Annotated in this window: 210 protein-coding genes, 2 tRNA genes, 2 pseudogenes and 2 riboswitches (2 of these 216 only partly in view); of the genes and pseudogenes, 139 read left to right on the top strand and 75 right to left on the bottom strand. The window is 71.7% G+C overall.

Annotated features, from left to right (window positions below):
• Positions 1-417 carry the 3' end of an aldo/keto reductase gene (locus tag K415_RS0103105; protein WP_024285646.1) on the top strand. The gene continues 573 nt to the left of window position 1, outside the view, so the window shows 417 of its 990 coding nt (coding positions 574-990); its start codon lies off the left edge, out of view; it ends in the stop codon at positions 415-417.
• 33 nt (positions 418-450) lie between these two features.
• Here the strand turns inward: K415_RS0103105 and K415_RS0103100 are convergent, their stop codons facing one another.
• The gene (locus K415_RS0103100) at positions 451-1,314 is read right to left on the bottom strand and encodes a hypothetical protein (protein ID WP_155859342.1); all 864 of its coding nucleotides are present in this window, start codon (positions 1,312-1,314) and stop codon (positions 451-453) included.
• 95 nt (positions 1,315-1,409) lie between these two features.
• Here K415_RS0103100 and K415_RS0103095 point away from each other — a divergent pair.
• The 3 genes from K415_RS0103095 (at position 1,410) to K415_RS0103085 (ending at position 3,256) form a co-directional block, all read left to right on the top strand.
• Positions 1,410-1,482, top strand: a tRNA-Arg gene (locus K415_RS0103095).
• Positions 1,483-1,733: 251 nt separating this feature from the next.
• Positions 1,734-2,411, top strand: coding sequence for a hypothetical protein (locus K415_RS0103090; RefSeq protein ID WP_024285644.1), 678 nt, complete (start codon positions 1,734-1,736; stop codon positions 2,409-2,411).
• A 245-nt stretch (positions 2,412-2,656) separates the two neighbouring features.
• Complete coding sequence (locus K415_RS0103085) at positions 2,657-3,256, top strand: hypothetical protein (protein ID WP_155859341.1); 600 nt, start codon at positions 2,657-2,659, stop codon at positions 3,254-3,256.
• A gap of 16 nt (positions 3,257-3,272) precedes the next feature.
• On the opposite strand, the gene K415_RS0103080 is transcribed toward K415_RS0103085, so the two are convergent.
• From K415_RS0103080 to mobF, 5 genes are all read right to left on the bottom strand, one after another.
• Positions 3,273-3,470 (bottom strand): hypothetical protein, encoded by a 198-nt coding sequence (locus K415_RS0103080; protein WP_024285642.1) that lies wholly within the window; start codon positions 3,468-3,470, stop codon positions 3,273-3,275.
• Positions 3,471-3,527: 57 nt separating this feature from the next.
• A complete protein-coding gene (locus K415_RS0103075) occupies positions 3,528-3,950 on the bottom strand; it encodes a DUF4145 domain-containing protein (RefSeq protein ID WP_024285641.1) in 423 nt (140 codons plus the stop codon).
• A gap of 182 nt (positions 3,951-4,132) precedes the next feature.
• Positions 4,133-5,278: a site-specific integrase gene (locus K415_RS0103070; RefSeq protein ID WP_024285640.1), complete on the bottom strand. Its 1,146-nt coding sequence runs from the start codon at positions 5,276-5,278 to the stop codon at positions 4,133-4,135.
• Entirely contained in the window at positions 5,278-5,496 is a 219-nt protein-coding gene (locus tag K415_RS0103065; protein ID WP_024285639.1) for a helix-turn-helix domain-containing protein, read from the bottom strand. The genes K415_RS0103070 and K415_RS0103065 overlap by 1 nt, the downstream gene beginning before the upstream one ends.
• A gap of 34 nt (positions 5,497-5,530) precedes the next feature.
• The gene (gene mobF / locus K415_RS0103060; protein WP_024285638.1) at positions 5,531-8,422 is read right to left on the bottom strand and encodes a MobF family relaxase; all 2,892 of its coding nucleotides are present in this window, start codon (positions 8,420-8,422) and stop codon (positions 5,531-5,533) included.
• A gap of 286 nt (positions 8,423-8,708) precedes the next feature.
• Here mobF and K415_RS24160 point away from each other — a divergent pair, with 286 nt between their 5' ends.
• The 7 genes from K415_RS24160 (at position 8,709) to K415_RS0103005 (ending at position 16,919) form a co-directional block, all read left to right on the top strand.
• Entirely contained in the window at positions 8,709-9,323 is a 615-nt protein-coding gene (locus K415_RS24160; RefSeq protein ID WP_024285637.1) for a hypothetical protein, read from the top strand.
• 254 nt (positions 9,324-9,577) lie between these two features.
• The gene (locus tag K415_RS0103050; RefSeq protein ID WP_197024649.1) at positions 9,578-10,975 is read left to right on the top strand and encodes a DNA methyltransferase; all 1,398 of its coding nucleotides are present in this window, start codon (positions 9,578-9,580) and stop codon (positions 10,973-10,975) included.
• A gap of 9 nt (positions 10,976-10,984) precedes the next feature.
• The gene (locus K415_RS23785; RefSeq protein ID WP_155859339.1) at positions 10,985-11,158 is read left to right on the top strand and encodes a hypothetical protein; all 174 of its coding nucleotides are present in this window, start codon (positions 10,985-10,987) and stop codon (positions 11,156-11,158) included.
• The gene (locus K415_RS23780) at positions 11,148-13,517 is read left to right on the top strand and encodes a hypothetical protein (protein ID WP_155859338.1); all 2,370 of its coding nucleotides are present in this window, start codon (positions 11,148-11,150) and stop codon (positions 13,515-13,517) included. Before K415_RS23785 ends, K415_RS23780 begins: the two co-directional genes overlap by 11 nt.
• 173 nt (positions 13,518-13,690) lie before the next feature.
• Positions 13,691-14,434 (top strand): hypothetical protein, encoded by a 744-nt coding sequence (locus K415_RS0103020; protein ID WP_155859337.1) that lies wholly within the window; start codon positions 13,691-13,693, stop codon positions 14,432-14,434.
• The gene (locus K415_RS23260) at positions 14,431-16,011 is read left to right on the top strand and encodes an SIR2 family protein (RefSeq protein WP_081784848.1); all 1,581 of its coding nucleotides are present in this window, start codon (positions 14,431-14,433) and stop codon (positions 16,009-16,011) included. Before K415_RS0103020 ends, K415_RS23260 begins: the two co-directional genes overlap by 4 nt.
• Positions 16,012-16,652: 641 nt before the next feature.
• The gene (locus K415_RS0103005) at positions 16,653-16,919 is read left to right on the top strand and encodes a nucleotidyltransferase family protein (protein WP_024285629.1); all 267 of its coding nucleotides are present in this window, start codon (positions 16,653-16,655) and stop codon (positions 16,917-16,919) included.
• A gap of 125 nt (positions 16,920-17,044) precedes the next feature.
• Here K415_RS0103005 and K415_RS0103000 read toward each other — a convergent pair whose 3' ends face one another.
• Positions 17,045-18,250 carry a fumarylacetoacetate hydrolase family protein gene (locus K415_RS0103000; RefSeq protein WP_024285628.1) on the bottom strand — a complete coding sequence of 402 codons (1,206 nt, stop codon included), beginning with the start codon at positions 18,248-18,250 and terminating at the stop codon, positions 17,045-17,047.
• Between K415_RS0103000 and K415_RS25075 the strand changes: the two genes are divergently transcribed.
• Positions 18,249-18,470: a hypothetical protein gene (locus K415_RS25075; protein WP_369795269.1), complete on the top strand. Its 222-nt coding sequence runs from the start codon at positions 18,249-18,251 to the stop codon at positions 18,468-18,470. The two genes, K415_RS0103000 and K415_RS25075, sit on opposite strands and share 2 nt — an antisense overlap.
• Here the strand turns inward: K415_RS25075 and K415_RS0102995 are convergent.
• Positions 18,457-19,713: pseudogene (locus K415_RS0102995) on the bottom strand (aldehyde dehydrogenase family protein); the annotation flags it as partial. The gene K415_RS25075 and the pseudogene K415_RS0102995 sit on opposite strands and share 14 nt — an antisense overlap.
• A gap of 20 nt (positions 19,714-19,733) precedes the next feature.
• Positions 19,734-20,288 carry a gamma carbonic anhydrase family protein gene (locus tag K415_RS0102990; RefSeq protein ID WP_024285626.1) on the bottom strand — a complete coding sequence of 185 codons (555 nt, stop codon included), beginning with the start codon at positions 20,286-20,288 and terminating at the stop codon, positions 19,734-19,736.
• A gap of 198 nt (positions 20,289-20,486) precedes the next feature.
• Here K415_RS0102990 and K415_RS0102985 point away from each other — a divergent pair, with 198 nt between their 5' ends.
• From K415_RS0102985 to K415_RS0102955, 7 genes are read left to right on the top strand one after another with little or no spacing between them, the layout of a single operon-like run.
• On the top strand, positions 20,487-21,362 hold the full coding sequence (locus K415_RS0102985; RefSeq protein WP_024285625.1) for an NAD(P)-dependent oxidoreductase: 876 nt from the start codon (positions 20,487-20,489) through the stop codon (positions 21,360-21,362).
• Positions 21,359-22,327, top strand: a complete 969-nt coding sequence (locus K415_RS0102980; RefSeq protein WP_024285624.1) for a carbohydrate ABC transporter permease — start codon at positions 21,359-21,361, stop codon at positions 22,325-22,327. The genes K415_RS0102985 and K415_RS0102980 overlap by 4 nt, the downstream gene beginning before the upstream one ends.
• On the top strand, positions 22,324-23,211 hold the full coding sequence (locus K415_RS0102975; RefSeq protein ID WP_024285623.1) for a carbohydrate ABC transporter permease: 888 nt from the start codon (positions 22,324-22,326) through the stop codon (positions 23,209-23,211). The genes K415_RS0102980 and K415_RS0102975 overlap by 4 nt, the downstream gene beginning before the upstream one ends.
• Positions 23,208-24,389, top strand: a complete 1,182-nt coding sequence (locus K415_RS0102970; RefSeq protein ID WP_024285622.1) for a CaiB/BaiF CoA-transferase family protein — start codon at positions 23,208-23,210, stop codon at positions 24,387-24,389. The genes K415_RS0102975 and K415_RS0102970 overlap by 4 nt, the downstream gene beginning before the upstream one ends.
• The gene (locus K415_RS0102965) at positions 24,386-25,162 is read left to right on the top strand and encodes an enoyl-CoA hydratase (RefSeq protein WP_024285621.1); all 777 of its coding nucleotides are present in this window, start codon (positions 24,386-24,388) and stop codon (positions 25,160-25,162) included. The genes K415_RS0102970 and K415_RS0102965 overlap by 4 nt, the downstream gene beginning before the upstream one ends.
• Positions 25,159-26,022, top strand: a complete 864-nt coding sequence (locus tag K415_RS0102960; protein WP_024285620.1) for an amidohydrolase — start codon at positions 25,159-25,161, stop codon at positions 26,020-26,022. The genes K415_RS0102965 and K415_RS0102960 overlap by 4 nt, the downstream gene beginning before the upstream one ends.
• Positions 26,019-26,972 carry a C-terminal binding protein gene (locus K415_RS0102955; protein WP_024285619.1) on the top strand — a complete coding sequence of 318 codons (954 nt, stop codon included), beginning with the start codon at positions 26,019-26,021 and terminating at the stop codon, positions 26,970-26,972. Before K415_RS0102960 ends, K415_RS0102955 begins: the two co-directional genes overlap by 4 nt.
• A 23-nt stretch (positions 26,973-26,995) precedes the next feature.
• On the opposite strand, the gene K415_RS0102950 is transcribed toward K415_RS0102955, so the two are convergent.
• Positions 26,996-27,679: a GntR family transcriptional regulator gene (locus tag K415_RS0102950; protein ID WP_024285618.1), complete on the bottom strand. Its 684-nt coding sequence runs from the start codon at positions 27,677-27,679 to the stop codon at positions 26,996-26,998.
• A gap of 201 nt (positions 27,680-27,880) precedes the next feature.
• On the opposite strand from K415_RS0102950, the gene K415_RS0102945 reads away from it, so the two are divergent.
• From K415_RS0102945 to K415_RS0102930, 4 genes are all read left to right on the top strand, one after another.
• Positions 27,881-29,176: an ABC transporter substrate-binding protein gene (locus tag K415_RS0102945; protein WP_197024648.1), complete on the top strand. Its 1,296-nt coding sequence runs from the start codon at positions 27,881-27,883 to the stop codon at positions 29,174-29,176.
• A gap of 62 nt (positions 29,177-29,238) precedes the next feature.
• Positions 29,239-30,003: an RraA family protein gene (locus K415_RS24870; protein WP_024285616.1), complete on the top strand. Its 765-nt coding sequence runs from the start codon at positions 29,239-29,241 to the stop codon at positions 30,001-30,003.
• A gap of 404 nt (positions 30,004-30,407) precedes the next feature.
• A complete protein-coding gene (locus K415_RS21345) occupies positions 30,408-30,623 on the top strand; it encodes a helix-turn-helix domain-containing protein (RefSeq protein WP_034660992.1) in 216 nt (71 codons plus the stop codon).
• Positions 30,624-30,681: 58 nt separating this feature from the next.
• Positions 30,682-31,689 carry an IS481 family transposase gene (locus tag K415_RS0102930; protein ID WP_024285614.1) on the top strand — a complete coding sequence of 336 codons (1,008 nt, stop codon included), beginning with the start codon at positions 30,682-30,684 and terminating at the stop codon, positions 31,687-31,689.
• Here the strand turns inward: K415_RS0102930 and K415_RS0102925 are convergent.
• Both K415_RS0102925 and K415_RS0102920 read right to left on the bottom strand, forming a co-directional pair.
• Complete coding sequence (locus K415_RS0102925) at positions 31,686-32,657, bottom strand: IS481 family transposase (protein ID WP_024285613.1); 972 nt, start codon at positions 32,655-32,657, stop codon at positions 31,686-31,688. The genes K415_RS0102930 and K415_RS0102925 overlap by 4 nt on opposite strands.
• Positions 32,658-32,762: 105 nt before the next feature.
• A complete protein-coding gene (locus tag K415_RS0102920; RefSeq protein WP_231494811.1) occupies positions 32,763-34,031 on the bottom strand; it encodes a DUF1524 domain-containing protein in 1,269 nt (422 codons plus the stop codon).
• Positions 34,032-34,563: 532 nt separating this feature from the next.
• Between K415_RS0102920 and K415_RS0102910 the strand changes: the two genes are divergently transcribed.
• The 6 genes from K415_RS0102910 to K415_RS0102885 all read left to right on the top strand — a co-directional run bounded on the left by K415_RS0102910 (position 34,564) and on the right by K415_RS0102885 (position 42,517).
• Positions 34,564-35,547 carry a LacI family DNA-binding transcriptional regulator gene (locus K415_RS0102910; RefSeq protein WP_231494810.1) on the top strand — a complete coding sequence of 328 codons (984 nt, stop codon included), beginning with the start codon at positions 34,564-34,566 and terminating at the stop codon, positions 35,545-35,547.
• Positions 35,548-35,818: 271 nt separating this feature from the next.
• Positions 35,819-36,973 (top strand): substrate-binding domain-containing protein, encoded by a 1,155-nt coding sequence (locus K415_RS0102905; protein WP_231494809.1) that lies wholly within the window; start codon positions 35,819-35,821, stop codon positions 36,971-36,973.
• Positions 36,974-37,084: 111 nt separating this feature from the next.
• Entirely contained in the window at positions 37,085-38,590 is a 1,506-nt protein-coding gene (locus K415_RS0102900; protein ID WP_029663036.1) for a sugar ABC transporter ATP-binding protein, read from the top strand.
• Positions 38,587-39,567 carry an ABC transporter permease gene (locus K415_RS0102895; protein ID WP_024285607.1) on the top strand — a complete coding sequence of 327 codons (981 nt, stop codon included), beginning with the start codon at positions 38,587-38,589 and terminating at the stop codon, positions 39,565-39,567. The genes K415_RS0102900 and K415_RS0102895 overlap by 4 nt, the downstream gene beginning before the upstream one ends.
• A 27-nt stretch (positions 39,568-39,594) precedes the next feature.
• On the top strand, positions 39,595-41,697 hold the full coding sequence (locus K415_RS0102890; protein WP_024285606.1) for an alpha-amylase family protein: 2,103 nt from the start codon (positions 39,595-39,597) through the stop codon (positions 41,695-41,697).
• 34 nt (positions 41,698-41,731) lie between these two features.
• Entirely contained in the window at positions 41,732-42,517 is a 786-nt protein-coding gene (locus K415_RS0102885) for a hypothetical protein (RefSeq protein ID WP_155859335.1), read from the top strand.
• 112 nt (positions 42,518-42,629) lie between these two features.
• Here the strand turns inward: K415_RS0102885 and K415_RS0102880 are convergent, their stop codons facing one another.
• From K415_RS0102880 to K415_RS0102870, 3 genes are read right to left on the bottom strand one after another with little or no spacing between them, the layout of a single operon-like run.
• Positions 42,630-45,377 carry an FtsX-like permease family protein gene (locus K415_RS0102880; RefSeq protein WP_081784845.1) on the bottom strand — a complete coding sequence of 916 codons (2,748 nt, stop codon included), beginning with the start codon at positions 45,375-45,377 and terminating at the stop codon, positions 42,630-42,632.
• Positions 45,377-46,123, bottom strand: a complete 747-nt coding sequence (locus tag K415_RS0102875; protein WP_024285603.1) for an ABC transporter ATP-binding protein — start codon at positions 46,121-46,123, stop codon at positions 45,377-45,379. Before K415_RS0102875 ends, K415_RS0102880 begins: the two co-directional genes overlap by 1 nt.
• Positions 46,120-46,755, bottom strand: coding sequence for a PadR family transcriptional regulator (locus K415_RS0102870; protein WP_024285602.1), 636 nt, complete (start codon positions 46,753-46,755; stop codon positions 46,120-46,122). The genes K415_RS0102875 and K415_RS0102870 overlap by 4 nt, the downstream gene beginning before the upstream one ends.
• A gap of 472 nt (positions 46,756-47,227) precedes the next feature.
• Here K415_RS0102870 and K415_RS0102865 point away from each other — a divergent pair, with 472 nt between their 5' ends.
• From K415_RS0102865 to K415_RS0102840, 6 genes are all read left to right on the top strand, one after another.
• A complete protein-coding gene (locus tag K415_RS0102865; protein ID WP_024285601.1) occupies positions 47,228-47,722 on the top strand; it encodes a MarR family winged helix-turn-helix transcriptional regulator in 495 nt (164 codons plus the stop codon).
• On the top strand, positions 47,719-48,699 hold the full coding sequence (locus K415_RS0102860; protein ID WP_024285600.1) for a hypothetical protein: 981 nt from the start codon (positions 47,719-47,721) through the stop codon (positions 48,697-48,699). The genes K415_RS0102865 and K415_RS0102860 overlap by 4 nt, the downstream gene beginning before the upstream one ends.
• Positions 48,700-48,856: 157 nt before the next feature.
• On the top strand, positions 48,857-50,245 hold the full coding sequence (locus K415_RS0102855) for a glycoside hydrolase family 43 protein (RefSeq protein WP_024285599.1): 1,389 nt from the start codon (positions 48,857-48,859) through the stop codon (positions 50,243-50,245).
• A gap of 129 nt (positions 50,246-50,374) precedes the next feature.
• Positions 50,375-50,439, top strand: a riboswitch (guanidine-III (ykkC-III) riboswitch).
• An 11-nt stretch (positions 50,440-50,450) separates the two neighbouring features.
• A complete protein-coding gene (locus tag K415_RS0102850; RefSeq protein ID WP_197024646.1) occupies positions 50,451-50,717 on the top strand; it encodes a hypothetical protein in 267 nt (88 codons plus the stop codon).
• A 141-nt stretch (positions 50,718-50,858) separates the two neighbouring features.
• The gene (locus K415_RS0102845) at positions 50,859-52,487 is read left to right on the top strand and encodes a cation:proton antiporter family protein (RefSeq protein WP_024285597.1); all 1,629 of its coding nucleotides are present in this window, start codon (positions 50,859-50,861) and stop codon (positions 52,485-52,487) included.
• A 278-nt stretch (positions 52,488-52,765) separates the two neighbouring features.
• Positions 52,766-53,218, top strand: a complete 453-nt coding sequence (locus tag K415_RS0102840) for a hypothetical protein (RefSeq protein WP_155859334.1) — start codon at positions 52,766-52,768, stop codon at positions 53,216-53,218.
• A gap of 63 nt (positions 53,219-53,281) precedes the next feature.
• Here the strand turns inward: K415_RS0102840 and K415_RS0102835 are convergent, their stop codons facing one another.
• The 3 genes from K415_RS0102835 to K415_RS0102820 form a co-directional block, all read right to left on the bottom strand.
• Positions 53,282-53,551: a hypothetical protein gene (locus tag K415_RS0102835; RefSeq protein ID WP_024285595.1), complete on the bottom strand. Its 270-nt coding sequence runs from the start codon at positions 53,549-53,551 to the stop codon at positions 53,282-53,284.
• 169 nt (positions 53,552-53,720) lie between these two features.
• The gene (locus K415_RS0102830) at positions 53,721-54,119 is read right to left on the bottom strand and encodes a VOC family protein (RefSeq protein WP_024285594.1); all 399 of its coding nucleotides are present in this window, start codon (positions 54,117-54,119) and stop codon (positions 53,721-53,723) included.
• A gap of 436 nt (positions 54,120-54,555) precedes the next feature.
• Complete coding sequence (locus tag K415_RS0102820; protein ID WP_024285592.1) at positions 54,556-55,341, bottom strand: hypothetical protein; 786 nt, start codon at positions 55,339-55,341, stop codon at positions 54,556-54,558.
• Positions 55,342-55,573: 232 nt separating this feature from the next.
• Here K415_RS0102820 and K415_RS22460 point away from each other — a divergent pair, with 232 nt between their 5' ends.
• Both K415_RS22460 and K415_RS0102810 read left to right on the top strand, forming a co-directional pair.
• Positions 55,574-56,449, top strand: a complete 876-nt coding sequence (locus K415_RS22460; protein ID WP_024285591.1) for a GNAT family N-acetyltransferase — start codon at positions 55,574-55,576, stop codon at positions 56,447-56,449.
• 317 nt (positions 56,450-56,766) lie between these two features.
• Positions 56,767-57,753 carry an aldo/keto reductase gene (locus tag K415_RS0102810; RefSeq protein ID WP_024285590.1) on the top strand — a complete coding sequence of 329 codons (987 nt, stop codon included), beginning with the start codon at positions 56,767-56,769 and terminating at the stop codon, positions 57,751-57,753.
• Between the two features lie 64 nt (positions 57,754-57,817).
• Here the strand turns inward: K415_RS0102810 and K415_RS0102805 are convergent, their stop codons facing one another.
• The gene (locus tag K415_RS0102805; RefSeq protein ID WP_024285589.1) at positions 57,818-58,372 is read right to left on the bottom strand and encodes a M15 family metallopeptidase; all 555 of its coding nucleotides are present in this window, start codon (positions 58,370-58,372) and stop codon (positions 57,818-57,820) included.
• 219 nt (positions 58,373-58,591) lie between these two features.
• Between K415_RS0102805 and K415_RS0102800 the strand changes: the two genes are divergently transcribed.
• On the top strand, positions 58,592-59,956 hold the full coding sequence (locus K415_RS0102800) for a sensor histidine kinase (RefSeq protein ID WP_024285588.1): 1,365 nt from the start codon (positions 58,592-58,594) through the stop codon (positions 59,954-59,956).
• Positions 59,949-60,719, top strand: coding sequence for a response regulator transcription factor (locus tag K415_RS0102795; protein ID WP_024285587.1), 771 nt, complete (start codon positions 59,949-59,951; stop codon positions 60,717-60,719). The genes K415_RS0102800 and K415_RS0102795 overlap by 8 nt, the downstream gene beginning before the upstream one ends.
• A 56-nt stretch (positions 60,720-60,775) precedes the next feature.
• Here the strand turns inward: K415_RS0102795 and K415_RS0102790 are convergent, their stop codons facing one another.
• Together K415_RS0102790 and K415_RS0102785 are read right to left on the bottom strand one after the other, a co-directional pair.
• Complete coding sequence (locus K415_RS0102790; protein ID WP_024285586.1) at positions 60,776-61,435, bottom strand: response regulator transcription factor; 660 nt, start codon at positions 61,433-61,435, stop codon at positions 60,776-60,778.
• A complete protein-coding gene (locus K415_RS0102785; protein WP_024285585.1) occupies positions 61,423-62,688 on the bottom strand; it encodes a sensor histidine kinase in 1,266 nt (421 codons plus the stop codon). The genes K415_RS0102790 and K415_RS0102785 overlap by 13 nt, the downstream gene beginning before the upstream one ends.
• A 172-nt stretch (positions 62,689-62,860) precedes the next feature.
• On the opposite strand from K415_RS0102785, the gene K415_RS21340 reads away from it, so the two are divergent.
• Genes K415_RS21340 through K415_RS0102770 form a run of 3 tightly spaced genes read left to right on the top strand, consistent with a single transcriptional unit; the run spans position 62,861 to position 66,452 of the window.
• Positions 62,861-63,100, top strand: coding sequence for a hypothetical protein (locus K415_RS21340; protein WP_024285584.1), 240 nt, complete (start codon positions 62,861-62,863; stop codon positions 63,098-63,100).
• Entirely contained in the window at positions 63,097-63,900 is an 804-nt protein-coding gene (locus K415_RS0102775) for an ABC transporter ATP-binding protein (protein ID WP_024285583.1), read from the top strand. Before K415_RS21340 ends, K415_RS0102775 begins: the two co-directional genes overlap by 4 nt.
• The gene (locus tag K415_RS0102770; RefSeq protein WP_024285582.1) at positions 63,882-66,452 is read left to right on the top strand and encodes an ABC transporter permease; all 2,571 of its coding nucleotides are present in this window, start codon (positions 63,882-63,884) and stop codon (positions 66,450-66,452) included. Before K415_RS0102775 ends, K415_RS0102770 begins: the two co-directional genes overlap by 19 nt.
• A gap of 141 nt (positions 66,453-66,593) precedes the next feature.
• Here the strand turns inward: K415_RS0102770 and K415_RS0102765 are convergent, their stop codons facing one another.
• The 4 genes from K415_RS0102765 to K415_RS0102750 all read right to left on the bottom strand — a co-directional run bounded on the left by K415_RS0102765 (position 66,594) and on the right by K415_RS0102750 (position 70,333).
• A complete protein-coding gene (locus K415_RS0102765; protein WP_024285581.1) occupies positions 66,594-67,253 on the bottom strand; it encodes a response regulator transcription factor in 660 nt (219 codons plus the stop codon).
• Positions 67,250-68,545, bottom strand: coding sequence for a sensor histidine kinase (locus K415_RS0102760; protein WP_029663029.1), 1,296 nt, complete (start codon positions 68,543-68,545; stop codon positions 67,250-67,252). The genes K415_RS0102765 and K415_RS0102760 overlap by 4 nt, the downstream gene beginning before the upstream one ends.
• Positions 68,542-69,141 carry a hypothetical protein gene (locus K415_RS0102755; protein WP_024285579.1) on the bottom strand — a complete coding sequence of 200 codons (600 nt, stop codon included), beginning with the start codon at positions 69,139-69,141 and terminating at the stop codon, positions 68,542-68,544. The genes K415_RS0102760 and K415_RS0102755 overlap by 4 nt, the downstream gene beginning before the upstream one ends.
• A gap of 127 nt (positions 69,142-69,268) precedes the next feature.
• The gene (locus K415_RS0102750) at positions 69,269-70,333 is read right to left on the bottom strand and encodes a medium chain dehydrogenase/reductase family protein (RefSeq protein ID WP_024285578.1); all 1,065 of its coding nucleotides are present in this window, start codon (positions 70,331-70,333) and stop codon (positions 69,269-69,271) included.
• Positions 70,334-70,451: 118 nt separating this feature from the next.
• On the opposite strand from K415_RS0102750, the gene K415_RS0102745 reads away from it, so the two are divergent.
• Positions 70,452-71,192: a TetR/AcrR family transcriptional regulator gene (locus K415_RS0102745; RefSeq protein ID WP_024285577.1), complete on the top strand. Its 741-nt coding sequence runs from the start codon at positions 70,452-70,454 to the stop codon at positions 71,190-71,192.
• Positions 71,193-71,273: 81 nt separating this feature from the next.
• On the opposite strand, the gene K415_RS0102740 is transcribed toward K415_RS0102745, so the two are convergent.
• On the bottom strand, positions 71,274-72,020 hold the full coding sequence (locus K415_RS0102740) for a helix-turn-helix transcriptional regulator (RefSeq protein WP_024285576.1): 747 nt from the start codon (positions 72,018-72,020) through the stop codon (positions 71,274-71,276).
• 149 nt (positions 72,021-72,169) lie between these two features.
• Between K415_RS0102740 and K415_RS0102735 the strand changes: the two genes are divergently transcribed.
• Positions 72,170-72,703: an SRPBCC family protein gene (locus K415_RS0102735; protein WP_024285575.1), complete on the top strand. Its 534-nt coding sequence runs from the start codon at positions 72,170-72,172 to the stop codon at positions 72,701-72,703.
• A gap of 95 nt (positions 72,704-72,798) precedes the next feature.
• Here the strand turns inward: K415_RS0102735 and K415_RS0102730 are convergent, their stop codons facing one another.
• From K415_RS0102730 to K415_RS0102720, 3 genes are all read right to left on the bottom strand, one after another.
• Positions 72,799-73,878: an amidoligase family protein gene (locus tag K415_RS0102730; protein ID WP_024285574.1), complete on the bottom strand. Its 1,080-nt coding sequence runs from the start codon at positions 73,876-73,878 to the stop codon at positions 72,799-72,801.
• 53 nt (positions 73,879-73,931) lie between these two features.
• Complete coding sequence (locus K415_RS0102725) at positions 73,932-74,108, bottom strand: hypothetical protein (RefSeq protein WP_155859333.1); 177 nt, start codon at positions 74,106-74,108, stop codon at positions 73,932-73,934.
• A 62-nt stretch (positions 74,109-74,170) separates the two neighbouring features.
• Positions 74,171-74,617: a MarR family winged helix-turn-helix transcriptional regulator gene (locus tag K415_RS0102720; RefSeq protein WP_024285572.1), complete on the bottom strand. Its 447-nt coding sequence runs from the start codon at positions 74,615-74,617 to the stop codon at positions 74,171-74,173.
• A gap of 59 nt (positions 74,618-74,676) precedes the next feature.
• Here K415_RS0102720 and K415_RS0102715 point away from each other — a divergent pair, with 59 nt between their 5' ends.
• Entirely contained in the window at positions 74,677-75,039 is a 363-nt protein-coding gene (locus tag K415_RS0102715) for a VOC family protein (protein WP_024285571.1), read from the top strand.
• 102 nt (positions 75,040-75,141) lie between these two features.
• Here the strand turns inward: K415_RS0102715 and K415_RS0102710 are convergent, their stop codons facing one another.
• On the bottom strand, positions 75,142-76,074 hold the full coding sequence (locus K415_RS0102710; RefSeq protein ID WP_024285570.1) for an NADP-dependent oxidoreductase: 933 nt from the start codon (positions 76,072-76,074) through the stop codon (positions 75,142-75,144).
• A 99-nt stretch (positions 76,075-76,173) separates the two neighbouring features.
• Here K415_RS0102710 and K415_RS0102705 point away from each other — a divergent pair, with 99 nt between their 5' ends.
• Complete coding sequence (locus tag K415_RS0102705; protein ID WP_029663023.1) at positions 76,174-76,821, top strand: TetR/AcrR family transcriptional regulator; 648 nt, start codon at positions 76,174-76,176, stop codon at positions 76,819-76,821.
• A gap of 43 nt (positions 76,822-76,864) precedes the next feature.
• Here K415_RS0102705 and K415_RS0102700 read toward each other — a convergent pair whose 3' ends face one another.
• The gene (locus K415_RS0102700) at positions 76,865-77,698 is read right to left on the bottom strand and encodes an alpha/beta fold hydrolase (RefSeq protein WP_024285569.1); all 834 of its coding nucleotides are present in this window, start codon (positions 77,696-77,698) and stop codon (positions 76,865-76,867) included.
• 45 nt (positions 77,699-77,743) lie between these two features.
• On the opposite strand from K415_RS0102700, the gene K415_RS0102695 reads away from it, so the two are divergent.
• From K415_RS0102695 to K415_RS0102670, 5 genes are all read left to right on the top strand, one after another.
• Entirely contained in the window at positions 77,744-78,202 is a 459-nt protein-coding gene (locus K415_RS0102695; RefSeq protein ID WP_024285568.1) for a MarR family winged helix-turn-helix transcriptional regulator, read from the top strand.
• Positions 78,203-78,446: 244 nt separating this feature from the next.
• Entirely contained in the window at positions 78,447-79,082 is a 636-nt protein-coding gene (locus K415_RS0102685; protein ID WP_081785159.1) for a DUF2306 domain-containing protein, read from the top strand.
• 47 nt (positions 79,083-79,129) lie between these two features.
• Positions 79,130-79,963 carry an alpha/beta fold hydrolase gene (locus K415_RS0102680; protein ID WP_024285566.1) on the top strand — a complete coding sequence of 278 codons (834 nt, stop codon included), beginning with the start codon at positions 79,130-79,132 and terminating at the stop codon, positions 79,961-79,963.
• A gap of 25 nt (positions 79,964-79,988) precedes the next feature.
• Positions 79,989-80,534 (top strand): TetR-like C-terminal domain-containing protein, encoded by a 546-nt coding sequence (locus K415_RS0102675; RefSeq protein WP_231494808.1) that lies wholly within the window; start codon positions 79,989-79,991, stop codon positions 80,532-80,534.
• 164 nt (positions 80,535-80,698) lie between these two features.
• Positions 80,699-81,010 carry a hypothetical protein gene (locus K415_RS0102670; protein WP_024285564.1) on the top strand — a complete coding sequence of 104 codons (312 nt, stop codon included), beginning with the start codon at positions 80,699-80,701 and terminating at the stop codon, positions 81,008-81,010.
• 12 nt (positions 81,011-81,022) lie between these two features.
• Here the strand turns inward: K415_RS0102670 and K415_RS0102665 are convergent, their stop codons facing one another.
• Positions 81,023-81,457 carry a DUF6326 family protein gene (locus tag K415_RS0102665; RefSeq protein ID WP_024285563.1) on the bottom strand — a complete coding sequence of 145 codons (435 nt, stop codon included), beginning with the start codon at positions 81,455-81,457 and terminating at the stop codon, positions 81,023-81,025.
• A 182-nt stretch (positions 81,458-81,639) separates the two neighbouring features.
• On the opposite strand from K415_RS0102665, the gene K415_RS0102660 reads away from it, so the two are divergent.
• The 4 genes from K415_RS0102660 to K415_RS0102645 all read left to right on the top strand — a co-directional run bounded on the left by K415_RS0102660 (position 81,640) and on the right by K415_RS0102645 (position 85,531).
• The gene (locus K415_RS0102660; RefSeq protein WP_029663018.1) at positions 81,640-82,776 is read left to right on the top strand and encodes a sensor histidine kinase; all 1,137 of its coding nucleotides are present in this window, start codon (positions 81,640-81,642) and stop codon (positions 82,774-82,776) included.
• On the top strand, positions 82,773-83,426 hold the full coding sequence (locus tag K415_RS0102655; RefSeq protein WP_024285561.1) for a response regulator transcription factor: 654 nt from the start codon (positions 82,773-82,775) through the stop codon (positions 83,424-83,426). The genes K415_RS0102660 and K415_RS0102655 overlap by 4 nt, the downstream gene beginning before the upstream one ends.
• A gap of 177 nt (positions 83,427-83,603) precedes the next feature.
• A complete protein-coding gene (locus K415_RS0102650) occupies positions 83,604-84,863 on the top strand; it encodes a sensor histidine kinase (RefSeq protein ID WP_024285560.1) in 1,260 nt (419 codons plus the stop codon).
• Positions 84,860-85,531 (top strand): response regulator transcription factor, encoded by a 672-nt coding sequence (locus tag K415_RS0102645; RefSeq protein ID WP_024285559.1) that lies wholly within the window; start codon positions 84,860-84,862, stop codon positions 85,529-85,531. The genes K415_RS0102650 and K415_RS0102645 overlap by 4 nt, the downstream gene beginning before the upstream one ends.
• A 13-nt stretch (positions 85,532-85,544) precedes the next feature.
• Here K415_RS0102645 and K415_RS22455 read toward each other — a convergent pair whose 3' ends face one another.
• From K415_RS22455 to K415_RS0102625, 3 genes are all read right to left on the bottom strand, one after another.
• Positions 85,545-86,078, bottom strand: coding sequence for a hypothetical protein (locus K415_RS22455; protein ID WP_024285558.1), 534 nt, complete (start codon positions 86,076-86,078; stop codon positions 85,545-85,547).
• A gap of 281 nt (positions 86,079-86,359) precedes the next feature.
• Positions 86,360-88,024, bottom strand: a complete 1,665-nt coding sequence (locus K415_RS0102635; RefSeq protein ID WP_024285557.1) for a diacylglycerol kinase family protein — start codon at positions 88,022-88,024, stop codon at positions 86,360-86,362.
• 94 nt (positions 88,025-88,118) lie between these two features.
• On the bottom strand, positions 88,119-88,457 hold the full coding sequence (locus tag K415_RS0102625) for a hypothetical protein (protein WP_024285556.1): 339 nt from the start codon (positions 88,455-88,457) through the stop codon (positions 88,119-88,121).
• Between the two features lie 217 nt (positions 88,458-88,674).
• On the opposite strand from K415_RS0102625, the gene K415_RS0102620 reads away from it, so the two are divergent.
• A complete protein-coding gene (locus K415_RS0102620) occupies positions 88,675-90,897 on the top strand; it encodes an MMPL family transporter (protein WP_024285555.1) in 2,223 nt (740 codons plus the stop codon).
• A gap of 153 nt (positions 90,898-91,050) precedes the next feature.
• On the opposite strand, the gene K415_RS0102615 is transcribed toward K415_RS0102620, so the two are convergent.
• The gene (locus K415_RS0102615) at positions 91,051-91,596 is read right to left on the bottom strand and encodes a TetR/AcrR family transcriptional regulator (protein ID WP_024285554.1); all 546 of its coding nucleotides are present in this window, start codon (positions 91,594-91,596) and stop codon (positions 91,051-91,053) included.
• A gap of 134 nt (positions 91,597-91,730) precedes the next feature.
• On the opposite strand from K415_RS0102615, the gene K415_RS0102610 reads away from it, so the two are divergent.
• A complete protein-coding gene (locus K415_RS0102610) occupies positions 91,731-92,828 on the top strand; it encodes an IS110 family transposase (protein ID WP_024285553.1) in 1,098 nt (365 codons plus the stop codon).
• A 358-nt stretch (positions 92,829-93,186) separates the two neighbouring features.
• On the opposite strand, the gene K415_RS21335 is transcribed toward K415_RS0102610, so the two are convergent.
• Positions 93,187-94,134: a zinc-binding dehydrogenase gene (locus K415_RS21335; protein WP_197024644.1), complete on the bottom strand. Its 948-nt coding sequence runs from the start codon at positions 94,132-94,134 to the stop codon at positions 93,187-93,189.
• A 283-nt stretch (positions 94,135-94,417) separates the two neighbouring features.
• Between K415_RS21335 and K415_RS0102600 the strand changes: the two genes are divergently transcribed.
• From K415_RS0102600 to K415_RS0102580, 5 genes are all read left to right on the top strand, one after another.
• Positions 94,418-95,446 (top strand): LacI family DNA-binding transcriptional regulator, encoded by a 1,029-nt coding sequence (locus K415_RS0102600; RefSeq protein WP_029663013.1) that lies wholly within the window; start codon positions 94,418-94,420, stop codon positions 95,444-95,446.
• 778 nt (positions 95,447-96,224) lie between these two features.
• On the top strand, positions 96,225-97,673 hold the full coding sequence (locus K415_RS0102595) for a glycoside hydrolase family 36 protein (protein WP_197024642.1): 1,449 nt from the start codon (positions 96,225-96,227) through the stop codon (positions 97,671-97,673).
• Positions 97,674-97,738: 65 nt separating this feature from the next.
• Entirely contained in the window at positions 97,739-99,073 is a 1,335-nt protein-coding gene (locus K415_RS0102590; RefSeq protein ID WP_024285550.1) for an ABC transporter substrate-binding protein, read from the top strand.
• Positions 99,074-99,133: 60 nt separating this feature from the next.
• On the top strand, positions 99,134-100,084 hold the full coding sequence (locus K415_RS0102585) for a carbohydrate ABC transporter permease (protein ID WP_231494806.1): 951 nt from the start codon (positions 99,134-99,136) through the stop codon (positions 100,082-100,084).
• Positions 100,081-100,971, top strand: a complete 891-nt coding sequence (locus K415_RS0102580) for a carbohydrate ABC transporter permease (RefSeq protein ID WP_024285548.1) — start codon at positions 100,081-100,083, stop codon at positions 100,969-100,971. Before K415_RS0102585 ends, K415_RS0102580 begins: the two co-directional genes overlap by 4 nt.
• A gap of 52 nt (positions 100,972-101,023) precedes the next feature.
• Here K415_RS0102580 and K415_RS0102575 read toward each other — a convergent pair whose 3' ends face one another.
• From K415_RS0102575 to arr, 8 genes are all read right to left on the bottom strand, one after another.
• Positions 101,024-101,698 (bottom strand): response regulator, encoded by a 675-nt coding sequence (locus K415_RS0102575; protein ID WP_024285547.1) that lies wholly within the window; start codon positions 101,696-101,698, stop codon positions 101,024-101,026.
• Positions 101,695-104,211, bottom strand: coding sequence for a sensor histidine kinase KdpD (locus K415_RS0102570; RefSeq protein WP_024285546.1), 2,517 nt, complete (start codon positions 104,209-104,211; stop codon positions 101,695-101,697). Before K415_RS0102570 ends, K415_RS0102575 begins: the two co-directional genes overlap by 4 nt.
• A 43-nt stretch (positions 104,212-104,254) precedes the next feature.
• Positions 104,255-104,830: a potassium-transporting ATPase subunit KdpC gene (gene kdpC, locus K415_RS0102565; protein ID WP_024285545.1), complete on the bottom strand. Its 576-nt coding sequence runs from the start codon at positions 104,828-104,830 to the stop codon at positions 104,255-104,257.
• Between the two features lie 30 nt (positions 104,831-104,860).
• On the bottom strand, positions 104,861-106,951 hold the full coding sequence (gene kdpB / locus K415_RS0102560) for a potassium-transporting ATPase subunit KdpB (protein ID WP_024285544.1): 2,091 nt from the start codon (positions 106,949-106,951) through the stop codon (positions 104,861-104,863).
• Positions 106,948-108,612: a potassium-transporting ATPase subunit KdpA gene (gene kdpA, locus K415_RS0102555; RefSeq protein WP_024285543.1), complete on the bottom strand. Its 1,665-nt coding sequence runs from the start codon at positions 108,610-108,612 to the stop codon at positions 106,948-106,950. Before kdpA ends, kdpB begins: the two co-directional genes overlap by 4 nt.
• Positions 108,612-108,701 (bottom strand): K(+)-transporting ATPase subunit F, encoded by a 90-nt coding sequence (gene kdpF / locus K415_RS23775; protein WP_034660984.1) that lies wholly within the window; start codon positions 108,699-108,701, stop codon positions 108,612-108,614. The genes kdpA and kdpF overlap by 1 nt, the downstream gene beginning before the upstream one ends.
• Positions 108,698-108,832 (bottom strand): hypothetical protein, encoded by a 135-nt coding sequence (locus tag K415_RS24865; RefSeq protein WP_255347115.1) that lies wholly within the window; start codon positions 108,830-108,832, stop codon positions 108,698-108,700. Before K415_RS24865 ends, kdpF begins: the two co-directional genes overlap by 4 nt.
• 195 nt (positions 108,833-109,027) lie before the next feature.
• On the bottom strand, positions 109,028-109,456 hold the full coding sequence (gene arr / locus K415_RS0102540) for an NAD(+)--rifampin ADP-ribosyltransferase (protein ID WP_024285542.1): 429 nt from the start codon (positions 109,454-109,456) through the stop codon (positions 109,028-109,030).
• Between the two features lie 172 nt (positions 109,457-109,628).
• Here arr and amrB point away from each other — a divergent pair, with 172 nt between their 5' ends.
• Both amrB and amrS read left to right on the top strand, forming a co-directional pair.
• Positions 109,629-110,456, top strand: a complete 828-nt coding sequence (gene amrB, locus K415_RS0102535) for an AmmeMemoRadiSam system protein B (RefSeq protein WP_024285541.1) — start codon at positions 109,629-109,631, stop codon at positions 110,454-110,456.
• A 5-nt stretch (positions 110,457-110,461) separates the two neighbouring features.
• The gene (amrS, locus tag K415_RS0102530) at positions 110,462-111,595 is read left to right on the top strand and encodes an AmmeMemoRadiSam system radical SAM enzyme (protein ID WP_024285540.1); all 1,134 of its coding nucleotides are present in this window, start codon (positions 110,462-110,464) and stop codon (positions 111,593-111,595) included.
• A gap of 33 nt (positions 111,596-111,628) precedes the next feature.
• Here amrS and K415_RS0102525 read toward each other — a convergent pair whose 3' ends face one another.
• Genes K415_RS0102525 through K415_RS0102500 form a run of 6 tightly spaced genes read right to left on the bottom strand, consistent with a single transcriptional unit; the run spans position 111,629 to position 116,619 of the window.
• The gene (locus K415_RS0102525; protein ID WP_197024640.1) at positions 111,629-112,636 is read right to left on the bottom strand and encodes an ABC transporter substrate-binding protein; all 1,008 of its coding nucleotides are present in this window, start codon (positions 112,634-112,636) and stop codon (positions 111,629-111,631) included.
• Positions 112,630-113,337 (bottom strand): ABC transporter ATP-binding protein, encoded by a 708-nt coding sequence (locus K415_RS0102520; protein ID WP_024285538.1) that lies wholly within the window; start codon positions 113,335-113,337, stop codon positions 112,630-112,632. The genes K415_RS0102525 and K415_RS0102520 overlap by 7 nt, the downstream gene beginning before the upstream one ends.
• A complete protein-coding gene (locus tag K415_RS0102515) occupies positions 113,321-114,079 on the bottom strand; it encodes an ABC transporter permease (RefSeq protein ID WP_024285537.1) in 759 nt (252 codons plus the stop codon). Before K415_RS0102515 ends, K415_RS0102520 begins: the two co-directional genes overlap by 17 nt.
• On the bottom strand, positions 114,076-115,272 hold the full coding sequence (hydF, locus tag K415_RS0102510) for a [FeFe] hydrogenase H-cluster maturation GTPase HydF (protein WP_024285536.1): 1,197 nt from the start codon (positions 115,270-115,272) through the stop codon (positions 114,076-114,078). The genes K415_RS0102515 and hydF overlap by 4 nt, the downstream gene beginning before the upstream one ends.
• A complete protein-coding gene (gene hydE, locus K415_RS0102505; RefSeq protein ID WP_024285535.1) occupies positions 115,269-116,375 on the bottom strand; it encodes a [FeFe] hydrogenase H-cluster radical SAM maturase HydE in 1,107 nt (368 codons plus the stop codon). The genes hydF and hydE overlap by 4 nt, the downstream gene beginning before the upstream one ends.
• The gene (locus tag K415_RS0102500; protein WP_197024638.1) at positions 116,353-116,619 is read right to left on the bottom strand and encodes a TM1266 family iron-only hydrogenase system putative regulator; all 267 of its coding nucleotides are present in this window, start codon (positions 116,617-116,619) and stop codon (positions 116,353-116,355) included. Before K415_RS0102500 ends, hydE begins: the two co-directional genes overlap by 23 nt.
• Before the next feature lie 75 nt (positions 116,620-116,694).
• Here K415_RS0102500 and K415_RS0102495 point away from each other — a divergent pair, with 75 nt between their 5' ends.
• Entirely contained in the window at positions 116,695-117,168 is a 474-nt protein-coding gene (locus K415_RS0102495; protein ID WP_051480373.1) for an iron chaperone, read from the top strand.
• A gap of 102 nt (positions 117,169-117,270) precedes the next feature.
• Positions 117,271-117,672, top strand: coding sequence for a RidA family protein (locus tag K415_RS0102490; RefSeq protein ID WP_024285532.1), 402 nt, complete (start codon positions 117,271-117,273; stop codon positions 117,670-117,672).
• Positions 117,673-117,748: 76 nt separating this feature from the next.
• Here K415_RS0102490 and fucO read toward each other — a convergent pair whose 3' ends face one another.
• From fucO to K415_RS0102460, 6 genes and pseudogenes are all read right to left on the bottom strand, one after another.
• On the bottom strand, positions 117,749-118,900 hold the full coding sequence (gene fucO, locus K415_RS0102485) for a lactaldehyde reductase (protein WP_024285531.1): 1,152 nt from the start codon (positions 118,898-118,900) through the stop codon (positions 117,749-117,751).
• Positions 118,901-119,078: 178 nt separating this feature from the next.
• Positions 119,079-120,113 carry a LacI family DNA-binding transcriptional regulator gene (locus K415_RS0102480; protein ID WP_024285530.1) on the bottom strand — a complete coding sequence of 345 codons (1,035 nt, stop codon included), beginning with the start codon at positions 120,111-120,113 and terminating at the stop codon, positions 119,079-119,081.
• Positions 120,114-120,149: 36 nt separating this feature from the next.
• The gene (locus K415_RS0102475) at positions 120,150-120,842 is read right to left on the bottom strand and encodes a lactate utilization protein C (RefSeq protein WP_024285529.1); all 693 of its coding nucleotides are present in this window, start codon (positions 120,840-120,842) and stop codon (positions 120,150-120,152) included.
• The gene (locus K415_RS0102470; RefSeq protein ID WP_024285528.1) at positions 120,839-122,332 is read right to left on the bottom strand and encodes a lactate utilization protein B; all 1,494 of its coding nucleotides are present in this window, start codon (positions 122,330-122,332) and stop codon (positions 120,839-120,841) included. Before K415_RS0102470 ends, K415_RS0102475 begins: the two co-directional genes overlap by 4 nt.
• A pseudogene (locus K415_RS21325) lies at positions 122,329-123,097 on the bottom strand ((Fe-S)-binding protein). The gene K415_RS0102470 and the pseudogene K415_RS21325 overlap by 4 nt, the downstream one beginning before the upstream one ends.
• 63 nt (positions 123,098-123,160) lie before the next feature.
• Positions 123,161-125,215, bottom strand: a complete 2,055-nt coding sequence (locus K415_RS0102460; RefSeq protein ID WP_024285527.1) for a bifunctional rhamnulose-1-phosphate aldolase/short-chain dehydrogenase — start codon at positions 125,213-125,215, stop codon at positions 123,161-123,163.
• A gap of 274 nt (positions 125,216-125,489) precedes the next feature.
• On the opposite strand from K415_RS0102460, the gene K415_RS0102455 reads away from it, so the two are divergent.
• The 19 genes from K415_RS0102455 (at position 125,490) to K415_RS0102365 (ending at position 148,639) form a co-directional block, all read left to right on the top strand.
• Positions 125,490-126,971: a sugar ABC transporter ATP-binding protein gene (locus K415_RS0102455; RefSeq protein WP_231494805.1), complete on the top strand. Its 1,482-nt coding sequence runs from the start codon at positions 125,490-125,492 to the stop codon at positions 126,969-126,971.
• A complete protein-coding gene (locus K415_RS0102450; RefSeq protein ID WP_024285525.1) occupies positions 126,968-128,032 on the top strand; it encodes an ABC transporter permease in 1,065 nt (354 codons plus the stop codon). Before K415_RS0102455 ends, K415_RS0102450 begins: the two co-directional genes overlap by 4 nt.
• The gene (locus K415_RS0102445) at positions 128,029-129,087 is read left to right on the top strand and encodes an ABC transporter permease (RefSeq protein WP_024285524.1); all 1,059 of its coding nucleotides are present in this window, start codon (positions 128,029-128,031) and stop codon (positions 129,085-129,087) included. The genes K415_RS0102450 and K415_RS0102445 overlap by 4 nt, the downstream gene beginning before the upstream one ends.
• 80 nt (positions 129,088-129,167) lie before the next feature.
• Complete coding sequence (gene rhaS / locus K415_RS0102440; protein WP_024285523.1) at positions 129,168-130,226, top strand: rhamnose ABC transporter substrate-binding protein; 1,059 nt, start codon at positions 129,168-129,170, stop codon at positions 130,224-130,226.
• 73 nt (positions 130,227-130,299) lie between these two features.
• Positions 130,300-130,671: an L-rhamnose mutarotase gene (locus K415_RS0102435; protein ID WP_024285522.1), complete on the top strand. Its 372-nt coding sequence runs from the start codon at positions 130,300-130,302 to the stop codon at positions 130,669-130,671.
• A gap of 39 nt (positions 130,672-130,710) precedes the next feature.
• The gene (rhaI, locus tag K415_RS0102430) at positions 130,711-131,877 is read left to right on the top strand and encodes an L-rhamnose isomerase (RefSeq protein ID WP_024285521.1); all 1,167 of its coding nucleotides are present in this window, start codon (positions 130,711-130,713) and stop codon (positions 131,875-131,877) included.
• A gap of 37 nt (positions 131,878-131,914) precedes the next feature.
• Positions 131,915-133,411: a rhamnulokinase family protein gene (locus tag K415_RS0102425; protein ID WP_024285520.1), complete on the top strand. Its 1,497-nt coding sequence runs from the start codon at positions 131,915-131,917 to the stop codon at positions 133,409-133,411.
• Between the two features lie 29 nt (positions 133,412-133,440).
• Positions 133,441-134,265 carry a class II aldolase/adducin family protein gene (locus K415_RS0102420; protein ID WP_024285519.1) on the top strand — a complete coding sequence of 275 codons (825 nt, stop codon included), beginning with the start codon at positions 133,441-133,443 and terminating at the stop codon, positions 134,263-134,265.
• 80 nt (positions 134,266-134,345) lie between these two features.
• Positions 134,346-136,271, top strand: a complete 1,926-nt coding sequence (locus tag K415_RS0102415; protein WP_231494804.1) for a potassium transporter Kup — start codon at positions 134,346-134,348, stop codon at positions 136,269-136,271.
• A gap of 163 nt (positions 136,272-136,434) precedes the next feature.
• Positions 136,435-137,694, top strand: a complete 1,260-nt coding sequence (locus tag K415_RS0102410; RefSeq protein WP_024285517.1) for a toxic anion resistance protein — start codon at positions 136,435-136,437, stop codon at positions 137,692-137,694.
• 30 nt (positions 137,695-137,724) lie between these two features.
• Positions 137,725-138,273: a hypothetical protein gene (locus tag K415_RS0102405; RefSeq protein ID WP_024285516.1), complete on the top strand. Its 549-nt coding sequence runs from the start codon at positions 137,725-137,727 to the stop codon at positions 138,271-138,273.
• On the top strand, positions 138,270-139,751 hold the full coding sequence (locus K415_RS0102400) for an AAA family ATPase (RefSeq protein ID WP_024285515.1): 1,482 nt from the start codon (positions 138,270-138,272) through the stop codon (positions 139,749-139,751). Before K415_RS0102405 ends, K415_RS0102400 begins: the two co-directional genes overlap by 4 nt.
• On the top strand, positions 139,748-141,046 hold the full coding sequence (locus K415_RS0102395; RefSeq protein WP_024285514.1) for a hypothetical protein: 1,299 nt from the start codon (positions 139,748-139,750) through the stop codon (positions 141,044-141,046). Before K415_RS0102400 ends, K415_RS0102395 begins: the two co-directional genes overlap by 4 nt.
• The gene (locus K415_RS0102390; RefSeq protein ID WP_369795164.1) at positions 141,043-142,041 is read left to right on the top strand and encodes a glutamate ABC transporter substrate-binding protein; all 999 of its coding nucleotides are present in this window, start codon (positions 141,043-141,045) and stop codon (positions 142,039-142,041) included. Before K415_RS0102395 ends, K415_RS0102390 begins: the two co-directional genes overlap by 4 nt.
• Positions 142,042-142,049: 8 nt before the next feature.
• On the top strand, positions 142,050-143,237 hold the full coding sequence (locus K415_RS0102385) for a hypothetical protein (protein ID WP_024285512.1): 1,188 nt from the start codon (positions 142,050-142,052) through the stop codon (positions 143,235-143,237).
• Complete coding sequence (locus tag K415_RS0102380; protein ID WP_024285511.1) at positions 143,234-145,492, top strand: serine/threonine-protein kinase; 2,259 nt, start codon at positions 143,234-143,236, stop codon at positions 145,490-145,492. Before K415_RS0102385 ends, K415_RS0102380 begins: the two co-directional genes overlap by 4 nt.
• Entirely contained in the window at positions 145,489-146,616 is a 1,128-nt protein-coding gene (locus K415_RS0102375) for a PP2C family serine/threonine-protein phosphatase (protein WP_231494803.1), read from the top strand. Before K415_RS0102380 ends, K415_RS0102375 begins: the two co-directional genes overlap by 4 nt.
• Positions 146,613-147,893, top strand: a complete 1,281-nt coding sequence (locus tag K415_RS0102370; RefSeq protein ID WP_024285509.1) for a VWA domain-containing protein — start codon at positions 146,613-146,615, stop codon at positions 147,891-147,893. The genes K415_RS0102375 and K415_RS0102370 overlap by 4 nt, the downstream gene beginning before the upstream one ends.
• Positions 147,890-148,639, top strand: coding sequence for an FHA domain-containing protein (locus K415_RS0102365; RefSeq protein WP_024285508.1), 750 nt, complete (start codon positions 147,890-147,892; stop codon positions 148,637-148,639). Before K415_RS0102370 ends, K415_RS0102365 begins: the two co-directional genes overlap by 4 nt.
• A 65-nt stretch (positions 148,640-148,704) precedes the next feature.
• Here the strand turns inward: K415_RS0102365 and K415_RS22450 are convergent, their stop codons facing one another.
• Positions 148,705-149,472, bottom strand: a complete 768-nt coding sequence (locus tag K415_RS22450; protein ID WP_155859332.1) for a hypothetical protein — start codon at positions 149,470-149,472, stop codon at positions 148,705-148,707.
• A gap of 471 nt (positions 149,473-149,943) precedes the next feature.
• Here K415_RS22450 and K415_RS0102355 point away from each other — a divergent pair, with 471 nt between their 5' ends.
• From K415_RS0102355 to K415_RS0102275, 17 genes are all read left to right on the top strand, one after another.
• A complete protein-coding gene (locus K415_RS0102355) occupies positions 149,944-150,372 on the top strand; it encodes a CBS domain-containing protein (RefSeq protein WP_024285506.1) in 429 nt (142 codons plus the stop codon).
• An 82-nt stretch (positions 150,373-150,454) separates the two neighbouring features.
• Entirely contained in the window at positions 150,455-153,208 is a 2,754-nt protein-coding gene (locus K415_RS0102350; protein ID WP_024285505.1) for a LuxR C-terminal-related transcriptional regulator, read from the top strand.
• A gap of 158 nt (positions 153,209-153,366) precedes the next feature.
• Positions 153,367-154,458 (top strand): DUF4386 domain-containing protein, encoded by a 1,092-nt coding sequence (locus K415_RS0102345; RefSeq protein ID WP_231494802.1) that lies wholly within the window; start codon positions 153,367-153,369, stop codon positions 154,456-154,458.
• Complete coding sequence (locus tag K415_RS0102340) at positions 154,455-155,492, top strand: NAD(P)-dependent alcohol dehydrogenase (RefSeq protein ID WP_024285503.1); 1,038 nt, start codon at positions 154,455-154,457, stop codon at positions 155,490-155,492. The genes K415_RS0102345 and K415_RS0102340 overlap by 4 nt, the downstream gene beginning before the upstream one ends.
• The gene (locus tag K415_RS24155; protein ID WP_024285502.1) at positions 155,479-155,847 is read left to right on the top strand and encodes a hypothetical protein; all 369 of its coding nucleotides are present in this window, start codon (positions 155,479-155,481) and stop codon (positions 155,845-155,847) included. Before K415_RS0102340 ends, K415_RS24155 begins: the two co-directional genes overlap by 14 nt.
• 245 nt (positions 155,848-156,092) lie before the next feature.
• A complete protein-coding gene (locus tag K415_RS23770; RefSeq protein ID WP_155859331.1) occupies positions 156,093-156,233 on the top strand; it encodes a hypothetical protein in 141 nt (46 codons plus the stop codon).
• Positions 156,234-156,353: 120 nt separating this feature from the next.
• A complete protein-coding gene (mmsA, locus tag K415_RS0102325; protein WP_024285501.1) occupies positions 156,354-157,895 on the top strand; it encodes a multiple monosaccharide ABC transporter ATP-binding protein in 1,542 nt (513 codons plus the stop codon).
• A gap of 83 nt (positions 157,896-157,978) precedes the next feature.
• On the top strand, positions 157,979-159,142 hold the full coding sequence (mmsB, locus tag K415_RS0102320; protein WP_024285500.1) for a multiple monosaccharide ABC transporter permease: 1,164 nt from the start codon (positions 157,979-157,981) through the stop codon (positions 159,140-159,142).
• A gap of 117 nt (positions 159,143-159,259) precedes the next feature.
• Positions 159,260-159,814: a TetR/AcrR family transcriptional regulator gene (locus K415_RS0102315; protein ID WP_024285499.1), complete on the top strand. Its 555-nt coding sequence runs from the start codon at positions 159,260-159,262 to the stop codon at positions 159,812-159,814.
• Positions 159,815-159,873: 59 nt separating this feature from the next.
• Positions 159,874-160,152 (top strand): hypothetical protein, encoded by a 279-nt coding sequence (locus K415_RS0102310; protein WP_024285498.1) that lies wholly within the window; start codon positions 159,874-159,876, stop codon positions 160,150-160,152.
• Positions 160,153-160,208: 56 nt separating this feature from the next.
• Complete coding sequence (locus K415_RS0102305) at positions 160,209-161,933, top strand: glycoside hydrolase family 13 protein (RefSeq protein WP_024285497.1); 1,725 nt, start codon at positions 160,209-160,211, stop codon at positions 161,931-161,933.
• A 44-nt stretch (positions 161,934-161,977) separates the two neighbouring features.
• On the top strand, positions 161,978-163,261 hold the full coding sequence (locus K415_RS0102300; RefSeq protein ID WP_024285496.1) for an ABC transporter substrate-binding protein: 1,284 nt from the start codon (positions 161,978-161,980) through the stop codon (positions 163,259-163,261).
• A 5-nt stretch (positions 163,262-163,266) separates the two neighbouring features.
• Positions 163,267-164,223: a carbohydrate ABC transporter permease gene (locus K415_RS0102295; protein WP_231494801.1), complete on the top strand. Its 957-nt coding sequence runs from the start codon at positions 163,267-163,269 to the stop codon at positions 164,221-164,223.
• Complete coding sequence (locus tag K415_RS0102290) at positions 164,220-165,041, top strand: carbohydrate ABC transporter permease (RefSeq protein WP_024285494.1); 822 nt, start codon at positions 164,220-164,222, stop codon at positions 165,039-165,041. Before K415_RS0102295 ends, K415_RS0102290 begins: the two co-directional genes overlap by 4 nt.
• A gap of 1 nt (position 165,042) precedes the next feature.
• Positions 165,043-166,473 carry a glycoside hydrolase family 13 protein gene (locus tag K415_RS0102285; protein ID WP_024285493.1) on the top strand — a complete coding sequence of 477 codons (1,431 nt, stop codon included), beginning with the start codon at positions 165,043-165,045 and terminating at the stop codon, positions 166,471-166,473.
• 45 nt (positions 166,474-166,518) lie between these two features.
• Entirely contained in the window at positions 166,519-167,574 is a 1,056-nt protein-coding gene (locus tag K415_RS0102280; RefSeq protein WP_024285492.1) for a LacI family DNA-binding transcriptional regulator, read from the top strand.
• Positions 167,575-167,728: 154 nt separating this feature from the next.
• A complete protein-coding gene (locus K415_RS0102275; RefSeq protein ID WP_024285491.1) occupies positions 167,729-169,633 on the top strand; it encodes an alpha-amylase family glycosyl hydrolase in 1,905 nt (634 codons plus the stop codon).
• Positions 169,634-169,830: 197 nt separating this feature from the next.
• Here K415_RS0102275 and K415_RS0102270 read toward each other — a convergent pair whose 3' ends face one another.
• The 5 genes from K415_RS0102270 to K415_RS0102250 form a co-directional block, all read right to left on the bottom strand.
• On the bottom strand, positions 169,831-170,622 hold the full coding sequence (locus K415_RS0102270; RefSeq protein ID WP_024285490.1) for an SDR family NAD(P)-dependent oxidoreductase: 792 nt from the start codon (positions 170,620-170,622) through the stop codon (positions 169,831-169,833).
• Positions 170,619-172,127 (bottom strand): sugar ABC transporter ATP-binding protein, encoded by a 1,509-nt coding sequence (locus K415_RS0102265; RefSeq protein WP_024285489.1) that lies wholly within the window; start codon positions 172,125-172,127, stop codon positions 170,619-170,621. Before K415_RS0102265 ends, K415_RS0102270 begins: the two co-directional genes overlap by 4 nt.
• A gap of 1 nt (position 172,128) precedes the next feature.
• A complete protein-coding gene (locus K415_RS0102260) occupies positions 172,129-173,250 on the bottom strand; it encodes a sugar ABC transporter substrate-binding protein (protein WP_024285488.1) in 1,122 nt (373 codons plus the stop codon).
• Positions 173,251-173,316: 66 nt separating this feature from the next.
• Complete coding sequence (locus K415_RS0102255) at positions 173,317-174,369, bottom strand: ABC transporter permease (protein WP_024285487.1); 1,053 nt, start codon at positions 174,367-174,369, stop codon at positions 173,317-173,319.
• 25 nt (positions 174,370-174,394) lie between these two features.
• Positions 174,395-175,993 (bottom strand): thiamine pyrophosphate-dependent enzyme, encoded by a 1,599-nt coding sequence (locus tag K415_RS0102250; RefSeq protein ID WP_024285486.1) that lies wholly within the window; start codon positions 175,991-175,993, stop codon positions 174,395-174,397.
• 346 nt (positions 175,994-176,339) lie between these two features.
• Here K415_RS0102250 and K415_RS0102245 point away from each other — a divergent pair, with 346 nt between their 5' ends.
• From K415_RS0102245 to K415_RS0102190, 12 genes are all read left to right on the top strand, one after another.
• A complete protein-coding gene (locus tag K415_RS0102245) occupies positions 176,340-177,140 on the top strand; it encodes an IclR family transcriptional regulator (protein ID WP_024285485.1) in 801 nt (266 codons plus the stop codon).
• Positions 177,141-177,184: 44 nt separating this feature from the next.
• Entirely contained in the window at positions 177,185-178,642 is a 1,458-nt protein-coding gene (locus K415_RS0102240) for an aldehyde dehydrogenase family protein (RefSeq protein WP_024285484.1), read from the top strand.
• A gap of 106 nt (positions 178,643-178,748) precedes the next feature.
• The gene (gene pcaH / locus K415_RS0102235) at positions 178,749-179,492 is read left to right on the top strand and encodes a protocatechuate 3,4-dioxygenase subunit beta (RefSeq protein ID WP_231494961.1); all 744 of its coding nucleotides are present in this window, start codon (positions 178,749-178,751) and stop codon (positions 179,490-179,492) included.
• Positions 179,485-180,081: a protocatechuate 3,4-dioxygenase subunit alpha gene (pcaG, locus tag K415_RS0102230; RefSeq protein ID WP_024285482.1), complete on the top strand. Its 597-nt coding sequence runs from the start codon at positions 179,485-179,487 to the stop codon at positions 180,079-180,081. Before pcaH ends, pcaG begins: the two co-directional genes overlap by 8 nt.
• Positions 180,078-181,460, top strand: coding sequence for a lyase family protein (locus K415_RS0102225; RefSeq protein WP_024285481.1), 1,383 nt, complete (start codon positions 180,078-180,080; stop codon positions 181,458-181,460). Before pcaG ends, K415_RS0102225 begins: the two co-directional genes overlap by 4 nt.
• Positions 181,457-182,254, top strand: a complete 798-nt coding sequence (locus K415_RS24480) for an alpha/beta fold hydrolase (protein ID WP_024285480.1) — start codon at positions 181,457-181,459, stop codon at positions 182,252-182,254. The genes K415_RS0102225 and K415_RS24480 overlap by 4 nt, the downstream gene beginning before the upstream one ends.
• Positions 182,254-182,655, top strand: coding sequence for a carboxymuconolactone decarboxylase family protein (locus K415_RS24475; protein ID WP_024285479.1), 402 nt, complete (start codon positions 182,254-182,256; stop codon positions 182,653-182,655). The genes K415_RS24480 and K415_RS24475 overlap by 1 nt, the downstream gene beginning before the upstream one ends.
• Positions 182,652-183,845 (top strand): thiolase family protein, encoded by a 1,194-nt coding sequence (locus tag K415_RS0102210; protein WP_024285478.1) that lies wholly within the window; start codon positions 182,652-182,654, stop codon positions 183,843-183,845. The genes K415_RS24475 and K415_RS0102210 overlap by 4 nt, the downstream gene beginning before the upstream one ends.
• A 2-nt stretch (positions 183,846-183,847) precedes the next feature.
• Positions 183,848-184,540, top strand: coding sequence for a 3-oxoacid CoA-transferase subunit A (locus tag K415_RS0102205; protein WP_024285477.1), 693 nt, complete (start codon positions 183,848-183,850; stop codon positions 184,538-184,540).
• On the top strand, positions 184,537-185,229 hold the full coding sequence (locus tag K415_RS0102200; RefSeq protein WP_024285476.1) for a 3-oxoacid CoA-transferase subunit B: 693 nt from the start codon (positions 184,537-184,539) through the stop codon (positions 185,227-185,229). Before K415_RS0102205 ends, K415_RS0102200 begins: the two co-directional genes overlap by 4 nt.
• 87 nt (positions 185,230-185,316) lie before the next feature.
• Entirely contained in the window at positions 185,317-185,997 is a 681-nt protein-coding gene (locus K415_RS0102195) for a SigE family RNA polymerase sigma factor (protein ID WP_255347114.1), read from the top strand.
• Positions 185,997-186,944: a hypothetical protein gene (locus K415_RS0102190; RefSeq protein ID WP_024285474.1), complete on the top strand. Its 948-nt coding sequence runs from the start codon at positions 185,997-185,999 to the stop codon at positions 186,942-186,944. The genes K415_RS0102195 and K415_RS0102190 overlap by 1 nt, the downstream gene beginning before the upstream one ends.
• 45 nt (positions 186,945-186,989) lie before the next feature.
• Here K415_RS0102190 and K415_RS0102185 read toward each other — a convergent pair whose 3' ends face one another.
• The 4 genes from K415_RS0102185 to K415_RS0102170 form a co-directional block, all read right to left on the bottom strand.
• A complete protein-coding gene (locus tag K415_RS0102185) occupies positions 186,990-188,357 on the bottom strand; it encodes a HAMP domain-containing sensor histidine kinase (RefSeq protein WP_024285473.1) in 1,368 nt (455 codons plus the stop codon).
• Positions 188,354-189,064, bottom strand: a complete 711-nt coding sequence (locus K415_RS0102180) for a response regulator transcription factor (RefSeq protein ID WP_024285472.1) — start codon at positions 189,062-189,064, stop codon at positions 188,354-188,356. Before K415_RS0102180 ends, K415_RS0102185 begins: the two co-directional genes overlap by 4 nt.
• Before the next feature lie 10 nt (positions 189,065-189,074).
• Positions 189,075-189,227, bottom strand: a complete 153-nt coding sequence (locus K415_RS23765; protein WP_155859330.1) for a hypothetical protein — start codon at positions 189,225-189,227, stop codon at positions 189,075-189,077.
• 104 nt (positions 189,228-189,331) lie between these two features.
• A complete protein-coding gene (locus K415_RS0102170) occupies positions 189,332-189,772 on the bottom strand; it encodes a hypothetical protein (RefSeq protein ID WP_024285470.1) in 441 nt (146 codons plus the stop codon).
• A gap of 273 nt (positions 189,773-190,045) precedes the next feature.
• Here K415_RS0102170 and K415_RS0102165 point away from each other — a divergent pair, with 273 nt between their 5' ends.
• Positions 190,046-190,696, top strand: a complete 651-nt coding sequence (locus tag K415_RS0102165) for a histidine phosphatase family protein (protein WP_024285469.1) — start codon at positions 190,046-190,048, stop codon at positions 190,694-190,696.
• Complete coding sequence (locus K415_RS0102160; protein WP_369795268.1) at positions 190,662-191,189, top strand: GNAT family N-acetyltransferase; 528 nt, start codon at positions 190,662-190,664, stop codon at positions 191,187-191,189. Before K415_RS0102165 ends, K415_RS0102160 begins: the two co-directional genes overlap by 35 nt.
• A 21-nt stretch (positions 191,190-191,210) precedes the next feature.
• Here K415_RS0102160 and K415_RS0102155 read toward each other — a convergent pair whose 3' ends face one another.
• Both K415_RS0102155 and K415_RS0102150 read right to left on the bottom strand, forming a co-directional pair.
• Positions 191,211-191,714, bottom strand: a complete 504-nt coding sequence (locus tag K415_RS0102155) for a universal stress protein (RefSeq protein WP_231494799.1) — start codon at positions 191,712-191,714, stop codon at positions 191,211-191,213.
• 183 nt (positions 191,715-191,897) lie between these two features.
• Positions 191,898-192,806, bottom strand: coding sequence for a cation diffusion facilitator family transporter (locus tag K415_RS0102150; RefSeq protein ID WP_024285466.1), 909 nt, complete (start codon positions 192,804-192,806; stop codon positions 191,898-191,900).
• A gap of 190 nt (positions 192,807-192,996) precedes the next feature.
• On the opposite strand from K415_RS0102150, the gene K415_RS0102145 reads away from it, so the two are divergent.
• The 3 genes from K415_RS0102145 to K415_RS21305 all read left to right on the top strand — a co-directional run bounded on the left by K415_RS0102145 (position 192,997) and on the right by K415_RS21305 (position 201,116).
• Positions 192,997-195,906 carry a glycosyl hydrolase gene (locus K415_RS0102145; RefSeq protein WP_024285465.1) on the top strand — a complete coding sequence of 970 codons (2,910 nt, stop codon included), beginning with the start codon at positions 192,997-192,999 and terminating at the stop codon, positions 195,904-195,906.
• Positions 195,907-196,656: 750 nt separating this feature from the next.
• Positions 196,657-200,865 (top strand): ATP-binding protein, encoded by a 4,209-nt coding sequence (locus tag K415_RS0102135; RefSeq protein WP_024285464.1) that lies wholly within the window; start codon positions 196,657-196,659, stop codon positions 200,863-200,865.
• Entirely contained in the window at positions 200,862-201,116 is a 255-nt protein-coding gene (locus K415_RS21305) for a hypothetical protein (protein WP_024285463.1), read from the top strand. The genes K415_RS0102135 and K415_RS21305 overlap by 4 nt, the downstream gene beginning before the upstream one ends.
• A 6-nt stretch (positions 201,117-201,122) precedes the next feature.
• On the opposite strand, the gene mscL is transcribed toward K415_RS21305, so the two are convergent.
• The 3 genes from mscL to K415_RS23245 all read right to left on the bottom strand — a co-directional run bounded on the left by mscL (position 201,123) and on the right by K415_RS23245 (position 202,886).
• Positions 201,123-201,515, bottom strand: coding sequence for a large conductance mechanosensitive channel protein MscL (gene mscL / locus K415_RS0102125; RefSeq protein WP_024285462.1), 393 nt, complete (start codon positions 201,513-201,515; stop codon positions 201,123-201,125).
• A 46-nt stretch (positions 201,516-201,561) separates the two neighbouring features.
• Positions 201,562-202,338 carry an RcpC/CpaB family pilus assembly protein gene (locus K415_RS22445; RefSeq protein WP_024285461.1) on the bottom strand — a complete coding sequence of 259 codons (777 nt, stop codon included), beginning with the start codon at positions 202,336-202,338 and terminating at the stop codon, positions 201,562-201,564.
• An 86-nt stretch (positions 202,339-202,424) separates the two neighbouring features.
• Positions 202,425-202,886, bottom strand: a complete 462-nt coding sequence (locus K415_RS23245; protein WP_081784841.1) for an FmdB family zinc ribbon protein — start codon at positions 202,884-202,886, stop codon at positions 202,425-202,427.
• Between the two features lie 221 nt (positions 202,887-203,107).
• Between K415_RS23245 and K415_RS0102110 the strand changes: the two genes are divergently transcribed.
• On the top strand, positions 203,108-205,681 hold the full coding sequence (locus K415_RS0102110; protein ID WP_024285459.1) for a penicillin acylase family protein: 2,574 nt from the start codon (positions 203,108-203,110) through the stop codon (positions 205,679-205,681).
• A gap of 95 nt (positions 205,682-205,776) precedes the next feature.
• Here K415_RS0102110 and K415_RS0102105 read toward each other — a convergent pair whose 3' ends face one another.
• A complete protein-coding gene (locus K415_RS0102105) occupies positions 205,777-206,442 on the bottom strand; it encodes a 5-formyltetrahydrofolate cyclo-ligase (RefSeq protein WP_024285458.1) in 666 nt (221 codons plus the stop codon).
• Between the two features lie 109 nt (positions 206,443-206,551).
• Here K415_RS0102105 and K415_RS0102100 point away from each other — a divergent pair, with 109 nt between their 5' ends.
• The 9 genes from K415_RS0102100 (at position 206,552) to K415_RS0102060 (ending at position 215,042) form a co-directional block, all read left to right on the top strand.
• Positions 206,552-207,484, top strand: coding sequence for a UTP--glucose-1-phosphate uridylyltransferase (locus K415_RS0102100; RefSeq protein WP_024285457.1), 933 nt, complete (start codon positions 206,552-206,554; stop codon positions 207,482-207,484).
• 7 nt (positions 207,485-207,491) lie between these two features.
• On the top strand, positions 207,492-208,829 hold the full coding sequence (gene glp, locus K415_RS0102095) for a gephyrin-like molybdotransferase Glp (RefSeq protein WP_024285456.1): 1,338 nt from the start codon (positions 207,492-207,494) through the stop codon (positions 208,827-208,829).
• Between the two features lies 1 nt (position 208,830).
• A complete protein-coding gene (locus K415_RS0102090) occupies positions 208,831-209,430 on the top strand; it encodes a GNAT family N-acetyltransferase (protein WP_024285455.1) in 600 nt (199 codons plus the stop codon).
• A gap of 103 nt (positions 209,431-209,533) precedes the next feature.
• The gene (locus K415_RS0102085) at positions 209,534-210,586 is read left to right on the top strand and encodes a hypothetical protein (protein WP_024285454.1); all 1,053 of its coding nucleotides are present in this window, start codon (positions 209,534-209,536) and stop codon (positions 210,584-210,586) included.
• A 120-nt stretch (positions 210,587-210,706) separates the two neighbouring features.
• A tRNA-Ala gene (locus K415_RS0102080) sits at positions 210,707-210,782 on the top strand.
• 183 nt (positions 210,783-210,965) lie between these two features.
• Positions 210,966-211,040, top strand: a riboswitch (cyclic di-GMP riboswitch).
• A gap of 15 nt (positions 211,041-211,055) precedes the next feature.
• Positions 211,056-211,430, top strand: a complete 375-nt coding sequence (locus K415_RS0102075) for a hypothetical protein (protein ID WP_024285453.1) — start codon at positions 211,056-211,058, stop codon at positions 211,428-211,430.
• Positions 211,431-211,493: 63 nt separating this feature from the next.
• Positions 211,494-213,134 (top strand): signal peptidase I, encoded by a 1,641-nt coding sequence (locus K415_RS22440; protein ID WP_024285452.1) that lies wholly within the window; start codon positions 211,494-211,496, stop codon positions 213,132-213,134.
• 31 nt (positions 213,135-213,165) lie between these two features.
• A complete protein-coding gene (locus K415_RS0102065) occupies positions 213,166-213,510 on the top strand; it encodes a cupin domain-containing protein (protein ID WP_024285451.1) in 345 nt (114 codons plus the stop codon).
• The gene (locus K415_RS0102060; protein WP_029662971.1) at positions 213,507-215,042 is read left to right on the top strand and encodes a family 20 glycosylhydrolase; all 1,536 of its coding nucleotides are present in this window, start codon (positions 213,507-213,509) and stop codon (positions 215,040-215,042) included. Before K415_RS0102065 ends, K415_RS0102060 begins: the two co-directional genes overlap by 4 nt.
• Before the next feature lie 9 nt (positions 215,043-215,051).
• Here the strand turns inward: K415_RS0102060 and K415_RS0102055 are convergent, their stop codons facing one another.
• Positions 215,052-216,593, bottom strand: a complete 1,542-nt coding sequence (locus tag K415_RS0102055) for a phospholipid carrier-dependent glycosyltransferase (protein ID WP_081784840.1) — start codon at positions 216,591-216,593, stop codon at positions 215,052-215,054.
• 24 nt (positions 216,594-216,617) lie between these two features.
• Between K415_RS0102055 and rsmI the strand changes: the two genes are divergently transcribed.
• Both rsmI and K415_RS0102045 read left to right on the top strand, forming a co-directional pair.
• A complete protein-coding gene (rsmI, locus tag K415_RS0102050; protein WP_024285449.1) occupies positions 216,618-217,454 on the top strand; it encodes a 16S rRNA (cytidine(1402)-2'-O)-methyltransferase in 837 nt (278 codons plus the stop codon).
• A gap of 82 nt (positions 217,455-217,536) precedes the next feature.
• Positions 217,537-219,303, top strand: a complete 1,767-nt coding sequence (locus K415_RS0102045; protein WP_024285448.1) for an ABC transporter ATP-binding protein — start codon at positions 217,537-217,539, stop codon at positions 219,301-219,303.
• Positions 219,304-219,396: 93 nt separating this feature from the next.
• On the opposite strand, the gene K415_RS0102040 is transcribed toward K415_RS0102045, so the two are convergent.
• Positions 219,397-220,008 carry an isochorismatase family protein gene (locus tag K415_RS0102040; protein WP_024285447.1) on the bottom strand — a complete coding sequence of 204 codons (612 nt, stop codon included), beginning with the start codon at positions 220,006-220,008 and terminating at the stop codon, positions 219,397-219,399.
• A gap of 134 nt (positions 220,009-220,142) precedes the next feature.
• Here K415_RS0102040 and K415_RS0102035 point away from each other — a divergent pair, with 134 nt between their 5' ends.
• From K415_RS0102035 to K415_RS0102000, 8 genes are all read left to right on the top strand, one after another.
• Positions 220,143-221,357, top strand: a complete 1,215-nt coding sequence (locus tag K415_RS0102035) for a sorbosone dehydrogenase family protein (protein WP_231494798.1) — start codon at positions 220,143-220,145, stop codon at positions 221,355-221,357.
• A 46-nt stretch (positions 221,358-221,403) separates the two neighbouring features.
• Entirely contained in the window at positions 221,404-223,215 is a 1,812-nt protein-coding gene (metG, locus tag K415_RS0102030) for a methionine--tRNA ligase (RefSeq protein ID WP_024285445.1), read from the top strand.
• 2 nt (positions 223,216-223,217) lie between these two features.
• Entirely contained in the window at positions 223,218-224,144 is a 927-nt protein-coding gene (locus K415_RS0102025; RefSeq protein ID WP_024285444.1) for a TatD family hydrolase, read from the top strand.
• A 160-nt stretch (positions 224,145-224,304) separates the two neighbouring features.
• On the top strand, positions 224,305-225,498 hold the full coding sequence (locus K415_RS0102020; RefSeq protein ID WP_081784838.1) for a ubiquitin-like domain-containing protein: 1,194 nt from the start codon (positions 224,305-224,307) through the stop codon (positions 225,496-225,498).
• 307 nt (positions 225,499-225,805) lie between these two features.
• Positions 225,806-227,095 (top strand): resuscitation-promoting factor, encoded by a 1,290-nt coding sequence (locus tag K415_RS0102015; protein ID WP_024285442.1) that lies wholly within the window; start codon positions 225,806-225,808, stop codon positions 227,093-227,095.
• 88 nt (positions 227,096-227,183) lie between these two features.
• Positions 227,184-228,035, top strand: a complete 852-nt coding sequence (gene rsmA / locus K415_RS0102010; RefSeq protein ID WP_024285441.1) for a 16S rRNA (adenine(1518)-N(6)/adenine(1519)-N(6))-dimethyltransferase RsmA — start codon at positions 227,184-227,186, stop codon at positions 228,033-228,035.
• Between the two features lie 28 nt (positions 228,036-228,063).
• Positions 228,064-229,035, top strand: a complete 972-nt coding sequence (locus K415_RS0102005; RefSeq protein WP_024285440.1) for a 4-(cytidine 5'-diphospho)-2-C-methyl-D-erythritol kinase — start codon at positions 228,064-228,066, stop codon at positions 229,033-229,035.
• Positions 229,035-230,686: the 5' portion of an ABC-F family ATP-binding cassette domain-containing protein gene (locus K415_RS0102000; RefSeq protein ID WP_024285439.1), read on the top strand. It continues 262 nt past the right edge of the window; 1,652 of the gene's 1,914 nt are visible here — the first part of the coding sequence; it begins with the start codon at positions 229,035-229,037; the stop codon falls past the right edge of the window. The genes K415_RS0102005 and K415_RS0102000 overlap by 1 nt, the downstream gene beginning before the upstream one ends.

Raw genomic sequence — 230,686 nt, 5'->3', positions numbered from 1 at the left:
GCGGTCGAGGCCGGCGTGGGCATCATCGCCCGCGTCCCGCTCGCCAGCGGCCTGCTGACCGGCAAGTTCGACGCGACGACGGTCTTCGCCGCGGACGACCACCGCACCTACAACCGGCACGGCGAGGCGTTCGACATGGGCGAGACGTTCTCGGGCGTCCCGTACGACGTCGGGGTCGCCGCCGCCCAGGAGGTCGCGCGCCTCGCGCCGCAGGGTGCGACGACGGCCCAGCTCGCGCTGCGCTGGATCATCGACCAGCCAGGTGTCACGGCCGCCATCCCCGGTGCCAGCCGGCCCGAGCAGGCGCGCGCCAACGCCGCCGCCGGGGCGCTCGCCCCGCTCGACGACGCGACCCTCGACGCCCTGCGTGCCGTGTACGACGAGCGCATCCGGGAGCACGTGCACGGGCGGTGGTGATGCGTGTGCGGCCGGTGAGCGGTCGCCCGGCGGTCAGCGCGGGGTCGGCCAGTCGGTCGGTCCGCCGGTGATCGGGCCGTTCGTCGCACCTGGTGCGCCCACGTCGAAGGCCTCGAGGACGCGCTGCGGCGCCTGGTCGGGCGATCCGCTGACGGCGATCTCGATCGTCCGCGGGAACTGAGCGGGCGGCGGCCCGAACGCTCGGTGCGCGGCGGTGATGACGGTCCGGCCGAGCGCACGTGCGCCGGTCGCGCCGATCACCGCGCCGATGCCGAACGGGGCGAGCCTGCCGAACGCCAGCGCGCCCTGCCGGGTCGCCTGACGACGCAGCACCCGGCGCGTCAACGCGCTGTTGACCCGCTTGATGGTCGTCGTCGGCATGTTGAGCAGCAGGGTCCGGGCCCAGGCCTTGGTGCCGAGCCCGGTCTCCGCCCCCACCGTCTGGGCGCCCTGCTCGCCGAGGACCGTCGCGAGCAGCAGGGTCCGGCGTCGGGCGGTCTCCTCCACCCCGATCCCGTGCACGTGCGCGACGCCGAGCGCGAACGCCGACGATGCCGCGAAGAACGACGCGATCTCGCTGGCGGTCAGGGCGATGCCCACGCTCGTGCCGACAGCCGGTGCCGCCGCCGCCGCGCCCACCGCGCCGCCCGACGCGGAGATCGCCAGCAGGTACTGCTTCTCGAGCAGCCGGATGATCTGGTCAGGGCTCGCGTGCGGGTTGCGCCGGCGCAACCGCTCGACGTGCGCGGCGATCGCGGCGGACGGGATGGCGACGGCCTTGTCGAAGGCGGCGTCGATGAAGGAGATGCCCGTCGGGCCGGGCGCGACGGCGTCCGCGCCCGGCACGGCCACGTCGGAGCCGGGGCCGGGCGGCAGGGAACGATGGCGTGCTGACATGGGCCGATGGTCGCACGGCAGGCACGACGGCGTCGCGCGGAGCGGGCCGCACGGTACGCTCGTGCACGGCCTCGACGTCCCCGCCCCGAGGCCTCGCGCCTGTAGCTCAGGGGATAGAGCACCGCTCTCCTAAAGCGGGTGTCGGCAGTTCGAATCTGCCCAGGCGCACGGGGTGTTTGTGCAGGTCAGGGGCTGTATAGGCGCCTTCGCTGCGCCAGGTTCCGTGTCCGGTTTGCGGCTTTGCGGTCAGCGCGTGGTCAGCGGCTTGTCTCAGGCCGTGGACGGCCTGTCAAGAACGTGGACGGACGCTGGCGGACGTACCAGACGCAGGTTCGACGAGTCGAGGACTGGGCGCCGCGCGCTCGACGTGCGACGCGCTCGCGGCCAGCAGGAGGGCCCGTTCGCCTATCCTCGGGGTTATGCGGCTCCTTGCCGAGGACCCGGACCTGTCGGTGCTTGCCGTCAACACCGCCGTGACGACGGTGGTCGGCCTGCTTGTTGGCCTCATTGCTTTCCCGGGTCGATGGTTCCTTCAGTGGCGCTCTCGACGGCGTCAGGACGACGTGGCGGCTTATCGGCAGGCGCACCGCCTTCTTCGCGATGTGCAGGTCGAGCGGCTCTACCCCGCGCCGGTCAAGGCGGGGGAGGACCATGACGACCGCGCCATAGAGGCGGGCATGCTGAGCTGGAACAGTGCGAAGCGGGCCTGGGACGAGACCCTTCACGTCGTCTCGTTCACGCGAGACAAGAAGGCGTATGAACGGCTTGCCGAGCTCGCCGAGCTGTACGTGCGGTCCCCGGTCGTGGAGTACATCTACCAAGACGCGGACGCGGACCCGGGTCCGTCACTCCTGGCCTCTGCCATCGAGCTTCTGGCGTGGCGCGAGCGGCACGCGATTCGGACCCTCCCCGCTGCAGCGAGTCTCGAGGAGCACCGCCGACTGATCTCCTCCGCCGAGGCAGAGGCAGAGGACCGCGAGCGCGTACAGGTCGAGGAGTACCGGAAGTGGCGTGCGGAGCGAGCTGCCGCGATGCGTCAGGCGCAACGTGCAGCTGAGCCGCAGCCGTCCGAACCCGACAGTCAAGTCGACCAATGAGCGAGGTGCCGTTGGTGGCTCTCGCCCTAGTTGCTCGATCCTTGCGGTCCACGGCGGCCCGCCCTCCCTCACCGTGACGCGTGCGCAGGCCGCAGCGTCGAGTTGCGCTCCGTGCTTGGCTGGCCGCGACGTCGGGCAGTCGCCCGATGCAGGAGCGAAGCCCCCGGGCCTCCGGCATCCTGACTTGTGGCCGCCATGCGACGAGGTCCATCGCAGCGGAGCGACAGTGGGGCGAGACCGTCTGTGTGCATCTGGTCTACCGTCAGCTCATGCTGGCCCTAACGATCATCGCCACGGCCGTCGCTGTGATCAGCGCCGTGGTCGCCGTGCGAGCGCTGGGCCATGCGAGGCGCTCCGCCGACGCCGCCGAGACCAGTCTCGCCGAAGCCAGGCGTTCGGCAGATGCCGCCGAGAAGTCCGCGGGGGCAGCGGCAGTAACGGCCGAGGCTGACCGCGCAGAAGACCAGCGGCAGAGGCATCCACGGTTGGCCGTGGCCGTTGAGCGGCTCGTCCCCCACGACGGTCCTGACGCGATCTACCGCGTCACCAACGAGGGGCCAACCGACCTGGACTCCGTCGTGGTGTACGAGCCGATCTTGGGGGAAGTTGAAGGTCGTATCCGACACCCCGTGGCGAGAACGGGGTTGGACTACGGCAGGACCGCGGAAGTCGGTCCGATACCGATGGGCGCCTACGGCCGCTTCACGCTCAGTCTGGGCGCCGGAGCGGGGCTGCCTCAGTTCAGAGTCAAGATCGTCAGCCGTGCAGGCCAGGAGGAGTGGTCCGACGTCGTGTTGCTCGACCATCCGCGTGAGCAGCCTCCCGCACGTGTGTCGAGCGGATGAGCCGAGGTGGGGGCTCCTAGGACCCATGCGGATCGAGCCCGCCGGCGAGCGCCGGGTCGCCGTCGGCGGCCGCGCCGGGCTCCTCCTCTTCCGCGTCTGGTTGATCGTCGTTGAGTAGGCCCTGATCCCGGAGCAACTGGGCTGGCATCTCGTACTCGTGCCGGATGAGGTGGCGCACGAACTTGCCAAGTCCTTCGGCCTCCGAGGCGGTCACGTCGTCGTAGTCCTCCGGATGCGCGCCCTCGTTGCCGAGTTGGTTCAGGTGGTCCGCTCAATCCCAGAGGGACTTGTGAAGATCGCCGTCTTCCTTCATGTGCCGCAAGGCGGTCTTCAGGTGGCGTTCGCCCTTGGCCTTCTCACTGCCCTTGTCCTTCACGAACAGGCTCAGAGCTGATCGGAACATGACCGCGGCCGCGCGGTTCGCGCCGATGCTGAGGCACCTCATGCCCTCGTCGTAAGCCGAGGCCACGCCCTCGCTGACCTGCTCGTCGAGAGTGCCAGCCCCGGGCGCTGGGTAGACGTGCATCACCCCGAACTCCTGGTCGCCGAATCGCTCGGTGACAACGACTGTCGTCTCCTGGCACCCGTTGCAGGTGAGCAAGTCCGCCCGCTCCTGCAAGTAACCCCCGTAGCCGGGCCACCGGAAGCGGCGGAGGACGAGCGACTGCTCCTCCTCGTGCTTGAAGTTGCTCACTCGGCCGCAGCGCGGGCACGGGCCGCTGAGGTCGTTTGGTGTCGGGATCGTGTCGGGATTCTGCGGCGCGGGCCTCGGGTTACGGAGACGCTGCGATGCCATACCCCATCCTCGCAGGGAATGCCCGACAGCCCCGGCCGCGTGCCCCTACGCCAGCGGCCCGAAATGGAGCAAGCCGCCTGTCATTGGACGGAAGCGCTGGAAGGAGGGCTGTTGGGCGCCTCGATCGCCAGCGGCGCTTCCATCAGCGGTATCGCGGGCAGCCGCTCCATCGCCTGCCAGGTCGCCTCGCTGAACAGGTGGCCGTACAGGTCCATCGTCATCGTGGCAGTCGAGTGTCCGAGGATCACCTGCACCGCCTTCACGTCGGCCCCGGCCGCGATGAGTAGCGACGCGGCCGTGTGTCGCAGGTCGTGGATGGTCGTGCCCTCGACGCCAGCCCGTCGCGTCGCCTCCATCCACCGCGACCGCGCTCGGAAGTTGGTGTTTGTCCACACGCCCCCGGTCGGGCTCGGGAATAGGTACCCGCCCGGCGCGGTCCCGGCGACCCGCGTCCGCACGTACGCATCGAGCGCCGCTGGCACCGGCACCGTCCGGGTCTGGTGGGTCTTTGTTGGCCCGAACACCGCCCCGCTCGTGCGCTTGGACTGCGTCGCCGCTCGGTGCACGCGCACCCCGAGCCCGTGCGGGGTCTGCACGACGTCGTCGACCCGCAGCGCCGCCATCTCCGAGAACCGGCACCCGGTCAGCCCGAGGAACAGCACGACCGGCTGGCACAGCGGCGGCACCGCCATGACCAGCCGGCCGAGCTGCTCGGGCCGCAGCCAGTGCGGCTCCCGCTTGGTCCCGCCGCGCGGCAGCGACACCATCCGCGCGACGTTCACGCTCAGCCGCCGGTCGCGGATCGCGTAGTCGAGCACCAGCCGGATCATCGACAGCGCCCGGCGCCGGGTCGCCGTCGCCAGCCCGCGGGCCGTCATCGCCGACATCGCCCGCTCGACGTCGGCCGCCGAGATCGCCGCGATCGGGAACGCCCCGATCTCGCCGATCACGTACTTGTCGAGCAGGAACCGCGTGGTCTCCTGGCTGCGCACCGCCAGGTGACCACGCGACCCCTGCCACTCCTCGGCCAGCGCCGCGAACGTGATGCGTCCGCGCGTCGGGTCGATCCAGGAGCCGGTGTCGAGCTTCGCGAGCTGGTCCGCCTCCCAGCGCTTGGCGTCGACCCGGCGCGCGAACGACCGCTGGGCGATGACCCGGCGCTCGAAGAACACCTTCGCGCGCCAGGTCACGTTGCCCGACGGGAGAACCCGCTTGGTGACGGACATCAGCGCCGCTTGGGCGGCATGGCGGGCTCGCGCTCGACCCATGCCGCCGGGATGAGGATCACCGTGCCCAGCCGCCGGCACGGGATCTGCTCGCGCTCGGCCAGGTGGTACAGCGTCCGGGGCGGCACCCCGAGCACCTCGGCCGCGTCCTTCACGCGGTAGTACTGCCGGGCGGGCGTGACGGTGGTTCCCTCGGTGCGCTGCGCGGTGGTGGTCATGGTCCTTCTCCTTCGTGGTTGTGGTTGGCGTTCCTTACAGTCCGAGCACCGGTCCATCGGGGACCGGTGGCGGGACGGCGGTCAAGCGATGCGGCGCAGGCTGTGGAGGCACGGCGCTCCACGGCTGCTGTGGACGCGCGGGCGGCACGACGGGCGCGGCCTGGGCGGCGAGGTACGTCGCCCAGGTCTCGGTAGCGCTGGGCTCGGCGTGGCTGGTGGCGAGGATCCGCTCGAGCACTTGCCGGCCCGACGACGGCGCCTGGCCGGGCAGGCACTCCGGGTCGGGTTGGTCGACGACGACGTAGGCCCGGTTGGCATAGCGGCCGCGGCTCATCGCGACGTACAGATCCTCCCGGCCCATGCCCGGGGCGGCGATTGTGTGGGTCTCGTCGACGGTTATGCCCTGCGTGCGGGCGATGGTCGTGGCGTAGCCGAGCTCGACGTGCTCGGCGACGTACTCGGCCGGGAGCCGGACGGCGTGCGCGCCGCCGCCGCTCGTGGGTCGGACGCGCAGTGCGCCGTCGGGCAGAACCGCGGCCACGTCCCACAGGGCGCTGTTGCGCACGAATCCATCGGCGGTGGTCAGACGTCGGTGGTTGCGTCGGGTGACGATCCGGTCGCCGACGCCGGCAGTCAGCCCGTCGTGCAGCCCAACCCCGTCGGGGGCGACGTCGCCGACGGTGATGCGGTCGGCGCGGATGCGGGAGTTGAGCTCGCGGACGGTCCGGTTGTCGACCGCCTGCAGCACCGCGACCTTGCCGTGCTCGCTGGCGTTGCTGGCTGCGTCGATGGCGGCGTCGAGCATCGCGTCGTGGTCGCCAGACGTGATGGCGCCATGGGCCTCGTAGGCGTCGAGCGCGGCGGGGTGGGCGCGTCGGAGCTCGAGGCTGGCGCGCGCCTCCCAAGGGTGCGTGAACCGCCAGAGGCTGGTGAGCTCGGCGGTGGGGCCGCGGCGCGCGAGCATCCCAAACGCCCCGCCGGCGTCGACCGACCCGCGTTGCAGATGGTCCCCGACAAGCAGCACCTTGGCCGTCGCAGCGTGCGCCTGCTCGACGATCGCCGCGAGGGTGCGGGTATCGGCGAGGGAGGCCTCGTCGACGATGACGAGCTGCCCGGGGGAGAACCGCCACTGGTCCTGCTCGGCTCGCAGCCGCAACTGCTCCTCCCGAGCCGCGCGCAACTCGCGGAAGTCGCCAGCCGCTTCCCGCTCGACGGCGTCCGCGAAGCGGAGCGCGCGGGCCGCGCCACTGTCACCGGTGGACTCGTGCAGCCATTTCGCGGTCGTCTCGCAGGTGATTCCGAGGGACTCGGTGAGGGCTCGTGCCGCGGTGGCCGAGGGCGCCAGACCAACGACCGGCCCGATGCCCTGCCGCCAGAATGCGGTGAGCGCGGCGAGGGTGGTGGTCTTGCCGGAGCCCGCAGGCCCGACGAGGACGTCGAGCAGCCGACCGGAGGTGATGACGGCCTCGGCTGCCGTCCGCTGGTCAGGCGCGAGCGCGCCGAGGTGGTGCTCGGCGCGCAGCTGTACCAGACCGAGCGCCTCGCGGGAGCGGTGGGGGAAGCCGTCGGTCTCGGCGGCGTCGATGAGCACCTTCTCCGCACCGAGCAGCTCGGTCGTCGTGTACAGAGACTCACCGACCCGCCGCGTCATTGGGTCGCGTTCGTCGTCCAGGTGCACGCACGCCGCCGAGGCCTCGGTCGTGATCTCGTTGAGAAGGGCCCGCCGCTCGGCAGGCGAGGCCATCCGCAGCAGCTTCGACGCCCGCACGGCTCCGGCGCCGAGGTTCCACGTCGTCCACACCGACCGCCGCGTCGACACGTCATCGAGCACCTGGGCGACCATCGCCGCCCGGACCTCAGGGCCGACGTCGTGCGCGTGCAGCGCCCGGCCGTAGGTGCCGGTCAGCGCGCGAGCCGCGAGGTCGTGTGGCTTGAGCCCGGTCAGCCCGCGGGCACGGTTCGCCCAGTCCGCCAGCAGGTCGGCAAGCGGCCGGACCGTCTTCGGCGGCCGCGTCGCCCGCGTCAGGTGCTGCCGCGCGCGGGTCGTCTCGACCCGCGTCGGTGCGCGCCCGTGGCCGGCCTCGAACTGGGCGAGCCACTCCTGCTCGGCGCAGTGGATCTGCTCGGCCCGGGCGGAGAAGTGGGCCAGGAGGTCGTCGCCGATCCCGTCGACCTCGAAGGCTGGGTTGCGGCGGGGACCGCGGTTCCGCATCGACCACTCGACCGGCAGGCGCCGCGCGAGTTCGTCGGCGAGCAGGGTGTCGTAGAGCTCGGAGACGGTGACGACCGCGGCATGGACGGTGCGGCCGTCGGCGCTGCGCCACGCGCCGTCGTGCCCCTGGACCTTGTTGGCGATGACGACGTGGGTGTGCAGGTTCGGGTCGCCGGCCCGGGTGTCCCAGTGGTCGAACGCCGCGGCGACCATCCCGCGGGTGCGGACCTGATGACGGCCGCCGTCGCCGATGCGCGTGCGGATGACGCGCTGCTCGACGAACTCCAACGATGACGCCAGCGCCGCCCAGTGCGCGTCATAGACGATGACGCGAGTCGCGTCATCGGCCAGCGCCCACAGCACCGAGACCGACTTCGGGGCGGTGAAGGTCAGGTCGTACCCGACGACCGCGTGCCGCTTCGCGTCATCGAACCGCGGGTACGGGCGACCCAACGCGTCATCGGTCAGAGGGTCCACGCCGTCGCGGAACACGGCCGTCATCGCCGCCTCGATGACGACATCGCCGGGGCGAAGGCGCCTCGCCCCATCGCCAAGGCCGCCGAGGCCCTCGCCGAACCACCGGCCAGCAGGGTTGCCGGTCTGCTCGTAGTACGCCGTCAGCGATGCCCCGGCGTCGAGGCCGGCGTCACCCGCGGCCACGTGCCGGGTCAGGTACGCATACCCGTCCCCGGCCGCGAGCTTGTGCATCGACATCACCGGCAGTCACCTCCTCTCACGGCGTCGGACTCCGCTACCTGCAGGTGTGCGGCGGGAGACGAGAAGACCCGTCGCTGCCCGCCGTTCTGGCGCGTCTCGCGGTGCAGAGGAGCGGAGTCGGGACGTGCACACGACGCCAGACTCCTCACGCCCGATAGACAGAGCGATGACGAACTGGCGTCGTCGGCGATGACGCGAACAAGTGCGATGACGGCGATTTCGGCCGCCGGTCCGTCATCGCGTGTCATCGATGACGCGCCGGGCTCCGGTGGACAATCGATCTGTGTCCGAGCTGCAGGTTGAGGTCTTCCCGGTGGAGGCGACGCGCTGGATCGCGGTGATCGAAGCGTCGACTGGCCCGTTCTCGACGGAGGCGAGGTCCCCGGCGCTGGTCGCGGACGAGGTCGCCAGAGTGATCCGTGAGGTGCTGGGCGCTGGCCATGAGCACGTGCTGGTTGACGAGTCGGGCCAACCGTGGAGCGAAAGCGTCGCCCTCCAGCAGGTGGGCCGGCTCGCCGTCCAAGAAGGCGTGGGCGGGCGGCTCACGTGGTGGGAGCGGGCGGTCCTGGATGCGCTGCTGGCGCTGGACTTCCCAGACGCCCGGGTACTGCGTCAGCAGGCACGGAGCGTCGTGGTCACCGAGTCTTGCCAGTGCGGCTGCCCAACCATCAACCTCGTGGTTGAGGACCCCACAGCTCCGCTGTGGTCAGTCCTGGGGGGCCGGGTACAGGGTGAGGTTCGGGTCCCGGCCCAGGGCCGATCCCTGGACGATGACAACCCCTTCGAGGTGATCCTCTGGGTGCGCGACGGGAAGCTCAGCCTCATGGAGTTCGTCGGAACACCGGGGCGCCGCGCGGCCTGGCCCGAGCCCTCCGCCTTCGACTTCTGGGTGGGATGAGGAGGACCCAGAGCGTCGACTCCTCTTGCATCTCGGGGATGCTCGCCACGTCCACCGCGACCTACATGGGCGAATTGTCGCCTCCAGCGACGTGCGCGTGTGGGCCGGAAGTCGCCGAGCGTGACCGGGGCACATGCACCAGCGACATCGACTGCAGGCTCCTCGACCTGCCGGCCGACGGCACGGCCCCGCTCCGTCCACCACTGTCTGATCCGCCGTGGCGGCCGGCCGCACCACCGTGGTGGAATAGCGTCATGTCCCTATCGATGGAGGTTGAGCCGGTGTGGCCCACTGAGCGTGGCTCTGGGCGCGGTCGGCGCCACGGAACCAGTAGTCGCGAGCCGTTCGACCGCTGGTTCCGATACCCCGCAGGGTTCGCGAGCGACTACGTCGCACTGCTCCTGGATGGTCTCGAGCTTCGAGGAGGGACCGTCGTAGACTGTTTTGCTGGCTCCGGTGTCACGGGCACCGCGGCCCGCACGCGCGGGCTCGCATTCGCCGGAGTCGAGGCCCATCCCTTAATCGCGGAACTGGCGCGACTGAAGCTCGCGCCGACGGCTGACCCCAGCGAGGTGCGTGCGCTCAGCCTGGAGGTCGCATCCCACGGACGGCGGGCCGCTCGCGAGACACCCGCAAGTCTCTCCGGCGAGGTCGAGCTTGTGCGGCGCAGTTTTGGCGACACGACCCTGGGTGCGCTCGTCGCGATGCGAGACTTGATCAAGAAGGAGCAGGATCGCCCGGGAGCGGGGTACGTGAAGTGGGCGCTTCTCGCCACGTTGCGCGACGTCGCTGACGTCAAGGTCGGTTGGCCGTACCAGAGGCCCGGCTCCCCTAGGAAACCCCGCTTCAGCGACCCGATCAGCCGCTTCGAAGATCGCGTCGAAATGATGGCCTACGATCTCGAAGAACTCGCGGCCGAATCGGCGATCCGTCCGTACGCTCAGGTCATAACTGGGGATTCACGGGAACCATCCGCCTGGGCAGCGCTTGAAGGGCCGTTCGCCGCCTGCGTCTCATCGCCTCCGTACCTGAACAACTTCGATTACGCGGACGCGACGCGGCTGGAACTCTACTTCTGGGGCGACGTCTCTACGTGGCACGAGATGTGCCGTGACGTGCGCGGCGACATGTTGACCGCGACCACGCAGCAGTCTTCGGTAGCTGAGAGGAACTCCTCAATTCGGCAGCTTGAGGAACGAGGGTCCTCGCTGGCTGGGGTCGACGGCCCAGTCGACGAAGTCCTGGCGATCGTGGGCGCCCTGACGGATGCGAAACGGCTCAGAGGGCGCCGGTCCAAAGAGTATGACCAGGTCGCTCCTGCGTACTTCTTGGCGATGTGGGATGTGCTTCGAAACTTACACGACAACCTCGAAGATGGAGCGAATGCGGTGTGGCTCGTCGGGGATAGTGCCCCGTACGGGGTGTACGTCGACACACCCCGACTCATGGGCGAGTTTGCGGAGCAGGTTGGCTTCAGATTTGCCGACGATGTCAGCCTGCGCGTCAGGGGTGAGAGGTGGGCGCAGAACGCCGATCGTCACCGTGTCCCACTGTCAGAGCGGCTCATCGTTCTGAAGAAGGATGGTCCCGCGGCCCGCCCCGGCGACGTGCGAGCGGCGCCGCTGCCACCCGAGCGCCAGTCGGGCCGGTAGGTTAGCGCCGTGAGCAACGTGGAGCAGACGTTACGGCTGCTCAGGGAACTGGACCGGATCGACCGTCAAGGCGCCCCGGAGGAGCCTCCTGCCCCCGTACCCACGGCGGCAGTGCTGAGCGCCCTCGAACACGCTGGCTTCGATCTGTATGCGGCGATCGCGAGCGCGCACGATGACGCTTGAAGTCCGTGTCGAGAGCGCCGCGACCGGCGGCCTCCGGATCATCGACCACATCCCCGCCGTTCGGCCCTGCCGTCTTGAGGGCCTCAACGGCATTGGCAAGTCCGCCATCGTGCGGTTGCTCGTGCTGATAAGTGGCGTTCAGCCCTACCCGGGTGAGCCTGCCCCATGGCGTTCACTGCGCAACCTTGTCGGCCCAACCGTAATCACGATTACCGGACTGTTGGGAGACCATGCGGCAGCTCGGATAGAGTTGACGCCGCGTGAATGGCCGATCGATCCCGTGGAGAACATCGGGGATTGGTTGGGGAACGTCACCCTCGACGGCTCAACTGTGCCGGCGCGACGACTCTTCGATGTAATTAAGGTCGTTCATCTATCTGGGACTGAGCGGCTGGCCGACACGTTGAAGCAGCAGGTGGGACGTCTCGCCGTCGCGCTCTCCGATGTCGCTGCGCGGCTTGCAGCCCTTGATCACGAGCGGGCTGAGCTCGGCGAGTTGGTGGAGCAACTCGATTTTGCTTCCCCTAACGCGGCGGAAGTGGAGAGAGCCGCCCTCGAGCAGGCAGCCGTGACCCGTAGAGGGGTACGGGAGGAGCTCTCAACTGTGAAGCCTGTCGTCGAAGACCTGAGCCGTGCAGTTGCGCTCAAGGCACTCGTTGAGACGGGTGATGCGGCTGAGCATCACCGCCGCCTCGAAGAACTCCGAGCTGCGCTCGAGACAGCGCGCCACCGTCTGCGTGCGGCCGAAGCGACCCACAGTGCGGCCGTAACGGCCCTAGGGAAGGGCTCGACGGCTCAACGAGAAGTTGCGGCAAGGGAGCGCCGTTTAGGTTCCATAAAGAAGACGATGGATGCGCTTCTGGCGCGGCAAGAGGAGATGGGTGCGTTCCTTGATGCGCACGGCATACCGTCCGACGTCAACGCCTTGGATGCGCGTCAGCTCGAATTGTTGAATGAGATGCGAGAGGTCGCTCGTGAACGGCAGCGGCAACTGAGGATCCTCGCAGCGCGCCAGCGCCGGACCGAGCACGAGAATCGAGTCCTCGACGACCTTCGAGTCGTCCTCGATGATGCAATATCCCTCGGGCTTGACGAGACTGTTCTCGCCCGTATTAACGATACTGATATCACAGTCAGGCAATTCCGGCAGGGGCTCGGGGTCCTAGACGGCGTGAAGGATGACGAGGCCGCGGATCTTGCTGGGGCAACCCGAGAGCTGGCAGAACTCACGGAACTCGCCGACATCTTCGCACAGCGCGCCGAGCTCCAGGATGAGGATGAGAAGCTTCGAAGCGAGTTGACCAGGCTTGAGCCCGAGGCAGCTGGACATGATGAGTTGCGCAAAGCGGCGAGTGCAGCGCGTGTGATCTTGGACGCCGCGAGTGCAGACGTCCGCTCGCTCAATGTGCAGATCGGAGCCCTGAGTAGATCGGCGCTGGGTGGGCTGGACGTGGCCGAGGTTGCTGCCGTCATTACCGAACTCCTCGAGAAGCACAAGCTTGAGGACGTGCATCTCTCGTCCACGCTCTCTGACTTCCAAAGCAGAATGCTCGATCTCGAAGCAAAGGACGTCTCGCTTTCCGAAGAACTCGAGCGGCTGTCAGCCAACAGCGCCCGGCGCCGAGTACAGCGTGAAGCGTTGCGCCAGCGGAGCGTGTCTGACCCAAGCTTGAAGTGGCTCGGCGAACTTGCGGGCCGCCTTTCTGAGCGTGGCAGCAAGCAGGATGGTCCGGAGTGGTCGGATGCTACGTGGCAGGCTCTGGCGGTCCACGTATCTGAATTCGCAGGTTCTCTAGGACGACTGGTGAGTGACGTCTCGGGATTGCAGGCCGTAGCGTCCCAGACAACGGCGTCGTCGACGAGCCGGCTTGGGGGTGCGATCCGTGCAGTGAGCGAGGCGGATGCGGTCGCCGAACTGTCGGCAGGGCCGATCGCTGACGCGCTCTTCGACGGAGGGGAAGTGCGTCGTGTGAGCCTCGAAGATGAGACGGTCACGTGGACCACTCCGACGGGTGAGACGAGGACTCGTCCGCTCGCCGCATTCTCATCGGGTCAACAGGCTCTCGGATTTATGCGCGCTCGCCTTCAGCAAGTGGCTGACCAGCAGTCGCCGAATCGCCTGGTCTTCTTGGACGAGTTCGGCGCATTCATTTCGGCGGATCGTCGACGACCCCTCGCAGAGCTGCTGACTGGTGATGAGCTTGGGGCGCTGGGGGAGCAAGTTGTTGTGGTCCTGCCTCTCCAGGTCGACTACGCGCGCGAACTCGATCAGACTACTGGCGCCCTGCACGAGGAGTATGAGCGACGAGCGCGTGCCGTGGCGGAGCGCGGGTACTTCACAGAGACTTTCACAGGATGACTGATCCCACTCTCTTCGGCGCGCCGATCCAGTTTGACGCTCGTGAGCGTGAGCGGTGGATTCGAGTCCTGTCCACGAATTGGCTCGCCCTGATGGGACGGCCGCCGGGGGACCTATCGGTGGACCTGCAAGGCATGGCTCCCATCTTCGCCACCGGAGCGAGCGTCAGGCACATGAAGGAACGCATCTACGCATTGCCGGAGGCCGACGCCGAATCACGGTCGCTGCCTAGCGAGATCGTCCTAGTCGTCGACGGGTGTGCTGTGATGACGCCCGAGGGTCGGATTCTCTTGGACCTTCTCAAGCGGCTCGAGCGTGACGGGCTCGGTGACTTTGGCGTCGAACAGCGACTGGAGGCACTCTCGATCGCCTCGGGACTGCGAGGACGGTGGCACGCGAAGTGGCTCCGTAGCCAGTTCGAGTCGTCGGTCAGCGCGCCGGTGCTCGGCGCCGGGGTCTTCCTCCTAGTGAACGGGTCGATCGGTGCGGGGAACGCGCTAGACATGCCGGCGCATGGAGAGCGCGATCGTGAGCTTGGTTCAGTCGTCCTCCCCCTGATCGCGCAGTTCAGCAAGGCGTTGGGCGGGCGCGTGCCGGCGACGGACTCCGGGATACGCCAGCACTGGGTCTTCACTCAACTGTCGCGTCTGCTCGGGCGTGACGTTGCTCGTGAGGCCAGCAAGGTGGGCACTGCAGTCTGGGTGCGAGCGGGGAGAGAAGAAGATCTCTTGAGTGAGTTGGCCACCCGTCTCCACCGAGGCCGTGATCGGTCAAGGGTGGATGTGGCTCTAGGAGACTTCGTCGACGCGTATCGAACAGTGCGCGGACCATTGGCCGCCCTGGGGCAGATGCATGAAGAGCCCACGGCGACCCGTCGAATCGTGCAGAGACTGCTCCGGCCGGGCGAGGCGTCGTGAAGTATCCCCCGAGCCTCACTCTGCTTGAGGACCTAATGGGTGACCACCAGGTCGATCGTGGTGGTCGTCACTTGCTGGTCCCTTGTTTGCACGAAGAACTTGAGAAGGACGTTGACCTCATACGTGCCTGGGCGCATCGGTGTGGTGGGTCATCGTACTTCCTCAACAGCGCCGATGATGATTGGGACTTGCCGAAAGGGCCGCTCTCCGACGGTCGCGTCGCAGTCGTGGAAGGGCTTCTCTCCGCAGCGGGCGACGCGCTTCCTGGACGTGTCCTTATCGAGACGGACTCAGAGGGCGTCCGCGCACGGCTCGAAACCCACAGTGGCCCTGTTGAGCCTTCACTCACACCAATCCTGCGAGCGGCGGCCGTGATTTCGAGTGCCGCATTCGACGAGGTGGACTTGGTTGTGATGGCGGCCATCGCTGCACCCACAGACCCACGGCGTCGCGAGTTGTTGTGGCGCCTGCTCACTATAGACCCGGTCGACCTGAGTCTGGCGGGGCATTCCGTGACAGTCGTCCCCGTGCTTGGTGCGACCCTAGATCCAGAAGTTGACTACCGCAGGACTCCCGGAATACGATACGTCGTCCGTGAGGATCGCGTAATCAGGCGGTCAAGCATGGCGAGCTCTAGAGCCATCGAGTCGATTGCAGGGCTCGACGGTCGCCCCCTCGTGTTGTTCCTCGGGGCCGGGGCGTCCGCTTCTTCGGGTATCCCGTTGGGAAACACTTACCGGGACGTCGCCCTAGAGGGCCTCGTCGGCGAGGGCGGGCTCTCCGGAGCGGAGATGTTCTTTGATCTTCTGCACGAGCGCCAGCACTTCATACCTGGTGAGGAGAGGGATCGTGCGGCGTTCGCCGTGAACCTCACGCTAGAGAGGGTGCTCCTCGAGACTTTCCGTGAACTGGGGTTCCGTCCGCGAACTGATTCGGCCGTCATTCGCGATATCGTGAGGGACTGCACGGTTGCATTGGAGTACGTACGTCCGGGCAGGAAGGCTATTCGCGAACTTGCCGCACGCCTTCCCGGACAGCTGATTGTCATGACTGCGAACTTCGATGAGTTGGTGGAGACTGACCTTGGTGTTGCTTCTTCGGTCCTCTTTCGTCCGGAGCATTTTCGCGAGCAAAGAGACGACCTGGTGGCGTATGCTACTCGTGGCGTGGCGCCGACTCCGATCCTGAAACTGCACGGGTCCGTTAACGAGCCTGATTCTCTCATCGCAACCATAGACACAACGTCGGCTGGCTTCCACGAGGACGTCCTTAGTGCCCTTAATTCGTTGCTCGAGGCTACGGAGAAGCCGCTGAGGTGGGTTTGGGTCGGCTGCAGTATGCGTGATCGCGACATGAACATGTGGCTGGGCGGCTTGGGTGCTAGTGCGCTGGACGAGTGGTGGGTTGATCCCCTTCCGGGAAGGTCGCTGGACGAGTTCTTCGTGGCCCAGAGAGCGCCGAGGTGGCGGCGGAAGGGCCAGGAACTGCAGGATCGGCTCATCGTCGACAGCGCGGACGGGTTCCTCCGGGAGCTCGCCGAGCGGATTGCGATCTTAGGTCCGGGCGGGCGACCCTGAGGTTGCGCGGGGCATATGGCTTGAGGGCCCCGCGGCGGTTCCGTGGTCAGCGCGTGGTCAGCGCCCACCCCAGAACGGTGTCATCCAGCGAACCACTCGCATGTATTTCCGCAGGTCAGAGCGTCATTCACAGACCAAGATCGAACTCCTAAAGCGGGTGTCGGCAGTTCGAATCTGCCCAGGTCGGCCACGTTTGGGCAGGGCGTTGTCGCAGGTCAGAGGCCGGTTTCGTGCCCCGGGTCCGGCCGACGAGAGTGGTGCTCGCTTCGCGCGGCGACCCAGCGCGTTTCCGCAGATCAGCGACGTGCGGCTCTCGTTGCCCGTGTCCCGGGTGCCCCTCGGAGGATGGCGTGGCCAACGTATGGCCAACGGCCGACCTAGTTGCTCCAGGGCGGGTGTCGCCGGCCGCCACAGGCCTGCTCGCGCACCCGCGCGGAGCTCGCTGCGTCCACGCCATCTGCGGCTGCTTGTTGCATTGACCCAGGACCGGTGCCTGGCGAGGCTCGGTCCAAGCGCCCGGGTTGTCGCTCTCGCTGCGGCTGTCCACGATCCGTCGTGTGGCCTTCTCGTGGCTTGCGCACCCCCGGGCGCCGCCTGGGCCGGGAGAGGCTCACGAGGGGCTTGCTCAGCTCAAAGTAGCGGTGCCCTCCCAGGTCGACAACCACCTGGCCCGGTACGGGGCGTCGAACCCGCGCCTGTTCGGGTCGGTCGCGCGTGGGGATGCGGTCGAGGGCAGCGACGTCGACCTGCTCCTCGACCTGGACCCGGCCGGGGGCAACGTCCTGCTGCGGGTCGCCGGGATCGGTGAGGAGCTCAGTGTGCTGCTCGGCGTGAAGATGGACGTGGTGAGCGACGCGCTGCTCTGTGGCCCGGTCGGGGCTAGGCCGTGTGGATCAAGACCGACGTGATCCACACGGCCTAGGACTGTGATCAGGTGCGAGTGCGCCCACTCCACGTCGCCCGATCCCCGGCTGCACGAGGTCGAGCCGGGTGAGCCGCGGCATGGCGTCCGTCGGGAGCCCGGCGATCGGTGTCACCGCTCGTCCGACGTCCGGGTGGGGGACAGTCGTCGCAGGTACTCGACCAGGGAGCGGATCCCGAACTCCCACGCCGGGAGCTCGTGCGTCGGGGCCACGTCGTTCACCAGAGCCCCGAGGTGCCGGCTGGCGATCGTCACACGGTCTCCGGTCTTGTGCGTGAAGCCGGTCCCGAGGACGTCACGGTCCTGGGTCGGTGCGAAGAGGGTGCCGGTGTACAGCGCGAAGCCGTCCGGGTACTGGTGGTGGTCGCCGTGCGCCGCGGAGATGAGCCGCTCGAACGAGCGGCTCAGGCGAGCGACGTTGTTCTCGTCCTCGAGCACGTAGCCGTCCTCGGCGCCCTCCACGCGCAGCGTGATCCGCTCGCTGCGGACGGTATCGAGGGTGAACGCGTCGTCGAACAAGCGGATGAACGGGCCGAGCGCGGCGGAGGCATTGTTGTCCTTCGCCATGCCGAGCAGGAGGGCGCTACGTCCCTCGACGTCGCGCAGGTTGACGTCGTTGCCGAGCGTGCACCCGCGGGCGCGGCCACGGGAGTCCACGATGAGCACGAGCTCGGGCTCGGGGTTGTTCCAGGTGGAGAAACGCGGGATCCCGATCCCGGCGCCGTACCCCACCGCGGAGAGGACCGGGGCCTTGGTGAACACCTCGGGGTCCGGGCCCAGGCCGACTTCGAGGTATTGCGACCACAGCCCCTCCGCCAGGAACACCTGCTTCACGCGCTCGGCCTCGGGCGAACCCGGCTCGACGGTGCCAATCCCGGCCTGCAGCGCGCCCGCGAGCGTCTCGCGGACCTGCTGGGCCCGGAGCGGGTCGCCGTCGCTGCGCTCCTCGATGACCCGCTCGATCATGCTGTCGACGAACGTGACGCCACACGCCTTGATGACCTGCAGGTCCACCGGCGCGAGCAGGTGGGGGCGCGCAGTGTCCTTCCCGAGCGAGGCCTCGACGAGGTCGCCCAGCCGCCACGACGGCGTGCCCGACACGTCAGCGACGAGGTGGGCGATGTCATCGCCTTCGAGCAACTCGGCGACTGTGGGCGCGACGTCGGTCAGGTCGTAGACGTCGTCGCCGGACACGCGGACCGGCCGCGGCCCGCCGCTGACCGGGTCCCAGACGCGGCCGACCAGCAGAGCCGTCGCGGCGTCGTCGGGGAGGATCGACGGCACGCGGCCGTCGGTGCTCGTGCTCGTGGTGCTCATGCTCGTTCCGCTCCTCGCGCAGGGTGCTGCCAGTGCCCGTCGACCCGCCGGGAGACGGACCACGGGTTGCTCTCGTGCAGGGCCGGCGGCAGCAGCGCCTCGGGGAAGCCCTGGTAGGCCACGGGACGGACGAACCGGCGCGTCGCGGCGGTGCCCACGGACGTGGCACTGGACGCCGTCGTCGCTGGCGAGGGGCCGCCGTGCTGCTGCGCGTAGCTGACGGCCACGCCTGTCGGCCACGCGTTCCAGACCACCCGACCACTGCGCGCGACGAGCGCGGCCGCGATCGCGGCGACGTCCTCGCCAGGCTCCGCGTGGATCGTCGACGTCAGTTGGCCGTCGAGGAGCTCCAGCACGCCGGCCAGCTCGGCGTCGTCGCGGTACTGCACGACGATGCTCGCAGGTCCGAACATCTCGTCCCGGACGATCGCTGGGGTCGCGAGCGCCGCGGCCGCCGTCGTCGTGAACAAGGCGGGGGCCGGTGCGTCTCCGCCACCGCCGGGGGCCAGGGGGACGAGCCCCTCATGGTCGGCCATGGCGGACCGGGCTGCCCGGAACCCGCCGGCGAGGGCCGGGGTCAGCATGGGCGTGCTTTCGATGTCCGCGACCGCGCTGCGCAGCAGGGCCAGCGCAGCGTCGTCGAGCTCGGGAACAAGCAGCACACCCGGCTTGGTGCAGAACTGCCCGGTCCCGAGCGTGTACGACGCCACGTAGCCGGCAGCGATCTCCTGCCGGCGCGCCGCCCACGCCCCCGGCGTCACGACGACCGGGTTGATGCTTCCGAGCTCGCCGTAGAAGGGGATGGGTCGGGGCCGGGCAGCTGCCTGCTCAGCGAGCATGTGGCCCACGCGAGCGGATCCGGTGAACGCGACGGCCTCGATCAGTGGGTGTCGCACGAGCAGCTCACCTGCCCGTCGACCGGTGACGACGCCGAACAGGCCGTTGGGCGCCCCGCTGCCGGCCAGGGCACGCACGACGAGGTCGGCGGTCAGCAGGCCCAGCCGCTGGTGCGCCTCGTGGATCTTGTGCACGACGGCGCACCCGGCCGCCAGGGCCGCGGCACTGTCACCGCCCATGACGGAGAAGGCGAACGGGAAGTTGGAGGCGCCGAAGACGCCCACCACCCCGAGCGGGACGTTGACCCGGCGCAGATCGGGCCGCGGCCCCATCCCCCAGGACTCGTCAGCGTGGTCGATGGTCACGTCCAGGGTCTCGCCGCTGAGTACCTCGCCGGCGAGGAGCCGCAGCTGGAAGGTGGTCCGCTTCAGCTCGCCCTGCAGGCGCGCCTCGCCGAGGTGCGTCTCGGCCGCGCCGGCGCGGACCAGCGCGGTCGCCTCGGCGTCCAGAGCATCGGCGATCGCGGTGATCCACCTCGCGCGGGTCGCCGGCTCGGCGTCGCGTGCCGCGTCGACGGCAGCGTGTGCCGCAGCGATCGCCGTGGACAGCTGCTCGTCGCTCGTCATGGAGGTGGCATCCGTCGCAGTCATCGGGCGCCTCCGGTCGCGCTCACCCGGCGGGCTCCTCGGTGTCGTGCGGCCAGCATGCGGTACGCCTGGCCGTTGGCCGCCAGCCCCTGTGCGTCTTCATCACCGAGGGGTCTCCGGACCCGCGCGGGGACGCCGGCCACCAAGGAACCGGGCGGTACGTCCATGCCTTCGCATACCACGGCGCCGGCCGCAACGAGGCTACCCCGGCCGATCCGAGCCCCGTTGAGCACGACGGCGCCCATGCCGACCAGGGACCCGTCCTCGACCGTGCAACCGTGAAGCACGGCGTGGTGTCCGACCGTCACGCCGGCACCGACGACCACTGGCAGCCCTGGGTCGGCATGCACGACACAGCCGTCCTGCAGGTTGCTCCCCGCCCCGACCTCGATACGGTCACCGTCGGCCCGCAGGACCGACCCGTACCAGACGCTGGCGCCGGCGGCGACGTGGACGTCACCGACCAGGGTCGCCCCTGGTGCCAGCCATGCATCGGGGTCGACTTGCGGGCTCATGCCGTCGAGCTCGAGCAGCAACGCTTCATCGCGCGTCATGTGGAGGGTCTTCCCGTGGCCGAGAGCACAGGCGTCACTGGCGCCTGGACGAAGGAACTATTGTCTACAGCAGTCCCTTCGCCGGGGCAAGCGCCGCACCGAGATCCGACATGCGAAGGAAGAACGGCCTTGCCATCTGTCGTCTGTCTGTTGTAGACAGGCTGATCACGTCGCCGTGCTCGATTCGAGGGAGATTCGATGACCGTGACCATTTCGCGGGACGACGCCGTGCTGGGGTTCGTCGGGCTTGGAAACCTGGGGGCCGCGATGGCGCTCCGCCTGGTCGAGCGCGGCTGGTCTGTGCGGGTGCTCGACCGCGACGACGCGCGCGTCGCGGAGCTGGTGGAGGCCGGTGCCCTGCGGGTCGATCCTGCGGGGCTCGCCGAGTGCGACGTGATCATCTTTGCCACCCCCGATGAGCGGGCGATTCGCCAGGTCCTCGCTCTTGACGAACCCGAGCCGCACGTACGAGCCGGTCAGCGCCTCGTCGTCCACAGCACCATCCGGCCCTCAGCCGCGCGGGACCTCGCCGACGCGGCCGAGAGGCACGGGGCGCACGTCGTGGACGCCCCGGTCAGCGGCGGCGCGGATCGTGCCCGGCGCGGTGCCCTCGCCCTCATGCTCGGCGGAGACGCCGAGGGCCTCGACGCGCTGGCGCCCGTGCTCGACGACCTCGCCGACAGCCAGAGCCGACTCGGCCCGGTGGGTGCGGGCTCGGCCGTGAAGCTCGCGCACCAGCTCGTCATGTTCGCCACGCTCGCGGCCGTCCACGAGGCGATCTCCCTGGTCGAGTCGGCCGGCGTCGCGCCGTCGGCCATGCTCGCCGCGGTCAACCACGGGCTCGCCGACTCCTGGGTCGGGCGCAACGTGGGCTTCTTCGACGAGCTGGCGCGCACCTATGACGAGGCCGGAACGCCGGTCGAGGAGCGGCCCTGGTCCAAGGACCTCGCCGCGGCCGCCGCGGCGGGACACGACGCCGGACTGGACCTGCCGCTCGCAACGTTGCTGGCCGCCCGGCTTGCCTCGCTCGTCGAGGACCATGCTCGAACGACCCGAGAGGAGGCGACCGCATGACCACGACACCCGTCACCGCGGTCGCGGCTGCGACCGATCCCGAACCTGTCGTGCCTCCTGTCCGACCGCGGCGCGCGTCCGGCAAGCGAGACACCCGCGTCGCCCTGGTGTTCCTGGCACCGTGGCTCATCGGTCTGGTGCTGCTCACGATCGGGCCGATGATCTACTCGCTGTACCTGTCCTTCACGAGCTACAACCTGCTCTCGTCACCGACGTGGGTCGGGCTGGACAACTTCCGGACCCTGTTCACGCTGGACCAGCGCTACCTGACGTCGATCCGGGTGACGCTCGTCTACGTCGTCACGTCCGTGCCGCTGGTCCTCGTGGTGTCGATGCTGGTCGCCATCTTGCTCAACAGCCGTATCCGATTCCTCACCTCCTACCGGGCGCTGTTCTACCTGCCCTCGCTGATCGGCACGAGCGTCGCGATCGCGGCCCTCTGGCGCCAGGTCTTCGGCGCCGAGGGCCTGTTCAACGAAGCGCTCCGGCTCGTGGGCATCGAGCACACCAGCTGGGTCGGCAGTCCCGACACCGCACTGGGCACGATCGTCGCCCTCGGGGTCTGGTCGTTCGGCTCGACGATGATCATCTTTCTCGCCGGCCTCAGGCAGGTGCCCAAGGAGCTGCTCGAGGCCGCCGCCGTCGACGGGGCCGGCCCGCTGCGCCGCTTCTTCTCGGTGACCTTGCCGATGATGACGCCGATCGTCTTCTTCAACGGGCTGATGGTGACCATCAACGCCTTTCAGGTCTTCACCGGCGCGTTCGTCATCAGCAACGGCACGGGCGGCCCGGCCAACTCGACGCTCTTCTACACGCTCTACCTCTACGAGCAGGGCTTCACCCGCCTCAACATGGGCTACGCATCGGCCATGGCCTGGGTCCTGGTGGGCGGGCTCGGAATCTTCACCGCGATCTACTTCTGGACGTCGCGGTACTGGGTCTACTACGGAGACAACAAGCGATGACCACGACATCGACGCCCACACTCGCGGGGCGGCTCCTGCCCACCCGACCGACCGATAACCACGTGGTGCGCGGCATCGTCCGGCACACACTGCTGATCTGCCTCGTCGTGGCGATGCTCTACCCGCTGCTGTGGATGATCGGCGCGTCCTTCCGGCCGAACAACCAGGTCTTCAACGGCATCGGCCTGCTCGGCGACAGCTACACGCTCGACAACTACATCAACGGCTGGTCGGCCGGCACGCTGAACTTCTCCACGTACTTCCGCAACTCGGCAATCATCACCATCCTGTCGATCCTCGGGAACCTCTTCGCCTGCTCGCTGACGGCCTACGCGTTCGCGCGGCTGGAGTTCCCGCTGAAGAACCTGCTGTTCGCGATCGTGCTGGGCACCATGCTGCTGCCCTACCACGCGACCCTCGTGCCCCAGTACGTCATCTTCAACGAGCTGGGCTGGATCAACACGTTCCTCCCTCTGATCGTGCCCAAGTGGCTCGGCACCGAGGCGTTCTTCATCTTCCTCATGGTCCAGTTCATCCGGACCCTCCCGCGGGAGCTTGACGAGTCCGCCCGCATCGACGGGGCTGGGCACTTCCGGATCTTCGCGCGCATCATCATGCCGCTCGCGCTGCCCGCTATCGGGACCACCGCGATGTTCACGTTCATCGGGAGCTGGAACGACTTCCTCGGGCCGCTGCTCTACCTCAACCGCGCCGAGCTGGCGACCGTGCCGCTCGCGCTCAACACCTTCCTCGACTCGACGGGGCAGAACTCGTACGGCGGGCTCTTCGCGATGGCGACGCTCTCGCTCGTGCCCGTGGTGGCGTTCTTCGTCGCCTCGCAGAAGCTGCTTATCGAAGGCATCGCAACGACGGGACTGAAGTGACAGACAGAAAGCCTGCCCTCGCCGGCATCCGGGTGCTCGATCTCACGCAGGTGATGTCCGGGCCGTTCTGCACCATGATGCTCGCCGACCTCGGTGCGGACGTGATCAAGGTCGAGAACCCGACGGCCGGCGACCAGACCCGCAAGTCCTGGGGCTACTCCGTGGTCGGCGAGGACAGTCGAGCGTTCCTGTCGTTGAACCGGAACAAGCGCAGCGTGACCATCGACCTCAAGTCGCCGGCCGGCGTCGAGCAGTTCTACGACCTGGTGCGAACCGCAGACGTCGTCATCGAGAACTTCCGCCCGGGGGTGGCCGACCGGCTCGGCGTGGGGCACGAGTCGGTCCTCGCCGCGAACCCCCGGATCGTGTACGCGAGCATCTCCGGTTTCGGTCAGACCGGGCCGTACGCCGCCTACCCCGGCTACGACCTCATCGCGCAGGCCATGACGGGCGTCATGAGCGTCATGGGCGAGCCGGGTGGCGCGCCGATGAAGTCGGCCGTCCCGATCGCGGACCTCGGCGCGGGGATGTTCTGCGCCGTCGGCATCCTCGCCGCGCTCACCGCGCGCGCCCGGGACGGGCAGGGCCAGTACCTCGAGACCTCCCTGTTCGAGGCGGGCCTGGCGATGAGCGTCTGGGAGTCGACGGAGTACTGGGCGACCGGCGAGAGCCCGGAGCCGCTGGGCTCCGCCAACCGGATGAGCGCGCCGTACCAGGCGCTGGCGACCGCGGACGGGTACCTCACGGTCGGCGCGAACAACGAGAAGCTGTGGCGCCGGCTGTGCGACGTCCTGCACGTCGAGCATCTCGTGCAGGACCCGCGATTCGCCGACAACAACCATCGGATGAGTCACCGCGACGAACTCGTCGTCGAGCTCGAGGCTGCCCTGGCAGGACGCTCCACCGACGAGTGGGTCGCCGACCTGCTGGCAGGCGGCGTGCCCGCCGGCCCGATCCGCGACTACGACTTCGTCCTGACCAAGGACCCGCACGTGCAGGCGCGCAAGATGATCGTCACGATCGACCACCCGATCGAGGGCGAGATCGCGGTGCTCGCGTCGCCGCTGCGCCTGTACGGGACGCCGGTGGAGGTGCGCCTGGCGCCGCCGCTTCTCGGTCAGCACACGGCGGAGGTGCTGGCGGAGGCCGGCCACGCGGCGCCGCCCTCGGTCGCATGACCGGCACCGTCGAGCTGCGCCGCGAGGACGGCGTGGCCTGGGTCCGCCTGACCAACCCCGGCAAGCGCAACGCGTTCACGTGGGGCATGTACGACGAGCTCGAGCGCGTCACCGCAGCCCTCGCCGCGGACGAGGAGCTGCGTGCGGTGTTCATCCGTGGCACGCCTGAGGACGGGTTCGCCGCCGGGACGGAGATCGACCAGTTCGCCGACTTCCGCACCGGCGAGGACGGGATGGCCTACGAACGGCGCGTCGCCCGGGTCCTGCAATCGCTCGCGGACGTGGCGGTCCCGGTGGTCTCGCTGGTCGAGGGCGCTGCGGTCGGTGCGGGCCTCGCCGTCGCCGTCTGGAGCGACGTCGTCGTCGCCGAGCGCACCGCGGTGTTCGGCGCCCCGATCGCCCGGACGCTCGGCAACTGCCTGCCGGCCGAGCTCGTTCGCCGGATGCGCGACCGCCTCGGCCCCCCGGTCGCCGACACCATGCTCCTCACCGCCGCGCTCGTCCCCGCCGGAAGCCTCACGAGCGGCGGCTTCGTGTCCGAGGTCGTCGAGCCCGGCGGCCTCGACGGGGCGGCTCAGCGGCTCGCCACGCAGCTGCGACGGGCCGCCCCGCGGACCGTCCGCGCGCTGAAGGCCACCAGCCGGCGCCTCGACGCCACCCGCCCCACCGCCGACAACGACGACCTGATCCGCGCGTGCTACGGCAGCGCGGACTTCGCCGAAGGAGTACGAGCATTCCTGGCACACGAGCACCCGGTCTGGACCGGGCGATGAGGGTCGTCGACGCCCACCAGCATTTCTGGGTCAGCGACGCGCAGGAGCAGCCCTGGCGGACCGACGCCCACGGCGCCCTCGAGCGCGACTTCAGCCCGCAGGACCTCGATGCCGAGCTCGACGCGGCCGGCGTGGACGCCACCGTCCTCATGCAGTCGGTGGACGAGCCGGCAGAGAACGACCGGCTGGTGGCCTACGCCCGTCACGACCGCGTCGCCGGCGTCGTCTCCTGGCTCCCTCTGCACGACACGGCCGTCGCGCGGGCCGAGCTCGACCGCGTCACGATCGACAAGCACTGCGGCGTCCGCTGCCTCATCGGCCGGGACCCGCTGGAGTGGCTCACCGAACCGCCTGCCCTCGACCTGCTGCGCACGATCGCCGCCCGCAGCCTCGTGTGGGACGTCGTGCCGGTCACCGCGGAGCAGACCCGGCAGGTGACGGCCCTCGCCCGGGCGGTCCCTGCGCTCCAGATTGTCGTCGATCACCTGGGTCGGCCGCCGGTGGACGAGCTCGGCTGGGAGCCGTGGGCCTCGCATGTCGCCGAACTCGCCCGGTGCCCGAACGTCGCGATCAAGGTCTCGGTCGGCATCGACGCGCTGACGGCGTGGACGTCGTGGAGCGCACCACACCTGGCCCGCTACGTCGGCCATGTCATCGAGCAGTTCGGTCCGCAGCGCATCCTCGTCGCGAGCAACTGGCCCGTGGTCCTCCTGCGCGCCAGCTACGCCGAGGCCTGGAACGACCTGCGCGGCCTCGTCGCTGCGCACGTGGGTGAGGGCGAGGCGCTCTCGGCGGCGATGGGCGGCAGTGCCGTCCGCTGGTACGGGCTCGAGCGGGTGGGCACGGGGGTGGGCAGGTGACCGACGTCGTCGTGACCGACCAGACGTTCGGCGGGGTCGAGCGCGAGCGAGCGCTTGTGGATCGGCTCGGCCTGACGTTCGCCGACTACCAGGTCAGGACGGCGGGGGAGGCCGCCGAGGTGCTGGCCCGCGCCCGCGTGGCGTTCGTCAACTTCGCGCCGATGACCGAGGACGTGCTGCGCGTGCTGGCGCCCGGCGCCGTCGTCATCCGGTACGGGATCGGATACGACAATGTCGACATCGAGGCTGCCCGCCGCCTCGGGGTCCGGGTCTGCAACGTGCCGGACTACGGCGCGGAGACTGTGGCCGACCACACGGTCTCGATGCTCCTGAGCCTGCTGCGCCGCCTGCCGGCCCTGGACACCGCGATGCGCGCTGGCAGCAGCGTCAACCCGAGCGTCGCGGGTGTGATCCGCGGATTCGACCAGACGGTCGTCGGCCTCGTCGGGACCGGGCGCATCGGCGCGGCCGTGGTCCGGCGATTGCTGCCCTTCGGGTTCCGCGTGGTCGCCTACGACCCATACGTTCCGGCCGATCGGATCGCCGACCTGGGGGCACACGCGGTCGGCCTGCCCGAGCTGTACTCGGTCAGCCACGCGGTGAGCCTGCACGTGCCGCTCAGCCCGGCCACGAAGCACCTGCTGGACGCCGGCGCGTTGGACGCCATGCGCGACGACGCCGTGCTGGTGAACACGGCCCGCGGCGGCCTGGTCGACCAGGCCGCACTGATCCATGCCCTGCAGCGGTCGGCGATCGCCGGAGCCGCGCTCGACGTCGTCGAGGTGGAGCCGCTTGAGGCGGACTCACCGCTGCGGAGCATGCGCAACGTCCTGCTCAGCCCGCACGCGGCCTTCTACTCCGAGAGCTCGCTCGCGGCTCTCCAGCGCCTGGCCACCGAGGAGGCGGAGCGCGCCCTGACCGGGGCCCCGCTCCGGTGCGAGGTCTCGTGAGCGCGGCGCCGCCGCCCTCCCAGTCAGTCCACGGCGGGACGCTGGGAGGCCGCGACCGCCTCGAAGGACCCCTCGCCGTGCTCCGCCAGGGCCGCGAGCGCCACGTCCGGGTCACCGGCCTCGATAACCTCCAGCAGCTGCCGGTGGCGGTCGACGTGCTCCTCGAGGCCCTCGAACCGCTCGCGCGCGATGAGGTTTCTCGACATGCACAGCAGCAGCTGCTGCTGAACCGACGCGTAGATCTCCGACAGGCGCCGGTGCCGGGCGATGTCGATGAGCGCGGAGTGGAACGCATAGCCGGCCAGTACGAGCGACCCGCGGTCCTTCTCGCGCGCGCACCGCTGCATCTCCTCGAGCGCGCGCCGGGCCGGGTCGAGCAGTGCCGGGTCCGCGACCGGGATGCCGAGCTCGTACGCCATACGCTCGAGAGTTGAGCGGAGCGACAGGATCTCGAACACGTCCTGCTCGGTGAGCGTCGCCACGAAGCTGCCTCGGCGGGGGATCGTGTAGATGAGGCCCTCGTCCTCCAGGACTCGCAGCGCCTCGCGCAGCGGCGGGCGGCTGATGGCGAGCTCGGCTGTCATACGCTCCTCGAGCAGCCGGGTCCCCGGTTCGAGGTCGCCCGCGAGGATGCGGTTGCGGATCGACTTGGTCGCGAGCACCACCAGGCTCGGGGACTCGAGCGCCGTACTGTTCGCCTGCTTCACGGGTTCTCCTCGTCATCCTGCGGTCCACCGATCCGCCCAGTATGGCCCACCCCCATTGCAGTCGTCGATTCTCTACTGTAGACATTAGGTCGACGCGAATGCGCAAACCCCTCGCGCCGAGCCCGACGCCCCAACAGAGCTGTTGAAGGGAATGTCACGATGATGTGGAAGCGCAGACTGGCTGCCGCCACCACCGGTGGTGTGACGCTTGTGATTCTGGCCGCCTGCTCGGGCGGTGGTGACGCGACGACCCCCGCAGAGGTGCAGCCGACCACCGAGGCAGAGGTCGGCGGGGCCATCGAGGTCGCGTGGTGGGGCGGTGACGCCCGCAACGCCAAGACGAACTCGGTGATCGACCTCTTCGTCGAGGCGAACGAGGGGGTCACCGTGGGTCGGCAGACCGCCGACTTCGCGAGCTACTTCGACCGCCTCAACGTGCAGAGCTCGAGCGACACGTTGCCCTGCGCGATCCAGCTCCAGAACCGGCAGGTCAACGAGTACGTGGCGAACGACCTGCTGCTCCCCCTCGAACCCCTGGTCGAGGACGGCAGCATCGATGTGTCCAACATCCCGGAGTCGGTTCTCGACGCCGGGCGAGGACCGGACGGCGAGCTGTACTTCCTGCCGTACGGCGTCGCGTACGACTCCGTGGGCGTCAACGTCTCGCTCGTCGAGGGCGCCGGGCTGGAGGTACCCGCCGAGGGCTACACGTGGGAAGAGTTCGTCCCGTTCCTCGAGGAGCTCAGCGCCGGGATCCCGGACACGTCCTTCGCCCTCAACGACTCGGGCGGCGGGCAGAACTTCTTCATCGGCTACACGCTCGCCAAGGGCGACGAGGTCTTCACCGACGACGGCCAGCTGGGCTTCACCGAGGAAGACCTCGTCGAGTACTGGACGATGTGGGAGGACATGCGCACCAACGGCGTGACGATCTCTCCAGAGCGCAAGGCCGAGGAGGCCGCGGGGGTGGACGTCAACTACTTCGCCAACGGCGTCGTCGCCACGGACACGCTCCCTGGCAACGGCCTCGCGACGGCGTCGGACACCCTGATGGCCCAGACCGGCCAGAACGCCACGACGATCGCCTACCCGAGCGGTGACGCCGGCTCTGGCAACGCCCTGTACCCGTCGGGCTTCGCCATCCCTCGCACCTGCAACAACGTGCCGACCGCAGCGGCCTTCGTCGACTTCTTCACCAACGACGTCGACGCCGGCCTCGTGTTCGCCGCCGACAACGGTGCTCCGAGCAACTCCGAGGTCCTGGACGCCGTGCTCGCCGACCCGAACACGACCGAGCTGAAGCGGCGCGAGCTCGAGCTGTACAGCCAGATCGTGGAGGACGGCCCGTCGGCCGTCCAGTTCCCAGCCGGATACCGCGCCGTCTTTGAGCTCGCGTTCCCGCGGTACTACGAGGAGATCGCGTTCGGGAACCTGACGGTCGAGGAGGCCGTGGAGCAGTTCTTCGCCGAGGCGAACACGGCCCTGCTCGGCCCGTGAACGCAGCGGTCGCACGCCGTCCCCAACCGCCCATCCACTCCACGAACAGAGAGCGTCACGCGATGACCATCACTGAATCCACCTCGTTCACCTTCGACAAGGCGGACCCCACCAAGATCGCCAGCCTCTACCAGCACCTGCGCGTGTGTGACGTCGTCGATGCGCTGGACGGGATCGGCTACTTCAACATCGGCCTGATGGACCCCGAGGTGCGCCCTCTATGGTCCGGGATGCACTTCTGGGGCGAGGCCGTGACCATCCGGTGCGTCCCGTCCAACAAGCCGATGTGGAAGCTCGAGACCACGGACGACATCGTCGCCGCCCACCGGATCTGGTTCGACAAGTACCCCGCCGCCGCGCTCCCTAAGGACCTGGAACCGGGTCACGTCATCGTGATGGAGTCCGGCGGCGGGCCGGAGGTGGGCTTCTGGGGCTCGGACAACGCGATGGGAGCGGTCATCGGCGGCGCGGTCGGCATCATCACCGACGGGTACTGCCGCGACACGTCGGAGGTGACGGCCCAGCGCAACCCCGTGGTGGCGCGGCACCGCGGTCGCACGATCATCCCTGGGCGGATCCAGGCCGTGGAGACGCAGGGCACGATCGCCTGCGGCGGCGTGCAGGTGAATCCAGGCGACATCGTCGGGGCTGACGACGACGGCGTCGTCGTGGTGCCGCGCGAGGTCGCCGAGGTGGTCGCCACTCATGCACGCGCCGTCCTGCTGGCCGACATGCGGTCGCGTCGCAGGCACTACGACCGCATCGGCCGGTCGGTCGACTCGACCGTCGACTTCGACGCCGTGGAGGCCTACTACGCGGGTCTGTAGGTTCCCACGCCGGGGTTGCGCCAGAGCGCTTCCACCTCGGTCCGGGCACTGGTGTCATCACCGCGGTCCCGAGTCGGCCCAACCCGGCGCGGCCCGCAACCCAGAGGTCGCAGGTTCAGATCCTGCTCCGTTGGTCATGTAGGTGCAGGTCAGGGGCCCCTCTGCTCAGTAGAGCGGAGGGGCCTCTGCCGTCCATGTACGCAAGATGTACGCATCGGACCTCGGCGGACGTGTGCGGTCCCGGTTGATGCTGGACACCGTGGCCCCGGTTGGTGGCTGACGGTTTCGGGACGCGGCCCCGGTAGGTGGGCGACAGTGGCCCCGGTTCCTGGCTGACAGATCGACCTTCTCGGGTGTCGCCTTCTCCTGACGGGTGTGGACCTGTCGCTGGGAGGAGGCCGGCGATGCTGGTGGAGTTGGGTCTGGTGGAGCAGCGGTATCGGGCCGTGCTCGAGGTGGTCAACGACGGTGCGAGCGTCACGGACGTGGCTCGCCGGTTCGGGGTCGCGCGGCAGACGGTGCACGTGTGGTTGCGGGCGTATGCCGGCGGGGGCCTGGCCGCACTAGTTGTTGTGGCTCATGAGGTTGGTGACACCGGCCGTGGTGTGAGGGAGGGGTAGGCCCGGCGGCAGGATGGAAGTACCACCAACCGTCCTGACCGAGAGAGACCTACCCCTCATGAGCCACGCTAACGCTCCGTTGACCCCTGAAGGCAGGCTGCGCCTGGTGCGCCGCTGCGCCCGCCGTCCGATCGCCCACGTCGCGGCCGAGGCCGGGATCTCGCGGCAGTGCTTGTCGAAGTGGAAGTCCAGGTTCGAGGAGCTGGGTGAGGTCGGGCTGTTGGACCGGGCTTGCGTCCCGCACGCGAGCCCGAGGTCCCTGGACCCGGGACTGGTCGCTGTGATCGAGGGGTGGCGCCGTGATCAGAAGTGGTCGGCGCGGGCGATCCACCTGGAGCTGGCCCGACGCGGCCACCGGGTCTCGGTCGCGACCGTCGGCCGGTGGCTGGTCCGGCTGGGCATCAGCCGGCGCCGCGACATCGACCCCGACGGGTCGACCAACCGGCAGGCGCGCACGATCGTGGCCCGTTACCCCGGCCACATGGTCCACCTGGACGTCAAGAAGGTCGGGCGGATCCCCGACGGCGGCGGCTGGCGCGCCCACGGCCGCGGCTCGGCCGCGGACAAGGCCGCCCAGCGGGCCAAGACCAAAGGCGCCCGCGCCGGCTACGTCTACCTGCACTCGGCCGTCGACGGCTACTCGCGCCTGGCCTACACCGAGCACCTGCCCAACGAGACCGCTGCGACCACGATCGGGTTCTTCTGCCGGGCCCGGGCCTTCTTCGCCGCCCACGGCATCGGTCGGCTGGTCCGGGTGATCACCGACAACGGCCCCAACTACACCGCGAAGGCGTTCCACCGCACCGTGACCGCGCTGGCATCGCGCCACCAACGCATCCGCCCCTACACCCCCCGGCACAACGGCAAGGTGGAGCGCTACAACCGGATCCTGGCCGAGGAGCTCCTCTACGCCCGCATCTGGACCTCAGAAGCCGAGCGAGCCGCCGCCATCACCACCTGGAACGTCCACTACAACTACCATCGGCCCCACACCGCCGTCGGCGACCAGCCCCCGGCCTCACGCCTCCACGCAGGCGTCACCAACGTCATGAGCCAGAACAACTAGTTGTAGTTCCCCGTGAGGTTGTGAACGCGGTCTGAGGGGACGGCGCCGCCGATGCCGGTGTGGGGTCGGTGGTGGTTGTAGTGGTGCAGCCAGGCATCGTAGGTCGCGGCGCGGGCCGCCTCGGAGGTGTAGGTGGCGGCGTAGGCCCACTCGGTGGCCAGGGTGCGGTTGAACCTCTCGACCTTGCCGTTGGTCTGGGGCCGGTAGGGGCGGGTGCGCCGGTGCTTGACACCCTCGCCGAGGGCCGCGGCGAACGCTCGAGACCGGTAGCAGGAGCCGTTGTCGGTCATCACCGCGGTCACCGTGACCCCGATCCCGGCGAAGAACGCGTTGGCCCTGCTCCAGAACCCCGCCGCGGTCTCCTTGCGTTCGTCGGCCAGGATCTCGGAATAGGCCAGACGGGAGTGATCGTCGACGGCGTGGTGCAGAAACGCATAGCCCGGACCGCGGCCGTGGCCCGGGCTGTTCTTCTTGCCGGCCAGGCGGCCCAGCACGCGGTGCCCACCGCCGTCGGGGATCCGGCCGAGCTTCTTGATGTCCACGTGCACCAGATCCCCGGGCGCGCTGGCCTCGTAGCGGACCGCGGCGGCCTTGCGCACCGGGAGCCCGGTGGCCTGGTCCAGGTGGGCCAGCAAGGGCATCTGGTAGCGGGCCAGGACCCTGCCGACCGTCGAGCGCGGGACGTGCAGGTGGTAGGCGATGCGGTGCGGGCCCCACCGGCGGGTGAACCGCAACGCCACGATCCGCCGTTCCGTGCGGCGCGGGCACCGGCTCGGGGACCGGCGCGGCCGGCAGGACCGGTCCGTCAGCGGCTGCCCAGCTCGATACCGCCTGGCCCACTTGCTCGCTGTTGCCGGGGAGCACTGGAACCGTTCGGCGGCGCGGCGCACCGCCCACCCGTCCTCGACGATCACCTTGGCCAGCCGCAACCTGCCGGTCGGGGTCAACGGGGCGTTAGCGTGAGTCACGAGGACCTCCGGGTGTTCGAAGACGGTCTGGTAACCCCTTCGATACCGGAGGTCCTCGCCTCCCCGCTCACGCCACGCTGATCACAACGTCCCGAGGAACTACAGCTAGGTCTCGCAGCCGATGCCGTCGCCATCACGGTCGAGATGGGTGCCATACCCGGGCTGCCCCAGGAGGACTGGCGCCGCACCGGCATCGCGAGCTGCGGTGCAATTCTTGTAGTAGACCGCCGGAGCCGGAGCCGGAGCCGGAGCCGGAGCCGGAGCCGGAGCCGGTGCGGGCTCGGGGGCAGGTGCAGGGGCGGGTTCGGGCGCGGGTGCTGGAGCAGGAGCTGGCTCGGGAGCGGGTGCCGGAGCGGGAGGAACGACCGAACCTGCGGGGAGCGGCTCATTGGGGCAGTTCGACAGCACGCTGACCATCGCAGTGCGCTCGGCTTCGGTAACCCAGAGGCCGTAGGTGTACTTGACTCCGACCTGACGTGCCACGTAGGCGCAGCGGTATGGCTTGTTCGGGGGCAGCCACGTTGCGGTGTCGCCGTCCCCCTTCTGTGTGTTCAGGGGACCATCGACGGCGAGAAGGTTCATCGGGTCGTTCGCGAAACCCGCTCGCTTCGTCTCATCCCACTGCTGGGCGCCCTTCTGCCAGGCGTCGGAGAGCGCGACAACGTGGTCGATCTGCACCGCGTTGCTGGTCTCTGCGCCGCGGACGAAGGCAATGCTGCTGCTGCTGTACGGGTCAGCGAGAAGGCCGGTAAGGACGACGCAGTTGTTGGTGCCTGCTTTGAGAGTCTCCTCGGTCAGGTCGCGGGCGAGGATGTCGTTTCGGGTGTCGCATCCGTTGCGGTTCACGTCGATCCAGCCGCTGCCGAACACGTCGCGGGAGTATCCGGTCTTGGGAGCTCGGCCCTTGACCTCCAACAGCGCGGCAGTCGCAAGTGCTGTCTGGGGGACGGCCGTGGACGCGACTGACTCCACATCGACGTCGGGGGCCAACTCCGGGGCCGGGAGCTCCGCGGCCAACTCCTCCAGCGACATCGCGGTTGCGGTTGGCCTGGGAGTGCTGCTCGGACTGGGAGTCGGAGACGTGCTCGGGGTGGTCGATGCCGACTGCGGCGCGGCGGCAGGTGGGGTGGCGTCGGCGGGCGCGGCGGCAGGGGGGATAGCGTCGGCGGGCGCGGCGACGGCGCCGCCCACCATCATCATGACGAGCCCACCGGCGAGCACTCCACCAGCAATCGGGCGCTTGGTGTTGCCGAGCCATGAGGACCGCCTCAGCAGGGCCCACGCTCCGGTGGACAGCATGTAGATGCCCGCGAAGATCAGAAGGCCACTGAATCCGCTGGTCAGCCCGAGGAGCGAGACCAGAGCCAAGCCCACCAACCCGACCTTCCTGGCCCTCCCCATCGGCTTGTTCGGCGGCCGCGATGCGGAGTTGGCAGGGAGTGAGCTCATGCCCGCCCCATCGACATGGCGGGATGCCCGCATGAGCCGGGCAGTCAGAGATAGCGGGTGAGATGTGCGAGCACTTCCGGCCACGCGGCGAGAGTCACGGGCGCCGAGCTCGTGTCCCGGCCGCTGCCCTGGGTCAAGTCCCCGGACGTGGTGCAGCGAGGCCGATCTTCGGAGGGCGTTCTCCCGGTCGTGGCAGGGCCCCGGGCGCGCTCGAGTATCTCCAGCCCCATCACCAAGACCCGCTTGCGGCGCTGCAGCGCCAACGTTCATCCTCGGGCCGCGCCCGCCCGGTGCAGCGCGGCGTGGGTGCTGCCCGCCGGCGGTGGGCCCTAGCCTGGGGGTGTCACCGCAGGCAATGGGGCGGACGGCTCGACGCTCGCGTGTCGCACGGAAGCCCCGGACATCACGAGACTTGGGAGCCGAGCGAGCCGTGTCGCACGACGTCAGACGCCCCTCCTTGAAGGACGTTGCGCGCGCGGCCGGGGTGTCCTATCAGACGGTCTCCCGGGTCATCAACGACGGTCCGCGCGTCTCCGTCGACACCCGCGACCGGGTGCTGGCTGTGATCGCCGAGCTCGGGTACCGCCGCAACGAGGCCGCTCGGGCCCTGGTGACCAGCCGGTCGCAGGCCATCGGCGTGATAGCCGACGCGTCGCCACGGTTCGGCCCGGTGAGCACGCTCGCGGCCGTGGAGCGCGCAGCCCGTGAGGCCGGCTACACGGCGCTCGTCGCCACGATGAGCAATCCGGCTCCGCACGCCGTGGTCGACGCCTTCAACGGCTTCATCGAGCGCGGAGTCGAGGGGATCGTCGTCATCGCACCGCGAGTGCCGCTGGCCCAGGTCACGCAGCAGGTCTCCGTCTCGGTGCCCGTGGTGATGCTCTCCCCGGGGGAGGCGAGCCACGACGGATTCACGGTCTTCTTCGAGGACCAGGAGCTCGGCGCCCGGCTGGCCACGCGTCACCTCATCGACCTCGGCCACCGCGAGGTCGCCCACCTGGCCGGCAACCAGGAGTGGCTCGACGGCCAGGTGCGGTTGCGGGGCTGGCAGGCCGAGCTCAACGCCGCGAAGATCCCTGCGTTGGCGGTCCGCTATGGCGACTGGTCGGGGGAGAGCGCCTACCGGATCGGCCGCAAGATGGTCGCCGAGGGTCTGCCGACCTCGATCTTCATCGCCTCGGACCTCATGGCCCTGGCCTTCCTGCGCGCCCTGTACGAGCACGGTGTCTCGGTGCCGAAGGACATCTCGGTGGTCGGGTTCGACGACAACGAGTTCGCTCCGCAGATGTTCCCACCGCTGACCACGGTGCGGCAGTCCTTCGCCACGGTCGGCGCCCGGTGCATGGAGATCCTCCTCGGCCTCATCGACGGCCGAGCGGTCGACACCACGCCGGCGATCCCTCAGCTCATCGTGCGTCGGTCCTCCGGCCCCCCGCGCTGACGCCAGGCAGGCACGGACACCGCGGCGTCGGCCGATGACGGCACCCGCGGCGGGCGGACCTCGCCGACCGCTCCTTCGGCAAGCGCGGCCCGGACCGTCGTGACCGAATCGTGATGGGCGAACGTTCGCCCGAGCCTTGACGACGACCAGGGCGAACGTTCACACTATCCACGTCACGCACTCCTCGGGGGCAGTGCGAGGTAGCGGGCGGGGTCGAGACGACTCGTCCGCAGATGCTCCACCACCGCTCACCGATCAAGGGAGATTGCTGATGTTGCGTACCCTGCGCTGGGTCGCCCCCGCCGCCGTTGCCGTGCTCGCCCTGACCGCGTGCTCCTCGGGCACCACCGAGGAGACCACCGAGAACGCCGACATCACGGCCCAGGTCGACGCCGCTCTCGCGGAGCTCGAGGGCCAGGTCCTGGCCAAGGGCCCCCACGGCGAGGAGCCAGAGCCCGCCTCGGTGGCCGACCTCACCGACGCCGAGGTCGCCGAGGTCGACGGCATGGGCGCCACGGCCGCGATCGTGCTGCACTACGGCGGCAACGACTGGGCCAACGCCCAGGTGGCCGGCCTCGAGCAGCGGTTCGCCGAGCTCGGCATCGAGATCGTCGCCATCACCGACGCGAACTTCGACCCCGGCCAGCAGGTCTCCGACATCGAGACCGTCATGGCCAAGGACCCGGACATCATCGTGTCCATCCCGACCGACCCGGTCGCGACCGCCGCCGCCTACCAGCAGGCAGCCGACGCCGGCATCAAGCTCGTCTTCATGGACAACGCTCCAGACGGCCTCGAGGCCGGCACGGACTACGTCTCCGTGGTCTCGGCCGACAACTACGGCAACGGCGTCGTCTCCGCGCACCTCATGGCCCGCTCGCTCGGCGGCGCGGGCAAGATCGCGATCATCTTCCACGAGGCGGACTTCTTCGTCACCGCCCAGCGGTACGAGGGCTTCAAGACGACGATCGAGGAGAACTACCCGGACATCGAGATCGTCGAGGAACGCGGGATCGCCGGGCCGGACTTCGCCGGCGACGCGCAGGAGGTCACCGACGCCCTGCTCACCCAGATCCCCGACCTCGCCGGCATCTGGGCCGTGTGGGACGTCCCGGCGGAGGGCGTCATGGCCGCGGCTCGCTCGGCGAGCCGCACCGACCTGAAGATCGCCACCCAGGACCTCGGCACCAACGTCGCCATCGCCCTGGCCAAGAACGAGATGGTCATCGGTCTCGGCGCGCAGCTGCCGTTCGACCAGGGCGTCACCGAGGCGAACCTCGCCGCCGGCGCGCTCCTCGGCAGGGTCGCCCCACCGTACGTGGCGGTCTCAGCACTGCCCGTCACGCACGAGAACGTCCTCGAGGCCTGGACCACCGTCTTCCACGTCGACCCGCCGGCCGACCTGGCGGACTCGTACGTCGACTAGCAGCAACGAGCACCAGCACCGACCGGCGACGTCGTCCGGACCGGGGGTCGCCCCGCAGTGCCCCGGTCCGCACCACTGCCACCACCCCATCGGCTCACCCAGGAGGTGACCATGCCTTCCCCTGCCCAGCCCGCGGTGCGCATGGACTCGATCAGCAAGGCCTTCGACGGCGTCACCGTCCTGCGAGACGTGAGCTTCGAGGTCGAGGCGGGAGAGGTCCACGCCCTCGCCGGCGGCAACGGCGCGGGCAAGTCGACGCTCATGAAGATCCTCCAGGGGGTCTACGAGCGCGACGCCGGGACGGTCGAGGTGTTCGGCGCCCCGTTGCAGGCCACCTCGATCCACGCGGCCAAGGCAGCCGGCATCGGCATGGTGTTCCAGGAGTTCTCACTCATCCCCACCCTCACCGTTGCTCAGAACATCTTCCTGGACAGCGAGCCGACCCGCGCCGGCCTCATCGACGACGCCCAGATGCGCGAGCGGGCCGCCGCCCTGCTGCAGCGCATCGAGGTGGAGATCGACCCAGGCGCCGAGGTCGACACCCTGCCGACGGCGCAGTGGCAGCTGACCGAGATCGCCAAGGCCCTGAGCCAGGAGGCCCGGGTACTCATCATGGATGAGCCCACCGCCTCGCTCGCCAAGCACGAGGTCGACGCACTGTTCGCCCTCATCGGCCGGCTCAAGGCCCAGGGCATCTCGATCATCTACATCTCGCACCGGATGGACGAGATCTACCGGATCGCCGACCGCATCACCATCCTGCGCAACGGGGCGCACCTGATCACCGCGCGGCTGGACGAGATCACCCCCCAGCAGATCGTCGCAGGCATCGCCGGTCGCGAGCTCGCCGGGCAGGCCGAGCGGTCCCACCGCTCCACCGCCGACCTGCCGGTGATCCTCGACGTGCAGGACCTTCACGCCGACGGCGTCAGGGGGGCGACCTTCCAGGTCCGCGCCGGCGAGGTGGTCGGCATCGCCGGGCTCATGGGCGCCGGGCGCACCGAGCTCGCCTGCGCGCTGTTCGGCGTCAACCCCATCACCTCGGGACAGGTCCGCAAGGACGGCGCCCTGATCCAGCTCGGCTCGCCCGCCGCGGCGATCGAGGCCGGTATCGCGCTCATCCCCGAGGACCGGCGCCTGCAGGGCCTGGTCCTGGACCACTCGGTGCGCGAGAACCTCACGCTCCCGCTGCTCGCCACGTTGCGTCGCTGGGGTCTGGTCGCCACCGACAAGGTCCGGGACCTGTCGGACTCGCTCATCGAGCGGTTCGGGATCGTGGTCGCCCGCCCGGACGCCCCTGCCCGACTGCTGTCCGGCGGCAACCAGCAGAAGATCGTCATCGCCAAGTGGCTGGGCACCGATCCCGACGTCCTGGTGATGGACGAGCCCACGTCCGGCGTCGACGTCGGCACCAAGTCAGAGATCGTCCGCATCGTGCGCGAGCTCGCCCAGACCGGAAAGGGGATCATCGTGATCTCGTCGGAGTACCCCGAGCTGATCGCCATGTGCGATCGGTTCCTCATCATGCGCGGCGGCGTCGTCGTCGACAGTCTCGACGCAGACCAGGTCGGCTCCGAGGTCGACCTCGAGCTCGCGGTGCAGGGGCTGGCGGCATGAGCACGACGACGAGCGCACCGGCCGCCACCCGTGGCGGCGCCCTGCGGCGGCTGACCGCCAGGATCGACTGGCGGCGCGACATCATCTACGTCGGCTTCGTCGTGGTGTTCCTGGTCTTCGCCGTCCTGCTCGGCGACCAGGGCTTCCTCAGCACCACGAACCTGCTGAACATCCTTCGCCAGACGGCGATCGTCACGATCATCGCGGTCGGCATGACCTTCGTCATCGCCAACGCCGAGATCGACCTGTCCGTCGGCTCGATCGCCGGCCTGGCCTCGATCGCCACGGCGATGGCGATCTCCCGGTTCGGCCTGGTCCCCGGAATCCTCGCCGGGCTCGCCGTCGGTGCCATCGTCGGGGCGATCAACGGCTCGCTCGTGGCCTTCGTGCGGATCCCGTCGTTCCTGGTCACCCTGGCCATGCTCGGCATCGCCGCCGGCATCGCCCAGTGGGTCACTGCCTCGGCCCCCCAGCCGATCCTCGACGACCTCTACAACACCGTCTTCGGCTCGGGGAACATCGGGTTCCTGCCTGGGCTGGTGATCTGGAGCACGCTCGTCGTCGGCATCGGCGCCGTTGTGCTCAAGAAGGCGCGGTTCGGCCGCCAGGTCCTGGCCACCGGAGCCAACCGGACCGCGGCGGAGTACTCCGGCATCAACACGGCCTCGATCAAGTTCCGGGTCATGATGATCTCCGCGATGGCCTCCGCGCTGGCCGGGATGCTCTACGCGGGACGACTCCAGTCGGGCCGCTTCCAGTGGGGCGCCGGGGACGAGATGAGCGCCATCGCGGCGGTCATCCTCGGCGGCACCGCCCTGTCGGGCGGGCGCGGCTCCGTGATCGGCACCCTCTTCGGTGCCCTGCTCATGGGCCTCATCAACAACGGCCTCATCCTCGCGGGCCTCGACTCGAGCCAGCAGCAGGTCGTCAGGGGCGTGATCATCGTCCTCGCGGTGGCCCTCGCCCGGAAGAAGTAGCACCCACCCATAAGGAAAGGAGCAGTCGTGCCTCAGAACTCCGGCACCCACCGCCCCATCGCAGTACAGGACAGCGCCCTGACCCTTCACGGAGAACCCACCGCGATGTACGGCGGCGCCGTGCACTACTGGCGGCTGGAGCGCGACCGCTGGGCACCGATCCTCGACTCGGTCCGCGCCATGGGCTTCACCATGATCTCGATCTACATCCCGTGGGAGGTCCACGAGATCTCCAAGGGCCGGTTCGACTTCGGTGAGATCAACCCCTCCAACGACATCGACGCCTTCCTCACGCTGTGCGAGGAGAAGGGGTTCTCGATCGTCGTGCGGCCCGGCCCGCAGATCAACTCCGAGCTCACGTGGTTCGGCTACCCCAAGCGGATCCTGGCCAACGAGCGGCTGCACGCCCGCAGCGCCCAGGGCTCCAAGGTCATCCTCACGCAGGTGCCCAAGCCGATTCCCGCGCTCAACTACGCCAGCGAGGAGTTCCTCGACGAGACCGCGCTGTGGTTCGATGCGATCTGCGCCATCCTCGCCAAGCACGCGTACCCGCACGGCGGCATCGTCGCCGCGCAGGTGGACAACGAGATGGCGTACTTCTTCAACGTCAACGCCTACGCCGCGGACTACTCCGACGAGTCGATCGCCGGCTACCGCGAGTTCCTCGCCACCAAGCACGGCGGACTGGCGGGGATCAACGCGGCCTACGGCACCGAGCACGCCGACCTCGCGTCGGTCGAGCCTCCGCGGCGGTTCGAGGGCACGACGTACACGCAGATCCCCTGGTACGCCGACTGGTCGGAGTACCGCGAGCGCTACCTCATCACCGCGATGGACCGCCTCGCCGGGATGATGCGCGAGCGTGGGCTCGGCGGGATCGCCCTGTTCCACAACTACCCGCACCCCCTGGGCCCGGGTGGCGCCGCCTCAGGCTTCACCACGCCGTTCAACCTCATGGAGCTCGAGGACAAGCTCGACTTCGTCGGCTTCGACATCTACGCCCGCAAGGAGCTCTACGCGCACGTCAAGACGGTCGTGTCCTACGTCGTGGGCACCAGCCGCTACCCGTACATCCCGGAGTTCATCGCCGGCGTGTGGCCCTGGTACCTCAACCCGGGCGACCTGTCCGACGAGGAGTTCGTCACCAAGGCCGCGCTCATGCACGGGATCAGGGGCTTCAGCCGGTACATGCTCGTCGAGCGCGATCGCTGGCTGGACTCGCCGATCCGACGCGACGGCCGGGAGCGCGCCGACAAGGTCGGCGTCTTCGGCAAGGTCAACACCCTGCTCGACGAGGCCGAGTACCTGCGGTTCGGTCGGGAGGCCGAGGTGCTCCTGCTCGCCAACAGGGAGTACGACCGGCTCGAGGCCACCTCGGTGCTGATCTCCTTCCCCGGGGACTTCCTCGAGACTCCGTCCGGCTTCTCCGAGTACGCCGGCGCCCTGACCATCAGCGAGGACGCGCTGGGCTTCGACCAGCCCGTCCAGCTGCTCAAGGGCACCTGGTTCGGTGCCTTCTCGGCCGCCCTGGCCGGGTCCGGGTACGGCTCAGTACTCTCCGACACCGCGCTGCGGCCCGAGCGCTGGGCCGGCCGCAAGGTCGTGGTCGTCTCGACGCTCGACTACCTCGATGCGGGTCTGCAGGCCTCGCTGGTGGCCTTCGCCGAGGCCGGCGGGACCGTGGTCATGGGTCCCAAGGCGCCGACGCTGGACAGCGTCATGCGACCGTGCACCGTCCTGGCCGACGCCCTCGCCGGCGCAACCGTGTCCGCGCAGGGTGCGCGGGTCGCTGCGGTCGGATCGGGCCGGCTCGTGCTGGTCTCCGAGCTCGCGCAGGTGGCAGCCGTCCTGGCCGAGGTCGGCGAGGCTGCTGGGCTGACCAGGGTGACGGTCAACGACCCGGGCCTGGACGTCACCGTTCACGGCGCAGGGGACGACCCCACCGCGAAGCTCGTCTTCGTCGCGAACCCGACGGCGGTGCCGATTGCCGCCGTCGTCGAGGTCGGTGGCCGCCTCGGTGCAGTGCGCGAGCTCTGGGACGGCCGGGACGTCACGACGGATGGCACCGCCATCGCCGAGACGCTCGCGCCGTACTCCATCCACATCTACCGGTGCACCGTCACCGCCTGAGAGGGGAAACCTCATGCTGCACAAGGACGTCTTGATGGCGGACATCGATGTCGACCAGTGGCGCAACGCGCAGGCCCTCCTGCTGCGCTCGGCCAAGGGAGCGCGCCGCCTCGTGGTCATCCACGAGGCCGGTCGGGTCCTGAAGTTCCGGCACACCCACGGCCAGGAGGTCACGGGTCGGGTGGACACGGTCACGGACCCGCACGGGCTGGCCCGCGAGCTGTTCGACGCGAACGACGGCGTCGTCGACTTCGTCGTGATCATGGAGCGGCGGGCGGTGGACGCGTACTTCGCCCAGGTCCAGGACGCGTGGGACATCGACGCCGACCTGGATGTGTTCGTCCAGGGCACGTACGCGGCGCTCGACGCCTACTCGGACGGGATCGTCACGTACCCCGGCACCGCCCGGGACACACTCGGCCTGCAGTGGCGGATCGGCGCGTCGCTCGAGGATGTGAACGCTGCGGCTCGGGCGTTCGTCGCCCCGGGCACCACGGCGATCCTCGGGGTCCACGACGGCACGTCGCTCTGGACGTCGCTGGTCCTGGACCTCGACGAGGAGTGGAAGGTCACGTCGATCACCACGGCCGATCCGTCACTCGTCGACATCCACGGCAGCAGGCCGGAGGTCACCGACCGCCTGGTGGCGTGGGTCGAGGGCACTGGGAAGCACGTCTCCCTCGCCGTCGTGGCGGACAGGGCGGCAGCGGACGAGCTCCTCGCCGCACGTGGTCCCGCCAAGGCCGCTGCGTTCCGGAGCCTGCTCACGCAGGGTCAGCTCTCGGTCGGCCGTGCCCCCGAAGCACTACGGGTCGACTGAGGTCCTTGTGGAGGCCCCGTCCACGGGGCTGCCCGCCGGGACAGGGGCCGGGACCACACTGCGGTCCCGGTCCCGCCTCGTCCCGGGGTACGCCGCGGGTGCATCGTCCGAGTCAGTCCGCTCGCCGCCGGACCATGATGACCCGTGATCGGGTGACGGCCATGACGACGGTCGCCCCGATGGTCGGCAGGCCGATGGCAATCGCCGTCAGCACTGCCCAGGGGATCTGGACGGTCCATGCCGGGTCGAGGTCGGGCCATGCTCCGCGCCTGCCGAGGGTCAGTGCCGCGCCGAGGATGACGCCGATGACGAGCCCGAGGGCGGTGCCCACCCCGGTGAGCACGGCGGCGTGGGCGCCTGCGAGCCGTCGACGCCAGGCGGGTTCGGCGCCGACGGCGGCGAGGGTGGCCAGGTCGGGCTGCTGGTCGGCGGCGGCGAGGCCGACGGCGATCCAGGTCGCGGCCAGGGCTAGGGCGAGGGCGATCGCCACGCCGGCGACGGTCATCTGGTGCGGTGCCGGCATGGTTGGGACGGCGGAGTCGATCGTGAACGGGGCCGCGCCCGCCACCCGTGCAACGGCGGTCCTGGCGGCGGCGAGCTCGGTCTCGGTCACCGCGCCCGCGGGCGCCGCGAGTGCCCCCACCTGCAGGTTGGTGATGCCAGCGGCTTCGAGCCCGGGCAGGGCAGCTGTGGGGATGACCGGGCCCTGCTGGGTGAACGAGGCGCGAAGGACGTGCCCGGGCACGGCGAGCTCCGCCACGTCCGTGCCGTCGACGTTCACGGTCAGGTGCACCGTCCCGTCCGGCCAGAGGGCGCTGGAGTCGTAGACGAGAGCTGCGCCGTCGGCGAGTGCGTCAGCTGCGGCGGCGCTGCCAGGCAGCCCTGTCGTGCGGACCATGGTCCCGTCGTCCACGACGACGTCGAGTCCGCCGTAGGTCAGTCCCTTCGTCCAGCTCGTACCCGTCGTCGCGCAGCGGGCGTCGCGGGAACCGTCGGCACGCTCTTGGGGCGTCAGGGCCCGTTCGATCGCCCAGAGCGGGCACTGGTTGTCGGTCGGGGTCGCGGTGCGCACGGCGATCATCGCGTTCGGTGCGCCGTCGACGGTCAGGATCTGGATCGGGGCGAGGTCGCCCAGAGGCGCGGCGTCGGCGGCTGCCGCGAGGGCTCGCGCGGGGACGTGGATGCGGTCGTCGCCGGTGAGCCAGGTCCGGTCGAGGACGATTCGGAGGACGCCCTGTGTGGCGGTGGGCACGTACGTGTTGCGGGTGTGCGCGAGGTCGCCGGCCAGCAGCGTCGCCCCGGTGACGCCACCTGCGACAGCGGCGATCACCGCGGCCAGCGCGGGACCGGTGCGGGAGCGGTGACGGAGCGCGTCGCGCAGTGCGTACCGACCGGCGAGCGGGAGCCGGACGTGCACCCTGGCGGCCAGGGCGAGCAGTCCGGGCGCGGACGCGACGGTCCCGAGCAGGACGCCCACCACGCCAGCGAGGGTCACCGTGGGTAGGGAGCGCACGGCTCCCACGAGAACCGCGATGGTGCCGAGCAGTCCTACCAGAAGCCCGGCCCGGGTCGAGCGGTGCCCGTGTGCTGTGGCACGGGAGTGCCCGTTCAAGACCGCGAGCACGTCGAGCCTTCCCGCCGCCCGGGCGGGAAGTGCCGCGGCCGCCAGGCTGACCAGCAGCCCGATCAGGACGACCCCGGCCAGTTGCGCCCACGGCACCACGAGGTTGACGAGCTCGCCCATTGCCTTGATCAGGACCGCGCCGAGGACGGTACCGGCCGCGGCCCCGACCAGCGATGCACCCAGGCCGATGACCAGTGCGCCGCCGAGCACCGTTCGGCGCAGCTGAGCGCGGTCCGCGCCGACAGCGGCCTGAAGTGCGAGCGCGCGACGAGAGCGCTGGGCCCCGACGGCGAACGCGGGCCCGACCAGCAGGACCATCTCGGTCAGCCCGACCCCGATCAGCCCGGCGTAGACGGTCAGCGACGACACAGCTGGGGTGTCGGCGGCCGACCAGCCGTCCTGGTAGTAGGGCATCGCGCTGCGCGGTGGCGGATCGGCGAGGACGGCGCGGCTGGCCGCGACGAACCCGAGCTCGTTCAGGTCGAGCACCTGCTCCCACGTCACGGGCACGGGACCGCCCACGAACCACTCGAGCCTGGCATCGGCCGGCGAGGGCGTCGCCACTGCGGCCAGGGCCGGCGCGGTGCCCGGCAGGCCGACGACCGCTGCGACCTGCGCGTGCTTCGACAGCTCCCCGACGACGAGGGTCGAGGCGGGTGCGCCGTTCGAGACCGTGATGGTCACGGTGTCGCCGATCGAGGCGTTCAGGCCTTGCAGCACCCACGGCATTGCCACCACCTCGCCCGGCGCGCTCGGGAGGCGCCCGGCCGTGAGTGGCAGCACGGGTCTGGTCAGCTCGTCCAGGGTGAGCTCGCCGTAGTCGAGCTCGAGTCCCTGGCCGGCCCCGACAGCGCGAGCGCCGGCGGTGACGAGCTCGCGCAGCGTCGCCTCCGGCCCGAGCACCCCGCGCACGTCCTGCTCGAGCCCCGCGGGGCTCTCGTTGGTGACGGTGGTCTCGTCGTACATGCAGCTGCCACCGGTCCCGCCGCGCAGGTCCTGGGCGACGGCGACCGGGCACTCGTGGCGGACCCGCGCCTCAGCGGCCGTGCCCAGCATCAGCCGGGAGAACGTCGCGTCGGTCGCGACAGACGAGGCCAGCGCGACCAACCACGTCGAGCCGGCCAGGACAGGCAGGGCGACCAGCAGTGCCACGAGCGCCGTGCGGGGCCTGGCCCGCCGCGCCTCACGCCGTGCGATCCGGGCGGCCACCCGCCATCGAGCCCACCAACCGCTCATCAGTGCTCGCCTGCGGCGTGCCCGGCCAGGAGCGACTCGGGTCCGGCGGGGGTGCCGGTGGTGTCCACCACGATGCCGTCGCGCAGGAAGATCGTGCGATCGGCCCAGGCCGCGAACCGCGCCTCATGGGTGACCAGCAGCCCGGCGGCGCCGGCGTCGACCCTGGCCCGGAGCAGGCGCATGACGTCCTCACCGGTGACCGAGTCGAGGGCGCCGGTCGGCTCGTCGGCCAGCACCAGACGCCGGGGCCCGACCAGGGCGCGGGCGATCGCCACCCGCTGCTGCTGGCCACCGGACATCTCGTCGGGGAACCTGTCCGCGAGCTCGGTGATGCCCAGGTCGTCCATCGCGACCAGTGCCTCGCGTCGGGCTGCGCGGGTGGCCACGCCATCCAGCTCGCGGGGGAGGGCGACGTTCTCCGCGGCTGTGAGTGCGGGGATCAGGTTGAAGTCCTGGAACACGTATCCGACGCTGCGCCGGCGCAGCCGTGCGCGGCCGCGCATGTCGAGTGCCGAGATCTCCGTGCCGGCCAGCGTGACCGTGCCATCGCTCGGGGTGTCCAGCCCACCTGCCAGGTTGAGCAGGGTCGACTTGCCCGAACCGGACGGGCCCATCACCGCGACGAGCTCGCCCAGGCGCACGTCCAGGTCCACCCCGCGCAGGGCGTTGACCGCTGTGGCGCCGTGACCGTGGACCCGGTGCACCCCGCGCAGGGACAGCAGTACCGGGCCGAGGGCCGGGGTCATCGGCGTGCTCCGCGGGTGGCGTCGGCCCCCTGCGCCGACGCCACACCGCCAGGCTGCGCGGCGTTCTCGGCCGCCGGCGCCGGATCAACGGCGGCTGGACGAACGGCAGCCCTGGCGACCCGCGCCTCGACGTGGTCCAACCACCGGACCTCGGCCTCAGCCGCGAACACGAGGTGGTCCAGCACCAGCGACCAGGCCAGGTCCGCCTCGGGCTCGCCGTCGGGTCGGCCGGTCGCCTTGAGCCGGGTGTAGTCGTGCAGGGCGCGCATCGTCTCGGTGCGCTGGGCCTGCACCACCGCCCGCACATCTACCCCCCGCGCGGTCACCGCGAGGGCCAGCTTGATCGCCAGCTCCTCCCTCGCGGGCGCGCCACGCTCCACCGGCCGCGACCACCAGGCGGCGGCCTCCGCGGCGCCGGCCTCGGTCAGCCGGAACCGCTCCAGCTCTCGCTCGCCCGGGTGGGGGACCGGCTCGACCAGCCCATCGCGGATCAGACGCTGGACCGTCGTGTAGACCTGCCCGATGTTGACCGGCCACGTGCCGCCGGTGCGCCGCTCGAACTCGGTCTTCAGCTGGTAGCCGTGCATCGGCCGCTCGGCCAACAGCGCCACGATCCCCTGACGAACAGACACGGTGCCCCCTGCGCATACTCGGTATGTAGGCAGCAAACCATACTCGGTAAGTAGCGCAGGTCAAGGACGGTGAGCACGGTGGAGCGTCCACCGGATCGCTCCCCGTCGCCGGCAGGGACGGAGCTGGGGCTGCCGTTGACGATGACGCTGACGCGTCGCCAGGGCTGCTGTGCTTCGGAGGAAGGTGAGCTCCTGGCTCATCCAGTCGTGCCAGAAGGCTGTGGCCTTCCGGGCGGCCCCGTTGACACCGAGAGCGATGTCGCGGGCGGTGCCGCGGTCGCCGCCGGCGGCGGCTTGGTCTCCGATCATCCCGCCGCGGTGCTACGCCGGGAAGGCCCAGGACGTCGCCACCCGCACCGCCTGGCGTGGCCCCGGCACTCCCGGTCGGTCCCGATGTCGCCCCACGTGGTCGAGGACAGAGCTCGGCCCGCGGGTCCCGGGTGGGCATAAACTTCACTGCTAAAGTATCGCCGTGACCACGGCGGACCCAGGCGTTCGGCCCCTCAGCCCCGAGGAGCAGGACTTCCTGCGTGCGCTGGCGCGCACCGTGGTGTTCGTCCCGAGGGCCTTCGAGGCCGACCTGGGTCGGGCGCACGGTCTGTCGATCAGCGAGTTCTTCGCCCTGATGCACCTGTCCGAGACCCCGCAAGGGCGGCTGCGGATGGGCGACCTGGCGGCGGCGACGGCGCTGACCCTGGGTGCGGTGACCAGGGTCGTCAAGCTGCTGGAGGGCAAGGGTCTGGTGGAGCGCAGACCGAGTGCCTCCGACGGTCGCGTCCACGAGGCGGTCATCACCGAGGCCGGGCACGAACGTCTCGCCCAGGCTCATCCGGCGCACGTGGCGGGTGTCCGGCGTCGCATCTTGGACAAGCTCGACGGCCTCGACCTGCGGACGTGCACCACGGCGCTGTCGCGCATCAGCCAGGACGACTCGACCCCGAGACCCCAAGGAGAGAGCCAGCCGTGAACGTCGCCCATGCGGGGGTCAGCGAGTTCGACCGCTTCGGACCCTGGATCGACGAGGTCCACGTCCCCGAGGACGTGCCCCGGCTGTTTCGCGCCTACCCGATCGACCTCGGCGCGGCGCGTGTGGTGCTCAAGGTGCCGCGCAACATCGCGCGCAGGGACGCGACGGCGGACATGGACCTGTACGACCATCTCCTGGTCCTGGAACAGGACCAGCTGACCGTGCTCAGCCGACACGCGGTGACGGCCACGCGAGGCGTGAGGTCAGCCGACGGCCCCGGCTATGACGTCCTGACCGTCCCACTGGTCGACGTGGTCGCGATCCACGACGTGGTCAACCTCCTGGACGGTCGGCTGACCGTCGCGACGTCCGCGGGTGCGTCGGTCACCGTGCGCTACAACGGCGCGGCACGAGCCAAGGTCAACAGGTTGGTCGACGAGCTCCGGGCGGGCGCCGGCGCGAGACCGTCGAGCCCCGTCAGCTCGGCGCTCCTGGCTGCGGCCCGGCCCCCCGCGGACGTCACGGCGTCGCCGGACGCCGGGCCCGCCGACAAGCTCCTGGTCAGCGACTTCCTCGAGGTCCGCCGCGGCAACCCCGACCTGATCGCCTGGGCGTGTCACGGACGGAGGCCCCTGGCCCCGAGCGGAGAAGGCCTTCAGGGTTCCGTTCGACGCGCGCTGCACGCACTGTCGCCGATGACCCTGCACGGTGCCGTCGTCTCGGCGGACGCGGTCGCGTTGGAGGTCTTCGGTCGGCACGCATGGCTGGTGCGAGGCAGTGTGCCGGTGAACTCGTCGTCGCGCCTGGTGATCCCGCTCGGCGCCCCCGATCGCCTGGACGTCGTGCCCAACCCGGTCTACCCAGGCGCCACCATGGTCACGATCCGAGCCGGCGCGTGGGCCACCGAGCTCGCCGTGCCGAACGACTCGGTGGCCCAGCTGCTGCTGAGCGCCGCTGCGGAGATCTGTCGGACGTGACCCCCGGTCGGTGCGGAGGGGTGTTGCCCATGCTGCGCCTGCCGCCGCGGCGCTGCACGCCGAGCAGGGGGCGGAAGCCCAGCAGGGGTTGACCCATCCGGGTGAAGCGGGGACGATGGCTCTGCGGGATCTACAACGATGTAGATGAGGGGGAAGCATGCGCAACAGTTCACGTCTGCGGTCGACGGCGGTGGCTGCGGCCGTCGCGGTGACCGTCACGTTCGGCAGTGCGGCGAGCGCCGGCCCGGGCATCGACGCCGGGCGCAACAACGGTCAGGGCGACGACCCGTACGGCGGCAAGAGCGTCGTCGGCGAGACCTCACCCATCCACGACCCGGCCCTCGTGGTCGAGGGCGACACCTGGCACGTCTTCTCCACCGGCCTGGTCAACCGGGAGAACGGCGGGACGATCCAGCACTGGCGGTCGACCGACGACGGCACCACCTGGGAGTACGTGGGCACGATCTGGGACCAGATCCCCGCGTGGATCGACGAGCGCCTGACCGGCGTCGACAACCTGTGGGCCCCGGAGGTCTACGAGCACGACGGCACCTACTACCTGTACTACTCGGCGTCCGTCTTCGGGCAGAACACCTCGATCACGGCCCTCGCGACCTCGCCGACCCTCGACCCGGAGGACCCGGACTACGCCTGGACCGACCAGGGCGAGGTCGTCTCGTCCCCGGTCGAGGGCCTGCCCGACGGCAAGACGTTCAACGCGATCGACGCCGGGATCGTCGAGGACCGCGACGGCACGCCGTACATGGCGATCGGCTCGTACTGGTACGGCATCTGGCTCGTCGAGCTCGAGTGGCCCAGCGGCAAGCCGGTGGCGAACTGGCGCGACACCGCGGTGAACATCGCCGACCGCTTCATCCCAGGCAACCCCATCGAGGCCCCGTACGTCGAGGAGCACGACGGCTGGTACTACCTGTTCGTCTCGTTCGACCGGTGCTGCGCCGGCGCGGACTCGACCTACAAGGTCGCCGTCGGGCGGTCCCGGGATGTCACCGGACCGTACCTGGATCAGGAGGGCCGCGACCTGTTCGGCGGGGGCGGCACGGTCATCCTCGCCGAGCACGGCGCGATCGTCGGCCCGGGCGGCCAGTCCGTCGACGACGGCTGGCTCGCGTTCCACTACTACGACGCCGCCAACGAGGAGATCCCGTACTTCCCGACGCTCGGCCTGCAGAAGCTCCGCTGGGTCGACGGCTGGCCCGTGGTCGACCAGACCGTGGCGCTGCCCGAGGTCACCCTGCAGCCACACGACACCCGGGCCTCCGAGCACGGCGTCGTACGTCTCACCGCCGCGGCGTCGGGCACGCCGACCCCGGTGGCCGTCTGGCAGCGGTCCGACGACGGCGGCCGGACCTGGGTGGACCACGCCACCGACGTGCTCGACCGTCGGGGTCGCACGACGGTGACGCTGCGCGTCGACGAAGGCCTCGACGGCAGCCAGTGGCGCGCCGTCTTCCACAACCCGCACGGGACGGCGTCAACCGATCCCGCCACCGTCACCGTGCGAGGTCACCGGTCCGGCCGGTGACCGCCCGGACGGCACCCTGACCTCCTCACCGGGGCGCCGTCCGCCGGCGGAGGGGCTCATGGCGCCCTGACCGTCCGGACGGGCGTCCCGGTGGGCGCGGCGAGCCACGCACTCGTGCGAAACTGCCGGTGTCTGGCGTAGCGGCGTCGACCCGGACGAGGCGCGTCGTACCCGGCCGGCGAAGACGATGCGAAGGAGCGTCGTCGTGCACCCTGCTTTCCAGCTCGCCGGGTCCCTGCTCATCCTCGTGCCGTTCGTCCTCGCTCAGCTCAACCGGCTGACCACCGACGCGACGGCGTACCTGCTGCTGAACCTGGTCGGGTCCTCGATGCTCGCGGTCGATGCCGCGATCGGCAGGCAGTGGGGCTTCCTCCTGCTGGAGGGTGTGTGGGCGATCGTCTCGGCCGCCGCCCTGGTGAAGCTGCTGACCGCTCGGGCCGCCCGACCTGACAGGCCCCCGGCCGAGGTGTGAGCGCCCCAGGTTGCGGCCCGGCCGACCGCGGCCTCCCACCGGACGTACCTGCTCGGCCGTCTCCGCCGGGTCGACGGTGAGCTGCCATCGCTCGACGTCGGTCCGTGCGCGAGGATTGCGGCACGACCGGGAGGAGTGCAGATGGCGCTTGGCCTGTACCTCGCGGCCGCCGTGGTCGGCGGACTCCTCGCCGTGGCGGTGCGGCTGCCGCCCCTCGTCGGATACCTCGCGGCGGGCTTCGCCCTGGGCGCGTTGGGAGCACCGGAACCGACGGCGCTCGAGCCGATCGCCGAGCTGGGTGTGGTCCTGCTGCTGTTCGCGATCGGGCTCAAGTTCGACGCGCGCACGTTGCTGCGCCGGGAGATCTGGCTGACGACCAGCGTCCACGTGGTGCTCTCCACAGCGGTCGGGATGGGCTTCCTCGGCCTGCTCGCCGTGGTCGGCAACGGACTGGTCGCCGACGAGCCGGCGGGTGCGCTCGCCCTGGTCGGGTTCGCGTTGTCGTTCTCCTCGACGGTGTTCGTCGTCAAGGTTCTCGAGGACCGGTCCGACACGACGTCCCTGTACGGGCGGATCGCCGTCGGCCTGCTCGTCATGCAGGACGTGGCAGCTGTCGCCTTCATGGCCGTGGCGGGCGGGGAGCTGCCGAGCCCGTGGGCCCTCGCGCTCGTCCTGCTCGTGCCGGCGGCGTGGCTCCTGCACCGGATCTGGGACCGGATCGGGCACGGCGAGCTGCAGGCGCTGTTCGGCGTGACGGTCGCCGTGGCAGTCGGCTGGGGCCTGTTCGAGGCGGTCGGCGTGGACGGTCAGCTCGGCGCCCTCGTCATGGGCATGCTCCTGGCGAGGCACCCGAGCGCACCCGAGCTGTCCCGCTCCTTGATGACCTTCAAGGACCTCATGCTCGTCGCGTTCTTCCTGCAGATCGGGCTGCACGGCCGGCCGGGCCTCGAGGACCTGCTGCTGGCGGCCGCGCTCCTGCTCGTCCTGCCGGCCCAGGTCGCCTTCTACGCGGTACTGCTGTGGGCCATGCGGCTGCGACGACGCACGGCATTCCTCGCAGGTCTCGTCCTGGCCAACTTCTCGGAGTTCGGCATCATCGTCGCCTCCGTGGGCGCGTCGGCCGGTCTGCTGAGGGAGCGCTGGGTGCTCGTGATCTCGCTGGCCGTCGCCATGAGCTTCGCGGTGTCCGCCCTGGTCAACCGGCGTGGGGTCGAGCTGGCCACCCGGATGGTCCGACTGCTGCCGCACCACAGCACCTACCAGCTGCACCCTGACGACCGGCTGGTCGACGTCGGCGAGGCGGACGCCCTGGTGCTCGGCCTCGGCCGCATCGGCTCGGCCACCTACTCACGTCTGCGAGACGAGTACGGGCTGTCCGTCGTCGGCGTCGAGCATGACCAGAGCCGGGTGACCGAGCTCGCCGACCAGGGCTACGACGTGCTCCGCGCCGATGCCACCGACGTGGAGTTCTGGGCCCGGGTGAAGCGGGCCGGAAGTGTGCAGGTGGTGGTGCTCGCCATGCCGTTCCACAATGCCAACCTCATCGCCCTGGCCCGCCTCCATGCCGCCGGTTTCACGGGCAAGGTGGCCGCAGTGGCGCGGTACGACGACGACGTCGCGGAGCTACGACGGCACGGCGCCGACGCCGTGTTCCACCTCTACGGATCCGCCGGTGACGCGCTCGCCGACCACGCGACCGAGGTGCTCCTGCATCGCCGGAGCGGACCCACGCACGACCCGGGTGCCGCACCCCGACCGGCCCCCGGTTGAGGCCCGAGGGGCTGGGGTCTTGTGTCGGCCTCGCGACCGCGGCCCTCCGGCCGCCGATGTCCGAGGCCGACGGGGTGACGTACCTTGCGGCGGCTCACGATGATCGTCCGCGGCGACGTCGTCGAGTGGCTCCGCGCGTACTGACGCGCGCAGGGGAACGACGACGACGACCGCGTGACTCCTGTCGCCGGTGTGGGATCAAGGAACGGGCGCTGCGTGTCGAGAGGGTGGACATGGGGTGGCGAGGGGTGCGGAAGGTCGCGGCAGGGTGCGTCGCGGTGGCACTGCTGACCGGTTGCGCCATGGTGCGACCCGTGCCGGTCAGCTGCGACCCGCCGGTGCCCGCCGATGCGTCCGCGGCCGCTCGGGAGTACGCCGCCACCACGCACGACGCGCTCGGGGCCCGTCGCGAGCTCTCCGACACGATCGCGGAGCAGAACATGATGATGTCGCGTGACGACATGCGTACTGCGGCGACCATCGACGCGGACTTCCTGGTCGGCGTCCGGGCGATCGTGTTCCCGCGCGACGCGGTGTCCAGTGCGGACGACTTCATCCGTGCCGTCGAGGCCGACGACACGTTCCTTCTCGCTGCGGCCGCGGACGAGGGGTACTACGGGGCCCGTCTCGATGAGCGGGAGCGTCTGCGTGAGGAGCGCATCCAGGCCGGTCTGCGCCTCCGGGAGGCGCTCGGACTGCCGCCGTCGGCCTGCTCGCTGAACCTGCCCTGACGCGCCGTCGACCGCGACAGCGCCCCCTGCCCCTCCTCCACGGCAGGCGGCATGAGCGTGCGTTCAGGTCTTGCCGCGGTCCGCGACGAGCGCCTTCAGAAGCCCTTGAGGGGGCTCCTCGCCCAGCCAAAGACGGTCTTGTCGGAGTCGCTCGAGGCGCTCCAGGTTCATCCACGCGGGCAGAGCGTCGGCGATTCCCAGCTCGGGGTACTTCTTGAGGATCGCTTCCCGCGACGGCGCGACGAGCACGCCCCAGAGGCCACCCATGCCGTAGTCGTATGCGACCAGGAACTCCCCGGGCTGCATCACGCTGTCAAGGTCGCCAGCACCCATGCCGCAACTCTCCCACCGCGGTCGGGCATGAGCGCGTGACGCCATGCCGCCGTGCCGCGTGCGGCCGATCCGGGCGAGCGTAGCCGCCCTCAGTGCGGCATGACCGCGCGTCGACCCACCCGGGGTGGGGCACCGTCGCCGAACCATTGCACGGACCGCGCGTTGGCCGTCAGTACTCGCGGGAGGACAGCACGCAGAACTCGTTTCCGTCTGGGTCGGCGAGCACTTCCCACGTCGCTGCGGCGCCCTGGCCGACGTCGACCCGTGTCGCGCCCAGTGACAGAAGGCGCTCGATCTCGGCGTCCCGATCAGCGCTCACGTGCGGTGCCAGGTCCAGATGCAAGCGGTTCTTGCCGTGCTTGTCGTGCTCAACGGGCACGAAGACGAGACCCGGCGGCACCTGCTCGAATCGCAACGTGGGCGCCAACTCACCTGCCCACTGCGGGACCAGGACCACTTCGTCATCCGTCTCTACCACCGCGTCCCAGCCGAGCGCCCCGGCCCACCAGCGCGCCAGGGCGCGGTGGTCGCGGGACTCGACGACGGTGGAGTACCAGCGAAGTGCCATGGGGTGTCCCTCTCAGGTCGGACTCGTGGGACAACGGTGGGCCAAGGGCGCCGTCGTCGTCTACCCCCGGCGGCCGGCACACCACACCACCGCTGGCGAGGCGTGGTGCGAGTCCGTTCACGGCACGGCGCTCAATCCGAGTCCCGACCTGCCGTGTCAGGGTTCGAAGGCCTCTCCAACCGCCGTCCGCTTCTCGGCATGGCCGGTCGTGTCTCGGTCGCGCCTTGAACGGCAGCGGTGTCGGCTCTGCTGCGAAGGTCCGACTAGCCCGCGGCGTTCCGCAGAAGCCACTCGGTCTCGGCGTCGCGGCCCATGGTGGGGTCCGGAGGGTCAGAGGCCTCTTGCGAGGTGATGGTCTCGTCGAGGCGGATGGGCTCGGGCAGCTCGCGATAGTCCGTCGCGTGCCCCGAGACCCTCGGTGCGGCGACCGCACCCCTCAGGCCCATTCAAGGCCCAGCTCGGTCACCCGGCGGGTGATGGTGTCGCTGCGTTGTCGGCGGTTCACAGGCTCGGGGCGATAGGCCAGGCTCACGCGTCGCGTGCCCAGCATCGGCCAGCCGCCGTCCGTGAGTCTCCATGACCGGATCAGGTCCACGGCTTCGGCCATCGCGTTCGCCGGAACATCAACATCTATGGCCGGCTGCACCAGTTCGACAAGGTCGATCACGTAGTCGAGTGGAAACGCCGGGAACACCCACCTGGAGCCCTCGGGGTCGGTCCTGGTGCGGCCGGCCAATGGCACGATCGCGCCGGACCTGCTGAACATCACCCGCCTGTCGATCAACAGGCGCCGCATGGCGGTCAGATGGGCGTCAGCGGCGACGGGCAGGCCGGCCCTCCGAGCGGCCGCCAAGGCCGAGACGGCTGGGACCAGGCCCAGAAGGCAGGTGGTGGCAGCCATGCAACCGCCGTACCGCGTGCGCAGGTATTCGCCCCACAGCGGGCCCGCAGGCTCGTGGTACACCACGCCGCCGTACACGACGGGCTGATGGTGCACGATCCACTGCAGCAAGGGCATGGCCGCGTCCGCGCGGCCCGCACGCACCAGCAGGCGGGCCATCATGCCTGTGTAGCACGGCACCACCGAGTCGCGGGTTCCGTCGATCGAACCGCCACCGTCAACCACCGCGTTCAGTGAAAGGAAGTCGAGCGCCCGCGACAGGCACGGTTCATCGTCCAGTCCGGCTTCCTGCAGCGAACGTGCTGCGAAGATCGTGGGCACGATCCGTCCAGGCGCCGTGGCTTGCTGCCCCCACGAACCGTCCGCACGCTGTCCGGCGGCGAGCCGCTCGAGCGCCGCACCCGGTGAACCCCCACTCATCTTCCCCCGCCCCACGAATGCCGAGAGCCGCACATCGATCACGCGCGCCGCCGGGCCGGCTGCGCGGGGCCCGGCCCCGGACGGCGCGGGAGTAGCCTCGCACGCGCCGGGGCCGACGACGAGAGGACCAGGGATGCCAGGCGGGCTGCGCGCGGATGCACGCCGGGCACTTGCCGACGTGGACGTCAACGTCGGCTTCGCCCGCGTCGTCGTCGACGACCTCGTCGAGGGCGAGCTGTGGGCCGACCGTCCACGGGAGCCGCGCGCGTTCCACGCCGTCCACCCGTGCGGGATGTCGCTCGTCTGGGGTCCGGACGTGGAGTCCGTCGTGGACGACGTGGTGAGGCGGATCGGTGATCGCGCTGCGCGAGGGCTCGGCGAATGGCTCCAGGTCGAGCCCAGCTGGCACGGCCTGGACTGGGATCGGATGCTCAGCGCGGTGCCGCTCGAGCGGTACGTGGTCACCGAGGGGAGCGTCGGTCCGGCGCGCGCGACGGTGGGCGCCGTGCGGCGCACCCGGCTCCACTTCGCGTTCGAACCCTCTGCGTTCGCGGCGCGGCCCCCGGTCGGCACCGATGCCGGCACCTGGAGCCTGCGACACGCGACGGAAGCCGACTTCACCTGGGAGGGCTCGACAGTCCCGGGACGGTTCTGGCCCGACGCCGCCGCCTTCCTCGCTCGCGGCGGCGGGTGGGTGGTCGAGGTCGACGGCACGCCGGCGGCGATCTCGTTCTGCGCGTTCCGCGTGGACGACGAGCTCGAGATCGGGATCGAGACGCATCCGGACTACCGGCGGCGCGGCCTGGCGAGCGTGGCTGCCTCCGCCATGATCGAGGACCTGCTCGCTGCCGACTTGACACCGGTCTGGTCGTGCCGCGAGGACAACGTGGGCTCGCTCCGGCTCGCCCACGTGCTCGGGTTCGCTGTGTCCCGGCGGCTGCCCTACTTCGAGGTGCTGCCCCGAGTCACGACGGGGGAGCGCCTGGAGCGCACGCGCCACGGGAGCTGAGTCCGGAGCCGAATGGGGCGTTGCCCGGTGCCTGGGGGCGTTGGTCTGCAGCGGCCGAGCGCTCACCGCCATCCGGATCGCGAGCGGAGATGCTCGAGATCGGGCCCGTAGGCGCGAGGGAGGGTCTGGCGTTACCGGGAAGACCGGTCACTGCCACGGCGTCGTGGGGCGCGCTTGGATGGGTGTCGACGACGACGGTGGACCGTGAGCCCGCGCGCCTGCCCGCCCGCCTCGACCCAAGGAAGCGCAGCATGGTCAGCCAGAAGCACGCAGTCACCCTGAACAACGGTGTCGAGATGCCGGTCATGAGCACAGTCATGATGAGTCGAACGCTCGGCAGCGACGGACCCGAGGTCTCCGCGATCGGGCTGGGTTGCATGGGCCTGAGCCACGGCTACGGACCGCCGGTCGACCGCAAGGATGGCATCGCCCTTCTCCGTGCCGCTGTCGACCGCGGCATCACGTTCTTCGACACCGCCGAGGTGTACGGGCCGTTCACCAACGAGGAGCTCGTCGGTGAGGCGCTCGCACCGGTCCGCGACCAGGTGGTCATCGCCACCAAGTTCGGCTTCAGCGTCGACGGCACCAGATCCACCGGGCTGGACAGCCGGCCCGAGCACATCCGGGCGACGGTCGAGGACTCGCTGCGCCGGCTGAGGGTGGACTGCATCGACCTGCTCTACCAGCACCGCGTCGACCCCGACGTACCCATCGAGGACGTCGCCGGTGCCGTCAAGGACCTCATCACCGCGGGCAAGGTCAGGTCCTTCGGCCTGTCCGAGGCCGAGGTGAGCACCATCCGACGGGCCCACGCCGTCCAGCCGGTCACCGCGCTGCAGAGCGAGTACTCGCTGTGGTGGCGCGAGCCCGAGGCGCAGATCCTGCCGACGCTGCTCGAGCTGGGCATCGGGCTCGTTCCGTTCAGCCCGCTCGGCAAGGGCTTCCTCACCGGCGCGATCAGCAGCACGACCGCGTTCGCCGACACCGACCTGCGCAGCAGCCTGCCGCGCTTCACCGAGCAGGCGCGCACAGCCAACCAGGCACTCGTCGACCACCTCACGGTGATCGCCGCACGCACCGGCGCCACCGCCGCGCAGATCGCGCTGGCGTGGCTGCTCGCCCAGCACCCGTGGATCGTGCCCATCCCCGGCACCACCAAGCTCCACCGGGTGCTGGAGAACGCCGGCGCACTCGACGTCGAGCTCAGCCCGCAGGACCTCGCAGAGCTCACCGAGGCCAGCGACCGCATCGACCTGACCGGAGACAGGTACCCCGAGCACATGCAGCGGTGGATCGACCGCTGACCCGGACGGGTGACCTTCCCGTCGGCGTCAGGTCAGTGCGAACCCCGTAGGCGCCCGACGGTCGTCACCCGCCCGACGGGTCCACGGACGGCTCGGGGCACGCCGTGGCGCCGTCGGTGAGCATCTCGAAGTGCCACATCTCGTTGGCGTACGTGCGGCACAGACCGAACTCGAGGGAGTGCTCGCCGAGCCAGAGCGCCCCCTCGGTGTCGCCGACGTCGATGGCCTGCCCCTGGACGTGCGCCGAGTCCTCGGGCGGCAGAACCCAGCGGCTCGCCTCCGCGAGCGACCCGTAGCGCTCGACCGCGCCGTCGAGGAGGGCCTGCTGCTCGGTGGTCGAGCGCCAGCCGGAGGTGATGCGCAAGGTGACGTTCTCGGCGGCGGCCGCCTCCTGAGCGACGTCGAACCTGCGCTGCAGCTCGGGATCCAGGCCCGTGGCCGCGGACGGTGTGCCCGGGGAGGCGCCCGTCCCGCCGACCGCACGGATGTCGAGGCCCGCCGCCCGCAGGAGCGGCCCCGAGGCATGCCAGGCGGCAGCGACCACGAGGAGCACCAGGAGCGTGGTGGAGAGGCGCCGGCGGCGGGCGGGGCGGCGAGGGGTCTGGGGGCGCGTCGTCATGTCTTCGAGCCTCGCGAGCCGTGCCCGGGTCCCGCGTCGCCCGGCGGTCCCATCGGCGCCGCGACGGCCCTGACCGGGCGATCAAGGCGCCCGGGGGAGTGGGCGCGACCTGAGGGGGATGACCCGGGACGGTCGGGAGGTCCCGGGGTGGAGGGCCGCGCGGTGAGGGTGGGCCCTCGGGGGGTGGGGCCGCGGCACGAAGCGGCTTAGCGTCGAACCGTGTCCGAGCCCGGTCGTCCAGCCCTCGGCCCCCGCCCGCTCCACCGTCCGCCGTCGGGTGCCGACGTGGTGCTCGCGCTCGCCGCGAGCGGGTCGTGGCTCGTCGCTGTCGCTCTCGCGTCGGGCTGGGACTACTGGCACCCCCGGTGGATCGAGTCGTACTGGTGGGCCGGTCTGTGGCTCGCGGTGCCCCTCGCGCTGCGCCGCAGCGTGCCGGGACTCGGGTTCTGGGTCACGGCGCTGGTCTACCCCGCCACGTACGGGCTCGTGCTGCACGGTTCCGCGCTGCAGTCCGACTTCCACGTGCTGCCGCTCATGATCGCGGCCTTCGCCGCGACACGGTCCGGCGCGCTGCCGCGGCTCCTCGTCGCCGCGGTCGCGAGTGTGTCGACCATCGCGCTGACCGCCGGCTCCGTGCCCGGCGTCGTCTCGCTCGTCGAGGGCCGGGGCGCACCGGTCGGGGGCGGTGTCACGCATCTCCTCCTGCTCGTGTCGCTCGTGCTGGCCGCGACCGTGCTGGGCTCGGTGTTCTGCCGGCTCGAGGAGACCACCGCGTCCCTCGCCGAGCGAAACGCCGAGCTCCGGGCCGTCCAGGAGCTGCGCACGCGCGAGGCCGTGCACCACGAGCGGACCCGCATCGCGCGTGAGCTGCACGACGTCCTGGCGCACCACGTGACCGCGATCGTCGTCCGGGCGCAGGCCGCCGACCGGGTGGGCGGGTCCCGGCCCGAGGCCTACCGGGAGGCCGTCCGGTGGATCGGCCCCGCCGGCCGCGAGGCGCTCGACTCGATGCGGTCGCTCGTCCGCGTGCTGAGGGACGACGACGTCCCGCCGGGGGCGCCGGGCCGGGACGTGGCGGGCGCCGGGCCTCGGTCCGGTGGTGGGCGCGCGGTCGTCGGCGCGGGCTCGGCCCCTGGTGCGGGCGCGACCGTCGGGGTCACCGACGGCCCCGACGGCGGGCGGGTCCCTCTCGCGCCGATGCCGACGCTCGCGGATCTCCCGGCCGTGCTCGAACGCGTGCGCGGCGCCGGCCTCACGGTCGACGCGTCCCTGCCCGGGCAGTGGCCACCGTCCTCGCCGGTCCTCGGGCTCGCCGTGGTCCGGGTCGCCCAGGAGGCGCTCTCCAACGTGCTCGTGCACTCCGCCGCCGCGAGCGCGAGGGTCGTGCTGGACGTGACCGCGCGGTCGGTCGTCCTGACCGTGGACGACCTGGGCCCGGCCGTCGCGCCGACCGCACGCGGCCGGCAGGGCAACGGGCTCGTCCACATGCGTGAGCGGGCCGCGACCTGCGGCGGCACGCTCGTCGCGGGGCCCGCGGGCGATGGCGGCTGGGTCGTGCGGATGGAGGTCCCGAGGTATGCGTGACGGCCACGCGATGGCAGCCGACCCGAGCGGCGAGCGTGAGGTCGACCGCGAGGTCGACCGCGAGGTGGGCGCGCCGGACGACGCCGACTCGGCGATCCGCGTGGTCATCGCCGACGACCAGGCGATGATCCGCCTGGGCCTGCGGATGATCCTCGACCATGAGCCTGGGATCGTGACGGTCGGCGAGGCGCGTGACGGAGCGGAGGCCGTCGAGGCGGCCCGCGCGTGGCGCCCCGACGTCGTGCTCATGGACGTCCGGATGCCGGTGGTCGACGGCGTGGAGGCGACCCGCCGCATCCGAGCGGACCCGGACCTCGACGGTGTGCGCGTCGCGGTGCTCACGACGTTCGACGACGAGGAGTACGTGACCGGCGCGCTGCACGCCGGCGCGGACGCCTTCCTGCTCAAGGACACGGACCCGGGCACGCTCGTGGCGGCTGTGCAGCGCGTGAGCGCGGGCGGCAGCATGCTCGACCCCGCGGCCACGGTGCTCGTGCTCGGCCAGTGGCGCTCGTCGGTCCCGTCGCTCGGGCGCCCCGCGGCGGCTGCGTCCGCGGTGGGGTCGCTGACCCCCCGGGAGCTCGAGGTGCTGCGCGCCGTCGCGCGGGGCGGGGCCAACGCCGCTATCGCGACCGCGATGGGCATCTCGCTCACGACGGTCAAGGCGCACGTCCACGCGCTGCTGGGCAAGCTCGGCTGTACGGCGCGGGCCCAGCTCGTCGTCGTGGCGTACGAGTCGGGGGTCGTCGTGCCGGGGGTCTGATCGCGACGGGCGGCCGGCGGAAGAGGGTGCGCCGAGCGCCGGTCCTGACCCGACGGTCAGGCTCGCCGTTGGGCGTCGTCGACGTAGCGCAGGACGGCTGTGACGCGGCGGTCGGCTCGGTCGGTGGGGGCCAGGTCGAGCTTGGAGAAGATGCTGCGGATGTGCTTGTGGACGGCGCCCTCGGTGATGAACAGCCGTTCGGCGATGGCACTGTTGCCCAGTCCTTCGGCCATGACGGCCAGGACGTCGACCTCGCGGGGGCTGAGGCGGTCCAGTCGCGGGTCGGCGCGGGTGCGTGCGAGCAGCTGGGCGACGACCTCGGGGTCGATGGCCGTTCCGCCGGCCGCGACCCGGTGCAGCGCCGCCAGGAACTCCTCGACCCGCCCGACCCGCTCCTTCAGGAGGTACCCGAGTCCGGCGCCGCCGTACGCGAGGAGCTCGGTGGCGAACGCCTGCTCGACGTACGCCGACAGGACCAGCACCGCCAGCCCAGGCTGGCGGCGCCTCGCCTCGACGGCTGCGACGATCCCTTCGTCGGAGTGCGTCGGTGGCATCCGGACGTCGACGATGGCGACATCCGGCTCGTAGTCGTCGATCGCAGCCAGGAAGGCGTCGGGGGTCGCAGCGGTGGCCACGACGTCGAGCGACTCCGCGCGCAGCAGGAGCGCGAGACCCTCGCGCAGGAGCGGGTCGTCCTCGGCGATCACGATCCGCACGGCAGCCTCACCTCGAGGACGGTGGGGCCACCGGGCGGGCTCGTCAGACCGAACGTCCCGTCGTGGGCCTCGATCCGTCGACGGACACCGAGGATCCCGGTCCCGCTGCGTTCGTCGGCGCCGCCGCGGCCGTCGTCGGTGACCTGCACGTGCAGCTGGTCACCGTAGCGGCGGACCGTGACGGTGGCGTGGCCGGCGTGGCTGTGCTGGGCGACGTTCGTGAGCGCCTCGGCCACCACGAGGTACGCCGTCGCCTCGACGGATGCAGCGCACCGGTCGGCGACCGCGGCGTCGACCCGGCACGGCACCGGGCAGGTCGCGGCGAGGCCGGCCAGCGCGTCGGCCAGGCTCCGGTCGGTCAGCACCGGGGGCAGGATGCTGCGGACGACGGCGCGGAGCTCGGCGAGCGCCTGCTCGGCGGCGGTCTGGGCGCGTTCGAGGATCGCATCGACGTCGGCGGGGTCGCGCGCCAGCGCCCGCCGGGCCGCCCCGAGCAGGATGGTGACGGCCACGATCGGGTTCTGGGTCCCGTCGTGCAGCGACCGTTCGATCCGCCTCAGCTCGGCGGCGTGCGCGTCCAGCGCGCCGGCGCGGGTTGCGGTGAGCTGGGAGACCCGCAGTGCGAGGTCGGTGCCCCGATCAGGTGCGAGCAGTCGCCGTCCGGGCCACGCCTGCAACCGTGCCATGCCCGGGAAGGTGACGACGATGACGGCGACCCATCCCACGCCGAGCAGGCCCACCCCGACGGCGCCCAGCCAGTTGTGCACGGTCCACAGCCCGACGGACGCGGTGGCGTCGGCCGGCGGCACCAGCTGCCACCACAGCATGAACGTCGCGTCGCGTACCGCGTTGAGGGGCAGGGTCAGGCCGATCAGTCCGACCAGCAGCCCGACGGTTGCGTGGACGGCGACCCACCCCAGCTCGCGCCGTGTCGTGGAGTCCACGAGCGCCGCGCGCAGCCCCGTCGGAACCGGCGGCGCGCCGATGACCTCCGGCCCCCACCGCGAGAGCCGTGCGCGCTCCCGGTCGGCCACTGCCCGCAGCGCACGCAGCGCGGCGGGCACCAGCAGGAGGCCGACACCGACGACGCTCGCCAGCGTGACGACCGCCAACCAGACCAGGACGAGCGCCGCGAGGATCGCGGTGGCCAGACCGCCGGCGATGCGCTCGACGGCGTCCAGGGTCGCGCGCGCGGACGCGACATCGCGACGGATCGAACGCGTACCGGTGGACCGCGACTCGTGGGCCGGCATCCGCACCTCCTAGATCCGCGACGATAGGCCACCGATCACGTCTCGGCGGCGTTGCGGGCCAGGAAGTACAGCCTGCTGTACCCGTTCTGACCTGGTGGCGGGATCGTGGCGAGCAGTCGTGGTTCGTAGCGTCGATGGCACACAGACCAACCCATCGCACAAGGAGCACACCATGCCGAACCCCTACGACATCGGCGAGAGCAGCCGGGCACCACGGCCAGAGCCGTCCGCCGGCACACGGGGCGGCCTGCGCCGCCCCGTGCTGTGGGTCGCGCTCGCGGCCAGCGCAGCCGCGAACGTCGTCACGTCGTCCGTGGGCATCAACATGCTGATCGGTGTCGGCTTCGGGCTGCTCACCCTCGCGTGCGTCATCGCGCTCGTTGTCGACCACTACTCGCACGCAACTCGATGAGCGCGCCGCACGCCTCGGACGCCACCTCCCAGGCCACCCGCACCGCGGACACAGGCCCACCAGAGCCCGCGGTCGCGCTCTCCCACGTCACCAAGACCTACCCGGGAGGGGTCCGGGCGCTCAACGACGTGTCCCTCACGGTGGAGCGTGGCGAGTACGTCGCTGTGATGGGTCCTTCGGGATCCGGCAAGAGCACGCTGATGCACTGCGCGGCCGGCCTGGACTCGCCGAGCACGGGGCGCGCATTCATCGACGGCACCGAGATCAGCACCCTGAACGAGACCCGTCGCACCGAGCTGCGTCGGAGCCGGGTCGGCTTCGTCTTCCAGGCCTACAACCTGGTGTCCTCCCTGAGCATCGCGGACAACATCACGCTGCCGCTGCGGCTTGCCGGTCAGACACCGGACCAGGCCTGGCTGCGCACCCTGATCGCGCGGGTCGGCCTGACCGAGCGATTGGCGCACCGCCCGGCGGAGCTGTCCGGCGGCCAGCAGCAACGTGCTGCGATCGCGAGGGCGCTCGCCGCGAGGCCCGCGGTCGTGTTCGCCGACGAGCCGACCGGTGCGCTCGACCTGGTCACCGCGCGCGAGGTGCTTGCCCTGCTGCGTGATCTCGTGGACGGTCTCGGCCAGACGGTCGTCATGGTCACCCACGACCCGGCCGCCGCCGCCAGGGCGGACCGCGTCGAGGTCATGGCCGACGGGTGCATCGTCGACACGCTCGTGAGCCCGACCGCGGCTGACCTCGCTCGCCGCATCACCATGCTGGAGGTGGGACAGCCATGCTGCGTCTCGCCCTGATCATGGCCCGTCATCGGGTCGCCGCGCTGCTCGCCGTTGCGTTCGCCCTCCTGGGTGGAGCCGCCGTCGTCACAACCGTCGGCGTCATCGCCGACTCCGGGTTCCGCTCGCACGTGAGTGTCGAACGATTCGGCGGGGCCGACGTCCTGGTCAGCGCCAACCAGACCTACGGCTCCGCCGGCGACATCGCGACCGTGCTGCCCGAGCGCGCCCGGGTGCCCCTGGACGTCGTCGGCCGGCTCGCCCAGCTGCCCGACGTCACCCTCGCGGTCGGCGACCTGAGCTTCCCGGCGGCCGTCGTCGACCGTGACGGCCACGCAATCCCTGCCGGTGACGCCAAGGTCGGCGGGCACGGTTGGTCCTCCGCGGCGATGCTCGCCGGCGAGAAGGGCGACAGCCCACCCCTGGACGGCTCAGCTCCCGCCGGGGCGAACGACGTCGCCGTGGGCGCGGGCATCGCGGCGAGCGCCGGCGTCCGTCCGGGTGACCACATCGTGGTCGTCGTCGCCGGCGTCTCGGCGACCTACCGCGTCTCGGGGGTGCTCGGCGCGAGCACTGCCGGGATCTACTTCGAGGACGCCACAGCGGCGCGGATCGCCGGTCGCGACGCGGGCGGCGCACCGGTCGTCGACGTCGTCGCGCTGCGCACGGCACCGGGTGCCGCCGAGTCCGTCGCCGCTGCCGCCCGCGAGGTCGTGCACGACCAGGGACTGGTGGTGTCCGCCGGGTCGGCCCGCGGCGACGCCGAGTCCCCTGCGGCGCTGGCCGGTCGCAACGCCCTCCCGCTGATCGCGGGTTCGCTCAGTGGAGTCTCGCTCCTCGTCGTCGGATTCATCGTGGCCGGTGCGCTGGGGGTCTCGTTCAGCGCCCAGCGGCGAGACTTCGCGCTGATGCGCGCGGTGGGCGCCACCCCACGCCAGATCCGCACCGTCGCCGCGACGCAGGCCACGGCGGTCGCACTGGTCGCGATGGTGCCCGGCGTCGCCCTCGGATACCTGCTGGCTGAACAGCTCCGAGCGCTGCTGGTGACCTCCGGCCTCCTGCCGGCCACGCTCCCGCTGAGCTTCGGCCCGCTGCCGGCGGTCGCGACCGTGCTGCTGCTGGTCGGTGTCGTGCAGGTCGCGGCACGCAGTGCTGCCTCGCGCACCTCCCGGCTGCCCGCGACCGAGGCGGTCGCGGAGTCACGCAGCGAACCTCGCGCCCCGTCCAGGTCCCGAGCCCTGACGGGTGTGCTGCTCATCGTCGGGTCCACTGCGACAGCGGTCACCCCACTGCTCAGCCGGACACAGGTCGGCGCGGCGGGCACGGCGCTCGCAGGCATGCTCGCCGCGATCGGCCTCGCGCTGCTCGGACCGCTGCTGATCAGCCGGATCACCCGCATCCTCGGGCGCCGGCTCCCGGCCCGAGCCTCGGCCTCCAGCTGGCTCGCGGTCGCCAACAGCCACGCGTACGCGCTCCGCGCCGGCGCGGCCGTCAGCACGCTCGCGCTGCTCGTCGTGTTCACCCTCACCTACACGTTCACGCAGACCACGGTGCTCGCCGCCACAACGAGCGACCTGCGTGACGGGACCACTGCCCAGGCCACCCTGAGCGCCCCCGATCTCGGCGGGCTGCCCGACGACGCTCTCGCCTCGGTCCGGGCCGTGCCCGGCGTCGAGGCCGCGGCGCCGGTGGGCACCACCACCGTGCTGTGGCCCTCCTCCCTCATGGGCGAGGAAGAGGTGGAGCCGGCCAGCGCCCTGATCCTCACTCCCGATGCGTCGGCCGTGCTCGACCTCGGCGTGCGGTCCGGCAGCCTGGCCGATCTGACCGGGGCCACGGTTGCGGTGGACACCGAGTCGGCGAGGTCCAAGAAGACCTCGCTGGGCGCAACCGTGAACCTCGTCCTCGGCGACGGCGCGCGCGTGGCGGCACGTGTCGTCGCCGTGTACACCCGCGGTCTCGCGTTCGGCCCGGTCGTCCTCTCCCGCGACCTTGCCGCCGGCCACACCGCCGTCCTCGACCAGAGCGCGTTGATCCGCACCGACGGCACACCTGCGGCCGCGCACGCCCTCGCGGCGTTCGCGGGCTCGCAGCCGGGCCTCGTCGTGGACGTGGCCGGCGGTGAGTCGGCATCCGGTGCCGATGCCGCGCCGGCCGGCCTCGGCGGTGTCCCGAAGGAGCTGTGGATCAACGTCGCGGTGCTCGGGGTGCTGCTCGCGTACCTCCTGCTCGGCGTCGCCAACAAGCTCGTCGCGAGCACCCTGCAGCGCCGCAACGAGATCGCCACGCTCCAGCTCGCCGGGGCCACACCGCGGCAGGTCCGCATGATGATGCGGCGTGAGGCGGCGCTGGCCAGTGTCGTCGCGGTCGTCACGGGGGTGGCGCTGTCCGCCGTCCCGCTCGCTCTGCTGGGGCTTGGTTTCGTCGATCGGCCGTGGCCCGCTGGGCCGGGGTGGCTGCTGCCCGTGGTGGCCGTCGTCGTGTGTGCGATCGCCTTCCTCGCCATCGAGCTGCCCACCCGCCAGGCCCTGCGGACGCCGCCCGCCCTCGCGCTCGCCCGACCGTCGTGACCGGCCCCATCGGGGGTCCCAGAGGATGCGCTCGTCACGCCGGCCGGCAGGTCGATGGTGTCGACGACGAATGGAACCTCAGTCGTGTGGGGCTCTCCGCGGCCCGGCTGATCCGGTACAGCGAAGCGACGCAAGCCGGGCTCAGGGTGGGTTGTCCCCTGGCGACACGACGCCCGTCTCGTACGCGTACACGACTGCCTGGACCCGATCCCGTAGCCCGAGCTTGTTGAGCACCCTTGACACGTGGGTCTTCACGGTTGCGTCACCGACGAACAGCTTGACTGCGATCTCGGCGTTGCTGTCTCCGTTGGCCATCAGTCGCAGGATCTGCTCCTCCCGCTCGGTGAGCAGATTGAGCAGATCCGGGCGTTGCGAAGCGGCCGGCCGGGCCATGAACTGGTCGAACAGCCGTCGGGTCAGCTCCGGTGCCAGCAGCGAGTCGCCGCGCGCGACCACCCGGACTGCACTGATCAGATCCTCCGGTGGGGAGTTCTTGAGCAGGAAGCCGCTCGCGCCGGCCTGGAGGGCTTGGAACAGGTAGTCCTCACGGTTGAATGTCGTCAGGATGAGCACCGCGCAGTCACCCGCAGCCACGATCTGCCGGGTGGCCTCGAGCCCGTCGAGGCCTGGCATCTGCACATCCATCAGCACCAGGTCGGGTCGCAGTGATCGAGCCAGATCGACAGCCTCGGCCCCGTCCGCGGCCTCGCCGACGATCTCGAAGTCGTCCTCGCTCTGCAGGATCATCCGGATGCCGCCACGGATGAGCCCGTGGTCGTCGGCGAGCAGGATCGTGGTCATGGCAGGTGAAACCGGGCCCGGACGGAGTAGCCACGACCATCTGGACCGACCTGGAGCGTGCCGCCGTGCAGGGCTACCCGCTCGCGCATCCCGATGTGCCCCAGCCCGCCGCGGGCCCGTCCGTTCTCGGTGTGCTGCGCGTCCTGTGCCGGCGGCGCGGTCGCCGCGCGATCGGCGGCGGCAGGTCCGTCGTCGGCCACGGTGAGCTCGACCGTCGTGGTGCTGTAGTGCACGGTGACGTCGACTTTCGACGCGTTCGCGTGCCGCAGCGTGTTGGTCAACGCCTCTTGTGCGATCCGGTACAGCGAGATGGACAGCGACTGGGGAAGCTCGCGCGGTTCGCCGTCCACCGTGTAGGTGGCACAGAGGGCTCCGTAGGGTCGCCCCACCAGCGCTGCGAGCTGCTCGACGCCCGCAGCCGGCGCCGCCTGCGGGGGTTGCTCACCGTCACGCAGAACCCCGAGGAGACGATGCATCTCCTCGATCGCGTCTCGGCCGGACAGCTCGATCGACAGGAGCGCGCGTCCGACGGCGGCGGGATCGCGGGTGAGCATGAGCCGGGCGGCGCCCGCCTGCACGCCCATGGCACTCACATGGTGTGCGACGACGTCATGGAGCTCGCGGGCGATGCGGAACCGTTCGGCGATCACCGCATTGCGCGCGTTCTCGTCGCGCTCGACCTGGAGCTCGCGGTTTCGTTCGGCCAGCTCCATCCGTTGGCGGGTCTGCACCCACGCAGCGTCCCCGAACGTCCAGGCGCCCGCGAGAAAGAGGATGTTCATCCCGATCGCGAAGAGCGCGGACGCGGTCATCGCAGGCAGCGGTCCGGCGTCGCGCTCGGCCGCCAGCCCGTTCAGCGTCGACCAGGTGTTCGTGCTCAACGCGTACCCGAGGAGGGCGAACAGTGCCACGACGACCAGGATCCGCACGACGGTCGCGCGGTGCCGGTCGCGGCCCCAGGCGCCAGCGGTGTAGACAGCGGCGGCCAGGCAGATCGAGCTCACCGTGGAGTCGCCGACGAATCGCACCTGCAAGCCGATGAACGCGACTGTGCAGGTCAGGAGCACGACCAGGGGAAAGCGGCGACGAAGGCACAGTGGCAGGCCGACGGCGAGCGCCCAGGCCAGCTCCTCGCCCTGGCCGGGGCGCAGCGAGCCGGGGTCGATGCCGACGCTGCGCGACAGCACGGTGCTCACGGCCACGCCGGCCGCCAGCAGGACGCCGACCGCGAGGTCCCAGCGCCGCTGACGGCCGGTCGGCAACGGCCGTGCCCACCCCGATCCGCTGGTCATGATCGGGCACGGTAGCCCAGGCGCACCCACACCGCGATGTAGCCGACGGCGCCGGCGATGAAGACACCGAGCGAGAAGGACTGCGACCAGCCCAGGAGTGTGGCCAAGGCGGTGAGGTCCACTTTGGTCAGGTCGTACTCCGGGAGCGGGGTGAACGCGGCCTGCGCGAACTGCAGCACGAGGTCGATGGCGAAGACGGCGATCAGCGGAGTCAGCACCGAGCGCCACCGTCGGCCGGCGCGGCGGCGAAGCAGGACGAGCGACCAGGTGATGATCTGTGTGGTCAGGATGCCACCGAGGGTGACTGCGGCCTTCGCGAACGTGCTCATCCCCGTGGCGTCGAAGTGGTTGCAGCCGAATCCGGCGGGCTCGCAGCGCAGCTCGTAGGAGGCGTTGTGGTCGCCGGCGAGCCACGCGACAGCGGTGTGGCCCAGCTCGTGGATGTTCAGAGCGACGAACATCCCGACAACGGCGGTGATGACGATCACGCCGGCCTGTTGCGAGCGGTCCGATGGCCCGCGCCGGGTCTTCGTGGTCGGCTCGGACGAGTGGGAGGTGGCGTCACGGCCATCGTGTACGTCGACGCTCTCGGTCATGTGCTTCTCCCTGGACGAGTTGCTGCTGCCGGGCCTCCCGGCGCTACCGCGACGCTAGGCGCGGCCGACGCCGAGATTCGTCGGCCGCAGTGCGGACATCGTCGGTAGTCCTCGCGGGGGATGGGAGTCAGGGGATCAGGACGACCTTGCCTCGAACGGTGTGCGACTCCGCCACCCGCATCGCTTCGCCGGCCTCGGTGAGCGGGAAGCGGGCGCCCACCTCCGCCCTCAGGATGCCGTCGGCGAGCAGGCCGAGGACCACACCCAGGTCTTCGTGCAGGCGAGCGCGGAAGCGGGCCGGGCGCAGGCGCCGCCCGCTCCACACGTCGTAGAAGGTCGCCCGGTGGCCATTCGGCAGGGTGTTCCACCACGCCAGCCGGGCCAGCACGGCCACGAACTGAGGCACCAGGGCGCCGGAGCCCTTGGCCGCGGCCGCGAGGGCGTAGCTGACCAGGGTTCCGCGGGGAGCGAGCAGCTGCCAGGAGCGACGCAGGGTGGCCCCGCCGATGTTGTCGAACACCGCGTCCACCCCGCCGGGGGCCAGTTCCCGCACCCGGGCGACCAGGGCGTCGAGGTCGGCGTAGTCGACCGGCTCGACACCGAGCGTGCGCAGCGCGTCGTGGTGTCGCGGGGAAGCGGCACCGATCACCCGCACTCCGGCATGCCGGGCGAGCTGAGCCAGCACGGTGCCGACCCCCCCGTTGGCGCCGTGCACCAGGATCGTCTGACCGCGGCGGACCCGGGCCGTGCGGTGCAGGAGGCCCCAGGCGGTCAGCCCGTTGACGACGACGGTCTCTGCCTCGACCGGTTCAAGGCGAGCGGGGACGGGGACCAGGTCGGCGGCGGTCAGAAGGACGTGGGTCGCCCAGCCGCCGGTCTTGGTGAGCGCGGCCACCCGGGTTCCCACGAGGGCGGCGTCGACGCCGGTCCCGACTGCGGCGACTGTGCCGACGAGGTCGTAGCCGGGCACGAACGGGAACTTCGGCTGGCCCGGATACCGGCCCCGGCGCATCCCCTGCTCGGCGAAGGAGACCCCCGTCGCCTCCACGCACACCAGTGCCTGGCCCGCGGCGGGGGAAGGCACCGGTCGCCGGCGGACGAGCAGTCCGTCCGGCTCGACGATGCCAGGCAGCACGATCTCGGTGACGGTCTCGGTCGCGGCCTCGGTGCGGGATTCCTCGTGACTGGTCATGGCCCCATGTCCTCACTGCGTCGGAAGAATGCGAATGGCCATTGCGAAGTGACTGGGGCTCACAGTAAATACCGGGTGTTACGATGTCAACCATCGATCAACGGAACAGGTGGCACGCATGACGTCAGCGACGACGCGGCCGAGCCGGCGCGAGCAGCGACGGGAGCAGACGCGCGAGGAGATCAAGACGCTCGCGATGGAGCAGGTCGCCGCCGGGGGACCCGACGCGGTCTCGCTCAAGGGCATCGCCCGCACCATGGCGATGTCACCCGCGGCCATCTACCGCTACTTCGACAACCGCGAGGCGTTGCTGGCCGACGTCGTCGTCGACGCCTACGACTCACTCGCCGACGCGCTCGACGCCGCCGGGGCCCGCCCCGGCACACCCGTAGAGCGGTTCACCGCGGTGGCATCTGCCTGTCGTGCCTGGGCGCTCGCGCAGCCGAACGCCTATCGGTTGATCTTCCAGACCACGAGCGGTTCCGGCCAGGACCTCGCCCCCGACCGCACCATCCCCGCCGCCTCTCGCAGCATGGGCGTCCTTCTGGACTCTCTCGCCGCCCTCGCCCCGGCCGGGACCACGGCGGGGTCCGACGCCGACGGCGACCCGGACGGCTCCCGGCTGCTCGAACAGCTCCGGGCCTGGGCCGAACGTGACGCGATGCCCCTGGGGGTGCTCGCCCTGGGGCTGACCTGCTGGACCCGGCTGCACGGAGTGATCAGCCTGGAGCTGGGGCACCACCTGGCCTCGGTCGGGATCGACCCGGCGCTGCTCTACGACGCCGAGGTCACGACGCTGATCCGGCAGGCGCAGCACCCCGGTACGGGCGAGTTCCGGCCGGTCGACGACGGCACCTAGGACTCGACGCGAACGGGCGGCACTGCTACGGCCGGGTCGGGTGGCGGACCAGGAGGCAGGCGTCGTCGTCGGTTCGCTCAGCTACCGGACTTTCGCGGCCGGGGTCTTCGCCGTCGAGGATGAGCCGGCCTGCGCGTGCCTTGGGTCTGCCGGCTCGGCCATGTCTTGCGTGCCGACGACGGCGAGGAGCCTGAGCCTTGCGGCCGCATCGCTGCCCGGGGCAGCCGTGTAGGCGACGATGCGCAGGTCGCCGTCGGTGGGGTAGCGGCCCGTCGCGGACCTGAGGTCGGCCACCATGGCCACTTCGAAGTGCTCTTTCTGTTCGATGGTCTGACTGACGCGACTACGCCCACCGGTGAAGTGGGTCCAGATGACGTTACGCTCCCGACCGCGCGCCGGCGGCGGCTCCCCGAGGAGGGCGGCCCAGAGCCGGTTCCAGGTGATCAGGGTCCAGGCCGCGTCGAACACGCTGACCGGAGTGGCATCGAGTTGGTCATTGAGCCGCTGCACGCTCGGCGGGAGATGAGCCGATACCCGCCCCTGCGACGGGGGAGGCTGACCTGCGAGGAGGAACAGGTGCGCGCGCTCCGGCGGGGACAGCCGCAGCGCGCGGGACACCGCGGTGAGGATCGCCGTCGACGGCGCGGTCGCGCGCCCCTGCTCCAGGCGCACGATGTAGTCGACCGAGATCCCCGCCAGCGCAGCGAGCTCCTCGCGCCTGAGCCCGACCGCCCGGCGCGGGCTGCCAGGCGGCAGCCCGACCATCTCGGGGGTGACCCGGTCCCGCCAGCCGTGCAGGGCGACGCCGAACTCTCCGGGTCCGCTCACCCGCCCAGTATCGCGGCGCGACGCACCCACAGCCAGGTACTGCCGGTCCCTAGGAAGAACGGGGCACTTCCTGCCCACCTCCGCCTCGACGACGATCACGGCGTGACGGCCACGCTGATCACTGGGACCACCAAGAACATGAGGAGCGAATGATCATGACGCTGATTTCTGCCCACGACACGACGGTCCCGTCCACTGTCCAGGCGCGCACGGCGCTTCGGCCCGAGGATGCATTCGACGGGATCGCGCCGATCGACCTTTCACTGGTCTTCAAGGGCTGGCACGGGATCTTTCCGGGCGTGCGGGGCTCGACGAACCAGACGGGAGAATGGGACCACGTGGGGGCCTCACGCAACCCTGATCTGACTGATGGGTCGACCGCGACGGAGACCATCGTGGAGCACACCCGTCCGTCGAGCTTCGCGTACACGCTGGTGGGATTCACCAATGTCTTGGGACGTCTGATCGCGGGCGTGCGAGGGGAGTGGACGTACACGCCTGACGGCGACGGCACGCTGATCCGCTGGGCGTACGAGTTCAAGCCGTTGCCGCGCCGCACCGCGCTGGTCCGCCACGTCCTGGTGCCGCTCTGGCGGCGCTACATGGCGACGAGCCTGGACGTGGCCGTCGAGGTCGCCGAGCGGATCATCGCCGAACGCAATGCCACCGGCACGGGTGCGTGAAGGTCGAGGTCGCCCACACGGTGGTCATCCACGCAGCTACTACGCCCACCGGGCCAGACCGCTCTTCTGCAGGCCGGCCGCACCGATGGCCGCGCTCACCGGCGCACCGCGACCAGGTCATCCAGCGCGGCACGCGGGTCTCGCACCGCGCCCGCCCCAGGTCGAGGCAGCGGGCGCGGGTCGAGGCAGCGGGTCAGCAGGGCCTCCACGACGGCGGCTCGCCGAACGATGACGGTGCCGTCGATGGCACCCGGCAGGATCCGCACCTCGACGGTGTCGCGCACCGGGCGCTTGCTCAGCAGCTGCGTCAGGTTGACGTCGGCGTACTTGGTCACTCCGACCGCCCGCGCCGCCTCCTGCAGGCGAGCCCAGCCGGAGCGGTCGTCGGCGTCCTGCCACGGGAGCTCCACGAGGTCCACCAGGGCTTCGGGCAGCGGGGCCAGCCGCCGGCAGGCGGGGTTGGTGTCGAGCGCCGACCACAGCACCTCGCGCCAGCTCCCGAAGAGGCGCACGAGATTGGCGAAGGCGTCCGGCTGACGGAACGGTGCGCCGTCCACGTGCAGGTGGACCGCGGCCTCCTGCGGGACGGTGAAGCCCAGCTCGCGCGCCGGAGCCAGGAGCCGCTCCAGCGCAAGCCCGTGCCCGGCGATCAGCGGGGGAGTGATGACCTCGCAGGGGCGCTCGCGCCCGGCCGGCAAGGGCATGGCTGCCGCGACGGTGGCGCCGCTGGCGTCGTTGACCCGCGCCGCTGCGGCGAAGACGTCCACGCGCACGCCGAACAGGTCGGCGACCGGCTGCAGCACGGTCGCCAGCGGCGCGTCAGGGTCGGCGTGCCGCTCGATCAGACGGAGCATGCGGGCGTCGTCGCAGAGAATGCGGTACCAGCCGCGGTGCCCGGGACGCCCGGGCACCGCAGCCAGATCCGCCTCGATCGTGATGTCGTCCACGAGCCTCGCCACCGGGTGTCCGTGCGCGTCGACCACGTCGAACGCCGGGGACAGGTGCCGGAAGACACCCACGCCCGGGACCGCTGCCGGCTCGCTGTCGGTGTGGAAGGAGCGCCGTACCCGCCCGTCGCAGCGTCCGGCGATCTCCTCCGCGAGCACCATCCGGTCGGATCCGGCGGGCGCCAGCAGCTCGATCTCGAAACCGGTGCGCAGTGATAGCTCGTGCACGGTGATGCTCGTCTCCTCGCGAAGCGGGTCGTCAGGATGCCAGGCGGTACGGCTCAGGACGCGCTGTCGGCCACGGGCGTGCCGGTGGGAGCCACCGGCGGGGTCTGCCCGTCGAGGATCAGCTGGCCTGCGCGTGCCTTGGTCTCGGTGGCGTCACTGTCCCACAGCGTGGTGAGCTCCTGGAGGTCGTCGGGTGTGTGGGCAGCGGCGCGTGTGGTGGTCGTGTCCATCAGGTCCTCCAGGAGCGTCGCGGGGTCCGGTACGCGTTCCAGGCCCATGACTACCCAGGGGGTCAGCCGCCGGCCAGGTTGCGGACGCACGCGGCCAGGGCCTCGAGCAGCGATCTCTGCTGGGCGGGCGTCATCCCGGCACCCATGCGTTGCTGGACGCCGTGCACGGCCACGCTCGCGGCGAGCAGCCTGTCGCGACCAGCCCCGGTGAGCACGGTCGGGAGCTCGCGCCCGCGCGGCGCGGTCGCGGGTCGGCTGACCAGGCCGCGCTCCTCGAGGCCGCGGAGCACGACGCTCATCGACTGCCGGCTGACGAAGGCGCCACGGGCCAGCTCGGCGTTCGACATCCCGGGGCGCTGCCCGAGAAGCTCGAGGCAGGAGTACTGCGACACGGTCAGGTGCAGGGGGCGCAGCTCCAGATCCATGGCGTTGTGCAGCGCCACGGCGGCCTGCTTGAGGACGTAGCCCACGGCATCCTCGACCGGTCCCACGGTCCGCTCTTTCGTCATGTCAGTATCTTGACATAGAGTATAGATGTCAGGACATTGACATCCACGAGGAGGCCATCATGACCGTGACCGGACCCGACTTCATCGCCCTGCAGGTGCGCGACCTGGGGCTTGCGGCCGCATTCTACGAGCACCACCTCGGCCTGCGGCGCGCGCCGGTGAGCCCGCCCGACGCCGTGGTCTTCGCCACGACACCCGTCCCCTTCGCCGTGCGGAACCCGTTGCCCGGCGTCGACCTCGACTCCGTCGCCCGGCCGGGGCTGGGGGTGGCGCTGTGGCTGCACAGCCCCGACGCGCAGGGGCTGCACGATCAGCTCGCCGCCGCCGGCGTGCCGATACTGACGCCGCCGTTCGACGGTCCGTTCGGGCGCACGTTCGCCTTCGCCGACCCTGACGGCTACGTCGTCACGATCCACGGCTGAGGGTGGTGGGAAGTCGCCAAGGTCCACGGACCGATCCGTTCTGGGACGCGCGGCGGGGGTCGGGTGTGCCATGATCCCCGCCGCGTGGGTGTGCCGGGTGGGTCAGGCGATCGTGAGGACGAGCTTTCCTCGGGTGCCTGCGCCGAAGTCGGCGAACGCCTGCGCCACCTCGTCGAGGTCGTAGATCTTCTGGATCGTCACGGTGGTGTGCTGGTCGGCACTGTTCTGCGCGAGGCGGTCCAAGGTCGCGGTCGTCGGTGTGGCGTAGACCGGGGCCACGGTCGCCGTCTGGGTGGGCAGCTGGTCGGGGGAGCCGAGCAGCGTCGAGGCGAACCGGCCGCCGTCGCGCAGCGCCGGTAGGAGCGCCGCGCCGTCGCCTGCGAGGTGGACGATCGCGTCGACCCCGCCCGGGTGGGCGGCCAAGACCTGCGCCGCCACGTCCTGCCTGTAGTCGACGACCTCGGCGGCGCCCAGGCCTGTGACCAGGCTCTGCTCCTCGACCGAGTGGGCTGTGGCGATCACCGTCGCACCCGCGTGCGCCGCGAGCTGGATGGCCTGGTTGCCGACCCCGCCGGTGGCGCCGGTCACCAGCACGACCTGCCCGGGCTCGAGCTGGGCTGCGTCGACCGCGTCGACCGCGGCGGTGCCGGCCAGCCCGAGGGCGGCCCCGTCGGTGAAGCTGACCGACTCGGGCAGCCTGGCCAGGCCGACGGCGATCGGGACGGTGACGAGCTCGCCGAACGAGCCGTCGCCCAGGAACGCCTTGGTCACCACCCCGAACACGCGCTCACCGACCGCGTACCCGGTGACGCCCTCGCCGACCGCGTCGACGGCACCGGCGAAGTCCTTGCCGAGCACGACGGGGAAGCGGTGCTCCATCATCCCGTTGAGGTAGCCGGCCGCCACGGCCAGGTCGAAGCCGTTCACGGAGGCGGCGTGCACGCGCACCCGCACCTCGCCCTCGGCGGGCTCGGGGATGGGGACGTCTCGGACCTCGGGGGCGGAGCCGAACTCGGTGAGGGCAACTGCGCGCATGGGACGCTCCTAGAGCTCAAGTGGAGGACTGATTCCAGTTTCACCGACGCCAACGCGTCAAACGGAGGAGGTATTCCACTTCGCCGCTAGGGTGGCTGCGTGACCGCGAACCGATCGGGCTCGAGCGACGCGGAGCCGTTGCGGGCTGACGCCGAGCGCAACCGCGCCCGCATCCTGGCGGCTGCCCGGCAGGCCTTCGCCGAGCAGGGCCTGGACGTCGCGACGACGGACATCGCCCGCGCGGCCGGCGTGGGGATCGCCACCCTGTACCGCCGGTTCCCCGCCACCGACGACCTCGTCGCCGCCGCGTTCACCGCCAAGATGGACGCGTACGCCGGCGCGGCCGAAGCGGCCCTCGACGTCGAGGACCCGTGGGTCGCGTTCTGCGACTACGTCCGCGCCATCTGCGAGATGCAGTCCCTGGACGCGGGGTTCGCCGACATCCTCGCCCTCGCCCCGCGACCGGCGTTCGACGACCAGCGCTCGCGCGCGTTTCGTGCATTCACCAGGCTTGTCCGGCGAGCCAAGGACGTCGGGGCGCTGCGGCACGACTTCGTGCACCAGGACCTGGTGATGCTGCTCATGGCCAACGCCGGACTCGTCCGCTCCACGAACGGCAACCCGCAGGCGTCGCGGCGCCTGGCCGAGTACATGCTCCAGTCGTTCCGCTCGCCCGGCGCCGGGCCCCTTCCTCCTCCGCCCTCCGCCCGGGGGATGTTCCGGGCGCTGCAGGATGGCGCCACCTGAGGGTGGTCGGGTGATCGTCCTCGGGCCCGGGACGACGTCCATCTCACGCAGCGAAGAACTCGCGCAGCACGGGTGCGACGAGGTCGGGACGACCACGTTCCGCACGGTCCTGGGTCGCGGCGTGGTTCAGGCCGACGAGCTCGACGTGCCGTGCGCCGGGGATGACCCTGGCCAGGCCGGCGACGGCGGCACGCAGGTACGGGCGGGTCGCGGTGCCGTCGAGCAGGAGGGTCGGCACGTCGATCGCCGCGAGCTCCTCGAGTCGGTCGGCGTTCTCGCGGACGATCGCGAAGTCGGCCCGCAAGGCGTGCGCCAGCTCGCGCACGTGGGCCCGCCCGGCGGTCAACGGCGTCCGGTCGTCGGCCGTGAGCATGCGGCGCGACGCTGCGGCCAGCAGTGCGGTCGGGAGACGGAACATCCACGGCGGTCCCATCTCGGCGAGCCGCATCGCGATGGCCATGGCGCGCGGCACGTCCCCGGCGTCGAGCGCGGCGTCGAACAGGGGCAGGAGGTCGAGCCGCACCGACGTGCCGATCGCGAGAGGGGGCTCGAACAGGGCGAGGCGCCGGACCTCGCCGCCGGCGAGCGCGGTCCGTGCGGCGATGATCGCGCCTGAGCTGATGCCGAGCACGTCACGCGCGCCCGTCTCGACCAGGACCGCGCGAAGGTCGTCGACCTCGGTCGACGTCCCTGGGGCCGGTGCTGATCCGCCCCGGCCGCGGCGGTCGAGCAGGTGCACGGTGCGGGTGTCGGCCAGGAGGCGGGCGAGCTCGAGCTGACTCGTCCCGCTCTGCATGGCGCCGTGCACGACGACGAGCCCCGGTCCCGTGCCGATCGAGTGCACGCGCAGGGCTGTTCCATCCGGTGAGGTGATCATCACGGTATCTTAGTCACTAAGAGACTCATCTGCCAAGATACCTGCATGGACCGTGCCGACCGCCTCCAGCGCCTCCAGCTCCTCTCGGAGACCGATGCGACCCAGACTGCACTGTTCCAGCAGGCGGCCGCGGCAACCTACGGCCTGGGCCTCACGGAGATGCGGGCGCTGAGCATCCTGCTGCGGCAGGGTCCGCAGACCGCCGGCGCACTGGTGCGCGCGCTGCACGTCACGTCCGGCGCGGTCACGGGAGTCGTCGACCGCCTCGTGCGACGTGGCCTGGCGCGCCGGGGGGCGGACCCCACCGACCGCCGCAAGGTCGTCGTCAGCGTCGACCTCGAGGGGCTCGCCGCAGGCGAGAACGTCTACCTCGGCATCGGCGAGGCCTTCCAGGAGCTGTACGCGGACTACACCGACGCCGAGCTGGAGTTCCTCGAGCGACACCTCGCGGCGTCGATCGAGATCACCGCGCGCGAGACCGCCCGGCTGCACCAGCAGGACTGACCGGCGGATCCTTACCCCGGAGCACGGGTATCTCACCCTGTCAGTCACATCATGTGGTGAGGTCCGGTGTGCTCACCCCTGCCTACGGTCGAGTCGTCCCGTGGCGCCCGGCCACGGAGCCTCGGACCAGGGAGCTCGACATGACCATCACCACCACGACCGGCCCGCGGCTCGACCCCGTCGGCGCCAGGTGACCGTCCCCACGGCAACCCGTCCGGCCCGGAAGGTCGGGTGGGACGGGTGGGTGCCGTTCGCGCTGCTCACCGTGGTCCTCATCCCGGTCATCGCCGGCTCGCTCCGTCTGCTCGATCTGGCCGGCGGTCCGCAGCTCCTACCGGCGAACCCGCGCATGACGGCCTCGCCGCTGCCGGTCGTCCTGCACATCGTCAGTGCCGTCGCCTACGCCACACTCGGCGCCCTGCAGTTCTCCGCGCAGCTCCGGCGCCGACGTCCGGCCTGGCACCGGAGGTCCGGACGAGTCCTCGTGGTTCTGGGCCTTGCCGTCGCGTTCTCGGCGCTGTGGATGACGCTCTTCTACCCCCGCCAGCCCGGTACGGGCGAGCTGGCTCAGGTGTTCCGGCTCGCGTTCGGGTCCGGTATGGCCGCCAGCGTCGTCGCCGGCCTCGCAGCGATCCGCCGCGGCGACGTGGCCCACCACCGGGCGTGGTTGACACGGGCGTATGCCCTCGCCCTCGGCGCCGGCACCCAGGTGTTCACCCAAGGCGTCGGACACGCGGCGTTCGGCACCGGCACACTCACGACCGACGTGAGCCTGGGCGCGGGCTGGGCCATCAACCTCGTGGTCGCCGAGTACGTCATCCGTCGCTGGGGTCGGCGAGCCAGGTCCAGGGCCGCCGCGATCCACCCGACCGTCGCGTAGCCCGTCCGGCTATTGACCATAGCCCAGCGGCTATGTACATTAGCCACATGACGACGAACCCGCGGGACGGAGTCCCGACCACCCACTACCTCTCGCGTGCCGAGGGCCGCATCGCCTACGACGTGTCCGGCGAAGGACCGCTCGTCGTGCTCGTCCCGGGCATGGGTGACCTTCGCTCGACCTACCGCTTCCTCGCCCCCGGGCTCCGATCCGCCGGTTACCGCGTGGTGGCCACCGACCTGCGCGGGCATGGCGACAGCGACACCGGCTTCACCGCCTACGGCGACGCCGAGACCGCCGCCGACGTCCTGGCGCTCGTCGAGGCGCTCGGCGGTCCGGCCGTCATCATCGGCAACTCCATGGGCGCAGGCGCCGCTGCCTACGCCGCCTCGGAGCGGGCCGACCTCGTGTCCGGTCTCGTCCTGGTCGGACCGTTCGTCCGCAACACCTCCGGAGCCGTGCAGACGATGCTCATGCGCCTCGCGATGCTCCGCCCGTGGGCCGGCCTGGTCTGGAGGACCTACCTCCCCAAGCTCTACGCCGGTCAGCAGCCGCCCGACCAGCGCACCTATCTCGACGCGGTCGCGGCAGCCATGTCGCGGACCGGCCATGCCAAGGCCTTCGCGCGGCTCGTGGCGCAGCTCGACCACTCGGTCGTCGAGGCCCGCCTCGGCGAGGTGCAGGCGAAGACGCTGGTGGTCATGGGCGACCTCGACCCGGACTTCCCGGACCCGAGGGCGGAAGCCGACTGGATCGCCGCGCACCTCGACGCCCGCGTCGTGATGGTGCCGGAGGCGGGCCACTACCCGCAGTCGCAGCGACCTGATCTCGTCGTGCCCGCGATCCTGGAGTTCCTGGCCGAGGTGTCGCACCGTGCCTAGGGCCGGGTTGAGCCAGGACCGGGTGGTGCTTGAGGCGGAGCGGATCGCCGACGAGGTCGGGCTCCCCAAGCTCACCCTCGCCGCCCTGGCCCAGAGCCTGGGCGTACGACAGCCCTCGCTCTACAAGCACATCGACGGCATGGACGCACTCCAGCGCAGCATCGCCGTGCGCGCGAAGATCGAGCTCGCCGACGTACTCGGTCGCGCGGCAGTGGGGAAGTCGCGTGACGCCGCGGTGCGCGCGGTGTGTCTCGCCTATCGCGCGTGGGCTCTCGAGCACCCGGGGCGCTATGCCGCCACGATCCGCGCCCCGGCACCCGGTGATGCGGACGACCTCGCGGCCAGCACCGCAGCAGTCGAGGTGGTGTTCGGGGTGCTGTCGGGCTATGGCCTCGACGGCGAGGTCGCGATCGATGCCACCCGCGCGATGCGAGCCTCGCTGCACGGGTTCGTGACGCTCGAGACGACTGGCGGCTTCGGCTTGCCGCGTGCCGTCGCCCGCAGCTTCGATCGCCTCGTCGACGGCCTCGTCGCGGCGCTGGAGACCAGCAGCTATCGGGGTGCGTCGTGAGCACCTCGGACCCGGTCGCTCCCGTCGGCCGAACCCACCTCGGCCTGCACGGGTTCCGGCGACCGGGCGGAGTCAGGTCGTAGGTCCCCTGCGCGAGTGGGGGTGGGCAGTGCCAAGATCTGAGGAACGCGTGCGCGACGGCGCGCACGAGGGAGGTGGCACACATGCCTGAGACGACGGAGACCATCTGCCACTGGGAGCAGGTCCAGCGCCAGTGGAAGTGGGAGTGGGCCAGCTACCACCCCCACGCCGGGGTGTTCTGGACCGCCGGCCGCGAGGACGGCACGACCGAGCTCCTGGAGGACGCCACGCTGACGCCCGAGCCACCCGAGCCCAAGGTGGACCTCGCATACGGCAGCAGGTGGGAGAGGGTCTCGGGCACCGGGACGAACGTCGTCGTCGCGGCGGTCGACCTGCCCGAGGGCGAGTCTCCCGTCGGTGTGGGGTGGCGCCTGGTGGAGACCGTCGGCCGCTGACGCCGAGCCGGCTCACACGGCGGGGCGCCTCGGCCAGGTCCAGGCGAGCCGCACGATGGCGAGCAGGAGCAGGATCTCGACGACGCTGCCGAGGACGTAGTAGGTCCAGGTCTCGCCGATGACGGACACGGCCACCGTGGCTGCATAGATCACGCTGACGACGATGTTGGTGATCCGGTTGACCCTCGATCGGGCCACGAGAGAGACGACGACCATGAGGCTCGGGATCAGGATGTAGATCGTTGTGTTGACCAGGAAGACCTGGTCGATGCCGAACCCCGCACCTGGGACCTTGCCGGCGAGAGCCCCGTTGATGACGTCGGCGCGCCAGAATCCGAAGATGTCCACGTACGCGAACACGAAGAGCATCGAGCTCCACAAGCCGGCAAGAACGATCTTGACATCGACCTTCGTGTCCTGAAGGACTGTCGTTCGATTGGTGCTCACTGGTCGAACCCCCTGCCTCGTCCGGTCACTTCGTGCACCTCGAGCCTGGCGGGGGAGGTGTCGCAGGACACCAGCCGTCCGGCCACACCTCGACCTGGCCGATGAGTCAGGCATGGACTGGCCGAACGGCCGTTCCGGCTCCACCACGTCGTCCGTACTCTGAGATCGTGTGGAGTGCAGCGATGTCCCTCTGGGTCGAGCCGGCCGTCAAGGATCCTCCGGCTCGCGGGCGGCGCGACTGGGCGCTCGCGGCGATCGTGATGGTGGGTGTCGCCCTCGAGGCGGTCCTGCGTCGTGACCTGACGTGGCCGCCGGTCGCCGTCGGCGTGGGGTGCGGCGTGGCGGTCGCGGTCCTGTACCGGAGGAGCCATGCGCTGATCGCGGTGGCTCTCGCCTTCGGCGCACTTGCGGTGCTCGACGTGGCAGCCTCCGTGGCCGGCGCTGAACCCGTGGTGTTGTACAGCGGGGCGGTCGTTCTGGTCCTCGCCTACGCGTTGTTCAGGTGGGGCGCCGGTCGCGACGCCGCCGTCGGGCTCGGCATCATGCTCCTCGCTGTCGTCGTCAGTGTGCTCACCGACTTCACCGGCGCCAGTGACGCCATCGGCGGCGCGGCAGTGGTCCTCTTCGCAGCGGTGCTGGGCGTCCTGGTCCGGTATCGCGCCGCAGCTCGAGAGAAGCTGGTCGACCAGGCGAAGCTCGAGGAGCGGGCTCAGCTCGCCAGGGAGCTCCACGACACCGTCGCCCACCACGTCTCGGCGATCGCGATCCAGGCCCAGGCCGGCCTGTTCGTCGCGCGATCTGGTTCGTCGCTCATCGGGGCTACCGAAGCGCTCGAGATCATCGACCGCGAGGCGGCCCAGACCCTGGCCGAGATGCGAACCATGGTCGGCGCACTCCGGGACCGCGACGACCCGTCAGCCATGGCGCCACAGCGTCGAGTCGCTGACATCGAACGACTGGCTGCGAGGAGCACCGGCTCCCTTCACGTCGATGTCGCGTTGAGCGGCGAGCTGGCGAACCTCCACCCGGCCGTGGAGGCAGCGCTGTACCGGGTCGCGCAAGAATCGGTCACGAACGCCCGACGCCACGCACAACAGGCCACGCGGGTGGAGGTCGCAGTGATCGGGGGCCCGACGGAGGTCGAGATGACGGTCGACAACGACGGTGCGCGTCCGACGAACCCGAACGCAGCCGGCTACGGGCTCGTCGGCATGACCGAGCGGGTCACCTTGCTCGGCGGCACGTTCAGCGCTGGGCCGCGACTCAGCGGCGGATGGGGTGTCCGTGCCGTCCTGCCCCGCCGTGGTCCCGCGACATGACGATCCGGGTGGTCATCGCCGATGACCAGAGCATCATCCGAGCCGGGCTGACCACGATCCTCGATGGCCAGCCGGACATCGACGTCGTCGGTCAGGCCGCCGACGGGCGCGAAGCGGTCGACCTCGCACGCCGACTGCGACCGGACGTGTGTCTGCTGGACATCCGCATGCCGAACCTGGACGGCATCGAAGCCACCCGGCTGCTCGCCGGGCCCGACGTCACGGACCCGATCGCCGTCGTGGTGATCACGACGTTCGACACCGATGAGTACGTCTACGGAGCACTGAGGGCAGGGGCTCGAGGCTTCCTCCTCAAGGGCGCCGCACCGGACCAGCTGGTCCAGGCCGTTCACGCAGCGGTCCGGGGTGACGCGCTGATCGATCCCGGTGTCACGGCTCGGCTCCTCGCCAGCTTCTCGACGAGGCCCCTGGCTTCGCGCCCGGCGCAGCCGATCGAGCCCCTGACCGAGCGCGAAGAGGTGGTGCTCCTGACGGTGGCACGGGGACGGACCAACGCCGAGATCGCTGACGAGCTGTACATCAGCATGAGCACGGTGAAGTTCCACCTCGCCGGTCTCATGTCCAAGCTCGGAGCCCGGAACCGGGTGGAGCTCGCCATGTGGGCGTACGAGACCAGGCGCGTGCCCTAGCCTCGATCATGGCGGCGGCTTCCGCGCAGCGGACGGCGCGGGAGCGTACGGCAACGGCGGTACATCGGGCTACCGCACACGGCTGACGACGCCGAGTGCCATGGTGCCGAGGATGAGACGCCGTCAGAACTACCCTCGCTGGACCATCGGCGACCGACAGAGCGAGGAGCCGTAGTCGTGACCCAGGAGCCGCGCACCACAGCGGACCTCGCTGCCGGCGCTGCCCGGAGTGGGCTCAGCTCGCGTGCAGCGCCGGCGGGGCTCCCGCTCACCCTCGCGACGCTGGTGCTCATGGTGACTGCGGTGGTCTACCGCGAGGGTGGCGCGACGTTCCCCGGGACCGCGCTGCTCGTGTTCACGGTCGCGGCGTGGCTGCCGCTGACCGTGCGGACGCGGTGGCCGCTGCCGGCGCTGCTCGCGACGGTCCTGGTCGAGGCGACCCAGCTGGCGCTGCAGCCCACCCTCGTGCCGGGGTGGGAGACGCCGATCCCGATGGCGGCGTTCCAGCCGATCCCGGTGGCCACCGTGGTTGCGGCGTTCACCGTGGCACGCCGGCTGCCGCGGCGACGAGCGTGGCTGGCCGGAGCAGCAGCGGCCGTCGTGCTTCCGGCCGTCGCCCTGGTGGTGAACCACGAGCAGGTGTGGACCTTCATGTCCACGTGTCTGACGATGTTCAACCTCGTGCTCGGCGGCACCGCGGTCGGCGCCCTCGCCGCCGGCCGGCAGGACCGCCTGGGACGCGAGGTGAGCGAGCGCGAGGAGCAGACCCAGCGGGCCGTCGAGGCCGAGCGGCTGCACATCGCCCGGGAGCTGCATGACGTGCTGGCGCACCATCTCACTCTGGTGAACGCGCAGGCGGCGGTCGCGGAGTACCTGGTGCGAACCGACCCGGAGGCTGCCGCGACCGCGTTGCACGGACTTGCCGAGCACACCCGGAGCGCCCTGGACGAGGTTCGCGCAACGGTTGGCCTTCTTCGGCAGCCCAACGAGGCCGACGACGCCGTCCGCACGCCCTCGCCGCGGCTGGAGCACCTGCCCGAGCTGGTGGACGCGGTGCGGTCGGCCGGCTCCCAGGTGGACGTCGCGGTGAGCGGCGAGCCCCGGGCGCTGACCGCGCGGGGCGACCTCGCGGCCTACCGGGTGGTGCAGGAAGCCCTGACCAACGCGGCCAAGCATGCGCCGGGCGCACTGATCGAGGTCAACCTCGACTGGGACTCCGACCAGCTCCGGATCCGCGTGCGCAACGGCGCCTCGCCCGATCCCCGTCGGCGGTCCCCGTCCACCGGCCCCGGTCACGGGCTGATCGGGATGCGCGAGCGCACGCACGCAGCCGGCGGCACGTGGAGCACGGCGGTGCTCCGGGGCGGCGGCTTCGCCGTGCGCGTCACCTTGCCCACGGCCGACGCGCCCGCACCGACCCTGACGGAGACACCATGACCATCCGCGTCCTTCTCGCTGACGACCAGGCCCTGCTGCGGGCCACCTTCCGCCTTCTGCTCGACTCCACGGCGGACATCGAGGTAGCGGGCGAGGCGAGCACCGGAACCGAGGCCGTGCTGCGGGCACGGACCGAGCGCGCCGACGTCGTACTCATGGACCTTCGGATGCCCGAGATGGACGGCATCGAGGCGACCCGTCGGATCACCGCCGACGAGGAGCTCCAGGGCGTGCGCGTCCTGGTCCTGACCACGTTCGAGGACGACGACCTCGTGGTCCAGGCACTTCGTGCGGGCGCGTCGGGCTTCCTCGGCAAGGGTGTGGAGCCCGCGGGGCTGCTGGCCGCCATCCGGACCGTCGCGGCCGGGGAGTCCCTGCTCTCACCTCTCGCCACCACCGCACTGATCGCGCGCTTCCTCGAGCATGCGCCGGTACCGCGCCGTGAAGGCGCAGCGCTCGTCGACCCGCTGACCGCGCGGGAGGAGGAGGTCACGGCCCTGGTCGCCGTCGGGCTGTCCAACGAGGAGATCGGCGCCCGGCTGTTCATCAGCCCTGCCACCGCCAAGACCCACGTCAACCGGGCCATGATGAAGACGGCGTCACGCGACCGCGCCCAGCTGGTCGTCTTCGCCTACGAGACCGGCCTGGTCTCACCACCGCGCCGCTGAGGAGGCAGGCGGGTCACGCCAGGAGCTGGCTGGCCTCCTCGCCCGTCTCGTAGACGACGTCATAGAGGTCGCCGATCTGGCGGGCGACCTCGGCGGCCTTCCTGGCCCTGACCCGGCCGAAGCACGCGTAGCCCGCTGCCCACCCGAGGAGGCCCAGGACGCCCAGCGGGATGGACAGCCACACCAGGCCGGCGTCCAGCGCGACGACCGAGCCCGCCAGGAACGCCGAACCGACGATGCCCGCCACGATCGCAACGGTCATCGCGGCCGCCGTGACGCCGCGCTCCATCCTCGTGATGGCGGCAAGGGCGGTCTCGCACCGGTGCTGCAGCTCCACGACGGCAGGTCGGTTCTTGATACGCCGCTCACGGCTGAGCGTGAGATGGACCTGAGGCGCGCCCGGCGCGATCGAGCCGCGCTCGTGGACCACCCAGCCGAAGTTCCCGTACGCGTCGCGGTGCAGCAGCTCCAGGCTGCGGTCGACGCGGACGGTCAGGTACTCGTTCGCCGTGAACCGGCTCCTGGTTGATGGCTCGTGCTGCGACATCTCCGCCCCTCTCGCGGTCGCGCCCGGGTGGGGTGCGGCCAGTCCGCGCGGGAGCACCGACGCGGCGCCGTCGCCACGCTGGGCCGGCTGCCCGGCTCCCGTCGACCTCGAGCCTCGTCCGTGCTCGGTCGGCGCACATCGCCCGGCCGGCGCGTCCGCGCTACCGCAGCTGCGGTACGCGCGCAGTCGGTCCTGTGCACGGCCATCCAGGTGAGCCGCGGCGAACCGGAGGGCCGCCTGACCGGACCGTGTGCGCGCGATGGCGCTTCCCGGCCGGGCGGTCACTCGCGCGGCGCAGAGTGCCTGCTGCCGGGCATGTGTCGGGGTCGCGCGAAGTGCCGACGAACGGACGGCTGGGGCGTCATGACGAGGAGTGCGTGGGGCAGGACCTCCGCCGTGAACGCCATCGCCTCACCGCTCATGTCGCCGTCCAGCTGGTAGGCCACGGGACGGTCGAGGACGACGTCGACGCGCTGCCCACGCACGTGGGTCGGCGGCGGCTCGGTGGCGACGCGCAGCGCCGCCGAGGCTGGCCGGATGAGGCCCGCGAGTCCGGCCTTCGACGCGACGAGGACATCGAGCTCGCCGTCGGTCGGGCTCGCTCCGGGGATCAGCTGGATGCCGCCCTGGAGCCGTCCCACGTTCCCGACCATGGCAATCACGGCGTCGCCGTCGTGGCACGTCACACCGTCGACCGTCACCGTGGCGCCGAAGGCCGGCATCATCACCTGCTGGGCGGCCGCGACCACGTACGCGCCTCCGCGCAGCACTGTCTTCAAGCGTGGGTCGGTGTCGCGCATGATCTGCGCGTCAAGGCCGACGCCGGCCATCACGGCAAAGATCCGGGACTGGCCGTCGACCGTCCAGCGCACCATGTCGATCGCCGTGGGTACGCCGCGCAGGGCGACGGCGATCGCGTCGTCCTCGTCGAGCGGGATGCCCAGGTTGCGGCACAGGAGGTTTCCGGTGCCGGCCGGCACGAGGCCGACGGGCACGGCGGACCCGGCCAGCTCGGCGCACACGGTGCGCACCGTGCCGTCCCCGCCCGCGACGAGCACGAGGTCGACGCCCCTGGCGAGGGCCGCGCGTGCCATCCCCCGACCGGGGTCGTCGACCAGCGTCTCGAGCCAGAGGGTGGGTTGCCATCCGCTGCGGCTCAGCGCGAACTCGACCCGCCGGCGGAACTGGTCCAGCTCGAGCACCTTGGTCGGGTTGTAGATCACCGCCGCCTGCCGGCCGGGCAGGACAGCACGCCCTGGTCGCCAGGCACCGGTGATCGTCGCGACCCGACTGAACCAGAGCGCGCCGACCGCGACCGCGATGCCCAGCAGCTGCCCGCCGATCAGGTCGGTGCCGGACTCGGTGCCCATCGCCCACTGGTCCACCCCGACGGTCGTGACGAGCATGGCCCCGAAGATCCGGCGCTTCCAGCGGGCGGCACCGGGCCTGCGCTGGGCATTCGCCGTGGTCACCAGGACCCACGTGAGGATCGTCGCTGCCACCATGTGCCCGGCAGGGTAGGCGCTGAGGGAAGCCGTGACCGAGTCTGAGAAGAGGGACGACGGGCGTGGCCGGCCGTACAGGGCTTGCTGAACGACCCAGAGGGGCACTCCGAGCGAAGCCAGGGCGAGCGCCCGCGCCAGACGCCGCTGGCGGCGGCGGAACGACCGCAGCGCCAGGGAGACGGTCACTGCCACGATGACGAAGGGGTGGGTGGCGGACGCGAACACCTCGGCCAGCTGGCCGGCCGGTGATCGGGGCTCGAGGACGGGGTGGCCGAACGCGGCGTCGACCCCGTCCGTCCAGCCGAGGACGACGCCGATGGTCCACAGCGCGTACGCGGCGACGGCGGCGACGAACAGGCGGCGCTCTGCCAGTCGCCCCGAGGACCGGGTGAGACCCGCGATGAGGTCCGTCGTCGATCGGGTGGGGGCGGGTGCGGTCACATCTCCTCCTCGAACGACGCGTGCCCGCTGCTCGGAGCCACGATCGCCGTCGCACGCGACCGCACGGCGTCGTGGCGACCTGGTGCGCACGTCATCACGCGGATCCCGCTGGCTGACGCGCGGGCACCTGGCGCGCGCCGGTGCGGGCGCCGATGACACGGTTCAGGACCCCGAAGTTGACCAGCCCGACGGCGCCGGTGGTGAGAGCGAGGACGCCAAGGGTCGCCACGCGCCCCGCGTGCGGTGCGACCAGGTTCCAGACGGCGAGTGTGGCCGTCGTTGTGCAGAGCCCGACCAGTGCAGTCGCCGTCCCGCCGGCGGCGAGGAAGACCACTGCATAGGCCGCGTTGGCCGCGAGGCCGGTCAGTGCGAAGCGGCCGAGCACGGACGCACGGTGGCGCGCCGTCGGATCGGCGACGGACGTCGTGGCCATGGCTGCTCCCTTCCTCGGCGGTTCAAGAAGGCTTTCGTGCCGGGCGGGTCGGTGTCGTGGTGCGAACGCGGCGCGCGCTCTACCGCGACTGGGCCGAGCCGGACCGCTGCGGTACCGCGCACGCGGTAGGTCGATCACAGCGCATGGTTGACGCCCGGAGACGAGCAGCCGGGGAGTCTCGAGGGTGACAACGACCAACCCGAGAGAGGTCCCGATCATGTCGACACTTGCCCGCTGGTGCTATCGGCGCCGCCGCGTCGTCCTCGCGGTGTGGATCGCCGCGCTCATCGGCCTGATGGCGGCCGTGTTCTCTGCCGGCACCGCCTTCACGACTGCAGCGCAGCTGCCCGACAGCGAGTCGTCCACGGCCTACGCGCTCATCGCGGAGGCCGGTGCGGACGGCACGTCGGTGGGAAACGTCGTCTGGCGCACCGACGGCGTGGCCATCGACGACCCGGCGGTCGAGCAGCAGGTGGCGGCGATGCTGGCCGAGGTCGCCGCGGTACCCGGTGTGGAGTCCGTCACCAGCCCCTACAGCGGCGCCGGCACAGCTCAGATCAACCCCGACGAGAGCACGGCGTTCGCCCGCGTCACCGCGACGAGCGAGGTCGACGTCGATGCGGTGCGGGCCATCACCGACCGCTACGACAGCGCGACCGTCGAGGCGGCCGCCGGGGGCCAGGCGTTCTCGCAGCTGCCCGAACCCTCCCACGGCATGGAGGTCATCGGCCTGCTGGCCGCGATCGTCCTGCTCTTCGTCGCGTTCCGATCGGTGTGGGCGTCGGCCCTGCCGATCCTGACCGGGGTGACCGGGGTGGGCGCGTCGCTGCTGGTCGTGGTCCTCGCCTCGCACGTGATGTCCCTGGACTCCACCTCGCTGACCATGGGTGCGCTGATCGGCCTCGGCGTCGGCATCGACTACGCGCTGTTCATCGTGAACCGCCACCGCAAGGCCCTGATGGCCGGCGCGTCGTTGCCCGATGCCATCGCCAAGGCGCTCGACACCTCCGGGCGCGCGGTGGTCTTCGCCGGCCTGACCGTCATGGTCGCCCTGCTGGCCATGTTCGTGGTCGACCTGAGCGTCCTGACCGGGATGGCGCAGGCGGCCGCCCTCACGGTGCTGTTCACCGTGATCTCGGCCCTCACCCTGCTCCCGGCGCTGCTGGGGATGATCGGGCTCAAGGTCCTCTCTCGGCGCCAGCGCCGGGAGCTCGCCCTGGGCTCTGCGGCACCGACCAGCGCGCGCGTCCGCATGGGAACTCGGTGGTCCCTGACCGTCCAGCGCCACCCCCGGCTGGTCGCCGTGGCCGCGCTGCTGGTCCTGACCGCCCTCGCCGCCCCCGTGGTGGGCATGCGGGTCGGCAACGCCGACGCCAGCAGCGACCCTCAGGGTTCGCCCACTCGCGAGTACTACGACCTGATGTCCCCGGCCTTCGGTGACGGCGTGGACGCCACGCTGGTGCTCGCGGCCCGCGTACCCGACGCCGCGTCGGCGACAGCGTTCGACGACCTCGTGGCCGGCCTCTCCGACGTCCCGGGTGTGGCCGCCGTCCAGGCCGCGCCCGTCCAGCCTGGTCAGGCGATCGCAATCGCTGCGGTCGTGCCGGCCACGAGCGCGCAGACCGCAGCCACCGAGGAGCTCGTCACCACTCTCCGCGACCAGGTGATCCCGAGTGCCGAGAGCGGCACCGACCTGACGGTCTACGTGGGCGGGGAGACCGCAACGAACATCGACGTCTCGCAGGCACTGATGAGCCGGCTGCCGCTGTACCTCGGCATCGTCGCGCTGCTGGGGTTCCTCCTCCTGGCGATGGCGTTCCGTAGCGTGCTCGTCCCCCTCGTCGGCGCACTGACCAACGTGGCGACGATCGCCGTGGGCCTGGGAGTCATCACGGCCATCTTCCAGCTCGGCTGGGGCAGCCAGCTGCTGGGCGTGGGCTCCGGAGCCCCGATCATGTTCATCGTCCCGGTGATCCTGGTCGGCGTGGTGTTCGGGCTGTCCATGGACTACCAGGTGTTCCTCGTCAGCCGGATGCACGAGGAGTGGGCCCACTCCCGGGACAACCGCCGCGCCGTGCGGGTCGGAGTGGCGGAGACCGCCCGCGTCATCGGTACCGCCGCAACGATCATGCTCAGCGTGTTCGCCTCCTTCAGCTTCGGCGGTGAGCGGATCGTGGCAGCCATGGGCATCGGCCTGGGTGTCGCGATCCTCGTGGACGCCTTCGTCGTCCGCCTGTCGCTCGTCCCCGCGCTCATGCACCTGATCGGGCGACGCAACTGGGCCTACCCCCGATGGGCGGACCGCATCACGCCGCAGATGTCCGTCGAGGGAGCCGCGGACGACGCGTCTCCACTCGCGCTCGAGTCGCTCGACGCGACCGCCGGCGCCGGCGCCGGCCGACCCGACGTTGCCGCCGACGCTGGGCGCAGGCAGGCATAGCGACCGGAGCCGGCGGCTCGAACAGGCCCGGGTGGGACGCGGAGGGCGTCCTACCCGGGCCCTGTCGTGTGCCGGCATCGACGGCGGCCGGTCGGCCCTGGACGCAACCGCAAGGAGGCCGCAGGTGCGGACCTCGACGTGTGAGCTCCCGGCTCAGCCGGTGAGCAGGCGCTGGAGCAGTCCCCCGTACCGTTCGACGAGCTCGGCACGGTCCATGGCGCGCAGGCCTGGGTCCTCGACGACCCACAGCGAGTACAGCAGCCCGGCGAGCAGCGCTCCGGCGAGCCGGGCGCGCGTGTCGGCGTCCGGTCCGGACAGCCGGGCCCGCAGGGGCGCGACGAAGTGGGACTCGTGGTTCGTGGTCAGACGCGCCTTGATCCGGGGCCGGTCGCTGCCCCGGAGCAGCGCGAGGTAGACCCCCCGGGTCGCCTCGTCCGCGTCGAGCAAGGAGGTCGTGAAGCTGCGACCCAGGTCCTCGAGCGGCACGTCGTCGAGGGGCCGGTCGGCGAACCGTGAGTGCACCGCCTCGAGGAAGAGCAGCTCCTTGGAACCGAAGTGCCGGATGACGAGGGCGGCGTCGGCACCGGCGTCGGCCGCGATGTCGCGCACGGTGACGCCGGCGAAGCCGCGCTCGGCGAACATCGTCGCCGCGGCGGTCAGGATCCGCCCGCGCGTCGCCGTCCCGGAGCCCCGTGCCATGGCGTCAGCCTAGACGGTATGGAGTGACCGCCCGGGTGTGGGTGGTTGCGGGCCGGGGCCTCACTCACGCAATCTCGTGGGTTACCGAGTAGGGGCTGCCTGCTCGGCCTATCCGACATGTGTGGGAGGCCCCGGTGTTCTCTGAGCGTACGAGTGTGGGGCTCGACGTGCACGCACGGTCGGTCGCGGCGGCTGCGATCGATGGCGTGACGGGCGAGCTGTTCCAGGCGAGGTTGACGCCCTCGCACGAGCACATCCGCGGGTGGATAGGCGCGTTGCCGGGTCCGGTCGCGGCGACGTATGAGGCCGGGCCGACCGGCTTCGGGCTCGCGCGGGCACTGAAGGCGGACGGGATTCGGTGCGTGGTCGCGGCTCCCTCGAAGTTGCAGCGACCGTCGGGGGATCGGGTCAAGACCGACGCCAGGGACGCGGTGCACCTCGCCCGGCTGTTGCGGCTGGACGAGATCACCGCCGTGGTCATTCCCTCCGAGGACCAGGAGGCGGCCCGGGACCTGGTCCGGGCGCGAGAGGACTGCCGCGGGGACTTGATGCGAGCCCGGCACCGGCTCTCGAAGCTGCTGCTGCGCCACGGGATCGTCTACGACGGCGGGCAGGCGTGGACCGGGACCCACGACGGGTGGCTACGACGCCAGCACTTCGAGGCCCCGGCGGTGCAGATGGCCTTCGAGTCCGACTACGACGCCGTGCTCGCCACCGATGCGCGCCGCGACCGGCTCGACGCTGCGATCACCGCGATGGCCACGGACAGCGAGTTCACCCCGGTCGTGCGGCGGTTGAGCTGCCTGCGGGGTGTCTCGACGTTGACGTCGTTCGCCCTGGCGGTCGAGATCGGTGACTGGCACCGGTTCACCGGCAACACCATCGGCTCCTTCGTCGGTCTGGTCCCCAGCGAGCACTCCTCGGGGGCCCGCCGGGTGCAGGGCTCGATCACCAAGACCGGCAACACCCACGCCCGTCGGCTGCTGGTCGAAGCAGCCTGGCACCACCGGGCCCGCTACCGACCCGGTGCGACCATGTTGGCCCGCTGGGACCTGGCCTCACCGGCTGCCCGCGCCCGCGGTGACGAGGGGAACCGGCGTCTGCACGCCCGCTGGGTCCGGTTCGACGAACACCACAAGCGACCCGTGATCGCCAACGTCGCCATCGCCCGCGAGCTCGCCGGCTGGTGCTGGTCACTGGCCACCCTCGAGGACCACACGACGGCCCGCTGAACCACCAGGCCCACGATCTGACTCCTGACCCCAGACCGGTAGCAGCGCGTGGAGCGACCCGCGAAACTCCTATGAGCAACGAGCCCCCAGGCTCGCGACGCCCGACTCTAGACCCGCGATCCGCTCCTGCCGAACAGCCCGTCCTGCGGTAGCCAACCCGCGCATATCAGTCTGACCGCGCGTCGCCAACGACACGCTCACCGGACCCCGGGGCCACAGAGTCAACAAGGAGGCGCCGCCCAGAACCCATCCGGGCGGCGCCTCACCCTGCCCACTTGACAGCGGGTCCCTCCATATCAGGAGCAGCAGGACGTGCCTGCGGCGCGGGGCCGCGGAGCCCTGGGAGCGGCGCACGTCGTCAGAACGTGATGATGATCTTCTCCGCGGCGCCCGGCGTCTGCGCGAGCGCGAACGCGTCCAGGGCGTGGGCGAAGTCGAAGCGGTCGCTGATGATCGCCCGGTACGCCTCGGGGCGCGCGATGATGTGGTCGGTGACCTCGAAGATCTCCGTCGGGTAGCCCATCGACGTGACGATCTCGACCTCGCTCGCCAGCACGGCGCCGAAGTCGACCGGCACCGGCTTCTTGTGCACCGCCGGGATGCTCAGCCGGGCCCGATGCTTGGCGCACACCATGACGGTGTCGATCACCGCCGGCACTCCTGCGGCGTCGAGGTAGACGTCGGTGCCCGGCCGAGGGTGGCCCAGACCATCGGCGGCCGTGCCGTGCAGCTCGGTGAGCCGCTCCTTGACGTCCTCCTGGGCTGAGTTGATCACCGCATCGGCACCCACCGCGAGAGCCTTGTCGAGCCGGCCCGGGAGGATGTCGACGACGACCACGTGCGCGGCGCCCAGCGCCTTGTACCCGATCGCGGCACCAAGGCCGATCGGACCGGCGCCGAAGACCACCGCCTTCCCGCCCGCGGGCAGGCGGCTCTGATTCACCGCGTGCAAGGCGACGGCCATCGGCTCGTTGAGCGCGGCGGCGTCCCACGGCAGGTCCTTCGGCACCACGCGGACGCTGCGCCCGACCACCGCGTCGCGGATCACCAGCAGCTCCGACAGCGCACCGGTGGGACCGCCGTTGCCGATGATGCCCGTCGGGTCCGCCATCGGGTTGACCACCACGTGGTCGCCCACGGACAGGCCGGTGACCTCCGCGCCCACCTCGGCGATCTCCCCGGCCGCCTCATGCCCCAGGATCGTCTCGCCCTGACGCGGCGGGATACCGCCGATGGCGATGTAGTAGAGGTCCGACCCGCAGATCCCGCAGGCCTTGGGCCGCACCAGGATGTCGCGCGGTCCCACCGTCGGCTCCGGTACATCCACGATCTCGACCCGGCCGGGTCAGGTCACCATCACGGCCTTCATCCGAAGGTCCTTTCCTGGGGGCGCCTCAGGTTGCGCGCAGGCACAGCTGCGGACGCCGTCGTCAACAATGTTGACTCGAGAGTGCTCCGCGGCTCCCGCCGTGTCAATCCGATCGCCCCTCGCATCCGCGGTGACCACCGGACAGTGCGCCGCTGACCGCGTCGACTGCATCGGCGCTCCCCTTGGACCCGGGTGCAGGCGATCCCCGTAGCCTTGTCGTGTGACCATCGAGAATCGCGTGAAGCCCCCCGTCATTGCTGATGTGGCGCGAGCGGCGGGGGTGTCTGTACCTACCGTCTCGCGGGTTCTCAGCGGGACGACGCGGGTTAGTCCTGAGCGTCGCGAGCGGGTCCTGGCTGCGATCCGCGAGCTGGGATTTCGCCCCAACGCCGCCGCGCGAGCGCTGTCGACCGGCACCCAGCTGATGATCGTTGTCTTCGCCGGTGACACCACCCGCTTCGGCTACGCCTCCACCATCCAGGGCGTGGAGGAGGCTGCTCGCCAAGCCGGCTACATGGTCGTCATCTCCGTGGTGGAGAGCGACAGCCTGTCGACCGTGGAGGCATCCATCGATCTTGCGCTCGGCCAGCCTGTTGCTGGTGCGGTAGTCCTGGAGTACGACCCGCCTGGCGTCGCCGTCCTGGCGGCGGTACCGCCGTGGCTGCCTACAGTGGCAGTCGCAGCCGGTCGACCCGCGGGCGAGGCTGTTCCTCATGCCTACATGGATGACCACGAGGCGGCTGCGCGCGCGACGCGGTTCCTGCTCGACTTGGGACACGCCACCGTCCATCACGTCGCCATCCCATCAACGGGTCGCCCCAGCTCGCGCATGCTCGGATGGCGCAGCGCGCTCGAAGCCGCTGGCGCACGAGTGCCGCCAGTCATCCAGGCCGACTGGCCGCCGACCTCTGGGTACGACGCCGGACTCCACCTTCTCGCGGACAGCAGTGTCACAGCCGTGCTCTGCGGAAATGACGAGCTCGCGATGGGTCTGACCAAGGCGCTCGCCGATCACGGCCGGGTCGTTCCGGACGACATCAGCGTGATCGGCTTCGACGACCACCCGCTCTCGCAGCTCTGGACACCACCCCTGACCACCGTGCGCCAGGACTTCGTCGCCCTGGGGCACCAGGCATTCACGCTGCTGCTCGCCTCGATCGGGCACACCGCCTCGCCCCACTCGGTTCGCATGACGCCGGACCTGATCGTGCGCGCGTCTACCGGACCGGTGCGCCGCACGGCCTCCTGACGGCCCGGCCTTCGGTCAGGCGTCGGCAACGACCTGAGCCGTTCGCTTGCCATTCTCCGTGATAGGCGGTTTCATAGAGTACGCAACGACGCCGAGCCGGGGAGTGCCACTCGCCATGATTGACCAGTCTGTCCAGGGCATCTCTCTGAACCTCCGGGAACTGGGGGGGCCCGATCTGCGCCTCGAGGGCGGTTTGGGCACGTGTGTGCGGTGTGTCGGTCTTGGGGGAGCGGCGGATGCGAACGCGCAGCCCCTCGTCGAGGTCCTGGCGGTCGGCCACGGGCGACAGGCGGCGAACCTCCGCAACACGAGGACTGCCATCGGCTCACAGCTGCTCTACGTGCGTCACGCGGTCACCGAAGATCAGCGGTTTCACAACGTCGTGATCGATCAGCACGACCCAGTGAGCGGTATCGAGGTGCGCTCCACTCTCCGACTCTCAGGCGACGCTGCCGCGCTGCGGACATGGACGACCGTGCGGAACGCCGGCGTCGGGCCGGTGCACCTGCAGGCCGTCTCCTCCTTCGTCGTCGGCGAGCCCCTCGGTGCAACGGAGCTCGAACAGATCGACAGCATCGAGGGAGCGAGCGACTGGATCGGCGAGAGCCGCTGGTCGACGGTGCCGCTGCGTTCCCAAGACGGACTGGTCTCCTTGGCACTGGACCTCCACCAGCACCAAGACGCACGAGGGGCCCGGACGATCGTCAGCCAAGGGGCCTGGTCATCCGGACAGCGCATTCCGGCGGGCGTGATTGCGCGGCGTGGCAGCGGACCTGCGATGGCCTGGCAGGTGGAGCACAACGGAGCCTGGCGCGTCGAGCTCGGCGAGCGGTTGCGCTCCGACGATCGCTCCTCGCTGGTGCTGGGCCTCTTCGGGCCGACGGACGCGGACCACGCATGGCTCCGGACGCTGGAGCCGGGTGGGTCCTTCACGTCGGTCCCGGTCTCAGTCGCGTTCTCGAACCAGGGATGGGTTGGTGCCGTCGCGGAACTGACCAAGCACCGCCGCACACTGCGAGACGCCTCTCGGCGCCCAGCCGTCGTCTTCAACGACTACATGAACACCCTGATGGGTGACCCGACGACCGAGAAGCTCGAACCACTGATCCGCAGCGCGGCATCAGTGGGTGCCGAGTACTTCTGCATCGATGCAGGTTGGTACGACGACGGTGGCGACTGGTGGGACTCGGTCGGCCAGTGGGAGCCATCCACCAAGCGATTCCCAGGTCGCGGACTCGGTAGCCTCCTGCAGCAGATCCGTGAGGCTGGGATGGTGCCCGGGCTGTGGCTCGAGCCCGAGGTTGTCGGCATTCGCAGCCCGATCGCCGACCAGCTGCCCGACGACGCCTTCCTGCAGCGCCGCGGCGTGCGGATCGTCGAGCAGGGCCGCTACCTGCTGGACATGCGCAGCGAGGACGCCGTCAAGCACCTTGACGCCGTCGTGGACCGCATGGTCGACGACCTCGGCGTCGGGTACCTCAAGCTGGACTACAACGTCACTCCCGGAGCGGGCACCGACCGCGCGGCCGACAGCCCTGGTGACGGGCTGCTGAGCCACAACCGCGCCCATCTGGCGTGGATCGACGGCGTACGTGCCCGCCATCCCCACCTGGTGATCGAGAACTGCGCGTCGGGTGCGATGCGCGCCGACTACGCGATGCTGGCTCGGATGGATCTGCAGTCCACCTCCGACCAGCAGGACCCGCTGCGCTACCCGCCGATCGCTGCCGGAGCCCTGCTCTCGATCCTCCCCGAGCAGGCCGCCAACTGGGCGTATCCGCAGCCGGACATGACCGAGGACGAGCTCGTCTTCACCATGTGCACGGGCCTGTCGGGTCTGCTGTACCTGTCTGGTCGACTGGACGAGATGGACGAACGGCAGCGCGCCCTGGTCCGCGAGGGCGTCTCGCTCGCGCGGAGGTGGGCCGACCAGCTCCAGCAGGCGGTGCCCATCTGGCCCCTGGGCCTCCCGGGATGGACCGACCCCTGGGTTGCCGTTGGCCTCCGGGCTGCCACTGAGACTCTCGTCGCCGTGTGGTGGCGAGGAGACGCGCACGGCGAGGTCGTCCTCGACCTGCCGGCCGGGTCGATCGAAACCGCCTACCCGTCGTCGCCTGCCCACCCCTGGCACCTGACCACGGACAGCGACGGGAGGACCCGGATCCGGGTCCTGACCCACAAACCTCAAGCGCGCATCCTCCGGATCGCGCACAACCCACTGGCCTGACCGAGCCCGATCAGGTCTCACCGGACCCGGCGTCACTGACGACCCGGAGAGATGCGAGGAATCCCATGAAGCGGTACCTCACCGGAGCGGCGGCCGTGGCCACCATCACGCTCCTGATGACTGCGTGCAGCGACCCGAGCGTGGACACCCCGGACGCGCCGGCGGATGCCGGCAGCGGGACGGCGTCGGACGAGTGGCCCGAGCCGACGGCAGACCTCACCGGGGTGGAGCTGACCATCTGGGCGGCGCAGAACTCGAACACCGTCCCCGAGGCGGTCGTGGCGCAGTTCGAGGAGGCGACCGGTGCATCTGTCGAGGTCGTCACCATCCCCGACCCGTACGAGCAGGGCATCCAGACCAAGGTAGCCACGGGCGACACGCCCGACCTCGCCTTCTGGCAGCCGACCGCGTCCATGCTGACAGCCCTGAACGCACCGACCAACCTCCAGTCGCTCGACGGGGCGCCATGGATCGAGGACCTCAGCCCAGCCCTGCAGGACATCACGGGCATCCTGGACGGCACACGCTACGCGGCCCTCATCACCAGCCCTGCGGTGGAGGGCGTCTACTACAACAAGCAGGTGTTCGAGGCGAACGGCATCGCCGACCTGCCGGCCGACTGGGAGAGCTTCATCGACACCGCTCGCACGCTCGATGCGGCCGGCCAGACGCCGTTCTTCGAGATGGCGGGCGACCGCTGGGCGACGCAATGGTGGGTCCAGGTCCAGCTCGCAGACGCCGCCAAGGACGGCCTGTGGGACCGCGTCAACACTGGTGAGGAGAAGTTCACCGACGAGACGATCCTCGGCGCGATCGAGACGTACAAGGCGCTCGTCGACGAGGGTCTGTTCAACGAGGACCTCGCCACCGCCACCTTCGAGGACCAGGGAGACGCGCTGCTCAACGGCGAAGCCGCCATGGTCGTCCAGGTCAACTCCTTCTTCAGCCAGCTGCAGGCGAAGGCCGACACCGCCGAGCTCGACGAGAAGATCGGCTTCTTCCCGATCTCGCCCGAGGGCAACACCGGCACCTTCATCCCGGACCAGTCGAACGCACTGGTCGCGTTCAAGACCGGGGACCAGCAGCGCGAGGCGGCCGCCCGCCAGCTGCTCGCCTTCTGGATGGGTGCGGCCTACCCGGCCTTCGTCGAGGACCGCGCCACCATCTCCCTGGAGGACTCGGTCGAGTCGCCCGACAACGTCCCGCAGGCACTCCTGGACATCCACGCCAGCCTCGAGGACTCGGTCGGCTCCATGCAGGCCCTCGCCGTCGCCAACCCTGACCTGTACATCTACCTCGCCGACATGATCCAGGGCAGCGCCACGCCCGAGCAGGTCGCCCGGCAGACCCAGGACCAGTTCGTCCAGCTCGCCCGCGCACAGGGCGTCGAGGGGTTCTGACCAACAAGGTGCCGGGCCGGCCGACGCCGGCCCGGCACCCTTCGATTCAAGGCGGCAACAGTGACCACTCGGACCCAACCACGGCGGGCGGCGACCCATCCCGCCCGAGCCGCGCGACGGCCACGTCCGGGCGGAACCAGCATCCGGCGCAGAGGCACGCACCCCTCGCGATTCCTCATCCCCGCCTTCGTCGTGCTCGGGCTCTTCTTCTTCCTCCCGACGATCTACAACTTCCTGTATGCGCTGACCGACTGGTCGGCGTTCAAGAGCTCGATCGCCTTCGTCGGGCTGCAGAACTTCCAGGACCTGCTGCAGAGCGGGACGCTCTTGACGTCGCTGCGCGTCACGGTGATCTACGCGGTGCTCGTGGCGATCTTCCAGAACCTCTTCGGGCTTGCGCTGGCGCTCCTCCTCGAGCGCGACACCAAGGTCAACCGGTTCGCGAGGGTGATGTTCTTCATCCCCGTGATCATGTCGGCGCTGGCCGTTGGCTACGTCTTCCAGGCCATCCTCAAGCCCGAAGGCGCTCTGAACGAGGTCCTCGCCACGGTGCTCGGTCGCGAGGTGGCGATCCCGTGGCTGGGCAGCACCACCTGGACCCTCGTCGTCGTAGCCCTGGTCCACGCGTGGAAGTGGATGGGTCTGTCCATGCTCATCTACCTGGCTGGGCTCAAGACCATCAGCGAGGACGTCCTGGAGGCGGCCCGGCTCGATGGGGCCTCCGCATGGACCACATTCCGGCACATCCGCTTCCCCCTCCTGGCCCCCGCGGTCACGTTCAACGTCGCGACCGCCCTGCTGGGGTCGATGAACGGCTTCGACGTCGTCCAGGCCACGACCGGCGGCGGCCCCGCTCGCACGACCGAGCTGCTCAACATCTTCATCTTCCGGACCTTCGGTCAGGGCCTCTTCGCCCAGGCCACGACCATGAGCTTGGTCCTGTTCATGGTGGTCATGCTCCTGGCCTTCCCGGTGATCCGGGTGCTGCGCAAGAGAGAGGAAGTCCTGTGACCGCCACCTCGACCGGTGGGTTCCTGCCGACACCCGCCCTGCGCCGGCGGAAGGGGGCCGTCGATCGGCACGGTCGATGGAGTCGGCTCCAGCCGGTCGTCGCGGTCCTGGCCGTCATCGGGCTGATCGGTCTGCCCTTGTGGATCGTGGTCATGACGGCAGGGAAGAGTCAGGGCGAAGCGCTGAACCCCGACCTGAGCCTGCCGTCCACGTGGCAGTACGCCCAGAACTTCAGCGAGGTCTGGCAGCAGGGTCGGGTCCCCGGGGCCCTCCTGGGGAGCCTGCTCATCATGGTGCCCGCCGTCCTCGGCGTCCTGACGCTCGGCTCCCTGGCGTCGTGGATCCTGGCGCGCAGGTCCAGCCGCGGGTTCGCAGTGCTCTACGCCCTGGCGATCAGCGGGATCGTGCTGCCGCCTGCGGTCGTCACGATCGTGCTCCTGCTCCGCCAGCTCGGTCTGGCAGGAACTGCGGTAGGCATGATCGGGGTGTACATGGGCATGTACATGTCGACAGTGATCTTCTTCGTGACCGGGTTCATCCGAACCATCCCCGTGGAGCTCGAAGAAGCTGCCCGCGTCGACGGCGCCGGCCCGATGCGGGTCTTCCGCACGGTGATCCTTCCGCTCCTGGCACCTGTCCTCGCCACCGCGACGATCTTGATCTGTCTGTACGTCTGGAACGACGTCTTCTATGCCTTCTTCGTGGTGGGCGGGCGACTCGACACCCTCCCGCTCAACCTCTTCCAGGTGGCCAGCGCGGGCCTCTACCTGGACAACTGGCACCTGATCTTCGCCTACGTCACGCTCATGAGCCTTCCACTGCTCCTCGTCTTCGTCGTGGCTCAACGCAAGATCATTTCCGGGATCACCTCGGGCGCGGTGAAGTAGCCCGCCGGGGTGATCGTCTCGGCCGACGGTCGGGGCGCCGGCTGAGTCCTCGTCACGGCTCCAGGCGGTACCCGACGCCGGGCTCGGTCAGCAGGTGCCGTGGGTGGGTGGGGTCGGGTTCGAGCTTGCGCCGGAGCTGGGCCAGGTACACCCGCAGGTAGTGGGTCTCGCGGTCGAGGTTCGGCCCGCGGAGCTCGGCGAGCAGCTCGCGTCGGCCGACCACCTTGCCGACGTTGCGAGCCAGCATCTCGAGCATGTGCCACTCGGTCGGAGTGAGGCGTACCTCCTGCCCGTCGCGCAGCACGCGGCGGTGGGCGATGTCGACGGTGAAGCTGGCGGTCTCGACGACGGGTGGCGCGTCGTCGGGGGAGCGTCGTCGGGCGGCCGCCCGCAGTCGGGCAAGGAGCTCGTCCATGGCGAAGGGCTTAGTGACGTAGTCGTCGGCCCCGGCGTCGAGTGCGTTGACCTTGTCAGTGCTGGTCTGGCGTGCCGAGAGGACGACGACGGGGACCTGGGACCACCCGCGCAGGGCGCGCAAGACGTCCATGCCGTCGAGATCGGGGAGCCCGAGGTCCAGCACGACGAGGTCGGGGTGCCAGTTGGCCATGCCGTCCAGGCCGCTCGCGCCGGTGTGCGCGACGGCGACGTCGTACCGGTTGGCGCGCAGCGTGATCGCCAGGGCGCGCGCGAGGGTCGGCTCGTCCTCGACGACCAGGACCCGGGTCATGGCGTCCCTCCTGCCGCAGGCAGCGTGATGACCATCGTCAGGCCACCGCCCGGCGTGTCCTCGGCCTCGATCGTGCCACCGTTCGCCTCGACGAAGCCGCGTGCGACCGCAAGCCCCAGTCCGACACCGTGCCCGCTCGGGACGTCTCCGAGGCGCTGGAACGCGGTGAAGATGTCGTTCTTGCGGTTGTCGGGGACGCCGGGGCCGCGGTCGATGATCCGCAGGACGACGGTGTCGCGCAGCTGCTCGCCGACGATGTGCACCTTCTCCGCGGCGGGGGTGTAGCGGAGCGCGTTCTCCACGACGTTGGCGATCGCGCGTTCCAGGAGACCGGCATCGGCCATGACCTGCGGGAGGGTCTCGGGGACGTCGACGACGACCGTCGAGGTGGGCAGCCCGTCCACCGCCCGGGGGACGATCTCGTCGAGGGTGACGGGTTGACGTACGAGCGAGATCGCGCCGGCGTCAAGGCGGCTCATGTCGAGCAGGTTGTCGATGAGGGCCTGGAGGCGGTCGGTGCACTGGGCGACGTCGGAGAGCAGTGCCCGCTCGTCGTCTGCCGCGATCTCCGGTCCGCTGCTGGTCAGCGCGGTGACGCCGGCCTTGATCCCGGCGAGCGGGGTGCGCAGGTCGTGGGAGACGGCCGCGAGCAGTGCCGTGCGGGTGGCCGTGCGTTCGCGTTCGGCGCGTGCGGAGCGTGCCTCGGCGCGCAGCCGGTCGCGCTCGAGCAGGGCTTCCGCCTGCAGGCCGACGGCGCTGACCACGCGCAGGTCCTCGGCGGACAGGGTGCGACCCTGCAGTGCCAGGACCAGGTCGTCCTGGACGGGCACCGCGGTGCTTGCGTGCTCGGGGTCGGTCGGGACGTCGGTCCCGGCGCGGCCGACGGCGACCCACGCGCGAGCGGTCTCGTCACGGCGCAGGAGGGCGACCCCGGCGAGGCTGAATGCCTCGCGGAGCTGGTCGAGCATGGCCGGCACCGCGTCGCCGCCCCGGAGCACGGACCCGGCGAGCGTCGTGAGGATGTCCGCTTCGGCGCGGGCGCGGGTCGCCTGCACCGCGCGCCTGGCGGACAGGTCGACGACGGCGGAGACCGCGACGGCCACCGCGACGAGGATCGCGATCGCGAGGGCGTTCTGCGGTTCGGTGACGGTCCAGGTACGGATCGGCGGGGTGAACCAGAAGTTGCTGAGGAGGCCGCCGGCGACGGCCGCGACCAGCGCGGGGAGCAGGCCTCCGATCAGGGCCACCCCGATGGTGAGGGTCAGGAAGAGCATGAGCACCGTCGGCAGGGCGTCCAGGTCCGCCGCCTGCCTCAGGACGAGGGTGAGCAGCGGTGGCCCGGCGACGGCGAGGACCCACGCTGCGGTGACCCGCCGGGCGTCGAGCGAGCCGCGGCGCTGAAAGCTGCGGCGGCCGCGACCGGCGCGCTCGTGCGTGACGATCAGGACGTCCATGTCGCCCGATCCGCGGACGACGTCCGGCGCGATCCCGGGGGACACGATGGCGGCCAGGCGCGTGCGACGGGTCGCGCCGAGCACGACCTGGTTGGCGTTCACGCCGCGGGCGAAGTCCAGGATCGCCGTGGCGATGTCGTCGCCGACGACGACGTGCCAGCTCCCGCCGAGGGACTCGGTGAAGGCCCGGTGCCGGGCCAGGGCGTCCGGGGCCGCGCCGGCGAGCCCGTCGCCGCGGGCGACGTGCAGCACCAGGAGCTCCCCGCCCTTGGGTCGCTTGGCGATCCTCGCTCCGCGCCGGATCAGCGTCTCGGCCTCGGCTCCCCCGGTCACTGCCACCACGACCCGTTCCCGGGCGGGCCACAGCTCGGCGATGTCGTGCTCGTGCCGGTACTTCTCGAGCGCGTCGTCGACCCGGTCGGCCGTCCACAGCAGAGCGAGCTCGCGCAGCGCAGTGAGGTTGCCGGCCCGGAAGTAGTTGTTGAGGGCCGCGTCGATCTTCTCCGGGGCGTACACGTTCCCGTGCGCGAGGCGTCGGCGGAGCGCTTCAGGGCTCATGTCGACGAGCTCGATCTGGTCCGCCCGGCGCACCACCTCGTCGGGGAGCGTCTCCTGCTGGCGGATGCCGGTGATGGACTCGACGACGTCGTTCAGGCTCTCCAGGTGCTGGATGTTGACGGTCGTGACCACGTCGATCCCGGCGGCGAGGATCTCCTCGACGTCCTGCCACCGTTTGGCGTTCCGCACGCCGGGCACGTTGGTGTGGGCCAGCTCGTCGATCACCGCGACGGCCGGACGCCGGACGACCACGGCGTCGACGTCCAGCTCGGTGAAGGTCCCGTCCCGGTAGTGCACCTCTCGACGCGGCACGACCTCGAGCCCGGCGAGCATCTGTGCCGTCGCCGCGCGGCCGTGGGTCTCGACCAGGCCGACCACGACGTCGACACCGCGTTCACGCCGCCGGTGCGCCTCGTCGAGCATCGCGAACGTCTTGCCCACGCCCGGGGCCGCGCCGAGGAACACGCGCAGCGTCCCGCGCCTGTGCCCGTCTGGATCCACGTGTCCCACCCGCTCGCCCGTCCGCCCGTCTGCCCCTGCGCCCTCAGTCAAGCACCGTGAGCGCGGTGTTGAGCTCCAGGACGTTCACGTGCGGCGCTCCGAGAAACCCCAGGTCACGCCCGTGGAAGTGATCCTCCACGAGCTCCCGGACCACGGCGGCGTCGAGACCGCGCTCCCGGGCCACCCGGTCCGCCTGCAGACGCGCGTACTCCGGCGAGATGTCCGGGTCCAGACCGGAGGCCGAGGCCGTCACGGCGTCCGCGGGAACGTCGGACGCCTCGACGTCCTCGCGCTCGGCGACCTCCGCGATGCGCTGCTCGATCGTGGCCAGGAGGTCGGGGTTCTCCGGGCCGAGGTTGGACGCACCGGACGCCAGCGGGTCGTAGCCGTCGCCGGCGGCCGATGGCCGGGGCAGGAACCACTCGTCACCGTCGAAGGACTGGCCGAGCAGCCGTGAGCCGACAACCTCGCCGTCGACGGTGAGCATCGACCCGTCGGCACGGTCGGGCACCAGGCGCCCGACGCCGTAGATCACCAACGGGTAGGCGAGGCCGAGGGCGACGGTGAGGATCAGCAGGAGGCGGAGCCCGGCGAGGGACTGGCGCAGGAGTGCGGTCATGTCAGGTGGCTCCTAGGAGGTCCGCGGCCGTCACAGGCCGGGGAGCAGGGAGACGAACAGGTCGATGAGCTTGATGCCGACGAACGGGGCGACGATGCCGCCGAGCCCGTAGACGAGGAGGTTGCGTCGCAGCATCGCTGCCGCGCCGGCCGGGGTGTACCGCACGCCGCGCAGCGCCACCGGGACGAGCGCGACGATGACGAGGGCGTTGAAGATGACTGCCGAGAGCACGGCCGACTCCGGTGAGTGCAACCCCATGACGTTGAGCCGGTCGAGCTGCGGGTACAGCCCCACGAACATGGCCGGGATGATCGCGAAGTACTTGGCGACGTCGTTCGCGATCGAGAACGTCGTCAGCGCCCCGCGGGTGATGAGCAGCTGTTTGCCGATCGCCACGATCTCGATGAGCTTGGTCGGGTTGGAGTCGAGGTCGACCATGTTGCCGGCCTCCTTGGCGGCGGACGTCCCGGAGTTCATCGCCACCCCGACGTCGGCCTGGGCGAGGGCCGGCGCGTCGTTGGTCCCGTCACCGGTCATCGCGACCAGGCGGCCGCCCTCCTGCTCGCGACGGATCAGGGCCATCTTGTCCTCCGGGGTGGCCTCCGCCAGGAAGTCGTCGACCCCTGCCTCCTCCGCGATGGCCTTGGCGGTGAGGGGGTTGTCGCCGGTGATCATCACCGTGCGGATCCCCATCCGGCGCAGCTCGGCGAACCGCTCCTGCATGCCCTCCTTGACGACGTCCTTGAGGTGCACGACGCCGAGGGCGCGGGCGGGGCGGGAACCGGTGCGCTCGGCGACGACCAGGGGAGTGCCGCCCGAGGCGCTGATCGCGTCGACCATCTGGCCGACGTCCTCGGTGGGGTGGCCGCCGTTGTCCCGCACCCACTTCATCACTGCGCTCGCGGCGCCTTTGCGGATCTCCCGGCGTCCGGTGTCCTCCGCCAGGTCGACGCCGCTCATCCTGGTCTGCGCGGTGAAGGGTACGAACGTCGCGTGCGGGAGCAGGCCGGGGGTGCTGTCCCGCAGGCCGTACCGGTCCTTGGCCAGGACGACGATCGAGCGACCTTCCGGGGTCTCGTCGGCCAGGCTGGACAGCTGGGCCGCATCGGCGAGGAAGGCCTCGTCGACGCCGGACACCGGGACCAGCTCGACCGCCTGACGGTTGCCGAGCGTGATCGTGCCGGTCTTGTCCAGGAGCAGCACGTCGACGTCGCCGGCGGCCTCGACCGCGCGGCCGGACAGTGCCATGACGTTGCGCTGGATCAACCGGTCCATCCCCGCGATGCCGATGGCGGAGAGCAGGGCGCCGATGGTCGTCGGGATCAGGCACACCAGCAGTGCCACCAGGACGACGATCGACTGCGGCTGGCCGGAGTACACCGCGAACGGCTGCAGGGTGACCACGGCGAGCAGGAAGATCAGGGTCAGTGCGGCCAGGAGCAGGTTCAGGGCGATCTCGTTCGGCGTCTTCTGCCGCGCCGACCCCTCCACCAGGGCGATCATCCGGTCGAGGAACGTCTCACCTGCCTTCGCCGTGATGCGCACGACGATCCGGTCCGACAACACCTTCGTCCCGCCGGTGACCGCGCTGCGGTCCCCGCCGGACTCCCGGATCACCGGCGCCGACTCCCCGGTCACGGCCGACTCGTCGACGCTCGCCACGCCCTCCACGACGTCCCCGTCGCTAGGGATCACCTCGCCGGCCTCCACCACGACGAGATCCCCCACCCGCAGCGCGGGCCCAGGGACCGGTTCCTCGGTGCCGTCGGGCCGCAGTCGGCGGGCGAGGGTGTCGGTGCGGGCGCGGCGCAGCGACGCGGCCTGGGCACGGCCACGTCCCTCGGCGACCGACTCCGCCAGGTTCGCGAAGACCACAGTCGCCCAGAGCCACGCGGTGATCGCCCAGGCGAACACGCTGGGATCGATGACGGCAAGGACCGTGGTCACGACCGATCCGACCCAGACGACGAACATCACCGGGTAGCGGACCACGTGCCTCGGGTCGAGCTTGCGCACGGCGTCGGGCAGCGAGCGCACCAGCTGCCGGGGTTCGAAGGCGCCGGCTCGCGCTCGGGTCGTGACCTCGTCCGGTCGCGGACGGGAGGACAGGGTCGTGGTCACAGCAGGGCCTCCGCGATGGGTGCGAGAGCGAGAGCGGGGAAGAAGGTCAGGCCGGCGACGATGACGACGACGACGCCGAGGAGCACGACGAAGATCGGCGTGTGTGTCGGCAGCGTTCCGGCGCTCGCCGGCACGGGGTGCTGGCGAGCCAGGCTCCCTGCGAGGGCGAGGGCGAGCACGATCGGGACGAAGCGGCCGAACATCATCGCCAGACCGAGCGCCGTGTTCTGGTACGGCGTCCCCGCCGCGAAACCGCCGAAGGCCGACCCGTTGTTGTTGGCTGCCGAGGCGTACGCGTAGAGCGTCTCGGAGAGCCCGTGCGCGCCTGCCTCCTGGATCGAAGCCTCGGCCAGGCTCGGCACGGCTGCGGTGATCGCGGCGCCGATGAGGACCAGGGCCGGCATCGTCAGGATCGACAGGGACACCAGGGTGACCTCGCGCCGGCCGATCTTCTTCCCCAGGTACTCCGGGGTGCGCCCGACCATGAGGCCGGCGAGGAAGACGGTGAGCACCGCGACCACCAGGATGCCGTAGAGGCCCGTCCCGACGCCGCCGGGCGAGACCTCACCGAGCATCATGTTGAGCAGCGTGACGCCACCCCCGAGCCCGGTGAACGAGTCGTGGAAGCTGTTCACGGACCCGGTGGACGTGCTCGTGGTGGACGCCGCGAACAGGGCGGAGGCGGCCGGTCCGAACCGGACCTCCTTGCCTTCCATGGCGGCGCCGGCGAGCTGGGGCACCGAGCCGAGACCACGCATCTCCGCCCACGAGGCGACGGCGACCGCCGCACCCCACAGCGTGCCCATCACCCCGAGGATCGCCAGGCCCTGGCGCTTGTCGCCGACCAGGCGCCCGAACGTGCGCGGAAGGCTGAACGGGATCACGAGCAGCAGGAAGATCTCCAACAGGTTGGTCCAGGCCGTCGGACTCTCGAACGGGTGGGCGCTGTTGGCGTTGAAGAACCCACCGCCGTTCGTCCCGAGGTCCTTGATGGCCTCCTGCGAGGCGATGGGCCCGCCCACGATGGTCTGGGTGCCCCCGGACAGCGTCGTGACGTCGTGTGCGCCGGCGAAGCTCTGCACGACTCCGCCGAGCAGGAGAACGACGGCCGCGACGAAGGCCAGGGGTAGCAGGATCCGGAACGTCGCCCGGATCATGTCGACCCAGAAGTTGCCGAGACGGTCCGTGTTCGCCCGGGTGAAGCCGCGGATCAGCGCGATCGCCACCGCCAGGCCCACCGCGGCGGACGTGAAGTTCTGCACCGTCAGGCCGGCCATCTGCACGAGGTGGCCCATGGCGGACTCACCCGAGTACCACTGCCAGTTCGTGTTCGTGACGAAGGAGACCGCCGTGTTCCATGCGCCGTCGGGGTCGACGCGCGAGAAGCCGAGGGAGAGGGGGAGGTGGTCCTGCAGCCGCAGGAACGCGTACAGCAGCAGGACGCTCGCCAGGGAGAACCCGAGCACCGACCGCGCGTACACCGGCCAGCGCTGGTCGGAGTCGGCGTCGATCCGTCCGACGGCGTACACGGCACGCTCGGCGCGGGTGTGGCGGGTGCTGGTGAAGACGCGGGCCATGTAGTCGCCCAGCGGCACGTGAACGACGGCCAGCGTAGCGACGAGCAAGGCCACCTGGAGGAGGGCGGCAGCGGTGGCCGACATCAGAAGCGCTCCGGCTTGAGGAGCGCCCACAGCAGGTAGCCGGCCAGCGCGACGGCGATCGCGAGGGTGACGATCGACTCGACGCTCACAGCTTCTCCGCCCCCCGGACGAGGGCACTGAGCAGCGCGAAGCAGACGACGGTCAGAGCCAGGAATGCGAGGTCGGCCACGGGGAACTCCCCTGGGTCACCGGCCCCCGCGTAGGGGAGCCGGACGGCCACCCTGGCCGCCGTCTGCAATCAAGCACCCACGGCGGTCCGGTTGGCGCGCGCCCTGACGCACCCCTGACGGGTACGGGACGCATCCTGACGACACCCGGACGGGGCGGTGCCGGGTGTCCGTCCGTCGCTACGGGCGCGGAACCGCGCCGATGCCAGATCGAACCTGACCATCCGCAGGCGCCGCTGCGTGGTCGGTCAGTCGTTGATCGCCTCGATGCCGAGCTGCTTGAGCTTCTCGAGGTGATCCCGCATGCCCTGGAGCACCTCAGGGGAGTGTCCTGCCCAGTCCACGACCTCGCCGACGACGCGCAGTGGCTGCTGGGTGCGGTAGGACCTCGTCGGGTTGCCTGGGAACCTCGTGTCCGTCAGGTTCGGGTCGTTCTCGAGGGGGCCCGTGGGCTCCACGCGGTAGATCCTGCCGGGTCCCTCGCCTACCGCCAGCTCCGCTCCCCAGGTCGCCGCATCCAGGGTCGCGGTCAGGTAGACGTAGCTCGCTGTCGGTCGCTCGCCGAAGTTGGAGGTGCGGCCGGGTTCCAGCAGGTCGCCCGGCGTCAGGTCAGCCCTCGTGCCATGGAAGAAGGGCCCGGGGTCCTGGACCTCGGACGGCATCGGTTCGGTCGTCATGCACACCCCATCGACCTCGGGCTCGGTTCTCTGGCTCGCCCACCTTTCTAGTCACACCCTTGGCCACGCGTCGACCGGCCGGCGCGCCGACGACCCCCCCGTCGCGGGGGACGTCAGGTCAGGTCGTCCGTCCAGGATGACTCGTCTAGCCTGGATGACGGGGTGATGCTCCGTGTGCTCGTCCCGCGTTCGCGAAGCCGCCGTTGACGGTTCGTTCTACCCAGGCGAACCTGAGCTGCTGCGCGTCACCGTCGACCGGCTTCTCGCCGGCGCACCGTCGCCACCCAAGGACGCGTCGGTGCCGCGGGCCGTGATCGTCCCGCACGCCGGCTACGTCTACTCCGGCTCCACCGCGGCCATGGCCTATGCGCGTGTGGCCCGGGGAAGGGACTCGATCCGGCGGGTCGTGGTGATCGGCCCGACGCACCGCGTGCCGGTCCGCGGCGTGGCACTGTCCGGGGTCGACGGGTTCCGCACACCGCTGGGCGTGCTGCCCGTCGCGGAGGCGTGGGCGCAGGAGCGCCTGGCCGGCGTCTCGGCAGTGTGCGTCTTCGCCGAGACCCACCGGTGGGAGCACTCCGTCGAGGTCCAGCTGCCGTTCCTGCAGCGCGCGCTCGGCGACGTCGAGATCGTCCCGCTGCTCGCCGGGGACGCGACAGGCGACGAGGTTGCCGACGTGCTCGACGAGCTGTGGGGCGGGCCGGAGACGCTCGTCGTGATCAGCTCGGACCTGTCGCACTACCTGCCCTACGAGGAGGCGCGCCGGGTCGACGCGGGCACGATCGCGCAGATCAGCGCGCTCGACGGGCCGCTGGACCACACGCAGGCGTGCGGCGCCACTCCGGTCAACGGCTTGCTCGTCGCAGCGCGGCGGCACGGCCTGCGCCCCGCGCTGCTGGGCGCGTGCAGCTCCGGGGACACCGCCGGGGACCGGTCGCGCGTCGTCGGGTACGCCGCCTTCGCATTCGACGAGGTGCCCGACGCGCGCAGGGAGGGGTGAGAGGCATGCGGGATGACAAGCCGGCGACGTCCCCGGGCAGCGATGCGACGTTCCCGGGCGTGGCGACCTGGCCCGACGCCCCGACCGCCCGGTGGTGGTCCGCGCTGGACGACGGACGGCTGCAGTGCGACCTGTGCCCACGGCGCTGCCGGCTGCACCCGGGACAGCGTGGGTTCTGCTTCGTCCGTGCTCGTGACGGTGACCGGATGGTGCTGACCACGTACGGCCGGAGCTCCGGCTTCGCCATCGACCCGGTGGAGAAGAAGCCCCTCTCGCACTTCCACCCCGGTACCGCGGTGCTGTCTTTCGGCACCGCCGGCTGCAACCTGAACTGCCGGTTCTGCCAGAACTGGGACATCTCCAAGTCCCGCGAGTGGGACCGGCTGGCCGCCGTCGCCACACCCGACGACATCGCTCGGACCGCCGAGTCCACGGGCTGCGACTCGGTGGCGTTCACCTACAACGACCCGGTGATCTTCGCCGAGTACGCGATCGACACTGCCGTGGCGTGCCACGAACGCGGCCTGCACGCCCTCGCCGTCACGGCGGGGTACATCACCGCGCAGGCGCGCGTCGAGCTCTTCGGGCCGATGGACGCCGCGAACATCGACCTCAAGGGGTTCACCGAGGACTTCTACTGGAAGGTGACCGGCTCGCACCTGCGCGACGTGCTCGACACGATCGTGTGGGTGCACGAGCACACCGACACCTGGCTCGAGCTCACCACCTTGCTCATCCCCGGCTACAACGACGCGCGTGACGAGGTGGAGCGCATGTGCCGGTGGATCCTCGCCGAGCTCGGCCCGGACGTTCCGCTGCACCTCTCGGCCTTCCACCCCGACTTCAAGATGCTCGACGTGCCGTCGACCTCGCCCGCCGCGCTGCGCGCCGCGCGGGCCACCGCGCTCGACGTCGGCCTGCACTTCGTCTACACGGGAAACGTGCACGACCCGGCAGGGGAGACGACGTCGTGCCCGAGGTGCGGGCATGTGCTCGTCGAGCGCGACTGGTACGCGGTCCTGGCGTACTCGGTGACTGCCGACGGACGGTGCCCGGAGTGCGGGACGGTGGTGCCCGGCCGTTTCGGCACCGCCGTCGGCCACTGGGGCCGTCGCTCCCTCCCGGTGCGGATCGCCTGACCGTCGCTCGACCGTGATCCAGGTCGGGTCAGATCACTCGGCGCCCAGGATCAGGCTCTCCACGTCGACGGCCTCCTCGATCATGCCGTTCGCCACCATGAAGTCGACGGTGGCAGACATCGCCGCGATGTCGGCGTCCGTGACCTCGGTGCTGAAGTCGTACATGCCGACCATGTCGCGGACCGCGGCCTCCGGGAGCCCGGTCTCGGCCGCGGCCATGCCGACGACCTCGTCGGGGTGGGCGTCCATGTAGTCCAGGACCGACTGGTGAGCCTCGCGGAAGGTGCGGACGATCGCCGGGTTCGCGTCGGCGAACTCCCGGGTGGTGGCCACGACGATGGTTGCGCCGACCAGGCCGCTCCCGTCCGTGACCTTCTGGAACCCGTCGGAGAGCATCGTGGCGGCCGCCGGGCCGGCGAGGAGCGCGACGTCGAGGCTGCCGCCGGCCAGCGCGGCCTGAGCGTCCGGGATGGTCATGTCGACGAAGTCGATGTCGTCGGCGGTGTACCCGCCGGTGGCTAGGTACGCGAGCAGGAGCTCGTGCAGGATCGTGCCCTTCGGTCCGCCCACGGTCCGGCCGACGAGGTCGGCGGGGCTCGTCGGGCCGTCGGGCCCGCTGACCAGCATGAATGCCTCCGGCGACCGGCTGTACATGTCCACGATCGCGATGTCGGCGCCGTTGGCGGCCGACAAGATCACGGAGGTGGCGCCGACGGCGAACAGGAGCTGGATGTCCCCGGAGGCGAGGGCCGCGGTCTGCTCCGGGCCGGTGGTGAGCTCGGCGTAGGCGACGTCCACTCCTGCCTGCCCGAAGGCGTCGGCGAAGGTCCCGAGCTCGCGCTCGGTGATCGACGGGACGTTCAGGGGCGCGGTGACGTAGGTGATCGTCACCTCGTCGACCGTTGGCGCCTCGGGCGCGTCCGGCGCCTGCGACACGGTGGGGGTCGTCGGCGCCTCGGAGGCTGCCTCGGCGGTGCAGCCCGCCAGCGCTCCGAGGCTCACGGCCGCCGCGGCGGCGAACGCCAGTGTCTTCTTCAGCATGGTTCTTCCCCTTGGATCGTGGAGCGGATGAGTCGGGTGAGCTCGAGGTCGGGTGCCCGGCTGCGTTGACCGGGCACGTGGGCAAGGTCGTGGTCCGCGTCGATGCGGCCGTGGTGCAGGACGACGATCCGGTCGCCCAGGTACAGCGCCTCGTCGATGCTGTGGGTCACGAAGAGGACGTTCATGCCTTCGGCGCGCTGCAGCGCCAGCAGCTGGTCCTGCATCCGCTCGCGCGTGAGGTGGTCCAGGCCCGCGAACGGCTCGTCCATGAGCACCAGGGCCGAGTGGTTGGCCAGGGCCCGGGCCAGTGCGACGCGGTGCTGCATCCCGCCGGAGAGCTGGTGGGGCAGTGCCTTCTCGAAGCCCGTCAGACCGGCCAGCTCGACCAGCCGCTGCGTGTTGCACGCGCCACGGCCGAGCCCGAAGCGGATGTTCTGCACCGTCGTCAGCCAGGGCATGAGGCGGGGCTCCTGGAACACCATCCCGATGCTTCCCGTGCCTCTGATGCGGATGGTGCCGGCCTCCGGGGTGTCCATCCCAGCGATCAGCCGCAGCAGCGTGGTCTTGCCGCAGCCGCTCGCGCCGAGGACGACGGTGATCCCGTCGCGCTGGGCGAAGTCCAGGCCGTCAAGGACGCTGACCACCCGGTCGGCCACCGTGAAGCTCTTGCAGAGCCGGGTGATCTCAGCTCCAGCTGTCATCGATCCCCCAGCGCATGGTGCGACGGACGGCACCGGTGAACAGCCGGTCGCAGAGGATGCCGACGAGCCCGATCGTGACGATGCCGACGATCACCTTGTCGGACCTGGACATGCGCTGGGCGTCGAGGATGAGGTAGCCGAGCCCCGATGCCGCGGCGATCATCTCGGCGCCGACGAGCGCCCGCCAGGCGAACCCCAAGCTGATGCGCATCCCGACGAGGATGTCCGGGACGGCATGGGGGAGCCGGATCAGGAAGAACTGCTGGGCCGTGGAGAAGTGCAGTGACGTCCCGACCTCCAGCAGCTGCGGACTGCACGCCAGGAGGCCCTTCTTGATGCTCATGTACATCGGGAAGAAGGCCGTCAGCACGATCACGATGATCTTGGCCGTCTCGTCGATGCCGAACCACAGGATGAGCAGCGGGATCAGGGCGAGCGGCGGGACGTTCTTGAGGAACGACAGGACGGGTGCGAGAAAGCCGTCCAGACCTGGCAGGAGCAGGGCGACGACGCCCAGCGCGAACGCCAGCGCGAACGCGACCCCGAACCCCGTGAGGACTCTGCCGAAGCTGATGACGATGTGCTCCGGGAGCTCGCCGGACATCGTCATCGTCACGGTGCTCGTCCACACACGTCCCGGGGTCGGAAGGACGTAGGCGCTCCACAGGTGCAGCTCGGTGAGCACCCACCAGACCCCGACGATGACGACGGCGACGAGCGCGCCGCGCAGGGGCCGCCTCATCGCGGCCCGGGGAGGCTGATCTTGTCCAGGATCCCGGACAGGTAGGCGATCGTGATCCCGTAGTTGGTGATCGGGACGCCCAGGGTCTGCGCCTCGTCGATACGGGAGAGCACGTGGCGCCGGTTGAACATGCACCCACCGCAGTGGATGACGAGGTCGTAGGAGCCGAGGTCCGCGATCAGGCCGGGGCCGCTCAGCATGTCCACCTGGAGCGTGTCGCCGAACCGCTTCCGGAGCAGCGCAGGGATCTTGACCCGGCCGATGTCCTCCTCCAGCGGAGCATGCGTGCACGACTCGGCGATGAGCACCCGGGACTCGCTCGTCAGGCGACCGATGCCCTCAGCGCCCTCGACGAAGGCCTGGATGTCGCCCTTGTAGCTGGCGAAGAGGACGGAGAACGACGTGAGGAGGCTCTCCGGCGGCTTCATGGCGTACACGGCCGCGAACACCTGGGAGTCGGTGATGATGAGCTTCGGGGGGCGGACGAGGGCGGCGAGGGTCCGCCCGAGCTGGTCCGTCGTACAGCTCATGACGAGGCACTTCTTGTCCAGCAGGTCCCGCAGGGTCTGGACCTGCGGCAGGATCAGCCGGCCCTTCGGCGCCTGGATGTCCTGCGGCATGACGAGCAGGACGAGGTCGCCGGGCTCCGCCAGTGCGCCCGTGATGCTCGTCGGCTCGTCGTCCGGGAGCTCGGTGATGATCGCCTCACGGATGGCTGCGACGTTGGCCCCGGTCCGCGCGCTCACCACGAGCGGCTCGAGGCGCAGCCGGGCGCGGATCTCGGCCCGGAGCACCTCCAGGTCGCCGAGGGTGTCCGCCTTGTTGATCACGGCGATCACGGGAACGCCGCGGCGTGCGAGGTCGGCGACCCACTCGGCCTCGACGTCCGGCGCTGCGGTGAGCACGAGGAGCGCGACGTCGGTCTTCCGGCTGGCCTCGCGCGTCTTGCCCACGCGGAGCTCTCCGAGCGGGCCCGTGTCGTCGAGGCCGGCAGTGTCGATGAAGACGACAGGGCCGATGCCGTGCAGCTCCATCGCCTTGTACACCGGGTCCGTGGTCGTCCCCGGCACGTCGGACACCACCGCGATCGACTGGCCCGTGATGGCGTTGACGAGGGAGGACTTGCCGACGTTGCGCTTGCCGTAGATGCCGATGTGCAGCCGGTTCGCGCGTGGGGTGTCGTTGAGGCTCATCGGGCCGCCTCCGGGTGGTCGCCGCGGTCGACGACCATCTCGTAGCCGATCCGGCCGAGCGACCGGCGCACGGCCTCGGTCATCTCGACGACCTCGCCGCTGACGGGCTTGTTGTCGTACAGCAGGTACTTGGGCCGCTGCTCGGGGGGGCTGAGGTTCAGCATCACCACGTTCGCGCCCGCCTGGATCCCGGACTCCCGGGCCCCGGCCCGGGCGGTGCCCAGCGCGGTGGTGGACGGCAGCAGGACGGTCGGCAGCATGAGGCGCACCAGGCTCAGGATGAACAGGGTCAGGTCCACGGAGCCGGCCGGCTGATCAGCGAACGGTGTGCGGTGGTGTGGCAGGAAGGGGCCGATCCCGACCATGTGCGGCCGGAGCTCCGAGAGGAGCACCAGGTCCTTGGCCAGGTGGTTGACGGTCTGGAACGGCGACCCCACCATGAAGCCGGCACCGGTCTGGAAGCCGATCTCCTTGAGGTCGGACAAGCACGCCAGCCGCGACTCCAGGGTTCGCCCGGCGGGATGCAGCCGGTCGTAGTGCTCGCTGTCCGCCGTCTCGTGACGCAGGAGGAAGCGGTTCGCGCCGGCGTCGAAGAACTGCTGGTACGCCGCTCTGCTGCGTTCGCCGATCGACAGGGTGATCGCGCAGTCGGGGTAGGCCGCGCGGATCCGGCGCACGATGTCGGTGACGACCTCGGTCGTGTACCGCGCGTCCTCGCCGCTCTGCAGCACGAAGGTGCGGTAGCCGAGCCGGTAGCCCTCGGCGCAGCAGGCCAGGATCTCGTCGGGGCTGAGGCGGTAGCGCTCCGCGTCGCGGTTGCTCTTGCGGATGCCGCAGTACAGGCAGTCCTGGCGGCAGTGGCTCGAGAACTCGATGAGCCCACGGACGAAGACGCGGTTGCCGAACTGGGACCGAGCCACCTCCGCGGCCCTGTCCCGGGCGTACGCGCGGTCCTCCTGCGAGGGGGAGGAGAGCAGGGTCTCCCAGTCGCCGAGGGGCAGGCGGCCGTCCGCGGACAGCCGGTCGATCAGCTGCCTGCGTGCACCGGTGACGTCGGCGGGGGCGCCTGGGAGCGGACGTTCAGAGATCAGGGGGAGGGGCAAGGTCAGCTCCTGGCGCGGCGGTCCTGGACATGAGAGACCGCACCTGAACGCCTGGGAGCTTGCCCAGCTTGCCCGTGAGCGCGCTGACGCGCTCAACGGAGGTGTCGACGACGAGCGTGATGATGTTCACGCCTCGTTGTGCGTACGGGAGCCCGAACCGCCCGATGATCTCGTCGCCGAACTGCGACAGCAGCTCATTGACGCCATCGATCGGGGCACGTGGACGCTCCACGATGATCGACACCACACCGAGTCTCTTCTCCACCGGACACTCCCGTGAATCAGATGTGGTCTGGTCGCAGCACAGCGCTGCCCTTCGATGCTCCCAGGCCGGGAGCGCGCGATCCCCGGACATTTGTCCCTCGCACCTCAGGCGTTCACGGCCGAGGAGCGGGCGGCCGTGAAGGAGCGCGCCCGCGAGGTCAGGACCGCGAACCGCCGCGGCGGGGGCACGGTGGACCCGGAGGTCGAGGTGCTCGCGAAGATCGCGGAGATGCCCGGACCGGACCGCGCCATGGCCGAGCGGGTCCACGAGATCGTCATGACCAGCGCGCCGGACCTGACGCCACGCCTCTGGTACGGGATGCCGGCCTACGCGATGGGCGGCACGGTCGTCTGCTTCTTCCAGAGTGCCGAGAAGTTCGAGGCGAGGTACGCGACGCTCGGCTTCAACGACTCCGCGAACCTCGACGACGGTTCGATGTGGCCGACCGCGTTCGCCCTGACGACGCTCGCCGCCGTCGACGAGGAGCGGATCGGCGAGCTCGTGAAGCGAGCGGCACGCCGGCCGTGAGCGCGGCGGGCACGATCCGCGGGGCCCGGAGACGACGCTGACCTCGCCTCGTGGCGCCGGAGCGCTCCATCGCTGTCAGGGCCTTGTGGAACCGTGGATGCCATGGAGATCACCCGTCTGCAGCCTGCCGGGCTCGTCGCGAGCCCGGCGTTCAGCCATGTCGCGATCGTGCCTGCGGGCGCGACGACCATCTACGTCGGCGGCCAGAACGGCGTCGACGCCACCGGCGCGATCGTCTCGAGCGACGTCGCCGAGCAGTCGAGCCGAGCGATCGACAACGCGAGCATCGCGCTCGAAGCGGCAGGCGCATCGCTCGCTGACGTCGTGCAGTGGTCGGTGCTCATCACCGCGGACGCCGATCTCGGCGCGGCCTACGGCGCCATCGCACCACGGCTCGCGGGCGCCGGAAACCCGCCCCTCGTGGTCGCCGCACGGGTCGCGGGACTCGGCGTGCCGGGCGCCCTCATCGAGGTGAGCGCGATCGCCGCGGTGCTGCCGACCTGAGACACGAAGCGATGTCTGTTGACGGCGTGGTCGGGTCCATGGGCGTCGGGCCGACGGCGATGCCCGCCGCTGCCGGCTACAGGACGGAGCGGTACAGCGCCTCGATCTCGGCGACGGTCGCCGACCGGGGGTTGCCGCCGGCACACACGTCGTCGAAGGCTGCCTGGGCGAGTGCGGGCAGGTTGGCCTCGGTCGCTCCCAGGGCCCTGAGGGTGGTCGGGTTGCCCAGGTCCAGCGTCAGCGCGGCGACCGCCTCGACGGCGGCCGCACGGACCTGGTCGAGCGGTCGGGTCGCGGCGTCCGCGACCCCGAAGGCTGCGGCGATGTCGCGGTAGCGCTCACCGGTCTCGGGTGCGTTGAACGCCATCACGGGTGCCAGGAGCACGCCGTTGGCCACCCCGTGCGGCGCGGCGTAGAACGCTCCGAGCGGGTGGGCCATCGCGTGCACCAGACCGAGCCCGACGTTGGAGTAGCCCATCCCGGCGACGTACTGGGCCAGGGCCATCCGCTCTGCGGCACCGGGGTCGCCGTCGGCCGCCTCGCGCAGCGACGCAGCGATGACCTGGATCGCCTTGAGATGGAAGAGGTCCGACAGCTCCCAGGCGCCCAGGGTGACGTAGCCCTCGATCGCGTGGGTGAGCGCGTCCAGACCGGTGGCCACCTTGAGCGAGCGCGGTGCGCTCGACATCATCTCGGAGTCCACGACGGCCATGACCGGGATGTCGTGCGGGTCGAAGCAGACGAACTTGCGCTGGCGCTCGACGTCGGTGATGACGTAGTTGATCGTCGTCTCCGACGCGGTACCCGCCGTGGTCGGCACGGCGATGATCGGGACCGACGGGTTCTTGGTCGCTGCGCCACCCTCGAGCGACCGCACGTCGGCGAACTCGGGGTTGGCCACGATGATCCCCACGGCCTTGCAGGTGTCCTGCGGCGAGCCGCCACCCACGGCGATGAGCACGTCAGCGCCGCTGGCCTCGAACGCCGCCACACCCGCCTGGACGTTGGCGATCGGCGGGTTGGGCAGGACGTCGCTGAACACCTCGTAGGCGAACCCGGCTGCGTCGAGCAGGTCCGTGACCCGCGCCGTGACGCCGGACTCCACCAGGACCGTGTCCGAGACGACCAGCGCCTTGGTGAAGCCGCGTCGCGCGAGCTCGCCGGGGATGACCTCGATGCTGCCCGCGCCGAAGTAGGCCGTCTGGTTCCAGATCATCCGCTGTGCCACGTCGCACCCGTCCTGTCGAGGGGGCAGCCGGTGTGCCCGCGTCTGTGAATCGTTTCATCGCCCGGACGGCCACGGCCTCGGACCTTGGTCCCCGGATGGCGGCGCACATCGGACGGCGCACATCGGACGGACGGCGCACGTCGGACGGGGGTGAGCGACGGCGGTTCGGTGACGTCCGTCAGCCGGTGGCTTCGCTGGAGGCGCGGACGACGAGCTCCGGCTGGAAGACGACGTGCTCGGCCGGCGCCCCGTCGGACAGGTCGAGCAGCAGGCCCGCCGCCCGGTAGCCCATCTCGTGCGTGGGCTGGCGCACGGAGGTCAGCGGCACCGCGAGCTCGCTGGCGATGTCGATGTCGTCGTAGCCCACCACGGCCGTGCGCGAGAGCAGGGCGGTACCACCCTGCAGGCGAAGGACGCGCTGGACGCCGACCGCCGCAAGGTCGTTGACGCAGAACACCGCGGCCGGAGGGACGCCGTCACCCTCGGCCAGGAGCGCGCGCATCGCCCGGTCGCCGCCGCTGGCGTCCAGGGACGCCAGGGTCACCTCACGCACGACCTCGGCCGGGTCCAGGCCTGCGGCGAGCACCGCGCGGTCGACGCCGGCCCGGCGGTCGGCGCACTGGCGGATCGAGCGCGGCCCGTTGAGGAACGTGAGCCTCCGGTGGCCGCGCCCGAGCAGGTGCTCCGCAGCCAGGGCACCACCGGCGACGTCGTCCACCGCGACCGAGGACAGGCCCTCGACGGACGACGGGGCGTCCAGGAGCACCACCCTGATGCCGCGCGCGTGCATCTGGGCGAGCAGCGCCTGATCGGCGCTGACCGGGACCACCAGGACCCCCACGACGCCGTGCTCCTCGAAGAGGCGCAGGTACTTGGCCTCGCGTGACGGGTCGTCGTCGGAGCTGGCGAGCATGAGGGTGTGGTCGTCGAGCGCGAGGCGGTCCTCGATGCCGCGCGCGACCTCGGTGAAGAACGGGTTGCGGATGTCCAGCAGGATCGCGCCGACGGTCGTGATGGTCCCGGCCCTGAGCTGGCGGGCCACGCCGCTGGGGACGAAGGAGAGCTCGGCGATCGCCGTCTCCACCCGCTCCCGCATGGCCGCGCCGACGATCTCCGGACGGTTGAGCACGTTCGAGACGGTCCCGACGGCCACTCCGGCGAGACGCGCCACGTCCGTGATCGACGCGCGGTTCCGGCGGTGGGCGGGGGACACGTCATGAATCCTTCCACGACCGGACGGGACCATGGACTACTGCTCCTGGAGCAGCACCACGTCGAGCCGCCGCGGACCGTGCACGCCATCGACCCGGCTCAGCTCGATGTCGCTCGTCGCGCTCGGTCCCGAGATCCAGGTCATCGGGCGGGTCGTGGCCAGCCGCCCGATCGCAGCGGGCAGGCCCCGGACGACGGCGTCGGCCCGCACGACGCACACGTGGTGGTCGGGGAGCAGCGAGATCGCCCGCCGGCCCTGGTCGGGTGCCGCGTCGAGCACGATCGTCCCGGTCTCGGCGATCGCGAGCCGGCTGGCGGTGACGACCGCGTCCGCGGCGTCGAGCTCGGCGACCGACAGACCCGGCGCGTCGTCGACCAGCACGACGGCACCGGCGTCCTCGGCGCGGGTCAGCCAGGTGGGGTCGAGGCCGGCCGGCACCACGACGCGTGCGGCGCCGTCGAGGAGTCGCGCGACGACGGCGGGGAGGTCGGCCGCGGACGCGACCGTGAACGTCGCCCGGTAGTCCACGACGCGTCGCTCGAGCAGTGCCAGGAGCTCGGGCCGTGGCAGGCCGGTCTCCCACGGGTCGTCGGCTGCGAGGTAGCCGCGCGGCAGCTCGCCGGCCGCTGTGACGGGTCCGACGGGTCCGGCCGGTCCGGTCTGCCCGGTCGTCGGCGCGCCGAGCGCGGCACGGGTCCGGGCGAGGATCTCGGCGCGGGCGGTGCTCATGAGCCCGCCCCCCGCCGACGGGCCCACCAGGACCGGAACGTCTGCGCCGGAGGTGCCGGCAGGTCACGGCTCTCGGTCCACAGGGACCCGGGCCAGGGCAGCCGCCGGATCGACCCGCCCCGGGCGACGAGGCGACCCAGACCGGCGACCCGCTCCGCCAGGCCGAAGAGACGCGCGGACCCCATGACGACACCGAGGACGCGCATCGCCACCTCCAGGCCACCGGGCACGCCGCCACGGTCGGCGTCGACCTGGCGGCGTCGCAGGTCGACGAGGATCGAGGGGATGTCGATCTTGACGGGGCATACGTCGTAGCACGCGCCGCAGAGCGTCGAGGCGAACGGCAGTGACGCGTTCGGGTCGCCGTGCGCGGCGACGCCGGTCAGCAGCGGGGTGAGGATCGCCCCGATCGGTCCGGGGTAGACCGAGCCGTAGGCGTGCCCGCCGACCCGCTCGTAGACCGGGCAGACGTTCAGGCACGCCGAGCAGCGGATGCAGTGCAGGGCGGCCCGGCCGACCTCGTCGGCCAGTGCGGCGGTGCGCCCGTTGTCCAGGAGCACCAGGTGCACGTCCTGCGGCCCGTCACCGGGCGTGACCCCGGTCCACAGCGAGGTGTACGGGTTCATCCGTTCACCGGTCGAGGACCGGGGCAGCAGCTGGAGGAACACCTCGAGATCCTGGGTGCGCGGCAGCACCTTCTCGATGCCCATCACGGTGATCAGGGTGCGCGGCAGGGTCAGGCACATCCGCCCGTTGCCCTCGGACTCGACCACGCCCAGGGTCCCCGTCTCGGCGATCGCAAAGTTGGCTCCGCTGACGGCGACCTCGGCCCGCAGGAAGCGTTCGCGCAGGTAGGACCGCGCTGCCATGGCCAGCACCCGCGGCTCGTCCGTGAGGTCCGGGTCCACACCCGCCATGTGCGTCAGGAAGATCTCGCGGATCTGGGCGCGGCTGCGGTGGATCGCCGGGACCAGGATGTGGCTCGGGGTGTCCCCGGCGAGCTGGACGATGAGCTCGGCCAGGTCGGTCTCGGTGGCCTCGATGCCGGCGGCCTCGAGTGCCTCGTTGAGCCCGATCTCCTGGGTGGCCATCGACTTGACCTTGACGACCTCGCGACTGCCGGTCGCCCGCACCAGGTCCGTGACGATCCGGTTGGCCTCGGCGGCGTCCCGGGCCCAGTGCACGGTCCCGCCGTGTGCGGTGACCTGCTCGTCGAGCTGGACCAGGAGGGCGGGCAGGTCGGCCATGGCCGCGGTCTTGATCGCCGAGGCGGCGTCGCGCAGCTGTTCCCAGTCGGGCACCTCGGCGACGACGGCGGCGCGCTTGGCCCGGATCGTCGACGTGGCGTGGGCCAGGTTGGTGCGCAGCTGGGTGTCGGCGAGCTCGCGGCGCGCGGCGACCGGGAAGGGCTCGGCGGCGTGCAGGTTGCCCACGCCGGCCGGGGCGGGCGGCGGGAGGGGGCGCCCGGGCATGCCGAGGGCGACCTTCATGCGGTCACCGGCTGACGGGTGCTCGCCAGGACCTCCGCCAGGTGGACGGTGCGCGCCCCGCGACCGGGACCGTCCGGCCCGGCCCGGCGCAGGCCGCCGTCGATGTGCAGCAGGCACGACGCATCGCCGGCGACGCACCGCTCGGCCCCGGTCTGCCCGATGTGGGCCACCTTGTCGGCGAGCATCGCGGCCGACGTCGCGGAGTTCTTCAGGGCGAAGGTGCCACCGAACCCGCAGCACTGGTCGGCGGCGGGCAGCTCGACGAGGTCGATGGCCTCGACCGCACGCAGCAGGACGAGGGGCTTGTCGCCCACGCGCAGCATCCGCAACGAGTGGCAGGTCGGGTGGTAGGTGACCCGGTGGGGGTAGTAGGCACCCACGTCGCTGACGCCGAGCACGTCGACGAGCAGCTCGGAGAGCTCGTAGGTGTGGGCGGCGACGCCCGGGCCCGGTCGGCGAGCCCCGGGCGTCCGGCCCGCTCGGCGACCATCGCATGCTGGTGGCGCACCGAGCCGACGCACGAGCCGGAGGGGCGACGACGGCGTCGCACGTCTCCAGGGCGGCGGCGAACACCTCGACGTGGTGCTCGATGAGCGGCAGCGCCTCGCGCTGGTAGCCGGTGTTGACGTGCATCTGCCCGCAGCAGGTCTGCTGGGCCGGGAAGACGACCTGGTGCCCGAGACGTTCGAGCACCGTCACCGTGGCCCGGGCCACCGCCGGCGCCATGGAGTCGGCCAGGCAGGTGGCCATCAGCGCGATCCGCACGGGCCCTCCCCCGGCGACCGCCCTCGGTCGCCGCCCCGACGGTACGCGGGCCCCGGACCCCGCTCACCGCAGGAACGCCGCTGCGACGCCGGAGTCGACCGGCACGTGCAGTCCGGTGGTCTGCTGCAGGTCGGGCCCGACGAGTGCGAAGGCCGCCGCGGCGACGTGCTCCGGGAGGACCTCTCGTCCCAGCAGCGTGCGCTTGGCGTAGTAGGCGCCCAGCTCGGACTCCGGCACGCCGTAGACGGCGGCACGCTGCGCACCCCAGCCCGCGGCGAAGATGCCCGAGCCGCGCACGACGCCGTCGGGGTTGATCCCGTTGACCCGGATGCCGTGCGGGCCGAGCTCGGCCGCGAGCAGGCGGACCTGGTGCGCCTGGTCGGCCTTCGTCGCGGAGTAGGCGATGTTGTTCGGGCCGGCGAAGACGGAGTTCTTCGAGGAGATGTAGAGGATGTCCCCGCCCATCGCCTGCGCGAGCAGGACGCGAGCGGCCTCGCGGGACACGAGGAACGAGCCCTTGGCCATGACGTCGTGCTGCAGGTCCCAGTCGCGCTCGGTGGTCTCCAGCAGCGGCTTGGAGATCGACAGCCCGGCGTTGTTGACCACCAGGTCGACGCCCCCGAAGGCGAGGCACGCCTCGGCGAGCATCGCGCTCACCTGCTCCTCGGAGGAGACGTCGGCCCGCACCGCCACGGCGCGGTCCGGACCGCCGAGGGCGTCGGCCACGAGCTGGGCCTTGTCGAGGTCCAGGTCGGCGACCACGACGCAGGCGCCCTCGGCGGCGAGCCGCTCGGCGATCGCCTTGCCGATGCCCGAGCCCCCGCCGGTGACCAGGGCCACGCGCGTGGCGAGCGGCTTGGCGGCGGGCAGCCGCGCCAGCTTGGCCTCCTCGAGCGCCCAGTACTCGATCGCGAACTTCTCGGCCTCGTCGATCGGGGCGTAGGTGCTCAGCGCCTCCGCCCCGCGCATGACGTTGATCGCGTTGACGTAGAACTCTCCCGCGACGCGCGCCGTCTGCTTGTCCTTGCCGAAGGAGAACATGCCCACGCCCGGGACCAGGACGAGCGCCGGGTCGGCCCCACGCATGGGCGGGGTGCCGGGGCGCGCGTGGCGCGCGTAGTAGGCGGCGTACTCGTCGCGGTAGGCCTCGTGCAGGACACGGAGGCGGTCCGTGACGTCGTCGAGCGGAGCGTCGGGCGGAAGGTCCACCACCAGCGGACGGATCTTCGTGCGCAGGAAGTGGTCCGGGCACGACGTCCCCAGGGCGGCGAGCTCGTCCAGGCGCTCGCGGGCCAGGAAGTCGAGCACGACGTCGGAGTCCGTCAGGTGCCCGACCTGGGGCCGGTCGGTCGAGGCGAGGCCGCGCACGACCGGTGCCAGCGCGGCGGCCCGCAGCCGACGCTCGCGCGCCGGCAGGGCCGCCCGGTCGGCGCGCAGGGCACCGAACGGGTGCGCGCCCTGCGTGACCAGCTCGGACGTCCGCGTCGCGATGCGCTCCTCGGCGACGCGGATGATCTCCAGCGACCGGGCCTGCACCTCGGCGGAGGTCACGCCCCACGCGGTGATCCCGTGACCGCCCAGGACGGCGCCGATCGCCTGGGGGTTGTCCCGGGCGATCGCAGCGATGTCCAGGCCGAGCTGGAACCCGGGCCGGCGCCAGGGCACCCACGCCACACGGTCGCCGTACAGCTCACGGGTCAGCGCCTCGCCGTCGGCCGCGGTCGCCAGGGCGATGCCGGCGTCGGGGTGCAGATGGTCGACATGGGCCGCCTCGACCAGGGCGTGCATCGCGGTGTCGATGCTCGGTGCCGCGCCGCCGCGGCCGTGCAGGCAGTAGTCGAACGCGGCGACCATCTCGTCCTCGCGGTCGACGCCGGGGTACACGCCCACCAGGGCCCGGAGCCGGTCCAGGCGCAGCACGGCGAGGTTCGCCTCGGTGAGCGTGCCGAGGTCGCCACCGGACCCCTTGACCCAGAGCAGCTCCACGTCGGTCCCGGTCACCGGGTCCGTGAGGACGCCCTTCGCGGAGGTGTTGCCGCCGGCGTAGTTGGTCACCCGGGGGTCCGATCCCAGGGTCCGGGATCGGCTCAGGAGGTCATGGACGGGGCTGGGCGACATCGGCGTCTCCTGGGTCCAGCGCCGCGGCGGTGCGGCAGCACGGCAATGAATCGTTTCACGGCACGGTAGGCCCAAGGTCCCGAGTTCGTCAACGCCGGGCTCCCGCTCACGGCTCGCGCTCCTGCCGGAGAATTCTGCGGCCGAGTCTTGACGGGCGATGCGGACTGCCCCTAAGTTCACACCGTCCGGAGTCGTGAAACGATTCATCGCCTCAACGTGGAGGCCGACGGGAATGCCCGGTCGTGCAGACGAACTACCCGCAGCAGCGCTCGACATGCGTGACGTCCGGAAGACCTTCGGTCCGGTCGTGGCCCTGGGCCGCGCCAACCTCCGGCTCGAGGCAGGCTCGATCCACGCGCTGCTCGGCGAGAACGGCGCAGGCAAGTCGACCCTCGTCAAGATCGTCGCCGGGGTGCACCGCCGCGACCAGGGCGAGGTGCTGCTCGCCGGCGAGTCCGTCGACTTCCGCAGCACCGCCGAGTCCAAGGCTGCGGGGGTCGCGGTGATCTACCAGGAGCCGACCCTCTTCCCGGACCTGTCGGTGACCGAGAACCTGTTCATGGGCCGGCAGCCGCTGCGGTCGATGCGCCGTGTCGACCGGCCCCGGATGCGCCGCGAGGCGCTCGAGCTCTTCGCGCGGCTCGGCGTGGCGATCGACCCCGACCGCCAGGCGCTGGGCCTGTCGATCGCCGACCAGCAGGTCATCGAGATCGCCAAGGCGATCTCCCTGGACGCGCGGGTGCTGATCATGGACGAGCCGACGGCGGCCCTGAGCGGGGTCGAGGTCGAGCGGCTCTTCGCGATCGCCCGGGCCCTGCGCGACGAGGGCCGGGCGCTGGTGTTCATCTCCCACCGGCTGGACGAGGTCTTCTCGTTGTGCGACACGGTGACCGTGATGCGCGACGGCGAGTACGTGGCCACCGACCGGATCGAGAACCTCACGCCGGCCGCCGTGGTCAAGATGATGGTCGGCCGGGACGTCGCGTCGCTCTTCCCGAAGACGGAGGGGATCGAGCCGGGCGAGGTCATGCTCCGCGTCGCCGGCCTCACCTCGGCGGGAGTGTTCAACGACATCTCGTTCGAGGTGCGTGCCGGTGAGATCGTCGGCCTGGCCGGGCTCGTCGGCGCGGGCCGCAGCGAGGTGGCACGCGCCGTCTTCGGCGTCGACCGCTACGACTCCGGGACGGTCCGGATGGGCGACTCGCTGCTCCCCGTCGGAGACCCACGGGCCGCCATCGCAGCCGGTCTGGCCCTGATCCCCGAGGACCGGCGCCGGCAGGGGCTGCTCGTCGACCTCGCCCTGGGCCGCAACCTGACGCTCGTGCTCCGGCAGACCCTGACCCGCTGGGGCCTGCTGACCGCGGGCGCCGAGTACCGCACCGCGGCCCACTGGGCCAGGCGGCTCCAGGTGAAGTCCGGTGACCTGGACAGTCGTGCCGGGACGATGTCCGGCGGCAACCAGCAGAAGGCGGTCATCGCCAAGTGGCTGTCGACCGATCCCCGTCTGCTGATCATCGACGAGCCGACCCGCGGGATCGACGTCGGTACCAAGGCCGAGGTGCACCGGCTCCTGGACGAGCTCGCCGGTCGGGGCATGGCGGTGCTGATGATCTCCTCCGAGCTCCCTGAGGTCCTGGGGATGAGCGACCGGGTGCTGGTCATGCGCGAGGGCGAGATCACCGGACGGCTGGGACGCACCGAGGCCACCAGTGAGCGCGTCATGATGGCTGCAACGCGGTCGGCGGTGACCGCATGAGCGCGCCCGCCGCCCTCGCCACCGACCGCATGGATCGGGTCCGCCAGCTCCTCAAGCGGCGCGAGACCAGCGTCGTCCTGGCGATCCTCGTCGTGGTGGCGATCGCCACCTCCGTCAACTCGAGCTTCGCCTTCGGGGGCGACGGGTTCCGGAACCTGCTGCTGACCCCGTCCCTGCTCATCGTCCTGGCGGTCGCGCAGGCGATCGTCATCGTCAGCAAGAACATCGACCTGTCGGTCAGCGCGGTCCTGGGCATCACCGCGTACGCCACCGGACGGATGTTCACCGACTGGCCAGGGCTGCCCGTCGTCGTCGTGGTCCTGCTGGCCGTCGGCTTCGGCGCCCTCCTGGGCGTGGTCAACGGGGCGCTGGTGAGCGTCGCCCGGGTGCCGTCCCTGGTCATCACGCTCGGCACGCTGTACATCTTCCGCGGGGTCGACATCGCCTGGGCCGGTGGCACCCGGATCAACGCCGCCGACCTGCCGGTGGCCTTCAAGCGGATCGGCATCGCGAGCGTGGTGGGCATCCCGGTGCTGACGATCGTCGCGGTGGTGGTGCTCGCCGTCGTGGCCTTCGTCCTCGGGTCCATGCGGGCCGGTCGGGAGCTGTACGCGATCGGGTCCGACGACGACGCCGCCGACCTGTACGGGCTCAGGGTCCGGCGCAGGGTCTTCGCCTCGTTCGTCGCCTCGGGAACGCTGGCCGGGCTGGCGGGCGTCCTGTTCGCCGCCCGGTACGCCACCGTCAGCTCCACGGCCGGCACCGGTCTGGAGCTCCAGGCGGTGGCCGCCGCGGTGATCGGCGGTGTCGCCATCGCCGGGGGCAGCGGGACCGTGCTGGGCGCCGCGCTCGGCGCCGTCCTGCTGACCACGATCGACCGGGCGCTGCCCACCGTCGGGATACCCGACTTCTGGCAGCAAGCCGTGGTCGGTGTCCTGATCATCGGTGCGATCGTGCTCGACCGGGTCCTGGCGCAGCGCAACGCCCGCCGGCTCATCACACAGACGGAGCACCAGCACGGGTCCACCGTCGCCGCGGCGCTCGGGGAGGCAGACCAGTGAGCGCCACCGACACCGGCGTCGACACCGGGACCCAGGTCCGGACCTCACCGGCGGCGCCGGCCCGGGCGGTGCGGCTGCGGCGGCTCCTGCTCGGCCGGGACGCAGCGGTCTTCGCCGTGCTCGCCGTGGTCTGGCTGGTCGGCTCGGCGGCGGTGGAGAACTTCAACACCCCGAGCACCGTCTACTACCTGCTCCTGGACATCTTCCCGATCCTGCTCATCGCCCTGCCGATGACCATGGTCATCATCACCTCGGAGATCGACCTGTCGGTCGGGAGCATGGTCGGGCTGAGCAGCGTGGTGGTCGGAGTCCTGTTCGACCGGGGCGTCCCGGTCGGTGTCGCCGCCCTCGTCGCGCTGGTCGTCGGGGTCGTCGGCGGTGCCCTGAACGGGTTCCTCGTGACAGTGGTCGGCCTGCCGTCGCTCGCGGTGACCATCGGCACGCTGGCCCTGTTCCGGGGCATCGCGGTCGGGCTCCTGGGCACCACGGCGATCACCGGGTTCCCGCAGGGCGCCAAGGACCTGGTCTCCGACCGCCTCCTCGGCCCCGGCACGGCCCTGCCCGGCGTCGTCCTGCTGTTCGTCGTGCTCGCGGTGGTCTTCGTCGTCCTCCTGCATTTCACCCCGGCGGGTCGCGCGACCTACGCGATCGGCCTGAACGACGAGGCCGCCCACTTCTCGGGGATCGACGTCGGCCGGGTCAAGTTCTGGCTCCTGGTGGCCACGGGCGCGGTCTCGTCCCTCGCGGGGATCTACTGGACCCTGCGCTACGACTCGGCGCGCGGCGACAACGCCATGGGCCTGGAGCTCTCGGTCGTCGCTGCGGTGCTCGTCGGCGGGGTCTCCATCTTCGGCGGCAGGGGCGCCCTGCCGGGTGTCGTCGCCGGCGCCCTGGTCATCGGCGCGCTGCGCAGCGCCCTGCGGCTCGCCGACGTCTCGTCCGACGTGATCAACGTCGCCACCGGGCTTCTCCTGGTCATCACCGTCATCGTCCCGAGCGTCCTGGCAGCCCTGCGCAGGATCTGGCAACGCCGCTCGGCGACGTCCGCCGCGTGAGGGCCCGACCAGGGCTCCTCGTGCACCACCGACCGTCAGGCCATCAGTCCCCAGCGGTATCCATCCGAGAGGAAGAAACGATGAAGTTGACGTCTTCACGGCGCAGGACGACGGCCAAGGCCGCGGCCCTGGCGCTCACGATCACCATGGTCGCGGCCGGCTGCTCCGGCGCCGACGAGGAGGAGCCCGCCGGGGCCTCGGGCGACGAGGCGGGGAGCTACGACATCGCCTTCCTGCCCAAGAACCTCGGGAACCCCTACTTCGAGGCGTCGGACGCCGCTGCCCAGTCGGCCGTCGAGGGCTTCGGCGGCACGTTCAAGGAGGTCGGCCCGACCGAGGCGACCGCTGACGGGCAGGTCACCTACATCAACACGCTGACCCAGCAGGCCGTCGACGCGATCGTGCTCTCGGCCAACGACACCAACGCGCTGTGCGACTCGCTCAAGGAGGCGCGCGACGCGGGCGTGCACGTCGTGACGTTCGACTCCGACGTCGAGGTCTCGTGCCGCGAGATGTACATCCAGGCCTCCAGCGCCGAGCTGATCGCTCAGAAGGAGATCGACATCATCGCCGAGCAGATCGGCGGCGCCGGTCAGATCGCGATCCTCTCGGCCACGGCCAACGCGACGAACCAGAACTCCTGGATCGAGGTCATGAAGACCTACCTCGCGTCCGACTACCCGGACATCGAGCTGGTCGAGGTCGTCTACGGCGACGACGACGACCAGACGTCCTACGACAAGACCGAGGCGCTGCTCTCGACCTACCCCGACCTCAAGGGGATCGTCTCGCCGACCACCGTCGGGATCGCCGCCGCCGCCCGCTACCTGTCCACGTCCGAGTTCAAGGGCACGGTGGCGCTCACGGGCCTGGGCACGCCGAACGACATGCGCGACTACATCGCGGACGGCACCGTCACGTCGTTCGCGCTGTGGAACCCCGAGGACCTGGGCATCCTGGCCGCCTTCGCCGCCAAGGCCCTGGTCGACGGCGACATCACCGGCGCCGAGGGCGACACCTTCACTGCCGAGGGGTTGAGCAGCGGGGTGACCGACTTCACCGTCGGCGCGGACGGCGTCGTGGTCCTCGGCGACCCGTTCGTCTTCGACGAGAGCAACATCGCCGACTTCAACTACTGACCTCGACGCTGCGGGTGCCCGGCCTGGCCGGCCGGGACCGGGCACCCGCAGCCCTGAACCGCAGGGAACCGCCATGCACCGCGTCTGCTTCCAGCTCCAGGTCCGTCCTGAGCGTCTGGCGGAGTACCGCCGCCGGCACGCCGCCGTCTGGCCGGAGATGCTGCGCGCCCTGCGCGACACGGGCTGGCACAACTACTCGCTGTTCGTCCGGCCTGACGGCCTGCTCATCGGCTACTTCGAGACGCCATCGCTGGACGCGGCCCGAGCGGGGATGGCAGCGACCGAGGTCAACGCCCGGTGGCAGGCCGAGATGGCGCCCTTCTTCGTCGGCCTGGACGACACCTCGCCCGACGCCGGCTTCCTCGAGCTCGACGAGGTGTTCCACCTCGAGGACCAGCTCACGGGCATCGACGGATCTGCACCCATCACCTCCGAACTCGTCTGAGACGAATCACACCGTACTTCCGACCGGAAAGGTCCTCTCGTGGACATCGACCAGCAGACCCTCGCGCCCCTCGACCACCTCGCCATCGAGGTGCCCTCCTGGGCGTACGGCAACTCGGGCACCAGGTTCCGGGTGTTCGGCAGCCCGGGCACACCGCGCACGGTCCAGGAGAAGATCGCCGACGCGGCCCAGGTCCACGCCCTGACGGGTCTGTCGCCGAGCATCGCCCTGCACATCCCGTGGGACAAGGTCGACGACTACGCGGCCCTGCGGGCGTTCGCCGAGGACCTCGGGCTCCGGCTGGGGACCGTGAACTCGAACACCTTCCAGGACGAGGCGTACAAGTTCGGCTCGCTGGCCTCGCTGGACGCGGCGGTTCGGCGCAAGGCGATCGACCACCACCTCGAGTGCCTCGAGATCATGGCTGCGACCGGGTCGCGGGACCTGAAGATCTGGCTGGCCGACGGGACGAACTACCCGGGCCAGTCCGACCTGCGGCGACGCCAGGACGTCCTGGCGTCCTCGCTCGCGGAGATCTATGCCCAGGTGGGCGACGAGCAGCGCATGGTCCTGGAGTACAAGTTCTTCGAGCCGGCGTTCTACCACATGGACGTCCCGGACTGGGGTACGTCGTACGTGCACGTGGCCGCGCTCGGGGAGCGGGCGCTGGTGTGCCTGGACACCGGCCACCACGCCCCCGGCACCAACATCGAGTTCATCGTGGCCCAGCTGCTGCGCCTGGGGAAGCTGGGCTCGTTCGACTTCAACTCCCGCTTCTACGCCGACGACGACCTCATCGTGGGGGCGGCCGACCCGTTCCAGCTGTTCCGGATCATCGTCGAGGTGGCCCGCGGCGGTGGCCTCGACCCGGCCAACGGCGTTGCGCTGATGCTCGACCAGTGCCACAACATCGAGGACAAGATCCCGGGGCAGATCCGCTCGGTGCTCAACGTCCAGGAGATGGTCGCCCGAGCACTGCTGCTCGACCGCCCCGCTCTGGACGCTGCGCAGGAGGCCAACGACGTGCTGGGCGCGAACGCCGTGTTCATGGACGCGTTCTACACCGACGTCCGACCGGCCCTGGCTGCGTGGCGGCAGGAACGAGGTCTTCCGGCCGACCCGATGGCCGCGTTCGCCGGCAGCGGCTACCTGCAGAGGGTCGCCGACGAGCGCGCCGGGGGTGCGCAGGCCGGCTGGGGCGCCTGACCACAGCCGTCCCCGCACCCCGACCGAAGGGCTTTCGATGAACGATGCGACCGGCACCTACGCCGCGGTCGACCTCGGCGCGTCCAGCGGGCGGGTCGTGGTCGGACGGCTCGCGGCTGGTCGGCTCAGCACGACAGACGTCGCGCGGTTCGCCAACGAGCCGGTCCGGGTGCCGGCAGGCGGGCGGAGCACGTTGCACTGGGACGTGCTGGCCCTGTGGCGCGGTGCCCTGGACGGGCTCCGGGTCGCCGGTCGCGAGCACGGTCCGGTCCGCTCGGTCGGCATCGACACCTGGGCGGTGGACCACGGACTGCTCGACGCCGACGGCGTGCTGCTGGGCAACCCGGTGCACTACCGCGACGAGCGCACGATCGGGGTGCCGTCCCGTCTGTTCGCCCACCTCCCGGAGTCGGAGCTCTATGCCACGACCGGCGTCCAGCTCCAGCCGTTCAACACCGTCTTCCAGCTCGGCGCCGCGGCCGGGACGGCACAGCTCGCTGCGGCCCGCCGCCTGCTGATGCTCCCCGACCTCCTCGGCAGCTGGCTGTCCGGGGTCGAGGTGACCGAGATGACGAACGCCTCGACGACCGCCCTGCTCGACGTGACGAGCCGCACCTGGAGCGCGAGGGTCCTGGCCGCTCTGGCCGCAGCCACCGGTGCCGAGGTGGCAGGGCTCCTGGCGCCGCTGGTCGAACCGGGGACCGTGCTCGGCCCGCTGCGTCCCGGCTTCGCCGCCGAGCTCGGCCTGGCCGCGACGGAGCTGGTCGCCGTCGGCTCGCACGACACCGCCTCGGCGGTCGCGGCCGTGCCGATGGAGCCCTCGAGGGCGGCGTACATCTCCTCGGGCACCTGGTCCCTGGTCGGCGTCGAGCTCGACGCACCTGTGCTGACCGAGGCGAGCCGTGCGGCCAACTTCACCAACGAGCTCGGTGTCGACGGCACCGTGCGCTACCTGCGCAACGTCGCCGGCCTGTGGCTGCTGTCGGAGTCGATGCGTACCTGGGTCGACGAGGGCAGGCCGCAGGACCTCGCGGAGCTGGTCGCCGCTGCCGCGGACGTCCCGTCCCTGGCCTGCGTCATCGACGTCGACGACCCGGCACTCATCCCGCCCGGCGACATGCCGGCCCGGATCGCTGCCGCCGCGCGCCGGGCCGGTCGGCGCCCTCCCGCAGACCCGGCATCGACGGTCCGCTGCATCCTGGACTCGCTCGCCCTGGCCTATCGGCGTGCCGTGCGCCAGGCCGCCGTGCTGTCCGACCGCGAGATCTCGGTCGTGCACGTGGTCGGCGGCGGGTCACGCAACGGGCTGCTCTGCCGCCTCACGGCCGACGCGACCGGGCTGCCCGTGGTCGCGGGACCGGCCGAGTGCACGGCGATCGGCAACCTGCTGGTCCAGGCGTGGGCCGGTGGTGCCCTGGTGGGCGGGCTGCCCGCCATCCGCGAGGTCGTCGTGGCCTCGTCCGAGCTGACCCGGTGGGAACCCACCGGGAGCGAGGCGGCGTGGGACGCGGCCGAGCGCACCCTGTGGCCCTGAGCCACGCCACCTGAGGAGAGAGCCTGACCATGCCCCTTCATGAGCCCTTCCCCGAGCTTGACGAGCTGCTCGCCTCCATGGGCGCCGGCGGGACCAGGATCAGCGAGATCGACGCCAGCGAGGCCGGTGCCGGCAACATCTCGGTCTACGTCGGCTGGGACATCGAGCTGCGCCGCCGGTTCCCGGAGCAGTCGGAGCTCGTCCTGCCGCTCCCGGCCCCGGCGCTGGCCGGCCGATCGCTGCTGGTGACCGGCTCCGGCCGCCGCCTTCGCCAGATCCACGAGGACCCGCTGGCGAACGTCGGCGCCGTGCGCATCCACGACGACGGCCTCACCGCGACGCTGTTCACCTCCCCGCGGCGCCTGTTCGAGAAGCTGACGTCGGAGTTCAACTCCCACCTGGCCGTGCACCAGGACCAGGTGGCCCGCCGCGGGGTGGACTTCCAGGCCGTCGTGCACGCCCAGCCGCCGCACCTGACCTACCTCTCGCACATCCCCGCCTACCGGGACACCGCCACGATGAACAGGAAGATCCTGCGCTGGGAGCCGGAGAGCATCGTGGCCCTGTCCCAGGGCGTCGGGGTGCTGCCGTTCCTGGTGCCCGGCTCCGAGGGGATGATGGCGGCCAACGTCGAGGGCCTGCGGGACTTCGAGATCGTCATCTGGTCCAAGCACGGCGTGATGTCCCGCTCCGACCTGTCGGTGACCCGGGCCGTCGACCGGATCGAGTACGCCGAGACGGGGGCGCACTACGAGTACATGGACATCGTCGCCGGCGGTCGCGCCGAAGGCCTGACCCAGGCCGAGATCACGTCCGTCGCGGACGAGTTCTCGATCGACTCACCCTGGGTCTGAGTCTCTCCGCTGTCAGGTGCACCGGGCTCGTCGGAGCGGCTGTGCAGGTTGATCCTGCGCGGTCGGTGTACGTTGCGCGCGTGCCCTCGACATCGCGACGCGCATCGGCGGTGGTCGGTTCGGCCGGCGGCCACCGCGGCGGGCTCACCCTCGGTCTGGGAGCCCTCGGTGTCGTGTTCGGCGACATCGGGACCAGCCCGCTCTACGCGATGCAGGCCGTGTTCAGCATCGGGCAGCACTCCGTCGAGCCGACCCGTGACGACGTCCTCGGCGTCATCTCGATGGTGCTCTGGTCCATCACGATCGTCGTCTCGTTCAAGTACGTCGCACTGGCGATGCGCGCCGACAACGAGGGCGAGGGCGGCATCCTCGCGTTGGTTGCGCTCCTTCGGGACCGCCTCGCCGGCCGTCCGCGGGCGCTGGGCGCGGTGCTGCTGCTCGGCATGATCGGTGCGGCGCTCTTCTACGGCGACAGCGTCATCACGCCGGCGATCTCGGTGATGTCCGCGGTCGAAGGCATCGGTGTGGTCGACCCGCGGCTCGAGAGCCTCGTGCTGCCCGTGTCCGTGGTGATCCTCACGGTCCTGTTCCTCGTCCAGCGGTGGGGGACCGAGGCGGTCGGGCGGGTGTTCGGGCCGGTGATGACGGTGTGGTTCGTCACGCTGGCAGCGCTCGGGCTGCCGCATGTGCTGCGCGCTCCCGAGATCCTGCAGTCCGTGTCCCCGACCTACGCGCTCGCGTTCGTCGCCGGCCACCCGTGGCAGGCGTTCCTGGCGATGGGCGCCGTCGTGCTGACCATCACCGGCGCCGAGGCGCTGTACGCGGACATGGGCCACTTCGGGGCGCGGGCCATCCGCTCGGCCTGGTGGGTGGCGGTGTTCCCCGCTCTGGCCATCAACTACCTCGGCCAGGGCGCGCTCATCCTCGTCGACCCGCAGGCGGCCGCCAGCCCGTTCTTCTCCCTCGCGCCCACGTGGGCGCGGCTGCCTCTGGTCGTCCTGGCGACCGTGGCGACCGTCATCGCCTCCCAGGCGGTGATCTCCGGCGCCTTCTCCGTGTCCCGCCAGGCGGTGCGGCTCGGGATGCTGCCCCGACTGACCGTGCGGCACACCTCTCGCGAGGAGGGCGGTCAGATCTACGTGCCGGTCGTCAACTGGAGCCTGTTCGCCGGCGTGCTCGTCCTGGTCGCCGCGTTCCAGAGCTCCGAACGACTCGCGACCGCCTACGGCCTGGCCGTCACCGGCACGCTGCTCCTGACCAGTGCGCTGTTCCTCCTCCTGGCACACACGGTCTGGCGGGTCGCGGTCTGGAAGCTCGTCGTCTTCGTCGCCGTGGTCGGCACCCTCGAGCTGGTCTTCCTCGCCGCGAACCTCACCAAGGTGGTGAGCGGCGGGTGGCTGCCACTGGTCATCGCCGTCGTCGTGGTCACGATGATGACGACCTGGAGAGCCGGGGCCGCGGTGCTGCGGGAGCAGGAGCGCGAGCTGGGCGGGCCGCTCGACCTGTTCGTCGCGATCCTCCGGGACGGTCGCGTGGCGCGGGTCCCCGGCGTTGCGATCTACCCGCACCCGAACTCGACCACGACCCCGCTCGCACTGCGCTCGAACGTCGACTTCAACCAGGTCGTCCACGAGCACGTCGTCCTGGTCCGGATCGTCAACGAGAACGTGCCGCACGTCCGGCACGTCGACCGGGTGACGGTCGAGGACATCGGCCACGACGGCGTCGGCATCGTCGCGGTCTCCATCCGGGTCGGCTTCACCGACAGCCAGGACGTCCCGCGCGGACTCGCCCTTGCCTTCGGGCAGCACCCGCTGCTCCCGTTCGACCTCGACTCGGCGCACTACTTCCTGTCGGTCACCACCATCCATGCCGCCCCGTGGAGTTTGCGGACCTGGCGTACCCGGCTGTTCATCTGGATGGCCCACAACGCTGCCGACCGCACCGAGGTGTTCCACCTGCCGCCCGAGCGCACCGTGCTCATGGGCGCCCACATCGACCTGTGACGGCAGGCGCAGCGCAGTGCCCTGCGTTCCCAGCCGTGCGGAACCTGGGACGCCGCCGCGCGTTACTCCGGTACGGGCAGGTGCTCCCGGACGACTACGCCAGCGGATAGGTTGGCCGCACGCGAACCGGGACGCTGAGGCGGCCTCAGGAAGGGACGATGCGATGACCACCGAAGACCCGTCGAGCGCCGGCGCGCACGCCGTCGCCCCCCTCGCACCACCGACGCCCGTCGAGCAGCCACTGGTCCTCACCGCGCCGGCACCTGTCACCGCCGTCGCCGCGACCGCGGCTCCGGCCATGGCGCCCGCGGTCGCCCCCGGCGCGGTCCCTGGCCTCGACGCCAAGGTCGACACCTACCTGGCGTCGCTGCTCGCTGCGCCCGCCAGCTCGCCCGCGTTCGCGGCGCAGGCCGCGGACGTGCGCACCATGGGCGACCGGGACATCCGGGAGGCGGCCGAGTCGTCCAACCGCCTGCTGCAGACGCCGGTCAAGGCGATTCGCGAGGGCGGCCTGGCGTCGGGGTCCAAGGTCGGGAACACGCTCCTCGAACTGCGCCGGACGGTGGAGGATCTCGACCCGTCCGGCGCGACCGGAGCCCGCAAGGTCCTTGGCCTCTTCCCGTTCGGCGACAAGCTCACCGACTACTTCCGCAAGTACCAGTCCGCCCAGTCGCATCTCAACGGGATCATGCACGCGCTCCGCGACGGCCAGGACGAGCTCCGCAAGGACAACGTCTCGCTGAACATGGAGAAGACGGCGCTCTGGGCCGCGATGGGTCGGCTCAACCAGTACGTCTACGTCGCCGAGCGCCTCGACGCGCGCCTGGCCGCGGCCGTCGCCGACCTCGAGGCGACGGACCCCGACAAGGCCCGTGCGCTGCGCGACGACGTCCTGTTCTACGTCCGCCAGAAGCACCAGGACCTGCTCACCCAGCTCGCGGTGTCGATCCAGAACTACCTCGCGATCGACATCCTCATCCGCAACAACATCGAGCTCATCAAGGGCGTCGACCGCGCGTCGACGACGACCCTGTCGGCGTTGCGCACGGCCGTCATCGTCTCGCAAGCCCTGACGAACCAGAAGCTCGTCCTCGACCAGATCACCGCGCTGAACACGACGACGTCGACCCTCATCGAGCGCACGTCGCAGATGCTCAAGGACAACTCCGCCGCGATCCAGGAGCAAGCGGCGTCAGCCACCATCGGGCTGCCCCAGCTCCAGGCCGCGTTCGCGAACATCTACGCGACGATGGACGCCATCGACACGTTCAAGGTGGAGGCGCTGGACTCGATGGCGACGACGATCGGGACGCTCCAGACCGAGGTCACCAAGTCGCAGTCCTACCTGGATCGGGCGCGCCAGCACGACGAGCATGCGGCGTCCGGCAGCCTCGACCTCGACGATCCGGGAGCCGCCAGATGACGACGCTCGCGCGGGCAGGGGTGAGTGCCCATGGGCGCCTTCGGTGACCTGCTCGCCCGCCTGACCGGCCGGGGCTCATCGCCCGAGGTCGAGGTGTCGGCCGTGCCGCCCGTGCCCACCGCCGCCGACCTGCTCGCCGCGCTCGACCGCGTTGAGACGCTCGTGGCCGACGGCGCAGTGCCCGGCCCGGTCGCGTCCCGCGTGGCCCGGGTGGCCCGGGTCGTTCGGGACGCGATCCCGCGCCTGGACCGGCTGGGGGCGGGCAGCGAGCAGGCGTACGTCGTCATGGCGACCGCGACCGACTACCTCCCCGAGGCGGTCGGCGGGTACCTGCGCCTGCCGCGCGAATGGGCAAACGTGCGCCCGGTGGACAACGGCCGGACGTCCCTCATGGTTCTCATCGACCAGCTCGACCTCCTGGCGCGCACGATGGACCAGGTGCTCGACGCCGTGAACCGGTCGGACGCCGCCGCGCTCATCGCGCACGGTCGCTTCCTCGCCGAGAAGTTCGGTCACGCCTCGACCGGCGGCCGGCTCGACGTCGACGGCCGCCTGCAGCCGCCCGGGGCGCTCGGGTGACCGGGTACCGCACGGACTCGCCGGGGCTGGACGCGGCCCTGGCGGCGCTGGTCGCAGTCGGCCGGTGCGCCGGGCTCGACGACGACCAGGTAGCTGCCGAGGGGGCCGCGTTCGCCGCGACCCTTGCTGAGTCCGCTCCTGGTGCGCCCGTCGCGTGGGCCGCCCTCGTCGGGCCGGTCGATGGTTCGGCGTCGCAGGCGTTCTTCGACGCGGCCGCGCGCGGACGGCGCTGGCGTGTCGGCCCGACCGACCACCTGGCCCGCCTCGTCCAGGCCGGCTCGCCGCATGCGGACACCTATGTCGATGCATTGCTGGGCGTGGCCACGGCCGCATGCCTGCTCGGCACGCCCACCGAGCGGGTCGTGGAGAACGCGACCCGCGCGTGCGGCGCCCAGCTGGGTGCCGTCCCAGGTCGCAGCCTGTCGCGGCTCCCGCCGGCCGCAGGTCCCGGCGCTCCGGGCCGACCGGCACCCGGGAGCACGGCGGGCGCGGGCGGAACCATCGCCGCCGCCGCCGTCGCCGAAGGGACTGCGTCGGCCCCGGCCGCCGAGGAGGACCCGCCGCCCACCCGGTCGGTCGTCGAGCTCCTCGCCGAGCTCGACGCGCTCGTCGGGCTCGCCGACGTCAAGCGCGAGGTCCACCAGCAGGCCGCCGTCCTGCGGATGGAGAACCTGCGGGCCGCGCACGGCCTGCGGACGCCGGCGATCTCCCGCCACCTTGTCTTCACCGGCAACCCCGGCACGGGCAAGACGACCGTCGCCCGCCTGGTCTGCGGCATCTACGCCGCGCTCGGGATGCTCGCGAAGGGGCACCTGGTCGAGGTCGACCGGTCCGAGCTCGTCGGCCAGTACCTCGGCGAGACCGCCGTGAAGACGTCGAAGGTCGTCGCGGGTGCCATCGACGGCGTGCTCTTCATCGACGAGGCGTACGCCCTCGCAGGTGACCAGTACGGCCGCGAGTCGGTCGACACCCTGGTCAAGGAGATGGAGGACCACCGGGACGACCTGGTGGTCATCGTCGCCGGCTACCCGGGCCCGATGGAGACGTTCGTCGACAGCAATCCGGGCCTCGCCAGCCGGTTCCGCACGACGATCGAGTTCGCCGACTACACGGACGCCGAGATCGAGACGATCCTCGAGCGGCTCGCCGACGCCGCCGACTTCACACCGACCCCCGAGTTCCGCACGCGGTTCCGCGAGCTGCTGGCCGCGACGCCGCGTGGGCAGGGCTTCGGCAACGGGCGCTTCGCGCGCAACGTCCTCGAGGGCGCCATCGGCCGCCACGCGTGGCGGCTGCGCGATGTCGAGTCCCCGAGCGCCGACGACCTGCGCCTGCTGCTCCCGCACGACCTCGAGGACCGCCCGGACGACGCCAGCCCCGACACCCCGCCCGACAGCCCGGGGCACGACGACCGCGACCCCGTCCCGCCCGCGGCGGACACGCCTGACGACCCGACCCCTGAAGGAGGAGTCGCGTGACCACCACGGTCCCACCTGGCCACCCCCCGGCCGCGGCGGCCGCCGTGCCCATGCCCGGCGCCCCGGTCGCCGCCCGGACCGGCCGGCCCACGCCGACCCGGATGCGGCTCCGCGCCGCGGCCCTCGTCGTCGTGGGCGTGCTCGTGGCAATCGCCGGCGGATGGTCGTTCGCGTCCGCTGACGCCGCGCTCGCGCGGGCCGACGCCAACGCCGCCCAGCTGGTACGCCTCCAGGAGCTCCAGACCCGCCTGGTCAGCGCCGACGCGAGCGCGACCAACGCCTTCCTCGTCGGCGGCCTCGAGCCCGCCGATCGGCGCGCCGTCTACGACGACGCGCTCACCTCGGCTGCCGGGCTCGTGGCGCAGGCGGCCCGGGCGCAGCCCGCCGACGGGACCGTGCTGTCGGCACTCAATGCGTCGATCCTCGACTACGCCGCGGGCATCGAGCAGGCGCGCGCCGCGAACCGGCAGGCACTGCCGGTCGGCGCGCAGTATCTGCGCAACGCCAGCGCGACGCTGCGGACGGACGCCCTGCCCGCGCTCGCGGCGCTCATCGACGCCAACGAGGTCCGGGTGGCCGACGAGTTCTCGGCGGCTGAGCGCGCATGGGTCCTCGTCGTCGTAGCCTCCGTGCTTGCGTTGGCCGGGGTCGTCGCCGCGTCCGTCTGGCTCGCGCGGCACACGCACCGGTACGTCAACCTGCCGCTCGCCGGCGCCGCCCTCGTGCTCCTTGTGCTCCTGGTCGGCTCCGGGGTCGCGCTCTGGTCGGTGGCCGCCGACGTCGACCGGGTGCGCAGCGAGCCGTTCGCCGCGGCGAGTGCGCTCTCCCGAGCGCGCCTGGCGGCCTACGACGCCAAGGCCAACGAGAGCCTCACCCTCATCTCGCGCGGCTCGGGCCAGACGTTCGAGGATGCGTGGGTCGTGTCGTCGGACACGACCGTCGTCGCCCTCCAGGAGGCGTCGGCGACGGGCACCGTCCCGCGTGACCTCGACGGTACGTGGGAGCCGTACGCCGCCCAGCACCAGGCCATCCGCGACCTCGACGACGGGGGCGCGTGGGAGGACGGCGTGGCCGCCGCGACGAACGATGCCGAGGGCTCGGCGAACGCCGCGTTCGCCGAGTTCGACGCCGCCAGCGCCGACGCGCTACGGACCACGTCGGAGCAGACGTCCGTCGGGCTCGGCGCCGCCCGCGGCGGTCTCGTCCTCGGCCTGTGGCTCGCCGCTCTGGCGGGTCTCGCGGTCGCGGTCCTGTGCTGGACCGGCTTCGCCCGACGGCTCGAGGAGTACCGGTGACCGCAATCCTGTCCCGCTCGCACCCCGCGCACCGTGCACGCCGCACGCTCACGGTGCTCGCCGTCGTCGCCGCGGCGACCCTGACCGGGTGCACGTCGGGTGCGTACACCGAGACCACGCTCCCGACGGCGTCCCCCAGCCCGTCGTCGGCCGCCGCGCCGGCTGCGCCCGCGGCCCCGGTCGAGTGTGCCGACCCGCTCGCGTCCTACGCGCCGGACGGTCCGCCGGCAGGCCCGGACGCCCTCCCGGCCGGCTCGACGATGGCGGAGATCCGCGATCGCGGTCGGCTCATCGTCGGGGTCTCGGCCGACTCGATGCTGCTCGGCGCCCGCAACCCGGTGTCCGGGGAGCTCGAGGGCTTCGACATCGACATGGCGCGGCTCGTCGCAGCCGCGATCTTCGGCGACGCGGACCGGGTTGAGCTGCGTGTCATCACGGCCGCCCAGCGCATCGGGTCCCTGCAGGACGGCACGGTGGACCTGGTGGCCCGCAACATGACCATCACGTGCGCGCGGTGGCAGGACATCGCGTTCTCGGCCGAGTACTACCGCTCCGGCCAGAAGGTGCTCGTCCCGCTCGGCTCGGACGCCACATCCCTCGCCGACCTGGGCGGCCGGCGGGTGTGCGCGCCCGCCGGGTCCACGAGCCTGACCAAGCTCGAGGAGTTCACCGACATCGAGGCCGTCCCCGCCGCGACCCACACCGACTGCCTCGTCCGGTTCCAGCAGGGCGAGGTCGACGCGATCACGGGTGACGACACCGTGCTCGCGGGCCTGGCCGCCCAGGACCCGTACGCGACCGTCGTCGGCGAGGCGTTCACCGCCGAGCCGTACGGGCTGGGCATGAACGCCGACGACGTCGACCTGGTCCGGTTCGTCAACGCCGTGCTCGACCAGGCGAAGGCCGACGGTACCTGGGCCGCGTCCTACGACCGCTGGCTGTCCGCGGCCCTCGGCCCGGCCCCCGCACCACCCGCCTCGGTCTACGGCCGGTGACCCGCGCCATGGCGACCGTCTCCGTGACCGCACCGGCGGCCCCGGCCGCCTGGGGGCGTCCGGTGGAGCCGGCTGCCATGGCGGGCTACCTCGACCGGCTCGTCGCGTGGCGCGACGCCCGGCGCTCCGAGCTCGACGAGCTCGACCGGGCCGCGCTCTCGTCGACCGATGTCGACCTCACGGGCGACGTGACGCTCGCGATGGCGCTCTGGCAGTCGGTCGCAACCCGGTACGACGAGCTCGCGCGTGTCTGGGACGGCGGACGGGTCGGACCCGTCGAGCTGGCACGGCTCTCCTCGCTCGTCTGGGGCCGCGCCGAGGCCGCCGGAGCGGCGGCGGCCTTGAGCACGGGCACCTCCCTGCCCGAGGCGTGCCGCCTGTCCGACGCCGTCACGGCCCAGCTGCGGCGCCGCCTCGCGCTCGAGACCGTGTCCGTCGACCTCGCCGAGCACCTCGAGGCGCTGCGAGCGGACGTCGAGCGCATCCGGGACCTGGTCGACGGGGTGCCGTCCGGGCCTGACCGGGAGAGCGCTGCCGGACGGCTCGAGCGACTGTCCGGGCGGCTCGAGGACATCAGTGCCCGCGCGCGCCGGGGGGCCGACGTCGGCGGGCTCGTCGGACCGCTCGAGACGGACGCCGCCCATGCCGAGCGTGATCTCATCGTCGCCGCTGCGACCCGGCGCGACGACGAGCGCGACCTCGCCCGGGCGCAGGCCTGGCGCACCGAGCTCGTCGAGCGCGCCAGCACCGTCACGGCCGTCGCTGACGAGTGCGTCGCACGCGTGCGGCCCGCACCCGTCCTCGGCATCCCGCAGGTGGACGCCCTCGGCCCGGTGCCCGACGCCGCGGCCGACGTCGACGCGTACCTCGCCCGCCTCGACGCCGTCGCGCGCGCGCTGACCCGTGCCGAGCAGGCGTACCGCGCCCCCGTTGCCGAGCTGACGGACCTTCGCGGGCTGCTCGACGCGTCCCGAGCGCAGGCCGCCGCCCGTGGGCGGGACCGCTACCCCGAGGTCGCCGCACTCGCGACCCTCGCCGGCGACGTCCTCGCCGCGGCGCCCGTCGACCTGCCGCGCGCCCGCGCGGTCGTCGCAGTGTTCCGTCTTCTTCTCGAGTCCCCGCCGCCCGCCCTCCCGCCGGACGGCGCACCGACCGCCCCCGGTACGACCGACGTGACCCCTGGACGGAGCTCATGACCTGCACCCAGCCCGGCTGCACCGGCACGATCGTCGACGGGTACTGCGACGTCTGCGGGTCGCCGCCCGACGCCGCCCCCGCCGCGGGCTCGGTGCCCGGCACGGCCTCGGCCCCGACCTCGCCCCGCCGCGCCCCCCTGCCTGCGGGTGCGGACGGCGCAACGTCGACCCGCACGTCGAGCCGGCTGGCCGCGACCGCGATGGGCTCGGCCCGGACGGGCCGCGGTACGGGCGTCACGCGCCGGGTCGGCGGCTCGTCGAAGCGGCTGCGCGCCGCGCGCCTCGGCGCCGGCCTCACGACAATCGCGCCCGCGCCAGCGATCGATGCGTCGACCGCGATGATGACCAACCCGGAGGTGGCCGAGGAGAAGCGGTTCTGCCCCTCGTGCGGTGCCGCCGTCGGGCGGTCGGTCGAGGGGCGTCCTGGGCGCACCGAGGGTTTCTGCCCCCAGTGCCGCAGCCCGTACTCGTTCACGCCGAAGCTGCAGCCGGGCGACGTCGTCGGCGGGCAGTACGAGGTGGCCGGCGCGCTCGCACACGGTGGCCTCGGCTGGATCTACCTCGCGCGTGACCGGAACGTCTCCGACCGCTGGGTCGTCCTCAAGGGGCTGCTCAACACGGGTGACGCCGACGCGCTCGCCGCGGCCATCGCCGAGCGGCAGTTCCTGGCGCAGGTCGAGCACCCGCGCATCGTGGAGATCTACAACTTCGTCACGCACGAGGGAGCCGGCTACACCGTCATGGAGTACGTGGGCGGCCACTCGCTCAAGGGGCTGCTCAAGGAGCGCATGCGCGCCGCCGGCGCCTACGACCCGTTCCCGCTCGACCAGGCCATCGCCTACGTGCTGGAGATCCTGCCCGCGTTCGAGTACCTGCATGACCTCGGCCTCGTGTACTGCGACTTCAAGCCGGACAACCTCATCCAGATCGGCGACGACGTCAAGCTCATCGACCTCGGCGGCGTGCGACGGCTCGACGACACGGACTCGGCGATCTATGGCACCGTCGGCTACCAGGCGCCCGAGGTCGCCGAGCAGGGCGTCTCGATCGCGTCGGACGTCTACACGCTCGGTCGCACCCTGCTCGTGCTCGCGATGGAGTTCCGCGGGTACCAGTCGACGTACGTCGCGAGCCTGCCGCCCGTCGATGAGACGCCGCTGTTCGAGCGGTACGACTCGTTCTACCGGTTGATCCTGAAGGCGTGCGCGACGGACCCGGCCGACCGGTTCGCGACCGTGGCCGAGCTGCGTGTCCAGCTGCACGGTGTGCTGCGCGAGGTTGTGGCGGCCGGCCGGCTCAGCGGCCCGGCCGGCCAGGACGCCGCCCGGGACGCCGCGCCGTCCCTCCTGTTCGCCGCGCCGGGCTCCGCAACCGCCGTCCGAGGCTGGGAGGACCTGCCCGAGCTGCGCGTGGACACCGGCGACCCGCAGGCCGGCTGGCTCGCGACCGTCGACGTCGAGGACCCGCACGCCCGCCTCGCCCAGCTGGACCGGGCGCCCGAGCGGTCCGCCGAGGTGCTCCTCGCGACGGGGCGGGCCGCGCTGCGGGCCGGGCGGCCGGATCTGGTTGCAGAGGCAGCCGACGAGCTGCTGGCCGCCGACCCGTGGGAGTGGCGCGCGGTGTGGCTGCAGGGCCTCGTCGCGCTCGACGCGTCCGACGGCCACGGCGCCCAGTCCGCGTTCAACGCGGTGTACGGGCAGGTTCCCGGCGAGCTCGCGCCCAAGCTGGCCCTGGCGCTGGCGTGCGAGACGAGTGCCGAGCCGGACATCGCCGAGGCGCTCTACGGGACGTGCGCGCGCACCGACGCCGCCTACGTCCCAGCGGCCGCGTTCGCGATGGCCCGCATCCGCGCCGCGCGCGGGTCTGTGCCCGATGCCGTCGTGGCGCTCGACCTCGTGCCCGCCACGTCCCGCGCGTACACCGAGGCGCGCCGGCAGCGTGCCGAGCTCCTCGTCACGTCCGACACCGGCCTGCCGGCTCTCGCCGAGGCCATGACGTCCATCCACGACGTCGGCGTCGACCCGGACGAGCGCACGCGCCTCACCGCGGCCGCACTCTCTGCGGCCCTGGCGCACGTGCGCGCGCACGGGCCACAGCCTGCGGTCCGGATCGGGGAGTGGCCGGCAGCCGAGCCGACGCTCCGAGACGGCCTCGAGCGCACCTTCCGCGAGCTGGCCGAGGCCGCCGCGACGCCTGCCGAGCGCGTCGCGCTGGTCGACGCCGCGAACGACGTACGGCGGTGGACGTTCCGGTGACCGGCACCTCCCGAACCACGGTGGCCGGCGTCGCGCCCGCCACGTGCGACTCCTGCGGGACCCCCGCACCGGCCGGCGCGCGCTTCTGCGAGGAGTGCGGCTCGCCGCTACCCCTCGCCGCCGCGCCCTCGCCGGACGCCGCGCAGGCCCCGCCGTTGTCTGCGCCGACCCGGCCCGTCCGTGCGGGTGGCGCCGTGGTGCCGGCACCGGCGCGCGGCGCCTGTGTCGACTGCGGCGGCGAGGTCGACGCCGATGGCTACTGCACCCAGTGCGGGACCAAGGCGCCGCTGCCCCGCGACCACATGGTCGAGCAGCCCCAGCCGTGGGTCGCGGCAGTGAGCGACCGCGGCCGGCGCCACCACCGCAACGAGGACGCCGCGGCGACCGCCGCCGACCCGGGGCCCGGCCGGTGGGCGGTTCTCGTCATCTGCGACGGCGTGTCGAGCTCCGAGAGCTCGGACGTCGCATCGCTCGCAGCTGCCCGAGCCGCGCGCGACGTGCTCGTGCGTGAGCGCGGTGCCGGCCTGGCGTCCGGGTCCGCGTTGACTGCGCTCGCCGGCGCCCGCCTGGTCGCCGCGGGCGCCGCGGCCGCTGCGGCGGTCGAGGAGGTGACGCGCGTCGAGCACGGTGACAGCCCGCCGTCGTGCACGTTCGTCGCGGCCGTCCTCGACGGGGACCAGGTCGCCGTCGGGAACGTCGGGGACAGCCGGGCCTACTGGCTGCCGGACGCCGGTGACCCGAAGGCGCTCACGGTCGACGACTCGTACGCGGCCCAGCAGGTCGCCGAGGGCCTTCCGCGTACCGAGGCGGAGACGGGGCCGCACGCGCACGCGATCACCCGGTGGCTCGGCATCGACGCCGAGGACCAGGTGCCGACCATCACGCACCACCGGCTCGACGGGACGGGCTGGCTCCTGCTGTGCTCGGACGGGCTGTGGAACTACGCCTCGGAGGCGGCCGCGACCGCCCAGGTCGTCGTGCGGGCCGCCGCCACCCCCGACGGTGACCCGCTCCCGATGGCCGAGGAGCTGGTCCGGTGGGCCAACGAGCAGGGCGGCAAGGACAACATCACGGTCGCGCTGGCCAGGGTCGGCGCATGGAAGCACGAAGGAGGCCCGGCATGACGAGCTTCACTGCGGCGGTGTACCAGAACGAGTACCTGGCGGACGGCAGCACGGACGTGCATGCGATCGTCACAGTCGAGTGCACGGGCTCGGGCCAGGCCGGGCAGACCGGCGCCGGCGCCGCCGAGCTGGTCATCATCGACACGTCCGCCTCGATGGGGTACGAGGGGGTTCGGGCGGCGCAGGAGGCCGCGAACGCCGCCCTCGACCAGGTGGTCGAGGGCACGTGGTTCGCCGTCATCGCCGGCAGCCACGCGGCGTACCTCGTCTACCCGATCGACACGCGCGAGGGCGCGATGGCGCGCATGTCGGCCCAGACGCGCGAGGAGGCACGGCGCGCGATCGCCAGCCTCCGGCCCGAAGGCGGCACGGCGATGGGCACGTGGCTCGAGCTCGCGGCGCGCGTCGCGACGTCGGTCCCGGGCGTGACGCAGCGCCACGCCATCCTGCTGACCGACGGCAAGAACCAGCACGAGTCGCCGCAGGACCTCGACGTGCGGCTCGCGTCCGCGATCGGCGTCTTCCAGTGCGACTGCCGCGGCGTCGGCGTCGACTGGGAGGTCCGCGAGCTGCGGCGCATCGCGTCGGCCCTCATGGGTACCGTCGACCTCATCCCGCGGCCGGACCAGATGGCCGCCGAGTTCGCCTCCCTCATGCGCGCGGCCATGAGCCGTGGTGTCGCATCCGCGGACCTGCGCGTGTGGGCGCCGCAGGGTGCGCAGGTGCTCTTCGTGCGCCAGGTCTCGCCGACCGTCGAGGACCTCACACCCCGCCGCCGGGAGGTCAACCCGCTCACGGGCGGCTTCCCGACCGGCAGCTGGGGTGACGAGTCGCGTGACTTCCACGTCGCGGTCCGCCTGCCCGGTGCACGTGCCGTCGGCCAGGAACAGCTCGCCGCGCGCGTGCAGCTGGTGGTCGGTGACCAGGTCCAGGCCCAGGGGCTGGTCAAGGCGCTGTGGTCGGACGACAACGAGCTGACAGCGCAGATCAACCCCGAGGTCGCGCACTACACGGGGCAGGCCGAGCTCGCGCAGGTCATCCAGGAGGGCCTGGCGGCGCGCGCCGCCGGCGACGACCGGACCGCGACCGCGAAGCTGGGTCGCGCGGCCCAGCTCGCGGCGGAGACCGGCAACGCCGAGGCGACGTCGAAGCTGCGCCGGGTCGTCGACATCGACGAGCCCGCGACCGGGAAGGTCCGCCTCAAGGCGCAGGTCGACAAGCTCGACGAGATGGCGCTCGACACCGCCTCGACGAAGACCACGCGGGTGCGCAAGTGAGCGCGACCTGCCCGCAGGGGCACCCGAGCGTCTCGACCGACTACTGCGACACGTGCGGCGCGCCGATCGCGGACGCCGGAGCGGCGACTCCGGCGCCCGCGTCGGCCACCCTGCCCTCGCTCCTGCCCACCCCGGCGGCTGCGGGCGTGGCGTGCCCGAACTGCCAGGCGGGCAACGTCTCCGGCGCGCTCTTCTGCGAGGCGTGCGGCTACGACTTCACGACCGGCGCGATGCCGCGCGGCAGCTCTGCGCCGTCGTCGTCCGCGACGCCTGGCGCGCCCGCACCGGACGCGGGCGCGGGCCCCGGTCCGATCGCGCCGGCCGTCCCGCTCGAGTGGGTCGCCGAGGTCTGGGTCGACCCTGACTGGTACGCGGTCCAGGACCAGGCCGATCAGCCGTGCCCCTCACCGGGCCTGCCGACGACCGTCCCGCTCACCGTGCGGTCCCTGCTCGTCGGGCGCGTCTCGCGCAGTCGCAACATCCACCCGGAGATCGACTGCGGGACGGATTCGGCGATCAGCCGCCGCCAGGCGCAGCTGACGACGGACGGGACGCGGTGGTTCGTCGAGGACCTGCAGTCGTCCAACGGTACCTACGTCGGCCCCGCGAGCGATCCGCTGCCGACGGTTGCGCTCGTCCCCGGTCAGCGGCGCGAGCTGGCGGAGGACGACCGCGTCTACGTCGGTGCGTGGACGCGGATCGTGGTGCGGCGGGCGACCGAGGACGAGCGCGCGGCCGGCGCTTGACGGGGACTGGCGTGAGCACGCCGCGAACCTCGGCGAATGGTTGAGGCCAACGGCCCAGTGCCCAGTCAGCCGCCCACGCCCAGGTCCTCGCACCCGTCCTCGTGTGGCAGCAGCGGCCGGAACCACACGCTGTACGTGTCGTCGTCCTGCTCGAAGAGGGTCGCCTGCCTCGCGCTCCCGAGCGCACCCAGCAGCGTCCGCGCGGCCGCGCCGTCGATCACCGTGCACTCGGCAGTGTCGGCGAGGTCGGCGAGCGTGGCGTCCAGCGGCCAGGGCATCACCTGGGCGTCCGGGGACGCCGCCCCCTCCACGGCGAGGTCGATCGGCTGGGCCAGGACGCCGAACGCCTCGATCGCGTACGGCGTGCTGCTGCCTCGCGCCGCGACGAGCGCGTTCGCCGCGTCGATGAGCTCGGTCAAGGAGATCCTGGCGGCCGCCTGCTCGTCGGTGAGTCCGGACCCGCCGGCCGGCAGCCCGTCGTCCTGCGTCGTCCCCTCACCCTCGACGAAGCCCAGCGCGTAGGCCGCGTGCAGGTACGACCGGCCGTCGACCGTCAGGGTGACGTACGTCGTCGGGAGGTCGGTGACGTTCGGCAGGCCGTAGTCGGGTGCGGCGCCGAGCAGGTCGGCGTCACGCGCCGCATCGACCAGGGCACCGACGTCGGCCTCGCTCAGCTGCACCACCTGGAGGTTGGGCAGCAAAGGTCCCGGGTAGATGAGGATCTGCGGGCCGGGCACGATGGCGCGCCCGTCGGCGTAGACGGTGAGCTCGGGCACGGCGGAGAAGTCGTAGCCCATCGGCACGAAGCCGCCGGACCGCGACACCTGCAGCACGGGCGCACCGGGCGCTGCGGGCTCCGTGGGCGCGCCGGACTCCGTAGGCGTGCCGCTGGGGACGTCGTCGTCGGTCGGGGGACTCCCGGCACCGCCGCCGGGCAGACTCTGGCAGCCGGTCAACGCCAGCGCGAGGGCAACGGTGAGCGCCCAACCGGCACCGAGTCGTGCGTGTCGTGCGAGTCGTGCGAGTCGTGCGATGCCAGTGCCCACGGCACACCCCTGGTGAGGAGATCCGGCACCTGCGCCCCAGCATCACCTCGTCGGTGACCGGCCGGCACAGGCCTGTACCAGGTTCATGTCGGCGGGCGACCGCGGCTTGCACGCGGCCCCGGCCGACCACGGGCTCGGGCTCACCGTCGGTGACCTGGTCACCTCAGGCCTATCCCCGCTCCCGGCCATGTCGTACCGTCACAGGATGACCGCGACGGCGCGGGTCGTGGCGTGCGAGTGCGATGGGGGTGCGTGGACATGCGGGTCACCGAGGTGCTGAGGCGCAAGGGCGGTTCGGTCGTCACCATCGCCCCGGACCGGAGCGTGCACGAGCTGCTCGGGCTGCTGGCCGAGCACCGGATCGGTGCGCTCGTGGTCTCCGGCGACGGGGACCAGGTCGACGGCATCGTCAGTGAGCGGGACGTGGTCCGGCGGCTGCACGCGGACGGCGCCGTCATCCTCGACGGCCCGGTGTCGGCGATCATGACCGCCGAGGTGCACACCTGCGGCCCGCAGGACAGCCTCGACGAGCTCATGGCGGTGATGACCGAACGCCGGATCCGGCACCTCCCCGTCCTCGTGGACGGACGGCTCGCCGGGATCGTGAGCATCGGTGACGTGATCAAGAACCGGATCGCCGAGGTGCAGGACGAGCGCGACCACCTGACCGCCTACATCGCGGGGTGAGTCCGGCTCGCGCATCCGTGGTGCCCGTGCGACAGGCGCCCCCGTCGGAGACCGGAGTGCTGGCTGCTGAGGGGAGGCGGCCATGGCGGGCCCATTGCTCGAGACCAAGCTCCACGTGCCCAGGCGGCGGCGTGCTCAGGTCGCACGCCCGCGGCTGAGCGAACGCCTGAGCAGAGGGTGGGAGTCGACCCTGACTCTCGTCTCGGCACCGGCCGGCTTCGGGAAGACGACGTTGCTGACCCAGTGGTTGGCGGATCTCCCGGCCGACGGACGGTCCGTGGCGTGGCTCTCGCTCGACCAGCGCGACGACGACCCCGCGGTCTTCTGGCCGTACCTCGTCGCAGCGCTCCGGACGGCCGTGGACGGGTTCGGTGCGGGTGCGCTCGCGCTCCTGGAGTCGGGCCAGGCGCCGATGGCGACGGTCCTCGCGACCCTCGTCAACGACCTCAGGTCCATCCCTGACGACGTCGTGCTGGTGCTCGACGACTACCACGTCGTCGAGGCGGGCGACGTGCAGGAAGGCATGGCCTTCGTGCTGGAGCACCTGCCCCCGCAGGTCCACCTGGTGATCGCCACCCGCGCCGATCCGGCGTTGCCGCTGGCGCGCCTGCGTGGGCGTGGCGAGCTCGTCGAGGTCCGGGCCGCCGATCTGCGATTCACGTCCGACGAGGCCGCGACGTACCTCAACGAGGCGATGGGACTGGCGCTGACCGCGCGGGACGTCGAGGCCCTGGAGGGGCGCACCGAAGGGTGGATCGCGGCTCTGCAGCTCGCGGCGCTCTCGATGCAGGGCCGGGCGGACGTCGCGGGCTTCATCGCGGGTTTCGCCGGGGACGACCGCTACATCGTCGACTACCTCGTCGAGGAGGTTCTGCAGCGGCAGCCGGCGCAGTTCAGGGACTTCCTGCTGCGGACGTCGATCCTGAGCCGGCTGAACGGGTCGCTGTGCGACGCCGTGACCGGCCAGGGTGGCGCGAAGGCCATGCTGGAGGCTCTCGATCGAGGGAACCTCTTCCTGGTCCCGCTCGACGATCGTCGGCAGTGGTACAGGTATCACCACCTCTTCGCCGACGTGCTCGAGGCGCGCGTGCTGGACGAGCAGCCCGCCGACGTCCCTGGCCTCCACCGGCGGGCGAGCCACTGGTCCGAGCAGAACGGCGAACGGTCCGAGGCGATCCGTCACGCGATGGCCGGCGGGGACGTCGGACGAGCGGCGGACCTGGTCGAGCTTGCGATCCCGGAGATGAGCCAGGCCCGACAGGAGGCCACGCTGCGTCGCTGGCTCGAGGCGCTCCCCGACGACGTGCTCACCGTCCGGCCGGTGCTGAGCGTCGGGTACGCCGCGATGCTCCTGGTCCACGGCGAGCTCGAGGGCGTCGAGGCTCGCCTGCGCGATGCCGAGCGCTGGTTGGGCGCGACGGCCGAGGCGCCGGAGCCGCGAGCGACTGGGATGGTCGTCGTGGACGAGGATGCCTTCCGCCGTCTCCCGTGCGCGGTCGCCGTCTATCGCGCCGCGCAGGCCTGGGTTCTCGGCGACGTCGCCGGCACGATGGCCCATGGCGGGCGGGCGCTCGACCTCGTCGGTGCGGACGATCACCTGGGGCGGGGCGCGGCCGCCGGCATGCTGGGCCTCGCGCACTGGACGAGCGGAGATCTCGAGGTCGCGCACCGGTCCTGGGCCGACTCCCGGGCGAGCCTGCAGAGGGCCGGGCACTACTCCGACATGTGTGGGTGCGCGATCGCCCTGGCCGACATCCGGATCGCCCAGGGCCGTCTCCACGAGGCGATGAGCACGTACGAGCGCGGACTGCAGGGTGTGACCGGACAGGCTGCGACCGGACAGGGTGCGACCGGGCTGCGCGCGACCGAGGCGGCCGCGCCCGTGCTCAGGGGAGCGGCTGACATGCACGTGGGCATGAGCGGTGTGCTCTGTGAACGCAACGACCTCGATGCCGCGACCCAGCACCTTGTGACGAGCAGCGAGCTGGGCGATCATGCCGGGCTACCGCAGAACCCGCACCGCTGGCGCGTCGCGATGGCCCGGATCCGGGCGGCGGAGGGCGACCTCGCCGGCGCCATCGCCCTGCTCGACGAGGCCGAGCGTCTCTACAACGGTGACCTCTTCCCCGACGTGCGGCCCATCGCGGCGGTGCGGGCGCGCGTGCTCGCTGCGCACGGGAGGGTGGGCGAAGCGCTCGGCTGGGTCCGGGAGCGAGGTCTCTCGGTCGACGACGACCTGGAGTACCTGCGCGAGTTCGAGCACATCACCCTGGCCAGGGTGCTGCTCGCCGAGGCGCCGACCGAGCGCGCCGACCGCTCGGTCCAGGACGCGACGCGACTCCTGGAGCGCCTCGTGCGAGCGGCCGACGAGGGGGGACGGACCGGGGCGGTGATCGAGATCCTGGTGCTGACGGCCCTCGCCCATCAGGCGCGAAGGGACGTCCCGGCAGCGCTGGCGGCACTGCGCCGCGCGCTGACGCTGGCGGAGCCGGAGGGCTACGTCCGGGTCTTCGTGGACGAGGGGCCCCCGATGGCCGCCTTGCTGAGGACGATCGCGAAGGAGGGCTCCGCCCGGACGTACGTTCGCCGACTTCTGGCGGCCGGCAGCGAGTCCGTGGAGCGTGCAGCCCGTCACGACGGTCTGATCGACCCGCTGAGCGAGCGCGAGCGCGATGTGATCCGACTGCTCGGCACCGACCTGGCCGGCCCGGAGATCGCGCGCGAGCTGCACGTGTCCCTGAACACGGTGCGGACCCACACCAAGAGCATCTACACCAAGCTCGGCGTGACCAGCCGCCGGGCGGCGGTGCGCCGGGCCCAGGAGCTCCACCTGTAGTCGGTCCAGCGCAGGGCACCGACCAGACCACCACACCGATCACCACATGTGGTGATCCCCGCTCACCACATCTCCTTCTACGTTCCGGATCGAACCGAGGAACGTCCGCAGACGCCGGCTGAGATCCAGCCGGGGCCGCGACCCGAAGGAGGAGCGCCGTGAGCGAGATCTCGAGCGGCGATCGCGACACCGGACGGTACGAGATCCGCGTCAAGGGGCACCTCGACCAGCGCTGGACGACCTGGTTCGACGGCATGCGCCTGAGCAACGAGGACGACGGCACCACCGTCGTCCACGGGCCGGTCGCCGACCAGGCGGCGCTGCACGGCCTGCTGCGCACGGTGCGCGACACCGGCCTGCCGCTGATCTCGGTCACTCGGGTCGAACCCGACCACCCCGACGTACCCACCACCGAGTCCCGACAGCTCACCCCTTCCGACGAGGAGACAGACATGGCCATCACCCGAACCACGCCGTCGAAGCGAGTCCCGATGGACTCAACGAGAAGGACCGCGCTCGTCGCGGGCGTCTTCTACCTGATCACGTTCGTCTCGATCCCCACCCTCGGCCTCTACGCCACCGTGAAGGGCGAGGACTTCATCATCGGCTCGGCCGCAAGCACTGGCGCGCTCTGGGGCGGCTTCCTCGAGGTGATCGTCGCCCTGGCCGGCATCGGAACGGCCATCACGCTGTTCCCGGTGGTCAGGAGGCAGAACGAAGCCATGGCGCTCGGCTTTGTCGCCACCCGCACGCTCGAAGCCGCCATGATCTTCGCCGGCGTCGCGAGCCTCCTGTCGCTCGTCGCCTTGCGGCAGCCCGGAGCCTCCGGAGCGGACGCGACCTCGTTGACCGCTGTGGGCCAGGCGCTCGTCGCGTCCTACAACGGAGCGTTCCTGCTCGGGCAGAGCCTCATGCCGGTCATGAACGCCCTGCTGCTGGGCACGTTGATGTACCGATCGGGCCTAGTGCCGCGTCTCATCCCCCTGGTCGGACTCGTCGGAGCCCCCCTGCAGCTCACCGCCGTCGTCCTCACGATGTTCGGCGTCGTCGACCGGACGTCCACCGCGACCGGGATCCTCGTGCTCCCGATCGCCTTCTGGGAGCTGTCGCTCGGCGTCTACCTGGTCGTCAAGGGCTTCAAGCCCTCGCCGATCACGGCGGGCATGGTCGCCGCCGGCGGGACGTCCGCCTCCGGTGACCGCCCCGCCGCAACGACCGCCGCGCTCTCGTCTGGCGGGGTCTCCCGATGAGGGCCGCGGTGTACCGACGGTTCGGTGGTCCGTCGACCGTCCGGGTCGAGGAGGTGCCGACGCCCACCCCGGGCCGTGGCGACGTCCTGATCAAGGTCTACGCGAGCACCGTCAGTGCCGCCGACCACCGGGCCCGGAGTCGGGACGTCCCCCGCGGTCTGCGGATCCTGGCCGCGCTGTCGCTCGGGGTGTTCCGGCCCCGCCGCCGTGTCCTGGGGATGGATGTGGCCGGCGTCGTCACGGCCGTCGGCGCCGACGTCACCCGGTTCAGCCCGGGGGACGAGGTGATCGCGATGCTCGGTGCCCGGTTCGGCGGTCACGCGGAGTACGCGTGCGTGCCGCAGGACGGCGCCATCACGGCCAAGCCGCGCACGATGACGTTCGAGGAGGCGGTGACGCTCGTGTTCGGCGGGATCACGGCACGCGCCTACCTCAACCAGGTCGACCTCCGCCCAGGCGCCACGGTGCTCGCCAACGGGGCGTCGGGCGCGGTGGGTACGGCGGCGGTGCAGCTCGCGAAGCAGGCGGGTGCGCACGTCACCGGTGTGTGCAGCGGCGCCAACCGCGCCATGGTGACCGCGTTGGGCGCGGACCGGGTGATCGACTACACCACTGACGACTTCACCGCCGAGGCCACCACCTACGACGTGATCGTCGACTGCGTGGGCAACGCTCCCTTCGAGCGGGTCGGCGGCCTCCTGAACCCAGGGGGAGCGCTTCTGCTGGTCATCGCCGACCTCTGGGGGGTGCTCCGGGCGCCGTGGCGCAGCCGGAGGAGCGGGAAGCTCGTCACCGCGAGCGTCGGGACGTACCGGGCTGACGACCTCGCCCTCCTCGTCGACCTCGCGGAGTCGGGGCGCTACCGGGCGGTCAGCGAGCGGACGTACGCGCTCTCCGACATCGCCGAGGCGCACCGCTTCGTCGACGCCGGTCACAAGAAGGGCGACGTCGTGCTGCGCGTCGCAGCAGGTACTGGCAGTACCCGGATCGGCGCGGCCTGCCTCCCCCTGTCCAGCGGTGATGGGGTGGGGTGATGCATGGGCGGCGGAGGAGCTGTCCGACCAGCAGGTCGCGCACATCGTGGACGCCAACCTGCTCGGGTCCGTCCGGCTGATCCGCGCTTCCCGACCTGCGCGCACAGGGCGGCGGGCGCGTGATCCAGATCTCCAGCTACGGATGCTGGACGCGGCGAACGGACTCGCCCCGGGTGACCCGGCGCGGATGGCGGCGGCCATCATCGCGAGTGTCGATGTCGAGCCGGCCCCGCTGCGGATGGTCCTCGGCTCTCAGGCCTTGGACGGCACGGTCGCGGTGCTGCGCGAACGGATCGTCGGCTTCGAGGCGCAGCGCGAGCTGGCCGCCTCGACCGACGTCCCGCCCGGCGAGTGAACCGACCCGGTGCCCGCCGGCGCCGTGGGCGGCGGTCGAAGTGCCTGAGGGCAGCACGGCGCCCAGGGTGCTGCACCACCAGACCGGTGTCCGACGGGGCGACGGGGCCGTCCTTGGTGCCGGACTTCGCCGACGACGTCGCAGAGTGGGCCTCGAAGGACAGCGACTGTGATCCCCGCGCTCTCAGAGCCAACATCCTTGCCAGTCTCCCGGACGCTTCCCCGGTCAGCGGATCAGCGTCGTCGGTGCTCCTTCCGCTCCTCGAGGTCGAGCCAGGGCCGATGCCGGACATCGCTGCGGACTCGCCGTTGTGCGTGGCACCGCTGGTCAAGCTCGCGAGGGCTCTGCGTGCACGTCTCGTCGGTGATCGCGCGTTCGACGAGTGAGCGGGTCGGGACGATCGTCCCTGTAACTTGACCGAACGGTCAGGAATAGTCGCTCCGCAGAGGCACGCACCGCAGGGCGCCGCCCGCCCTGGTGGCCACGACGAAGTGAGACAGGTCCGCATGAGCAACGACATCTTGGAGATGCGCTCCATCACGAAGACGTTCCCTGGCGTGATGGCGTTGCAGGACGTCTCGATGAGCGTGAGCCGGGGTGAGATCCACGCCATCTGTGGCGAGAACGGCGCCGGCAAGTCGACGCTGATGAAGGTTCTCTCCGGCGTGTACCCCCATGGCACCTACGAGGGCGAGATCGTCTTCGAGGGTGAGCCCGTGCGTTTCGGGTCGATCAACGACAGCGAGGCTCGTGGCATCGTCATCATTCACCAGGAGCTTGCGCTGGTGCCCTACCTGTCGGTGGCCGAGAACATCTTCTTGGGCAACGAGCAGCGTGGCCGCGGCGGCCTGATCGACTGGAACCACACCAACTCCGAGGCCGCCAAGCTGCTGGCCCGGGTCGGTCTGGACGAGAACCCCACGACCCCGGTGGGCACGCTCGGCGTCGGCAAGCAGCAGCTGATCGAGATCGCGAAGGCACTGTCGAAGAAGGTCAAGCTGCTGATCCTGGACGAGCCCACAGCGGCGCTGAACGACCAGGACTCCGAGCACCTGCTCGGGCTGCTGCGGCACCTCAAGGGCCAGGGCATCACCTCGATCATGATCTCCCACAAGCTCAACGAGATCGCCGAGATCGCCGACGTCACCACGATCATCCGCGACGGCAAGACCATCGAGACGCTTGACATGAGCAAGCCCGAGGCCACGCAGGACCGGATCATCAAGGGCATGGTCGGGCGTGACCTGGAGCACCGCTTCCCCGAGCGGACCCCGGACATCGGCGCCGAGGCGCTGCGGGTCGAGGACTGGACCGTCCACCACCCCACCCAGATCGGCCGGATCGTGGTCGAGGGTGCGAGCTTCGACGTGCGTGCCGGTGAGGTCGTGGGGATCGCGGGTCTGATGGGCGCCGGGCGTACCGAGCTGGCGATGAGTGTGTTCGGGCGCAGCTACGGGCGCGGCATCACCGGGCAGCTGTACAAGAACGGCAAGGAGATCAAGGCCCACACGGTCAGCGACGCGATCGCCCACGGCATCGCCTATGCCACCGAGGACCGCAAGAAGTACGGCCTGAACCTCATCGAGGACGTCAAGCGGAACATCTCGGCGGCCGGCCTGCACAAGATGTCCAGCCGGGGCTGGGTCAACGGCAACGAGGAGCTCAAGGTCGCCGAGGAGTACCGGGCGTCCCTGAACATCAAGACCCCGACCGTCCTGGCGCTGACCGGCAAGCTGTCCGGCGGCAACCAGCAGAAGGTCGTGCTGAGCAAGTGGATCTACACCGACGCGGACGTCCTGATCCTCGACGAGCCCACGCGTGGGATCGACGTCGGTGCCAAGTACGAGATCTACACCATCATCAACCGACTCGTGGCCGCGGGTAAGGCGGTCGTCGTGATCTCCTCCGAGCTACCTGAGCTGATCGGCATCTGCGACCGCATCTTCACCCTGGCCTTCGGCCGGATCACCGGTGAGGTACCCGCGGCCGAGGCCACCCAGGAGCGTCTGATGCAGCTCATGACCAAGGAAAAGGAACTACTGCCGTGAGTGCCGTCACCACCACCACCGCATCCCGCCGGACCCCATCGGATCCAGGCGAGCAACCGGCCCACCCGGCAGCTGGCCACCCGATGTGGCAGGGGCTCACCGGAGGCCTGCGCCAGAACGGGATCTACGTCGCGTTCGTGGCGATCGTCGCGTTGGCCGCGATCACAACAAGGGGACTGCTGCTCAGCCCCGACAACCTGACGAATCTCGTCCTGCAGTACTCCTACATCTTCATCCTGGCCATCGGGATGCTCATCGTCATCATCGCCGGCCACATCGACCTGTCGGTCGGCTCCATCGTGGCCTTGGCCGGAGCGGTCTCGGCCACGCTGGTCATCAAGGAGGGCATGCCCTGGTGGGTCGGTGCCTTGGCCGGAGTGGCCGTCGGCTTCGCGGCCGGCGCGTGGCACGGGTTCTGGGTGGCCGTCGTTCGGATACCGGCGTGGGTGACGACACTGGCCGGGATGCTGCTGTTCCGCGGTCTGACCCTCCTCGTGCTCAAGAACACCTCCCTCTCGCCGTTCGGCGCGCCCTACACCGGGATCGCGGCCGGCTTCCAGCACGGACTGCTCGGCGGTGGCGACTACGACGTCTTCACACTGCTGGTCTTCGCGCTGGCCGTCGTCGGGTTCGCGGCCAGCCAGTGGCGCATCCGCAGGGGCCGCCTGGGCTACCAGCAGGCCGTCGAGGCGTTCCCGGCGTTCGTCCTCAAGATCCTCGCCGTCAGCGCGGTCGTCATGTGGTTCGCCTACCAGTTGTCCCGCAGCCGTGGCCTGCCCAACATCCTCATCATCCTGGCGGTGGTCGTGCTGGCGTACTCCGCGATCATGCGCGGGTCGGTCTTCGGGCGGGGCGTCTACGCGATCGGCGGCAACCTGCACGCGGCCCAGCTCTCTGGGGTCAAGGTGCAGAAGCTCAACTTCTGGATCATGACCAACATGGGGATCCTCTCCGGTCTCGCGGGCGTGGTGTTCTCCTCCCGCACGAACGGGGCGCAGCCCGGGGCCGGGAACGCCTTCGAGATGGACGCGATCGCGGCGTGCTTCATCGGAGGGGCAGCCGCGAGCGGCGGGGCCGGGACCGTGAGCGGCGTGATGGTCGGCGGCCTGATCATGGCTGTCCTGAGCAACAGCATGCAGCTGCTGGGGATGGACCAGTCCATGCAGCAGGTCGTCAAGGGCGCCATCCTCCTCGCCGCGGTCGCCTTCGACATCTACAACCGCCGCCGGGCCTCAACCGCAGGCTGAGCCGGTGGTCCCTAGGATGCCTCTGTGAGCCCGCGCTTCGTGAGGTCGCGTGGCCTCAGGGCAGCGCGGTCTGCCATCGCCCAGTGGCGCTGATCATGCGCCCGAGGAAGGCAGGTCATGGCCCGTACCGCGCCTCACGCGAAGGAGGGCATCCTCCTGGCGGCTCGACGCTGCTTCGCCGAGACCGGGTTCCGGGGATCGTCCTTGAGCCAGATCGCCCGGGCCTACGGCGGAGCGAAGTCCTCCCTGCTGTACCACTTCGACTCCAAGGACGCGATCCTGCAGGCGTTGCTCGACCCGCACTGGACTGAGCTGAAGGCCCTCGCAGGCGAGCTCGAGGAGCTGGACGGTCGGGCGGCGCGCGAGCGCGCGATCGAGGGTCTTGCGGATCTCGCCGTCCGCTACCGGGACGACCTCGCGCTGTTCCACGGCGAGCTGCCGACGATCCTGGAGTTCGAGCACTTCAAGGATGCCCGCCGCGCCCTGGACACCATCCTCTCGGCCCTCGTCCTGGGCGCCACCGACCCTGCGGCCCAGATGACCGCGAACCTGCTCGTCGGTGGGATCGCGAGCCTGTGCCACGAGTACCCGACTGCCGCGCCCGAGCTGTTGCGGGGTGTTGTCCGGCGCGTCCTGCGGGTCACCCTCGAGGACGTTCGCAACCAGGGCTGAGGGCGGGCCGTTGCACTCTCCGGGGCCCACGGCGCCCAGCGGTCCGTGACGTGATAGGTATGCCTGAAGTCCCGCTGCGCCGGTCCGGGTGCGTGAGCCATCTCCCGCTGCCGGCGGCGGGTGCGTCCCTGGTGGTCGGCGGCACGACGGGGAGCGAGCCGACTGCGGGGGCGGGGCTGCTCGTATGCGACGAGCTGGCGCAGAACGCGCTCGGCTTCTTCCGCGTCTCGAGCGAGGGCCGCATCAAGGAGGGCTTGATGCTCCATCGGGGCGTTCGCGTGGGCATCGCGCCACGCATCACTCGGGGTACCCAGGGAGCCGACGCGCGTCGCTCTTGACACCGCGCCGGAGTCGGCTAGTGTATCGGTTAACTAAACGTTAACCAGGAGCGCTGATGCAGGAGTCGTGGTGGCAGGACGCGGTGATCTACCAGGTCTACCTGCGTTCGTTCGCCGACGCGGACGGTGACGGCGTCGGCGACCTGGCGGGCCTCCGCGAGCGACTGGGCTACCTGGCCGACCTCGGTGTCGACGCCCTCTGGCTGAACCCCTGCTACCCCTCGCCCCAGCGCGATCATGGGTACGACATCGCCGACTACTTCGCGATCGACCCCGCCTACGGCTCGACGACGGACCTGGTCGGCCTCGTCGCCGACGCGCACCTGCTCGGTCTGCGGGTCGTCATGGACATGGTGGCCAACCACTGCTCCGACCAGCACGAGTGGTTCCAGGACGCGGTCGCGGCGCCGACGTGCTCGGCTGCGCGCGACCGCTTCGTGTTCCGCGACGGCCGCGGGCCGGCCGGCGAGGAGCCACCGAACAACTGGGCCAGCGTCTTCGGTGGGCCCGCCTGGACGCGGCTCCACCAGCCGGACGGGACGCCCGGGCAGTGGTACCTGCACTCCTTCGACTCCAGCCAGCCGGACTTCAACTGGCGCAACCCCGAGGTTCCGCAGCACTTCCGGGACGTCCTGACGTTCTGGTTCGACCTCGGCGTCGACGGGTTCCGCATCGATGTGGCGCACGGCCTGTTCACCGCTGAGGACCTCGCGGACATCCCGGAGGGCGGCAACTGTCGCTCCCCGCGTGACGACCCGATGTGGGACCAGCCGGAGGTGCACGAGGTGTACCGGACGTGGCGTGCGATCGGTGACGCGTACCGGCCCGAGCCCAAGTACTTCATCGGCGAGATCTGGGTCGCGACCCTCGAGCGTCTGCGCCCCTATCTGGCGCCGGGTCACCTGCACCAGGCATTCAACTTCGACCTGCTCGTCCAGCCCTGGGACGCGGCACGCATGCGCACCGCGATCGACGCCGGTCTCGACCAGGCCCGGCAGATCGGGACGCCCACCGCCTGGGCACTGAACAGCCACGACGTGCATCGCGTCGTGACCCGGTACGGGCAGGAGCAGGACTCCGCGGAGGCGGACCCCACGGACATGATCGCCGCGGCTCGTCGGAGCGGGCCGGTCGACCTCGAGCTCGGCACCGCACGCGCACGCGCCGTCGCGATGCTGCTGCTGGCGCTGCCCGGGACTGTCTTCCTCTACCAGGGCGAGGAGCTCGGGCTGCCCGAGGTCTTCGAGCTTCCGGCCGCCGTCCGTCAGGACCCCATCTGGATCCGGTCCGGCGGGACCGAGCTCGGGCGGGACGGCTGCCGGGTCCCGCTGCCGTGGGCTGCCGGCGAACCGGCATTCGGCTTCAGCCCGGCGGGCACGGCCGCGGCCCCGTGGCTGCCGCAGCCCGCATCGTTCGGCGGCTACGCGGTCGACCGGCAGGAGGCCGCACCCACCTCGTTCCTGAACCTGTATCGCACCCTCCTGCGTACCCGCCGCACGTTGTTCGACTCCGACGCACTGCGCTGGCTCGAGACCGGCAGCGACCAGGTCCTGGCGTTCGCGCGCGGCGACGGAGTCTGCATCGTCAACCTCGGCTCGGACCCCGTCGACCTGCCGGACGACCCGGCCGGGGTCGTCGTCGCCTCGTCCTGCGGCCTCCGCACCGGCGCCGAGCTCGCCGGGAACCACGCCGTCTGGCTCGACCGCACGCGAACGCACCGCACACCGACGACCGCCGGCGGCAGGCGTACGCGTGAGCTCGTCGCACCAGGCACACGCTGAACGGGCCTGACCCCCAGGCCTTCGATCACACCAAGGGAGCAATGATGCACCGCAGAACACGATCGCTCGGCGCCACAGTCGGGGCCCTGTCCATGGCACTCGTCGCCACCGCGTGCTCCTCTGCCGGGGCCGACGCACCCGACACGGGCGGGGACGACGTCGAGGTGACCGCCTGGACCTACTGGGACGGCACCAACGCCGACACCTTCGACGCGATGGTCCAGGAGTACGACGACGCGACGGACGGGGTGGCGATCACGACGGCCACCATCCCCAACGCCGACTTCCTCACCAAGCTCCGCGCCGCCGCGACGTCGGACACCCTGCCGACCATCGCGATCGGCGACCTCGTGTGGGTGCCGCAGATCGCTCAGCTCGGCAGTCTCGCCGACCTCACCGAGCTGCTCCCCGCCGAGACGATCGCGGACATCAACCCGGCGCTCGTGTCGTTCGGGTCGATCGACGGTCAGCAGGTCTCCGTGCCGGTCTCGGCGAACAACCTCGCCTTCATGTACAACACGACCCTGTACGAGGAGGCCGGGCTGGACCCCGCCGCCCCGCCGACGACCTGGGACGAGGTCCTGAGCACTGGCGCAACCATCCTGGAGAAGACCGGCAAGCCCGGCTACGAGCTCTTCACCCATGCTGGGGACAACGGTGAAGGACTCACCTGGAACTTCCAGGTCAACCTCTGGCAGGCCGGCGGCGACTTCCTCACCGAGGACAACAGTGCGGCCGCCTTCAACACCGAGGCGGGTACGCAGGCTCTGCAGTACTGGGTCGACCTCATCGGGGCCGGCGTGAGCCCCTACACGGCGTGGGGCGAGTTCGAGAAGGGTTCTGCGGCGGCCGCGCAGGAGGGCTCCTGGATGGTGGGCATCTGGGCACCGGACCCGCCGTTCGACTTCGCCACGGCGACGGTGCCGATGCCCTCGGACGGCGTCGCGGCCACTAACCTCGGCGGCGAGCAGGCGATGGTCTTCGGTACGGATGACGACGCCGCCCAGGCGGCAGCCGACTTCCTCGCCTGGTTCCTCGAGCCCGAGCAGGTCACCGCGTGGAGCGAGACGACCGGCATGCTCCCCGTCACCGACAGCGTGGCGACCGGCGAGGACTACCTCGGCTGGGTCGACGAGACACAGCCGCTGCTGCGTCCGTACGTCGAGCAGATGGCCGACGCTCACGCCCGTCCCAACACACCCCTCTACCCGGCCATCTCGTTCGCCTTCGCCCAGGAGATCGAGAAGGCACTGGCCGGTGAGGTCGGCGTCGACCAGGCGCTCAGCGATGCCGAGGCTGCCGTCAACGCGGTGATCGCGGAAGGATGACCTCGGTGACCTCACCACTGCTGACGACCCGCGCCGTGCCCACGACCAGTGGCCGACGCGGGCCGTCACAGGCCCGACGGCGTCGCTCGTACAACCGCGAGGAGGTCCTCACCGCCTTCGCCTTCGTCGCACCGGCGCTGGTGGTCCTCGGCGTGTTCGTCCTCTACCCGATCGTCTCGGCCGCGCACATCAGCCTCACCTCGTGGAACGGTTTCGACCCGGTCAAGGAGCTCATCGGCTTCGACAACTACACGCAGCTGGCGCACGACCCGGCGTTCTGGAACTCGGTCCTCGTGACTGTCGTCTACGGCGTCGGGGTGTGCGTGCTGAGCGTCGTGTCGGGGCTCGCGGTCGCGCTGCTGCTCGATGCACCGCTGCGCGGCCGCGGGGTGTACCGGGGCATCTACTTCCTGCCGGCGGTGACCTCCTCGGTGGCCGCGGCGATCGTCTGGCGGTACCTCTTCGACCCGGCCGGCTACGTCAACGCCTGGCTCGAGCAGCTGGGGATCGGTGGCCCGGACTGGTTCGGCGACCGCTGGCTCGCCTTGGGGGTCCTCACCTCGCTGACCGTCTGGAAGGGCCTCGGCTTCAACGCGATCCTCTATCTGACCGCGCTGCAGGCGCTCCCGGTCAGTGTCTTCGAGGCGGCCCAGCTCGACGGCGCGTCGATGTGGCAGCGCATCCGACGGATCACCGTCCCGCTCCTGAAGCCGATGACGTTCTTCGTCGTCGTGCAGGCGCTCATCACGAGCTTCCAGGCCTTCGACCTGGTCTACGTGCTGACCGGTGGCGGCCCGCGCGGCGGCACCGAGGTCCTCGGCATGTTCATGTACCGCGAGGCCTTCCGCCTCGGGAACTTCGGCTACGGGACGGCGATCGCGTTCGTGACACTGTTCCTCGTGCTCGGGGTGACCCTCGTGCAGTGGCGGGCCAGCGGCTCGGGGAGGTCGACGCTGCGATGAGACCCCGCCGCCTCGCCGCCGTCGGGCGTCACGCCGTCCTGATCCTCGGATCGGTGACCGTCGTCGTCCCGTTCCTGTGGATGTTCACCACCTCGCTCCAGTCGCGGGCGGAGACGTACACCAACACCACGATCTGGCCGAGCTCGTGGCACTGGGAGAACTACGCCCGCGCCTGGGAGTCCGCGCCGTTCGGGCAGTACTACCTCAACAGCACGCTGATGGCGGTGGGCATCGTCGCGGGACACCTCGTGCTGGACTCCCTCGCGGCCTACGCGTTCGCCCGGCTGCACTTCCCGCTGCGCAACACCCTGTTCGTCCTGCTCCTGGCCGTCCTGCTGGTGCCCACCTTCGTGACCGTCATCCCGGCGTACTCGCTGGTCGCGAGCTTCGGCTGGATCGACACCTATGCGGCGCTGATCGTCCCGCGGCTCGCCGACGTGTTCGGCATCATCCTGCTGCGGCAGTACTTCGCGTCGATCCCTCAGGAGCTCGAGGACGCCGCCCGGATCGATGGCTGCAGCCGGGCCGGGACGTTCTTCAGGATCATGGTGCCGTTGTCGGCACCGGCCTTCGCGACGCTCGCCATCTTCAGCTTCCTGTTCGCATGGAACGACTTCCTGTGGCCGCTGCTCGTGACGAACTCCGACGAGATGCGCACGATCCAGGTCGGTCTCTCGTCCTTCCAGGGCCGCTACGGCACGTCCTGGAACTACCTCATGGCGGGAACGATGATGGCGACCCTGCCGAGCATCGCCGTGTTCATGTTCTTCCAGCGAGCCCTCGTACGGGGGATCGCCATGACCGGACTCAAGGACTGAGATGACTGACGCAGAAGCCTCCGCGGGGCCCGCAGCCCGCACACCCGACTGGCTGAACGACGCCGTCTTCTACCAGGTCTTCCCCGACCGGTACGCCAACGGTGACCGGTCGATCGACCCACCGGACGTGCAGCCGTGGGGGCAGGCGCCCACGAGGGACAACTTCTTCGGCGGGGATCTCGCCGGGATCACCCAGCACCTCGACCACATCGAGGCCCTCGGCGCCAACGCGATCTACCTGACCCCGATCTTCGAGGCGGACACGAACCACCGGTACGACGCCAAGGACTACTTCGCGATCGATCACCGTCTCGGTGACCTCGAGGCGTTCCGGACGTTCGTGCGCAGCGCGCACGAGCGGGGCATCCGGGTCGTGCTGGACGCCGTCCTGAACCACTGCGGGGACGGTCACTCGGCCTTCCGCGACGTCGTGGAGAACGAAGCGGCCTCGCCCTACGTCAACTGGTTCATGGTGGAGGACTTTCCCGTCACGGCTGCGCCCGTGCCGAACTACCGCACGTGCTCCGGCTGCCACTACCTGCCCAAGTGGAACGTGTACAACCCGGAGGTCCGCGACCACCACGTCCGGGTCGCCCGGCACTGGGTCGCCGAGGGCATCGACGGCTGGCGCCTCGACGTCCCCTACTTCATCAACCGGAGCTTCTGGCGCCGCTTCCGCGAGACGGTCAAGGACCTCGGCGAGGACCTGTACATCGTCGCCGAGGAGTGGCGCGACCCCGAGGAGTGGCTCGGTGGCGATCTCGCGGACGGCACGATGAACTACACCCTGCGCGACCTCGTGCTGGGCTTCACCGCTGACGGTCGGCTGGGGGCGGGAGAGCTCGCCCACGGTCTGGACGTTCTGCGCGACCGGATCCCGGCACCGGCCCGGCCCGCGATGCTCAACCTCCTCGGCAGCCACGACACCGAGCGTGTCCTGACGCGTCACACGGGGGACGTCGGCGCGGCCAAGCTCGCCTACGCGCTGCTCTTCGCCGCCCAGGGAGCGCCGATGCTCTACTACGGCGACGAGGTCGGCATGACGGGTGACAACGACCCGGACTGCCGCGGCACGATGCCGTGGGACCGAGCCACCTGGGACCACGACCTCCACGACTGGCTCACGACCCTCGCAACGGTGCGACGCGAGACCGTCGCGCTGCGGCGTGGCGGGCAGTCCGTGCACGCCGACGGTCCCGACACGGTGGTCGTGCTGCGCGATGCAGGTGCCGCGGGGCAGGCCCTCGTCGCCGTCAACCGGGGACCACGCGCAGCTATGATCAACGTCCGCGACGTGCTCGGTGCGGCCTGGTCCGCCGAGCCGGACCGGCCGTGGTCGGTCCGTTGTGGATCAGCCACGACGGACGGCCACGAGTCCGGCGACGTGACGATCCGCGTCGAGGCGCGCAGTGCGGCGGTGCTGACGCGATGACCGACACCGAACCGGGAGACGACCGATGAGACCGGGAGACGACCGATGAAGTCGCGGCGAGTCACCATGCAGGACGTCGCCGACCGCGCGAACGTCTCGAAGACGGCGGTCTCGTTCGCGTTCAACGACACGTCGCGGCTCTCCGAGGCGACGCTCCGGCACATCATGGCGGTGGCCGAGGAGCTCGGGTACTCGCAGGATCCCGCTGCTCGCATGCTGCGCACCCGCAAGACCAACAGCCTCGGTCTCCTCCTGCCGCAGCAGCTCGATGTCGCACTGACGAACCCGTACTACACGGAGTTCATGCAGGGCATCGGGCAGACATGTCACCGGGAGGGCTTCACCCTCCTGCTCGCCCCGCCCCTGCGCGGCTCGATGCTCAAGGCGATCCCGTACGCCGCCGTCGACGGCTTCATCGTCAGTGGTCTGGAGTACGACCGTGGAGAGGTCAGCGCGCTCCGGCAGCGCGGCGTCCCGTTCGTCCTGGTGGACAGCGAGCACCATCCGGGCGTGTCCTCCGTCGACATCGACGACGGCGCGGCGATGGACACCCTCGTCGAGCACCTCCTCGACCTCGGGCATCGACGGTTCGCCTTCGTGGTGATCGAGACGGGCATCGGGGCAGACCGTCGGGACTGGCGGGGGCCCGTCAGGCGCCGGATCGACGGCGTGTCCGCGGCCCTCGAGCGGCACGGTCGGAGCCTCGACGACCCTGATGTGCAGGTCATCGAGGTGGCCTGCACGCGTTCCGCAGGTGAGCGAGCCTTCGCGAGCCTCTGGCAGCCGGAGGGCACGCGGCCGACGGCGATCGTCTGCTTCAGCGACATCATCGCTCTGGGTGTGCTCGCGGGCGCCCGGCGGCTCGGGGTGCAGGTTCCCGACGAGGTCTCGGTGACGGGCTTCGACGATCTCCAGCTGGCGCAGCTCTCGCGTCCGAGCCTGACCACGATCCGGCAACCGATCGAGACCAAGGGCCGGCTCGCCGCCGAGTACCTCGTCGAGTCGCTCGCCGCCGGGGCGGACCGGACCGCGCCGCACCAGCAGCTCCTGCACACGGCTCTCCTGCTGCGTGAGTCGACCGGCCGGGCACCCTCGTCCTGACGAGCCCGGTGCCGCGTTCGTCCGGCGAACGCCGTCGACGAGCGGCTCGTGTTTATTGACACGGCCCTGTTGCGCTTCCGTCCGACTAGGGGTTGGATCGATTTACTTAACCGGAAACCTGAGAAGGTGCCGGGACTCCACGGAGGGTTGCGCGATGAAGCTCATACCACTCGGATCATCCATCCAGAGGCGCTCGGAGCGGGTGATCGCGGCGGTCGCTGTCACCTGCGCCGTCGGCGCGCTCATCGCCGTCGTGCCGTCGTCGGCAACCGCGGCTGCGGTACCGGCAGCGCCGGTGGCGGCGGTCGGTTCGGCCGTCTCGCCAGGGCCCCTGGAAGAGGGCGACGTCATCTACCAGGTCCTGGTCGACCGGTTCGCCGACGGCGACCCGACGAACAACGACAGCGGTGCCGGTGAGTACGACCCGGCCGATCTCGGGTTCTACCACGGCGGGGACTGGGCGGGCTTGACGGACCAGCTCGGCTACATTGCTGACCTGGGCGTCACCGCCATCTGGCTCTCACCGGTGTCCGCCCAGCAGCCGCTCTCGCGGGACGGGAACGAGGCGAGCTACCACGGGTACTTCACGGCGGACTTCGCCACGCCGAACGAGCACTTCGGCGACGCGACCGAGCTGCAGGCGCTGATCGACACCGCCCACGGTCTCGGGCTCAAGATGATCCTGGACGTGGTCCCGAACCACACCGCGGACTACCTCGCCGGGACATCGACGACCTACTCGCCGACGACGTATGCGCCGGCAGCCCCACTGAACACCTCGTCGTACTTCCACCACACCGGTGACTGCCTCTTCAACGGCACCGAGAGTCAGACGCAGATCGAGAACTGCGACCTCGGCGGCCTGGACGACCTCGACCAGGCGAACCCGGCGGTGTCCACCTACTTGACGAGCACCTACCGGGACTGGGTCGACATGGGCTTCGACGGCATCCGGGTCGACGCCGCACGCTCTGTGCCCAAGCCATGGCTCGCGAGCTTCCAGACGGCCATGGGCGTCCCGACGTTCGGTGAGGTGTTCGTCGGTGACATCGACTACGTCTCCGAGTACCAGGACTACGAGTGGGGCGTCCTGGACTTCCCGTACTTCTTCGACGTGCGCGACGCCTTCGCCGCCGACGTCGACATGAACACCCTCAGTGCCCTGTTCGCCCAGGACTACGAGTACCCGAACCCGAACCGGCTCGAGACGTTCCTCGACAACCACGACCGGGCACGCTTCCTGACCTGGGCCGACGACAGCTACCAGCGGCTGCGCTCCGCGCTGACGTTCCTCATGACCAGCCGCGGCGTCCCGGTGATCTACTACGGCACCGAGCAGGCCGCGGACGGTAACGGCAACCCCAACGAGAACCCGATCGCGAACAAGGACAACCGCGAGGACATGGAGTCCTTCTCCCAGACCGGCACCATGTACACCCACATCCAGCGGCTCACCCAGATCAAGGCCGCCTACCCCGCCCTGCAGGTCGGTGTGCAGCGGGAGATGTGGACGGACACCACCGTGTACGGCTTCTCGCGTCGCGTCGACGCGACCGCCGCGGAGACGATCACGTTGTCCAGCAACTCGTGGGACAACCAGACCAGGACCATCCCGCTCCGGGCCGAGAGCACCATCCCGGTCGGCGCCGTCCTGACCAACCTCATGAACACGAGCGACACGGTGACGGTCGCCTCGGGCGGCGTCACGGGCAAGCAGATCACCGTGACCCTGGGCGAGCACGAGTCCAAGGTCTTCGCACCCGGCACGCCCGTCTCCACGTACACGCCGGCGGCGCGCAACACGACGCGGATCCGCGTGCACTTCGATCCCGGATACGGGAACTCGATCGCGATCCGTGGCGACGAGTACCCCCTGACCTGGACCGCCGGACGCGGAGCCCGCTACATCGGCAGCAACACCTGGGAGTTCGTCGCAGAGCGCATCCCCGCAGGTGAGCTCTTCGAGTTCAAGGCGTTGATCAACGACGTGACGTACTCCACCGGTGCCAACGTCGTCGGGACGGGCGGCAGCACGATCGACATCTACCCGACCTTCTGAGGCCGGCGCCGCAGGGCGGGTGGAAGCTCTCCACCCGCCCTGCGGCGCGCTCGTCCGACGTCGTTCCCAGGCCACCACTCGTCGATGCTGAGAGCATCCGGCTCGACGCCGGTGCGAGCCGACGAGGACGTCGACGCCCACAGCCTGACCGGCTTCTCGGTCTCCGGGACGGCATCGCCGTCGTCAGGCGGGACGGGTCAGATGCTCATGCCGCCGTCGAGGGCCACCGTGGCGCCGGTGAGGAAGCGGCTCTCGTCACCGGCGAGGAACAGGACGAGACGGGCGACCTCCTCCGGGCTCGCGTGCCGGCCGAGCGGGATGGCCTGGTCGAAGGCGTCGGCGGCTGCGGCGGGCTCGAGGCCCGTGGCGCGCTGCTCGACGTCGGCCTGGAACGGCGTGCTCGTCGGCCCGGGGTGGATGGTCGTGACCCGGATCCCCCGGGCGGCGACCTCCTTGGCCGCCACCCGCATCAGGCCGACCTGGGCGTGCTTCGCCGTCGCGTACGGCGCGATGCCCGGGTCGGCGGTGAGGCCGACGACGCTGGAGTTGATCACCACGCTGCCACCGTCGGAGAGCACCGGCAGCGCGTGCTTGAGCACGATGAACGCGCCCACGACGTGCACGTCCAGCACGCGTCGGAAGGCCTCGACCGAGCAGGCGGTCAGGGGGCCGATCGGCCCGGCGACGCCGGCGTTGCTGAACACGACGTCGAGCGAGCCGAACGCCTCCAGCGTCCGGGCCACGGCTGCCGCGACCGCACCCTCGTCCGTCACGTCGGCGACCGCGACCAGGGCCGTCGGCCCGAGCTCGTCCCCGGCTCGGGCAAGCGCTTCCCGGTCGATCCCGCTGACCAGCACGTGCGCGCCCTCGGCGACGAACACCCGGGCCGTGGCCAGGCCGATCCCGCTCTCGCCGCCGGTGATCAGCGCGACCTTGCCGGCCAGGCGTCCGGGCCGCTGCCCCGGAGCCGCTCGGGTCGCCCGGCTCACCCGGGTCCCGTCCCGGTCGTGATGAACCCGGCGTTCATCGCGACGCTCAGTGCCGCCTCGGTCAGCTCCGTCCCGGACAGCTCGGCGACCACCCGGCCGCGCTGGAGCACCACGACGCGGTGGCACAGCTCGGTCAGCTCCGCCAGGTCGGTCGAGGCCAGCAGGACGACCTTCTGCTCCGCCGCGATCGCACGGACCAGCTCGTGCATCTCCGAGCGCGCCCCGATGTCGACGCCGCGCGTCGGGTCGTCCAGGACGACGACCGACGGGTCGGCGTCCATCCACTTGGCGAACACGACCTTCTGCTGGTTGCCGCCGGAGAGCTCGCCCACCGCCGCGTGCACGTCGCCCTTGAACCGCATCCGCTCGAGGCTCCGGCCGGCGCGGGCGACCAGCTCGTCGCGACGCAGCATCGGTCCGTCCTTGCCCTGCCCGAGCCAGCGGACCGACGTGGCGTTCTCCCACACGGTCTTGTCCAGCATCAGGCCGAGCTTCTTGCGGTCGCCGGGGACGAAGGCGACCCCGGCCCGGACAGCCTGCCGCACGGACCGCGGTGCGCCCCCGCCAGGCAGGCGTACCCGGCCGGACGTCGGCCGCGCGATCCCGCAGACCACCTCGAGGACGGTCAGGTGCCCGGCCCCCTCCAGCCCGGCGACGCCGACGATCTCGCCGGGCGCCACCGCGAGGTCGATGTCGGTCAGGACTCCCGCGACGCTGACGTGCTCGAGCGTGAGCGACGGCGCAAGGGCCGACCCGACGGTTGCGGGGCGCGCCGCGGCCACCGGGGCAGCCTGGTCGCCGAGCATCGCCTCGACGAGTGCCGCCAGGCTCACCTCCCCGGCGGCTGCTCCTTCGACGACCACCTCGCCGTCGCGGAGCACGCTGATCCGGTCGGCGATCCGCCGAACCTCCTCGAGGTAGTGCGAGATGTACAGCAGCGCGATGCCCCTGGCCGCGAGCGCGTGCAGCACCCCCTCGAGCCGCAGCGCCGCCGCCGCCGGCAGGGCGGAGGTCGGCTCGTCGAGGATGAGCACCCGTGGCTCGCTGAGCAGGGCCCGGGCGATCTCGAGCAGCTGCTGGTCGGCCAGCGGCAGCATGCCGACGCGGACCCGCATCGACACGTCGAGCCCGAGCTGTTCCAGGACGGGTCTGGCCCGCTGCGCCATCGACCGGACGTCCAGCAGCCCGCGGTGGAGCGGCAGGTCGGCGGCGAACAGGTTCTCCGCCACGGACAGGTCCGGGAACAGCGACAGCTCCTGGGAGACGATCGCGATGCCGTGCGCGGCGGCCTCGCGCGGGGTGTCGTACTCCGTCCGACGGCCCTCGATCTCGATCGTGCCCGCGTCGCGTCGCTCGACGCCGGACAGGATCTTGACCATGGTCGACTTGCCGGCCCCGTTCTCGCCGACCAGCGCGTGGATCTGACCCGCCTCGAGCCTGATCCGCCCGTCGAGCAGGGCGTGCACGCCGCCGTAGGACTTCGTCAGCCCCTGGGCGACGAGCACGTCAGCGCGCCTCTCCGAGCGGCTTCATGCTGGCCTCGACGTCGCCGAGCAGGGCGTCGATCTGCGGCTTGTACCAGTCGTAGGCGGCCTGCGGCGTGGTCTCCCTGGTGATCACCTCGTCGACGTTGTCCGCCGTGACCACGAGCCCGGGGCTGACGAACCAGCCCGACGGGAGCTCGGTGCCGTTGCGCACGGAGTCGATCAGCAGGGCGCTGGCGATGTAGCCCTTGAGGAAGTGCTCGGGGTCCATCGTCATGAAGTTCTGACCGTCCTTGACGGCCTGCAACGTCTTGCCGTCCACGTCGAAGCCCGCGGTCAGCCAGGTGCCGTTCTGCTCGGTCTTGAGCTTGGCCAGGTCGTAGCTGTCCGCGTCGCCGACCCCGAGGAAGGCCAGGGCGTCGGGGTGGGCGTGGACCTGCGCCTCCCAGGCGCCGTAGTTCTTGGTGGGCTCGCTGTAGGTCTCGTACGGGCCGAAGACCGTGATGCCGGGAGCCTCGGCCGCCAGGGTGTCCATGATGCCCTGGGCGCGGTTGGCGAGCACCGGCGCTGCTGGGTTGGGCACACCGATGACGACCTCGCCCTGCGGGTCGGCGTCGAGGTTCTTGAGCATCTCGTGGGCCATCTGCACGCCGAGGTCGTAGTTGTCGTTGCCGACGTAGAACGTGACGTCGCTACCGTCGGTCGGCGAGGTGTCCAGGGCGATCACCGGGACACCGGCCGCGATCGCGTCGGCCGCGGGGCGCGTGAACAGCGGTGGGTTGAGGTTCTCCAGGATCACCCCGTCGGTGGCCGTCGTGACCAGGTTCTGGAAGAGCTGGACCTCGGCCGGGCCGTCGGTGTCCGGCGGCCCGACGACCTGGAAGTCGACGTTGCCGTCGTTCGTGGCCGCCATCGTCGCCCCGTCAGCCATCTCGTTGGCGAAGTTGAGGCTGGCGTTGGCCACGGCGATGCCCATGTGCAGCTGCGGGGCGGACGCGGCGGGCGACCCGGACGTGGCGGACGACTCGGTCGAGCTCGTGCCCGGGTCGGCGGTGTCGGCGCCGCCGGAGGAGCACGCGGTGGTGGCCAGGGCGAGCACGGCGACCAGGCTGCCGACTGCCGTGCGGCGGTTGAGGGTTCGCATGGGGGGTACCTCCGGTGGTGGGGACGATGCAGGTGCGGGATCGGTGCGGGGTGGGGCTGGTGCGGCTCAGGCGCCGCGTGGGGCTCGTGCCTGTTGGGCTGCCCGGTAGCGCCGCAGCCCTGCGTCGGCTGCGACGGCGAAGAGGATCACCCCGCCGGTGGCGAAGCTGGTCCAGTTGATGGGGATGCGGAAGAACACGAGCGCCGAGGTGACGACGGCGAGGATCAGGGCCCCGACGAGGGCACCGGGGACCGAGCCCCGACCGCCGGCCAGCGGTGTGCCGCCGATGATCGCCGCGGCGATCGCGGTCAGCTCGAAGCCCTGACCGAGGGTCGGGTCGCCGGACATGAAGAAGGCCAGGGCGGTCGCTCCGGCGACGCCGGCCATCAGGCCGGACAGGCCGAGCGCCCCGATGCGCACCCGGTTGACGGGCAGCCCGGTGAACGCCGCCGCGTCCGGGTTGGAGCCGATGGCCCGCACCTGCGCGCCGAACCGGGTGCGGGTGAACACGACGGTGAGCGCCGTCACGCAGAGCCCGACGACCCAGAGCGACGTCGGCACGCCGAGCGTCCTGCCGCCGAACCAGGTGAAGTACGAGCTGTCCTGAGGCAGCTCGAAGATCTGCTTGCCGTCGGCGAGCGCCAGCGCGATCCCGCGGTACAGCAGTGCCGTCGCGAGCGTGACGATGAACGACGGGATCCGCGCGTAGGTGGTGATCACCCCGTTGGCGACGCCGAGCAGGGTCGAGAGCACCAGCATCACCGGCAGGGCGAGCCAGGGGTTCAGCCCGGCCCGCATGAGCATCGCGCCGGCGACGACGGTCAGCGCGAAGTTCCCGCCGACCGACAGGTCGACCTCGCGCATCGCGAGGGCGAAGACCATCCCGGCGGCCAGCAGCCCGACGAAGACGGCGCTCCTGGCGGTGGAGAGCAGGTTGTCCGTGCCGAGGAACTGCGGGTGGAGCAGGCCCACCCCGAGGACGAGCACCACGAGGATCGCGGTGACGCCGGTCTCGTCGCGCACCAGGCGCCGGTACCACGCCGTGGAGACGACGGTGGGCTGGCGGTCGGGAAGGCGCCGCTCGCTCCCGGTCGACTGGAGGCTCAGGGGTTGCGACATGCTCGTCTTCTCCTTGTGCTGCGCGTCACGGTGCGACGTGGGGGTCGGGGACGACTGTCACGTCCAGCAGGTGGGGCGTGCGGCGGTCGGCGAGACCCGGCACGAGGACGGCGAGGGCACGGGCCAGCTCGTCGTAGGTCTCGACCCGCTCGGCCGGGCAGCCGAGGGCGAGGGACAGTCCGCACACGTCGACCTCGTCGAACGCCGGCCACGGCGGCACTCCGCCGCGCTGCTCGGCGAGCCGGTCCATGATCGCGTAGCGTCCGTTGGACAGGACGACGGCCAGCAGGCCGATGCCGTAGTGCGCCGCGCTCCACAGGCCCTGGATCGCGTACAGGGTCGAGCCGTCGCCGAGCACCGCCACGACGGGTCGGGAGGGGGCGCCCATCCGCAGCCCGACCGCCGCGGGCAGGCCGAAGCCGAGGCCGCCCATCGCCGCGCTGACGAAGCCGCCCGGTGCCCTGGCCGGGAGCAGGCGATGCAGGTCCGGACGGCTCGACGGTGTCTCCTCGACGAGCACCGTGTCTGCCGGCAGCGCATCGGCCAGGAGGGCGAAGACGTGCTCCGCACGCAGCGGTGCACCCGGAGCCGGTGGCGCGACCGGCACGACGGCGGGGGCACGGAACCGGTCCTGACGCTCGGCGACCAGGCCGGAGACCTCACGGCACAGCTCGGCGGGCGCAGCGAGCACCGCGAGGTCGGCAGCACTGTGGTGCAGGTCGTCGGCGTGGGCGGAGACCACCACGACCGTCATGCCCTCGGGGGTCAGCGGGCCGTCCTCGAAGGGGTACTGGCGGAAGGCGCCGGTCCCGACGACGAGGGCGAGGTCGTGACCGGCGAGCGCGGCACGCAGCCGGGAGCGGGCCGCCGGCAGGTGCCCGGCGAACTGGGGGTGGTCCTGGGGGAATCCGGCGCGAGCGCCGAACGACTCCTGCCACACCGGGCAGCCGAGTCGCTCGGCCAGGGTGACCAGCGCCGCCCAGCACGCAGGGTCGTCCGCGCCGGCGCCGACGACCAGGACGGGCGCGCCGGCGGCGTCGAGCCTGGCGGCCACGTCCGTCGCGCCGGGGTGTGAGACGCGTGGCCCGAGCACCACGACCCGCGGCGCGCCGAGGCCGAGCGACGGGTCGGTCTGCGCCGACCAGTCGTCCATCGGCACCACGACCACCGCGGGGCCGGCGGCGTGCTGGGCCTCGTGCCAGGCGCGACGCACCGCGGCCGGCACGTCCTGCGCGAGGGCCGGCTGGTCCACCCAGACCGGGTACGGCTCGGCGAGGCGGTCGAGGTGGCCGGCGAGGAAGGGCTCGAGCGCGAGGTGGCGGCGGTCCTGCTGGCCGACCACGACCACCAGGGGAGCCCGGTTGACCCGCGCGGTCGCCAGGGCGCCGACGGCGTTGCCGAGCCCCGCCGTGGTGTGCAGCACGACCAGCGCGGGACGGCTGGTGGCGATCGCGTGGCCGGTGGCCATACCCACGACCGAGCCCTCGTGCAGGGCGAGCACGAACTCGAGGTCGTCGGGCAGGTCGGTCAGGAAGGCCACCTCGGTGGAGCCGGGGTTGGCGAACACCCGGGTCATGCCGAGCTCCCGCATGACGGTGAAGGTCGCCTCGCGCACGGTGGTCACTGACGACCTCCTCTCATCCTGCCTGCGTCCGTGTGCGACGGGGAGGTGCGGATCCGAGGGATCGCCGACGCCGTCGTCGTGCGTTCGCTGTGCGAACATGTGTTCTGTAAGGGAACATATTCCCGTCACGCCGTGCTCGTCAAGGGTCGGTCGCGGGCCCGATCTCGCTGGGACGGGTCCTCTACGGCATCGTTGACGACGTTGGATCCAGGAGGCTATGTTCGCCCTGAGCATGGATGTACGTATCGCGAACGCTCGGTGAGGCACCGGCGGGCCCCCGGAGGGCCGGCCCGGCACGAGCGGATCGGACCGCCACCGTGGCGATCGACACGACCCAGGAGGACCCGTGAGCGAGCTGGCCGACCGGACCCTCGGCTTCGTCCAGTCCCTCGAGCGGGGGCTGGCGGTCATCCGCGCCTTCGACGCCGAGCACCCGCAGATGACCCTGAGCGACGTCGCGAGGAGCACCGGGCTGACCAGGGCGGCGGCCCGCAGGTTCCTGATCACGCTGGTCGAGCTCGGCTACATGCGCACCGACGGGCGGCTGTTCGCGCTCCGGCCCCGGGTGCTCGAGCTCGGGTACGCCTACCTGTCCAGCCTGTCGCTGCCCGAGGTCGCGCTGCCGCACATGGAGAAGCTCGTGGCCCAGGTCAGCGAGTCCTGCTCGATCTCGGTGCTCGACGGCGACGAGGTGGTCTACGTCGCCCGCGTCCCCACCCACCGGATCATGACCGTCGCGATCAGCGTCGGCACCCGCTTCCCGGCCTACGCGACGTCCATGGGCCGGGTGCTGCTCGCGGCCCAGCCGGCCGACTGGCTCGACGCGTACCTGGAGCGCATCGAGCTGCGCCCGATCACCCCGCGCACGATCGTCGACCCGGACAAGCTCAGGACGGCCCTGACCCGCATCGCGGCCCGCGGCTACGCCCTCGTCGACCAGGAGCTCGAGGAGGGCCTGCGCTCGCTCGCCGTCCCGCTGCACGACGCAGGCGGCGCCGTCGTCGGGGCGATGAACGTCTCGGCCCACTCGAGCCGGGGCAGCTCCGAGGCGATCCGCAAGGAGCTGCTCCCCCCGCTGCTCGAGGCCGCCGGCCGGGTCGAAGAGGACCTGCGCGGCACCGCGGGCCGACAGGCCGTGTCCCGCTGACCCTGCACGTCACCCAGCACGTCATTGCGCACCAGGAGGCAACGATGCTTCTCACCGATCCCGTCTGGCACGGGAAGATCCACAGCGGGGGCTGGCGGGCGGGCTCCGGCGGGACCTACTCCGTCGTCTCGCCGTCCACCGGTGAGGAGCTGGCCGTCGGCGGGCTGGCGGCGCCCCAGGACGTCGCGACCGCGGCGGCCCGCGCGCAGGCGGCCCAGCGGGTGTGGGCAGCCCGACCGCACACCGAGCGCGCCGCCGTGCTGCGCCGGGCCGGCGACCTGTGGGAGGCGAACGCCGAGGAGATCTCCGGCTGGCTCGTGCGCGAGACAGGTGCGGTCCCCGGTTTCGCCGGCTTCCAGGTCGGCACGTCCGCGCAGGAGTGCTTCGAGGCCGCCGCGCTGGCGTCGGCACCCTATGGCGAGCTGCTGCGCTCGACCGAGCCGCGGCTGAGCCTCTCGCGGCGGGTCCCGGTCGGCGTGGTCGGGGTGATCGCACCGTTCAACGTGCCGACCATCCTGGCGATCCGCGCCGTGGCGCCCGCCCTGGTGCTCGGCAACGCCGTGCTCCTCAAGCCCGACCCGCGGACGGCCGTCAGCGGCGGTGTGCTGCTCGCGAGGATCTTCGCCGAGGCAGGGCTGCCGGACGGACTGCTGCACGTCCTGCCCGGGGGCGCGGACGTGGGCGAGGCCCTCGTGATCGAGCGGGCCGTGCGGGTGATCGCCTTCACCGGCTCGACCAGGGCGGGGCGCGCGGTCGGGATGCTCGGTGCACAGCACCTCAAGCGGGTGCATCTCGAGCTCGGTGGCAACTCGGCGCTCCTGGTGCTGGACGACGTCGACGTGGACGCCGCGTCGTCGGTCGGCGCCTGGGGATCCTTCTGCCACCAGGGGCAGGTCTGCATGGCCTCGGGGCGTCACCTGGTGCAGAGCGGGGTCGCCGACGCCTACATCGAGGCGCTCGCGGCGAGAGCCGACGCCCTGCCCGTCGGCGACCCGTCCGGCGGGCAGGTGGCGCTGGGTCCGGTGATCGATGCCGGTCAGCGGGACAAGATCCACGCGATGGTCACCGGGACCGTCGCCGCGGGCGCGCGGCTCGCGGCCGGCGGGACCTACCAGGACCTCTTCTACCGTCCCACGGTGCTCGCGGACGTCCCGACGTCGAGCCCGGCCTACGCCGAGGAGGTGTTCGGCCCGGTCGCCCCGGTGACCCGGTTCGACACCGTCGACGACGCCGTCCGCCTGGCGTCGGAGTCCCCGTACGGTCTGTCCCTCGGCATCCTCACGAACGACGTGATGCGGGCCATGGAGATCGCCGAGCGGATCCCCACCGGACTCGTGCACATCAACGACCAGACGATCAACGACGAGGCCAACGTCCCGTTCGGCGGGGTGCTGGACTCGGGGACGGGGTCGCGCGTCGGCGGCGCGCGGGCCAACCTGGACGCCTTCACCGACACCCAGTGGGTGACCGTCAGGGGTCACCTGCCGTCCTACCCGATGTGAGGTGGGCACCGTGACCGACAGCACCGCGACGCGTCCGGACGCAGCGGCCGAGCCGACGCCGGTCGCGCGGCGAGCGCCCGCACCGACGAGCCTGGTCCCGCAGTCGGTGATCAGCGCGGAGATCGCCGCCCTGCACGCGGCTGACGCACGGACCAGTGCGCAGGTCCAGCCGCGCCTGGACTTCCCCCCCTACCGCAGCACCATCCTGCGCCACCCCACCAAGGACCTGCACCACGCCGACCCCGAGGAGATCGAGCTCCTCTCGCCGGTGTTCGGCCACCAGGACGTCGACCCGCTCGAGGCCGACCTGACCATCCAGCGCGGCGGCGAGCCGATCGGCGAGCGGATCCGGATCAGCGGCAGGGTGCTGGACGGCGAGGGCCGCCCGGTGCGACGCCAGCTGGTGGAGATCTGGCAGGCCAACGCCGGGGGCCGCTACATCCACAAGCGCGACCAGCACCCCGCACCGATCGACCCCCACTTCACCGGGGTCGGCCGGACCCTGACCGACGACGACGGCGGCTACTCCTTCGTCTCGATCAAGCCGGGCCCCTACCCGTGGCGCAACCACCGCAACGCTTGGCGTCCTGCCCACGTGCACTTCTCGGTCTTCGGCGACGCGTTCACCCAGCGGCTGGTCACCCAGATGTACTTCCCCGGCGACCCGCTCTTCGCGCTCGACCCGATCTACCAGTCGATCACCGACCAGAGCGCCCGGGACCGGCTCGTCGCGCGGTACGACCACGACACCTCCGAGCACGAGTGGCTGCTCGGCTACACCTGGGACATCGTGCTGACCGGCTCGCACGCCACCTGGACCGAGCCGGAGCAGGACGGCGACCATGCCTGAGGACGTCGTGCCCGAGCGTGTCGCGGGCGGCCTCGAGCCCACCCCCGGCCAGACGGTCGGGCCGTTCTTCCACTTCGCCCTTCCCTACCGGGGTGGGCAGGACCTCGTCCCGGCCGGCCACCCGGCCGCCGTGCGCCTGCACGGCACCGTGACCGACGGCGCAGGCCGTCCCGTGGTCGACGCGATGATCGAGATCTGGCAGGCGGACGAGCACGGGCAGGTCAGCAGGCAGCCGGGCTCGCTGGCGCGGGACCCGCACGTCTTCACCGGCTGGGGCCGGTCTGCGACGGACGATGCGGGCCACTACCGGTTCACCACCGTCGAGCCGGGAGCGACCGTCGACGGCGCCGCAGCGTTCGTCTCCGTGTGCGTGCACGCCCGTGGGCTGCTGGACCGGCTGTTCACCCGGGCGTACCTGCCCGAAGCGGCCGTTGCGGCCGACCCGCTGCTCACCTCGCTCGACCCGGACCGGCGGCGCACGCTCGTCGCCGTCCGTGAGGCCGACGGGGGCCTGCGCTTCGACATCCGGCTGCAGGGCGAGGACGAGACGGTCTTCCTGACCTTCGACCGGGACGGTGCGGACCGATGAGCGACCACCACCTGCTCGAGCCGGGTGCGGGACGGACGGCCTCGTCGACCGACGACGCCGCCGTCCTGCGCGCCCTGCTCGACGTCGAGGCAGCCTGGGTGCGGGTGCAGCGCACGCTCGGGCTGGTCGACGACGGCATGGTGCAGGCGGTCGAGGAGGTCTGCCGGACGACGCCCTTCGACGCAGCGTCCGTGGCCGGCCGCAGCGAGCAGGGCGGCAGCCCTGTGCTGCCGCTGCTCGCCGACCTGCGGGCAGCGGTCGCCCAGCGCTCCCCGGCGGCCGCCCAGGCCGTGCACCGGGGTCTGACCAGCCAGGACGTCCTGGACTCCGCGCTGATGCTGCTCGCGCGGCGGTCGCTGAACGGCCTGCGTGGGAGCCTGCGGTCCGCCGGGGACGCGCTCGCCGGTCTTGCCGACACGCACCGGGGCACCCTCGCGGTCGGGCGCACCCTGGGCCAGAGCGCCCTGCCGACCACGTTCGGCCTCAAGGCGGCCGGCTGGCTCGGTGCCGTCGACGACGTGCTCGCCGAGCTCGACGCCGTCGACCGGGCGCTGCCGGTCCAGTGCGGGGGAGCGGTGGGCACGCTCGCCGCCGTGGAGGCGCTCGCCCCCGGCCGGGCGCTGCACGCCGCCGACCTGCTGGCCGGCGACCTCGGGCTCGCCGCCGCCGGGCGACCCTGGCACACCGACCGGGGACCGGTCACCCGGCTCGGGGACGCCCTGGTCCGGGCCGCCGACACCCTCGGGAAGATCGCCTCGGACGTGGTCCTGCTCAGCCGCCCGGAGCTCGGTGAGCTCGCCGAGCCGACGAGCGACGGCAGGGGAGCGTCCTCGACCCTGCCGCAGAAGCACAACCCGGTGCTGTCGGTGCTCGTGCGCAGCGTCGCACTGGAGGCCCCGTACCTCGGGGCCCAGCTGCACACGGCGGCGGCGCTGGCGGCCGACGAGCGCGCGGACGGTGCCTGGCACGCCGAGTGGCCGGCGCTGCTCCGGCTGCTGGGGCGGGTCCCGGCGGCCGCGGCACAGCTCGCCGAGGTGCTCGCCGGGCTCCAGGTCGATGCGACCGCCATGCGTGGCCACGTGGACGCGGCCGGCCCGGCCCTGCTGGGCGAGCGGCTCGCGGCGGTCGTCGGGGGATGGCCGGCCGTCCGCACGCCGCTCATCGAGGCGCTGCGCTCGGGGGCGAGCACGGCCCAGGTGCGGGAGCTGCTGCGCGCGGCGGTGCCGGCGGACGACCTGTCCGACGACCGGCTCGACGACCTGCTCGACCCCGCGACGTACCTCGGCGCGAGCGACGCCCTGGTCGACCGGGCGATCACGCGGCACCGGGCCCTCCGGCAGCAGCCGGTGCCCGGCGCCGCGGCCCAGGACGGTGCGTGACCGTGGACCTCACCCTGACCGACCTCACCGCACCGGGCTCCGGGGACCCCCGGGACCTCGTCGTGCTCGGACCGTCCCTCGGCACAGCCGTGGGTCCGTTGTGGTCCGCCTGCGCCGCGCTCCTGGGGCCCCGGTACCGCGTCCTCGGCTGGGACCTGCCCGGGCACGGCAGGAGCGCGCCCGTCGACACAGCGTTCACGGTGGCCGACCTGGCCGAGGCCGTGCTCGTCGTCGTGCGCCCGGAGCTCGACGCACTCGGCCCGGGTGCCCGGCTGCTCTGCGCCGGTGTCTCGCTCGGCGGCGCCGTGGCTCTCCAGCTCGCCCTGGCGGACGCCGGTGTCGCCATGGTCGCTGTCGTCTGCTCGGGCGCGCGGATCGGCGAACCGGCCGACTGGCACGCGCGCGCCGAGCTGGTCCGGCAGGCCGGCACGCCGGCGGTGCTGGCCGCCTCGGTGTCCCGGTGGTTCGCGCCCGGCTTCCTCGACCGCGACCCGCAGACCGGCACGGCCCTGCTGTGGTCCCTGCAGGAGGCGGACCGGTTCAGCTATGCGCGGTGCTGCGAGGCGCTCGCCGGGCACGACCTCCGGGGCGAGCTGTCTGCGTTGGCCGTCCCGCTGCTCGCCGTCGCGGGCAGCGAGGACGCCGTCACCCCACCAGCGCTCGCCGAGGAGCTCGCGGCGGCGGTCCGGTCCGGCCGCTCGGCCGTCGTCCCCGGGGTGGCGCACCTGGCGCCGGCCGAGGCGCCCGACCTGGTGGCCGCGCTGCTGCGTGACGCCTTCACCGGAGGTGTCTGATGGGACGACCCGACCGGACCGAGGCACAGGCGTTCGCCGAGGGCACGGCGGTGCGTCGCGCCGTGCTCTCCGACGCGCACGTCGACGCAGCCACGGCCCGGTCCACGGGGCTGGACGCACCGCTGGAGGACCTCCTGACCCGCTACGCGTGGGGCGAGATCTGGACCAGGGAGGGTCTGGACCGGCGCACCCGCAGCGCCGTCACGCTGACCGCGCTGGTCGCCCTGGGCCACTGGGACGAGCTCGCGCTGCACCTGTCCGCCGCCGTCCGCAACGGCCTGAGCGTCCCGGAGATCCAGGAGGTCCTGCTGCAGACCGCGGTGTACTGCGGGGTGCCGGCGGCCCACCACGCGTTCGCCGTGGCCCGCGACGTGCTCGGCGACGAGGAGGCGGCGCGATGACCGCGGCCTTCGTCTACGACGCGGTCCGGACGCCGTTCGGCCGGCTCGGCGGGGCCCTCGCCGGCACTCGGCCGGACGACCTGGCCGCACACGTGCTGCGCACCCTCGTCGACCGCGCTCCGGCGCTGGACCCGGCCCGGGTGGACGAGGTCGTGCTCGGCAACGCCAACGGCGCCGGGGAGGAGAACCGGAACGTCGCCCGGATGGCCACCCTGCTCGCCGGCCTGCCGACCACCGTGCCCGGCACCACCGTCAACCGACTGTGCGGCTCGAGCCTGGACGCCGTGATCCTCGGGTCGCGCCAGATCGAGACCGGTGAGGCCGACGTGCTGCTGGTGGGCGGAGTCGAGTCGATGAGCCGGGCGCCATGGGTGCTGCCCAAGACCGAGCGGCCCTACCCGAGCGGGGATCTCGAGCTCGTGTCGACCACGCTGGGCTGGCGCCTGGTGAACCCGCGCATGCCGGCCGCGTGGACGGTCTCGCTCGGCGAGGCGACCGAGCAGCTGCGCGAGCGGTTCGGGATCGGCCGGGAGCAGCAGGACGCGTTCGCCCTGCGATCCCATCGGCTCGCCGAGCGGGCCTGGGCCGAGGGCTTCTACGACGATCTCGTCGTGCCGGTCCCCGGCGTCGAGCTGGACCGCGACGAGGCGATCCGGCCGGACACCACCCTCGAGCGGCTGGCCGGGCTGCGGACGGTGTTCCGGTCGTCCGGGTCCGGCGGCACGGTCACGGCCGGGAACGCCTCCCCGCTCAACGACGGTGCCTCGGGTGCTGTGCTCGGCAGCGAGCGCGCCGAGGAGCTGCTCGGCCGCCCGCCGCTGGCGCGGATCGCGGGCCGCGGGGTCACCGCCCTCGACCCGCAGATGTTCGGGTTCGCCCCGGTGGAGGCGGCGAACCTCGCCCTGCGCCGGGCCGGCATCAGCTGGGGCGACGTGGCCGCGGTGGAGCTCAACGAGGCCTTCGCGGTGCAGTCGCTGGCCTGCATCGACGCGTGGGGTGTCGACCCGGAGATCGTCAACCGGCACGGTGGCGCCCTCGCCGTCGGGCACCCGCTCGGCGCGTCCGGCACGCGCGTGCTCGGCACCCTGGTGCGCAGCCTCGAGCGATCGGGCGGGCGCTGGGGCGTGGCCGCGCTGTGCATCGGCGTGGGCCAGGGCATCGCGGTCGTGGTCGAGAGCGTGACGGCATGACGATGGTCCGGATCCTGCAGACGGTCGAGGAGGCGGTGGCCGACATCCCCGACGGGGCGACCGTGATGATCGGCGGCTTCGGCACGGCCGGGCAGCCGGTCGAGCTGATCGAGGCGCTGCTACGGCAGGGGGCGGGCGACCTCACCGTGGTGAACAACAACGCGGGCAACGGCGACGTCGGCCTCGCCGCGCTGATCGGCGCCGGGCGGGTGCGCCGCATCATCTGCTCGTTCCCGCGGCAGTCCGACAGCCACCACTTCGACGCGCGCTACACGGCCGGCGAGATCGAGCTCGAGCTCGTCCCGCAGGGCAACCTCGCCGAGCGGATCCGCGCGGCCGGTGCCGGGATCGGGGCGTTCTTCACGCCGACCGGCTTCGGCACACCGCTGGCCGAGGGCAAGGAGGTCAGGGAGATCGACGGGCGGCACTACGTGCTCGAGTACCCGATCCGGGCCGACTTCGCGCTGATCAAGGCGCACGTCGGGGACGAGGTGGGAAACCTGACCTACCGCAAGACGGCCCGCAACTTCGGGCCGATCATGGCCAGCGCCGCTCGGACAGCGATCGTCCAGGTCTCCCGGATCGTCGCGGCGGGGCAGATCGACCCGGAGAACGTCGTGACGCCCGGTATCCACACCGGCCGGCTCGTCGCCGTGCCGGCCGCTCGGACCCCCGAGCCGGAGGCCGGGCAGTGAGCTCCGAGCGGCGCGGGCTCGGCCGCGACGAGCTGGCCGCCCTGGTCGCCGACGACATCCCGCAGGGCGCCTACGTCAACCTCGGCATCGGGCAGCCGACCCTGGTCGCCAACCACCTGCCGCCCGGCCGCGCGACCCTGCACACCGAGAACGGCATGCTCGGGATGGGACCCGAGGCGCACGGCGACGAGGTCGACCTCGACCTGATCAACGCCGGCAAGATCCCGGTGACCGAGCTGCCCGGCGCCTCCTACTTCCACCACGCCGACTCGTTCGCGATGATGCGTGGCGGTCACCTGGACATCTGCGTGCTCGGTGCCTACCAGGTCTCACAGCGCGGCGACCTGGCCAACTGGCACACCGCGGCCCAGGGCGACATCCCGGCGGTCGGCGGTGCGATGGATCTGGCGATCGGCGCCAAGGACACCTTCGTCATGATGAGCCTGCTCACCCGCGACGGGCGCAGCAAGCTCGTGTCCGAGTGCACCTACCCGCTCACCGGCGTGCAGTGCGTGTCACGGATCTACAGCGACCTCGCCGTCTTCCTCCTCGACGGCACGGGCGTCACCGTCCGGGAGACGTTCGACGTCTCGTTCGACGAGCTCTGCGCCCTGGTGCCGGTGCCTCTGCGCCGTGCGGGCCAGGTCGCCGATCGGGGTTCTGAGCCCCTGCGGCGGTCGGGCGCCTGAGTCGGGTGCAGGAGTGGTCGGCCGGCAGGCCGTCGCGTGCCCGCCCGCTCGGCTCAACCTTTCCGCGGTCACGAGCGTGTACACATCATGAGCATGTCGATCACCGCCGATGCCACCGAGCCCGTGGCGGCTGCGGACTCGCGTGACGTCTCCGTCGTCCACGTGATCGTGACCGGCGTCGATCACGAGGCCGAGGTCGCCGCGTTCATGGCGAGCGCGTCCCCGGCGCTCGCCCGGACGGCGTGGCTCCTGTGCGGCGATGCGCACCAGGCCGACGAGCTGGTGCAGCAGACGTTGGTGCGCACCTACCTCGCGTGGTCGAGGGCGCGCGAGCGGGACCCGCTGGCCTACGCGCGCCGCACGCTGGCGAACCTGCGGATCGAGACCTGGCGGCGCCGACGCCGGGAGGTGCTCATGGACCCGGCCACCGTGCCGGAGAACGGCGAGGCGTCGGGTGCGGACCTGCAGGCCGAGCGCGACCAGCTCGTCCGCGCGCTGGCGGTGCTGAGTCCCCGGCAGCGGCGGATCGTCGTCCTGCGCCACTTCGAGGGCCTGACGGAACGCGAGGTCGCCACCGACCTCGGGGTGTCGATCGGCACCGTCAAGTCGACCGCATCGCGCAGCCTGGCGCGTCTGCGCGAGGTGCTCGGTGAGGCCCGGCGCGCCGAGTCCCTGAGCGCCGAGTCCCGGAACACCGAGGAACGCAGCGCCGACGAACGCAGCGACACGCACGAAGACTCACGCAGTGCCACGACGAGGAGCGAGTGATGGGAACCGACGAGGACTTCGCCCGGACGCTGCGGATGCGGCTGGACGCCGTGGCACCACGGCTCGACGTCGACACCACGCGCGTCGTGCCCCGTGCGCGTCGGCGCCGTGCCGTCGTCCGCGGTCTGGGCACGTTCGCGCTGGCTGCCGTGGTGGCGGGGGGCGGCTGGGCCGCGCAGGCCCGACCGTGGAGCTCCTGGGCCGCCGCACCGCCGGCCGCGCTCGTCGGCCCGGTGCCGACGCCGAGCGTCACACCCACCGCCGAGCCGGACCCGACGCCGAGCGTCGCACCCGTCGTGCAGCCGACCGTCCTGGCCGGGACGTACTGGTACACGCTCCGCCAGTCGTCGTACGCCGGCGACGAGCACCAGGAGGAGTCGTGGCTCAGCCGCGACGAGCCTGGCCTGCTGGTCACGGACGGGGACCTGACCACCGCTACGGGCGTCGGGCCGAGGGACGTCATCGGGCGGTTCCGGATCGACGGCGAGTGGATCGACATGCTCCGGGACCCCGCTCTCCTGCCGGTCGACCCCACCGCCCTCGAGGACGTGCTGCGCGCGAGCGTCGAGCCGGACCGCCGCAGCGGGACCGACGACGACAAGGTCTTCGGCATGGCGCGTGACCTGCTCCTCGACGGGGGCCTCCTGCCGGTCGGGCTTCGCCAGGCGGCGTGGGCCGTGGCTGCGGGCGTGCCGGGGGTGACAGCGTCCGACGGTGCCGACTCCACGGGTCGCACCGGCGAGGTCCTGGAGCACACGGCGGACGGCGTCGTCACGACGCTGGTCCGGGACCCCGAGACCGGCCTGCTGCTCGAGGAGAGCTCCGACGATCTCGAGGGAAGCTCCGACGACTGGTCGAGCACCTACCTGGACCAGCGGCTGGTCGAGGACGTGCCGGTCGAGCCGACGCTGGAGAACAGCGGCTGCACGAGCTGGGCGACCTGCTGAGCCCCACCCCGCCTCCGCGCGAGTCTCGGTCGTCGACCGCTGCCGTCACACCGGGATGGTGACCGTGAACGCGGCGCCGCCCTCCGTGGCGGGCCCCGCGGTGATCCGGCCGCCGAGGCGCCCCACCAGTCCGTCGACGAGGGCGAGCCCGATACCCGATCCCACCGGCCGCCGACCGCGGTAGCGCTCGTTGAGCAGACCCCGCTGGAAGGCCCCTGCGTAGTCGGACTCGGTCAGGCCGGGGCCGCCGTCGCGCACCTCGAGCACCGCGGCGCCGTCCTGGGTACGCGCCGCGAGGACGAGCGGCGCCCCCTGCGGCAACGCGCGCAGGGCGTTCTCCGCCAGACCGTCCAGGACCTGCCGGGCGCGCACGGGATCCGTCCGCACCGGGACCGACCCGTCGGCCTCGACCACCAGGTGCGAGCCGGTCGCGGCACACCGAGCCGACCACACGCGGGCTGCGTCGCGCACCAGCTGCGCAAGGTCGACGTCGCCGACGTCGAGCCGGAAGTCGTCAGCGCCCAGCCGCGCGAGGTCGAGCAGGTCACTGACCAGGTGTTCCAGGCGACCCGCCTCCCGCACGATGGTCCGGCCCGCGGCCCGCACCTCGTCGGGCTCGCTGAGCACCCCGTCGGCGATCGACTCCGCGAACCCGGCGACCCCGGTCAGGGGAGTGCGCAGCTCGTGCGAGACCGAGAGCAGGAACTCGCGCTGCCGGGCCTCGCTGCGCTGCAGCGTCTCGGCGAGCTCGTTGACCGTCGCGCCCAGCTCGGCGACCTCGCGCGGGCCCTCCACCGGCACCCGGCCGTCGCGGCGCCCGGCCCGCAGCTCGCGAGCCGCCGACGTGACATGCCGCAGGGGACGGGCGAGCAGCCTCGCCAGACCTGACCCGGCGATCGCGGCGACCACAGCGCCGGCCGCTGTGGCCACGAGCAAGGTGCGGGCGAGCCGGACCCCGCCGAGCAGGAGCGGGTGCTGCTCACGCACCAGAGCGAAGCCGCCGCCGTCGAGCGGGCGGGCCTCGACGAGCATCGTGCTCGCCCGCAGACGCACCTGGCCGGAGACCGGTCGCCCGCTGGTGACATCGGCCGCGGCGGTCCGCCCCGCTGCGAGGACGGCGCGCGGTGCACCGGCCAGCCGGCCGTCCGGCCCGATCCGGACCACCTCGTCGTCACCTCGGACGAGCTCGTCGAGGGTGAGGTCCGGGTGCTCGGTGAGCAGCGACGCGACGAGGTCGGCGTGGGCCGCGAGCTCCGCCTGCGAAGCGTCGCGATCGGCCAGACCGGCAAGGCGCGTCGACGACAGCGCCGCGACTGCGGCCGCGACCAACGCCACCGCGAGGCATGCGAGTGTCACCCGCGTGGCGAGCGTCGTCCGACGCCGGTCGGTGCGGTCGGCCGACGCGCTGCTCATCGCTCACCCTCGGCGTCGGCTGCGTACCCGACGCCTCGCACGGTGCGGATGGGTGTGCGCTCCCCGAGCTTGGCGCGCAACTGGGCGATGTGGACGTCGACCGTGCGGGTACCGGCCACCGCCGCGTACCCCCAGACGGCGCTGAGCAGCTCCTCGCGCTGGTACACCCGCCCCGGGTTGCCCATCAGATGGGCGAGCAGGCCGAACTCGGTCGCGGTGAGGTGCACCTCCCGCTCCTCGCACCACACCCGACGTCGGCCGCGGTCCAGCCTGACGGCACCGAGCTCGAGCGCGGCGCTCGACGGGCGGCTCGCGCGGCGCAGCACGGCATGGACCCGCGCGACGAGCTCGCGCGGGCTGAAGGGCTTGGTCACGTAGTCGTCGGCGCCGAGCTCGAGGCCGAGCACGCGGTCCACCTCGTCGTCGCGTGCGGTGACGAACAGGACGGGGGTCCAGTTGTCCTCGGCACGCAGGGCCCGACACACCTCGACGCCGTCCATCCCGGGCAGCCCGATGTCGAGGACGACCGCCACCGGGCGCAGGCCCCGGACGGCCGCGAGCGCGTCGGTGCCTGTCCGGGCCACCCGCACGCCGAAGCCGTCGCGCCGCAGGTACAGCGTCACGAGGTCGGCGATCGACGTGTCGTCCTCGGCGACGACGACGAGCCCGCGCCCGGGCTGCTCGTTGGTCGGGGCGGGCTCGTTCATCGTGGTCCTGTCAGCTCGTGGCGTCGTCGGCCATCTCCTGCTCGACATCGCCCATGATGCCGTCCGCCTCGTCGAGAAGCTGCGCCAGATCGTCGACCGCGGCCGGGTCAACGGCTGTCGGGGTCGGGGTGGGCGGTGCCTCGGCGGCGGGCGCGGTGGTCACCGGCTCATCTGCCGGCACCTGCGGCGGCGTCCCCTCGGTGGCCGGACCCCTCGGGCCGCATCCGGCCAGGCTGAGGACCAGCAGAGCACCGGCGACGAGCCGCCTCACGGGACGTCCGTGCAGTACGTCGCGGCAGCGTCCTCCAGGCGCTGGACCACGCGCGCGATGTCGTCGGCGCGCGTGGCGCGCAGGTCTGCCCGCGCACGCAGCAGCTGAGCACGCTCGGGCCTCCCGTTGGCCTCTGCGGTGTCCGCGTTCGCTCGCAGCCACTCCACGGAACCGACGACGTCCGGCCCTGACTCGAGGACCTCGATGAGGTGCGCGGCACGTGCCTGGATGATCGGCAGACGGTCGCGGCACAGGCGGGACATGTCGTCCGGGTCGGTCGCGTCTGCGGCGGTGCCCATCGAGGCGGTGGGCACGGCGGTGGCCGGCGCGGGTACCGCCGATGCGGGCAGGGTCAGCACGGTGGTCGCGAGCGCGGTGAGCACCGCGACACCGGCCCAGCGGGCGCGGCGCGTGGATCGGGCGGTCCGTGTCGACATGGTCGTCTCCCTCGGTCTCCGGCCCTCGTGGGCCGCTGGGCCCCTCGGCCCGTGACCCACGGTGCCGGGCGGCCGTCACGGACGCGTGCGGGAGATGTTCGGATCGTGTCAGGAGTCCGGCACGGATCGTGCCGGGCGTGACGCTGCCGGCAGGAGCCGTGCGCCGGGCCGACAGAAGGCGTGCAGCGCGCGGACACCGTGCGGCCACCGGCGCAACCTAGCTTGGTGGCGACGCTCGGCCGGCACTTCCGCGGATGCCTGGAGGCTCATGTGGTGCTCACACTCTCTCTCGTACGGCACGGTCAGACCGTGTACAACGCCGAGAACCGCCTGCAGGGCTGGTGCGACTCGCCGCTGACCCCTGACGGTCTCGCCGGCGTCCGCAGCACGGCCGGCCACCTGGCCGACCGCCCGTTCGAGGCCGCGTACGTCAGCCCGTCGGGACGGGCCCAGGCCACGGCGCACGAGATCCTGGTGCACCACCCATCGGCACCGCCGGTGACGGACCCGGACCTGCGCGAGTTCGGTTTCGGTGACCTCGAGGCGCGCCCGGAGGCCGAGCTCTTCGCGCGGCACGACCCGGGCACGATGTTCGCCGAGGTGCTCCGTGGCACGTTCGCCGGCCTCCCGGGTGGCGAGCCCGCGCGCGAGTACCTGGCGCGCGTGCGCTCGGCGTTCGCGCGCATCGAGCGTAGCCACGGGGAGGGTGAGGTCCTGGTCGTGAGCCACGGCCTGACGCTTCTCGCCTACCTGACGATGATCGACCCGCGGCCGAGGGGGCCCCTGCCGAACGCGAGCATCTCCACCGTGGAGGTGCACCGCGGCGGCCACCGCCGCGTGGTCGCAGTCGCCCTCGACCCAGCCGGTCGGAGCCGGTCGCGGCGCGTCGATCGATCGACTGTCGCCGCCGGGCAGCGTCGGTGACGGGCCGAGGCGAGCAGCGCGACGCTACGATCCCCAGGTGGCAGCCGAAGGTGTGGGCGTTGAGGTCGTCGAGTCGGTCGACCAGGGGCTGGTCGACGCCTGGGAGCGGTTGCTGCCCCAGCTGTCCAGGTCGGCCGTCGCGGTCACGCCGACCGTCCTGCGGGAGATCATCGAGTCGGATGCGACGTCCCTGCTCGTCGCCCGCGTCGACGGGGTGATCGTCGGGTCCCTGACCCTGGTGGTGTTCCCCCTCCCGACCGGTCGGCGCGCCTGGATCGAGGATGTCGTGGTCGACGAGGCCGTCCGCGGCCGCGGCGTCGGCGAGGCCCTCACGCGTGCGGCAGTGGCGCGGGCGGCGGTCCTGGGGGCGCGGACTGTCGACCTCACGTCGCGGCCGTCGAGGGCAGCGGCCAACCGGCTCTACCAGCGGGTCGGCTTCCAGGCCCGCGAGACCACCGTCTACCGCCACGCCGCACCTGGACGAGCCGGGTAGCGGGCGGTCACGCAGCGTCGGTCACCGCCAGAGCGGCGTCTTCCAGTCCACGACGCTGAGCGGGACGACCAGGATCGGCCGGTGCTGGTGGTGGGACAGCTGGACCGCGACCGAACCCTCGACGACCTCGCGCAGCCGGGCGCCGGGGCCGGGCGCCCGGGTGCCCACGACGATCGCGGCGGCGTCCACGGTGCGGGCCAGGTGGGTCAGGGCACGGTCGGGGCGGCCGGCCAGGTAGCGGAACTCCCACGGCACGCCGGACCCGTCCAGCACGTCGGTCAGAGACCGCTCGATCTGCTGCTGCCGGTCGACCCAGGTGTCGTCGACCGAGTCGGGGTCGACCTCTGCGTGGCGCACGGTGCCGTCGGGGAGCTCCTCGGCGGTGAACCGGGTGACGTCGACGTAGGCGAAGTAGAGCGTGACCCCGCCGGCGGCCCGGGACCAGGACGCTGCGGTCAGCGCCACCAGCTCAGGCTGGTGGGGGACGACTCCCACCACGATCGGGTGCTCGCTGAACGGGGTCATCCTCGAAGGGCTCGGCTGCGGTACCTGTCGGGCGTTCATCAGGTCGGACCCTTCCCTCGGTCGTGCACGGGTTCAGGACGCAGTGCCAGTGTCGGGCATGGGCGGCCGTGGGCGGGCAATGGTCGGGCCCTGGTCGGCCGATCGTACCGAGGGTCTCCCGGCGTGCCGGCGGTGGTGTCCGCACTACTGCGCCGCCGCGCCCCCCGGTTCGATGTGGACGAAGGTCTCGGTCCCCGGCAGGACGGCGTCGACGTCGGCCTCGAGCCGGTTCGCGAGGTCGTGCGCGGTCGTGACGGTCCATTCAGGGGGCACCGTGACGACGACGTACACGTGGCGCTGGCGGCCTGACTCCGCGGTGCGCAGGGGCGCGAACGTCACGTGCTGCTCGGTGCGGTACCGGTCCAGGACCGCCTCGACCTGCGCACGCTCCGGCTCGGGCAAGGCGGCGCTGAGCAAGCTGCTGACCGATCCGCGCAGCAGGCGGAGGCCCGTCCAGAGGATGTTCACGCCGATCGCCAGAGCCACCAGCGGGTCGAGCGGCTGCCACCCGGTGAGCGCGACGAGGGCGATACCGATCAGCACGCCGGCCGAGGTCCACACGTCCGTCATCAGGTGCCGACCGTCGGCGACGAGCGTGGGCGAGCGATGTGCCCTGCCGACCCGTTGCAGGGTCAGGCCGACGGCGAGGTTGACGAGGGCGGCGCCGGTGGACAGGGCCAGGCCGATCCCGGGCTGGTCGAGCGGTGCGGGCGCGAGGAGCCGCTCGACAGCGGTCCACACGATCGCGGTCGCGGCGACGAAGATCATCGCGCCCTCCACCAGGGCGGAGAGGTACTCGGCCTTGCCATGGCCGAAGTGGTGGGACGCGTCGGGTGGCCGCGCGGCCACGCGCAGCGCGAACAGGGCCACGACCGCCGCCACGAGGTTGACGCCGGACTCCATGGCGTCGGAGAGGAAGCCGACCGATCCGGTGACGACGGCGGCGCCGACCTTGAGGGCGATCGTCACGAGGGCCGCCGCCAGGGACAGCAGCATGAACCGGAAGAGCAGCCGGTCCTCCCGGCTGCCGTGCGGCGCTGAACGGACAGTCATGCCGAGGCCTCCTTCGGATCGTCCATCGCATCATGGCCCAGCACCGGATGCTCCGGAGGGACCGATCCCGACGGAGTCCACGAGATGTTCCCCGGACGGGTAGTCACGGGACACCTTTGTTCGCTAGCGTGCGTAAGTCATCACCTGCCGCCTCAGTCCGGCATCGAGGTGGCTTCATCCAGGAGGTTCGATGAAGAACCGGACCATGGCTCGGGGCCGCACGAACGCCCTGCGCGCACTGACCGCATCGCTGGGCGTGGTCACCGTCAGCAGCCTCACCGGGCTGCCGACCGTCGCCGCACCGGCGGACGACCCGGCGGCTCCCGCCGACACCCCGATCGCAGCCGCCGAGACCCTCCAGATCGTGGATCCCCAGGCCTCGGCCAGCACGCTCTCCCTCTTCTCGTACCTGCGCGACGTGCGCGGCGAGGGGATCCTCTTCGGTCACCAGCACACCACGTCCTACGGGGTGAGCATCGGCGCCGCGGACGGCACGCAGTCCGACGTGAACAACGGCGTCGGCGACTTCCCGGCGGTCTTCGGCTGGGACACGCTGATCATCGAGGGCCGCGAGCGCCCCGGTGTCGCGGAGAACACCCGCGCGCAGAACATCGCCGTCCTCGCCGACTACATCGAGAAGGCGGACGCGATCGGCGGGATCAACACGATCAGCGCGCACATGGAGAACTTCGTCACCGGTGGGAGCTTCTACGACACCACCGGTGACACCCTGCGTGCGGTCCTGCCCGGCGGCGACAAGAACGACGAGCTCCGGGCCTACCTCGACGACATCGCGCTGCTCGCGGACTCCGTCGAGGACGCGAACGGTGACCCGATCCCGGTGATCTTCCGGCCCTGGCACGAGAACGCCGGGTCCTGGTTCTGGTGGGGTGCCGCCTACGGGTCTCCGGGCGAGTACCAGGAGCTGTACCGGTTCACCGTCGAGTACCTGCGTGACGTCAAGGGCGTCGACAACTTCCTCTACGCCTTCTCGCCGGGCGGTGGGTTCGGCGGGAACGCCGACACGTACCTGCGCACCTACCCGGGCGACGAGTTCATCGACGTCCTGGGCTACGACAGCTACGACGACGGCAACGCCGGCGCGGCCTGGCTCAACGGCATCGTCACGGACCTCGGCATGATCGCGGACCTGGCCGACGAGCGCGGCAAGATCTCCGCCTTCACCGAGTACGGCGTGGGCACCGGGGCCCTGAAGCCCAACGGTGAGAACCCGAACCCCACCTGGTACACCGACGTGCTCGACGCCATCAAGGCAGACCCGAGGGCCAGCCGCAGCGCCTACATGGCGACCTGGGCCAACTTCGGACCCGAGCAGTACTTCGTGCCCTACCCGGCGACGGCCGACCTCGCGGAGCACGAGCTGCTACCCGACTTCCAGGCCTACGAGGCCGACCCGGTCTCCTACTTCTCCGACGACCTCACCGGGGTCTTCGACCGGACCGGTCTCACGGCGGCCGAGCCCGCGCCGCTCGTGCACCTGGTCTCCCCGCCGGACGGCTCGCGCGTGGCGAGCTCGCCGACCACCGTTCGGGCGCGGGTCACCGGTGCCGACCCCGACCGGGTGTTCCTGACCGTCGGCGAGGACCCGACCGAGATCGAGCTGGGCCTCGAGGACGACGGCTTCTGGTGGAGCGGCGAGTGGGCCGTCGCGGCCGAGGACCTCGACAACAGCACCGTCGCGGTCACCGTCCACGTCGTCGAGGGCGGGGTCGAGACCCTGACCGACGACGCGTCGGTGGTTCTGGGGCCCAAGCCCACGTTCGGTCCCGGCGTGGTCGACGACTTCGAGGGCTACGGGGACGACACCGCGCTGCGCTCGGAGTACGTCCAGTACAACACCAACACGATCACTCTCGAGACCGCGTCGGCCCCCGAGGGCGCCAAGGCGATGCGGGTCGACTACGACTTCACCGCGCAGCAGTACACCGGGGTCGGCAAGCAGATCAGCGGCGACTGGTCGGGCTTCGGTGCGCTGTCCCTGTGGGTCGACCCGGACGCCAGCAGCAACACGCTGGTGCTCCAGCTGCAGGCCGGTGGGGTCTCCTACGAGGCCTACCCGTCGCTCGCGGGCGACGAGCCCTACGAGATCTCCATCCCGTGGGCGGACTGGGCGCCCGCCCCGTGGGACACCGGCAACGCCGGCCGGAAGATCACCGAGGAGGACCTGGCGAACCTGTCCCAGTTCAACGTCTACATCAACTCCGTGCCCGACGCGGTGGCGACCTCCGGATCGATCGTCGTCGACGCCATCCGGGCGACGGGTGAGCCGCCACCGCCGGTCTTCTCCGACGTGCCGCGGGACCACCCGTACTACACGGAGATCGTCTGGCTGTACGAGCAGGGCCTCGTCGATGCCGGCGACGGCACGTTCGGCCCGGCGAAGGTCGTCAAGAGGCCGGACGTCGCGTCCCTGATCTACCGGTACGCGGACGCCGACCACACGCCCGGGACGGCCTCGCGCTTCCTCGACGTGCCACGCAGCAACGCGCTCTACGCCGAGATCGAGTGGATCGTCGAGGCGCGTCTCATGGACACCCTGCGGATCCCGTTCGCCCCCAGGCTCCAGCTCTTCTTGCCGCGCGCCCCGCTCGACCGGACGTCGGCGGCGGTGCTGCTGCACCGGCTGGCCGGCTCCCCGGCGCCCGCGGGCACCGTCGCCTTCCGGGACATCCCGCGGCAGGGGCCGACGCGCGACGCGATCGCGTGGGCGGTCGAGACGGGCGTCATCAGCCCGACGTCGAGCACGCTCTTCGGCGCGCTGAAGCCGGTGGCGCGGCAGGACATGGCCGGGTACCTCTACCGGTACGACGCCCTGCCCGAGCCGCTCGAGCCGCTGGTCCTGTACGACTTCGGTGACGGGACCCAGGGCTGGTCGGCCGGCAACGGTGCGGTCACCGGCGTCGACGGCGCGCTGGCGGTCACGGCGGGCACGGACGGCACCTGGGTCACGGTCTACCCCGGCTCCCTCGACCTGACGGGAAGGTCCGAGCTGCGGTTCGACCTCGTGGCGACCACGGGGATCGATACCAAGGCGGCCCCCAGGTCGGCGGCAGCTGGACGTGGTGCGAGTCGCCCCTGACGGGCTGGATCGACCAGCCCAGGGTCGATGAGAACGCCGTGGTCCTCGACCTGGCGACCCTCAGCGCCGACTGCACGGCCGGCCTGGCGGACGTCCGTGGCATCAACCTCTACCTCAACGAGGGCGAGCACGTGCTCGACGACGTCGAGGTGCGCTGACGACCCGTGCCCGCCGTCGGCATCTGACGGCGGCGGGCGTCGGGTGGTCGTTTCGCTCGTCGGACCCGGACGACCGACACCACCCGGGAGGCACCCTGACCCCAGCTGGGCAGGGCCCCCACAGCGACCTCTCGGGCCCGGGATGATCGTGATGTTTTCGTTAACATCTGGTGTCCTGAGGGGGTTTGACCGTAGGGCCCTCCGCGATGCACACTTGCCCTGACAGTGCGCATCGCCTGCCCCCTGCGCGGTGCGCACTGTTCTATGCCCGGTCAGTTCCCTGTCCGGTCGGCCGGCCCCCGCAGTGGCCCGACGCGCTGGATCGCATCGATCTGATGCTGCGTCGGAGGATGTCACCCACGCGGCAGGGCCGGCTGACGCATGTCCGGGCCGGATCGCGCACGTCCGGGCCGACTCGCGCATGTCCGGCACGGTTCACGCACGAGCGGCACGGTTCACGCACGAGCGGCGCGGTTCACGCACGAGCGGCGCGGTTCACGCACGAGCGGCGCCGGTGGCCCGGGTGGGTGGTGTTCGCCCGGGTCCGGCGCGGCGGCCGTGCCCAGCCGCCGTACCCGGTTAGCGTGCAAGGGTGACTGCTCCCGCCCGCATCCAGGGACCGGGACCCGATGGCACGGATGCCCCCACGTCGGAGGGCACCGCCCCCGTCGCGGTCCCTCGCCCGACCGCCGCCCAGCTCCTCGACCACGCCCGCGACGAGTGGCGCGCGGCCCTGGTGGCCCGTGCAGGGGACTCGGCGCTCGCCGACGTCGACCGCCTCGGCGATGCCCAGCTCGACCTCTCGGCGGCGCACCCGTCCGGCATCGCCCAGCTCTTCGCCGGGCGTCCCACCCGGCTGTCGAACCTGGTCCGCGAGGGCTCGGCGCTGTCGGCCGCCAAGCGCCGAGCGCGATCCGTCGGTGCAGCCGCGGACGACCACGCGCAGCGGTACGGTCTCGTCTCGGCGTTCCTGGCCATCGGCGTGGCGACCTGGACCGAGCAGGCGGCCGGCGACCCGGTCGTCGACGTGGCAGGGGTCGGCGCGCTCGCGGATGCCGCGGTGCCACGGCGGACGGCCGCGCCGGCACCCGATGCCGCCGACCGGCCGACGGCAGCGCGCACCGTGCACGCCCCCGTCCTGCTCCGGCCGGTCGCGATCACGCCACGGGGTCGGGGCGAGAGCGACTACGACCTGACTCTCGAACCGTCCCTGGAGATCAACCCGCTGCTCGCCACGGCGCTGCGCAGCCGCGGCGCGCTGCTCGACCCGACGGCCCTGGCCCGTGGCGCCTTCACGGCCTCCGGCTTCGACCCGCAGCCGGCGCTCGAGCGCCTCCGTGCCCTCGGCGCAGCGGTGCTCACCGGCTTCAGCCTCGACGAGCGCCTGCTGGTCGGGAACTTCGTGCACCCCGAGCAGACCCTCGTCGACGACCTCGACGCCCAGGGCCCGACGCTGCACCGGCACGAGGTGCTGACCGCCCTGGCCGGCGACCAGCGGTCGATCGACGCGCTCGCCCATCCGTTACCGCCGATGCTGCGGGGTGACCGTCCGCTCGACCAGGAGCGTGGCATCGGTGACCTCGACGCGGCGCAGACCCATGTGCTGGACGCGGTGGCTGCGGGCCACCACCTGCTCGTCGACGCGCCGTCGGGCTCCGACGTGTCGGCGACCCTCGCCGCCATGGTGGCCGACGCCGCCGCGTGCGGCCGCACCGTCCTGTACGTCGCCGGGCACCGCCGCGCGGCGACCGCGCTGACCGCCCGGCTCGCGGCTCTCGGCCTCGACGAGCTGGTCCTGGACATCGCCCCGGACTCCGGCTGGCGCGCCCGGGCCGGTCGGCGGCTGCTCGGTGCGATGACCGTCGAGCCGGTGGTCGTCGACGCCGCGAAGGTCGAGGTCGTCCAGAGCGAGCTCCTGGTCCGGCGACGCCGCCTCAAGGGCTACATCGACGCGCTGCACACGACGCGCGAGCCGTGGGGCGCCTCGGCCTACGACGCGCTCCAGGCCCTCGCCCGACTGACCGCCGGACGACCCACCCCGCAGACGACCGTGCGCCTGACCGCGCCGGTCGCCGAGTCGCTGAACGCCGAGCGGCGTGCGCAGGCGGCCAACGACCTGGTCCGGGCCGCCGGGCTCGGCGCGTTCTCGGACAGCGCACGAGCGACCCCCTGGTACGGGGCGGACCTGCAGACCGCCGACCGTGCCCGCGCAGCAGTGCGCCGCCTCGAGCACCTGCTGGACGACGCGCTCCCTCGCCTGGCCGACCAGGTCGCCCAGGTCGCCGACGCGACCGGCCTGACCCGAGCCACCACCCCGGCGCAGTGGGCGGAGCAGCTCGAGATGCTCGCCGGCGTGCGCAGCGCCCTCGACGTGTTCCAGCCGATCGTCTTCGAACGGTCGGCATCGGACATGGTCGCCGCGACCGCGCCGCGCGAGTGGCGCGCGGAGCACGGCATCGAGATGAGCGCGACCCTGCGCCGACGGCTGCGCAAGCAGGCCAAGGACCTCGTGCGGCCGGGCCGGCCGGTCGCCGACCTGCACGCCGCGCTCGTGCACGTCCAGGCCCAGCGCGAGGTCTGGCAGGCGCACTGCCCGGCCGGTGGATGGCCGCGGATCCCGGACGGCCTGGCGACGATCGAGGTCGACCACCGCGAGGTGCTCGCGGACCTCGACGCGCTGAGCGAGGTGCTCGCCGGGACGCCGGCCGGTGGTCGCCTGGCCGACCTGACCTGGAGCGACCTGGGCGATCGGCTGCGTCGACTCCGACTCGACCGGGCAGCACTCGACACCCTGCCCGAGCGCACGGCCCTCGTCCGGAGCCTCGACCGGCGCGGGCTGGGCGCCCTGCTCACGGACCTTGCCGAGCGCCGCGTCTCGGCCGGACTGGTCAGCGCCGAGCTCGAGCTGGCCTGGTGGAGCACCGTCTTCGAAGAGATCCTCCTGGCCGACCCGGCGCTCGCCGGGTACGACGGCGCAGCACTGGCCCGACTGGTCGCCGAGTTCCGCGCCCTCGACCGGCGACACCTCGAGGACCGCGCGCTGCTGGCCCGGGCCGCGGCGCGTGAGGCGCTGCGGCTGCGGCTGCGCGCGGCGGACGAGCAGACCCAGGCCCTCTTCGGCGAGATCGTCGAGGACCGGTTCACGAGCCTGCGGCTGGCCGTCGAGCGGTACCCGGACGTCGCCCGGCACCTGCGGCCGTGCCTCGTCGCCTCGCCCATGCTCGTGCCGTACCTCCTGCCGGCCACCCGGACCGAGGACCTGGTCATCCTCGACGCGGCCGGGCACCTGCCGCTCGAGAGCGTCGTCAGCGCGCTCGCCCGCGGCCGGCAGGTCGTCGTCATCGGTGACACCCGGTGCACCTCCGGTACGGCACTGGTCCGGTTGGCCCAGGTCCTGCCGTCCGTCGTGCTGCATGCCGACACCTCGCGTCGCGACCCGCACCTGACGACGTTCCTCGCCGACCACGGCTATGCGGGCCGGCTGACCGCGACCCCCCTTCCGGCGACCACGGCTCTGCTGCGGCTCGACGTCGTGGACGGCAGCGGGATGCCGGCGGCCAACGGTGCGGTCGAAGGCACCCGCGCGGAGGTCGAGCACGTCGTCGGCCTCGTCGTGGACCATGCACTCACCCGCCCGGACGAGAGCCTCGCCGTGGTCACCGCGTCGCCCGTGCACGCCGAGCGGGTGCGTGAGGCCGTGATGGCGGAGGTGCGCGACAACTCGGCTCTCGAGCGCTTCTTCCGTCCGGACCAGGCCGAACCCTTCGTCGTCGTCGAGGTCGGCGCGACGCAGGGCCTGAGCCGGGAGGCCGTGATCTTCTCGATCGGCTTCGGCCGGACGCCGCACGGGCGGGTGCTGCACCGCTTCGGTGCGCTGAGCGAGCCGGGTGGCCAGGGTCGGCTGCTCGAGACCCTCGGTGCGACGCGGCACCGGCTCACCGTCGTCAGCTGCTTCACGGCGGAGGACCTCGACCCCGACCGGCTGCGGGCGCCCGGCGCACGCCTGCTCGCCGACCTGGTCGAGCTCGTCGCCGAGCACTCCGACGTGGCCGACGGCGTCGACCGGACGGCGCCCACCGCTGCGGGGCCCGAGCCCGACCGGCTGGTCCTGGACCTCGCCGAGCGGCTCTGGCGTCGCGGGCTCGTCGTCGACCTGGACCACGGTGTGCGTGGCGGGGCGCGCATCCCGCTCGTGGCGGGCCACCCCGACCTGCCGGACGAGATGCTCGTCGCGGTGCTGACCGATGACGAGGCGTACGTGGGTGAGCCCAGCGTGCGGGTGCGCGACCGGCAGGCGGCCGAGCGGCTCGAGCGGCTCGGCTGGACGGTCGTGCAGGTCTGGTCGGCGGCGGTCTTCCTCGACCCGCAGGCCGAGGCCGACGCCATCCACGAGGCCGTGCTGGCCGCGTGCGCGCGACGCCTGGCGAGCCGCCCGGCCGGCCCGACGACGCGGTCGGTACGTGGGCACGTGCAGGAGGCGACTGACGCGCAGGCCGCGGTCGGCATCGCAGCGTCGGCGGACCCCCAGGGCGCCGGCGCGACGGACCCGGCGCCGGCCCACGGGCCGAGGCCGGCAGCGCACGGGGCGGTGCCCGGCGGGCGCCCGGACGTCGAACCGGGTCTGCCGATCAGCGCGTACAGCGACGACCAGCTCGACGACCTGATGACCTGGATCCGGTCGGACGGGGTCGAGCGGGACGACGAGCAGCTGGCCGGCGCGCTGCGGGCCGAGCTCGGCATCGTGCGTCGTGGTTCGCGGATCGACGCCGCCGTGAACGGTGCGGTGCGGCGGTCCCGATGAGCGACCCGGACCCGGCCGAGGGGACGGACCAGACCGCGGTGAACGAGCAGTCCGACGCACCGGACGTGCCTGCTGACGCCCCGCAGGGGCAACGCCGACGCCGACGCCGCGCGACCCGCGGTGTGCCGCGGGCCGACGCCGACCCGGTCATCCCCTCACGCAGCGCGGACGACACCGACGAGGGCTGGGGTGAGCCCAGCGGACCCGGCGACGACGAGCGGTTCCTCCGGGAGGTGCCACCGCACTGGTGACCCGGCTCAGATCTCCCGGCGGGCGGCCAGCAGGTCGCGGATCTCCTGGAGCAGGAGGACGTCCTCGGCGGGTCCCTCTGGCTCGGGCTCGGTGCCGGCCTTGCGACGCTCGGCCAGCGTGTTCATCGGCAGCACGATGACGAAGTAGACGGCCAGGGCGATGAGCAGGAAGTTGATGACGGCACCGAGGATCGCGCCGATCGTGAAGATCGCGCCGTTGATCTCGAACATCCAGACGCTCGTCAGGTCCGGCTGGCCGAAGATCGCGGCGATCAGCGGGTTGATGAAGCCGTCCACGAGCGCCTTGACGACGAGAGCGAACGCGCCGCCGATGACGACCGCGACGGCCAGGTCGATGACGTTCCCACGCAGGACGAAGCTCTTGAACCCGGTGATCATCTGAACCTCCTGAGCGCTCGGGCGCCGGATACCCCGACGCGCGTGATCATTCCACCAGAACGGCTCCGAGTGAACCCTCGTCGCCCGCGGCGGCCAGGCGCCTGCCGTCCTGCGGTGGTACCGCGACCATCACGACGAGCCGGGCCGCCTCGCCGTCGAGGCTCGCCAGGGACGCGCCGGCGCCGGGCCGACCGTCCTGCCCGACATCGACCACCAGGGCCCGGCGGGCCAGCACGTCGGGCTCGGCGGGGCCCGGGTCGCTGTCCGTGCCGAGCAGGGCGTCGAACCCGGAGCCGGGGACCACGAGGTCGATGAGGTCCCCGGTGCGCAGGAAGCCGGGGACGGAGCCGTCGGCGAGCCGGACCGGCACCACGACCGTGCCCGGCGGCGGGTCGAGACCGAACCGGTCGCCCTCGAGCACGGAGTCGACGACGGGTAGGCCCCGGGGCAGCGGCACGACCGCGCCACGGCCGACCAGCTCGTCCGGGTCGCTCAGCGCGCCGTCCGGCACGACGCGCGGCGCCATCTGCACCACCCGAAGGTCCGCGCCGGTCAGCGGCCGGCCGGCCGGGACCTCATGGGCTGTCACGACGACCGGTTGCGTCCGCGGGGGCGGCGGCGCGACGTGACGGACGCCGACCGCGACCGCTGCGACGACCACGAGCGGCAGGACGAACGGACGCAGTCGCCAGAGCGCGATGCGCAGCGCGAGCAGCGCGGCGCTCCGGCGACCGCGGGGCGCTGCCGCTCGTGGCGCCGGCGGTGCAGGCAGCGGTGACCGCGCGGACGGGACGCTCGGGGTGTACGGGGTGCGGCGCGCCATGGCGGCACGCTAGGACGTCGGGGCTGGCGTCCCGACCCGGGTGCGACCGGGTTGTGGACCGGCCGGTGTGGTCCGGGTCCGGGGGATCAGCTGCCGGCAGCGGCGGCGCCGCTGCTCGAGGTGCTGGCGCCGGTCGAGCTGTTGGAGCCGGCCGGCGACGACCCGCTCGTCGATGGCCCGCTCGTCGACGGCCCGGAGCCACCCGAGGTGCTCGGCGCACCGGACCCGCCGGTGCTCCCGGAGGTCGACGAGCCGCCGGAGCCGCCCGTCGACGCTGCGGCGGAGTCGGCCGACCCGCTGCTCGAGGCGCTGTCCGACGTCGTCGAGGCGCTGTCCGACCTCGTGGACGCGGCGATCTTGCCCTTGCGCTCGTTGCGCGCGTCGGTCCGGTAGAACCCGGAGCCCTTGAACACCACGCCGACGTTGCCGAAGAGCTTGCGCAGCCGCGCGCCGCAACGCGGGCAGTCGGTCAGTGCGTCGTCGGTGAACGCCTGCTGGGCGTCGAAGCGGTGATCGCACTGCGTGCACGCATACGCGTAGGTGGGCACGGTTCCTCCAGGACGTCCGGTGAGGTCGGCCGAGCACGCTGGTCCTGCTCCGTCGACGACCCGCCGACTGGCACTCACCCGATCCGAGTGCCAATCGTACGGCCCCGGAGCGCCGGGGCGCGATCCGTCCACGGACGGCGCTCCGCCGCGGACGCCAGGTGGGTCCGGGTCGACCGCCCGTGCACCGGGCCCGGACGGCTCCGGGCGGTTAGTCTCGCTGCGTGCCCCGTCGTCGCGCACTGCGCTACCTGATCGGCGTCGCCGCCGTCGTCGTGCTCGTGCTCGTCGCGGTCGCAGCCGTCGCGGCGACCGTCGTGCGCCGCCCGCTCCCCGAGCACTCGGGCACTCTCGAGCTGCCGGGCCTCACCGCCGACGTCACAGTGCTGCGGGACGCGCTGGGGGTGCCGAGCATCTACGCCGACGACGCCGAGGACCTCTTCCGGGCGCAGGGCTACGTGCACGCCCAGGACCGCTTCTTCGAGATGGACTACCGGCGGCACGTCACCGCCGGACGGCTGTCCGAGCTGGTCGGTGCCGACGACGACGCGCTCGCCGCCGACCAGGTCATCCGCACGTTCGGCTGGCGCGACGTCGCCGCGGACGAGTGGGAGCTCCTCGACGAGGACACGCGCAGCTACCTGACGGCCTACGCCGACGGCGTCAACGCCTACCTCGACACCCACGACCTGGACTCCCTCGGCGTGGAGTACACGGTCCTGGGTCTCCAGGTGGACCTCGGCCCGCCGGAGCAGTGGGACCCCATCGACTCCCTCGCGTGGCTCAAGGCGATGGCATGGGACCTGCGGGGCAACTACGACCAGGAGCTCTCCAGGGCCTTGACGTACGCCACGGTCCGCGACGTCGGCCGGGTCGACGAGCTGTTCCCGCGGTACCCGCAGGAGACCAACCTGCCGATCATCAGCGAGGTCCCGGTCGCGGCCGAGGCGTCCGCGCCGCTGGTGGGCGCGCCGGACGGGACGCTGCTCGGCCCGGACCTGCAGCGCGCCGTCGAGGCAGCCCAGGAGGCGCTCGACGCCGTACCGCACCTGCTCGGGGAGGGCGACGGCACGGGCTCCAACTCGTGGGTCGTCTCGGGCGAGCACACGGCCTCCGGGCTGCCGATCCTGGCCAACGACCCGCACCTGGCGATCTCCGCCCCCGGGATCTGGACGCAGATGGGTCTGTACTGCACCGAGGTCGGCACGGCCTGCCCGTTCGAGGTCTCCGGCTTCACGTTCGCGGGCTTCCCCGGTGTCATCATCGGCCACAACGCCGACCTCGCCTGGGGGCTGACGAGCCTCCGGGCCGACGTCACCGACTTCTTCCTCGAGCGCGTCGACCCGGAGACCGGTACCTACCTGCGCGACGGCGTCCAGGAGCCGCTGGACGTGCGCACCGAGACGATCGAGGTGGCCGGCGGTGACCCGGTCGAGCTCGAGATCCGCTCGACGGTGCACGGCCCGATCGTCTCCGACGTCCTGGAGATCGGCCGGGTCGCGTCGTCGCCGACCGTCGACGGGTTCCACGGTGTCACCGAGGTCGCGCTCGGCTGGACAGCACTGCAGCCAGGACGGACCGCCGACGCGGTGTTCGCCTTCGCCACGGCCTCCGAGGCCGCCGACATCGCCGAGGCAGCCGCGCTGTTCGCCGTCCCCTCGCAGAACATCGTCTTCGCGACCACAGCCGGTCAGATCGGCTACCAGGCACCGGGCCAGATCCCGCTGCGCGCGCGGGTCCTGGACGGACCGGTGCCCTCCGACGGGACCTGGCCCCGACCGGGCTGGGACTCCCGCTACGACTGGCAGGGCTTCGTCGACCCGGCGGTGATGCCGGCCGTCGTCGACCCGGCCGTCGGGTACGTCGTCGCGGCCAACCAGGCGGTGACGTCGGCCGGCGTCGGGCCGTACCTGACCTCCGACTGGGACTACGGCTACCGGTCGCAGCGCATCCGTGACGTGCTCGACGAGCAGATCGCCTCGGGCACGCCGATCGACGTCGAGCTCACCGGCGCGCTGCAGAACGACGCGTGGAGCCCGTATGCGGACGCGCTCCTGCCGGCCCTGCTGGCGGTCCCGGTCGAGGACGACTTCGCCGCAGAAGGCGTCGACCTGCTCCGGGACTGGGACCAGGTGCAGGGCGCCGACTCAGCGGCTGCCGCGTACTTCTCCTCGGTGTGGGCCAACATCCTCGAGCTGACCTTCTGGGACGACCTGCCCGAGGACCAGTGGCCGAGTGGTGACAGCCGCTGGCTCGAGGTCGTCACGCGGCTGCTCGAGGAGCCCGACAACGCCTGGTGGGACGACCGCCGGACCGTCAACGTCGTCGAGAGCAGGGACGAGATCCTGTCGCGCTCGTTGACCACCGCCCGCCTCGAGCTGACGGTCGAGCTCGGCAAGGAGGCGCAGGAGTGGCAGTGGGGACGGCTGCACACCGCAGCGCCGACGCACCCGGTCCTCGGTGGGCCGACGGTCCCCGAGCCGGTCCGCCGCCTCGTCAACCCGCGCCCGCTGCCCGTGCCCGGCGGGTCGTCGATCGTCAACGCCACGTCCTGGGACGCTGCGAGCGGCTCGTTCGCCGTCACGGCGGCCGCCTCGATGCGGATGGTGGTCGACCTCGCCGACCTCGACGCCTCCACGTGGGTCAACCAGACCGGCAGCTCAGGGCACCCCGGCAGCGTGCACTACACCGATCAGTTCGCCGCGTGGGCGGCGGGGGAGACGTTCCCGTGGCCGTACTCGCCGCAGGCAGTCCGGGAGGCGACGAGCCGCGAGCTCACCCTGAGCCCTGAGCCCTGAGCCCTGAGCCGTGAGCCCTGAGCCGTGAGCCCTGAGCCGTGAGCCTGTGGGCCGCCAGCAGGTGAGCCCCGACCCGAGCCGTGGGCCGGTCGACCTCAGACCGTGACGCAGGGCGCGTCGCCGCGGTTGCGCACCCACTGCCAGCCGGCCGGCGTCGCCACGATGTCCACCGGCTGGTCGTGCTCCTGACGGGGCAGCGGCCGCACCTCGGCGTCGTACACCTCGTCCGGGAAGACCATCGCGATCACGCACGCATCGGGGCGCGCGTACGCCAGGACGCGGTCGTACCAGCCGCCGCCCTGGCCCAGCCGCATGCCGGACGTGTCGACCGCGAGCGCCGGTGCGATGATCGCGTCGGCCTGGGCGAGCATCTCGGCGCCGACGGTCGGCCCCGCCGGTTCCGGTGGGCGGCCCGGTGCCCGGACCTCGAGCTCGCTCGCCGAGGTGAACCACGCCCAGTCGCGCTGCAGGCCGGTGCCCAGTACCGGCAGCAGGACCGTGGTGCCCCGCGCGGCGAGGCGTTCGAGCAGCGGGACGGTACCCGGCTCGTTGGGCCGTGCGACGTACGCAGCGACACATCGCGCCGCGCGCACCTGCGGGAGGTCGCCGACCACCATGGCGAAGTCCTCGGCCGCGCGGGCCCGCGCACGGGCGGTCATGCGCTCACGTTCGGACCGGATCGCGCGCCTGAGCTCTTCCTTCACGTCCGTCAGGTCGAGGCCCGGACGGTACGCGGGATACGGCTGGGCTGTGCTGGTCACGGTCACATCATCGCAAAGAAACCATCGATGATGGACCAGGAGTGACGGTTCGGCGGCCGTGGGGTGCCCACCGCGACGCGGCACGACGGGGCCGGATAGCCTGCGTGCCATGACGATCCGCAAAGCCGTGATCCCCGCAGCAGGTCTCGGGACCAGGTTCCTGCCCGCCACGAAGTCCACGCCCAAGGAGATGCTCCCGGTCGTGGACAAGCCCGCCATCCAGTACGTCGTCGAAGAGGCCGTCGCTGCAGGCCTCCTCGACGTGCTGATGATCACCGGTCGCTCCAAGCGCACGCTGGCGGACCACTTCGACACCGTCCCGGAGCTCGAGGCCATCCTCGAGGCCAAGGGCGAGACGGAGCGCCTCGCCCTCGTCCGGCACTCGTCCGACATGGCGAACGTGCACTTCGTCCGGCAGGGCCAGCCGAAGGGTCTGGGCCATGCCGTCCTGTGCGCGCGCCACCACGTCGGGGCCGAGGCGTTCGCCGTGCTGCTGGGTGACGACCTGATCGACCCGCGGGATCCGCTGCTCACCGAGATGATCGCCCTGCAGGAGCGGGTCGGCGGGTCGGTGATCGCCTTGCTCGAGGTCGACCCCGAGCAGGTCCACCTGTACGGCTGCGCCGCTGTCGAGCCGGTCACCGATGGTGCGGCCGGTGGTGGGGCCGATGGCGCGGCCGGCTGGCCGGACGAGGTCAGGGTGACCGGGCTCGTCGAGAAGCCCGATGCGGCCGACGCGCCGAGCAACCTGGCCGTGATCGGCCGGTACGTGCTGCACCCGGCGGTGTTCGACGTGCTCGAGCGCACCCCGCCCGGGCGTGGTGGCGAGATCCAGCTCACCGACGCCCTCGCCACCCTCGCCACGATGCCTGCGGAGCAGGGCGGCGGGGTGCACGGCATCGTCTTCCGCGGCCGGCGCTACGACACCGGTGACCGCCTCGACTACCTCAAGGCCGTCGTGCGGATCGCCGTCGACCGACCGGACCTCGGCCCTGACCTGCGCGCCTGGCTGATCGAGTACGTGTCGACGCTGCAAAGATGAGCGGCCTATGAGATCCGTCTCCGACCACCTGACCGCCGTGCTCGCAGCGGCCCGCCCGGTGTCCCCTCTGGACGTCGTCCTGGCCGACAGTGCCGGGTGCATCCTGGCCGAGGACGTCACGGCTCCGTTCGACGTCCCGTCGTGGACGGTGGCCGGCTGTGACGGCTATGCCGTGCTCGCGGCCGATGTCGGGCTGCCCGGTCCGGGCAGGTCTCCCGACGTCCAGCTGCCGGTCGTGCACGACGCCCCGGTCACGTCCGCGGGTCCGCTGCGGCTCGTGCCGGGGACGGCGATCCTCGTCGCGGCCGGGGCACCCCTGCCGCACGGCGCGGACGCCGTCGTGCCGATGGAGCGGACCGACCGCGGAAGGGCGCGCGTCCTGGTGCACGGCGGGGCGGAGCCGGGCGAGCACCTGCGGCCGGTGGCCCAGGACGCCACGGCCGGCTCGGTGGTGCTGCGCTCGGGGATCCGGCTCGGCGCCCGGCACCTCGCGCTCGCCGCTGCCATCGGGCGGGGTCGGTTGCGGGTGCACCCGGCGCCGCGCGTCGTGGTGGTCTCGGTCGGCGACGAGCTCGTCGAGCCGGGTCGCCGACGTGCTGACGGCGGGGTCTTCGATGCCGACGGTCACGCCCTGGCCGCTGCGGTCAAGGACACCGGCGCCGCAGCCGTACGGGTCGGGCCGGTCGGTGACGACCGCGCCGCGCTGCGCGAGATCCTGGCCGACCAGCTCGTCCGCGCCGACCTGCTCGTCCTGACCGGCGGCCTGAGCGCCGGACCGTGGGACACCGTGACCGACGTGCTCGCCCCGCTCGGGAGCGTGCGCTTCGACCAGATCGCGATGACTCCGGGTCGTCGGCAGGGCTTCGGGACGGTGCGCCAGGACGACGACGTGGCGGACCGCGGCGGCCTGCACGGCCAGGGCAGCGCGCACGCCACCGGTCTGGGCAGCGCCCCCGGACCGACGGCGGCCGGCGCGGGCGTCGACCGACCCGGTGGTATCCCGGTCTTCGCGCTCCCCGGTCACCCCGTCGCTGCGATCGTGTCCTTCGAGGTCTTCGTCCGGCCGGCCCTGCGTGCGATGGCGGGTCACACCGATCTCTTCCGGCCGTCGGTGCGGGCCGCGGTCACGACCCCCTGGGCCTCGCCCGCGGGGCGGCGTCAGTTCGTGCCGGCCACGGTCAGCGGCTCGCCCACGGAGGGCTACCTCGTGACACCGGTCGGCGACCCGTCGACGGTGTCGTTGTCTGCACTGGCCGGCGCCAACGCGCTCGCCGTCGTCGGCGAGGACACCACACTGGTCCGGGTGGGCGACCCGCTCGTCTGCCTCGTCCTCGAGGTCGTCTGACATGGCCAAGGGGTGGCCGGTTGTCCTGACCGAGGGTGACGTCGTGCTCCGGCCGTTGCGCCGCCGTGACGCCCGCGCCTGGCTCGCGGCGCGCGCGAGCAACGCCGCCTGGCTCGAGCCGTGGGAGGCGACGTCGCCGGAGGCCGTCACCGGGCCCGCCCCGACCTTCGCGGAGTTCGTCCGCCAGATGTCGAGCCAGGCCCGCGCGGGTACGGCGCTGCCCCTGGTGATCCAGTACCGCGGCGAGCTGGTCGGCCAGCTGACCGTCGCCACCATCGTCCGCGGCTCGTTGTGCTCGGGGAGCATCGGCTACTGGGTCAGCGAGCACGTCGCGGGCCGCGGCCTGGCGCCGACGGCGGTCGCGATGGCGATCGACCACTGCTTCGGCCCGGTCGGCCTGCACCGGGTGGAGATCAACATCCGGCCGGAGAACGCCGCGAGCGTGCGCGTCGTGGCCAAGCTCGGGCTCCGCGACGAGGGTCTGCGCGAGCGCTACCTGCACATCCAGGGCTCGTGGTGCGACCACCGGACGTTCGCGATCACCTCGGAGGAGGTGCCGGACGGTCTCCTCGCCCGGTGGCGGACCGCCGGCGGTGCCTGAGAACGACGCCGGCGGAGCCTGAGAACGACACCGGTGTAGTTCAGGCCTCGACACGCCGCGCCGGCTCCTGTCGAGGTGCGCCCGGCTCACCTACCGTCGTGACGTGAGGAACCAGGCCGGCTTCGTGGTGCTCGCCATGGCCGGTCTGTGGATCGCGTACCTGGTGCCGCACCGGCTGCGGTTCCGCCAGCAGCTGCTCGAGTCGCGGACGGATGACCGATTCTCGGAGCGCCTGCGGGTGCTGCGGGTGGCCACGACCGCCGAGCAGGGTACGGATGCCGCGCGGCAGATGGCCGCGCGGCCGGGACAGGTGCAGCTGCACCCGTCCCGAGAGGGCGCACGACGAGGAGACGGGTCCATGGACCGACCGCACGCCACCCGGGACCGGATCTACGCCGACGCTGCCCGCCGCACCGCGGCCGAGCACGCCCGGCGCGCCGCCCACCTCGCCCGGCGGCGAGCCGCAGCCCGACGTCGTGCCGTGCTCACCGTGGTGCTCCTGGTCGCCGTCGCCGGCGGCTGGACCGCAGTCGGCACGATCGGTGCAGGCCTCGCCCTGGGCGCGACCCCGTCGGTGCTGCTCGTCGCCGTCCTGGGCCTCGGCCGCCGGGCCGTGCTCGCCGGGGCGCGCGCCGACGCGGCCTGGGCGGCCGGTGCAGAGCACCGGGTACCCCTGCCGGGCTCGAGCCGGCGGACCTCGACCGGTGGGCGCACGCCCTCGGTCACCGGCCGGGCCGTGCACCCGTCCGATGCGACGACCGAGGTGATGGCACGGGTTCCTGCCGTGGCGGCCGACAGCGCCGCTGCGCCGTCGACGGGTGCCGGCGACGGATCGTCGGACACGGGTGCGACTGCTTCGGTCCGCGGTGGGGCCACCGCGGACGCTGCCATGCCCGAGGCCTCGACCTGGGCGCCGGTTCCGGTGCCACGGCCCGCGTACACGCTCAAGCCCGCCGCCCGCCGCGCCGAGCCGGCACCGCTGGTCCTCGACGACTGGTCGCAGTCCGCCGCGACCACCGTCGTAACCGTCGCAGGTTCGGCCGACGACGAGCAGGCCGTGGACGGATCCCGGTCCGACGGCCGCGGCACGGCTCCGAGCACCGGTGGCCTGAGCCTCGACGCGATCCTGGCCCGACGGCGCGCAGCGGGCGAGTGAGCGCACTCCGCACGTGACAGGCGGTGTCTGGTGGGCACCAGGCACGCGCCCGGTAGGCACCAGGTAGGCACCAGGTAGGCACCAGGCAGCGACCGTCGGGTGCTAATCTTTATCCGCTCTGGGGCTGTGGCGCAGTTGGTAGCGCGTCTCGTTCGCAATGAGAAGGTCAGGGGTTCGAATCCCCTCAGCTCCACCATGTGATGTCGCAGGACATCGGCAACAGGCCGGACCCTCAGGGTCCGGCCTGTGTGCGTTGTCGGGGTCGGCAGTCCCTGGTGCTGTCGATGGTGCGCTCGCGCGTCGGTGCTCATCTCACGGGTTGGACTTCTCAGAGTTGCGCTGTCCCCGCCGATAGGGGAGACACGCCGAGCACTCCGCTCGTCGACAAGGGCAAATCCGTCGCGAGGCGGGGACGCAAAGCCACGGGACCCACGCGGTCAGCCGGGCTACCGAAGAGGGAGTTCAGCTCGTGCGCACATCCATCAAGCTTCTCGGCGCCCTCGCGGCCGCCGGCCTTGTCGCCGCCGGCGGCTCCGCGCTCACTGCCAACAACACGGGCGTCGAGGCCGCCAACGTCGGCTACCAGTCGGCCGTGATCTCCGGCGTCACCGTGTCGAACGTCGAGTACGTGGTCGATCCGCTGGATGCCAGCATGCTGTCGGAGATCGTCTTCACGGAGGCCCCGGACGTCTCCGCGGGGCACCTGGCGATCCTGACGGTCAACGGGCCCACGCAGACCCAGATCACGTGTGACACGTCTGTCGCCCTGACGATCACGTGCCTGACCCCGTCGCTCGTCATCTCCACGATCACATCGATCGCCCTGACGGTCACGACGATCTAGCCGGCACGCGAGGACGAGGCGTCGCCACCCGCGGCGCCCCGTCCGTGACCGAGGGGAGGTGTCGTGAAGCGTCGCGTGGTGCTGCTGATCGCCCTCACCGGCCTGCTCGTCGTCCTGCTCGCCCCGCCGTCGGTCGGCGGTTCCACCTCCTACGTCATCACGCGCGGAGCGAGCATGGAGCCGCGGTTCCACACCGGTGACCTGGCGGTCGTCCGGGCCGGTGGCGACTACTCCGTCGGCGACGTGGTGGCCTACCGGAGCGACCTGCTCAACTCAGTCGTCATGCACCGCATCGTCGCCGTCGAGGACGGTCGCTACACGTTCCAGGGTGACAACAACTCCTGGCTCGACCCGGAGCAGCCCACCGCGACCGACCTCATCGGCGCGCTCGTCGTGCGGGTGCCGCAGGGCGGCACCTGGCTCGAGCGGGTGACCGGCCCCGTGGGGCTCGGTGTGGTCGCCTTCGCGCTGGTGGCCGGCGGCGGGACCGCCGCGCACACGCGGCATCGACGACGGGCCAGGGGCGCGGCTCGGCACAGCATCAGCCGACCGAGCCGTCCGAGCAGCACCAGCCACACGACGATGCCGACCTTGGCCGCCGCACCCCCGTGGATGCGGACCGCCGCGGCCGGCACCGGTGTCCTCGGCGTGCTCGGCCTCGCGCTCGGCGCCCTGGCATGGACCGGTCCGCTGACCGAGCCGACGGTCGGCCAGGAGCCGACGGGCCGGACGATGACGTTCTCCTACACGGCGTCGGTCCCGCCGTCGGCGGCCTACGACGGCACGACCGTGACGTCTCCCAGCCCGGTGTTCCGCACGCTGGCCGACACCGTCGACGTCCAGCTCGCCTACCGAGGACCCTCGGGCCAGATCACCGTGGACGCGGAGCTGTCCACAGCCGGCGGGTGGCGGTCCACCGTTCCGCTCACTGGTCCGGTCGACGTCGCCGACGACCAGGCGGAGCTGGCGGTCAGGCTGGACCTGGTCGCCCTCGAGGCCCGGGCGCAGGCCGCGGCCCTGGCCACCGGGATGCCGGCCGACCAGGTCACCGTCGACGTCGTGGCCTCGGTGCAGTCCGGCGACCTGCCGGCGTTCGCGCCCGCCCTGCACCTGCTGCTGTCCGACCTCCAGCTCCGGCTGGTCGGCGACGCCTCGGCGCTGACGGTGGTGGATGCCGCGGTCGTCGATCGGGTCGCCGAGACGCCCCGATCGATCGCCTTCGGGAACGTCTCGATCTCGGTCGCGACGGGTCGGGCCGTCTCCGGGTGGCTGGCCCTGGGGTCGTTGCTCGTGGCCGCGGCTCTGATCGTCGCGCTGCGCCGGATGTCGCTGCCCGGCGAGGACGCCGAGATCCGGAACCGCTACGGCTCCATGATCGTCGTCGTCCAGCCCATGGTCACCCCCGCCGGACGTCCGGTGGTGGACGTCCCCGAGTTCGCCACCCTGGCGAAGATCGCCGAACGCTACGGGCTGCTCGTCCTGCACTGGACCCGGAGCGGTGTCGGCACCTTCGTGGTCCAGGACGAGGGCACGACCTACCGCTACCGCGCGAGCGTGGATGCGCCGCCGCGCGCCCGGGGCCGTGGATCGACCGCCGCCGCTGCGCCGGACCGGGGCCTCGCCCTCACGGCAACCCACGGGCCGCCGTCGCACCGGTCGCCGGACGTCGGAGCGGTCCGGCCGGGTCTGCCGCACCAGGGGTGACAGGTGGCCTCCGGTGCAACAGACTCGCGACATGAGCCTCGACCCCGTGTCCAGCAACCCCGACCACTACCGCATCGTCTTCGAGAACGACCGGGTCCGTGTCCTGGAGTACACCGACGTCCCCGGTGACCGCACCACGCCGCACCAGCACCCCGACTCGGTGATGATCACGATGAGCTCCTTCGCCCGCCGCCTGCACGCCGGCTCCGGCTACCGGGACGTCGAGCTGTCCGCGGGCAAGGCGATGTGGCTGCCGGCGCAGCAGCACGCCGGCGAGAACGTCGGCGAGAGCCCGACCCACGCGCTCTTCGTCGAGCTCAAGGAGACACCGGGTGCACCGTCCGCGGCCGAGGGCCAGGCGCTGGGCCCGCAGTGACCGCTGACGTCCCGATCCTCCCGATCATCCCGGCCCCCCTGACGGTCGAGCCGCGCCCGGGCGCGCCGTTCGCGGCCGTCGCGGGCATCCGGGTCGTGACCGGTCGGCAGTCCGAGGCCGTCGCGGCGGCCGTGCTCGTCGCCAACCGGATCGGGCGACGCTGCGGCTTCCCGGTCGCGGTGGTCCAGGACGACGACGGCTCACCCGGCGCGATCGTGCTGCGCATCACCTCCCGGTATGCAGACCTCCCGGTGCCCGCGGACCTGGACCCGGAGCTCGCCGCGGAGGCCTACCGGCTCGAGGTCAGCGCCGAGCGCGCCGTCGTGACGGCCCTGGGCGGTGCCGGGCTGCTGCGCGGCATCCACTCCCTGCAGCACCTCGCCCGACCGGGTACCGGCGAAGCGATGTTCGACTTCTCGCCGGTCCTCGTCGTCGACCACCCACGCTTCGCATGGCGGGGCCTGAGCCTCGACGTCGCGCGGCACTTCTTCGGTGTCGACGACGTCAAGTCCGTCCTGAACGTGATGGCCACGTTCAAGCTCAACGTCCTGCACCTGCACCTGACCGACGACCAGGGGTGGCGGCTGCGGATCGCGTCGCGCCCCGCCCTGACGGACGTCTCCGGCCTGACGGCGGTCGACGGGGACCCGGGCGGCTTCTACACCGAGCAGGACTTCGCCGAGATCCTCACCTATGCCGCCGCGCGGTACATCACAGTGGTCCCCGAGATCGACCTCCCGGGCCACGTCAACGCGGCCCTGCACGCATGTGGCGAGCTGACGCCGTCCGGGGAGCCTGCGCCGGCGTACACCGGGGTCGACGTCGGATTCAGTCGGCTCCACGTCGACCTGCCCGCGACGGCGCCGTTCATCCGGGACGTCCTGGGCGACGTGGCCCGGATGACACCGGGTGGCTTCGTGCACATCGGGGGCGACGAGGTGCTGACCATGGAGCCGGCGGAGTACGAGGCCCTGATGACCCTCGCCGCCCAGGAGGTCCGGCTCGCGGGCAAGGCGGTCGTCGGCTGGCAGGAGATCACCGGCGTCCTGGTCCCGGGGGACGGACGGCCTGCCCCGTGGTGGGTCCGGGACGTCGTCGTGCAGTACTGGGACGAACGTTCCGGCGGTGCGGCCGTCGTGGCCGCCGCTGCCGCCGGTGCGCGGGTCCTGCTGTCACCCGCCACCCGGACGTACCTCGACCTGCGGTACGACGCGTCGACGCCGATCGGCACCGAGTGGGCCGGGACCCTCAGCCTGCGCGAGAGCTACGAGTGGGAGCCGCTCGACGTGCTGCCGGGCGTGCCGGCCGGCCAGGTCCTCGGCGTCGAGGCCGCCCTGTGGACCGAGACGGTCCGGACGGTCGACGACCTGTTCGTGCTCCTGCTGCCGCGGCTCGCAGCGGTGGCCGAGGTGGCCTGGTCCGCCCCGCACCGGCGGGACTGGGACAGCTTCGCCCGGCGGCTGCCGGCGCATGCCGAGCGCTGGGACGAGTCCGGGCTCACCTGGTACCGCGCGCCGGAGGTCAGCTGGTGACCGGCCGGCTCAGACCCAGCTCGGCAGCCACTGGTGCAGCTGCCAGGTGCGGAACGTCGTGACCTGGCCGGTCCACAGCGGGTAGAAGTACCAGGACGTCGCGAGCACGGCCACGGCCACGACGACGACGACCGTCCGGACGATGCGGCGGCGTGCCTCGTCCGCGTCACCCCAGGCGAGCAGCCGCGCGCCCGACCAGGTGACGGCCAGCACCAGCCAGGGCAGGAACGCGACAGCGTAGAACGCGAAGATCGTGCGTTGCGGGAACGCGAACCACGGCAGCCAGCCGGCCGCGATCCCGGTGAGCACCGCCGCTGCGACGCCGTCGCGCCGGCGGACCGCCCACCAGAGGCAGGCCAGGACGGCGAACGCCGCGAGCAGCCACAGCACGGGGTTGCCGAGCGAGGTGACGGTCTGCGAGCAGCGGTCGGCGCCGCAGATCTGCTGAGCCGGCTCGGGTGAGACGTAGAAGAACGCCGTCGGACGCCACTGCACGATCCAGGTGATCGGGTGCGAGGCGTAGGAGTGGTCGTCGGTGAGGCCCGTGTGGAAGTCCCACATCTCCTGGTGGAACCGCACGAGCGATCGCAGCGCGTCGGGCAGCCAGGTGACGCCCTGCCCGGGATGGGCCTGCGCCCAGCTGCGGTCGTAGGCGTCCGGTGAGCGGAACCAGGAGAACCAGCTGGCCAGGTAGGTCAGCGCGGCGACCGGCACCAGGCTGACGAAGGCCGGCCCGGCGTCGCGGAGCAGCGCCGCCTGCCACCAGCGGCGCACCCCGGCCCGGTAGCGGGTCGAGGCGTCCCAGCCGACGGTGAGCAGACCGAACGCTGCCAGGAACCACAGCCCGGACCACTTGGTACCCACCGCCAGGCCGAGCAGCACGCCGGCGGCGAGTCGCCACGGCCGCAGCCCGAGGCCGGGTCCCCAGCGCCCCGGGGCGCGTGGTGGGGCGGTGGACCCGAGCATCCGCTGCCTGGCCCGGTCGCGGTCGATGAGCAGCGCCCCGAAGGCCGCCAGGACGAACATCATCAGGAAGCCGTCGAGCAGTGAGGTGCGGGAGTGCACGATGGCTGAGCCGTCGACGGCGAGCAGCAGGCCGGCGACCAGGCCGAGCGAGGTCGAGGCGAACAGGCGGCGTGCGATCCGGGTCAGCAGCAGCACCGACACGATCCCGGCCAGCGCCGCGCCGAGCCGCCAGCCCACCGGGTCCTGGGCGCCGAGCAGCCGCATCCCGAGCCCGACCAGGTGCTTGCCGACGGGCGGGTGGACCACGTAGCTCGCCCGATCGGAGTAGCCGTCGACGTCGCCGGCCTCGAAGGCCGGGTTGGGGTCGTCGCCCCAGGCAGCCTCGTAGCCGAGGCGCAGCAGCGTCCAGGCGTCCTTCACGTAGTACGTCTCGTCGAAGACCAGCGTGGGGATCCGGTCGAGTCCGGGCAGCCGCAGCGCCGCGGCAAGGCCGGTCACCCCGAGCGCCCCGAGCCAGCCGGCCAGACGGGTACGGGCAGGTGTGCCTCGGCGCCGGTCCGCCGCGATGGTCGTCACGCGGGTCATCGTAGGTGGCCTAGCCTGGCGGCCATGAGCACCGGGCGGATCGTCCTGGCGGCCACGCCGATCGGCAACACCGAGGACGCCTCGCCGCGGCTGCGTCACCTGCTGGCGACGGCCGACGTCGTCGCTGCGGAGGACACCCGTCGGCTGGGCGGTCTCCTCCAGCGCCTGGGTGTCCGCACGACCGGCCGGGTCGTGAGCCACCACGAGCACAACGAGGCCGCGCGGGTGGCCGACCTGCTCGAGGTCGTGCGGGCCGGGGGCACCGTCCTGGTCGTGTCGGACGCCGGCATGCCCACGGTCTCCGACCCGGGCTTCCTGCTGGTCAGGGCGGCTGTCGAGGCCGGGCTGCCGGTGACCACGGCGCCCGGGCCCAGCGCCGTGCTCGCCGCGCTCGCCGTCTCGGGGCTGGCCACCGACAGGTTCTGCTTCGAGGGCTTCCCGCCCCGCAAGGCCGGCGAGCGGGCGACGGTCTTCGCCGACCTCGCGCGGGAGCGTCGCACGATGGTCTTCTTCGAGGCGCCGCACCGGCTCGCGGCGACGCTGGCGGCGATGGCCCGTGCCTTCGGCGCGGACCGCCCGGCCGCCGTCTGCCGTGAGCTGACCAAGACCTACGAAGAGGTCGTGCGGGGCGGGCTCGACGAGCTCGCCACCTGGGCGTCGGGCGAGGTCCGCGGTGAGATCGCGATCGTCGTGGCCGGTGCACCCGGGAAGGAGGCGAGCATGCCCGACCTGGTCGTGGAGGTGCTCGCCCGCGCAGACTCCGGGGAGCGGCTCAAGGATGCGGTCACGGCCGTCGCCGAGGCGACCGGGGTCGCCAAGCGTGAGCTCTACGCGGCGGCGCTCGCCGCCCGCAGACCCTGAGCCGCGGCCCCGTGCCCGTGCGTCGACGCGCCGGGTGCGGGACGGCGTGCCGTCGCCGTCTTCGAATCGTTACGATCCTCCTGTGACGGGCACACCGCTGGAGGACACCTACCAGGCCGAGCGACCGCTGCGCACCCTTGTGCGGCTGTACTCCGGGCAGCGCTGGCGGCTCGGTCTCGCCGCCGTCGCGTTCGCGGTCAAGCACTCGCCGGTCTGGGTCATGCCGGTGCTCACGGCCGACGTGATCGACATCGTCGTCGAGCACCGGCCGCTACGGGAGCTGTGGACCGTCGGTGCGCTGATGGGCCTGTTCATCGCGCAGAACCTGCCCCTCGCGACGCTCTACATCCGCCAGCTCAGCGTGGCGATCCGGACGGTCGAGACGGGCCTTCGGATGGCCCTGTGCCGTCGGCTCCAGGAGCTGTCGATCGGCTACCACCGGCGGGTCAGCGCCGGCGTCCTGCAGGCGAAGATCGTGCGCGACGTCGAGAACGTGGTCGAGAGCACCCGGCAGACCTTCGACACCGGGATGGCAGCCGTGACGACGCTCATCGGCGCCCTGGTCCTGACCGCGGTCCGGGTCCCGGAGTTCCTGCCGGTGTTCGCCCTGACCGTCCCGGCGGCGGCGGCGCTCGTCGCCGCGATGCGCCGGCGCATCCAGGCCCACAACGCGGTCTTCCGGACCGAGGTCGAGCGGATGTCGGCGCGGGTCAGCGAGATGACGCACCTGATCCCGATCACTCGGGCGCACGCCCTCGAACGCATCGAGCTGGACCGGGTCGACGCGACGCTCGTCGGCGTCCGCGAGGCCGGGATCCGGCTCGACGTCGTCAACGGACGGTTCGGCGCGCTGGCCTGGATCACCTTTCAGCTCCTCTCCGTCGGCTGCCTCGTCGGTGCCGCCTGGGTCGCCTGGACCGGGACGTTCGCGGTCTCCGCAGGCGACGTCGTGATGCTCTCGAGCTACTTCGTGACCCTGACCGGAGCGGTCACCGCGCTGATGACCCTAGCGCCTGCCGTCAGCAAGGGGCTCGAGTCGATCCGGTCGATGGGCGAGGTGCTCAGTGAGCCCGACATCGAGTCCAACGCGGGCAAGACGGCGGTCCCGTCGGTCGCCGGCGCGATCGAGTTCGACCACGTGACCTTCGCCTACGCCGATGCGCCGACCGAGCCGGCCATCGCGGACCTGACCCTGCACGTGACGCCGGGGGAGACGATCGCGCTCATCGGCCCGTCCGGGTCGGGCAAGTCCACCCTGCTCAACATGGTCATCGGCTTCCTTGCGCCACAGGCGGGGCACGTGCGCCTCGACGGGCGGGACCTGGCCGGGATCGACCTGCGCACCTACCGTCGTTTCCTCGCCGTCGTGCCGCAGGAGTCGCTGCTCTTCGAGGGCACGGTGCGTGACAACGTGACCTACGGCAACGCCGAGCTGTCCGACGAGACCGTCCGGCGGGCACTGCGCGACGCCAACGCGCAGGAGTTCGTCGAGCAGATGGGCGGGCTCGACGCGATGATCGGCGAGCGCGGCGCGCGGCTCTCGGGTGGCCAGCGCCAGCGGCTCGCGATCGCCCGGGCCCTGGTCCGTGACCCCCGGGTCCTGGTGCTCGACGAGGCGACGTCGGCCCTGGACACCGCATCGGAGCGCCTCGTCCAGGAGGCGCTCGCGCGCCTGATGCGGGGCCGGACGACGTTCGTCGTCGCGCACCGGCTGTCGACGATCCGCGGCGCGCACCGGATCGCGGTGATGCGTTCCGGCCGCATCGAGGAGATCGGGTCGCACGCCGAGCTCATGGCGGGAGGCGGCAGCTACGCCGAGCTGCAGCGCCTGAGCGGTCTGGTTCGCTGACCTCAGACGGACCGTGCGACCTCAGGCGGCCTGTGCGATCTCGGACGGACTGTGACCTCGGACGGACTGTGCACCTCAGACGGACTCTGCACCTCAGACGGACTCTGCGGTGGCCAGCTCGGCGCCGGCCGCGGCCATCTCGGCCCGCGCCGCAGCGCCCTGCTCAGCCGTGACCGGGACGGTCAGGTCCGTCAGCACGCGCACCGTGAACCCGGCCCGCAGCGCATCGAGGGTCGTGGCCTTGACGCAGTGCGACTCGGCGATGCCCACGACGTCGACGGCCTCGATCCGGCCTCGCGCGAGGATCGTCGCCAGGTCCCGCCCCGCGTCGTCCACCCCCTCGAAGCCCGAGTACGCGGCCTCGTGCCGACCCTTCTTGACGCACGCGTCCGGGAACAGGTCGTTCAGGGCAGGGTGCAGCTCGGCCTCGGCGGTTCCCGCGACGCCGTGCGGCGGCCAGGTGTCGACGAAGTCCGGCTCGGCAGGGGGCGTGGCGAAGTGCGGACCAGGGTCCTCGTGCCAGTCCTGCGTCGTGACCACGAGCTGGTAGCGGCTCCGGTGGGTCGCAGCGAAGTCGGCGATGGCGTAGGCAACCGCAGTCCCGCCAGCGACGGGCAGCGCGCCGCCCTCGCAGAAGGTCGGCTGCACGTCCACCACCAGCAGGGCCCGACGCGGGCCACCGGACGGCTGGATCTGCTCACTCATCGGGCCAGGGTAGGCCGCTCCGCTCCCGTCCGCCGCTCCGCTCCGCCGTTCACCGGTCTACCTGCCCGCTCACCGGTGGCAGGTCGGGGGTCGCCGCACGAGACTGGGCGAGAGCCAGGGACGGGAGCGCGCGCATGGTCGAGGGTTCATCGACGAGGTGGGGCCGGACGGCCCGCCGGATGGTCGGCCGCGGTGGCCTGGTGATCGCGCTCGTCCTGACGGCGTCGTGCACCGCGGCTGAGCCGCAGCCCGCGTCCGCGACGTCGTCGTCGTCGCCGGCGTCCGCCCCGAGCAGCCCCCCGCCCCCGGTCGCGCCGGAGCCGTCAGCACCCCCGTTCCCTGCCGGACCGGAGCTCCCCGCAGCGACCGCGACGCCCCAGGACGTCGTGACCGGCCTGGTCACACCGTGGGCCCTGGCGTTCCTGCCCGGCGGCGCTGTCCTGGTCACCCTGCGGGATCCCGGGCAGGTGCTGCTGCTCACGGATGCCGGAGCCGCCCCGCTCACCGGCCCGGGCGCCGAGGCGCTCGCCGCCACGACCCGCCACGGCGGGGAGGGCGGCCTGCTCGGCGTCGCCGTCGCGGACGACGTCGCGCAGACCGGCCTGGTCTACCTCTACCGCACGACGGACCAGGGCAACGAGGTGGTCCGCACCGTCCTCGACGCCGTGACGGGCACGCTGGGCGAGCTGGTTCCCGTTCTGCAGGGGATCCCCGCGGCGGGCAACCACAACGGCGGGCGGATCGCCTTCGGACCCGACGGGCAGCTCTACGTCGGCACCGGCGACGCCGGGACCCCTGACGCCGCACAAGACCCCGGATCGCTCGCCGGGAAGATCCTGCGGGTCACGCCCGAGGGTGCGCCGGCGCCCGGCAACCCGACCCCCGGCAGCCCGGTGTGGAGCCTCGGCCATCGCAACGTCCAGGGCCTGGGCTGGGACCCGGACGGCCGGATGCTGGCGAGCGAGCTCGGCCAGAACACCTACGACGAGCTCAATGTGATCGAGCCGGGCAACAACTACGGCTGGCCGGTGGTCGAGGGCCGCGGTGGCGTGGCGGGGATGGTCGACCCGGTCGTCACCTGGTCGACGGATGTCGCCTCACCGAGCGGGATCGCGGTGACCGACGCCGGGGTGTACGTCGCCGCACTGCGCGGTCAGCGCCTGTGGGCCGTGGGTCTCCTGCCGGACAGCTTCGCCGATCCGGTGGACGCGCAGGTCGGTGAGCTCGGCCGGTTGCGGGACGTCCACCTCGGCCCGGACGGAGCCCTGTGGATCCTGACCCAGAACACCGACGGGCGCGGGTCGCCGCGCGACGGGGACGACCGTCTGGTGCGGATCGAGCTGCCCTGACGGCGCGGCCCGGACGGGCGCGAGATCGTCAGTAGGATCGTGGCCCATGGCCCACATCCTCTCGGCGGTCGCCTGGCCGTATGCCAACGGACCCCGCCACATCGGACACGTCGCAGGCTTCGGTGTCCCGTCCGACGTCTTCAGCAGGTACATGCGGATGGCGGGTCACGACGTCCTGATGGTCTCCGGGACCGACGAGCACGGGACGCCGATCCTGGTGCAGGCCGAGCAGGAGGGTGTCGGCCCGCAGGTCCTGGCCGACCGCTACAACCGGGTGATCGTCGAGGACCTGACCAAGCTCGGGCTCTCCTACGACCTGTTCACCCGGACCACGACGGGCAACCACTACGCCGTCGCGCAGGAGATGTTCCGCACGGTGCACAAGAACGGGTACCTGGTCGAGCAGACGACCATGGGCGCGATCTCCCCGTCGACCGGACGCACCTTGCCGGACCGCTACATCGAGGGCACCTGCCCGCGGTGCGGCTACGACGGCGCCCGCGGCGACCAGTGCGACAACTGCGGCAACCAGCTCGACGCGATCGAGCTGAAGAACCCGCGCAGCCGGATCAACGGCGAGACGCCGGTGTTCGTCGAGTCGAACCAGTTCTTCCTCGACCTGCCCGCCCTGGTGGACTCCCTCGAGGCCTGGCTCCGCTCGCGTGAGGCGTGGCGCCCGAACGTCCTGAAGTTCTCGCTGAACCTGCTGGCCGACGTGCGGCCGCGCGCGATGACCCGGGACATCGACTGGGGCATCCCGGTGCCGCTCGACGGCTGGGAGTCCAACCCGAGCAAGCGCCTGTACGTGTGGTTCGACGCCGTGATCGGCTACCTGTCCGCCTCGGTGGAGTGGGCGCGGCGCACGGGTGACGTCGACGCCTGGCGCGCGTGGTGGAACGACGAGCAGGCGCGGTCGTACTACTTCATGGGCAAGGACAACATCACCTTCCACTCCCAGATCTGGCCCGCCGAGCTGCTCGCCTACGACGGCCGTGGCTCGCGCGGTGGCGCGCCGGGTGCCTACGGGGCGCTGAACCTGCCGACCGAGGTCGTCTCGAGCGAGTTCCTGACGATGGAGGGCAAGCAGTTCTCGTCCTCGCGCGGCGTCGTGATCTACGTGCGCGACATGCTCGCCCGCTACCAGCCGGACGCCCTGCGCTACTACATCTCGATCGCGGGCCCGGAGAACCAGGACTCCGACTTCACCTGGGCCGAGTTCAAGCGCCGGACCAATGACGAGCTCGTCGCCGCCTGGGGCAACCTGGTCAACCGCACGGCGAACCTCATCCACAAGAACTTCGGTGAGATCCCGGCGCCCGGTGTGCTCGAGCCGGCCGACCGGGAGCTGCTCGCCGCGACCCAGGGCGGCTTCGCCACTGTCGGCGAGATGGTCGGCGCGCACCGGCAGCGCGCCGCTGTCGGTGAGGCGATGCGCCTGGTGACCGAGGCGAACCGCTACCTGTCCGAGACCGAGCCGTGGAAGCTCAAGGCCCCCGAGCAGCGCGAGCGCCTCGCGACCGTGCTGAGCACCGCGGCCCAGGCGATCAGCGACTGCCGCACGATGCTCTCACCGTTCCTCCCGCACTCGGCCCAGGTCGTGCACGAGGCCTTCGGCGGTACCGGCACCGTCTCGCCGCTGCCGCGGATCGAGGAGGTCACGGACCTCGACGACCCGTCCCGGCAGTACCCGGTGATCACCGGCGACTACACCCTCGGGCAGACGCTCGCGGCGTGGGCGTCGGTGCCGGTGGTGCCCGGCACCCCGGTCGGACCGGCGGTGCCGGTGTTCACCAAGCTCGACGACTCGATCGTCGAGACGGAGCTCGAACGGTTGCGCGACGAGAGCAGCGGGGCCTGACCGTGGCCGGCAGCCGCGAGCGTGACCGCTCCTGGCCACCGGATCCCGAGCCGTTGCCGCACCCGATCGTCGACGGGCACACCCACCTGGACAGCCCGGCGCCCGGCGCGCGGGGGTTCGACGGGGTCGGCGAGCCGCCGACGGTGGCCGAGCAGATCGCCAGGGCGGCGGCGCTCGGGGTGACGCGCATCGTGCAGGTCGGCTGCGACCTGCCGGCGGCACGCTGGACCGACCGGCTGGTCCGCGAGCAGCCGGCGGTGCTCGGCGCTGTGGCGATCCACCCCAACGAGGCACCCCTGCACGCCGGTGTCCAGGAGGTCGCACCGGACGGGCTGCCGCCGGCACGGGACCCACGGCACGACGTCGGGCTGGACGAGGCGATCGCCGAGGTCGCCGCCCTGGCCCGGGGCAACGACCGGATCCGGGCCATCGGCGAGACGGGCCTCGACCACTTCCGGGGTGGTGACCGGGCGCGGCGCGTGCAGCGCGACGCGTTCCGGGCACACGTCGCGATGGCCAAGGAGCTCGGCCTCGCCCTGCAGATCCACGACCGCGACGCCCACGCCGACGTGCTCGCCGTGCTCGAGCGCGACGGGGCACCGGAGCGCACCGTGTTCCACTGCTTCTCGGGTGACGCCGAGATGGCAGCCGTGTGCGCGGCCCACGGCTGGTACCTCTCGTTCGCCGGGACGGTGACCTTCTCCGGGGCGAGCGCCCTGCGCGCGGCCCTGCACGTCGTCCCGCTCGGCCAGGTGCTGCTCGAGACCGACGCGCCCTACCTGACGCCGCACCCGTACCGCGGTCGGCCCAACGCGCCGTACCTCGTCGCGGCCACCGCACGGGCTGTCGCGACCGAGCTCGACCTCGACCTCGGCGACCTGTGCCGCGTCGTCTGGGAGACCTCCGAGCAGGTCTACGGTCCCTGGTGATCTCGGTCCGTGCCGTTCCGCCGACCGGTCGGCCGGTCTCGCCGGGGTGAAGACCCCCCGGCCGACTACCCCGACCGTGTCCTTTCCGTTACCGTCGAGGGTTGAAGCACTCGTCGACGCCCTGCGCCGGCAGCCCCTGCCCCCGACGGACGGACCCCGCGTGCCCTCCTCCTCGCCCACCGACCGGCCACGCCGCCGGTTGCCGGACCGAGGTCGTCTTGCGGCACAGGCCGTCGTCCTGGCACTCGTCGTTGCCGGGACGAGCGCGTTCGCGGCGCTGAACAAGACGATCACCCTCGACGTGGACGGGTCGGTCTCGACGGTCAACGCCTTCGGCCGCACCGTGGCCGACGTCCTGGAGACCCAGGGCGTCGCGGTGGCGGACGGCGACCTCGTGGTCCCGGCGCCCGGCCAGCTGGTGGCGGACCAGTCCGTCGTCGTCGTGCGGCACGGTCGTGACGTGGTCGTGGAGATCGACGGCGCCCAGCAGACGATCTGGACGACCGCGCTGACGGTCGACGAGGTCGTCGCCGAGCTGGGGCTGCGTGCGGGCTTCCGGGCCTCCGCATCGAGGTCGGCAGTGGTCGGGCGGGACGTCCTGCGGCTCTCGACGGTCAAGACCGTGCACCTGGTGGTGGACGGTCACACGGTCGACCTGAGCACGACGGCGCCGACAGTCCGTGAGGTCCTGCTCGACGCCGACGTGGTGCTGGGTGAGTACGACCGGGTCTCGGTCGCGCTGGATGCCGCAGCCGTCGACGGCCTGATGGTCCTGGTGACGCGCGTCGCAGGCGTCGCACGCTCCGAGACGACGACGATGCCGTTCGAGACGGTGCACGAGGACGACGCGACCCTCGCCCAGGGGCGCGAGGTCGTGTCCGTGCGCGGTGCCGAGGGCACCCGCGCCGTGACCTACCTGGCCTTCGAGGTGGGCGGCGTCGAGGTCGGCCGTTCGATCCTTGCCGAGGTCGAGGTGACGGCGCCGGTCAACGAGGTCGTCCGGGTGGGGACGTTCACGGGTCCTGACCTGTCCTCCGTCGCTCCGGTCGAGCCGGGTACCTCGCGGGCGATCGGGTACGAGCTGCTGCTGGCCCGCGGCTGGGACGACACCGAGTGGGCCTGCCTCGACGCGCTGTTCGCCAAGGAGAGCGGCTGGCGGGTCAACGCGCTGAACTCCTCGAGCGGTGCCTACGGCATCCCGCAGGCGCTCCCGGGCTCGAAGATGGCCTCGGTCGCCGACGACTGGCAGACCAACCCGGCGACCCAGATCACCTGGGGCCTGAACTACATCACAGGCCGCTACGGGACCCCGTGCGGGGCCTGGGCGCAGGCCGACGCCAAGGGTTGGTACTGACGGCTCGACGGCTCGACGGACCGCCGCTTTGCCCGATGGTCACGAATGGGTTACGGTTGCGCGTCGCTCCCGGGGAATCCTGGTCTGTGGTGTAGGCGCTGACCGCCACCGTCGACCGTCCTCCTCACCCCCTGCCGAACCGCTCGTGCGGCCACGGTGCCCGGGACGGCGGGCCGGACCCCGAAGGTGCGGGTCGGTCCTGACGGCCGGATCAGGGCATCCGGACCAGCACGGTGCCGTGGTACGGCACCGCCTCCCGCGGTTCGCCCGGGCAGGACGGCTGGGCGCCACGGCGCATCCTCACCCTGTGCCCGGACACCCCGACGTCTGGAACCACGTGACCTTCCTCGACCCGATCCGCCGCGCCGCCGCGCGGACCCTGGCCTCCCGCCCCCGACGCTCCACGACCGTTCAGTCCGTTCCGGCCGATCAGGCCGGCACCGAGCCGGCACCGACCGGCCACGCCCGTCCGACGCCTCGCCGTCGGGCCCTGGGCATCGCAGCCCTCAGCACCACCCTGGTCCTCCTCGCAGGCGGCTCGCTCGCCGTCGCCAGTGCGCACAAGACCGTGACCCTCGACGTCGACGGTCAGCTGGTCGAGGTCTCGACCTTCGTCGGCAGCGTCGGCGGCATCCTCGAGGCCGAGGGTGTCGAGCTCGGTGAGCGCGACATCGTCGCTCCGGACACGGCCGCAGCCCTGCGTGACGGGGACGAGGTCGTCGTCCGGCACGCCAAGCAGCTGACGGTTCTCGCCGACGGCGAGGAGTCCACCGTGTGGACCACTGCGCTGAGTGCCGACGAGGCGCTCGCCGGCCTCGCCACCCGCGGCGACGACGTGCGACTGGTGGCCTCGCGGTCGCTGTCGACGGGCCGCGCCGACCTCACCGTCCAGCTCGACCTCGACGGTCCGGTCGACGTCGTGGTCGACGGCCGGACGGAGCACGTCGAGGACGGCTCGATCGGCATGGACGAAGTCCTCGCGTCCCTCGACGTCACCATCGGTGACCTGGACCGGGTCCAGGTGCTCCACGTGGCGACGCCGGAGGGCGGCGACCGGCTGACCGTCCTCGTGCAGCGGGTCGTCGCGCAGGAGCGCCCGACCACCGCCGAGATCCCGTTCGAGACGGCTGTCGAGCAGAGCGACGACCTGTACAAGGGTCAGCGTCGGGTCGAGGTCGCCGGTGTCCCCGGTGAGCTCACGACCGTGCAGCGCGTCATCCTGGTCGACGGCGTCGAGGAGTCCGCGCGGCTGCTCAGCGAGACCGTCACCCGCCCGCCGGTGACCGAGGTGGTCCGCGAGGGCACCAAGGCCCGGCCGGTCGCTGCGGCCGCGCCGGCCACCGCGAGCACCGTCGGTGGGGACGTGTGGGCCGCGCTGGCCCAGTGCGAGTCGGGCGGGAACCCGGGGTCCATCTCGGCGAGCGGCACGTACTACGGGCTGTACCAGTTCTCGCTGGGCACCTGGCAGGCGATGGGCGGCACCGGACTTCCGTCCGATGCCTCCGCCGACGAGCAGACCCAGCGCGCGCAGGCACTGCAGGCGCGGTCCGGCTGGGGCCAGTGGCCCGCGTGCGCGCGGAGCCTCGGACTGCTCTGAGCCTTGGACTGCTCTGGGCCTCCGACCGCACCGACCGCGGCGAGCTGCTCGAGGGCTCCCGTCGCTCGGGAGACCCTAGGCTCGTGACATGACGACAGACGCCCTGCTGGGCCCCGCGCAGATCCGGGATCTGGCAGGGCGTCTCGGCGTCCGGCCCACGAAGAGCCTCGGCCAGAACTTCGTCGTCGACGCCGGGACCGTCCGTCGGATCGTCCGGATCGCCCAGGTGACGCCGGGTGAGCGGGTCGTGGAGATCGGACCCGGGCTGGGCTCGCTGACCCTCGGCCTGCTCGATGCCGGCGCCGACGTGCTGGCGGTCGAGATCGACCCGGTGCTCGCCGAGCAGCTGCCGCTGACGGTGGCCGAGCGCGCGCCGGACCTGGCCGGACGCCTCACCGTGCTGACGGCGGACGCGCTGACCTTGACTGCGCTGCCCGGTCCGCCGCCGACCGCGCTCGTCGCGAACCTGCCGTACAACGTCGCCGTGCCGGTCCTGCTGTCCTTCCTGGCGCGGTTCGACTCGCTCGAGCGGGTCCTGGTGATGGTCCAGGCCGAGGTGGCCGACCGGTTGGTCGCACCGCCCGGGTCGCGCACCTATGGGATCCCCTCGGCCAAGGCCGCCTGGTACGCCTCGGCGCGCAGCGCCGGCTCGATCGGCCGTGCGGTCTTCTGGCCGGTGCCCCGGGTCGACTCGTCGCTCGTCGCGCTCGAACGTCGTGACCCGCCCCCGACGACGGCCACCCGCCAGGAGGTGTTCGCGGTCGTGGACGCCGCGTTCGCCCAGCGCCGCAAGATGCTCCGCTCGGCGCTCGCCGGCGTCGCCGGGTCGGGTGCTGCCGCCGCGGCGGCTCTGGTGGCCGCGGGCGTCGACCCGACGTCGCGGGGCGAGCGGCTCGACATCGCCGCCTTCGCCCGCATCGCCGAACAGCTGCACCGGTGAGGCCTGGCAGGCGTGAAAGAGTGGCCAGGTGACCTACCAGCCCCGCGCCGGCGCCGCCGTGCACGTGCGCGCGCCGGGCAAGCTCAACCTCGCGCTGTCGGTCGGCCGTCGCCGGCCGGACGGCTACCACCCGCTGGCCACGGTCTTCCAGGCGCTCTCGGTCTACGAGGAGCTGACGGCCGAGCCGGCCGACGACCTGACCATCACCGTCAGCGGCGCTCAGGCAGACCTGGTGCCGACCGACGGGACGAACCTCGCGGTCCGCGCCGCCCGGCTGCTGGCCGAGCGGGTCGGGATCCCGTCCGGGGTGCACCTGCACGTGCACAAGGGTGTCCCGGTGGCCGGCGGGATGGCGGGCGGGTCCGCCGACGCCGCGGCGGCGCTGATCGCCTGCGATGCGCTGTGGGACACCGGCATCCCGCGCGGGGAGCTCGTCGAGCTCGCCGCGGAGCTGGGCTCTGACGTGCCCTTCGCCCTCGTGGGGCACACCGCCGTCGGCCGAGGCCGCGGCGACCTGCTGACACCGGCGCTGACCCGGGGCGAGTACCACTGGGCGCTCGGTCTGCGCACTGCGGGCCTGTCCACGCCCGAGGTGTACGCCACCTTCGACGAGATCCTCGGGGGGGCGTCCGACGAGCCGACGGTGGACCGTGCGCTGATGGCCGCGCTCGCCTCGGGTGACGCCGTAGCGGTCGGCCGCGCACTGACCAACGACCTCCAGGTGGCCGCGCTCGAGCTCGCACCCGACCTCGCCGAGACGCTGAGCGTCGCGCAGGACGCCGGTGCCCTCGGGGTGCTCGTCAGCGGTTCGGGCCCGACGGTCGCCGCTCTGGGCAGGAGCCGGCACCATGCGCTGGCGCTGGCGGCGGCGATGACCGCGTCGGGCGCGACCGACAGCGTCCTGTGCGCGTCCGGCCCGGTGCCCGGTGCCCGGCTGACCACCGAGACGTCGGACCGTGACCGCCTCGCCACCGGCCCGACCCGCGGGGACCGGAGCTGATGGCGCACCTGTTCGGTGCGGACGCCATCTCGCTCACCGTCGGCAACCGCACGCTGCTCGACGAGGTGAGTCTCGGCGTCGACGCCGGGATGCGCATCGGCGTCGTCGGTCCCAACGGCGCCGGCAAGTCCACCCTGCTGCGCCTGCTCGCGCGCCGGCAGGACCCCGACGCAGGCCGGGTGACCCATGCCGGCGACCTGCGGATCGGGCTGCTCGACCAGCGTGACGAGCTGCCGGCCGGGACTCTCGTGCGCGACGTCGTGCACGGTGACGATGCCGAGCACACCTGGGCCGGCGACGCCGGGATCCGTGCCGTCCACACCGGCCTGCTCGCCGACGTCGACCTCGACGCCGACGTCGAGCACCTGTCCGGCGGTCAGCGGCGCCGGGTCGCGCTGGCCGCGCTGCTGGTCGCCGACCTCGACGTCCTGATGCTCGACGAGCCGACCAACCACCTGGACGTCGAGGGTGTCGCCTGGCTCGCCGAGCACCTGGTCGAACGTTTCAACGACCGCGCCGGCCGCGCGTCGACGCGCGGTGCGCTGATCGTCGTGACCCACGACAGGTGGTTCCTCGACGCGGTCTGCACCCGGATGTGGGAGGTCACGGGAGCCGGCGCCGGGGACCGCACCGGTGGCACCGTCGAGGGCTACGAGGGTGGCTACGCGGCCTACGTGCTCGCGCGGGCGGAGCGCGATCGGCAGGCCGCGACCTCGGCGAGCCGCCGCGACAACCTGCTGCGCAAGGAGCTCGCATGGCTGCGCCGAGGCGCACCGGCCAGGACGAGCAAGCCGCAGTTCCGCCTCGACGCGGCAGCGGCCCTGATCGAGGACGAGCCACCGCCGCGCGACCCGCTCGAGCTGACCCGGCTCGCGACCGCACGGCAGGGCAAGGACGTGCTCGACGTCGAGGGCGTCACTGTCGAGTTCGGCACGCCCGACGGCGGTCGCCGTACCTTGATGGACGACCTCACCTGGCGGCTCGGCCCGGGGGACCGCTACGGCCTGGTCGGGGTCAACGGGGCCGGCAAGACGACCCTGCTCCGGCTGCTCGCGGGCGACGCGGTGCCGAACCGTGGCCGGGTCAAGCGCGGCAAGACGGCGGTCGTCGCGATGCTCACCCAGGACGTCGAGGAGCTCGACGAGCTCTCGCACCTGCGGGTCCTGGAGGTCGTCGAGCGGGAGAGCCGGACGGTCGCCGTCGGTGGCAGGGAGCTCACCGCGGCGCAGCTCGTCGAGCGGCTCGGCTTCACCAGGGAGCGCGCGCAGACCCCGGTCCGCGACCTGTCCGGCGGTGAGCGTCGCCGCCTGCAGCTGCTGCGCCTCCTGGTCGGCGAGCCCAACGTGCTGCTGCTCGACGAGCCGACCAACGACCTGGACACCGACACCCTCGCGGCGATCGAGGACCTGCTCGACGGCTGGCCGGGCACCCTCGTCGTCGTCTCGCACGACCGCTACCTGCTCGAGCGGGTCTGCGACCGTCAGGTCGCCCTGCTCGGCGACGGCACCCTGCGGGACCTGCCCGGTGGCGTCGAGCAGTACCTCGAGCTGCGCAAGGTGGCGCGGTCCGGTGCTCCGGTGACGTTCGGTGCGGTCCCGGCACCCGGCTCGTCCGCCGCGTCGTCGCCGACCGCCCCGGTGCCCGCCGCGAA

This window comes from Cellulomonas sp. KRMCY2 (genome assembly GCF_000526515.1).
In the GTDB taxonomy this organism is placed as follows: domain Bacteria; phylum Actinomycetota; class Actinomycetes; order Actinomycetales; family Cellulomonadaceae; genus Actinotalea.
The sequence above is the reverse complement of the archived record's forward strand: the minus strand, read 5'-3'. Positions and strand labels throughout refer to the sequence as shown.

Bases quoted from the DNA above. Each gene is read 5' to 3' on its own strand.
- K415_RS0103100 (WP_155859342.1), bottom strand. From the start codon at position 1,314: ATGTCAGCACGCCATCGTTCCCTGCCGCCCGGCCCCGGCTCCGACGTG.
- K415_RS0103090 (WP_024285644.1), top strand. From the start codon at position 1,734: ATGCGGCTCCTTGCCGAGGACCCGGACCTGTCGGTGCTTGCCGTCAAC.
- K415_RS0103070 (WP_024285640.1), bottom strand. From the start codon at position 5,278: ATGTCCGTCACCAAGCGGGTTCTCCCGTCGGGCAACGTGACCTGGCGC.
- K415_RS0103065 (WP_024285639.1), bottom strand. From the start codon at position 5,496: ATGACCACCACCGCGCAGCGCACCGAGGGAACCACCGTCACGCCCGCC.
- mobF (WP_024285638.1), bottom strand. From the start codon at position 8,422: ATGTCGATGCACAAGCTCGCGGCCGGGGACGGGTATGCGTACCTGACC.
- K415_RS0103050 (WP_197024649.1), top strand. From the start codon at position 9,578: ATGTCCCTATCGATGGAGGTTGAGCCGGTGTGGCCCACTGAGCGTGGC.
- K415_RS23780 (WP_155859338.1), top strand. From the start codon at position 11,148: ATGACGCTTGAAGTCCGTGTCGAGAGCGCCGCGACCGGCGGCCTCCGG.
- K415_RS0103020 (WP_155859337.1), top strand. From the start codon at position 13,691: ATGAAGGAACGCATCTACGCATTGCCGGAGGCCGACGCCGAATCACGG.
- K415_RS25075 (WP_369795269.1), top strand. From the start codon at position 18,249: ATGCTCGTTCCGCTCCTCGCGCAGGGTGCTGCCAGTGCCCGTCGACCC.
- K415_RS0103000 (WP_024285628.1), bottom strand. From the start codon at position 18,250: ATGAGCACCACGAGCACGAGCACCGACGGCCGCGTGCCGTCGATCCTC.
- K415_RS0102990 (WP_024285626.1), bottom strand. From the start codon at position 20,288: ATGACGCGCGATGAAGCGTTGCTGCTCGAGCTCGACGGCATGAGCCCG.
- K415_RS0102985 (WP_024285625.1), top strand. From the start codon at position 20,487: ATGACCGTGACCATTTCGCGGGACGACGCCGTGCTGGGGTTCGTCGGG.
- K415_RS0102980 (WP_024285624.1), top strand. From the start codon at position 21,359: ATGACCACGACACCCGTCACCGCGGTCGCGGCTGCGACCGATCCCGAA.
- K415_RS0102975 (WP_024285623.1), top strand. From the start codon at position 22,324: ATGACCACGACATCGACGCCCACACTCGCGGGGCGGCTCCTGCCCACC.
- K415_RS0102965 (WP_024285621.1), top strand. From the start codon at position 24,386: ATGACCGGCACCGTCGAGCTGCGCCGCGAGGACGGCGTGGCCTGGGTC.
- K415_RS0102960 (WP_024285620.1), top strand. From the start codon at position 25,159: ATGAGGGTCGTCGACGCCCACCAGCATTTCTGGGTCAGCGACGCGCAG.
- K415_RS24870 (WP_024285616.1), top strand. From the start codon at position 29,239: ATGACCATCACTGAATCCACCTCGTTCACCTTCGACAAGGCGGACCCC.
- K415_RS21345 (WP_034660992.1), top strand. From the start codon at position 30,408: ATGCTGGTGGAGTTGGGTCTGGTGGAGCAGCGGTATCGGGCCGTGCTC.
- K415_RS0102930 (WP_024285614.1), top strand. From the start codon at position 30,682: ATGAGCCACGCTAACGCTCCGTTGACCCCTGAAGGCAGGCTGCGCCTG.
- K415_RS0102905 (WP_231494809.1), top strand. From the start codon at position 35,819: ATGTTGCGTACCCTGCGCTGGGTCGCCCCCGCCGCCGTTGCCGTGCTC.
- K415_RS0102900 (WP_029663036.1), top strand. From the start codon at position 37,085: ATGCCTTCCCCTGCCCAGCCCGCGGTGCGCATGGACTCGATCAGCAAG.
- K415_RS0102895 (WP_024285607.1), top strand. From the start codon at position 38,587: ATGAGCACGACGACGAGCGCACCGGCCGCCACCCGTGGCGGCGCCCTG.
- K415_RS0102885 (WP_155859335.1), top strand. From the start codon at position 41,732: ATGGCGGACATCGATGTCGACCAGTGGCGCAACGCGCAGGCCCTCCTG.
- K415_RS0102880 (WP_081784845.1), bottom strand. From the start codon at position 45,377: ATGAGCGGTTGGTGGGCTCGATGGCGGGTGGCCGCCCGGATCGCACGG.
- K415_RS0102875 (WP_024285603.1), bottom strand. From the start codon at position 46,123: ATGACCCCGGCCCTCGGCCCGGTACTGCTGTCCCTGCGCGGGGTGCAC.
- K415_RS0102855 (WP_024285599.1), top strand. From the start codon at position 48,857: ATGCGCAACAGTTCACGTCTGCGGTCGACGGCGGTGGCTGCGGCCGTC.
- K415_RS0102845 (WP_024285597.1), top strand. From the start codon at position 50,859: ATGGCGCTTGGCCTGTACCTCGCGGCCGCCGTGGTCGGCGGACTCCTC.
- K415_RS0102835 (WP_024285595.1), bottom strand. From the start codon at position 53,551: ATGGGTGCTGGCGACCTTGACAGCGTGATGCAGCCCGGGGAGTTCCTG.
- K415_RS0102830 (WP_024285594.1), bottom strand. From the start codon at position 54,119: ATGGCACTTCGCTGGTACTCCACCGTCGTCGAGTCCCGCGACCACCGC.
- K415_RS22460 (WP_024285591.1), top strand. From the start codon at position 55,574: ATGCCAGGCGGGCTGCGCGCGGATGCACGCCGGGCACTTGCCGACGTG.
- K415_RS0102810 (WP_024285590.1), top strand. From the start codon at position 56,767: ATGATGAGTCGAACGCTCGGCAGCGACGGACCCGAGGTCTCCGCGATC.
- K415_RS0102805 (WP_024285589.1), bottom strand. From the start codon at position 58,372: ATGACGACGCGCCCCCAGACCCCTCGCCGCCCCGCCCGCCGCCGGCGC.
- K415_RS0102795 (WP_024285587.1), top strand. From the start codon at position 59,949: ATGCGTGACGGCCACGCGATGGCAGCCGACCCGAGCGGCGAGCGTGAG.
- K415_RS0102785 (WP_024285585.1), bottom strand. From the start codon at position 62,688: ATGCCGGCCCACGAGTCGCGGTCCACCGGTACGCGTTCGATCCGTCGC.
- K415_RS21340 (WP_024285584.1), top strand. From the start codon at position 62,861: ATGCCGAACCCCTACGACATCGGCGAGAGCAGCCGGGCACCACGGCCA.
- K415_RS0102775 (WP_024285583.1), top strand. From the start codon at position 63,097: ATGAGCGCGCCGCACGCCTCGGACGCCACCTCCCAGGCCACCCGCACC.
- K415_RS0102770 (WP_024285582.1), top strand. From the start codon at position 63,882: ATGCTGCGTCTCGCCCTGATCATGGCCCGTCATCGGGTCGCCGCGCTG.
- K415_RS0102765 (WP_024285581.1), bottom strand. From the start codon at position 67,253: ATGACCACGATCCTGCTCGCCGACGACCACGGGCTCATCCGTGGCGGC.
- K415_RS0102760 (WP_029663029.1), bottom strand. From the start codon at position 68,545: ATGACCAGCGGATCGGGGTGGGCACGGCCGTTGCCGACCGGCCGTCAG.
- K415_RS0102755 (WP_024285579.1), bottom strand. From the start codon at position 69,141: ATGACCGAGAGCGTCGACGTACACGATGGCCGTGACGCCACCTCCCAC.
- K415_RS0102750 (WP_024285578.1), bottom strand. From the start codon at position 70,333: ATGACCAGTCACGAGGAATCCCGCACCGAGGCCGCGACCGAGACCGTC.
- K415_RS0102745 (WP_024285577.1), top strand. From the start codon at position 70,452: ATGACGTCAGCGACGACGCGGCCGAGCCGGCGCGAGCAGCGACGGGAG.
- K415_RS0102735 (WP_024285575.1), top strand. From the start codon at position 72,170: ATGATCATGACGCTGATTTCTGCCCACGACACGACGGTCCCGTCCACT.
- K415_RS0102725 (WP_155859333.1), bottom strand. From the start codon at position 74,108: ATGGACACGACCACCACACGCGCCGCTGCCCACACACCCGACGACCTC.
- K415_RS0102720 (WP_024285572.1), bottom strand. From the start codon at position 74,617: ATGACGAAAGAGCGGACCGTGGGACCGGTCGAGGATGCCGTGGGCTAC.
- K415_RS0102715 (WP_024285571.1), top strand. From the start codon at position 74,677: ATGACCGTGACCGGACCCGACTTCATCGCCCTGCAGGTGCGCGACCTG.
- K415_RS0102710 (WP_024285570.1), bottom strand. From the start codon at position 76,074: ATGCGCGCAGTTGCCCTCACCGAGTTCGGCTCCGCCCCCGAGGTCCGA.
- K415_RS0102700 (WP_024285569.1), bottom strand. From the start codon at position 77,698: ATGATCACCTCACCGGATGGAACAGCCCTGCGCGTGCACTCGATCGGC.
- K415_RS0102695 (WP_024285568.1), top strand. From the start codon at position 77,744: ATGGACCGTGCCGACCGCCTCCAGCGCCTCCAGCTCCTCTCGGAGACC.
- K415_RS0102680 (WP_024285566.1), top strand. From the start codon at position 79,130: ATGACGACGAACCCGCGGGACGGAGTCCCGACCACCCACTACCTCTCG.
- K415_RS0102670 (WP_024285564.1), top strand. From the start codon at position 80,699: ATGCCTGAGACGACGGAGACCATCTGCCACTGGGAGCAGGTCCAGCGC.
- K415_RS0102660 (WP_029663018.1), top strand. From the start codon at position 81,640: ATGTCCCTCTGGGTCGAGCCGGCCGTCAAGGATCCTCCGGCTCGCGGG.
- K415_RS0102655 (WP_024285561.1), top strand. From the start codon at position 82,773: ATGACGATCCGGGTGGTCATCGCCGATGACCAGAGCATCATCCGAGCC.
- K415_RS0102645 (WP_024285559.1), top strand. From the start codon at position 84,860: ATGACCATCCGCGTCCTTCTCGCTGACGACCAGGCCCTGCTGCGGGCC.
- K415_RS22455 (WP_024285558.1), bottom strand. From the start codon at position 86,078: ATGTCGCAGCACGAGCCATCAACCAGGAGCCGGTTCACGGCGAACGAG.
- K415_RS0102625 (WP_024285556.1), bottom strand. From the start codon at position 88,457: ATGGCCACGACGTCCGTCGCCGATCCGACGGCGCGCCACCGTGCGTCC.
- K415_RS0102620 (WP_024285555.1), top strand. From the start codon at position 88,675: ATGTCGACACTTGCCCGCTGGTGCTATCGGCGCCGCCGCGTCGTCCTC.
- K415_RS0102615 (WP_024285554.1), bottom strand. From the start codon at position 91,596: ATGGCACGGGGCTCCGGGACGGCGACGCGCGGGCGGATCCTGACCGCC.
- K415_RS0102595 (WP_197024642.1), top strand. From the start codon at position 96,225: ATGGCCTGGCAGGTGGAGCACAACGGAGCCTGGCGCGTCGAGCTCGGC.
- K415_RS0102590 (WP_024285550.1), top strand. From the start codon at position 97,739: ATGAAGCGGTACCTCACCGGAGCGGCGGCCGTGGCCACCATCACGCTC.
- K415_RS0102575 (WP_024285547.1), bottom strand. From the start codon at position 101,698: ATGACCCGGGTCCTGGTCGTCGAGGACGAGCCGACCCTCGCGCGCGCC.
- kdpC (WP_024285545.1), bottom strand. From the start codon at position 104,830: ATGACCGCACTCCTGCGCCAGTCCCTCGCCGGGCTCCGCCTCCTGCTG.
- kdpA (WP_024285543.1), bottom strand. From the start codon at position 108,612: ATGTCGGCCACCGCTGCCGCCCTCCTCCAGGTGGCCTTGCTCGTCGCT.
- arr (WP_024285542.1), bottom strand. From the start codon at position 109,456: ATGACGACCGAACCGATGCCGTCCGAGGTCCAGGACCCCGGGCCCTTC.
- amrS (WP_024285540.1), top strand. From the start codon at position 110,462: ATGCGGGATGACAAGCCGGCGACGTCCCCGGGCAGCGATGCGACGTTC.
- K415_RS0102525 (WP_197024640.1), bottom strand. From the start codon at position 112,636: ATGCTGAAGAAGACACTGGCGTTCGCCGCCGCGGCGGCCGTGAGCCTC.
- K415_RS0102520 (WP_024285538.1), bottom strand. From the start codon at position 113,337: ATGACAGCTGGAGCTGAGATCACCCGGCTCTGCAAGAGCTTCACGGTG.
- K415_RS0102515 (WP_024285537.1), bottom strand. From the start codon at position 114,079: ATGAGGCGGCCCCTGCGCGGCGCGCTCGTCGCCGTCGTCATCGTCGGG.
- hydF (WP_024285536.1), bottom strand. From the start codon at position 115,272: ATGAGCCTCAACGACACCCCACGCGCGAACCGGCTGCACATCGGCATC.
- K415_RS0102495 (WP_051480373.1), top strand. From the start codon at position 116,695: ATGCTCCCAGGCCGGGAGCGCGCGATCCCCGGACATTTGTCCCTCGCA.
- K415_RS0102490 (WP_024285532.1), top strand. From the start codon at position 117,271: ATGGAGATCACCCGTCTGCAGCCTGCCGGGCTCGTCGCGAGCCCGGCG.
- K415_RS0102475 (WP_024285529.1), bottom strand. From the start codon at position 120,842: ATGAGCACCGCCCGCGCCGAGATCCTCGCCCGGACCCGTGCCGCGCTC.
- K415_RS0102470 (WP_024285528.1), bottom strand. From the start codon at position 122,332: ATGAAGGTCGCCCTCGGCATGCCCGGGCGCCCCCTCCCGCCGCCCGCC.
- K415_RS0102460 (WP_024285527.1), bottom strand. From the start codon at position 125,215: ATGTCGCCCAGCCCCGTCCATGACCTCCTGAGCCGATCCCGGACCCTG.
- K415_RS0102455 (WP_231494805.1), top strand. From the start codon at position 125,490: ATGCGTGACGTCCGGAAGACCTTCGGTCCGGTCGTGGCCCTGGGCCGC.
- K415_RS0102450 (WP_024285525.1), top strand. From the start codon at position 126,968: ATGAGCGCGCCCGCCGCCCTCGCCACCGACCGCATGGATCGGGTCCGC.
- rhaS (WP_024285523.1), top strand. From the start codon at position 129,168: ATGAAGTTGACGTCTTCACGGCGCAGGACGACGGCCAAGGCCGCGGCC.
- K415_RS0102435 (WP_024285522.1), top strand. From the start codon at position 130,300: ATGCACCGCGTCTGCTTCCAGCTCCAGGTCCGTCCTGAGCGTCTGGCG.
- K415_RS0102425 (WP_024285520.1), top strand. From the start codon at position 131,915: ATGAACGATGCGACCGGCACCTACGCCGCGGTCGACCTCGGCGCGTCC.
- K415_RS0102420 (WP_024285519.1), top strand. From the start codon at position 133,441: ATGCCCCTTCATGAGCCCTTCCCCGAGCTTGACGAGCTGCTCGCCTCC.
- K415_RS0102410 (WP_024285517.1), top strand. From the start codon at position 136,435: ATGACCACCGAAGACCCGTCGAGCGCCGGCGCGCACGCCGTCGCCCCC.
- K415_RS0102405 (WP_024285516.1), top strand. From the start codon at position 137,725: ATGGGCGCCTTCGGTGACCTGCTCGCCCGCCTGACCGGCCGGGGCTCA.
- K415_RS0102385 (WP_024285512.1), top strand. From the start codon at position 142,050: ATGGCGACCGTCTCCGTGACCGCACCGGCGGCCCCGGCCGCCTGGGGG.
- K415_RS0102380 (WP_024285511.1), top strand. From the start codon at position 143,234: ATGACCTGCACCCAGCCCGGCTGCACCGGCACGATCGTCGACGGGTAC.
- K415_RS0102370 (WP_024285509.1), top strand. From the start codon at position 146,613: ATGACGAGCTTCACTGCGGCGGTGTACCAGAACGAGTACCTGGCGGAC.
- K415_RS0102355 (WP_024285506.1), top strand. From the start codon at position 149,944: ATGCGGGTCACCGAGGTGCTGAGGCGCAAGGGCGGTTCGGTCGTCACC.
- K415_RS0102350 (WP_024285505.1), top strand. From the start codon at position 150,455: ATGGCGGGCCCATTGCTCGAGACCAAGCTCCACGTGCCCAGGCGGCGG.
- K415_RS0102340 (WP_024285503.1), top strand. From the start codon at position 154,455: ATGAGGGCCGCGGTGTACCGACGGTTCGGTGGTCCGTCGACCGTCCGG.
- K415_RS24155 (WP_024285502.1), top strand. From the start codon at position 155,479: ATGGGGTGGGGTGATGCATGGGCGGCGGAGGAGCTGTCCGACCAGCAG.
- mmsA (WP_024285501.1), top strand. From the start codon at position 156,354: ATGAGCAACGACATCTTGGAGATGCGCTCCATCACGAAGACGTTCCCT.
- mmsB (WP_024285500.1), top strand. From the start codon at position 157,979: ATGTGGCAGGGGCTCACCGGAGGCCTGCGCCAGAACGGGATCTACGTC.
- K415_RS0102315 (WP_024285499.1), top strand. From the start codon at position 159,260: ATGGCCCGTACCGCGCCTCACGCGAAGGAGGGCATCCTCCTGGCGGCT.
- K415_RS0102310 (WP_024285498.1), top strand. From the start codon at position 159,874: ATGCCTGAAGTCCCGCTGCGCCGGTCCGGGTGCGTGAGCCATCTCCCG.
- K415_RS0102305 (WP_024285497.1), top strand. From the start codon at position 160,209: ATGCAGGAGTCGTGGTGGCAGGACGCGGTGATCTACCAGGTCTACCTG.
- K415_RS0102300 (WP_024285496.1), top strand. From the start codon at position 161,978: ATGCACCGCAGAACACGATCGCTCGGCGCCACAGTCGGGGCCCTGTCC.
- K415_RS0102290 (WP_024285494.1), top strand. From the start codon at position 164,220: ATGAGACCCCGCCGCCTCGCCGCCGTCGGGCGTCACGCCGTCCTGATC.
- K415_RS0102285 (WP_024285493.1), top strand. From the start codon at position 165,043: ATGACTGACGCAGAAGCCTCCGCGGGGCCCGCAGCCCGCACACCCGAC.
- K415_RS0102280 (WP_024285492.1), top strand. From the start codon at position 166,519: ATGAAGTCGCGGCGAGTCACCATGCAGGACGTCGCCGACCGCGCGAAC.
- K415_RS0102275 (WP_024285491.1), top strand. From the start codon at position 167,729: ATGAAGCTCATACCACTCGGATCATCCATCCAGAGGCGCTCGGAGCGG.
- K415_RS0102260 (WP_024285488.1), bottom strand. From the start codon at position 173,250: ATGCGAACCCTCAACCGCCGCACGGCAGTCGGCAGCCTGGTCGCCGTG.
- K415_RS0102255 (WP_024285487.1), bottom strand. From the start codon at position 174,369: ATGTCGCAACCCCTGAGCCTCCAGTCGACCGGGAGCGAGCGGCGCCTT.
- K415_RS0102240 (WP_024285484.1), top strand. From the start codon at position 177,185: ATGCTTCTCACCGATCCCGTCTGGCACGGGAAGATCCACAGCGGGGGC.
- pcaG (WP_024285482.1), top strand. From the start codon at position 179,485: ATGCCTGAGGACGTCGTGCCCGAGCGTGTCGCGGGCGGCCTCGAGCCC.
- K415_RS0102225 (WP_024285481.1), top strand. From the start codon at position 180,078: ATGAGCGACCACCACCTGCTCGAGCCGGGTGCGGGACGGACGGCCTCG.
- K415_RS24475 (WP_024285479.1), top strand. From the start codon at position 182,254: ATGGGACGACCCGACCGGACCGAGGCACAGGCGTTCGCCGAGGGCACG.
- K415_RS0102210 (WP_024285478.1), top strand. From the start codon at position 182,652: ATGACCGCGGCCTTCGTCTACGACGCGGTCCGGACGCCGTTCGGCCGG.
- K415_RS0102205 (WP_024285477.1), top strand. From the start codon at position 183,848: ATGGTCCGGATCCTGCAGACGGTCGAGGAGGCGGTGGCCGACATCCCC.
- K415_RS0102195 (WP_255347114.1), top strand. From the start codon at position 185,317: ATGAGCATGTCGATCACCGCCGATGCCACCGAGCCCGTGGCGGCTGCG.
- K415_RS0102190 (WP_024285474.1), top strand. From the start codon at position 185,997: ATGGGAACCGACGAGGACTTCGCCCGGACGCTGCGGATGCGGCTGGAC.
- K415_RS0102185 (WP_024285473.1), bottom strand. From the start codon at position 188,357: ATGAGCAGCGCGTCGGCCGACCGCACCGACCGGCGTCGGACGACGCTC.
- K415_RS0102180 (WP_024285472.1), bottom strand. From the start codon at position 189,064: ATGAACGAGCCCGCCCCGACCAACGAGCAGCCCGGGCGCGGGCTCGTC.
- K415_RS0102170 (WP_024285470.1), bottom strand. From the start codon at position 189,772: ATGTCGACACGGACCGCCCGATCCACGCGCCGCGCCCGCTGGGCCGGT.
- K415_RS0102155 (WP_231494799.1), bottom strand. From the start codon at position 191,714: ATGACCCCGTTCAGCGAGCACCCGATCGTGGTGGGAGTCGTCCCCCAC.
- K415_RS0102150 (WP_024285466.1), bottom strand. From the start codon at position 192,806: ATGACTGTCCGTTCAGCGCCGCACGGCAGCCGGGAGGACCGGCTGCTC.
- K415_RS0102145 (WP_024285465.1), top strand. From the start codon at position 192,997: ATGAAGAACCGGACCATGGCTCGGGGCCGCACGAACGCCCTGCGCGCA.
- K415_RS21305 (WP_024285463.1), top strand. From the start codon at position 200,862: ATGAGCGACCCGGACCCGGCCGAGGGGACGGACCAGACCGCGGTGAAC.
- mscL (WP_024285462.1), bottom strand. From the start codon at position 201,515: ATGATCACCGGGTTCAAGAGCTTCGTCCTGCGTGGGAACGTCATCGAC.
- K415_RS22445 (WP_024285461.1), bottom strand. From the start codon at position 202,338: ATGGCGCGCCGCACCCCGTACACCCCGAGCGTCCCGTCCGCGCGGTCA.
- K415_RS0102100 (WP_024285457.1), top strand. From the start codon at position 206,552: ATGACGATCCGCAAAGCCGTGATCCCCGCAGCAGGTCTCGGGACCAGG.
- glp (WP_024285456.1), top strand. From the start codon at position 207,492: ATGAGATCCGTCTCCGACCACCTGACCGCCGTGCTCGCAGCGGCCCGC.
- K415_RS0102090 (WP_024285455.1), top strand. From the start codon at position 208,831: ATGGCCAAGGGGTGGCCGGTTGTCCTGACCGAGGGTGACGTCGTGCTC.
- K415_RS0102065 (WP_024285451.1), top strand. From the start codon at position 213,166: ATGAGCCTCGACCCCGTGTCCAGCAACCCCGACCACTACCGCATCGTC.
- K415_RS0102055 (WP_081784840.1), bottom strand. From the start codon at position 216,593: ATGACCCGCGTGACGACCATCGCGGCGGACCGGCGCCGAGGCACACCT.
- rsmI (WP_024285449.1), top strand. From the start codon at position 216,618: ATGAGCACCGGGCGGATCGTCCTGGCGGCCACGCCGATCGGCAACACC.
- K415_RS0102040 (WP_024285447.1), bottom strand. From the start codon at position 220,008: ATGAGTGAGCAGATCCAGCCGTCCGGTGGCCCGCGTCGGGCCCTGCTG.
- K415_RS0102035 (WP_231494798.1), top strand. From the start codon at position 220,143: ATGGTCGAGGGTTCATCGACGAGGTGGGGCCGGACGGCCCGCCGGATG.
- metG (WP_024285445.1), top strand. From the start codon at position 221,404: ATGGCCCACATCCTCTCGGCGGTCGCCTGGCCGTATGCCAACGGACCC.
- rsmA (WP_024285441.1), top strand. From the start codon at position 227,184: ATGACGACAGACGCCCTGCTGGGCCCCGCGCAGATCCGGGATCTGGCA.